Below are 212,099 nucleotides of genomic sequence, written 5' to 3'. Positions count from 1 at the left end.
CACCTGAAAAGGCCAAAAAAAACAAAAAGCGCACCGTTAAAAAACCCGATGCGCTTCGACCAACAACCAACCCCGAGCCCAGCAAAAGAGCCCCAAACGCGCAGCGTTTAATGAGCCGCCGCCGCCTGTACCTTCTTCCCGGCCCGACCAATTTCCTCAAGCTTAATCTCAACATGCCGCGAGAAAACATACTCAGCGGGCCGCTGCTTATCAAGAGGAATATCCTCAACGAACTCACCGGTAGTCTTAGGCCCGCGCAGCGAAACCTTAAAAGCCTTCAGCGGATGAGTAACAGTATCCATCACAGCGGTAGCCTCAAACCCACAGTGCACCATGCAATCAGCACACTTCTCATAGTTACCCGTGCCGTACTTCTCCCACTCCGTGGTCTCCATCAGTTCCTTGAAGGTCTTCACATACCCTTCGCCGACCAGATAGCACGGCTTCTGCCAGCCAAAGACCGTACGCGCCGGATTGCCCCACGGCGTGCATTGATACGTCTGATTGCCGGCCAGGAAGTCGAGGAACATCGCCGACTGGCTGAACGACCAGCTCTTGCCATTGTTGCCGCGCTTGAAAATCTCGCGGAACAGATGCTTCGTCTTGTCGCGGTTCAGGAAGTGCTGCTGGTCCGGTGCGCGCTCATACGCGTAACCCGGCGAGACGGTAATGCCGTCCACCCCCATTTCCTTGACCGTATCGAAGAACTTCGCGACGCGCTCCGGCACGGCGTCGTTGAACAGCGTGCAATTGATGTTGACGCGGAAACCGCGGCGCTTCGCTTCCTTGATCGCGGCGACTGCCTTGACGTAGACACCTTCCTGCGAGACCGAGTGGTCGTGCGCTTGCTGGTCGCCGTCCAGATGCACCGACCATACGAAGTACGGGTTCGGCTGGTAGTCGTCCATCTTCTTTTCCATCAGCAGCGCATTCGTGCACAGATACACGAACTTCTTGCGCGCGATGATGCCCTTCACGATCTCCGGCATTTCCTTGTGCAGCAGCGGCTCGCCGCCTGCAATCGAAACGACCGGCGCACCGCATTCGTCAACAGCGCCGAGGCACTCTTCGAGAGACAGACGCTGGTTCAGAATAGGATCCGGATAGTCGATCTTGCCGCAACCATTGCAGGCGAGATTGCAGCGGAACAGCGGCTCGAGCATCAATGCCAGCGGATAGCGCTTATTGCGCGACAGGTGCTGACGCATGATGTATGCGCCAACCCGGACTTTCTGGAGCAACGGAATAGACAAGATGTCCTCCTTAAACTTCGCGTGCGGCGAGAGGTTGCGTCAGCTTTGACGGCAACTTGAATTCAACTTTCTCTTCTCGGCCCGCCATCGTCGATACCTCGACAGGCCCCAATGCGCGCAGCGCATCGATTACGTTTTCAACCATTTCTTCAGGCGCCGAAGCACCCGCCGTGATGCCGACCGTCTGCACATTCGCAAACCATTCCGGCTTCACTTCCGAACCATCCGCCACCAGATAGCTCGGTACGCCCGTTTCGCTGCCGATCTCGCGCAGCCGGTTCGAGTTCGAACTGTTCGTTGCGCCCACCACCAGCAGCACCTCAACCTGCGTGCTCAGCTCGCGCACCGCCGCCTGGCGGTTTTGCGTGGCGTAGCAGATGTCCCGCGTATCCGGACCGACAATGTTGGTGAAGCGGCGCTGCAATGCGTCGATGATGCCGCGCGTGTCGTCCACCGACAGCGTCGTCTGCGTCACGTACGCGAGCGGTGCGTCGACCGGCAAGTCCAGATGCGCGACCTCGGCCTCGCTTTGCACCAGCAACACCTTGCCGGGGATCTGGCCAATCGTGCCTTCGACTTCGGGGTGCCCCGCGTGGCCGATCAGGATCAGCGTGCGCCCGGCGCCCACGTACTGGCGCCCCTGCACATGCACCTTGGTGACGAGCGGGCAGGTCGCGTCGAGCACGTCGAGGCCGCGTTCTTCCGCAGCGCGTTCGACGCTCTGGGCCACACCATGCGCGCTGAAAATCGCCACGGCGCCTTCCGGCACCTCATCGAGTTCTTCGACAAAGCGCGCCCCTTTCTGGCGCAAGTTGTCGACCACATGCCGGTTGTGGACGATTTCGTGGCGCACATACACGGGTGCGCCGTGTTGCTGTAACGCGCGATCGACAATTTCGATCGCCCGGACCACCCCCGCACAAAAGCCGCGGGGTTGAGCAAGGATGACTCGCATAGGCTGCCGAACTCCGACTGACGCAGGTTTCGAAGAAGCCGGTGAAAACGACTTTATCGCCGCGACCATGATAATAATTGATGTCTAAAAACCGACGTAAAGTCGGTAGACGAAAACCAAACGCGCATTCTAACGCTATCGGGCGTGCTTTGCTCTGGCGAGTCCGTCCCAAGCGGCTTGTAAGGCCCGTCCGGCAAGCATGGCGTGCTGCAGTCGCGGTGCGGAACCCTTAAACTATCTGGCCTTGCGGTAAATGCTTACAACTGTATTACCGAATGAATTCGAGGCTTGCCGTATGGAAGCCGATCACTACGAAAACTTTCCTGGCGTCGGTGCGTTTCTGCCGAAGGTGTGGCGGCCTCTGCTCGGCATGGGCGCACAGTATAAACTGCCGCTCGCGCTGCGCCTTCCCGGGCGCGCGGGGTACGATGTCTTCCGCCGTCGGCCGGTGCTCGATGGCTTCGACTGGTTTGTTGTCACGACGCGCGCGCCGCTCGCGATGTGGCTGTCCCGGCGCGTCATCGTGCGCCACTTCGATTGAGGGCAACGCGTAATGCAGGTGGTTCTGTTTGTTCTGTCGTGTCTTTCGCTGCTGATCTGGGGTGTGCTGCTGTTTTTCCGCGGCGGATTCTGGCGGGCGCGTCCCGCGGCGCCGCTTGCGAGCGCGCCGCGCGAGGCTTGGCCGGCGGTAGCAGCCGTAGTGCCGGCACGCAACGAGGCCGATGTCATCGCGCAGGCTGTCAGCACGCTGCTCGCCCAAGAGTACCCGGGGCAGTTCCATGTGATTGTCGTCGACGATCACAGCACCGACGGCACCGCTGACGCCGCCCGCGCCGCCGCGCTGCAGTTGCAGTGTTCCGACAGGTTGACGGTGCTCACCGCCAAGCCGCTGCCGCCGGGCTGGTCCGGCAAGGTCTGGGCGCAGTCGCAAGGTATCGAGGCGGTGCGCACGTTGGGTCTGCCGGCCGACTTTCTGCTGCTTACCGATGCAGATATCGGCCACCCTGCCGATGCCGTGACGCAACTCGTCGCACGCGCCGATGCGGAACAGCGCGACCTCGTCTCGCTGATGGTCAGGCTGCGCTGCGACTCGTTCTGGGAAAAGGCGCTGATTCCCGCTTTTGTGTTTTTCTTCGCCAAGCTGTATCCGTTCGCGTGGGTCAACAACCCGCGCAACAAGACGGCGGCGGCGGCCGGCGGCTGCATGCTGGTGCGGCGCACGGCGCTGGAGGAGGCGGGCGGCATCGAGTCGATCCGCGCCGAGCTGATCGACGATTGCAGTCTGGCTGCGCGTATCAAGCATCGCGGCGCCGGGCGTCATCCGATCCGGCTGGACGTGGCGGCGCGTAGCGTCTCCCTGCGTCCCTACGACAACTGGCGCGAGATCTGGAACATGATCGCGCGCACCGCGTTCACACAGTTGCATTACTCCGCCTGGCTGCTGGCCGGAACGCTGGCGGGCATGACGATCATCTATCTGATTCCGCCGGTCGCGGCGCTGGCGCTCGGGCCGTTGTGCTGGCCCGCGTGGCTTGCCTGGGCGGCGATGTGCTGCGCGTATGCGCCGATGCTGCGCTATTACGGCCGCTCGCCGCTCTGGGCGCCGTTCCTGCCGTTGGTGGCGTTGTTTTATGTCGGCGCCACGTTTGCGTCGGCGGTGCGCTATTGGCGCGGCAAGGGCGGTCAGTGGAAGGCGCGCGTGCAGGCGCCGGTGCAACAGGATCGGTAAGTAAGGCCGAGGGGCCGGACGGCGCAAGGCCGGCGACCCCAACCAGCACCGCCACCGCATCAAGGCAACCGGGTTACCGCTGCGTCAGCAGCGCGTACATCTGAATCACGCTATCCGGCGAGAACGTGAACGGCACCCAGCCGTGACCGGTATGGCGCATGATCAGCAAGCGGTCGCCGTTCGACTGTTTCTGCACGGCCATGACGGGGTTGCGGGTCGACACGAAGCGCCAGCCGGACGGCATGCTCATCGGCGGCTCGGGCGTCATTGAGGCGCGTGCATTCGACAGCTCCTCGATCAACTGGCCCACCTGCTCGGGACGCAGCGATACCGTCTTGCCGCCGATCGTCATGGTGATTTCGTTCTGGGCCGGGCGGCCGACCGACAGCGTGGGCTTTTCTTCAGCAGCGGCGCTTGTCGCGGCTTGCTCCGTTTCGGCCACGGCTTGCGCCACTGGGTCCATCCCGGCTGCCGGGCTCATTGGGGTGTCTTCGCTCGCCACGCCCGGCGCGGAGACCGGCGCTGAGGCAGCCTGCTGCACAGGGGCCTCGGCCGTTGCGTTTGCTGTGGCGGGTTCTGGGATGTTTTGGGCCTGCGGGGCCACGACAGCCTGGATAAGCTGATCGACGCCCACTTCAAGCGCGCCGAGCTGTTCGTGAAGGTTCATGCGAGGATTCTCTGGTAAGACCCGCGATTTTACCTGTTGCGCGCGGGCTGTGACCCGCCGCGGGCCGGGCGACGTTGTAACAAAGTGCGTGCGGGTCTGTCCAGAGGGCCGTTCGTTACGCCTTCAGATACCCCGCTTGCCTGAACCACTCGAGCGCATCGGCCAAACCTTCGCGGTAGGGCCGGGCACAATAGCCGAGTTCGCGTTCCGCCTTCGCGGACGTGAAGTACATCTTGTTCTTCGACATCTTCAGACCGTCGACGGTCACAAACGGTTCTCGCTTTGTGATCTTTGCCACCGCCTCGGCGCCCATCGCAAGCGGGTAAAGCGGCCAGCGCGGCAGGCTGATGGTCGGGGCTTTGCGCCCGGTGAGCGCGGCGATGTCGGCGAGCATCGCCTGCAGCGGCAGGTTTTCGCCGCCGAGAATATAGCGCTCGCCGATCTTGCCGCGTTCGAGCGCAAGGAAGTGCCCGGCCGCTACATCGTCGACATGCACGAGGTTCAGCCCGGTGTCCACAAAGGCCGGAATCTTGCCGAGCGCGGCCTCGACGATAATGCGGCCAGTCGGCGTGGGCTTGACGTCGCGCGGACCGATCGGGGTCGACGGATTGACGATTACCGCGGGCAAACCATCCTCCGCAATCATCCGTTCGACCGCGCGCTCGGCCAGCACCTTGCTGCGCTTGTAGACGCCGATTGCCTGGTCGGCCTTGAGCGGTGAAGTCTCGTCGGACGACTGGCCCGAACTCGTCACCTTCAGCGTCGCCACGCTGCTGGTGTAGACGATGCGCTCGACACCTTCCTTCAGCGCCGCGCGCATGGTGGCCTCGGTGCCTTCCAGATTCGAGCGTTCGATCTCGCCTGGGTCCGGCGCCCACAGCCGATAGTCGGCCGCGACGTGCAGCAGATAGCGCACGCCGCGCAGCGCGGCGCGCATCGATGCCTCGTCGCGCATGTCGCCCACGACGATTTCCGCGTCGAGCGCCTCGACGTTGCGGCGCGGACTGGTGGCGCGCACCAGCACGCGCACCTTGAAACCCTTCTCTTGCGCGATGCGCGCCACCGCCGAGCCGACGAAGCCGGAAGCGCCGGTAACGAGTACGAGATCGCGGTTCTGATCCATCATTCTTTTCCAATTCCCTGCGTGGCGGTCGTCGGATTGTACGTGGCGCGTGCGCCGCGTGTCGCGCCGCGGGCCATTCTTATGTTCAATGCCGTGCAAGCAATCTCGCCGCGACGCGACTAGAATGCCGGCTTGAAAGATTGTGAGGAGAAGACGGCATGACAGGCCCGGATCTGGATTCGCGGATCGAAACGTATTACGTGCGGGTGCGCGGCGTCGTGCAAGGCGTCGGTTTCCGCCACGCGACCGTACGCCAGGCGCACGCGCTCGGTATCAAAGGATGGGTGGCCAATCTCGACGATGGCTCGGTCGAAGCCGTCTTGCAGGGCACTGCCAATCAGGTGGACCGGATGCTCTCGTGGTTGCGCCACGGGCCGCCGGCCGCTCGCGTGAGCGAAGTGGCCGGCGAAGAGCGGGTGACGGAAAAGCGCTACGAGCGCTTCGAGCAGCACTGAGTGAAGCGGCGCGGGTGGTAAAAGGCAGCCACCGCACGGGACTCACCGCACGGGCGTTAGCCAAGCCCTATTGCGCAACCAGCAGGCTCTCCGCGAACCCCCACTCCCGCTCGACCCACTGATGACTGCACGCGAAGCCGGCGTCGTCGGCGATCGCATGAACTTCTTCGGTCCGGTACTTGTGGCTGCTCTCGGTCCAGATGGTTTCGCCTTCGTCCAGCGTCACCGTCAGTTGCGCGGCGCGCACATGCGCCGTGACAGGACGCCGCGCGCGCAGATGCATTTCGATGCTGCGTGCGTCGGGATTGAAGCGCGCCACGTGCTCGAACGCGTCAAGCGGAAAATCGCCGCCCAGTTCGCGATTGATGCGCGCGAGCAGGTTCAGGTTGAAAGAGGCGGTGACGCCGACCGGATCGTCGTAAGCGGCCACCAGCACCGGGATCGGCTTCTCGAGATCCGTGCCGAGCAGCAACGCATCGCCGGGCGCCAGCATGCCGCGGATCGAACGCAGAAAGCGCGTTGCCGCGAGGCGGCCGAAATTGCCGATCGTGCTGCCGAGAAACAGCACCAGCAGCCGTTCGCCGGAAGCGCGTTTCTTGCTGACTTCCGCGAGACCTGCGAGGTAGTCGCGTTCGTAGCCGACAATCGAAATGCGTTCGATATCGCCCAGTTCGCGCCGGCATAACTGTAGCGCGCTACGCGAAATTTCAATCGGACAGTACGAAGTGGGGCGCTTTTTACACAGCGCTTCCAGAATTCGCCGCGTCTTGCGGCCGCTGCCGCTACCCAGCTCGGCAACGGTCACGTCGTGCGGAAGCTGCGCCACGATGTCCGCCGCGTGCTTCGCCAGGAGCCGTTCTTCCGCGCGCGTTACGCCGTATTCGGGCAGCACGGTGATCACTTCGAACAGCGCTGAGCCCACTTCGTCGTACAGGTATTTGGACGGCAACTCCTTCTGCGGCGTGTGGGTGAGCCCGGCGCGAACCTCGGTGGCGAAATCGGGCGAGACATCCTGCAATAGGGCTGGCTGAGTCATGCTTGCTCCAGTTTTCACGTTCCGGTGACGGTTTTCTGTCAGCAGGGTGTTCACGAGCGCGACACGGAACGGTGCCACGCGCGTCAGGAAGGAGCGGACCTGAGGTCCGCAGGGACGGCGCATTCGCCGGACAAGCCGGGGTGATCAAGCAAGAAGCGCGCTTGCGCGCAATCATGCGGCGACGTGCGATGTCGCAATGCCGTTGAGGCAATCGGCAACATGAGCACCCTCGTGCGCACGCGTGAAGTTATGTTCTAGTTCATCGACGGCCGTCGCGCACGGAGTAATTGTGCTCCGCGGCGCCGCTTCTTGCTGGCAACGCGTCTAGAATGCCGGCTTGCGTTTTTAGAATCATCCGATGAACACCTACGAACCTGGACGGGGCATCGCACTGTCGGTCAGCGCCTCGACGTTGTTTGCGCTGCTATCGGTGTACGCCAAACTGCTCGCGCCTTTGAGCGGGCTCGATATATTCGCGTGGCGTGTAGTCTGGACCGTGCCGGGCGCGCTTTTGCTGATCGCGCTGCGACAGCGCTTGCCGTTGCTCGCGCAACTGATGGCGCGAGCCGTCAGTGAACCGCGCATCGGTCTAGCGCTCGTGGCCAGCGCGGCGATGCTCGGCGCGCAGCTTTGGGTGTTCCTGTGGGCGCCGTTGCACGGCCGCATGCTGGAGGTCTCGCTCGGTTACTTCCTGCTGCCGCTGACGATGGTGCTAGTGGGCCGCTTCTACTATCGTGAGCGGATCGACGGGTTGCAGTGGCTCGCGGTGGCCTGTGCCGCAGTGGGCGTCGCACATGAAATCTGGGTAACGGGCGCGTTTTCATGGCCGACGCTGCTGGTCGCGCTCGGTTATCCGCCGTACTTCGTGCTGCGCCGCAAAATCAACGCGGATTCAATGACGGTGTTCTCGCTGGAAATGGCGCTGCTGCTGCCGTTCGCGATCGCGCAAGTGGTGCTCGGCGGCTCGCTCACGATGGTGGCAGGCCGCCTCGATATGATTTTCCTGCTGCTGCCTGGCCTCGGCGTGCTGAGTACGGTTGCGCTGGCGTCGTATCTGAAGGCGAGCCGGATGTTGCCGATGGCGCTGTTCGGCATTCTCGGCTACGTGGAACCGGTCTTGCTGGTGCTGGTGTCCGTTACGTTGCTGGGCGAGCCGTTGACTGCGCAACAACTGGCCACCTATGTGCCGATCTGGCTGGCAGTGGGGCTCACGGCATTGCACGGCGTACGGCTGGTGCGCTTGCCTCAGACATCGCGTTGAACCGCACCCGGCGAGGCTGACGCGGGCTTAGTACGGAACGGTTCATGCGAATGCGCTGCCGGACGCGTGCGTTAAGGACCGTGATGCGCTGCCGCACGATCCGGGTTGATGCGCGTCGCTCCCACCTCTGCTTCGATCGCCTCCCGCAGGGCAGGGCGCCAGCCGAAACCGAACAACGCTTCGGCCAGCACGAACAGCGGACCGATCAGCAGGCCGACGAGATCGTCGACGAAGGCCGGCTTGCGATGCTCGTAGGCCATGTGGCCGACAAACTGAAATACCCAGCCGACTACGAAGAGGCCAATGCCGGCGGCCAGCCAGGTCAACGTGGATTGCGCGGCGAGCCATTGGCCGCAGGCAAGGCACAGCGCCGAGACGACGGCCATCATCAGGCCGAGCGGCACATCGAGCACAAGGTAATAGAGCGTGGCTGCCACGAACAGTACCCAGGCAGGCGAGAGCGGTAGCGGCAACGCGGCGAACATCCATGCAGGGCGGCTCAACAGCACCGCGAGCGCCAGCACGATCATCGGAATGCCGACGAAATGTGTGGCGATGTTGCGCCGGTCGCGGTGATAGGCCGCGTACTGGGTCAATTGTTGGGTCAGCGTTCTCATGAGTGCCGCTCCTCGATCAAAGTCATCATAATCGCGGTCAAGCGGAATAAAAACCTTCGGGTAGCCGACAATCTCCGCACTCCAGTCCTGCATGGTGCCAGCCTATGAGTTCGCCTTTCTCCCCGAATGACCCGCAAGCGGTGCTCGAACGCAGTGCTTGGTTTCGCTCGGCGCCCGAGGCGTTTCGGGCGCAACTGGTCGAACTCGGCCGCGTGAAGCGCCTGCAGGCAGGCGAGCGGCTCTTCACGCGCGGCGATCCCGACGATGGACTCTACTGTGTGCTGGATGGCCTCGTGCGCATTGGCGCGGCGAGTTTTGCCGGCAAGGAAGCGCTGCTTGCCGTGATCGAACCGGTCAACTGGTTCGGCGAAATTGCGTTGTTCGATGGCCGCGCGCGCACGCACGACGCTTATGCAGAACGCGACTCCGTGCTGTTTCATATCCCGCGTGCCGAGCTGGTGGCGTTGCTCGAACGCACGCCGCAGTACTGGTATCTGTTCGGCCTGCTGCTCACGCAAAAGCTGCGTCTTGCCTTCGATGCGATCGAGGAGGCAGCGCTGTTGCCGGCGGCGCAGCGCATTGCGCGCCGCTTGCTGCTGATGGCGGGCGGTTACGGCGAGCCGGGGATGTTGCGGCGCGTGCTGAAGCTGCCGCAGGAAGATCTTGCGATGATGCTGGCGTTATCGCGGCAAACGATCAATCAGATTCTTAAGCAGTTCGAAACGCAGGGTGCATTGCAACTGCGCTATGCAGAAATCGAAATCGTCGACGTCAATAAGTTGATGGCATTGGCGAACCCCGATGAGACAGGACGTCTATCGGCTTGATCCCGCTTGCGGGGCAACCAGTAAAAAAGGCGAGTCCGCAGACTCGCCCTCCCCAACGGCATATTCGGCTTCAACTGTTAAGACCTGGTGGCCGGATTATGTCGATAACCGATCACCTTAGTTGGTCTTGGTGGTGTCGGTCTTTGCGCCGTCGGTCTTGACCGGCGCTGCGCTGGCCTCCTTGCCGGCTTCCCCGGTGGCTTTAGTCTTTTCAGCGCTGGCCACGGCGGCGTGCTTCTTGTTGCTGATCTTATGGGCCTGGGTCTTCTTGACGTGGGCAGTCCCGCTCTTGGTCTTCTTGACCTTGGCTTCGGTCTTGTCGGCCGTCGTGCTCGCTTGCTTGGCCGAGGCGTCGGTCTTCGCTGCGTCAGTGGATGTGATGCCGCCAGCCTTGAGGTTGGCCTGGCCAGCCGCTTGAGTTTGTTGATCGCCTGACGTCGCCGGTGCGGCAGTCGGTGCGGCTGTCTGTGCGAAGGCTGTCGAAACGAGCAGAGCGGAAGCGAGAGCAGCGAAAATCTTCTTCATGGTTTAACTCCTTGTGTGGCGGCTGAAAAGGTTCAGCGCTGCCGGTTTAACGCTAGCCGGATCACAGGAGTTGACGCTGTTCTGGTGACAAAACGTAACGGCGGAAACATGTGCTTATCGAGATACATGGACGCGCATTTCACCACTACATATATGACGATTTAAGTTTTCCTTAAGAAATGAGGATGACGAATTGGTGTGCCGTCGGCATCAAGCCGCTGGACTCGATGCTCGATGCGAGCCATGCAGAGCGATGCGTCTGAAGAAGGAAGTCGAAACCGCTTCGAGAGATGCAGCTTGCGTGACGGCGGTAGGGGAATGTCGCTCAGTATGTCTTGATCGCGTCGCGATAGACTTCGGCGATCTGCGCTGCGATTACCGTGTCGTCGAAATGTTTGCGCGCGTAGCGACGGCATGCGTCGGCGCTCGGCATCACGCGCACGCCGAGCAGTGCATCGGCAATGCCGTTGCCGAGTTCCCGGTAGCCACCGGACGAGACTACCAGGTGATCCGACAGGGGCGCGACCGCTTCGGCCGAGCCGCCCTCGGCCGTCACCAGAACCGGCGTACCTGTGGCGAGCGATTCGATCGCAGTCAGCCCGCAGTCTTTCATGGCGACCGTTGGCACGACCGTCAGATCGGCGGCGCGGTAGTACTGCGGTAACGCATCGTCGGAGACGAAACCCGCGAGCTGGACCTGGTTCTCCAGATCGCGGGCGACGATGCGTCCGTACAGCAGATCTTGTTCCGGCCCGGCGCCGGCGATGACCAGAAACACGTCAGGCACGACCAGCTTGACCATAAAGATCGCGTCGATCAGATCGTCGAGCCCCATGCCGGGGATGAGCGGCCGCACGCACAGCAGTACCGGCCGGTCTTGCGGCATGGCGAGGCGCTTGCGCGCCTGCTTTCTGGTAACGCGCAGCGCGAAGCGCGAGGTGTCGACACATCCGGGCACCACACGAATGCGCTCTTCCGGAACGCGGTAGCGCGTATGCAGGACATCACCCGACTCGCGCGATAACACGATATGGCGCGTGCCGCCGTGATACACCATTCGCTCGAGGCCGTAGCGCAAGGGGCCGAGCAAAGCCGCGCCACGGTCGCTACGATGTTCGTCGACCCACGAGCCATGAAAATGGACGACACGCGGCACCTTGCCGAACTTGCCGAGGATCGGCGCAGCGTGTGGCGCGAAGTGCAGCGCGACCACATCGGGCTTGCGCCCCGGTTCGAGCGGGCGCGGTTGCGCGGCAGGGCGCCGGAGCAGTCGCCCGAGGCTCGCCTGTGCATCGGCAAGGGTCTGCTGCACGGCGCTGGATGGGGTGGGCGCGGCAGACGCGGCGGCGCCTGGATCGCGCACATTGACACCTTGACCAGGCAAAGCTGCGGCCAGAGTCTGGAGCATCCGGTCGAGACCGTCGTGACGTGCCAGCGGACGTCGCATGCCGATCTGCAAAGAATCGATCGGCGTGTTCATGATGCAGCGCGCGCCCGGTCGTAGGCATGCCTCGCGTGCGGTTGCAGTTGCAAATCGTCCGGATCCATCGCTGCCCTTGTGCGGCCTGTGTAGCGGGAGACGTTGAGCTGAGGCGTTGCTCAACTATCGCCGCATACGGTACGTCCGCAAATTGCGCGTCTCTGTGTGCTACCGCACCTAACGCCTGGCAGTGTCTGAAGTCTTTGCAAATTTTGTCGTTCTTGGCCGTCTATACAACTTGCCCTCAACACGTCACTTGAACGGATTGTCGACCACTCCTGGTTTGGCGTCCGGTTCGTCCTTGATCCGCTCAGGCAAATTGGCTTGAGCCTGCAATGTTCCGACGATACTGTCGAGGGCTTGTTTCAAGACGAGTGCCGCCTTCAGCCCGCGCTGATCTTTCGTCAGCTCGAGCGTGCCGGTTAGCGTGACACGTGTCGTCCCATTGCTGAGCGTCAGCGTGTCGCCCTGAATACTGAGTACCTCGTCGTCGTTCGAGAAAGCGTTAAACACCTTTGAGTCCTCCTGGACGCTGATCTTTCACTGACTCGGGAATGCCCGGAAAGCGGATGCCGCTCATCGCTTCGAGTTCGTGAACGGTTTTGATGTTGTAGCGATTCGTCGAGACATTGTCGACCACCACCGCGAACGCCATTTGTGTCGACGGCACGTACACCACCTTGAACAATTGCGTCGGCACGAACACGCGCGTCGGTCCGATGGTCTGCAACTGCTGGCCGGTGAACATCGGCCCGGTCACCACGTAGGTGTCGTCGTAGCGGGTGGCGATCTTGCGCACCGAGGTTTCGATGCGCGCCCACAGGCGCTGATTGTTCTCGCGATTCTGCGGCACCACGTTCGCCAGCGAAAACGACTGTGCCATCGCTTGCTGATTCCAGCGGTTGCCTGCTGGGCTCATATGGCCACGGTCAAAGCCGCTGCGCTTGTAATCGGCAAGCGTCGCGCCTTCGCCGTCGGGCAGACGCGCATCCTCGAAGAACTTGTTGGTGCGCACCATGTCTTGGGCGGCTTCGATGTGATCGCGCGTCAGATGTTCGGCGGACCAGAGCGGCCCGTGCGTGATGCCGGAATGCAAGACCGCGAAGTCCGAGTAACAGAGCATGCGCGCCTTCGGCGCTATCTTCTGGTTGGTCAGCACCGGCCACTGCGCGTTGGGCGTGAAGTCGGCACAGGAGGGCGCGGCGATGGCATGCGCCGCGACGGCGAACAGCAGAGAGGCAAACCACTTCTTCATGGATCAGGCAGCGGAGGAACGGGGGGCAAAAGTATAGCGTCGCGCGTGCTGCTTGCGCGAGCCAAGCCCCACCTCCGGAGCCAGCATTCAGGTCAGGAGAGGGACGCAACGACAGCGCCCCTCTTTCGCAGCCTAGCTGTCGAAGACGCGGTGTTCCGCGTGAACGGGCTGACGGTCTACAGCCTGCAGCCGCCAGTAACCGGTTGCCGGCTGATGCGCCGGCACGCACGTCCAGGCGGCCGAGCCTTCCGCCGAACTGACGCGCTGCTTGCGGTCCACGTGCAGGCCGCGCAGCGTACACAGCGGCGCGTCGGTGCTCGGCGCGCACAGTGTCGTGACGCCGTCGGCGTCATGGAGTTCGCCCCAGGGGGGCAGATCGATCCCTTGATGCGCTTCTCTCGACCACCGATGCTCATCGGTATCGAGCCACAGCACAGCGTAATCGTGATTGACGGTGGGATCGGAACCGTTGATCAGAATGGTCAGGCGCATGGCAGTTCCGTTACACAGAGCGCGAAGTATTGCTCTATCAGTCTAGGCCGAGCTTCACGTTATGCAAGGCAAACGACTATCGGCGGCATTGAAAAACACAATTGGGGAACGTCTTGCCCAGCTTCTAGATTTAAAGACGCGGTGCAGCGACGCGCGTCTGCCCGGCGGTCCTGTGGACGATTTCGTCCACCATCGCGCGCCCCACATTACAGGCTTGCATGGAGGTTCAGATGTCGCAACTCAAGGGTTCGAAGACCGAGGATAATCTGAAGGCAGCGTTCGCCGGCGAATCGCAGGCGAATCGTCGTTATCTGTATTTCGCAGCCAAGGCCGACGTTGAGGGCCAGAACGATGTTGCGGCGCTATTCCGCTCGACCGCCGAAGGCGAAACGGGTCACGCGCACGGTCACCTCGAGTATCTCGAAGCGGTAGGCGACCCGGCCACTGGACTGCCGTTCGGTTCGTCGCGGCAAAACCTGCAAGCGGCGATCGCCGGCGAAACCCATGAATACACCGATATGTATCCGGGCATGGCAAAGGCCGCGCGCGAAGAGGGCTTCGACGAAATCGCCAACTGGTTCGAAACGCTCGCCAAAGCCGAGCGTAGCCACGCCAACCGCTACTCGAAGGCGCTCGAAGCACTGGTCGACTGACGCGGCATGCATCGGCGCGAACGCCAGCTACACTGAAACAGGTTGAAGCAACAGCAGGAGCTTGCGGCAACGGTCCGCAGGCTCCTGTTCGTGTCGGCGCGGCGCAAGGTGCGGCGCGTCGTGGCCGTCGTGGCGATGTGCCGCGGCTTGAGCGCGCTCAGGTGCCGGTTTCGCAGTCAAAATAGAAAAACGCAAACGCATTCAAGGAGTCTGACTCCATGCCCCACAAAGAAGGCAGCCTCGAGGCGCCCACCCGGCATCCGCTCGATTGGCTTTCGGATGCGTTCTACGATCAGGAGGCGCTCGATCAGGAACTGGCGCGCGTCTTCGATATCTGCGCGGGATGTCGCCGCTGCGTCTCGTTGTGCGGCGCGTTTCCCACGCTGTTCGATCTGGTCGACGCCACCGACACCGGCGAAGCGCACGAAGTCGACAAAGCCGAGTTCGGCAAGGTCGTCGATCAGTGTTACCTGTGCGACCTGTGCTACATGACCAAGTGTCCGTATGTGCCGCCGCATTCATGGAACGTCGATTTTCCGCACCTGATGCTGCGCGCCAAGGCGGTCGATTACAAACGCGGCGACGTCAAGCTGCGCGACAAGTTTCTCTCGAACACCGACGCGCTCGGCCACCTCGCAGGCATTCCGGTGGTCACGCAGACGGTCAACACAGTCAATCGCACCGCAACCGCGCGTGGCGTGATGGAGAACATGCTTGGCGTCGACAGGACCGCGTGGTTACCGGACTTCGCGCCACGAAAATTCCGCAGTGCCGCGAAAAAGTCGCCGGCTGCGCCGGTGCGCGACGGCGAGCGCACGCCGGGCAAAGTCGCGATTTACGCCACCTGTTATGTGAATTTCAACGAGCCGGGGATCGGGCACGACCTGCTCGCCGTGCTCGCGCACAACGACATTCCCTACGAACTGGTGAAGAGCGAAGCGTGCTGCGGCATGCCGCTGCTCGAACAGGGCGATTTGCAGGGCGTTGCCGCCAAGAAGGAAAAAAATCTGCCGGTGCTCGCGAAATACGCCCGCGAGGGCTACGCGATCATCGGCGCGATTCCGAGCTGCGTGCTGATGTACAAGCACGAACTGCCGCTGATGTTCCCCGATGATGCCGATGTGCGCGCCGTCAGCGAAGCGTTCTGGGACCCGTTCGAGTACTTCGTATCGCGCAATCGAGACGGTCTTCTGAAAACCGACTTCAAGACCGCGCTCGGCAAAGTGTCGTACCACGTGCCTTGCCACGCGCGGGTGCAGAACATCGGCCGTAAAACCGCCGAAACCCTGGCCTTGGTGCCGGATACGCAGGTCACGGTTGTCGAGCGCTGTTCCGGGCATGCCGGCACGTTCGGCGTCAAAAAGGAGTTCCACCGCACGGCGATGCAGATCGGCACGCCGGTTTTCAAGGCGATGGCCCAGCCGCATCCCGACTACATTTCGTCGGATTGCCAACTGGCCGGCCATCATATCGAACAGGGGCTCGACGAAAGCGGCTTGTCCAAAGGACAGCTTGCGCATCCGCTCACGCTGCTGCGCAAGGCGTACGGCCTCTGACAACCCTAACTGACTGGAAGGACACCCGAGATGAGCATTGCCCGCAACTCGCTGTTGTCGCTCGAGAATTATTCGAAATCGCGCATTGCCATGCGCGCCCAGGTGATCGAGCACAAGAAAGATCGCACCGTGCCGCTCGGCAACCACGTCACGTTCCTGTTCGAAGACGAAACCACGATCCGCTATCAGATTCAGGAGATGCTTCATATCGAGAAGATTTTCGACGAGGACGGTATCCAGGGCGAACTGAACGCCTATCTGCCGCTGGTGCCGGACGGCAGCAACCTGAAGGCGACGATGCAGATCGAATACGAGAACGAAATCGAGCGGCATGCGGCGCTGACCCGGCTGATCGGCATCGAGGACCAGGTGTTCCTGCAGGTGGACGGTGAATCGCCGGTCTATGCGATTGCCGATGAGGATCTCGAACGCGACAACGACCAGAAGACCTCGGCCGTGCACTTCGTCCGCTTCGAACTCACGCCTGCGATGAAAGCGCGACTGCGCGACGGGGCGGCGTTGCAGGTCGGCTGCGATCATCCGAATTACCCGGTGCCTACGCAGACCGTCGAGCCGCGGGTAAGGGCGGCGCTGCTGAAGGACCTCGCTTGAAACATGCCGCACGGCGCGGTGTTCGATGTGCAAGAAGCCGGGTATTCGATCCTGCGGAGTGAGTGCACGCCAACCTTGTCCCATCGCTTTAGCCCTGTAGGATAGCGGCGTCAATACGACGATTGCGGAGGCAGGTCATGGCACGTCGATGGATGCAAGCGGCCGTTGCGGCGATGTGGCTCGGCACGATCGCCGCGGTCGGCTTCAGCGCCGCCAGTTCCGCGGACGAGCCGGCGCCGTTTCCGTCGCCGCGGCCGGTTGTCTATGTAGCAGATTTCGATCTCGACGCCGCCAATATCAAGCCGGACAGCGGCCCTGGTAGCCGGCTGCGACGCTTGGGCAGCGTGCTGCCTGGCGGCCCATTAAGGCAATCGAAGGACCCTCAGACCCAGGCCAAAGAGATCGTCGCCGAAATGGCGGACGACCTCACCGCCGATCTGACGAAAGCCGGCGTCGACGCGCGCCGGCTTCCGCCCGGCGCGGCGTTACCCGCCACGGGCTGGCAGGTGCGCGGCGTATTTCTGAGTGTCGACGAGGGCAACCGCTTGCGGCGCGCCGTGGTGGGTTTCGGCGCGGGCCAGAGTAACTTTCAGATCGCTGTCTCGCTCGACGATCTGTCCAACCCCGCATTGCCGCCGCTCTATGAGAGCACCGAGGAAGGCGCCAGCAAGGACAAGCCCGGCGCCTTCATCAAGCTCAATCCCTATGTGATTGCCGCGAAGTTTGTGATGGCCGGCCACGATCAGAAATCGACGATCAGGAACACCGCACAGCAAATCTCGGATTCGGTGGTGGAAAAGTTGAAGGCCAAGGCGCAATAAGGCTGCAGGCCGGCGGCCGATGAGGTGAGCGCCTACTTACGCCTTTGCCTGCACGTTAACGGCAGCGGTCCCGCCAGCCGTGCTGGCGGGACCGCTAAACACCCAATAACCATTAACCGTAATCAGGCCAGCGCCAGCGTGCTCGTCAAATCGCCAAGCGGCGCCAAGCCGTTTTGCGCGAAGGCGCGATCGCGTGCCACGATCCCGTCGAGCGGCTTCAATCCGTGCACTCGGGTAATGAAGCGCAGGATCGAGTTGGTGTCGTAGACGGTGTGATCCACGTAGCCCTTTTTCGCGAGCGGCGATATGACCAGCGCCGGAACCCGCGAACCCGGACCCCAGCGGTCGCCCTTCGGCGGCGCTACCGGATCCCACCAGCCGCCGTTTTCGTCGACGGTGACGATCACCACCGTATTCGCCCACTGCGGGCTGCGCTGGAGGTGGTCGATCACCGCGGCGATGTGACGGTCGCCCGACTCGACGTCCGCATATCCTGCGTGCATGTTCAGATTGCCTTGCGGCTTGTAGAACGTGACGGCAGGCAGGCGTCCGGCGTCGATATCGGCGAGCAGGCGGTTGGTCGACGCGTCGTCGCCCACGCCTGCGTCGCGCAGATGCTGACGGCGTGCGTCGGTGCCCGGCGCATAGTTGACGAAGTAGTTGAACGGCTGATGGTGGTACTGGAAGTCCGGCACGTTGCCGGTATCCTGGTGGTCGATCGCGTATTGCCATGCACCGGCGTACCACGCCCAGCTCACGCCCTTATCCGACAGACGATCGCCGATGGTCGCGTAGTTCTGCGGCGGCAGAACGCGCGGATTGGACAGATCCGCCGTGGCCGGATCGCCTCCCGGCGCAGGGCGCACGAAGCTCGGCTGATACGGCGGCGCCATGGTGTTGACGGCGTAGCCGTCGGGCGTGAACAGACCGTCGTTGACGAACTTCGGCGGACCGTCGAGCGCGGAGGCCGGCGAATGGGGCGCGACCTTGAGCCATGCACCGGTCGGATCATCGCCTTCGACCACAGACACAAACTGCTTCGCCGCGGTGTTATGCACGTCCGGCACGAGCGGCGTCTGCGCGGAGATCAGGAAGATGTGGTTCAGCCACGAGCCGCCAAAGGCCGCCATGAAAAAGTTGTCGCACAGCGTGTATTGCTGCGCGAGATTCCAGATCCGCAACGTCTCGGCGGAATTCCGGTAGTGCCCCATCACCAGACCGCCCGAGTCGGCCCACGCGACAAACTGGTTGTTGCGCCCGGCGTTGATCTGCATCTGGTTCTGATAGAAGCGGTGCCACAGGTCGCGCGTGATCACACTGTTCGGCAGCGGCGCGCCCTGCGCGTCGGTGATGTGGAACGGTTTGTTGTTCAGATCGACGATGTCGCGCTCGCCGATCATGTAGCGCTTGCCGTCCACTTCCTGTGCCTGCGGCACGAGGCCGCCCCAGATTTTCGGCAACTGCGGCAGCGGCGTTTTGCCGTCGCGGTCGAGCTGCACGTAGCGCTCCGCGGGCACGGTGTCGAGCGGATGCTGTACGCCCGGGAAATTGCCGTACAGATTGGCGAAGCTGCGGTTCTCCGCGTAGATCACCACGATCTGGCGCACCTGATCGTGCAAGGCGGCGTCGAGCCGCAGATCGGCGGCGCTGCGCTGGCCGCCGGCCGCTTGCTGTTCCGTGGTGCAACCGGCGAAGGCGAGTCCGAGGCCTACTGCCGCGATGCCGGTGAGGACGCGGCGGCGCTCGGGGTTGTCGGGACCGTCGTCGTGGGCAAGCTCGGCGTTCGGGTGCGGTACGGGCAAATCGTCCTTCTGATTCATCGGTCTGGCTCCTCAGGTCTGGGCCGCTTCCGCGCGCCGGTCATCCCGGTCGCGCCGCAGCCGGCACTTCGTGCTTCGCTTCGAGAATATGTTGTTCGTCAGGCATTGAAACGACTTCGTCGACGGCGCTCCGTTTGCACGCGTCGACTAACTGACAATGATCGCGCCCGATATCGTCCATTTGTGTGTCAATCGAAATGCGTCAATGCGGATAAAGCTGCGCTGTGCCCGGGCAATATGTTTCGAGCATCTTCTTGAGGCGCCCGTGGTTCGACAGGGCGCGCAAGGCCAGACGGAACCGCCGGTTGTATTCGGCCGATTTCCCGAACGGGGTAGCGAGATCGTACGATGCCAGAATTCGCTCCCTTAGGCCAAATTGGCCCGCGACGCTTCGCGCTATCATGCTGACCTATAGACGATCAGCACGAACTACAGCCGGATATGGCAAAAGAAAACATGACAGGAGCGGGACGCAAAGCGGCCAAACCGCGCGGCGATGCGCCGGCGGTTCACGATGAGGCAGCAGCACCCGTCGATCTGACCGAAACCGCCGACGAAGAGAGCGCCGGCGGCTCGACCTATCTCGTCCCTGGCCTCGAACGGGGCTTGCGCATCCTCGCTGAATTCAGTGCACGCGAACCGGTGCTGGGCGCGCCGGAATTATCGAAGCGCATTGGCATTCCTCGCACCACCACCTTCCGCCTGCTGCAGACACTGGAAGCGCTCGGTTTTCTGGAGCGCGTGAATGGCGACCGTCATTTCCGGCTGGGTGTCGCGGTGTTGCGGCTCGGCTTCGAATATTTGAGTTCGCTCGAATTGACCGATATCGGCACGCCGCTGCTCGAACGCCTGCGTGATGCCACGGGACTGAGCGCGCACCTGCTGATCCGGGATCAGCGCGATGTGGTGTTCGTTGCGAAGGCCCAAACGCACGATCCGATGTTCAGCTCGGTCAAGGTGCATGTCGGCACGCGTCTGCCGGCGCATGCGACGGTGCATGGCCAGGTGTTGATGGGCGATCTGAGCTACGAGGAATTGCGCCAGCTTTATCCTGAGCCGCAGCTCGAGCGCTTTACGGATCGCACGCCGGCGACCGTCGAGGAACTCAACGAGCGCGTACGTGAAAGCGCGGTGCTCGGCTATGCCGTCAGCGAGGCTTCGTTCGAGCGTGGCATTTCGGTGGTGACGGCGCCGGTGCGCGACCAGACCGGCCGCATCGTGGCTGCGTTGACGGTCACGGTGCCGCGTTCGGATATCGGCGAAGCCGGCGAACGCGAACCCTTGATCGCAGCGGTGTGTCACGCGGCGGTGGATCTGTCGACGCGCCTCAATTACCGTCCGCGTGCGGACGATCCGACCGTTGCCGAGGCGCGCCGCAGAACGGTGGCGGCGCACTAGACGAGGGCAGGCCGGCTGCGTGCAACCGGCCGCACCTTCACTTAGAACGAATGGTGAACGCCCGTCAGGAACACCGTCTGATTGCGGCCGTTCGCGACGCCTGCTGTGAAGAACGCAGCGTCCGTATTCGAACTGGCGCGCTCATACAGCGCATTCACATACACCTGGGTCGATTTCGATAGCGCGTAGATATCGCCGATCTCGAACTGCGTCCAGCGGTGACCGTCGAGGCTCGTCGTCGCAGCGCCGCCCGCCACGCTGTTGAACGGCGTGAACTGATAGTTCGCCCCCGCGTCGTAGCTCTGATAGGTGCTCGAGTACCCCGGCGAGTCCAGCTTCACGCGCGTGTACAAGCCATGCACGAGCAGCTTGCCGAACTGATACGACAGCCCGGCGCCCATGTTTTCGACCTTATCGGCCGTGTAGTTGGCGGCCGCCACACCCTGGAATTTCGTGATGCCGGTCGTGACGATCGACGGTGTCTGGTTGTGCTCGTTCGAGTAGACCGCACCGGCCTTGAACGGGCCGTTCGCGTAGCTGGCCGCGAAGCTCAAGGTGCGCCCGGTGGCGAAGTCGGTCGTGTTGCCGAGACCCATCATCGCGCCGAATGAGAAGCCGCTAAAGCTGGCCGAGCGGAACTTCACCGAGTTGTTGAACGGCACGACACTCGTGTCGGCCAACTCGTCGATATTGCCCGGGTGGAACGCATACCAGCTGGCGGCGAGATAACCGGTGCTCAGCGGCCCCAGCACGTCGAAGTTGAACGGCGTCTGGTGACCCAGCGTCAGCGTGCCGATCTGATCCGAGCTCAAGCCTACATACGCCTGGCGGTTCCACAACGTTCCGGACGACGCCATCGCGCCCGTCGTCGTAGAGAAGCCGTTCTCCAACTGGAACAAGGCGTGCAGACCGCCGCCCAGATCCTCCACACCCTTCAGGCCCCAACGGTCAGGCTGCATGTTGCCCTGTTCCGCCATCCATTTCGTGCTTCCGCCGACATTGCTGATGTACGCGACTCCGGCATCGAGACTACCGTAAAGCGTGACACTGCTTTGTGCCCACGCCCCTGACGCGGCACACATTGCCGTAAGTCCGACTGCAATGATTCTTTTCACCGTTGGTTCTCCTGATCATATGACGGATAGCTAGATCCCATTCCGCTGTCCGTGGTGCATTGAGTGAGCGTTGGTCATGGTTTATGCGCCTAAACTTCGCTTCTTATTTGTTCCACCTATGGGCGTATGTATCGCCTATGGAAAGTATAGAGTTTTCAGAAGTGGTCAAAATAAATTTTTGAGCCCCGAGGAAACCCGAATGCCGTGCGAAGGATTGCTTCGGATACCGACAGAAAACCCTTACGGAATAGGGGCATAACGCAGGTCGAGTTCTCAGGCAGGTTCGCGGTCCGCTGTCTGTCCGACGCCACATCAGTGTTTTCCCCTAACGCTGCAGATTTTTCTTTTTTTCTCCGCGACGCGACTTCTATAATTCACCATACACGAACTAATGTTTCGTATGTGGAACATAAGGGCTTCAGGAGAAGGTAGCGAATGACTGAACAATGGCGTTGCGCCGGACATGCCGGCGACCTGGCTGAAGACGCGCCGCTCGAGTTCAAGCTCGACGGCACGGAGATCGGCATCTACAAGGTGGGCGATGCGCTGTACGCGCTGGAAAACGTCTGCCCTCATGCGTACGCGTTGCTGACGCAGGGCTTTGTCGACGGCGATACCGTCGAATGCCCGCTGCACGAAGCCGTGTTCCATATCCCGACTGGCAAGTGCCTGAAAGAGCCGGGCGGCCGCGACCTGAAGGTGTATGCGGTTCGTCTTGCCGGTGAAGAAATCCAGATCAAGGTGGAATGACATGCGAGAACAAGCCGTGAAATTCAATCCTTCCCTGAAGCCGTGGCTTGCGCCGCAGCCGAACAACGTGGCCGGCAAGGGCGTCATCGAAAAGCCGGGCGAGGCGCAAAACCTCGTGTGGCAAACCCGCAAGGCAGAGCCGACGCAATACGAGAACGACTTCGGCGACGCGCTCGAGAAAGTGTTCGATGCCGGTGCAGTGGAGTTGCAGGACGTAGTCGACGGTTTGAACCGCGTCGGCTTCCGGACTCCGGAAGGCGCGGCGTGGAGCGCCGAGCGCCTGACCGCCGAATTCCGCCTGCTTGCCGAATAAGCGCGCCCCCGAACAACCGAGCGACCCCGTCTCACCGCACCGCATCCGGAGTCTTTCCATGACGTTCCCCACTACCAACAACACGACGGATCACGGCACGGCCGATCCGCTGCAGGCTTACCTCGACCTCGGCCTGCGCAACTACTGGTACCCGGTCGCGCCGAGCTGGCAAGTCGGCAACGCGCCGATCGGTCTGACGCGCCTGGGCGACCAGATCGTGCTGTGGCGCGATCAGGAAGGCCTGGTCCACGCGCTGGAAGACCGCTGCCCGCACCGCGGCGCGCGCCTGTCGCTCGGCTGGAACCTCGGCGGCAGCGTCGCCTGCTGGTATCACGGCATCGAAGTCGATGGCGGCGGCACGGTCACCAAGGTTCCGGCTGTGTCGAACTGCCCGCTCGAAGGCCGGAAGTGCGTGAAGTCGTACCCGGTACAGGAACACGCCGGCGCGATCTTTCTGTGGTTCGGCGATGACGCGCATAAGGAACCCGCGCCGCTCGTGCTGCCGGAAGAACTGGCGGGCGAGGAATACGCAAGCTTCCTGTGCATGTCGAACTGGAAGTGCAATTACCAGTACGCGATCGACAACGTGATGGACCCGATGCACGGCGCGTATCTGCACGCCACTTCGCACTCGATGGCCGAAGGCGACAAGCAGGCCGACATGCGCGTACGCAAGACCGACACGGGTTTGATGTTCGAAAAGGTCGGCCAGCGCGACGTCAACTTCGATTGGGTCGAACTGGGCGAAACCGGCTGCCTGTGGATGCGTTTGGCGATCCCATACAAGAAGAAGTTCGGCCCGGGCGGCAACTTCGGGATCATCGGCTTCGCCGTGCCCGTCGACGAAAACAACTGCCAGGTCTACTTCTGGCGTACCCGTAAGGTGTCGGGCTGGCAGCGCGACGCATGGCGCTTCATGTATCGCAACCGCCTCGAAGGCTTGCATTGGGACGTGCTGGAACAGGACCGTTACGTCCTCGAAAGCATGGCGCCGAATGCCCGCCAGCACGAATTTCTCTACCAGCACGACGTCGGCATGACGCGCGTGCGCCGCATGTTGCGCCAGCGTGCGCAGCAGGATTTCGACGCACTCGCCACCCACCGTGCGCAAGCTGTCGCCGCCGAAGCGGGCGCGGCAGCAGGACATAGCCATGCTTAACACTAACGCTGTGCTCGCGGCACTGAACGGCCGGCGAGTGATCGTCACGGGTGGCGCACGCGGTCTTGGCGCGGCGTTTGTCCGATCGCTGGCGCAAGCCGGCGCCCAGGTGGTGTTCGGCGATGTGCTGCACGACGAAGGTCGTGCGCTCGCCGACGCTCTGCAAGACGAAGGTCAGGCGGTGCATTTCCTGCCGCTGGATCTCGCCGATCCGTCGAATATCCAGGGCTTTGTTGCTGAGGCCGTGGCGCAGCTCGGCGGACTCGACGCGCTGATCAACAACGCGGCGATTACCAATTCCGGCGGCAAGTTCGCCGGCGAACTGACGGTCGATACGTGGGATGCGGTGATGAACGTCAACGTGCGCGGCACGTGGCTGATGAGTACCGCAGCGCTACCGCATTTGCGCGACTCGGGCCGCGGCAGCGTCGTCAACATTGCTTCGGATACCGCAATGTGGGGCGCGCCGAAGCTGCTTGCGTATGTCGCCAGCAAAGGTGCGGTGATCGCGATGACGCGTTCGCTGGCGCGTGAATTCGGCGCGCACGGCATCACGGTGAACGCGATTGCGCCGGGCCTGACCGAAGTCGAAGCCACCGCATACGTGCCCACCGAGCGTCATGAGTATTACCTGAAAGGCCGCGCGCTGACCCGTGCCCAGGTTCCCGACGATGTGACGGGACCGGTCCTGTTCCTGTTGTCCGATGCCGCACGTTTTGTGACTGGCCAGTTGCTGCCGGTGAACGGCGGCTTTGTGATGAATTGATCTTGTCTTGACCGAAAGGAGAAAGAGATGGCGGACACCGAAATCGAACGTAAGTCGTGGGATCAACCCACGGAAGCCAGCTTTGCGCAATGGATGGATTCGCGCGTGGCGCGCCTCGCAACCCGTCGCTACGACTGGGACGCGTTGAAGTTTCAGGCCGACTACGACCCGAAGTATCGCCGTGCGCAAATGCGCTATGTCGGCACGGGCGGCACGGGCGTCGCCAAGGACGTCAACACCGTACCGGCAGGCGGCTTCACGTTCTCGACCATGGTGATTCCGGCCGGCAACATCGGTCCGAGCCATATTCATATGGATGTCGAAGAAATTTTCTTCGTGCTGCGCGGCAAGATGAAAGTGATCTGCGAGCGCGACGGCGAAACCTGGGAATCGGTGCTCGGCGAACGCGATCTGATCTCGGTGCCGCCGGGCGTGTATCGCACCGAAGTGAATATCGGTGAAGAGGACGCGCTGATGTGCGTGATGCTCGGTTCGCCGAAACCCATCACGCCGACGTATCCGCCGGATTCGCCGCTGGCCAAGCTGAAGCGCTAAGCATTGGGCCACAGGCTGCGCGCCAGCACTGCTGGCTGTGTGTTTGCCGCTTGCCGTTAGTCAATGCCCAAACGGCACCGTGCGCCGCACGGTTGCCGTACCGAAGCTCCCTTACCTCGCACCTGCAGATAGAAACCATGTCCGCTGTTCCGTCCACCACTGTCGATCTCGCTGCCTCGCTCGAAGCGCGTCTTGCGCGCTTTCCTTTGCAGCGGGCCGTCATTGCGGCGGGCCAGAGCGTGGCATATCGGGAGGCCCAGGCAGCTTCTTCGACATGCAACGACGCCTTGCCGCTGGTGCTGTTGCACGGCATCGGTTCGGGTGCGGCGTCGTGGTTGCAGCAGTTTGAAGCGCTGGGCGCGACGCGCCGTGTGCTGGCATGGGATGCGCCGGGGTATGGCGCTTCCACACCGGTTGCACCTGCCTCGCCCAAAGCCGCGGACTACGCAGACGTGCTGCGCGGCTGGCTCGACGCGCTTGGTATCGAGCGCTGCGTGCTGGTTGGGCATTCGCTCGGTGCGATTGTCGCGGGCGCGTTTGCCGTCGCGCATCCTGAGCGCCTCGCGGGCCTCTTGCTGCTGTCGCCTGCGTGCGGTTACGGCGCGGCCGCAGCAGACCAGCGCGAAACAAAGCGCGACCAGCGCCTCGCGATGCTGGCCGAACTCGGCCCCGCAGGTCTCGCCGAAAAGCGCAGCGCGAACATGTTGTCGTCACACGCGGACGACGCTTCCCGCGCATGGGTGCGCTGGAACATGGCGCGCATTGTCCCGCACGGCTATGCCCAGGCCACGCATCTGCTCGCTAACGCCGATCTCGCCGCCGACCTTGCCCGCTATCACGGCCGCATCAACGTCGCGGTCGGCGCCGACGACGCCATCACGCCGCCGTCCGCCTGCGAACGGCTGGCTCAGGCGGCACGTACGCCTTTGCAGGTGGTGCCGCGCGCCGGTCACGCCGGATATATCGAAGCCGCTGACGCGTACACCGCGCTCATCGACACGTTCTGCCGCGCGAGCGCGGCGCCACGGAGCCACTGAATGACGCCCGACACGATTAAAGCCGAGCGCGCAACAGACGACGACCGTGCCGACCCTGGCTACAAGGTGCCGGGTCTCGAACGCGGTCTGAAGATTCTGACCGAGTTCTCGCCTCGCGAGCCGGTACTGGGCGCACCTGAGTTGTCCCGGCGCCTGAAGATCCCGCGCACGACGGTGTTCCGTCTGCTGCAAACGCTCGAATCGCTCGGTTTTCTCGAACGTGCGGACAGGGACCGCAACTATCGCCTCGGCGTCGCGGTGCTGCGTCTTGGCTTCGAGTACCTGAGCTCACTCGAACTGACCGACCTCGGTTTGCCGATCATCGAGGCGCTGCGCGACGACACAGGTCTCACGAGTCACATCCTGATCCGCGATGGACGCGACGTCGTGTTCGTTGCCAAAGCACAAAGCCATACGCCGATTTTCAGCTCGGTGAAGGTGAATGTCGGGACGCGTCTGCCGGCGCATGCGACGACCCACGGCCAGGTGCTGATGGGCGATCTGACGCTCGACGACCTGCGCGTGCTGTATCCCGAGCGCAAGCTGCATCGCTTTACCAGGCTCACGCCCGAAACCGTCGAGGCGCTTTATGAACGGATTCGCGACGATGCGCTGCGCGGCTTCGCTATCAGCGAATCGTCGTTCGAGCGCGGCATTTCGGTTGTGACCGCACCGGTGCGCAACGACACGGGCCGCATCGTCGCGGTGATCACGACGACGATTCCGCGGCCGGAAATCGATGCGGCGCTGCTCGATAGCGGCCTGATCGACAAGGTTCGTCACGCGGCCGACGAACTCTCGCAGCGCCTGAATTACCGGCCCAAGAACGGACCGGGGGCGGGCAGCAAATATATGAAGGCATTGGGGCTCTAATGATCCAAATCGATTTGACCGGGCAGGTGGCGGTGGTGACGGGCGGTTCGTCCGGCATCGGCCTCGCGACTGCCGAACTGTTTCTGCGTGCGGGCGCCTCGGTCGCGATCTGCGGGCGCGATGCCGAACGGCTCGCGCAGGCGGAAGCGTCGTTGCGGGCGCAATTCCCGGCGGCGCAACTGCTGGCCGCGCGCTGCGACGTGCTCGACGCTGCTCAGGTGAACGCCTTCGCGCAAGCAGTGCAGGCGCGCTTCGGCCGCACCGACATGCTGGTGAACAACGCCGGCCAGGGCCGCGTGTCGACCTTCGCCGACACGACCGACGACGCCTGGCGCGAAGAACTCGACCTGAAGTATTTCGGCGTGATTCGCCCGACCCGCGCGTTCTTGCCGATGCTGCGCGATGCGGCCGGCACGGGCAACGCCTCGATCGTCTGCGTCAATTCGCTGCTGGCGCTGCAACCGGAGCCGCACATGGTCGCGACGTCCTCGGCGCGCGCCGGTTTGCTGAGCCTCATCAAGTCGCTTGCGGTTGAACTCGCGCCGCAGCGTATCCGCGTGAATTCGATTCTGATCGGCATCGTCGAGTCGGGCCAATGGCGCCGCCGCTTTGCTACGCAAGCGCAGCCGGGCCAGAGCTGGGAAGACTGGACGGCAGAACTCGCACGCAAGAAAAACATTCCGCTTGGCCGCTTCGGCCGTCCCGAAGAGGCCGCACAGGCACTCTTTTATCTGGCTACCAACCTGTCGTCCTATACGACGGGCAGTCATATCGATGTCTCTGGAGGCAATGCACGACATGTCTAATAAAACCACCGTCGGCGAGCTGATTGCCGCCTTTCTCGAGCAATGCGGCGTTCGCACCACGTTCGGCGTGATTTCGATTCACAACATGCCGATCCTCGATGCGATCAACAATCGCGGCAAGATCCGCTATGTCGGCGCGCGCGGCGAAGCCGGTGCGGTCAACATGGCCGATGGTCTGGCGCGTGTCTCAGGTGGCCTTGGCGTGGCGTTCACGAGCACGGGCACCGCAGCCGGCAACGCGGCAGGAGCGATGGTCGAAGCGCTGACTGCCGGTACGCCATTGCTGCATATCACCGGCCAGATCGAAACGGAATACCTCGATCAGGACCTGGCGTATATCCACGAAGCGCCGGACCAGTTGTCGATGCTGTCGTCGATCTCGAAGGCGGCGTACCGCGTGCGCACGGTCGAAACCGCGCTGCCGACGATCCGCGAAGCCGTGCGTGTGGCGCAGACTGCACCGAGCGGCCCGGTGAGCGTCGAGATTCCGATCGACATCCAGGCTGCGGAAATCGAATGGCCGGCCGACCTCGGCGCGCCGCATGTAACGACCTTGACGCACGACAGCAAGCGCGTCGCGCAACTCGCCGACGAACTGGTCAAGGCGAGGCGCCCGTTGTTGTGGCTGGGTGGCGGTACACGCCATGCCCGTGCGGCGGTGGAGCGGCTGGTGGCGCTCGGCTTCGGCGTCGTGACCAGCGTGCAAGGCCGCGGCATCCTGCCGGAAGATCATCCGGCGACGCTTGGCGCGTTCAATGTGCACGCCTCGGTCGAAAGCTTCTACAAGACTTGCGATGCGGTTCTCGTGGTCGGCTCGCGTCTGCGCGGCAATGAAACGCTGAAGTACAAGCTGGCGCTGCCGCAGCCGCTGTACCGCGTCGACGCTGACGCACTGGCCGACAACCGTGGCTATCGCAACGAACTGTTTGTGCATGGCGATTCGGCTGCGGTGCTGGAAGAACTGGCGACGCTGCTCGAAGGCCGCCTGAAGGTGGATCCGACGTTCGCCGCCGATCTGGCCGCCGCCCGCGAGATCGCCGTAGCGGATGTGGGCAAGGGTCTCGGCCCGTACAAGCGTCTCGTCGACGCACTGCAACGCTCGGTGGGCACCGACTACAACTGGGTGCGCGACGTGACGATCTCGAACAGCACGTGGGGCAACCGCCTGCTGAAGATTTTCACGCCGCGCGCAGGGGTTCACGCGCTGGGCGGCGGCATCGGCCAGGGCATGCAGATGGCAATCGGCGCGGCGCTGGCAGAAACCGCGGCGAAGACCGTGTGCCTCGTCGGCGACGGCGGCTTGATGGTCAACGTCGGCGAGCTGGCGACGGCCGTGCAGGAAAACGCCAACGTAATGATCGTGCTGATGAACGACCAGTGCTACGGCGTGATCCGCAACATTCAGGACGCGCACTACGGCGGCCGCCGCTGCTTCGTCGATCTGCATCAACCGGACTTCGCGCAGTTCTGCGAGAGCCTGAAGCTCACCCACTACCGCATCAAATCGCTCGACGATGCGGACGAAATCATCAGCGAAGGTCTCGCGAAGACGGGTCCGGTTCTGGTGGAAGTGGACATGTTGTCGGTAGGCTCGTTCGCCACCGCGTTTGCCGGCCCGCCGGTCAAGAAGCAGGAGCCTGAACATGCGTGATCGCCGGCACATCGGACATCACGCGCCCGTGGACGTGGCGATGATCGGCTTCGGGGCGATCGGCCAGGCGGTGTACCGCTCGGTCGCGGCGGACCCCCAGGTGCGCGTCTCGCACGTGATTGTGCCCGAGCGTCATGCGGCGTCGGTGCGCGAAGTGGTGGGTGCGTCGGTGGACGTGGTGTCGTCGGTGGCGGCGCTGAACAGCCGCCCGGAGTTCGCGCTGGAATGCGCGGGCCACAGCGCGCTGGTCGACCACGTCGTGCCGCTCTTGAAAGCCGGCACCGATTGCGCGGTAGCGTCGATCGGCGCGCTCTCGGATGTCCTGTTGCTCGATGCATTGTCCGCCGCGGCCGATGAAGGCGATGCGACCGTGACGCTGCTGTCCGGTGCGATTGGCGGTGTGGATGCGCTGGCTGCCGCGAAGCTCGGCGGCCTCGACGAAGTGCTGTACACAGGCCGCAAGCCGCCGAGCGGTTGGCTCGGCACGCCCGCCGAAGCGGTCTGCGACCTGCGGAGCTTGACCGAAGAGCGGGTCATTTTCGAAGGCAGCGCGCGCGAAGCGGCGCGGCTCTATCCGAAGAATGCCAACGTTGCGGCGACGATTGCGCTGGCGGGTCTCGGGCTTGATCAGACGCTTGTGCGCCTGATTGCGGACCCGGCGGTGTCGCGCAACGTGCACCGGATTCTGGCGCGTGGCGCATTCGGCGAGATGTCGCTCGAGATGTGCGGCAAGCCGCTGCCGGACAACCCCAAGACTTCCGCATTGACCGCGTTCAGCGCGATCCGTGCCCTGCGCAACCGCGCGGCGCGTTGCGTGATTTGACGAGATGTAACTGAGCGGATGACCGACATGACTCACTTCGATACCAGCCTCGTGCCCACCGGCGATATTTTCATCGGCGGCGAATGGCGGCAAGGGCGTGGCAACCCGTACAAAAGCCTGTATCCGGCGGATCAGTCGGTCAACATGGAAATCTCGACGGCCAATGCCGACGATGCCCGCGAGGCGATCGAGGCCGCTGACGCAGCGTGGCGCAAGCCCGATTGGGCGGGATTGAAACCGCATCAGCGCGCGCTGGTCCTGTACCGCATCGCCGACCTGATCATGGCGCGCCACGAAGCGCTCGCGCATCTGCAACGCCGCGACAACGGCAAGCCGATCGGCGAAACGCGCGTGCTGGTGGCGAGTGCCGCGAATACTTTTCGCTATTTCGCCGCCTGCCTCGAAACGCTCGACGAAGAACTGACGCCTTCGCGTGGCGACTATATGACGATGAGTATCCACGAGCCGATCGGCGTGATCGCAGCGATTACGCCGTGGAACTCGCCGATTGCCTCGGATGCGCAAAAGCTCGCACCTGCACTTGCGGGCGGCAACGCAGTCGTGTTGAAGCCTGCCGAAGTGACGCCGCTGGTCTCGCTCGCTTTGGCGCGCATCTGCGAAGAAGCGGGCGTGCCGAAGGGTGTGCTGAGCGTGCTGCCGGGTAAGGGCTCGGTGATCGGCGACGTGCTGGTGCGTCATCCGCTCGTGAAGAAAGTGTCGTTTACCGGCGGGACCGAAGTGGGCCGCGGCATCGCACGCATTGCGGCCGACAAGCTGATGCCGGTGTCGCTCGAACTGGGCGGGAAATCGCCGACCATCGTGTTCGACGACGCCGACCTCGATCACGCCGTGAACGGTGTGCTGTACGGGATTTTCAGCTCATCTGGTGAAGCGTGTATCGCAGGCTCCCGGCTGTTCGTGCAACGTCCGATCTACGACGCGTTCATGAAGCGCCTGACCGAAGGCGCGCGCAAGCTGCGCGTGGGCGATCCGTCGCGGCCCGAGACGCAAATGGGTCCGTTGATTACGCCCGCGCATCGTGAATCGGTGGAACGCTATGTCGCTTTGGGCCTGGAAGAAGGTGGGCGCTTGCTATGCGGCGGCGAGCGGCCGGTGGGCGACGGACGCGAAAACGGCAACTTCTATCAGCCCACGATTCTTGAAGGTCTGTCGAACAGCGCCCGCATCTGCCAGGAAGAGATTTTCGGACCGGTGTTGGTGGCGATGCCCTTCGACGACGAAGCCTCGCTGCTCAAGGAGGCCAACGACAGCGTGTTCGGCCTCGCCGCCGGCATCTGGACGCGCGACTACAAGCGCGCCTGGCGCGTCGCCCGTGCGCTCGAAACCGGCACCGTGTGGATCAACACCTACAAGTTGTTCTCCATCTCGACGCCGTTCTCCGGCTGGAAAGAAAGCGGCATGGGACGCGAGAAGGGGCGCCTCGGCATCCGCGAATACATGCAGCAGAAGAGCCTCTACTGGGGCTTGAACGACGCGCCTTTGGCGTGGGCGAATTAAGAAGAGGCACGACATGACGATTCTCGGCATTGAACAGATTACCTACGGTGTAACGGACCTCGCGACCTGCCGGCGCTTTTTCGCCGACTGGGGGCTGAAAGAAGTCTCCCACGATGAGACGCGCGCCCGCTTCGAATCGCTGAACGGCTGCACGATTCTCGCCGTCGACCTGAACGACCCGTCGCTGCCGCCTGCGTTCGAAGAAGGTCCGACGCTGCGCGAAGTCACGTGGGGTGTCGCGACGCGCGCCGAACTCGATGCGCTGCGCGGCCGCTTTGCCGGTCAGCCGGGCCACTTCGAAAGCGCTGACGCGGTGGGTTGTATCGACCCGAACGGCATGGCGATTCGCGTCGAGGTGACGCGCAAGCGGGAAGTCGACACGCATGGCTCGCCGTCGAACGTGTGGGGCCAGACGCTGCGCGTGAATCAACCGTCGCCGATCTATGAACGCGCCGAGCCGGTGGAAGTCGGGCATGTGGTGTTCTTCACCAACAACCTGGCCGAGACGGAGAAGTTCTATGAGGAACTGCTGGGCTTCGAGCTGTCGGACCGTTATCCAGGCCGTGGCGCGTTCTTGCGCTGCGCACCGCACGGCGGCCACCACGATCTGTTCCTGCTGGCGCTGCCCAACGGCAAGCGTGGTCTGAATCACGTGGCGTTCACGGTGCGCGACATTCACGAAGTGTTCGGCGGCGGCATGCATATCAGCCGCTGCGGGTGGGATACCCAACTTGGGCCGGGCCGCCATCCGGTGTCGTCGGCTTACTTCTGGTACTTCCAGAACCCGGCCGGCGCATTGATCGAGTACTACGCGGATGAAGACCAACTGACGCCGGAGTGGCAGCCGCGCGATTTCGAGCCGGGGCCGACCGTATTTGCCGAATGGGCGATCGATGGCGGCATCGACGGCAACACGCGTCGCCAGAAAAACGCGAAGGCGCCGGAAGGCAAGTTCATGACGGAGCGCAAACATGACTGACGCTGCTGTAGCAAACGCGCACACAAACCTGGAGGCGCCGCGCACGATCGTCGTAATCGGCGGCGGCCAGGCAGCCGGTTGGGTCGTGAAGACGCTGCGCAAGGAAGGCTTCGATGGCCGCCTTGTGATGATCGCCGATGAGATCCATCTGCCGTATGAGCGCCCGCCGCTCTCGAAGGCGGTGCTGGCGGGTGAAGCGGATATCGACACCGTTCGCCTCGTCAAGCCGGATGACTTCGACGCGCTGAACATCGAAGCTTGGCAGCCGGATACCGCCACCTCGATTGACCGTGCACAACGCATCGTGCGCACGCAGTCGGGCCGCGAAGTGCAGTACGACCGCCTCGTGATCGCCACGGGTGGCGCGGCGCGCCGCTTGCCGGACGAGCTGGTGAAGACCTCGAACATCGCTTATCTGCGTACGCTCGATGAAGCGGTTGCGCTGGGCGAGCGCCTTCGGGCCAGCCAGCACGTACTGGTGATCGGCGGCGGCTGGATCGGGCTGGAAGTGGCGGCGACCGCGCGCAAGCTCGGCGTCGCTGCGACGGTAGTCGAAGGCGCGCCGCGTTTGTGTGCCCGTTCGGTGCCGCCGGCGATCTCGGACTTTCTGGTCGAACTGCATCGGAGCAACGGTGTGGACGTGCGCCTGAACTCAGGGCTTGTCTCGCTCGACGACCACCCGAACGACGCTCATCGCGTTCGTGCCACGCTGGCCGGCGGTACGACGCTCGACGCCGATTTTGCCGTCGCCGGTATCGGCCTCACGCCGCATACGGCGCTGGCAGAAGCAGCAGGTCTTGCGATTGCAGACGGCATTGTGGTCGACCATTTCGGCGCGACCTCGGACCCCCGCATCTTCGCGTGCGGCGATGTGGCGAACCATCCGAGTGCGTGGTTGAAGCGCCGGGTGCGGCTCGAATCGTGGGCGAATGCGCAGAACCAGGCCATCTCCGCGGCGAAGGCTTTGCTCGGCGTATTCGAGCCGTATGCCGACATTCCATGGTTCTGGTCCGATCAGTACGACGTGAACCTGCAGATTCTCGGCGACATTCCCAACGACGCGCAACTCGTGGTGCGCGGCGATCTGCCGGGCAAACGCGCGACGCTCTTCCACGTGGAAGACGGTGCGATTCGCGGGGCGATTGCGATCAACACGCCGCGCGATCTGAAGCTCGCGCGCAAATGGATGAACCAGGGCCGCACGATCGACCTTGCAACACTGAGCGACGCCAGCACGGCGCTCGCGTAACTCTTTTCGGACGGCGACAACGGCATGAGAACCATCGAAAACACTTTGGGAGACCGCAGCGGCGCCGGTGTCTCAGGCCCTGTGACCCGGGGCTCGATCATTGCGCGTCTGGAACGGCTGCCGGGCAGCGCGATGCAGGTCCGCGCGCGGATCCTGATCGGTCTTGCGACCTTCTTCGACGGCTTCGACGTGATCGCCATCGCCGCCACGCTGCCGATCCTGATCCAGAAATGGGGACTCACGCCTTGGCAGATCGGCTTTCTGATCGCATCGGGATCGATCGGGCAACTGGTGGGCGCGTTCGCGTTTCCCTGGTATGCGGAGCGTAAAGGACGTGTGCGTGCGATTGCGTTGAGCTCGGGGATCATCGGCGTGACGAGTATCGCCTGTGGCTTCGCGCCGACGTTCGCTGCGTTCGTTGTCCTGCGGATCATTCAGGGTTTGGGTCTTGGTGGTGAGCTGCCGGTGGCGGCGACGTATATCAACGAAATCAGCCGTGCGCATGGCCGTGGCCGCTTCGTGTTGCTGTATGAAATCGTTTTTCCGGTGGGCTTGCTCGCATCGAACGCGCTGGGAGCGTGGATCGTGCCGCGCTTCGGCTGGCAGGCGATGTATTTCATCGGCGGCATGCCGCTGGTCCTGTTCTTCGTGCTGCGCAAGCTGGTGCCGGAGTCGCCGCGCTGGCTGGCCGAGCGTGAGCGCATGACCGACGCGCACGCCGCAGTGCTGGCATTCGAACGTTCTGCTAAAGGTCCGCTCGCCCCTGTAGAACATGCGGCCGAGTTCGACGCAATGGCGAGCCGTCATCCCAGGCGCCGGATCGGCGATCTGTTTGGGCCGGCCTATCTGAAGCGCACGCTGGCGGTGGCCATGCTGTGGGTCACGTGCGGCTTCATCCAGTACGGTCTTTCTACGTGGTTGCCGACCATCTACCGCACGGTTTATCACGCGCCGTTGCAATTGGCGCTGAACCTGGCAGTGGCTGCGTCAGTGCTGGGCGTGATCGGCTCGCTGACCTGCGCGCTGCTGGTCGACAAGGTGGGGCGCAAGCCGATCATCAATCTGTCGTTCGTACTGTGCGCGGTGTCGTTGGCGCTGGCGGGTGTGTTCCACACTTCGTCCGTGTATGTGGTGGCGACCTGCTGCGCGTTTGCACTGGGTTTCCTCGCCTGTGGGTTTATCACGGCGTATGTGTACACGCCGGAGTTGTATCCGACCAGTATTCGCGCGTTTGGCTGTGGCGTGGGCGGCGCGTGGCTGAAGGTGGCGGCGATCTTCGCCCCGGCGATCGTGTCGAAGACGATGGTGGGCGGTCATCTCGACGTCGCGTTTTATATTCTTGCCGCGGTGCCGTTCCTCGCGGCGCTGACTGTGCATTTCCTTGGGATCGAAACGAAGGGCAAGGTGCTGGAGCAGTTGGAGGCTTAGGTAAGGGAAGGGCTCCGTAGCTGCTACGGAGAAGAGAGGGGGTGCACCGGTGGGCGGTGCGCCCTTTTTTGTTGGGTTTCTCGTTCGGGTGGCACACGCCAGCCTCTATAACGCCTTCCGATACACCACAAACCCAGACCGGTCCGCGACGCTGTCATAGAGCTTCATCGCGGTCTGGTTCATCTCGTGGGTTTGCCAGTACACGCGGGTCGAACCGTGCGCCTTAGCCTGTTCATAGACGGCTTCGATCAGCGCCCGTCCCACACCCTTGCCTCGTTCGCTCTCCAGCGTGTAGAGATCCTGCAGATAGCAGATCGGCCCGGCCATCGTCGTGTGCCGGTGGTAAAGATAGTGAACCAGGCCGACCAGTTGCCCGTCGCGCTCGGCGACCATCGCGTGCATGGGTTCGTAGCCATCGAAGAAGCGCGTCCACGTGAGCAGCGTGATATCGCGGGGCAAGGCCGTCTCGCCCGAGCGTCCGTAGAAGGCGTTGTAGGCGTCCCATAGTGGCAGCCAGGCGGGAAAATCGGAGGGGGTCACTGGACGGATCTGGATAGGGTGAGTCATGAGAAGGTTTCCTTGTCTGCGAACTGTCAAAGATGGCATGAGCCGTTCTGAGCTGAATCTCTATGGCTGGGTCGAGCAGGCGAGTAGGGCCGCGGCCAGCACTTGGTCCCGATTGTCACGAGCGCTTGAGCGCGACGCTGCCGTTGGCGTGTTAGCCGATAGCTCTTGCGACGCACCATAAGCTGCAACGCAAGCATCCAGTCGCGCTCTTGCGTCCTTCGCGGGGCTCACGCCGTCATAGGCCAGCGCGAGGATGGCAAAAGCGACTGCCCACGCAACCCGCCTGACGACAACCCTGCGTCTTCGCGCGGGCGACGCAGCTTTGACATGCGCTGGTTCGGTGAGAGCGGAGGTGTCCATCGCAGCAGCCCCTTTCGGTTAACGAGCCGCGTTCGAGGCGCGGCCCATAGTCCCGGCGGCCTGCAGCGCGACCTTGCCGTCAGCTTAAGAAATTTGTGGCACCATTGTTAGCTCCACGCACATCCAATAATCTGGAGCCACGAATTTGGACTACGGCCTGTTGATGTCGAACTTCGCGAAGCAACTGGGTGGCCGCAAGCTCACGCAGCAGAAGCTGCTGTACGAAAGTCTGCGCCGGGCCATTCTCGATGGCGACATCCGGCACGGCAGTCAACTGATCCCTACCCGGTCGCTCGCCGAGCAGTTAGGCATTGCGCGCAATTCGGTGCTGTACGCGTACGAGCGGCTCACGGAAGAAGGTTTCGTCAACACCAGCCGCCACGGCTCCGTAGTGAGCATGGTGAGCCGGGCGGCTTTGTCGTCGGCGCCGCAGGCCGATAACGCCGGTGCGCCGGTCAGCCGCTTGTCACGACGCGTTGCCGATCTGCCGCGAGAGCGGACCCGCGCCAACGATCCCACGCCGTTCCGTCCCGGCGTGCCCGCGCTTAACGAGTTTCCGATGGCGCAATGGCGCAGTTCCATGGAGCGCGCGTGGCGCGCGGTCGATCCGCGCGAACTCGACTATCGCAACAACGCGGGGCATCCTGCCTTGAGGCGCGCGATTGCCGAATATGTGCGAGTGTCGCGCGGCGTACGGTGTTCGGCTGAGCAGGTGTTTATCACCTCGGGGACGCAGGCGAGTCTCGACCTATGTGCCTGCATGCTGGCCGATCCGGGCGACCGGGTCTGGATGGAGGACCCGGGCTATCACGGTGCGAAGGCTGCGTTCCAGGCGGCGGGCTTGTGCCTCGAGCCCATTCCGGTCGATGCCGCAGGCATTGCGCCGACTGAGGAACACTGGCGGCGCACACCGCCGCACCTGATTTACATCACGCCGTCGCATCAGTACCCGCTCGGTAGTGTGTTAAGCCTCGAGCGGCGCTGGTCGATCATCGAGCACGCAATCGAACGCGGGGCGTGGATCATCGAGGACGACTACGACAGCGAGCTGCGCCACAACGGGCCGCCGTTGCCGTCGATCCAGGGGCTCACTGGGAACGCGCCCGTCATCTATCTGGGCACCTTCAGCAAGACGATTTTTCCGGCTTTGCGAATGGGCTTCATGATCGTGCCGGCTCATGTGGCGAAGGAAGTCGACGCCGCGCATAGCGAGATCGCCCGCCAGGGGCGCGTGGCCGAACAGATGGCGTTGGCCGATTTCATCGAGAGCGGCAAATACGCACGCCATCTGCGGCGTATGCGGCGGATTTATCAGGAGCGCCGCGCAGCGCTGGTGGCGGCGCTCGAACGGCACATGGGCGACCTGGTGACCGTTTCGTCTGATAGCGGCGGCATGCATCTGACGGTTCGCCTCGATCTGCCGCTTCTTGATGCGGATGTCACGGAGGTCACACGCGCGCAGGGGCTGACCATTGCTCCGCTCAGCACGTTCTGCGATGCGCGTACTGACAGCAGCCGGTACAACGGTTTTATGCTGGGCTATGCCGGCATCGCGCCCGAGGATGCAGACGGTTTGGTCGTGCGGCTCGAGCAGATCGTGCGGTCGCTGAGCGCTGAACAGATTGGCAGGTGAAATGAGACGGGACGCAGCGCTTGCCGCTGCGTCCCGAGCTCCGAGCAGGCGTGACCATGCCGCGCGCAGTGGCGCGACATGGATCAGAGAACAGGCAATCTACCGGACAGAACCGGCTACGCCGCGGCGCTAGTTTTTCCGGTTCGCCGAGTGTCGCAACGTATCGCGCACTTTCTTGGCCACCAGCAGTGGCATGTAATCGAACACGCGGGCGTCAGTCTTAAAGTCGGCCAAAGTGTCGGCGTAGATCTTCGAGACCGTTTCCGTAGGGGTATTGGTTTCCGCGGCGATGGCCTGTACAACTTCGTCAACGTTGGGCTGGGGCTGAGCCATATGGATCTCCGAGTTTGGCAGGGGGTACCGCAAAAGACAGGATTTCCATTACAGGACGAGGTTGGCCATGATGCCAATTGAATCGTCCTATCAGGCGCTCGCGACAGCCCCCGTTTTGCTTGCAACCACGAAAGGGAGCGATCGCAAGACGCGATTTGTCTACTCAATGCGAGTGGCGATGATGAATATCTGGGAAATGCGCATGCGTGTGCGTGATCGGCGCATGGTGGTGCGGATGCGTATGCGGCTCCTCGCCATCCCAGGCGAAGTCGTGCTCGTGCTGATGATGTTCGTCGTGGCGATGCCGGTGATTGTGATCCAGCTCATGATGCGTGTGCGGATGATCGTGGCGCTCGCGGATATGCAGCCAGATGCCGAATGCCATCAATGCCGCTGCGACCCAGAACAGCAGCGGCGGCATTTCGGGCCAGAGGATCAGCGAAATCGTCACGCCGAACAGGGGCGCCACTGAAAAATACGCGCCGGTGCGCGCCGTGCCGAGATTGCGCAGCGCGAGCACGAACAGCACCAGACTGATTCCGTAGCCGGCGAAACCGGTCACCATGGCGGCCGCCAGGGTGCCGAGATGGGGGAGCTTGGCTCCGAGCAACAAGGCAATCGCGAAGTTCACCGATCCCGCGACCAGGCCCTTCAGGCAGGCGATGACCATTGCGTCGTTGGTCGAGACCTTGCGCGTCAGGTTGTTGTCGATCGCCCAGCATGCGCATGCGGCCGCCACCAGCGATGCGCCGAGCGGCAGGCCCGTTGCCCCCGGGTGCCACGACAGCGCGACGCCGCCGGCCACGATCGCCACCATGCCGAGAAACACCTGCGCGTCGACGTTCTCGCGAAACACGACCCACGCGATCAGCGCGGTGAAGACGCCTTCGAGGTTCAGCAGCAGCGAACTGGTGGCGGCCGGTGTGGCGTTCAGTCCCAGCATCAGCAAAGCAGGCCCGGCGACCCCGCCGGTAGCGATTGCACCCAGCAGCCACGGGACTTCGCGCAAATGGATCTGGCCTTCGTTGGCGCGCTCGTCGGTGCTGAGCCGCAAGCGGCGCACGAGGATCGTGATGGCCAGGCCGACTCCGCTGCCGAGGTAAAACAGGCCCGCCACCATAAACGGCGAGAGGGTGCCGAGCAGGGCCTTGGCGAGCGGCGTCGTCGCGCCGAACAGGGCGGCGGCGAGCAGGGCGGTGAACGGTGCGTTGAAACGTGCGGACATGGTTTTGGTTTTGGCAAATCTCGGTGCCAGGCGTTGCGCCGGGTGGCGCGGTGGATTGGGCTGGCCGGAGAGTAGTGTAGCAATCTGCGCGGCGGACGATGACGGCGTGATGACCTGGGCGGGTGTGATCTGTAGTTTTGCGGCGGGGAGTGCGAACACTTGGGTTGAAATGCGAACATCGCCACGCGTGCATGCGCCGGGCGGCATGGAGCCGTCCACGCGCGGCTACAGGTGGATTACTTGTTCAGGAGGCGCTGTATCTCGTCAAGTAAAGAGGCGGTTGTATAGCCCCAAGGCTCGGGAGAAAATCCGCGCCCATACATCTGATCGAACGCGATGGCCAGATCATGCGGGTGTTCGTTCCTGAACGTGTCTATTTCGCGGACCAGATTTTTGTAATCGTAAGGACTGTCTTTCTTGTAGCACGCGATAATTTCCGGAACGGTTTCTCCAAACAGGTCGAAGTCCTCGCCGAAATACGTACTAAAGAGATGATCCATTGCTGGATAGCGCTCTGATGAACTCATTTCTTTCTCATTCTATAACTTTGCGGCATGGAGCCGTCCACGCGCGGTGAAAAGCAGACTACTCGCTCAGGAGACGTTTCAATTCGTCAAGGAAAGAGGCGGTCGTGTGGCCCCATAAAATGGGATTGCACTGATAACCAAATTCTCTTTTAAACGCTGCGTCCAGATCATCCGAGTTATGGATTTTGAATATATCTATCTCAGATGTCGCTGCATCAATTTCATCCTTTGACAGTCCTTCTTTATACGACAATACCAGTTCCGGTATTGTGTTTCCGAACAGGTCAAAATCTTCGTGAAAACGACCAAGAATTAACTGCTCCAGATTTTCATATTTCCTGTTGACGGCCATTTAATTTCATCCTCGCGCTAAATATGATGTAAGGATATAGTACGGCATCCCATTGTATGTTTCATGTTTGAGGATAACTATTACCCTTCGAACATCGATTTTCTCTCCGGTCTCCCTGACTATAGCAAAACCAACGCTTTTCTCGACATTTTTCACCAGCGTTAAGTCTTTTTTTGATGCTTGCATCCAGGATTTTATCCTCGTGATATTCGCCTGCATCGTTTCTGATATTGCCCACTCTGCCGCACTTAAATTATAAAAGGTAGAGACTATCTCTCGCCTCGGTTCGCGTACCAGTCGCTCCCGCAATTGTGCTTCAGTCCGTCCAACATGCTTTAAAAGAGTATGCCCGCCAATCCGGCTACCAGCCTCCGCTTCGTGCATTTTCAGACTGATCCGGCCCATTGTGATACTGGCCGCGCGTGCAGCCCTGATCGAACCGGCGAAGCCGAACGGCACGACCATATCGAGCGACAGGCCGATATTGTTCGCCATGTCCGGATCGGCTTTCATCGCCTCGGCCAGCTTCGTCGTGCCCTGCTGGGTGAGGGTGGCGGTATCCTGCCCCGTCCAGACCTGACGCAAGCCTGCCGCTGCCGTATCAGAACCATGCGCGCCGAACACAATACATCCGGCCTTGCTCGCCATCGTCGGTTCTGGCATCACGCACAGCGCCCCGGCTCCGACCATTTCCAGCAGGCCGCCGACGAGTTGCAACCCGCCCCATAGCCGGTTGGAAAGCATCTCCGTGTGGCTGAGCGACTGGCGGGTCAGCACCGCCGCGAGTTGCGGCGCACTGAGCACCACGCGCACGCCGTCCGAATCCTGTTGATACGACATTCCGCATTCCTCTGTAGCTGTTGGGACGCTGCCAAGCTAGCAGCCGACTACAGGGCCAGGGAATGGGCGAAGGATGATTCTCGGGCTTACAAAGCGATCAACAGCGCTGCGTCAACATTTGTTCACGTTGGAATGCACGCCGTGGCGACGGAAACACCAAAGTTTCGTACTGCTTCTGTTCTTTGAGTGTCCTAACGAGTGCGGGCGCCGTCGTCGAACGCGGGACGCGGTGCGGCTCCTTTCGCCTCTGCCTTCGACTCAGCAAACAAGCGCTCCGACAGAAAATCAACCCAGGCCCGCAGCTTGGGCGACAAGTGCCGGTTCGACGGCCACAGCACCGAGAACTGTCCACCCTGCGCAAGATGACCCGCCAGTACCTCCTGCAACGCGCCACTTTGAAGCGCATCGCGAGCGAGAAAGTCCGGCATGTACGCAATGCCGAGACCGAGCTCCGCTGCCGCGCGCATCGCCTCCATGTTGTTGCAGATTATCGCGGTCGGAAAGCGCGCCACGGTGTCCTCAGGCAAATCGCGAAAGCGCCATGGCTCCAGTTTGCCCGAGGTCGGAAACCGAAAACGCAGGCACGCATGTTGCGCCAGATCGTCAGGCACCTGCGGCACACCGCGCCGTTGCAGATACACCGGCGACGCGCACAACACGAAGCAGAACGGCCCGAGCCGCTTGGCCATCAATTGCGAATCGTCGAGCGGGCCGCTGCGGATGGCGGCGTCGAAGCCGCCCTCGATGACGTCGACCAGACGGTCGTTGAAGTCCAGATCGAGGTCGATCTCCGGATAGCGCGCAGTGAACTCGGGCAGGACCGGCAGGAGAAAACGGTAGCCGATAGTGGGCAGGCTGACCCGCAGGCGACCGCGCGGTGTCGCCTTGGCTTGCAGCATCATCGCTTCGGCGTCGTGCACTGCCTCGAGGATCTGGCGGCAACGCTCGTAGAAGCGCTCGCCGTCGTCCGTCATGCTGACGCGCCGCGTGCTTCGCTGCAGCAGCCGCACGCCGAGGCGCTGTTCGAGACGCGCCACGCTCTTGCCCACTGCGGACGCCGAGAGGCCAAGCCGCTGCGCGGCGCCGACAAAGCTCGAAGCCTCGACGGTATGGACGAACGCGATCATGCCGGTGAGGTTTTCCATGGCGTCATTCAAGAATTTTTGTCCTGATTGAGCCAACTCTAGCAGTATTTATCACGTTCGATTCCGTAATTAGACTGGGCTGAGCCGATTTTCCCGATGTCCGTGCCGATGCTTGTGGGTGACTCCACTCGCGCGGCAGGCTGAACTTAAAGGAAGCCTTATGCCTGATCCGATCGATCACAGCGCCTCGCGAGGGGCTACCGTACTGGCCGCGGTCTGCGTCGCGGCGGTGATTTTGCCGCTCAGTTTCTCGGCCGGAGCCATCGCCACGCCGGCGATCGGCCGCGCGCTGGGCGGCGGCCCGGTGGCGCTCAACTGGATTACCAACGCCTTCATGCTCGCGTTCGGCAGTTGTCTGATGGCCGCCGGCACGCTGGCCGACCGCTTCGGCCGCCGCCGGGTGTTCCTCGCCGGGGTAGGCGTGTTCTCGCTGATGTCGATGCTGCTTGCGCTCGCCCCCGGCATAGTCTGGGTCGATCTGCTGCGCGCGGCGCAAGGCGTCGGCGCCGCTGCCGCGCTCGCGGGCGGCTCGGCGGCGCTGGCGCAGGAATTCGAGGGCCACGCCCGGACTCGCGCCTTCAGTCTGCTGGGCACGACGTTCGGCATCGGTCTTGCGTTTGGTCCGGTGTTGGCTGGTGGCCTGATTGAACTGTTTAGCTGGCACGCGGTGTTTGTTTCGACCGCATTGCTCGGCGCGTTGGCGCTGCTGCTGGCGGCGCCCGGCATGCCCGAAACCCGGGATCCGCACGCAGCCGGCGTCGACTGGCCGGGCATGGCGAGCTTCACGACGGCGCTAGGTCTCTTCACGGTTGCGATTCTCGAAGCGCCCGATCTCGGCTGGGGCCATCCCATGATCGGTTCGTTGCTGGCGGTCGCTGCCTTGGCGCTCGCTGCCTTCGTGCTGATCGAGCGACGCACTGCGCGACCGATGCTCGACCTCTCGTTGTTCCGCTACCGTCGTTTTGTCGGCGTGCAACTGTTGCCGATTGCGACCTGCTACTGCTTCGTAGTGCTACTCGTGATTTTGCCGATTCGCTTTGTCGGCATCGAAGGCTATGCGCCGCTCAATGCGGGCCTCATGATGATTGCGCTTTCGGCGCCGATGCTCTTCATGCCCACGCTCGCCGTGCGGCTGACGCGGCATGCGTCGCCTGGGTTGATCTCCAGTCTCGGCCTGCTGATCGCGGCAGCCGGCTTGCTTTGGCTAGGGGGCGTGCCGGTGGGCGCGGAACCTGTCGCGCTGCTGGTGCCGATGGCGGTGATCGGGGTGGGCACCGGCTTGCCGTGGGGCTTGATGGATGGTTTGTCCGTCAGCGTCGTGCCGAAGGAGCGTGCCGGCATGGCAACCGGCATTTTCAGCACGACGCGCGTGGCGGGGGAGGGACTCGCACTGGCGATGGTCAGCGCGGCGCTGGCCGGTTTCACGGCGGCGGGTCTCGCGCCGCTTGCCGCGACGTTTGCGCGCCTCGCCGCGCCTGGCGCGATGGCAGGCAGCAGTGGTCCGCTGCGCACGCCGATCGATCTGGCCGCGCAGCGGCTCGCCACCGGCGACCTCAGTGGCGCCTCGGCGCTATTGCCGGATGTCCCGCTGGCGTTGCTCCGGCAGCACTACGCAGACGCGTTTCATCTGCTGACGTACGGCTTGGCGGCTATCACCGTCCTGGCTGCGCTGGCGACACTGCGCTATCTCGGCGCAGGCGAGCGTCAGCCGAGCCCGGTCGCTACCGCTGCGACCTGCGACGACGTGAGTGAGTTGATCTCCTCCGATGACTTGACTTAAGCGCGGCGGTCTCGTCAGTCGTTGGCCTCCTGAGGGGCGTCGGGCACTATCGCTTCGAAACACGCTGAGCCTTGGCGAACCGAGCGGGGACGGCTAGAACTGCTGCGCCTGCGCGAATTCAATCACCGTCTGTGCAAAGCGCGCCGCGGCCGGATTGCCGGTGTCGCGGTGCGTGACCAGATGCAGCGGAGCCGTGATGGCGGCTTCGCTATCGATCGGGCAATACACCACGCTTTCCTGCTGATAGCGCTGCATCGACGCGGGCACCAGCGTGACGCCCGTGCCGGCCGCCACCAGATTGATCGCGCTGAGCATGCGCGGCACCTCGCTGGCGACTCGCGGTGTGAAGCCAGCCGCTTCGCAAGCGTCGATGAAGTCGGCGTACATGCCGCGCCCGCCTGGGCGGCGCACAAAAATAAACGCTTCGCCGGCCAGCGTGTCGAGTGCGACTGGACGCATGCGGCCCGACTTGCTGCGCCCCTTCAGCAGACGATGCCCCAGCGGCAGCACGAGCACCATGCTCTCCTCCAGCAGCAGATCGAAGCACAGCTCTTCAGGCGTGTCGCTCGGCTTGCGCAGGATGGCGGCATCGATGCGGCCGCTCACCATCCGCTCGATAATTTCCGCGGCGTTGATTTCGTTGAGATCGATGGCGATGTCCGGACAGGCTTCACGAAACGCGCGGATCGCGGCCGGTGCGAGCGGGTGAAACGCCGATGAACTGGTCAGCGCGATCCGCACCGAGCCGATCCGGCCGTCTGCTATGCCTTTGCCTTTCGCGACGGCCTGGTCGAGCGCCTGTAGTACGGCGCGCGCATCGTCGGCAAACGACGCACCCGCCGAGGTCAGTTCGACACCACGCGCCACTCGCGTGAACAGCGCGAAGCCGATTTCACTTTCGAGCGCCTGAATCTGCTGTGACAGCGGCGGTTGCTGAATATGCAGCTTTGCGGCGGCGCGGGTGAACTGCCGCTCGTCGGCCACGGCCAGGAAGTAACGCAGATGCCGCAATTCCATCGCAATGCCTCATATATGTAAAACGTATGGCAAGGTCATTTGATCGGTATTTTACATTTACCGCGATCGTCCGTACGCTTGAGGCAAAAAGGAGACTTATGGACTCGATGCTTTCCGCCGCGCAGCCGCCCGCGCACTCCACCACCATGCCGGCGGCCTCGCAGGTGCGGCGCGCCGTGATCGCCTCGGTGATCGGCAACGGTCTCGAATGGTTCGACTTCCTGATCTATGGCTACTTCGCGAAGACCATCTCGCACGTGTTCTTTCCGGTGGGCAACGCGTTTCTCTCCACGGTGCTGACGCTTGCGACCTTTGCGATCGGCTTCGTCGTCCGGCCGCTCGGCGGTATCGTGCTGGGCGCATACGCCGACCGCGTGGGGCGGCGCCGCACCTTGTCGCTGCTGATCCTGTTGATGGCCGTCAGCACACTGCTGATGGGCCTGACGCCCGGCTATAGCAGCATCGGCATGGCTGCGCCGTTGCTGGTGCTGCTCTCGCGAGTGCTGCAAGGCCTCTCGGTGGGCGGCGAGTTTGCCACGGCGGCTGCGATGTTGTCGGAATACGCGCCGCGCGGCAAAAAGATGTTCTACGGCAGTTTTCAGATGACCTCGCAGGCGTTTGCGTTGCTGCTGTCGTCGGCTTGTGGCTATCTGCTCACCACGCATCTGGACCGGGTGTCGCTTGAAGCCTGGGGCTGGCGCGTGCCGTTCCTGCTAGGTGCGCTGATTGGGCCAATCGGCTTTTACATCCGCCATAGGGTTGGCGAATCGCCGGAATTTCTCGAACTGCGCGAGCGGCTTGGGCACGCGCCGCGCCAGTCGATGCGGCAGTTCTTGCGCGAGCGCAGCGATGCGTGTCTCTGTGCGATGGGCGTGATCATCGTCGGCGCGGCGACCAATTATCTGTGGCACTCCTTTTTGCCGTTGTACGTCGAGCGTCAGTTGCATCTGCCGCTGAAGAACGCGTTGCTGGGCACAGCCGTGTCGGGTCTCATCAGCATCGTCGCGTATCCGCTGGCGGGTAAGCTCGCGGACCGTGTCGGCGCCTGGCGGGTGTTCTTCCCGGTGGTGGCGATCTGGGCGGTGATTGCGTATCCGCTGTTCGCATGGGTGGTTGCACAGCCGACGGCGGAGCGCCTCTTCACCGCGCAGATGATCGCCACGCTGGTGTTGAGCATCATGTCCGGCCCGCATCCGGGGATGCTGACGCAACTGTTCCCGACGGCGACGCGTTCCACCGGGGTGGCGCTGTCGTACAACATCGCCGTCACGCTGTTCGGGGGGCTGGCGCCCTTGACCGTGACGACGCTGATCAACCTGACTGGCTCGAACCTGGTGCCGGCGTATTACCTGATTTTTGCGGCGATCGTCTCGCTGCTGCTGGTCGGTCTGAGCCGCTCCGGGCGGCGTTTGTGGCGCGACCCCGACGCCGTGCCGCATGATTGATTTCGCTCCTTCACCTTGATTCGACCATGACGGATTCCAGTACCCGTGAGCGGGCGCGACCGCGCAACGAATATCCGGTGCGCGAAGTCGCGAGCGGACGCTTGCGTGTCGACACGGCGCGCGGGTCCGGCTCGTTGCCGGTTTATCGCTCGGCGGATGAAACGTCGGACATGCGGGTGAGCCGCGCCGTCATCGTGCTGCATGGCCGGCTGCGCGACGCGGATGCTTATTTGTTGTCTGCACAACGGGCCCTGGCCGCGGCTGATGTGGACTCGGCCGATACCTTGCTGGTGGTGCCGCAGTTTCTCGCCAGCGCCGATATTGCGGCGCATGGCCTCGATCAAGACACGCTGCACTGGGACTGGACGGGCTGGATGAGCGGAGACGACGCGCTCGGGCCTGCGCCGATCAGTTCATTCGATATCCTTGATAGTCTGGTCGAGGCAATGACGGACCGCTCGCGCTTCGGCGCGTTGCGCGAAGTGGTGATTGCCGGTCACTCGGGGGGCGCACAGGTGGCGCATCGTTATGCGGTGGTGGGGCGCGCGGCGGCGTTGCTTGAGCAGCGGGGGATTCATTGCCGCTATGTGATCGCCAATCCGTCTTCGTATGTGTATTTCGACAACCGCCGTCCGGATGGCAAAGGCGGCTTTAGTCCCGCTGACGAGCACGCCTGTGCCGATGTGGATACATGGAAGTACGGCATTCATCAACCGCCGCGATATGCGAGCGGTGCGGCGTTTGATCTGCTCGAGCAACGTTACGTCCGCAGCGACGTGATCTATCTGCTCGGCGAGGCCGACTGCGATCCGCAGCATCAGGCGCTCGACCGGTCGTGCGCTGCCAATGCGCAAGGACCGCACCGACTCGCGCGCGGGCTCGCTTACTTTGCCTACTTGCGCAACCGGCATCCGCAGCTTGCGCACCGCTGCTGGCAGGTGCCCGGAGTCGGCCACAACGGACAGGCGATGCTCAATTCGGTGGAAGGGCTGTTGGCGCTGTTTGATGCCGGGGCGCGTGCGGACAGTCTCGGGGCAGGCAGCGGAGCGTTAGAAGATCAGGCGCTTCCATTGGAGGGCGGCGCGATAGAGTGAGCGCTTTGCGGTGTGGCTTTGCATGCGATGGCGGGTTGACCTATTCCGGAAACAGCCGGTGCCGCCGAGGCGGTGCTGCTGTTTCATGCGATCCACGTACCTGAGGGGTGTTCGCTCTTGTCTATAGTCACTTTCATGGTTTGTACTCCATAAAAAAGCCGGAAATTAAGGTGATATCAATAGATAAATCTCTATGGCGTCAACATTGACGGTTATCAACACTCATTCTTTTTTCAGACTTTTCTAATATGGCTTCCCGCCCGGAAAAGTTAGGCTTGCGGAAATACGTATTTCAACCCCGCAGGAGCCTGAGGAGATGGCAATTTTCTATGGTGTTGTCGACGGCGACCCACTCGACAGTGCAGAAGGCAGCTATGTTTCCGCGTCAGGGCGCTGTTTCAACATACAGGGCACGGATGGCAAGTATCGCCAGATGGTTTTTATAGGCGATCACGCATGGTGTAACGCGTGCAAGAGCAGGGGCGTGATCGTTCACGGCGCGAGTCTCCGTGATTCCAAGCGATTGCTTGACCTAACATCCGGATGCAGGCGTCAGGCCGTAGGCGGCGATAAGGTCCATTGCCAGTGTGCGCGATCCCCGCAGATTGTCGCGACCTACGCTGTTCATAAATGGACGATCGTAGACGATACTGGTGACGCACGCCGTGCGGCCAGTTCGGATTCGCCTGCGTCGTCATTGGGAATCGGAAGTTTTGATGAACAGGTCCGGTCCGTTGCTGCCGGATTGGTCCTGGAGGACTACCCGTATCTCATTGAGACAGTTGACGGCAGGACGTCTTGTGGTCGCACGGACGCGAGTGGCAGGTTACCCCGCATCGCGACTGATGGTGCCGACGACTACACAGTCTATTGGGGCGACGATGCGCTTGCGAAGAAACAGGGGACCTGACAACGCCAAACAAACCGACTGTAGTTAGAACCAACTCGACGCCAGGTTCCGTCAAGGTGGTGGAACTGAAGGTGCTAACCTTTCAGGAACTCTGGGATAACTATCCATCAGGAAACCCATACGACGATCCAACCGGAGAGTACAAAAATCAATGCGCTATACGTATGAGCGTAACGTTCCACCGTGTCGGTATCGAGATGAAGTCTTTCTCGCAAAAGCTAGTGAAGCCTGCGCCACGTAGGAAAGACGTTGGTCGCCTTTTGCTTGGCGGCAAACCAACGGCAACCCGCGCTTACGAATTGGCCGAATGGTTGCAACTGCGGCCGATCGCAGGGCTTGAGAAAGCAGAGAACATCACTGGTCCAGATTGGCTAAGCAAGGTCGAAGGACGCACCGGTATCCTGTTCTTTTACGGATACTGGCAGCAGGACGGCGATTCACCAGACGATCTCAGTGGTGGACACATCGATCTGTGGAATGGTGAGAAGCTGACAGGAATCGGTACGGGCCTTCGTGTTCATTGGAATATCGTGATTTCCGGCATCTGGTCGGATTTTCGAAAATCAAAGACCATTCTGTTTTTTCCGATCCGATGAACATCATGAGCGTGTTAGCAGGATTCCTTGCGGGAATAATCTCATCCAGCCTCGTTTGTTGGGGAGCGTTATTTTTTTGGGGAACAGTTGTTTTGCACGGGAAAGGTAGTCTGTTCGACACCAACCCGACGATCGCTAACGCCTTCTTTGTATGCTGGGGAGCGCTTTCTGTCATTTGCGGAATAGCGGGCGCAAGGTACGTTGATCACAAGGCCAATAAGCGCCGACACGGCTAGGCTACGCGTCAGATATTGCGTGATGATGTCTAAACCCGCCGGACCATGAGATTCGCCTACGACCGTCTCGACAGCGAGCATGACGCGGCGGCATACTTTGTGCGCCGCTCTCCGCTCCCCATCCCATCAGCGCGCGGCTTTCACCGGAACCGCCCATGAGTACACCCATTCCCTTCGTCCCCGATCGTTTCAAGAACAACGCCGCTTACTACCTGGGCGGCCGCCAGGCCTATTCGCCACGGCTGATCCGGCGCGTGGCCGAATCATGCCGGCTCGACGGCACGCAGCGCCTGCTCGATATCGGCTGTGGACCGGGGCAATTGTCACTGGCATTCTCGTCGTGGATCGATACAGGCGTGGCCCTCGACCCCGAGCCGGAGATGCTGCGTATCGCCGCCGGACTGGGGCTTGGTCTCGCGCCGAATATCGAGTACCGGCTCGGCAGTTCCTACGATCTGTCGCCGGCGTTCGGCCGGTTTCAGATCGCCGTGATCGGCCGTGCTTTCCATTGGATGGATCGGTCCGATACGCTCGCGCGTCTCGATCAGCTCATCGATCCTGCGGGCGCATTGGTGCTGTTTGCCACCTCGCATCCTGACGACCCCGCTACGCCGTGGTTCGCACAATACCGCGCGCTGCTCGACGATTACTCGCAAACCGATCCGGCGCGCCAGCAGCGCAAATCCGATGGCTGGGAAAATCACGAAACCGTGTTGTTGAGGTCGGCGTTTGCTTCGCTGGAACGCGTGTCGATCATCGAGAAGCGACGCGTGACACTGGACTCGCTGCTCTCGCGGGCGCAGTCGATGTCCAGCCTGTCGCGTGAACGGCTGGGCTCGCGGCTCGATGAATTGCTGGAGCGTGTGCGCAACTTGCTCGAAGGTCACGCCGCCGATGGCTGGCTCGAGGAGCGCGTCGAATCCACCGCGGTGATTGCGCGGCGTTGAGGGATGCGGAGGCGCCTGCGCATAATAGTCTTCGCGCAGGCACGATCCCTTGGCCTAGCCGCCCGACGGCGAGGTGTGGCCCAGCACGCCGGCGATCGTCAATACCGCGAGCATGGCGATGGCTTCGACCGCCAGCAGCCGGTCGAAGCTGCGCTGTGCATCGCTATAAGCGTGTCCATCGTGGGCCACAGTGTGTTGCAGGCGCGGCAGATAGATCATGCGGTTGTAGCCGCCTAGCAGCACCGCCAACGTGACGAACAGCAGCTTGAGTGTGAGCACGCGGCCATACAGCACGCTGAGCAACGGCGCGGTGAGGTGCGCCGTGTCCTGCGTCGCGTTATAGATGCCGGTCACGATGACCACCGCGAGCGCACCTGTCGCCAGATGCGACAGGTGCGCGCAGAACCTCACACGGCTAGCTGGCTCAATGGATGCCGGCTTGGCGGCCGCCGCGCCCCAGCGCCACAACAATGGCGCCGCGACGATCACGCTGCCTGCCCACAACGCCGTCGCCCCGAGGTGCAGCACATGCACGGCTTCGCGCAGCGTGAAATCGCCGGCGTCGGCGGCGTGACCGGCGGCCGCCTTGCCCGCCACGTAGATCACCATGCCCCCTGCCGCAAGCCACCATGCCGCACGGCTGTGGCGGACACCACCAAGGCATGCGAGCACCGTACCGGCAAAGCCCATCGACCATGCCGTCCCGAAGTGCGACTGCGTCAGCACGGCACTCACTGCCGAGCCAGCCTCGCTGAACGGCGAGCCGCTCATCACAGCGGCCTCCAGCCAGAGGTACAGCACGTAGCCGAGCGCAAGCAGGCCGAGCGCCGCCAGCCGCGAGCGTCCCAGCCCAGCGGACGCCCAAGGGCGCTCCTCACCCGCTCGCCCAAGCATCGCACTGCACACGAGCGCGCCGGCCGCCACCGCAAACAGCAGGTCTTGCGCGGCCTCTACGACGATCTGTACGACGACGAGCGGATCCACCCTTACTTCACCTTAAAGGTGTAGTGGCCTTGGGTACGGTGTCCATCTTCCGCCACCGCGACCCATGCGACCGTGTAGTCACCCGGCGTGAGCGGGTTCAGCGCCACCGACATGTGTTTCTTGTTCGACGGATCGACCACGGCCTTGCCGCTCGTCACCGGCTTGCCCTGCGCATCGGTCACGGTGATCGAGCTGAAGGCCGGCTCGAGGCCGTCGTCGAAATCGATCGCCACGTCCTTTTGCGAAGTGCCCACCGTCGCGCCGGCGGACGGCGCCTGGTGGGTCGGATAGGCGTGAGCGTGCGCGAGTTGCGCAACCGTCAGCGTCAGCGCGGCGACGAGGCCGCGTGTCAGGGATGAATTTACGAGAGCGTTTTTCATTGGGTTGGACCTAGTTGAAGAGCGGTTTGCCGAGAGAGTTGGGGAAGATGTCGTCGAAATACAGATGTGCGTCGAATAGCACACCTACGTGACTGCCGGTCAGATGATTGACCGGAATCGTCGCTTCGACGCCGAACTGACCGTAGCGGTTCAGCCACAGAAAGCCGGGGTTGACCGTGCCGGTGGTTTGACCGGCGCATGCGCCCGCCGTGCAGGTACTCATCGGCGCTTCGACGACGAGGACCAGATTGTTGAACGGTTGCGGGATGCCGAGATTCTTCACCTGGTTTTGCAGGTAAGGAATGCTGTACTGCAGCGAGAGACCCCAGCCGAACGAATTCGGCCCGTTATCTGACGAGGCAGTAGTCAGGTTCGGGCCGAGCTGACCGGTGATGGCGAACGGCCGCAGATAGCTGAGCGAGGCCGGCAGGTCGCCGAAGCCCTTGCCGAAATAGACGTTCGGCGTCAGCGTCGAATAGGAGCTTGCGATCGATTTCGAACCGGTGCCGCCAATCTCCGCGAGCAGGCCGATCGAGGCCATGAATTCGTGGCGCGCGTTCGCGTAGATCAGGTATTTCGCGCCGACCGTGATGTTGTTCCAGCCTTTCGCCGAGCCACCGTTCGGGTCGTTCTGGCTAACGTAGTCGCTGGCGATACTGAACGCGAGGTTCTTCGTGATCAGCTTGTCCCACTCGTAGGAGACGGTATTGACGTTCATATTGTCGCCGCTGCTGTCCGGGGTCTTGGTGTGACCGAACTGGGTATCGAGTTCGTCGCCTACACCGGGGTCGTCTATCGTCAGCGTGGCGGGGAACACGCGGTCGCCGACGACCGCGTGAGCGAAAGCAGCCGGCGAACCGGCGAGACAGGCGGCGCCGGTCGCCGCCATCAGGGCGGCGCGTGCGGGCGCCACGTGCCGCTTGAAAAGCGTACGCATGATCTAATCCTTCTCCAATTGTCTTGATGCGTCACCGCGCACGGATGCGGCGACATCCCGCGGCTGCTCGCGCAGCGCGGATTCTGTTCAGGTACAGAGCAGGCAACTCAGGAGAGAACGGGAGGCGCACGCGGCTGGGCCGCGGTGTAGACGAGGGGGACGTGGACGGTGTCGCGCGTAACGACAACCGGTGCGCGCGCAACCGATAGTGCGGCGATAAAGACTGAGGCCGTGCCCGGCAGGACCGGCACATGGGCAAGCATGCCGCAATACGCGCAGGCCTGCCAATGATAGGTGGAGGACTGCGACGACTTGCCGGTGTGCGCGACCAGGCTGTTATTCGGGTCTGCGGAGCAGTAGCTTGCCAGTGCCAGGCCAAGCCGGTCATGTGCGGCGAGCGCCTGCGAGACAGTCGGCGCGAGCGTACTCATCAGGATTGCAAGCAATCCTAGCCAGCTGCCGATTTTCTGTAGGCGAAGACGAAGCATGCTGCGCGCCGAACATGTGGAAGAAGCGACGATTGGCGCAGATTATGCCATGCAGGCCGAAATGAACAGATGCGAAAACCACATACCAGGCATCTTTGTCATGCGTCTTTTCCGGGTGACGACTATAGACGCCAGGCGGGACCAGGCGCCTTTCGAATCTGTTGCACGCCGCGCGCCGTTTCGTAGCAAGATTGCGGCTTTTCGAATTTCAGCGGCGCACGTAGTAGCCACCGGGCGCCGTCGGACGATACCGGTCAAGCAGGCAAGCCGCCGCCGAAATGTTTGGAAATCATTTACCCGCGGCAATCTGAAGCGAGCTGGGAATAAAACGTTGCGCCGCAGCGTTAGTGTGATAGCCGCTGTATCGTTGTAGCGAACGCCCGCACTTTTAGGCTGCTTGATTGACCGCCGTAGCGGATTTTTATTTCAAATGGCTTTCGCACTCGTACATTTTTTCGGACGGAATTACCGATGAGCACTCAGGCCAACTCTCCGCTGACCGATACGACCAGCGTACAGGCGGTATCGCGTTACACCCGCACGGCAATGCTGCTGCACTGGATCATCGCGATCCTGATTATCTGCAACGTGGTGCTCGGGCTCAGCGCCGATTCGCTGCCTGACGACTGGGTGCGGCCGGTCATCGATACCCACAAGTCGATCGGCATCACCGTGCTCGGCCTCGTGCTGCTGCGCATCCTGTGGCGCGTCTCGCATCGGCCGCCGCCGTTGCCGGCCGCGTTTCCGTCATGGGAGCGCGTAGCCGCGCATATTGCGCACTTCCTGTTGTATCTGCTGATGATCGGCTTGCCGCTCTCGGGCTGGCTGCACGATTCAGCCTGGAAAGGAGCCGCGACGCATCCGATGCAGCTCTTCAACCTGGTCCCGTGGCCGCGCATCGGTTACGTGATGAATCTCGATCCGACGCTCAAGGAAACCCTGCATGACCGCTTCGGTGCGTTGCACACCTGGCTCGGCTATGCGCTGTACGCGCTGCTCGCCATGCATGTAGGCGGCGCGCTCAAGCACGAATGGATTGATCGCAAATCCGTGTTGAAGCGGATGATTCCCTGAGGACACGGCGCTGTCACATACGCTCGCACTTCATTCCGGGCGTTGCTCTTAACCACGCGGTATCGATAGATTCAGTCGCTATTTTGAAGAGAACTCTGGAACAAGCCCTCGCGCTCGCCTCACCTCGTATCGTGCCGCGCCCGACCACCCTGTCGAGTACGCTGATCCATTTCAGCGTCGTCGTCCTGTGGCTGCTGCTGTTCGCACGGGCGTTCTTTCTGCAAGGCGTGGTGGCGTGGTCGACCGGCATTGCTTACGTGCTCTACGACACCTTGCTGCTCGCGTTCGTCACCCTCAAGACGCTGCCGCTGATCCGGCCACCGGTGCCGCTCGACCCCGCTGCGGACCAGCGCAGCTTGCCCAGCCTGGGCGTGATCGTCGCCTCGCATAACGAGGCGGCGGTGCTGCCGGTGACACTGGCGGCGCTCTTGCGTCAGACGCATGGCCCCGCGCAGATCGTGATCGCGGACGACGGCTCGACGGACGGAACGGGCGCGCTGCTGACCGAGCGCTTCGGCCTTACTGCGGCGCCCGAAGGACAATTGAGCGCACCGAGTTCGCTCTATTCGAACCTGTATTGGTTGAGGGTGCCGCATGGCGGCAAGGCGCGCGCGCTGAACGCGGCCATCATGGAGATGACCACCGAGACGGTGATGACCGTCGACGCCGATACGCTGCTCGAAGACGACGCAACCTACGCGATGCGTGCCGCGTTCGCCAGCGAGCCGAAGCTCGTGGCGGCGGCGGGCATCCTCGTGCCGGTCTGCGGCAAAAGCGTATCCGGCCGCGTGTTCCAGTGGTTCCAGACTTACGAGTACATGCGCAACTTCGTCGCGCGCTTTGCCTGGATGCGCGCCGACAGCCTGCTGCTGATCTCCGGCGCATTCGCCTCGTTCAGGCGCGAGGCGCTCGTCGAAGTGGGCGGCTTCGATCCGCAGTGCCTGGTGGAAGACTACGAGCTGATCCACCGGCTGCGGCGCTATTCGGTCGATCACGGGCTCGGCTGGGACGTCCGCGTGGTGGGCGACGCGCAAGGGCGAACCGATGCGCCCGGCACGCTCGGCAGTTTTCTGCGGCAGCGGCGCCGCTGGTTTGCGGGTTTCCTGCAGACCCAGTACTGGAACCGCGACATGACCGGCAATCCACGCTACGGTACGCTCGGCATGCTGATGCTGCCGGTCAAGGCGATCGACACGATGCAGCCGATCTACGGCCTGACGGCATTCGTGCTGTTACTCGGCTTCCTGTTCGGCGGACATGAAACGCTCGTGCTGGCGATTTTCGGCGTGATCGGTGCAAAGACCGCCATCGATCTTGCGTACTACATGTGGTGCATCCATCTGTACCGCCGCTGGACCGGTCAGCGGGTCGGCTCGAACCTGTGGCTGGCCATGGCGGCAGCGATTGCCGAGCCGTTCACGTTTCAGCTACTGCGTCATACCGGCGCCCTGATGGGGTGGCTGCACTTTTTACGCGGTGGCCGTGTGTGGGGCGCGCAACGCCGCTCCGGGCTGGTGGCGCCCGACGAGGGCTAAGCGCCGCTGCGGGGTTGCCTGGCGGGAAACCCTATGATTAGTTAAAAACATCAGGCACGTGCCTCCTTCTAGTAGACTGAGTTCCGTGACGGTTCGCCGCTCGAGCGTGCCAGACCCACTCAGGCTGCAAGGAGGCATCGCCCATGCATGGAGTTCCTTCGCTGGACAGCAACACCGTCGATGCGCCTACCGGGGCGCCCATCGAAGCGCTGATCGATTCGCCTGCCGACGACGCACCCACCGAGGCGGCCACTGGGTCAACCATGCGCGATCTGCGCCGCGTCCCGATACACCCCGACCACTGGTATCCGCTCGCGTGGTCGCACGAGGTCAAGCGCGGCAAGGCCCATGGCGTGAGGTTCGCCGGCGAACCGATCGTGCTGGTGCGCACCGAGTCGGGCGTGGCGTTCGCGCTCGAGGACCGCTGTGCGCATCGTCAGGTGCCGTTGCACGGCGGGGTGGTGGACGGCGAAACGATCCGCTGTTGCTATCACGGCTGGACTTACGACTGCACGGGCCGCTGCGTCGATATTCCGTACCTGGGCCGCGAGCGTTTGCCCAACGGCGTGCGCTCGTATCCGTGCCGCGAGGAACAGGGGCTGATCTTTGTGTTTCCGGGCAATTCGGCGCTGGCCGGGCAACGGACGCCGCCGCCGCTTGCCTCGGTGGCCGACAAGGCTTACAAGACGCGCCGCTTCGGCCGCGAAGTGAAGTGCCACTATTCGTTCATGCATGAAAACCTGATGGACATGAACCATCAGTTCCTGCACCGCAAGCAGATGGGGCAGATGCGTGCACGCTCGCTTGGACGGCGGCGCGGCGAGGGCTGGGTCGAGGTGGATTACACGTTTGCGCGGCTGGCCGGCGATCAGCCGATCGGCGAGGCGCTGGTGTTCAGTCAGAGCCGTAAGGGTGTGCAAGGCGATGACAAGGATGTGATGACCATCCGCACCGAATACCCCTATCAGACGCTGCAGATCCGCACTGCGGATTCGACGCTGGTGATGAACCTGTGGATCGTGTATGTGCCGCTCGATCGCGAGCAGCGCACCAACCGCACCTTCGGCCTGCTGTCTATCCGCAAGCCGGGCATTCCGGTCCTGCTGGATATGGCGTGGCCGTTGCTGGTCTGGTTTACCGAACGCATTTTCAAGGAAGATCGCTGGATCGTCGAACGCGAACAGGAAGCGCACGATCGCCAGGGCGCCGACTGGAACCACGAGGTGTTCCCGGTCATCAACGATCTGCGCGCCTTGCTGCGCGAATGCGGCGCATCGCCTGAAGCGGGTCACTTCAAGGGCGTGCGCATCGGGCCCGCCGAGGCGATCACGTAGCGGAGTCGGCTCGCGCCGGCTTCACCTGGGTCGTGACTGACACGCTGTCCAGTGCTGTCGCGGCTCGCCTTTACCCAACTTCACTCGCGTTCGACGATGCCGGTCCCCGGAAGGTCCGGTTCGCGTCCGATGCGGGCCGCGCGCCGCCTTTGCCACCACGGCCCGGCAATCGATGCCGTGGCGCCGATGGCGCCCATCGTCAGCGACAGCAGCACGATCAGCAAGCCGGTGCGCGCACGGCTGGCGAACACGCCGACCAGCAATCCGGCGAGCGGTTGCGTCAGATTGTTCAGCAGGATGATGACGCCCGTGGTTTTGCCGTAATCCCTGGGTGGAATGATCTTCTGCCGGGCGCTGCGAATATAGACGTTGAACATCTTGTCGAAGCCGACAATCAGCACGAAGCCGACCGCATAGCCCCACGCGCCGGGACTCGCGCCGGCGATCAGACCACCCAGGCAGATCGCCAGAAATGCCAGCAAGCCTAGCGTTCTCCGTGAAAACGAGACTCGCGCGATGGTCAGCAGGATCAATACGGTGGCGATCGCGCCGACGGTCTGCAGCACCGCGTAATAGCGTCCCGACTGATGATGAACGCCGGTGACCATCGCGGCGGAGGTGGCGAGCGTCACGCCGATCACGAGGTTTTCTGCGGCGGCCAGCAGGATGACTTTCTGCAAGCCGGGCAGATGCAGCACGTGCTGCATCGCCGTTCGCAGCGGCTGGGTCCAATGACCTCGGGGCGGTTCAGGCGGCGCGGCCTGAAAGCCGCTCATGCGTTGCCATACGACGAACGCGCCGTCCGCGAGCAGGAACAGCGCACCGCTCGTGGCCACCACGAACTCCCAGCGCCACCAGCCGAGCAACAGCGCTGCAGCCATCGGGCCGAGCACCACGCCGAGTTGATCGGCCAACTGCGAGAGCGCCAGCACGCGCTCGAACTTATGCGCCTTGAAGATCTGCGGCAGCATGACTTCGCGTGCCACGAAGCCCTGGCTGGTCAGGATGCCGCAGCAGGCGGACAGCGCAATCAGCCAGCCGATTCCGCCAAAAAGCGCGTAGCCGATCACGCCCGCGATACAGACGACCGCGCGGTACGTCTGGCTGATGCGCATCAGCTTGAGCGGCGAGAAGCGGTCGCTGAAGGCGCCGAACAGGGGGAAGAAGAGGTAGCGCGGCAATGCCTCGATGAAAAAGGCGATGCCCGACCACGAGACTTTTTGGGTCGTCTGGAATACGACTAGCGGTACCAGGAAGAGCAGAATCTGGTCCGCTAGCCGGGCGAAGAAGAGCGAGCAGAAGAACGCCTGATGATTGACGCGCAAGGTTCGTTACCTGTTGTTCATTGTGCTGCGAGGGCCGCCGGAGCTTCCCGGCCAGACTGAAGGATACGCCTTGTGACGGCGCCAGCCGGTGCGGTGAGGAGCCTTCGAAACCTCACGCAGGCAGATAGGCATTTTGCGCCAAGGCAAGATGAAGCGCGTCTGGAGGCAATGTGCCTGGAGGATTTGCTTGCGCGCGCAGCTTTTTCCGCAGTGGCGTGACGCCCGTGATATGTCGGCTAACGGTCGGTTAATGGTTAGTAGGCTGAATGGTCGATCCCAGCTTTGGCGTGAACAGTTGCATAAAAGACGGGGCGCGCGGACGTCAGCCGAGTCGACGCATTACCGGCTGTCGAGCATGTATTTGACTGCCGTGCTTCGATCATTCCGAAAAGCACTTCTTAATGTCCGTTTTCGACGGCTGAAATTGACTTAACTAAGGGCTGTAGCAATCCGCATTCCCAAGCAGTACTGCTTGCGCTTCATTTCAGGGCTTGGCTAATAGCCCATCAGCAGTTCTTGCAATAATCAAAAGCAGGGGTCGAGGAAATGAAACGCCTGATTGCGATGCTATTCCCCATGGCTGGGGCAATGTGCAGCACTGCCAACGCTCAAAGCAACCTGACCATCAACGGCACCACCTATACATACTGCGCCACGGAGAATCAGAAGTGCTCGTTTACGGGCGCCGCCAAGGTCGTGTTCGGCACGACGAGTCCTTCGCTGATGTACGACATCAATGGACCGTTCACGAATGGCGTGCTGTGCGAAAACGGTGTGGTGTCCGCGACCGATCCGGCTTATGGCTATACGAAGAGCTGCTGGTACGGCCCAACGACGAGCACTCCGACACCTACCCCGACGCCGACGCCGACCGGTTCGCTGGTCAAGTGCGCGGCCGAGAATGCTGTCTGCTCGTTCGCCGGTACCAAGCCGGTAACGTATGGGGGCAGCACGACCGCCAACAATGTGACCGAGACGTTTACGAATGGCGTGACGTGCTCCAACACGGCGTTTGGCACGGACCCTGACTTTGGGGTAACGAAGTCTTGCTGGATTCCTGCTTCGACTGGGACGCCGACACCAACACCGACACCGACACCAACGCCGACACCAACGCCGACACCAACGCCGACACCGACACCGACACCGACACCGACACCGACACCGACACCGACACCGACACCGACACCGACACCGACACCGACACCGACGCCGACACCGACGCCAACACCGACGCCAACACCGACGCCAACACCGACGCCAACACCAACCGGCACAATCGCTTGCGCCACCCCCACCGTGGCTGCAGGTGGTACAACCAACGGGCTGATCATCGCCGACACCCCGACCTCCGACGGCACCCGCATGTTCGCCCAAGGCAGCGCGTTCAAGGTGTCGTTCATTACCGCGGCGCCTTCTGCAGACAAAGTTGTCTGGTCCATGCAGGATCAACTCGGCAACATTAAAGGCAGTGGCTCGTTCTCGGTCCCGAGTGGCGCGCAAACCAGCACGATGTCGTGCACTGCCGCGGTCTCCGGCTACTTCGCGGTCACGGCGACCCTCTCGAGCGCCGGCGGCACCCTGCCGGAGGCCGGCACGCGGCCGGCCGGGATTGCGACGTTCGGCATCTTGCCCAATCTGTCCGCATCGATTCCGGCTGTGACCTACGCACATCAGGAGCAGCACCGCTTCGGCATGCAAGGCTTCAATGACAACGGCCCCATGCTGACCGACCTCGGGATTTCGCAGACCATCGATAACCGTCAGCTCTCCGCGATGGAGCCGAACGGGGCGAATACGTGGACACCGTCACTCTCGGACCTCGACTCGTTCTATACGAGCGGCAAGATCATGCGCCTGATCCGCCTGGACGGGATACCGGCATGGGCCAGCCCGACTGGCGCCTTCCAGGACGATACGAACGCACCGAGCAGCGAGACCTACTACCAGAGCTACATGGCGCGTGTCGGCACCGACTCGGTGGCGATTCGCAAGGCCTATTTCCCGAATCAGCAAAACGACTACTACCAGGTGACATGGGAGCCGCAATGGGTCGACTCCGCGGCCAATTTTGTCGCCATGTATGCGGCTGTATATAACGGCCTGCACTCCACCGATGCGAACGCGGTAGTGATGGGCACCACCAACGTGTTCCCAGCCAACTGCACGACGGAGTGCACGCAAGGCTATCTGCAAACCTATGTGCCGCTGGGACTCGGCAGCTATATAGACGGCGTGACCACGCATAGCTACTACAACGCCGGAACCTATCCCGCGCATCCGCCGGAACAGTACGACACCGATTCGAATCCCGCTAACGTCGCCAACGCCCTCGATCAGCAGATGCGCGAACTGCGTTCGGAGATGCAGTCGTTCAAACCGAACATGCGCTTGTGGTCCACCGAACTGGGCATCAGCTACGATTCGGGCACGGCGTATAGCGCGAACTATCCGAGTGCGAACGAGTTGTACGGGCAGGCCGCCGTCGCCGTGCGGGCGCATCTGATCATTCTCGGCGAGGGCGCGCAGGTTACCTACTTCTTCTACGGCGCGGACTATCCAGCCGATGTTGGAGAAGGCACCTTCTTCGACATCGTCGATCCGCAGGGGCAATACGGCGCCAGCAACGTGAGTCCGAAGCCGGAGGCGATGGCCATGGCCGCGCTGACCCGCGTCATCGACGGCACGCAGACCCTTGGGCATCTCAACGGCCTGCCGTCGATGATCTATGGTTATGCCTTCCAGCAACTGGGCGGCGGAGCCGTGATCACGGCGCTGTGGACGCACAACAATGCGGACTGGCCGACCTCAGGTGGCACGTATAGCGCGACCTATAGCACCTCCTACGCGCTGACCGTGGACGCGGCGGGGACGAGCGGCCATGTGACGGTGATCGACATGATGGGCAATCCTTCCTCCGTGGCGTATAGCAACGGCGTAGTGAACCTGACGTTGACGGAGTCGCCGATTTACGTCGTGTCCTCCAATGCGAGCGTGATGCAGAGCAACGTGACGGCGCCGGTCGGCTATACCGGGCAATAGCAGGCGAAGGGCGCGGGATGGTCGACCCCGGGTTCGCAGCGCTTGAGGTAAGCTGCGAACCTTCGCCACCCGGTATGCCAGTCCAGCGTTATGAGTCCAACTGTCGAAAGTCTCGTCGAGACACTATCGCAGCGCGGTATTCAGGTTCCCGAGGGCAACCGCAGAATCGTTGGCTTCGGCGATTCCGAGGCGCTCTCGGCCGAACTCATCGCGTTGATGCTGCAGGGCAGGAAGCGCGGCACCTGCAGCATGCTATGGTCCTGGGAATTCGAAGGCGAGGCGATTCCGGCGGTGGGGGACATCGGCATCGTGGTCGACTACTTCGATCGTCCTGTCATGCTGCAGCGGATCACGCGTGTCGAGATCGTTCCCTTCAATGAAGTGACAGCGGAGTTCGCCGCCAGCGAAGGCGAGGGCGATCTGTCGCTGGCCTGGTGGCGCAAGGCGCATTGGGAGTTTTTCCTGCGCGAGTGCGAACAGATAGGCCGCACGATCGATGAGACCATGCCGCTCGTATGTGAGACTTTCGAGGTTTTGCAGGCGTGGTCGTGAGTTATCCTGACGTCTTACGCAACTGAAGTGACGGATACCTACGCAACGAAAGCGCGTTGCTTTCGCTCGCTGCCTGGAATCGTCAGATGCAACACTTCGCCATCCAATGGAATATGCAAGCGGGATTCGACACCCGCATTCCTTGCGGCGAGAGCGAGTTCCATGCGCGTCACTGGGCAGTGGCTGAGCGCTTCCAGGTGATTGGCAACCACCGTCCCAACTGCCTGGCGGGTTAGAACGGTTCGCGAGATGACGAGTGGTCGAGAAGGGCAAGATCATGCAAGCGCGATCTTGGGCTATCATGGTGGCCTACGTGACTGGCGAGAGAAGATGGATCACCATCGGGAAGCGTAGGGGCCAAACCGCCGTTCGCCTGGGCATCTTGATCGTTCTCTTTGGAGACTTCCGATGACTGCCCTTATGCTCGCGCCTTCGCTTTTTCCCTCAGTTTTATACGTATTGTTAGCACGCCGCCGTCAGCGCGGCGCTGCATCGCTCCACCGTGTTGCTTACCCGTTGCAGCGTAGCGGCCATGATGCCGTGACGATCGGGAGCTAAGCCATGGTTAATCATCTTCAATGCATCGTGCTGGATGGCAAGGCTGTTGCGGCGCTTGGCGAACATGCCTTGTCTGCGCGCGTCGCCGCGCTCAAGACCAGCAATGGCGCTCGCACGCCAATTCTTGCCACGATTCTGGTGGGCGACGACCCTGCATCGGCCACCTATGTGCGGATGAAGGGCAACGCATGCCGTCGCGTCGGCATGGACTCGCGCCTCGTCAAATTGCCCACCAGCAGCACCACGCAGGATGTGCTCGCCGCGATCGACCGCCTCAACGCCGATCCCGACGTTCAAGGCATCTTGCTGCAGCACCCGGTGCCCGCTCAGGTCGACGAGCGTCAGTGTTTCGACCGCATCTCAATGCGCAAGGATGTGGACGGCGTAACGAGTCACGGCTTTGGACGGATGGCGCTGGGCGAACCGGCATTCGGCCCCGCGACGCCGACCGGCATCATGCGGTTGCTGGCGCACTATCGGATCGCGCTAGCCGGCAAGCGGGCAGTTGTCGTGGGACGCAGCGCAATTCTCGGCAAGCCGATGGCGCTGATGCTCTCGAATGCGAACGCGACGGTCACCTTGTGTCATTCGAAGACCGCCAATCTCGAGGCCGAGGTGCGGCGTGCCGAAATCGTGGTGGGTGCGGTGGGCAGGCCCAGGTTCATTCCCAGCCAGTGGATCAGCGACGGCGCGGTGGTGATCGACGCCGGCTATCATCCAGGTGGCGTTGGCGATATCGACCTTGAAGGACTGACGAGCCGCTGCGCCGCGGTGACGCCCGTACCGGGCGGCGTCGGTCCGATGACAATTGCCACACTGATCGCCCAGACAGTCGACGCCGCTGAACTTGCGATGCAAAGCCACGCTTAGCACGGGCCGCGATAACCAATTGACCAAAAAATATACACGCGTTAGCATCTTCCTCATGATCGCCGCCTTCCTCCCCCTCGTTCGCTTGATGCGCGCATGGTGTCAAAGCTTGCCAGAGGGAGCTTGCGTCTAGCGCGTCGATCTACGTCACGTTCGAGCAAGTCCCTGATGGCCACCCGTTGCAGAACCGGTGGCCTTTTTGTTTTTTCGCTCACCCAATCACCCGGAACCGCCGATGCCTCTCGCCTTGTACGACACCTGGTCGCGCACCGTGCGCCCGTTCACTCCGTTGCAGCCCGACCATGTGGGCCTGTACTGCTGCGGACCGACGGTGTACGACCATGCGCATATCGGCAATCTGCGCACGTACGTGTTCGAGGATGTGCTGCGGCGCGTGCTTGAACTGAACGGCTACCATGTGCGGCACGTCCTAAACATCACCGACGTCGGGCATCTCGTCTCCGATGCCGACGAGGGCGAAGACAAGATGGAAAAGGGCAGCCGGCGGACAGGCGCTTCGGCGTGGGAGATTGCGGAACGCTATACGCGTGCTTTCATGGCCGACTGGCAGGCGCTCAATCTGCTGGAGCCCACGCTGTGGTGCCGCGCGACGGACCATATTGCGGAACAGATTGCTTTTATTGCTGAGCTGGAACGCAACGGCTACACATACCAGACAGCAGACGGCGTGTACTTCGACACCGGTAAGCAGGACGATTACGGCTATCTTGCGCGTCTCGATCACGCTGGCTTGCAGGCCGGCAAGCGAGTCGCGCTAGGCGAGAAGCGCCGCGCGACGGACTTCGCGCTGTGGAAATTCAGTCCGCCGGACTCAACCCGGCAGATGGAATGGGATAGCCCTTGGGGACGCGGGTTTCCAGGGTGGCATATCGAGTGCTCGGCGATGTCGGCGAAATACCTGAGCCCTTGGTTCGACATTCATTGCGGCGGTGAAGACCATATCGCCGTGCATCACAGCAACGAGATCGCGCAGACCCAGGCGTGCTACGGCACGCGGCTGGCCAACTTCTGGATGCACGGTCACTTTCTGACGCTGGATGCCGCGAAGATGTCCAAATCGAGCGGTGACTTCCTGCGTCTGCAGAGCTTGATCGACCGCGGCATTGATCCACTGGCTTACCGCTATCTTTGCTTGACCGCCCATTACCGAAGCAAGCTGCGGTTCAATCACGAGGCGCTTGAAGCAGCACAGGCGGCGTTGGACAGGCTGCGCAAAGCATATGCGAGCTGGCCAGCGGGCGGGGAAGCGGATGTGGGTTTCGTGGCGCGCTTCAACGCCGAGGTAAATCAGGATCTGAATCTGCCGCGTGCGCTGGCCGTTGTGTGGGAGCTGGTCAGAAGCGATCTGCCTGCGGCGACGCGTCGAGCAACGGTCGATGCGTTCGATAGCGTGCTCGGATTGCAGCTCGCCGGCTGGCAGGTCGATGCGTTTGAGATTCCGGCAAATGTGGCGGCGTTGGCGGAATTGCGCGAGAAGGCGCGTGCCGTTAAGGACTGGGCGCAAGCCGATCTCTTACGCGAGAAATTGAAGGCAGCGGGCTGGCAGGTGGAGGACAGTGCGGGTGGGCAGCGGCTGAGTCCGATCGATCAGGCCACTTGATGGGCGCGATGCGTTCGTTGGTGCGTTGAACACCCGGAGCATGGTCAAGGCGCGGCTCGGCAAGTCAACTGTATGCCGGGTGCGCTACGATCGACACCTAACTCTGCGCCCGCTTGCGCGGCCCTTCCGGGCAGGAAAAAACCACGTCTTCAACTATGCCCCGCACATGAAAAACGCTCGCTCCTTCTTCGACCAGCTCAACCGGGACTATCTGCAGATTCATCGAAAAGAATGGGATCTGTTCTGGTTGACTCATACCGGCCAGAGCGACGATCACGACGCGCAGGGTGCGGCCGGCCTCGCGCGCCGAACCTTCCTCGCCGACGTGCAACGTCTCACGCAAAGCCGCGAGCATCTGGCGAGGGTCGAGGCCGCTGCGCCCTCGGCTGAGCGCGATGTGCTCGTGACCGGCTTGCGCGGTTGGGTCGCGGCGTTCGAAAGCAACGCGATAGGCAGCGAGCGTGCCGCTGCATTGCTGGCCGAGTTGATCGGGATGGACACGGATCTGTTTGCACGTCGTCAGGCGTACAAGATGCATCATGTCGGCGCATCGGGGCGCCGCGAGGAAGCTTCGCCGGCTGTGCTGCGTTCGAACCTGGCAAGCAATCCGGACGAAGCCTCGCGCAAAAGCTCGCATGACGCGCTGCATGGGCTCGAACGTTGGGTATTGGAAAACGGCTTCCTCGAGATCGTGGCCAGGCGCAATGCTCTCGCGCGTGAACTCGGCTATCGCGACTTCTTTGACTACCGGCTGCGCACATATAGCGGTATGAGCCCCGAACAGCTTTTCGAGGTCTTCGATGAGTTCGAGCGGAATACGCGCGATGCGCACTTCGCATCGTTGAAGCGCCTTGTCGAGGAACATGGCGAGGAGGCCTTGCAGCCGCAGAATCTGCCGTACCGGATGCGTGGCGACGCAGCGCAAAAGGCGGACGCATACTTTCCCTTTGGCAAGGCGCTCGAGCGCTGGGCCGAAACGTTCCGGCGTCTTGGCGTGTCTTATCGCGGCGCGCGGATCGAGATTGATTTGCTCGACCGGCCCGGCAAGTTTCCGACCGGCTTTTGCGTGCCGCCTACGGCGAGCTATCGCGACGACAGTGCCGGTTGGGTGTCAGCCGACGTTCGCTTTACCTCGACCGCACGTCCGCGACAAACCGGTGCCGGGCTGCAGGGGCTTAACGTGCTGTTCCACGAAGCGGGGCACGCCGCGCATTTTTCGAACGTGGCGCTCAATTCGCCCTGCTTTTCGCACATATTCGCGCCTACCTCGCCCGCTTACCTCGAAGCCCAGGCGAAGTTTTTCGATGCGTTGCCGAGCGATCCTTGCTGGCTCAGACGATACGCGCGCAACGCTGCCGGCGAGCCGATGCCTGATGAGATGATCCGTGCGCGGGTCGAGTCGAACCAGCTTCTTCTCGCTCATACCGAACGACGCGACCTGGTGCCGACATATTTCGAACGGGCGCTGTATGGCATGGAGGATGAAGCGCGCACGGTGGAGTCGGTGTTGGCGCTTGCGCGCTCGGTCACGCAACGTATTCTCGGCGTCCCGCATCACACGGGTTATGTACTGAGTATGCCCCATCCCATCTATCACGACATGGCGGTCTACTACCAGGGCTATTTGTTGGCGAAAATGGCCGCGTCGCAAACGCGTGCTTATTTGACGCGCTCGCTCGGCTATATCGTCGACAACCCCGCGGTGGGCCCGCTGCTTGCGCAGCATTGCTGGGCATCCGGCAACAGTCTGACGCTCGATCAAACGTTACGGAGTCTGACGGGCGAGGGTTTGACTTCGTCCTATCTCGCGGCGGAATGCAATCGTGCGCCACAGGAAGCGTGGGAACGTGCGCAGGGTGCCTTCGAGCGGATGGATAGCGCTGTGCCGCTCGAAGCCGAGGGGGATCTCGATGCGTCGATTTCGATCGTTCATGGCGCGCAATGCGTTGCTACCAACGAGGTATCCCTGCCGGCGATGTACGCGGCGTTTGAAGCGTGGATCGAGGGGGAGAGTTGGCGGGATCGCACTTAAGTGTCGAAGGTTCGCAAAGCGACCTTTGCGACGCAGGACAGGTAAGGCAATTCGAGTGGAGCGTCGCCGACGTTTTCCAGGTGCGGGTCGAGCTGGCTTAACACATCGGCCAGGCGGCGGCACAGCGGCCGAGGATTATGCTGTACCGCTCGTCTATGCTGTGAGCTTGGACTTGACCCGTATCGAACTATGCAATTGGAGGAAAGCATGCTCATCTCCATGAGCCGTCTGATCCTGTACGTACAGGACGTTGCGCGACTGAAAGCGTTCTATCAAACCCATTTCGGGTTCGCGCTCGTCGAGGAGATTCCCGACGAATGGGGCGTATTCAAGGCCGGCGCAGTCGAGCTTGCGCTCCATCGGGTCGGCGAACCCTATCGGGGGACAGCGGTTCCGCACATCCACTCGAACGCGAAGACGGTCTTCTCGGTTCCATCCGGATTGACTGCGCTACGCGACCAACTCGTCGAGGCAGGCGTCCCCATGCGCGAACTGAAGCGTTACGATGGCTTTCCGTATCTGCTGTGCGACGGGGAAGATCCTGAGGGAAACGTGTTTCAACTCTCCCAGGCGGACTAGCCGGCCGGCTCCACCCCACGCAGCGCGCTGCAACGCGGCACCGGCTACTCACCGTTGCACGCTCCAGGCGCTGCATGTATCTTGAGAAAAACGGTTGGCATCGACGATCGCTACCGTGAGCCGGATAATTCGGCACTCACACTTTGGAATGACTCATGTACCCATCAATCGAACCTTATAAGCACGGATTTCTCGACACCGGTGACGGACATCAGGTGTACTGGGAGCTGTGCGGCAATCCCAATGGTAAGCCGGCGGTATTTCTGCACGGCGGTCCGGGCGGCGGATGCGGCCCGGATCACCGGCGCCTGTTCGACCCGGCGCGTTACAACATCCTGCTGTTCGATCAGCGCGGCTGCGGTCGTTCGACGCCGTACGCCAGCCTCGAGAACAACACCACGTGGGATCTGGTGGCGGATATCGAACGGCTGCGGGAGATGATCGGCGTCGATCAATGGCTGGTGTTCGGCGGTTCGTGGGGCAGCGCGCTCGGCATCGCTTACGCGGAGACGCACCCGCAGCGGGTGAGCGCCCTGATCGTGCGCGGCATCTTTACGATGCGTCGTGCGGAACTTCACTGGTACTACCAGGAAGGCGCGTCGTGGCTGTTCCCGGATCTTTGGGAGACCTTCCTCGCGCCGATTCCTGTCGAAGAGCGCGGCGACCTGATGGCCGCTTATCGGCGCCGCCTGACCGGCACCGATGAGGCCGCGAAACGGCAAGCGGCCCGCGCGTGGAGTTTGTGGGAGGGCCGCACGATCACGTTGTTGCCCAGTCCTGAACTGGAGCAGCATTTCGGCGACGACGACTACGCGCTCGCTTTCGCGCGGATCGAGAACCACTACTTCGTCAATGACGGCTTCGTCGAGGAAGGCCAACTGATTCGCGACGCGCATCGCCTCGCCGATATCCCTGGTGTGATCGTTCAGGGCCGCTATGACGTGGCCACGCCTGCCCGCACCGCGTGGGATCTCTCCAAGGCCTGGCCAACGGCGAGTTTCCAGATCATTCCGGATGCCGGGCACGCCTTTAACGAACCGGGCATCTTGCAGGCATTGATCGCGGCAACGGACCGGTTCGCAGGCTAGTTGAGCCGGTATCGGCACCTGCTTCAGATGAACGATGTCCGCTGCGTTGGTGCAGCGGACATCGCATACGCGAATCGAAGCGCTTACTTCGCTTGAGCGCGGATTAGCCGAACACCCCACCCGGTGCGAATGGTGCCGTCGCTTTGCTGCAGGCCGGATAGCGCGTCAAGGACGCGTTCACGCAGACGCGCTTTGGCCGGCTCGGATAGACGGTCGATATCATAGGTTTCGGTGAGCGAGTCCCATAGTTCATGGGGAAGCGGCTCCCAAGCCAGATCCAGGTCTTCAAATTGCGGATCCTTAAAATCACGTGCGAGCAGCTCGATCCACCCGGCTTCGGTGCGGGTCCGCGCGTCACCGAACCGAAGCGCCGATGCATCCTCTTTGAGAATCGGCAGCAGTACTTTGAGCAGTACGTCATTCGCCTCGCCGAGCAAAAACGTTCGTCCGATGACGGTCGCGAATTGTCCTTGAGGACGAAGTACGCGCCGGATTTCTGCGATCACCTGCTCGATGTCGTCCATCAGCATCATGGCCATATGCGAAAGCACACAGTCAACGCTGCTGGTCCCGACGGTTAGCGCCTGGGCGCGTTCCTTCAATAGCACGACATCAGCCGGCAACACGGCTCGCGCAACGTCCAGCTCACCTTGGCTCATGTCGACGCCAATCAACTGCAACGAAGGACGTTGCGTATCGGCTAGCAGCTTGAGCAGATGGCCGTCGCCGCAGGCGAGATCGAGCACGGTCATCGGCGCCTGCGAGTCCGGAACGCATGCAGCGAGCGCGGCGTAAGAGGACGCGTATTCGGCAACACTGGAACGGGCGCGAAGCTGGGCAAACGCGGCGCTCGTCGCACCGGGCTGACGCTGATGGAAGTCTTGCAGATACGTTTCGACAGGGGAAAGCGCGGTCATGCGTGGCGACTCCTGATAAATTATGCGTCGTCGATGCAGACGATTCAGCCGGGCGACGTGCGATTATCCGCCGCCAATACCGTCGTGACAATTGTGGTGAGACATGTGAAGCGTTTCCAGGTACGCAGATGGCTTTGTGGGTCGCGACGCCTTTCAGTCATCTGTCGAGACGCGACACATGGTCCTTGACGCGTACGCGGTGAACCAGGAATATCGGTCTGCAGGAGACAACCGGCGTTGTCCTTCTTTGTATGAGAGGTGCGACATGGCTTCCGACCCAACGGTCTTCTATGAAGGCGGCTGCACGTGCCGCGCGGTGCGTTACCGCATGACTTCGAGGCCGATGTTCGTTCACTGTTGCCACTGCCGCTGGTGCCAGCGGGAAACCGGTGCTTCCTTCGCGCTCAACGCCATGATCGAAGCGGATCGGGTGGAGCTATTGAAAGGCGAGGTCGAACGCATCGACACACCGTCGCTTAGCGGCAAGGGGCAGAAGATTTCCCGCTGTCCGACATGCCACGTAGCGCTGTGGAGCAACTACGCCGGGGGCGGCGATGCGGTGCGCTTTGTGCGGGTGGGCACGCTCGATGAACCGGACCGTTTCCCGCCGGATATTCATATCTTCACCGCGTCCAAACAGCCTTGGGTGGTGCTGCCCGAGGGGGCGCCGGCCGTGGAGGAGTATTACAAGGCTTCAGAATATTGGCCGCGGGAAAGTCTTGAGCGGAGGGCTGCGCTGTTGGCGCGGAAGTAGCCCGGGGTTGATATCTCTCGACGAAACGCTTGCGCCCAATGGCTCCGGCGCAAGACTTCCCAGTCCGGCCAAGACCATTCGACCCCCGCTTCGCAGATTGCTAACAACCTGCCGGCTTCACGCTACGCCCTCATTGAAAGCCAATCGATAGCCAGACGCAGCAATCACCCAGTTCGGGTGTCTCCTGACTCAGGTAATACGCCGTCGCGCCGTTAATCACTGACAACCCGCTGTCGCTCCGCATACTCGTCGCGACGCCGGTGTGGTTGAACACTGAGCTTGGCTATGGAGAAAACGGCGTGAACCGACTCAGCTTGAATACCAAACTGTGGCTTGCATTATTGATTACGTGGCTTGGGCTGCTGGGTCTCGGCGGCTGGGCAGCGTGGCAATCGCACATAACGATGCTGTCGGAGCGCAAGGCGGCAGTGCAAAACGTAGTCGAATGTGCGTACGGCATCGTGGCCGACTACGCGAAGCTCGTCGACCAGCATGAACTGACGCTCGACCAGGCCAAGCAACAGGCGATGGTGCGACTGTCGGTGATGCGCTATCCCGGCAATGGCTACATGATTATCACGACGGCGACGCCTGTCGTCATCATGCATCCGACGCTCGCGGATCTGCGCAACAAGGACGTCACGCACTACACGGACACCGACGGCAAGCTACTGTTCGTCGACATGGTCAAGCTCGCGCAGTCGCAAGGACAGGGCTTCGTCGACTATATGGCGAGGCTGCCCGGAAAAAGCGAACACGTGCCGAAAATCAGCTTCGTCAAACGCTTCGAGGCGTGGGACTGGTACCTGATTTCAGGCGTCTATGTGAACGACATCAACGAAGCATTCCGCGCCGATCTGCTGCGCTATCTGATCACCATTCTCGTGACAGGGAGCTTCAGCACAGTCGCGCTCGTGCTGATCATCCGCAACGTGAAACGCAGCCTTGGTGGCGAGCCGGCTTACGCTGCGCGTGTGGCGGAAACCATCGCGGACGGTGATCTGTCGCGTCCTGTTGCGCTAGGTGGCGACGATCAGCAAAGCATGCTGTTCGCGATGCAGCGCATGCAGAGCCGTTTGGCTGACGCGATCCGGCGCATTCGCGGCGGTACTGAGACGATCACTGTCGCGGCAGAGCAGATCGCAGCGGGCAATCTCGATCTGTCGGCGCGTACCGAGGAGCAGGCGTCGTCGCTCGGCGAAACCGCAGCGAGCATGGAGCAACTGACTGCGACCGTGAAGCAGAACGCCGACAACGCATTGCAGGCAAACCAGATGGCGCGCAGCGCGTCGAAGCTCGCGGGCGAAGGCGGCGAGGTCGTCCAGCAGGTGGTCGCGAACATGCAGAACATCGCGGCGAGTTCGGCGCGCGTCGTCGATATCATCGCCGTAATCGAGAGCATCGCGTTTCAGACCAACATTCTTGCGTTGAACGCGGCCGTCGAAGCGGCGCGTGCCGGCGAGGATGGGCGCGGCTTTGCGGTGGTAGCGGGCGAAGTGCGCAATCTCGCGCGCCGCAGTTCGGACGCGGCGAAGGAGATCAAGAGCCTGATCGAGGACTCGGTCGAGCGGGTCGACGACGGTAAGGCGCTGGTCGAAAAAGCGGGTGGCACGATGCATTCGCTCGTTGATGCAGTGAAGCGCGTCACCGACATCATCAGCGAAATCTCGGCGGCCTCCGAGGAACAAAGCCGCGGCATCGAGCAGGTCAACATCGCGATTGCGCAGATGGACGAGACCACGCAGCAAAACGCCGCGATGGTCGAAGAAGCGGCTGCCGCGGCGCAATCCATGCAGGAACAGGCGCAGATGCTACGCGACGTCGTCAACGTGTTCAGGCTGCAAGGCGAGGCTGTCTGACGATGTGCCTGATAGCGATGCGCTTCATGCCTTCTTGCGTACCAGCATGAGACGGTGACCGACTCCTCGGCGTTCGTCTCCCCGAGCGCGACCACATCTCGCTTCTTTATTTAGAAAGTGATTGCGCCACGCTTATGAGGTTTTGCGGTGTCACGCGAATGATGCCGTTCCGTGGGCTATCGATGTCCGCGATAAGCATGAGGGATAGCGATACGACCAATGGCATGACCAGGAGGAGGCGTCGCGTCGCAGTCGCGCTGCGTGATCCGTAGCCAACCAGCACATTGCAGAACAATCCGATCAAGATCAACAATGCCCATGCGGCCGGAGGGATACGGTTCCACAGCGCCGCCTGGGTATATCCCTGCGTGTTGATCACGTCGTTCATTCCCGAGACGGCCAACGCGGTGACGGGGTTCGGTTGCGCGGTCGCTCCGGTTCTTACGACACCCCACATGTCCGTTTGAAGTTGGGCCGTGGTTGCATTGATTGCGGTAAGCCGCACCGGGTCGCGAACCTGATAGAACTGAATGCGCTGGTTCAGATATTGCTCGAGGAGCGGTCGTAGGCTTTTTGCTGCGTCGCCAGGCAGGAGCTCCACTCTGACGAATTCCGTCCCGATCGCGTTAGCTTCCTCTTCTTCGTAGTTCTTGCGCTGGTCATAGCGCCCCACCGCCATGGAAAGGCTGAAACCGATGACAAGCGCCAGCAGTGTCAACGTCGCGGACTGGACTATGCCGAAGTCTTCGCGGGCATCGCTGGCGAGCGGTTTGCTGCGTCTCAGTATGGCGGCGCCGAACCATGCGGCTAACGACATAAGGACCATCGAGACCAGGAGGAGGGTTATGGAGTGAGTGACGAGTTGTTCCATTCTTGAAGGCCCCTGCAGGCTGAATGACTTTGGTCTATGCCTGTTCACGCCAGATGCTGCACGTGTTCGGCATCGCGAGTGACGTATGGTTAACAGACCACTGTGATGGCCCGGGATTGTAAGCCGGGATCCTCTGCCATATTGCGTCTTCGCGTTCAAAACCTATTTTGCTTAACTATAGTGTGGAATATCAACCCAACGGTGTGCAAAAGGAGCCTGCCATGAGCGACGCATTCCCTCGTCCGTCACTGGGCGCCGCGGTGTATTACCTCGACCCGTTTGCTGCGCTGGATTGGCTTGAAAAAGCCTTCGGCTTCAAGCGCCAGTTTGTCGTCACGGACAGCGACGGCCAGCTTGCCCATTCGGAAATGCGCTTCGGCAACGGCTATCTCATGGTCTGCCGTGCATGGGCCGAAGACATGGCGAGTCCGCAGTCGATCGGCGGCAAGAACACGCAGTCGGTACACGTACAACTGGACGACGGTATCGACGCGCATTGCGAGCGCGCCCGCGCTGCCGGCGCGGTGATCACGCGTGAACCGGCGGACCAGTTCTATGGCGACCGCGTCTACGTCGCGCGTGATCCCGAGGGACACGCCTGGAGTTTCGGCCAGACTGTGCGCGAGGTGTCACGCGAAGAGGCCGAGCAACTCACCGGCCTGAAGATCGACGGATGGGTGTGAGCTGACGGCGCTACCCGCTAGCGTGTCGTTGAACCGAACCTTGGCCGCACTCGCTGACCCGAGCCCGCGCCAGGTGGTCGATTTGCTCTGCCGGCGGCCGATGCGCGCAGGCTTTAGCTACCGGCAGGAAACAGTGCATCTCTGTAGCGTAGCGAATCCGCTACGCGCATAAGGGGATAATTGTCGTCCGCCGCGTGGGTTGCGGTTTCATGCCCGTTTTGACTTGCCATGTACAAAAAAGGCGTTGCCTTAGAAATTCAGTTTGCTCCCGAACGACTCAACGACGGTGCAGGCGATCCCTACTGGATCGACTTGACGCGTGAAGAAGCGCAAGCGCTTCTCCAAACGCTGCAGACGCAGTTAGCCGCAAGCAGTGTGGGTACGGCGGCGCCGCTTGTCGTGAGTCTTGATGAGACGAAGTCTTCGAGCCGCTCGCTGTCCGCGGGCGTTGGTTCATCCGCCGGTGTGCATGACGCCCCAGCCGCCGACGAATTCAAGCAATGGGTCTGCGTCATTTGCGGGTGGATCTACGACGAGGCGGCCGGTTTGCCTGAAGAGGGGATTGCTGCGGGAACGCGCTGGATCGACGTGCCGACTGATTGGCGTTGTCCGCTGTGCGATGTGGGCAAAGAAGATTTCGCCATGGTCGATTTTTGACGGAGGCGCTTTCTTGCTGGCGAGCATTCTCGCTAACGGTGAACGGTTGGCCGCGATGGAGTAGGGGCAAGCGGCTGAGAAAGAAAACACCTGCCCCGGCGGTAAATTGCGCGTCCGCATGACGCCCCGAACCCGGCCGCCGGATCAGTTCCCCAGCGCCGCCAACTGCCTCAAGCGCCGCGCCAGCGCCTTCGACACCACCTGCGATTCCGCGCCGCTGCCTATGCCGCGGGCGGCTTCGCTCTCGCGCAGGAATGCAGCGGTTTCCTCGGCGACGATTTCACGTTCGTTGTCCGACGTAATCATGTGATACGAGTCGTCGAGATAGATCGTACGCAGAAACGGCGAGGCTATCTTGGCCGCGACGTAATGCGCATTGCGTGGGTTGGCCGTTTCATCGTCGATGGCGTGAATGATCAGGCAGTCGGTCGAGATTTCCGCGAGGCTTGCCCGTACGCGTTTAGCGAGGCGGCTCGCCTCACGCAGCGCGGGCAGCGAGATGGTCGACGGCCCCACCTCGCTAATGCCGTTGCGCTGCATGGCGCGTGCGATCTTCGCGCGCAATGCCTCGTTGCGCAGGCCGAACGGCGAGGCTTCGCGATAGCGCCAACGACTGCGCATCGGTGTGTAGTAGGCCCAACCCAGCAAAAACCGATACCACGGAATCGCCCAGCCATCGTAGGAGAGGGTGACCGAAAGCAACACCACCGCGTGGGCATGCGGCCGCTTGCTGACCACGGCCAGCGCCAGCGCGGCGCCGATCGACAAGCCGCATACCGACACGCGCGCATAGCGTTCGGCCAGCGCATCGAATTCGCGCAGCGCGGCGTCGATCCATGCCTGCATGTCGCGCTCGGCCGACCCCGCGCTATAGCCGTCCAGCACCGGCGCGAAAGTGGTAAATCCTTCGTTGTTCAAATGACGCGCCAGAAAGCGCATTTCGAGCGGCGAACTCGACAGGCCGTGCAGCATGAGCACGGCGTGCTCACCGCCTTCCTGCAATATGTGTTTGGCTCGCTCCAACGCTCAATCCTCGATTCGCAGCACCAGGAAGTCCCCGGCATGCGTCGTAAACCGCTCGCCGACGCAGTCGACTGGCTTGTAGGTGTGATCCCCGCTCTTGATGCGCAAGCGGTGACTGCCCGGTGTCAGCGTGTTTTGCAAACGCGCGATATCCGCCGGGTGGACCGCCGAGAAACGGCTGCCGGGGGCCGAGGTGTGCGGCAGCATGTGCGCGGCGCCGCTCGCGAGAGCCACATCGGCGCGTAGCGAGGCTTTGCGGTCGAGCGCCTGAATCAGAATGATGGTGTCGTGATAGTGCGGCAGATGGCGCAACAGACGATGCGTTTCGTCGATCGTGCGCCGCCGCAGCGCGCGGTTATTGTCGGCGCGCAGCAGCATTTCGTAGCGCGATTTCGCGACCGACGCGAACAGTTCGGCGCGAAACTGCGCGCGACGCAGGCGCTCGATCAGGCAGATCACGATGAGCGTCACCGACGGGTATGAGATGACGAGTGTCAGGTCGGCGCGATCGAACACCGTAAAGTTGGCGTAGGGCGGCACGAACAGGTAGTCGGCAATGACGAGCCCCACGAGCATGACCGTCAGGGCCGGTCCCAGTCCAAAAAGGTACTCGATGAGCGCGGCGGCGACGCAAAAGAACGCCCCAGGCATCGCCGGACCGATGAAGGGACTGAGTAACAGACGTACCCCGCTTGCCACCACCAGGGCCAGTAGCGCGGCGAGCCAGGCTCGGGAACCGCGTGGCGCCCATCGTTTGGCGTTTTGAATTTTCACAGCACTGCGTGCTTCATGCACGCTTCATTTAGAGATTGGGCGCCAATGGTATCGCATTCGACGCCCCGCGGGACCGGTTCTCCTGGCGCCCGTCTCAAGAAAACGCCGCGCTTGGCGCCTGGTTTGTGCGTCTCGCCCAAGAGGGGCGCCGCACAGCGGCAGGTTTGGGGGTATTCACCAACCTTCGCGCTGCGGCACCGCTCAGAACGTATAAGTCAGGGCCAAGGTGTCCGTATTCTGCTGAACCCGTCGCGTGATCGGACTCGAGGCGGAGTTGCCGTACAGGCGGGCAAATTTCATCTGAACGGTGGCGGTCAACGATTTGGTGATCAGATAGTCCGCTTCGACCGTGATGTATCCAGTGGCGGCGCCGCCGTGCGCGTCGTACACGGGCAAGCCGGACGCCGCGCTCTGGCTGGGCGTGATGCCGAACCAGGTTTGCTGGTAAGTCGCGTTGGTCCACGTGACGCCAGGCCCAGCGGTCAGATACAGCTTCTTGCCGATCGGCAGGGTGGCGGTGGCATTGGCGTCGACCACCAGTCCTTCGCGGTTGCCGCCAATATCCTGGGCCGCCGAGGTCGACAACGTGAACGCCGATAGCGTGTAGTCGAGGAAGAGCTTGGCCCGCGGCGTAGCCGGTACATTTTGCAGCCCGCGCAACCGGATGTCGTCGCTGGTTTTGCGTTCGGTGAAATCGTATTGAAGCGCGAGCCCCGCGCTCCAGTTGGCGTTGTTGACGAAATACACGCCCAGCAGCATGTCTTCTTTGGCGAACAGGCGGTTCTTGTATTCGATGTCGAACGCTGGAAAGGGCCTGAGCCGCATGAAATTTGCGCCGGGATACGCCGGCCCCCACTGTACTTCGGGTCCAATGGTCACTGTCCAGTCCGGGGTCGGCGCGGCGTTGGCCGTGGCCTGCTGCGCGAAGCTAGCTATGGGCGCCAGCAAGCCGGCAAGCGCCATCAGGCTGGCGCCGAGTTGGGGTGACGAAAACATATTGCCGGTTCGAAGAGGGGGGAACGGGGAGGCGGGACGCCGCGGACTGCCGTTTGGGTCCGCTGGGTCGGCCTCCGGGGTTGGCCTTGTTATGTAGCCCGGAAGATTCCGGGCGCGCGTGATTATGAGGCATACGGAGCGTTCCCGCACCTCTTGCCGAAACAAACGTTTGCCGGGCAGGCATGCAAAAGGCCGCGCAAAGCGCGGCCTGTCCTGCACTGCTGGTGCGGTGCGCCTAGAACTGGTGACGCAAGCCAGCCGTCACGGCAACCTGCGTGCCGGTTGCCGAGGGCGACAACGTGTTGATCGTTGCGTCACCCAGCACTGAGCCGGTCGCCGCGCCGTGGACATGCTGATACACGCCTTCGATGTAGACATCGGTCCGCTTGCTCAGCGTGTAGTCGGTCTGCAGCGTGAACTGATTCCATTCCGGCGAGGCGTTGGCGCCGCCGTTGCCATACGAGCCGTTAGTGAAAGTGTAGGCACCGGCAAGGCTCAGGCTCGGCGTGAGCGAATATCGCGCATTTACTTCATAGTTGTCGAGCCGCAGGCCGCCGCCCAAGGTAGCGTAACCGTCGCCACCGGCAAATACACTCGAGATGTTGTCGATCTGCGAGTGTGTCCACAGCAGGCCCACCGTAGCCGGGCCGAACGTGTAGTTGCCACCTGTGCCCCAGATACGCTGGCGTTGCGCGACAAAATCCGCGCTGCCGTCGTTGAGCGCGACCGCGCCGTTCTGATTCGTGCCGCTGACGCCGCCGCCGGCGTTGTTGAGCTGGAGGTAGCCCGCGGCCAGGTTCAGCGGGCCGTGCGCATAGGTTGCGCCAAATCCGTAGGCGCGGTTGTTCGCAAAGCCGCCGGCCTTGTTGCTGAAGGCGTACATGCCTTCAACGGTGAAGCCGCCGTAGGTGTTGCTCGTGTACTTCACCGCGTTGTTGATGCTCATCGAGTCCGCGGAGAGGTTATCGTTATTGAACGGATGCGCGGAGAGATTGCCGCCGTAGCCGTTGCCGGCGGCCGAGATCGGGCCCAGCACGTCGTTGACGGTATCGAACTGGCGGCCGAGCAGCACGGTGCCGAACTGGTCGCTCTGCACACCGACATAAGCCTGTTCGCCGAACGCATCGCCGGCGTTATAGAGGCTGCCGTTATTCAGGTTAAAACCGTTTTCCAGTTTGAAGATCGCGTGCAAGCCGCCGCCGAGGTCTTCCGAACCCTTCAGGCCATACACCGTGTTTTCGGTGGCGGCGCTGGTTTCCTGCCAACTGCTGTGGCCGCCCTGGTTGTTTGCGTAGATCAGGCCGGTATCGATCACGCCATACAGGGTGACGCTGCTTTGCGCGTGTGCGGACAACGCGAATGCCCCTGGCAGCACAAGTGCCAGTAACGACTTCTTCATGCTTTTAAGCTCCATGACGTAGCGGGGACTGCGAGAGTCAATCTCTCCAGGCGGCAATGCGTTCGCATATGCCATTCGGTTGAGTTATAAGAACCGCGATGCTACGGTCTTCGAGGTAAAAAGGTTATATAAAGTGAATAGCGAGAGAATTTGACCAGGCCGGGCGGCTATTGGTGACGCTGGCACAACGATGTGTTCTCTTTGGATGCGCTATTCAGCGGGCATCCCCCCTCCTAGAATCGGTCCTTCAGTCCTGTTCGTCTCATGTGTGGACGAACTGCCCTCAAGCCGCCAGCCGAAATGACGATGACGACAGTTCCTCCGCTCCAGCAGCGATACAGCGCGACCGCGATGAGCCTGCATTGGCTGATTGCATTGATGATCGTGGCGGGTTTTTATCTCGGCTGGATCATGACCGACATTCCCGGTTTTACGCCCACCAAGCTCAAGTACTTTTCATGGCATAAATGGATTGGCGTGACCGTTTTCGCACTGGCCGTCATTCGCCTGGCATGGCGCCTGACGCACCGGGCGCCGGCCCTGCCGTCCGGCATGGCGTCGTTGCAGAAGCTGGCGGCCGAAGCCGTGCATGTGATCCTGTACCTGCTGATGTTCGCGATTCCGATCTCCGGCTATCTCTACAGTTCGGCGGCCGGCATCCAGGTGGTGTATCTGGGCATCGTGCCGCTGCCTACGTTGATCGGCCCCGACACCACCCTCAAGGTGCTGCTGAAAACCATCCACATCTGGCTGAACTACAGCTTGCTCGCGCTGGTAGCCGCGCACGTGCTGGCGGCGCTCAAGCATCACTTCGTCGATCGTGATGGCTTGCTGGCCCGCATGATTCCCTTTCTCAAGTAGCCCCAGGCTTACCGCAGACATCAACAACGATATGAAAACCTCTCTCCGACAATGGATCGTGGCCGTCACGGCGTGTTCCTCGCTGTTTTTCGGCGTCGCGCATGCGCAGGTCGATACCGCTAAAAGCAAGGTGACCGCCACCTCGAAGCAGATGAACGTGCCTGTCGAAGGCACCTTCAAGAAATTCACGGCGCAGCTCGATTTCGATCCGGCCAAGCCGGCCGCCGGCAGCGCAAAGCTGTCCATCGACACCGCGAGCTACGACCTCGGCGACGAAAGCTATAACGACCAGGTGCGCGGCAAAGACTGGTTCAACACCATGCAATATCCGAACGCGACCTTCGTTTCGAGCGCCATTGCACCCGCCGGCGGCAACCAGTTCAAGGTCAGCGGCACGCTGACCATCAAGGGCAAGTCGGAGACCGTCACAGTGCCGGTCACTGTCGCCCAGCAAGGCACGACGCAAACTTTCGACGGCACCTTGCCGATCAAACGCAGCCAGTTCGATATCGGCACGGGCGAATGGAAGGACACCTCAGTAGTCGCCGACGAAGTACTCATCAAGTTTCACATCGTGGCAGCCAAGAAGTAAGCCGCACACTAACCTGGAGAATCACCTTGAAGAAGCAACTTTTGGCCGTAGCAGTCGCCGCGCTGGCAGCCGGTGCATCGTTTAGCGCAGTCGCCGCTGAAACTACCTATATGCTCGATCCGACGCATACGTCGCCGAGCTTCGAAGCCGACCACTTCGGTGGCGTTTCGATCTGGCGCGGCAAATTCACGAAAGCCACCGGCTCGGTGACGATCGATCGCGAAGCGAAGACCGGTACGCTCGAAGCCACCATCGACATGACTTCGGTGGACATCGGCAACGACAAGCTGGACGAAGAGCTGAAGGGCACGAAATTCTTCGACGCCACGCAATTCCCGACCGCCGTCTACAAGGGCACGTCGATGAAGTTCAAGGGCGACGTGCCGGTCGAAGTGATCGGCGAGCTGACCATGCACGGCGTGACGAAGCCGCTGAACCTGAAGATCGAATCGTTCAAGTGCTTCCAGAACCCGATGCTCAAGCGCGAAGTGTGCGGCACGGAATCGACGGCGACGTTCGACCGCTCGGACTTCGGCGTCGACTTCGGCAAGACGTATGGCTTCAAGATGGCAACCGTCCTGCACATCCAGGCGGAAGGCGTGAAGCAGTAAGAGAGGATTGCCCCGCTACGCGATGGCGGGTTTCCTGCTAATGAAAATGCCCCGGGCTATTCAGGCCGGGGCATTTTCACATGGGGCTGGCGGTGTGTTCGCATCAACGTACGGGGCACGGTACTGCGCCGCAAGCCGCGCGTCGTCCGGTTAAGCCTTGCTGCCGGACGGCTTGCCATCATGCGGACCCATCGGACGCGCTGGCCAGTCGACCCAGCGATCCGGACGAGTGGCTTCGTGGGCCTCGTTCATCGGATAGCGAATCCGGTTCTCTGCTTTTTCGGTTTCTCCGATCACCAGCAACCGCACATCCTGATCTGTATTGTTGATGAAGGTATGGCAAATCCCCGTACCCGCCGGAAACGCTACCGAGTCGCCCGGCTTCAGCGGATGCAGATAGCCGTCGATCCATACATCGGGCGTGCCTTCGATCACAAACACGAATTCTTCTTCCGCGCTCTCTGCATGCGGGTAAGAGGTGCGGCGCCCAGGCGGCAAACGACAGTGGTGAATGCCGATGCGCTGAAGCCCGAGCTTGCGGGCAAGCGGCGCTCCAATGTCGTGCAGCTCGGTGCTGCCTTCGTAGTGGGAGTCGTCGGGACCTTCCAGTTCGGTCCAGTGGCGGATGAACCCGGGGCGTTCCATTGAAGTCTCCTTGCCTTGAACAGGCCTGCCTTGCAGGTTCGCCGCGTGTGGTCCGGCTGCACCAGCTTGGATGACGCGGCGTGAGCGACAATCTTACTGCAGCAGCGCGCGCACGTCGTCCAGCAATTTGCCGATCTCCGCCTCGGTGGTCAGATAGCTGACGGAAGCGCGGGCGATCTGGGTGAGGCCTCGGGCATTCATGTCGAACGGGGTATAGGCGATCCCGTTGACGCCGATCGTCACGCCTCGCGCTGCCAGTGCGCGCTGCACCGTTGCGGCGTCGTGGCCCGCCACGTTGAAGGCCACCAGTCCAGAGCGTTCGCGTCCCTGATCGAGTACGGTCACGCCGTCTATCTGCGCCAATTCGGCGCGCAGCGTCTGCGCCAGGATATCGATGCGCTCACGGATGTTTTCGACGCCGATTTCCAACGCCTCCTGCAATGCATTGGCCAAACCGCACGACAACGCCGGTGCGACCTCCGCAGATTCGAGGCGTGCCGCGTCGGCCCGCAAAGCGGGCTCGCCGTTGGCGCCGAGCGGTGCCGTGCGGGTGTCGACGAACGCCGGTGTCAGGCGCTCCAGAAATGCCTGCCGCACATACAGCAGCCCCGTGCCGCGCGGGCCGCGCAAGGCCTTGCGGCCCGCGCCGGTCAAGACGTCGCAGCCGAGCTCGGTCACGTCCACCGGCATTTGCCCGACCGCTTGCGCGGCGTCGATGAAATACGCGATGCCATGGCGGCGCGCGATCCGCCCGATCGCCGCGGCCGGATTGATGAGGCCGCCGTTGGCCGGCATCCAGGTCAGCACGATCAGGCGTACCCGCTCGTCGAGCATTGCCTCAAGCGCTTCTGGGTCGGCCGCGCCGCTGCTATCGGAGGGAATCGTTTCGATGGATGCCCCCGCGCGCTGCGCCGTCAGGCGCATGGTGGCCAGGTTGCCGCCCCACTCGTGACGCGCAACGAGGATGCGATCGCCGGGCTGCCATGCGCCCAGCGCGGCGAATGCGCTGCCCCAGGCTTGGGAGTTGCCGGTCGTCACGGCGATCTCCGTGGGTTGGGCATTGAACAGTCGCGCGGCAAGCGTGCGCGCGCTTTCCGTTTGCTCGCGTGCCGCCACACCGGCTTCCATGGGGCCCATGATGGCTTCACGCCACAGATGAGCGCGGATTGCTTCCAGTGTCGCTGCGGACGGCAGCGAGGCGCCGGCGTGATTGAAATGCGTGATGTGCTGCGTGCCCGGTGTCTGGGCGCGCAGCGCTTGCACGGCGGCATCGGTAAGCGGGACTGGCATGGATGGGGGCTCCAGTGATGCAGCGACGGTTCGGAACTACGTTTCAGTTTCAGGACTGCGTGAGCGAGACTACCGCTTCGACTTCCACGGCGACGCCCGAGGGCAACGACGCGACGCCGACCGCTGCACGCGCATGGCGGCCGGCGTCGCCGAATACCTGCACCATCAGATCCGAGGCGCCATTTGCAATTGCGCTCTGACGGTTGAACTCCGGCGTGCTGGCGACGAAGACGCCCAGGCGCACGATGCGCGCCACACGCTCGAGCCGGTCGCCGGTGGCGGCGGCGATCTGCGCCAGGATGCCGAGCGCGGCGAGCCGTGCGGCCTGCACGCCATCCTCGTCGGAGATAGTTTCGCCAAGCCGGCCGACGTAGGCGGGCTGGCCGCCCTTGCGTGAGATCTGACCGGAAATATAAAGCAGCGAGCCGTCCTGCACGAACGGGACGTAGTTGGCGGCAGGAGCGGCAGCGGATTCGAGCGTGATGCCGAGTGCGGCCAGGTGGGTGGTAAGCGAGACGGTCATGTCGGGTAGTCCTCACGAAACAGGTGGATAGGCGTACCATCCTATGGCGGCGGCCGGTTGCTGACCAATGAATTCTTGCCCGCTACGCATGAGTCAAACTAATGCATTCAATCGAGCGAATCTGCCGCGGCGGTCCGCATCAGCCAGTCGCGGAAGGCTGCTACGGCCTCGCTTTCTCCCGCTGCTGCGCGGGGCGTGACGAGCCACCAGCCGATGCGCGGATCGTCCAGCACCGCATCGGGCACCGCCTGCACGAGCGCGCCGCTCGCCAGTTGCGGCGCGATCAGACGGTGACGGCCCATGGCGATGCCTTGCCCCGCAAGCGCCGCTTCAACGACGATGTTGTAGTCATGCAGATGCACCGTCTGCGCGTGTTGCAGGTCCACGTGAAAGCGCGTCGCCCAAGCCTGCCACTCAAAGGGCAGTTTAGCGTGCGACGCGAGCAGCGGATAGCGCAGCAAATCCTGCGGCTTGCGTGGCCGCCGCGAACCGCCGAGCAGCGCGGGCGAGCAGACCACCGCGAGCCGCTCAGGCATGAGCTTGCGGGCACGTACGCCGGCCCAGCCGCCGCGGCCGTAGCGGATCGCCATGTCCACTTCTCCGCCGGGAACATCGGCAAGCGCGATGTCGGGCCGCAGTTGCAGTTCGATCTCCGGATGCGCGGCAGAAAACGCCTGCAGGCGAGGCGCAAGCCAGCGTGTGGCGAACGAGGCCAATAGTCCGAGCGTTAGCTTGATCCGTTGCGCAGCGGGTGCGCGCGTTTCCTCGGTGCCGGCGCGCAGCAGTTCGAACGCCGCGTGCACTTTTGCAAAGTAAGCCTGCCCGGCGGTGGTCAGCGCAACGGCACGCGTGCGCCGTTCGAACAGCGCAACGCCCAGTTCGCTCTCCAGTTTCTGAATGTGGTGGCTGACGGCGCTTTGCGTGACGAACAGTTCTTGCGCCGCCAGGCTGAAACTCAGATGCCGCGCGGCGGCTTCGAAGGCGCGCAGGGAGATGAGGGGCGGCAAGGGGCGCGTGGCACGCATGGGGCTCGAACGAGGACTTGGGGAGTCCGTCATGCTACGCCTGGTTGCGGGAAGCGGGCAAGGCAGGCACAGGTCGTATCACTGCGCCGGCACGTTTTCCCGGAAACGCAGCACCATTTTGCAGCCTGGATGGTTGTCGTGGATCTCTACGTCGGCGTTGTGGACTCGCGCAATGGCTGCTACCAGACTCAAGCCGAGACCGTGGCCTGCAGGGGCATGCGTTGGCTGGCTCGGACTGCGGTAAAACGGCCGCAAGACTGCCTCGCGCTCGGCGACCTCGATGCCGGGTCCTGAATCCGCGACATGCAGGATGGGGTCGCCCGCATCGACGCAAACTTCGACCGCAATCGCGCCGCCGCTGGGAGTAAATTTCAGCGCGTTATCGAGCAGATTTTCGATTGCGCCGAACAGCAGATCGACATCGCCCCTGACGTGAACGGGCGCAGGGGTATGCACCGAGACCTTCAGACCACGGTCGTCGGCGACCGGTTCATAGAGATCGACCACGTCGCGCACCACGGTGCCCAACGACACATCTGCGAAGCTCGCCCGTCTGCCGTCGGCTTCGATCTCCGCGATTCTGAGCAACGCGGTGAAGCGCGTGAGCACGACGTCGGACTGCACGATTGCCGCATCGACAGCACTCTCGTAGTCGTCAACGGTGTTCGAACGCCTGCGCGCACGTTCCAGCCCTGCGCGCAGATGCGTCATCGGCGTGCGCAGGTCGTGCGCGATGCCTGCGCATACGCCCCGGACTTCAGCAACGAGCCGCTCGATCTCGTCGAGCATCGTGTTGACGATCTCAGCCAGACGATCCAGATCGTGATCCGTGCCGCGGGTCGGCAAACGCCGGCTCAGTTGTCCCGCCATGATCTCGCGCCCCGTCAGGCTGATCGCCCTGATGCGGCGATTGGACATGGCATTGAGGGCTGCTCCGCAAGCTACGGCGAGGATGATCGTTAGCGTCAGACCGACGCAGAGCATCTTCACCAGCGTGTGGTCGAAAAGAATGATTTCATCTATGGAGTGACCGACGACGATGCGCAGACCGCTTTGGGTCGGCACGATGATGCCGCGATAATGCGCATCCACTATGCGGAGGCCGTCGCGCACGGGCTGTACGTAGTTGAATGGCTTGCGGTTCTGGGCGAGCGGCAGCACGAGGATGTTTCCGGCAAGCCACGTGCCGTCGGTGTCGAATACGCCATAGGGACGGGTGCTCGCGACGTCGCGGCGGCTCAACGCCGTGATTTCGGCAATCGCCTCGTCGCGCCCAATCGAATGGAATTCGGCCACCTCCCCAAGCAGACGCTCATCCACTTCATGCAGCAGGTAACCGTGGGTTCCGCGGTAAAGCATCGCGAACAGGATGATCGCCGAGGTGACGAACACCACGAGCAGCGAGGTGACGCTGCTCAGGTGCATGCGCGGCCGGCGCTTATTCGCCGGCATGGAGTATATAGCCGACATTGCGAACGGTGTGGATCATCACCGACAGTCGTCCGTTCAGACTGATCTTGCGGCGTAGCTGGCCGATATGCATGTCGATGACGTTGGTTTGCGCGTTGAAATGGTAGTTCCACACGGACTCGAACAGCATCGCGCGCGTGACCGGTTGCCCGGCGTGACGCATCATGTATTCGAGCAACTGGTACTCGCGCGGCTTGAGCTCGATCATTTCGCCGGCGCGCTCCACCAGATGCGTGCTCATATCGAGGATGAGGTCGCCGACGCTCAGTGCCGAGGCTTCCGTGGGCGACGAACGGCGCCGCAGCAGGGCGTTCAGGCGCGCGGTGAGTTCAAGGCTGTCGAAGGGTTTGGTGAGATAGTCGTCACCGCCGGCGCGTAGTCCTCGTACCCGTTCGTCGACTGCCGACAGGGCGCTCAGGATTAGCACAGGTGTTTCCTTGCCGACGTTGCGCAAGGTGGACAGGATCGACAAACCGTCGACATCGGGCAGCATGCGGTCGAGCACGACCGCATCGAATTCGCTGTCCAGCGCACGCAGCAGGCCGGTGTGCCCGCTCGACACGCTATCGACCGTAAAGCCGTAGTCCTCGAGTGCTGCGGCGACTTCGAGCCGCACGTGATCGTCGTCTTCGACGACCAGGATGCGAGGCCTGCGCCCTGTCAGGCAGGCGACCGATGCTTCACTTTGCAAGAGGAGGTTTTCCGTTTGATCCAGCGAATGGGTTGGGCGGCGCCGCGGCGTCCGAATCGCCTGGCGTGGCGATTGGGGGACGCCCGAGCGCGGGCCGCCCTGCCTGGCCGCGTAGCGTGCCATGCATATGTGGCTCTTTCGTGACACTGCTGCCCAGCAGTGGCGCGCGCGGCGCTCTCTAGTTGAGTGCGAGTGCTGCACGTAGTTCGACTCGGGCTTCAGCTAGCGCTTGCTGAAACGCAGGATTGGCCATCAGCGCTGCAGCCACAAGCGTGCCGTCGATCCGGCCTGCTTCGACGTCGCTCGGATAGTGCACGCCGTCGACCACCCGGTTCTCGCCGAATTCACGGGCGCGCACGAACAACGCATCGCGCTTCTCGGGGACCATTTGCGCGAGCAGGATCGCGCTCATATAGCCGAACGTCGCATGACCGCTCGGGTAAGAGTCGTAAGCGCCCTTCGGGTTGGTCGATATCGTTGGATGCACCTCGCTGCTTGCCACGAAAGGCCGTGCCCGTGAGAAATAACGCTTGCCGCTTTTCGCGATCGTCGCGGCGTCGTGTTGTGCGGCGAGAAACAGCGCGGTGGTCTTCGGCAGATTCGCTTCATTGAAGGCCGGACCTAGCACGTCAGCAAAACGGAACACGGAGATGTCGACGTCGGCCTGGGCTCGCGCGACCTGTTCGGCAGTGCGGGTGCGCTGCACCTCGAGTACCGCTGCGAGATCGGCCTGCTCGCGCGCCGATCCCGGAGGCGGCGGTGGCGCGAGCAGTTTGCCGAGATCGATCTGCTGCGCGTCCAGATAGCTGGTGCTTTGTGCTTGAACATACGGGCTTGCCGTGCCCGCTGCGATCAACAAGGCAACGACAAGTGACAAAGAAGGGAGAGGTTTCATGGTGCCCGGGAAGAGAGGATGGCGTGCTTCGACGTGGCGGCGTTAGACATCTGCGCGCAGGCCACGTGAGCGGTTCACAGCCACGTGCGATTCGCGGCTGAGGCTGCTGATCCTAGTGCGCACAGATGAATGACCGGTGTCCAGAAACTTACAAACTTAAGCGCACTTCGCCTCGCAGCCTCGCACTGCATCGTTTGTCGGGTATCCGTAATAAGAACTTTAAGTTCGTAAGATACCCATCACTCGTCATTAACGCGCCGTCGATAACATCGCGCCTTGTCTGACTCAATGCCCCACGGCTACATTCAAAACAAGGATGCATGAACCATGCAACGCGTACGTTCAAAGTTTCATAAGAAGCCGCTGACGCAGTTCGTTCTCGCCTCATTCTGCGTGGCCGCAACACAGGCCGCTCATGCCCAGGCCTCCGGCGATCTCGGCTCTGTTCAAAGCACGGCCGTTTCGTCTTCGGACACGAGCACCAAATCGAACAAAAACGCCGAGTCGGCACCGGCTCAAGCCCCTTCGCAGGGCTCGCTCACAGCCAGCGAGCCGAAATCGGTGATCAGCCGGCATTACATCGAGAACAGCACGGCGCCGACCTCGAACTACAGCGACATCGTGCAGATCGCTCCGAGCGTGTCGAATATCGATCCGAACGGCTCGGGTTTGATGGAGTCGCAAAGTCTTTCCATTCGCGGATTCCAGGACGGTCAGTACAACGTGACATTCGACGGCATTCCGTTTGGCGACTCCAACGACTTCACGCATCACTCGACTTCGTTCTTCTCGAACCAGGTCATCGGCAACATTAACATCGACCGGGGTCCGGGCGACGCCTCGCAGATCGGCTTTGCGACGTTCGGCGGCACCATCGGCATCGAATCTAAGGACCCTTCGCTCACGCCGTCGTTTTCCGTCCTTGGGTCATATGGAAGCTGGAACACCTGGCTGACGGGTGCGGAGTTGAACACAGGCGACATGCAGCAATGGGGCGATGCGCGCGTCATGGTCGGCTATACGCAGACCGGTAGCGACGGCTACCTGACGGACGCGGCACAGCGCCGCCAGAACGTCTACTTCAAGCTGGAAAAGCCGATCGGCGACGATACGTTGATTACGGTCTTTGCCACCTACAACAAGATCCACCAGAACGTGCCGCTCGGCTCGACCGCCGCGCAGATTCAGGCCTATGGCCCGAACTTCAGTCTGAACAGCGACCCGACCAGCCAGGCCTATTCCGGCTACAACGTCGACCTGATCAACACCGACTTTGAATACATCAACGTTCAAACCAAGGTGGCTCAATGGGTCATCAATAACAAGCTTTATACGTACGGCTACTATCACAACGGCTTTAACGGAATGGATCCGAACGGCGAGACGCCGAACGGCACAAGCCTTGGTGCGAACGACGTGCCGGGTCAGGAGATGAACAACAACTATCGCGCGTGGGGCGACGTTCTCACCGCTGAGCGCAAGATTGGTCCGGGCACATTGCAGATGGGCGCGTGGATCACGCATCAGTCCAACTTCCGCAACAACTTCAATGTCGACGACTCGTTGAATTTCGCTTTCCTGTCGCAGAACTTCACGATGAACGACACGCTGCTGACGTTCGAGCCGTACCTGCAATACGCGCTGCAACTGCCTTATGGGCTGACGGTGACGCCGGGTGTGAAGTATGTGTCGTTCAATCGCCAGATCGATTCGCCGATGAACCAGAAGTCAGGCGATCCGGTCGACTATGGTCATACGTGGACGAAGGTGCTGCCGTCGCTCACGGTTCACGAACAGATCGCTTCGAACTGGAGCGCTTATATCCAGTACGCGCAGGGTTTTCTGGCGCCCAATCTGAATGTGTTCTACGTACAGAACCCGTCGGTTTCGGGCCAGCCGGATCCGGAGCAAACGGATAACTATCAGATCGGCACGACCTACAAGACCAATCGTTTGACGGTTTCCGCGGACCTGTACTACATCAACTTCCGCAACGCTGTGACGAGCCGCACGGTGGGCGACAACGTGATCTTCACGAATGCCGGCGGTGCGGTGTACAAGGGCTTCGAATCCGAAGCAACCTTGTCGCTCGGCTACGGCTTCAGTCTTTACGGCAATCTGACGTTCAATTCGGCCAAGCAGAAGAGCACCGGCGACTGGATGCCGAACGCGCCCCAGCAAACCGCCGCAGCCGGTGTGCTCTACGAGCACGGCCCGCTCAACGGCTCGCTGATCACGAAGTTTGTGGGCCATCAGTTCGGCGATACCGGCGACACCCAGCCGATTGGCGGCTTCACGGTGACCAATTTCTCGGCCGCCTACACGATCAAGAACCTCACCCCGTGGACGCATAGCACGCGCATCGGCTTCCAGATCGACAACCTGTTCAACCGCACCAGTATCGATGCGCTGGCGGGCTACACCGCCGCCGACAACACACCGCTGTACTGGACCATCCCGGGCCGTGCGTTCATCGGCACCTTGTCCACCGACTTCTAACAGGAGCTTTACCCATGACTGTCGATACTCTGCTGCACCTCGCGAACAATTCGGGCGGTGTCCTGTATGTGATTGCCGCGATGCTGTTCGTCGCCTTGACGATCATCATCGAGCGCTGCTGGTTTCTGCAGCGCGCCGCCAGCAGCAGCCGCGCGGCGCTCGAGCAACTCGACAGACTCGACCAGTTCAATGCGACGACGCTTGCCGCATGTGCTGAGCAGTTTCGCTCGCTGCCCACCGCCACGCTGTTCGTCACCGCCGGCCGTCTTGCCGGACAGTCGTCGCGCGAAGAACTGGGGGCTTGCCTCGAGGAAGCGATCATGCGCGAAGCACCGCGTATCGACCGCTTTCTCTGGGTGCTCGACACCATCGTGACGCTGGCGCCGCTGCTCGGCCTGTTCGGCACGATCGTGGGCATGTTCAACGCGTTTCAGGTGCTGTCGAATCCGGGCAACGCGCCGACCCAGGTGACCGGCGGCGTGGCCGAAGCGCTGATCGCGACAGCGTCCGGACTGTTCGTGGCGATGATCGGTCTGGTGTTCTTCAACGGCTTGCACAATCGGGTGCGAGGTGTCGTGCATCAACTGGAGACCGTGAAGGCCGCGCTCGTCAACCGGCTGGCCGGAGCGTCGCACGAAACTTCGAAGGCTACGCGTGAGGCCCCGCGCGCCGTGGTCGGGAAACTCGCCTCGCAGGGAGCGTGACGATGAAGTATTTCGAAGCGCGCAAGGCTCGCATCGAGATCATTCCGATGATCGACATCATGTTTTTTCTGTTGGTGTTCTTCATCATGATCACGCTGCATATGATTCCGAATGCCGGCCTGCGCACGCAATTGCCTTCGAGCTCGACGGCGCAGTCTTTGCCGCCGCCTAAAGTGACGGTCACGCTTGCCACCGACGGCAGTCTTTCGGTCGACGGCCAAACGCTGAGCCCCGCGCAACTGACGGCGATGCTGGCGGCGCGGTCCGACGTTGCGCATACGGTTGTGACGATCGCCGGCTCGAAGCAGGCCGAGATTCAGAAGCTCGTCGCTGTAATGGACGCTTGTCGTGCCGCGGGGGTCTCGCAGGTTGCGCTGGCTGCACAAGCTGTGGCGAACTGATATGGCAACTGTATCCGCCTCCGGCGACGTGCAAGAACGGACGCGCCTGTTTCCTGCTGCGGCGCTCGCGTTGATCGCGGAAGTGCTGCTGCTCGGCGGCGCGTTTGCGTTCCTCACGCATAAGTCCCACGCACCAGCCGAACTGCCCCCGACGGTGCTGACGCTGGCGGCCCCAGCGCCGTCGCCGGCGCCTGTTCCGGCGCCCAAGCCGGTCGTGACGCCGCCGAGGCCCAAGGTGGTGCCGCAGGTGCGGCCCGTTGTACAGGTGCGTCATGTTGCACCTGTGACGCCGCCGAGACTCGCACCTGTCCCCAAGCCGACGGAAGAACCGGCGCCGGTGCTGCCGTCGGCAACCCCAACCGAAGCGCCGCCTGCGCCGCGTCCGCCACCTCCACCGCCGCCCGCTCAGGCGCCGGCCGCGCCGACGGCCAGCTTTGAGAGTGCGCTGCGCGCGGCGATTCAGGCAGCGCTGCGGTATCCCGAGTCAGCACGCATGGCGGGCATGTCCGGCCGCACACGCGTCGCGTTTCAGTACCGCGACGGCGTGGTGTCGGACGTGAGCGTCGTGGTGTCCAGCGGCATCGGACTGTTGGACCGCGCTGCGTTGGCCGCAGTGCGGGACGCGGCGTATCCCAAGCCCGAGCCGGCGTTTTCCGGCAAGACGCTGTCTGAGCAATTGTGGGTCACGTTCAATCTGGACGAGCACGAATAACTGCCAGCGGGCCGGCATGGTACTGACCTGAAACAACGATGAACATGATCAACTGGAGTCAATTCAAAGTGAAACAACGAAACGTTCTGCAAACTCTGATCGCCGGCGCTGTCGCCTCTCTGCTGATGCTTGCTGGCGCACATGCAGCAACAGAAACAAATAATACGCAGTTCGAAATAACGAAGCATTACGGCCTGAGCGGTGCCGAACGCTGGGACTATGTAGCGTACGATCCCGTCCGGCATCATCTGTTTGTCAGCCGCGATACGCATGTCCAGGTCGTCGATACGAAAACCGGCAAGCTTGTCGGCGAAATTGAAAACACCGACGGCGTGCATGGCTTCGCATTCGTCCAGGACCGCAAGATCGGCTTTGTCACGAATGGCCGGGCGGATACGATTAACGTCATCAACCTCGATACGTTGAAGGTGATCGACACGATCAAGGCGGCCGGGCCCGACCCCGACGGAATCCTGTATGTGCCCGCGCTGCAGCGGGTGTTCGTCAGCAACGGACATGACAAGAGCGTGAGCGCAATCGATGTCGCCACCCGCAAGATTGTCTCGACCATGCCGGTAGGCGGGAAACCCGAGGCCTTCGCGGCGGACAGTCAAGGCCATGTTTTTGTCAATGTTGAAGACACAAGCGAAATCGTCGAGATGGACGGTAAAGCCGGCACGGTGCTCGCGCACTGGTCGATTGCCCCGTGCGAGGATCCGACCGGACTCGCCATCGATGCTTCGCAGGCGCGCCTGTTCGCGGTTTGTGCGAACCAGCGCATGATGGTCGTCGACGCGACTTCGGGCCGTCATGTGGCCGAGGTGCCGATCGGTGGGCATCCCGACACGGCGGCGTTCGACCCCGCCTTGAAGCTGGCGTTTAGCTCGAACGGCACCGACGGCACGCTGACCGTCGTCCACGAGGACGATGCCGATCACTACACCGTGGTGCAAAACGTCCAGACGCTCGAAGGCGCGAAGACGATGGCGCTCGATGCAAAGACGCATCGCGTGTATCTCGTGTCGTCGAAGTTCGGTCCTGCCGAGGCGGCGACGGCTGATAATCCCCATCCGCGCCCGAAGGTGGTTCCTGGAACCTTTGAAGTGCTGGTGGCACAGCCGAAGTAGTCGGTGACGGCCGTGCAGCCTTGTCAATCCACGGCCGTAATCGATAGCGGGGGCGGACAGCGCGATACCGTCGCCCAGATGCCCCTCAATGCCGGATATCATACGGATCTCCGCCCGACATTCCCGTCGGGCGCACGATCACAGCGGCGCTTCCAGGCGCTGCCCGTAGCGATGTCACTTATGAATACCACTCCCGACACCCCCGGCGCCGCTCCGCGCCCCGCCATGCGCTCACTGACGCCCGTCGAAGCGCGCGTGCTGGGTGTGCTGAGCGAGAAACAGCACACGGTCCCCGACACCTATCCGCTCTCGCTCAACGCGCTGACCGCCGGCTGCAACCAGAAGACGGCTCGCGCTCCGGTGATGAACATGACCGAGGCGGAAGTGCTTGGCGCGATCGACGGACTGAAACGCCTTTCGCTGGTGCTGGAAGGCAGCAGTAGCCGTGTGCCGCGTTTCGAGCACAACATGAACCGCGTACTGGGCATTCCGAGCCAGTCAGCCGCCTTGCTCACAGTATTGGTTCTACGCGGACCGCAGACCGCCGCTGAATTGCGCCTGAACACCTCGCGCTTGCACGACTTCGCCGACATCTCGTCGGTCGAAGTGTTTCTCGATGAACTGGCGGCGCATGAACCGCCGCGCGTGGTGAAGTTGCCGCGCACGCCGGGCGAGCGCGAAAACCGCTGGACGCACCTGTTGTGCGGCGAAGTCAGCGTGAGTGAAGAGTTCGCGCGTGGCGGTGTGGAAGATGCAGAGCCATCGGCGGAGGTCGAGACGCTTAAAGCGGAAGTGAGGCGCCAAGGCGAGGAGTTGGCGCGCCTTCAGACGCTGGTCGAACATATGGCTGCGGAGTTGGGCATCAGCCTCGACAAGTTCTCGCGCGAGCCCTGACGCTCGCGGCTGTGCCGCTCAGTTATCCGGAAAGTCGCCGAATGGATTGCCCGTGTCCTTCGTTTCGGTGCTTAGGTTGTATTCGGCGCGTACGGCCTTGAGCACGGCGGCAATGTCGCGCTCGAAGCCGGCAGCGTTGCCGAAATGCTTCATGTCCCAGTTACAGCCGGTTTTATCGGGCTCTTGCAACTGTGGCCGGGGCACGCGAATCTTCACACCGTCTTCGACGATTTCGTTCAGGCGATGCAGGCGCCGGTTCACTTCCTGCTGTAGCTGCGATGCGTTGAGGGTCTTGCGTATCATCGAAATCTCCTTCGTCTTGCTCGTGTGAGTCTAGCGCATGCGCGCGGTGAACTCGCCGCCGATCAAATACAATACAAATATAGGACGTTGAACGACTGACTTCGCTGGAGTGATCGATGACTAAGGCTTATCTGCAGGTGATTGCACATTACTTCGCGCAACCCGGCAACGGCGACAAGATCGTCGCGCCACTGACGGAGCTTGCGGTGGCGACGCGGGCCGAGCCTAAAAACCTCTACTACGAATTCTTCCGTTCACCGCTTGACCCGGACCACTTCGTGATCCTGGAAAAGTATTCCGACGCCAACGGCCTCGCCGAACACCGCGACACGCCGCATTTCCAGAAGCTCGGTTTCGGTACGATCATTCCGTTGCTCGAGCGCCGTGAGGTGACGAGCTACATGGTGCCGGAGGAGGCTGCGTGATGAACGCGTTCCGTTTTCAAACTGTACCGACGCTCGTCGTCGAATATGGTGCGGCACGTCGCCTGGGTAGTCTGCTGCGCGAGCAGTTTCCCGCGCTCACCCGCTTGTGCGTGATCACCGATAGTTTTCTGCATCGCAGCGGTCTGCTGAATCCCGCCTTGGCCGATCTTGCCGCGCATGGCTGGCAGGCCACCGTGATCGATGATGTGATCGCCGATCCGCCCGAGCACATTGTGCTGGAGGCGACTTCGCTGGCGCGTGAAGCGGGCGCGGAGATCGTGCTGGGGTTGGGCGGCGGCTCGTCGATGGACGTGGCGAAGCTGCTCGCCGTGCTGGTGCCGCAACAGCAACAGCCGTTGAGCGAGATGTACGGCGTCAACAAGGTTGAGGTTGCGCGCTTGCCGCTCGTGCAGATGCCGACCACGGCAGGCACCGGCTCCGAGGTCACCGCGGTCTCGATCGTCACCGTTGGCGAAGCGAAGAAGATGGGCGTCGTCGCACCGCAACTGATTGCCGATCTGGCGATTCTGGACGCGGAGCTCACGCTCGGACTGCCCGCGGCTGCGACCGCCGCCACGGGTATCGATGCGATGGTACATGCTATCGAAGCGTATACGTCGGTGCGTTTAAAGAACCCGATCTCCGACATGCTGGCGCTGAAGGCGCTCGAGTTGCTGTCGGGCAACCTGCTGGTGGCCTGCGAAAATGGTCAGGACCGGGCGGCGCGTGAAGCGATGCTGCTCGGCGCGACGTTCGCCGGCCAGGCCTTTGCCAACTCGCCGGTTGCCGCGGTGCATGCGTTGGCCTATCCGATCGGCGGCATCTATCATGTGCCGCACGGCCTTTCCAATGCCCTCGTGCTGCCGCACGTGCTGCGCTTCAACGCGGAGGCGGCAGCTCATCTATATGCCGAACTGGCTGGCGTCGCGGTGCCGGCCGCCACCGGCAGTGACGCAAGCCGCACCCAGGCGCTGATCGCGCATGTCGAGCGCCTGATCGCCGCGACTGGTATTCCGGCCACGCTACGGGCCGTGGGCATCGAACGCAGCGGGCTGGAACGCATGGCAAGTGACGCCATGCTGCAGACGCGTTTGCTGGTGAACAATCCGCGGGTTGTCTCCGAGGCCGACGCTTTGGCTATCTACACGGCCGCTTTCTGATTGAATCAGGTGGTGCAGCGCCTCCGCTTACCACTAGCCTTGTTCCACTTGCCGGCCTGCGGCGAGAACCTTGGTACGCTCGACCGTCGCGGTTCGGTCTGCCGGCCAGAAATACAGCACGCGCCCCTTGTCGCCCGGCCGCTTCCTGCCATCATGCGGGGCTTCGGTTTCGGCCGCGGTGAAATTCAGGGTGGACAGATCGTGACGGCCGAGCGCTTCGAAGATGCTCGACGCAAGCCACGCAGGCATGAATTCGTGCCGCTTGACGAACCCGCATAGCAGCGCGCACAGGGTCAGGAGGACGAACGGCGAGCCGGCGAGGACGATCAGGAAAATGGTCAGATCCCACGAGCTGTTGAGCGTGAGCTCGCCCACGTTCACCAACAGCATCGGAATCATCGTCACCCAGAACAGCAACCTCGCGACCCACCACAGATGATTCATCAGTTGCGCGAAGCCGTTTTTGCAGCCCGCATGGATCGACATCGCGGTCTGATCCTTTCTTGCGACTGCCAATAAGGAACCTCGTTCGTCAACGACTGCGGTGACGTCGTCTCCTTCGCTAAAGCAGAGACCGCTCAGCACGGTTCGATAGTTGATGCCGTCGATGGTGATGTCCATCAGATAGGGCTGCCCGGCCTGGGGTTCCGATCCGCCGATTCGAGAAGTCGGGATATGGGTAGTCTGATCGATCTGCCTGGAAATGCGCATTAGATAACGACGCTGCCAGTTATTCATTATTGTTTTGGCGCTATTTTCGTTTAATGCAAATAGAATAGGTGAAAAGGCTTTGGCTAACGTGCCCGCCGGCGTTTGAGTGACGGCAAGAAGATCCACCAGGATCTGCTCCATGGTGCTGATTTTCCCATGTATTACGCATAACTGATCGGACATCACTCAAGCCTTTTCCGGAATGCAATGACAGATGTGGGTTAGCGCTGCGGCGCGTTATCGCCTCTTGCGAACCGGAAGTTTAGCTGAAACCTTGTATATGGATGTACTGTTATCTCAGTGAAAGTCCATTAAAGGTTAATTTAATGCGTTTTATATTTATTGAATAAGATCGCTAAAGGCGAATTTGACAAATGGGGGATCAATTTCACGTCCAGGCTTGTACTGGTAGCCAAGCCAAGCGTGGAACGGTTCGACCGCTTTGTCCGCTCAGTGGACCGGCGGCGCCAGTTCAAGCCGATGCACCGCTGGCCCCGGCAAGAATGCGGTCGACTCGCCGTGTACCCAGGTCTCGTGGCCCGCCAGAAAATACGGCGACAAAGGATGACCCGACTGACCGCCCGGCATGTCGAACAAGCCGTCCTGCTCGCGGCCCGGCGACACGGCCATGCGTTCGGATGCACCGAACGAAGGAGCCTGCACGCGTGGCATGTTGAAGTCGCCCGCCAACGGATCCTGTGGCGCACTGAGCGAGGCGCGCAGCCACGGCAACCACGCCGGCACGATTCGCGCGAATGGATGCTCGATCGCCGCACGGTTGCGATCGCCCCAGCGCGCTTGTTCGAGCGTCACGCCCGGCGGCAACTGCGCGATGGCGTGGTCGATGCGCTCGAGCATGAACGCGTGCCAGCCGGAGATGCCGTCCGGCACCCACGCCTGATGTGCGGCGAGCGCTTCCATGACCGCTTCGTAGCGGGAACTTGCGGAGCGAAAGCTGAGCGGCTGGCTGGTTGCGGTGGCAACGGCACTCGCCGCGAGTGCTTCGTCGAGCTTGCCGAACCAGGCGTCGTAGAGCGAAAAGTAGAACGCTCGCACGAGACGGTAGCCGACCGCGTCGGCGTCGGCGCGGCCGTTCCATGCGAGCACGAGACGGCGGAATTCGGCACGTTGCGGATGATCGCGCAGCGCGGCGGCGTCGAGCGACGCGAGCGCGAGGCGGCGCCAACTGTCGATCCAAGCCGCGCGGTCGTCGGTCTGGATAGCCAGCATGTCGTGCTCGTCGGCATGCGGCAGCGCCAGCAGATCGTCACGAATCTGCGATGCGCGCGCACCGACGTCGGCGCCAGCGTCGCCTAGCAGCGCCGCTTCGGTGTCAGGCAGCGTATGGTTGTTCGCGGTCCACAAACGGCCGAGCGGTGGATCGACTCGCGCTGGATACGCCCGCGGCTCAAGGTAGCCTTGCCAGCCCTGATACGTGGCCGAATCGAAGGGCAGGTCGTCGAACGGACCGCTCGATCCGCCCGCGGCTGTGCTCCAGCGCGGCAGCGGTCCGGCAAGCGTCCAGCCGATGTTGCCGTGGGCATCGGCGACGGTGAAATTCTGCGTTGGAATTCCGCTGGTTTGTGCGATGTGCAGTGCGTCTTCGACGCTGGTGGCTTCTTCGAGCCGTTGCAGGTTGACGTTGACTGCTTGAGGATCGTGGGCGACCCAGCGCAGTGCATAGGCGTGCGAGCCGACCATGATCTGCGGACCCCATTGCGTCTCGGCAACCGGCAGATCTACCGGTTTGCCGCCCTTGATGTCGATGCGCTCGTGATAAAGCGTCGCACGCTGCCAGCCACCGCCGGGAACCCGGTATTGCAGCGAATCGGCAGGATTGCGCTGAAGTTCGATCAGGTCGATGAATCTGCCGTAGCTATTGGTGAAGCCCCAGGCAACCCGGCCGTTGCTGCCGGCAATGACGAGCGGTGTGCCGGGCAAGCTGACGCCGGTGATGCGCCGCGCTTGACCGCCCGGGCCGTTCCATTTCAACGAGAGCCGGTACCAGAGATTGGGCAGCGACAGGCCGAGGTGCATGTCGCTTGCGAGCAGCGCGCCGCCGCGGGTGCTGTGTGCGGCATCCACCGCCCAGCCGTTGCTGCCGATCATGGCATTGTCGTCCGTGAGATCGCCTTGCGCGAGGTCGGTGCCTTGCGATGTGGCGTCGGCGGATTTCGATGCCTGCAACCAGTCGGGGCGCGTAGCCGGCGGCGTGGGAAGTTCGACCGGGGGCGGCTTGGCGAGGTCGAACGGCGCGTCCCAGTGACTCTTTGCCGGCAGCAGGAACGCGAGCAGATCGGCGGGCACGCGCGCGCGCAACGCGGCGCGCGAGAGGATGCGGATTGCCTCGTGCGATTGCAGATCGAAATACATTGCGTAGACCACGAGGAGGGTGTCCTCGGGACGCCACGCCACCGGTTGCGTGCGCAGCACCCAATACTCGAACGGACGTGAATTCAGGGCGGCCAGTCCGTCGTTGACGCCTGCCGTGTAGTTGTCCAGCAGCGCGCGCTGGTCGGCGGGCAACGCGTCGATCAGCATTCGCGCGCGTTCGCGAAACCGGTTAGGACGGTTGCGGCGGTCGAGCTCGAGCGCGGCCGGACCAATCAGCGCGGCCATTTCGCCGGCCGCGACGCGGCGTAACAGGTCCATCTGGAAGAAGCGATCCTGCGCGTGGACGAAGCCGGTTGCGTAAGCCACGTCTGTGCGGGTGCTGCCCGCTAGCGTGGGGACGCCTAGTGAATCGCGTTCGATCGAGACGGCAGCGGACAACGCCGGTGCGGCGTGCGCGCCGTCGAGTTGCGGCAGACTGGCGCGCAGCGTCATCCAGCATGCCAGCACCAGCGCGATCACGATGACGACGATGGCGCACATCACGCGGATCAACCAGCGAGACGCTGGTCTTCTAACGGAGAGGCTCGAACGAGTCATCGTCGATCAGGGATGTCGTGGTTGCGGCCGTGCGTGGCATGCGGTCGTGGCCGGATCGTGTACGACCATAGCACGGGTGTGTGACCGAGGACATTCGGCTGGCCGGCGTGCGGCCTGTGCGTTTCGGCACGTTTGAATGGAGAGTAGGAGGACGCGCCAGATAGACCGGCTATCTCGTTGCCATGGGCAGCGCTATTAAAGTTTAAAGAGGGTGTCGCCGTAAATGGAGGGGAGGTTATCTGGCCTCGAAATAGACGAGAGACGAGATTGATTCAAATAGCGTCTCGCGTCACTAAAAAAACTCAAAACGCATAAACACAGGTAAACGGGCAATAAAAATGAAAGAAATCCATCGAGCGGGGTTTATGGCTGTATTCGGCCTTTCGGCGCTATTGGCAGGGTGCGGCGGCGGAGGCGGAAGTAGCAGTTCCAGCACGTCGGCAGCGGCGAGTCAGACTGCGTTGAGTGCGGATCAGCAGGCATTTGAACAATTTACGCTGGCGCCGAATGCTGCCTATAAGCTGAATTGGGTATTGCCGCTTTCGGGTACACCGGTGAGCGGCACGGAGTATCTGATTGAATCGCATGCATCGATTGCAGCCTCGCCTTCCACAGGGGGCACGCAGGCGCTCAACGGCTCCACACCCACCTCGCTGGCGAAGACGCTGAGCGTGCCCAGCAGTTTCTCCGTTGAGCGTTACCTGGTCAACGGCACGATTCTCGTGGGTTCGGGATCTCAGACCAGCGTCTCGTATCAAGGCTCCAGCATTAAGGACAACACGCTCGCAACTGACGGCGTGACCGTCGTGGACAGCAGGTTGCGCAGCGGCCTATCCGTGGTGTCCTTGAGTGGAACCGTCGCATCGGCTCCGACCGACCTGGCTCAATGGTTTAACGCGCTTTACTACAATTCTGCGTTGCTGAGCACGACGGCAACATGGGGTACGGGCGCTGCCTACCTGAAGTTCACCGCGACCGAACTCGCCGATGCATACACGGTTGTCGACTACAACGGCTCCACCACGGGCAACACACCCAATCCGGTTGCCTCGGGGACGACGATTGCCGCGTTGATGGCGGCAGGCGGTATTCAGTCGAACGACGACGGCACGGTTTACACGCTAAGCAACGGTAGCGTGTCCACCATCAACGGCGTGACAACCTACGTCGCGTCGGTTGTGCGGCCGAACCTGACCACAACGACATATCGCACCTACTATGAGCTCAATGGCAATGTCTATTGCGGCAACCTCGTCAAGGCGGGAACTGTGATCGGCGGTAATGTGTATCCGGTTGCGGCGCCGGGAACGGCGACGGGTTACACCGTCAATTACTCGCAGAATTATCAGATTCGTTTGAACGCCGCGGCGGTAGCCAGCTTGAAGGCAGCGGTGACTTTCTAAAGACGGCTCGGGACGGATTGCATTCCGTCCCGAAGGAAAGGACGAAGCTCTGGTGGCCCGGCACGGTCTGATGGAGCTGCGACGTGCCGGGCAAGACTGCTGCGTTGCCGGGCGAGGGGGCATGTGATATCTAGTTGTATTTCCTCCCCGTTTTTCAGCTCAGGAAGGTTTAGCGTATGCGGACATTGTCGACTCACGCGGCCGTGCTGCTTTTAATCGACCTGCAAAAGACGATCGATCACTCGGACTGGGGAGTACGAAACAACCCCATGGCCGAGGCACAGATTGGCCGGCTTTTGACTCGTTGGCGCGCTGCGAAGTGGCCCGTTTGGCACGTGCGTCACGATTCGGCCGAGTCGGATTCGCATTACCGGCCGGGTCAGCCCGGTAACGATTTCAAGCCGGAAGTGGCTCCCCTGTCCGGCGAAATGGTGATTCCAAAGCGCACCAACAACGCATTCATCGGCACGGGACTCGAAGACCGTTTGCGCGAGGGTGGACATACCGCGCTCGTGGTCGTTGGGGTGATTACGAATAACTCGGTCGAGGCGACGGTTCGCATGGCCGGAAACCTCGGCTTCGATACGTATCTTGTCGAGGATGGCTGTTTCACATTCGGCCGCACGGATTGGCAAGGCCGGATGCGAAGTGCCGACGAAGTCCACGCCATGTCGCTCGCGAACCTCGATGGGGAATATTGCACGGTTGTCTCGGCGGATGAACTGCTGGGTGGCACGGAATAGCCGCCGGCCTGATGACACGATCGCGCATGTCGCGCCGCCTCGTTAAATTGACGGCGATTTCGCCAGGGTATCAAGTTTTTGGTGAATTTGACCGACATCCTATTGGATGGGGCAGTCGCTAAGACCGCAGATCGTTCCCGGCGCCGCCCTCTGGCGTGGGTATGCGATATGCCGGATGCATGTCCGCCCGGAGCAAGCCTTCTTTGACTTTCCCTAAAGATTTGAGCACGGAAGAGGTGCTGGCAAACAGGCGTCTTACCTTAAGAAGCGACGACGCGGCAGGCCATCACATAGCCATCGACCATTCCAACAGCCGTCGCCACGTACCTGCCATGCTTTTAAGAATCCTGAAGATCATCGTTGTTGCTGCGTGCGCTGTGCTGATGCTTGAGCCCGCGGGTGCCACGGTATCAACCGGATTGGCAGGCGAGGATCTGCGCCTCCCTGACCACATGAGCGACGTGGTGGTCAACGGTGAAAAGAGTGCCTACGAGAATGTGCTCGACGCTTACCGTGAAGCTCTGGCGAAGCGTCCCGCAGATGCGGGGCTTGCCTTGGCGCAGTGCAAATTCATCGGGCGTTTTGCCTCGTCGGAGGATCTGAGCTGGAGCGATGCTGCGTCGAAGGACTTCGATACCTGTGAGTCGACGCTCGAGAAGCAGTTCTCGTCCGATCCCGAAGCCGCGCTGTTTGTGCTTGAGAATCGCTTCGGCAAACCGGCGATTGACTATGGCGAGCTGCTGCTCAAATCGTCGAATAACTGGTCTGCGGCTCAACAGGCCCGTTTGCATGCCGCGCTGTCACGCAGTTACGGTTTCACCAAGAATGACACGCGGGCGGGGCAGGAAGCGGTGCTTGCGGTGGGGCTCGATCCGGCAAGCGAACGCCTCGTCGAAGCAATGCGCTACCTCGTCAAGACAGGACAAACCCAGAAAGCGGCGCAACTGCTCGCCGCGGCGCCCATTCCTAAGCTGTTCTGGCAGGAAAACGCCAGAATCCGGGCCGCGACCGAACTGCTGCCCGGAACCGAAGCGGCGGACGAATTGCATCGCGCCCAACGCGCGGGGCTGAAGATCGATGCTTATACGACCGCGCGCGCACTCCAGCACGTCGGCGACTCCGCGGGCGCTGAAGCGGTATTGACGGCCGACGCCGCTGCGCACAAGTTCGAATCCCCGCAGAACCAGCAACTGCGACTCGAAGTGGCATTCGATTCGGGCAACGCCAAAGCCGCCGCAGACGTCATTCACGACCAGTACGTCAAGACCGGCAATGCGGCGGGGTTTATCGGCGCCTATGCGCATCTTCTCAATCTCGATCCTGCGCTCATCGGTCGTCTCGATCTGTTGCCGCTCGCGTTCGGTTTGCTCACCGTAATTGTGTTGATTGCGGCTTGCCCCGGGCTACTCCTGTTTCCTGTGCACTATCGTGGGACGGTACGTCAGCGGATCGGCAAAGTTTCCGTTCCCCTCTTCGCGCGGATCGGCTTGCGGCACGCGTGGCTGGCCCTTGCCATCTATTTCGTTGTGATCTACCTGATCACGATATTCCACTCGGGAATGGCATTGATTTCTCCGGCGGGAAGCGGTGCGTCGCGCATCGACTGGCAAAGCCGCATGGCGGTTTCCTATCTGTGGGCGCTGTTGTTCTGTGCGCTTGGACTCGCGTGGATTGCCAGGTTGTTCAACTGGCGTGATTGGCTCGGTAGCGGTCCATGGAAACTGAAGTGGTTCATCGTGCCGGCGGGCTTACTCGTACTCAACCTGCTCGCGACCGGCTTGTTGCACCACGCGTCGGTGACGACCAAAGCGGCGCCTACAACAATATGGGCGGTCGCACTCGTTCACGGCGCTGTGGCGATCGGTGGAACAGCGCTTGCGTTAGTCGTGCTGTCCGTGTTCGTGCCGATCATGGAGGAACTGGTGTTCCGAGGCTGTCTGCTAGGCGGATTGTCGCGCCATATGAGTTTTGGATGGTCCAACGTTTTACAGGCGGCGCTGTTTGCGGGCCTGCATCAGGATAGCCGTCACTTTGTTTTTCTGTTCACCTTGGGAGCGGTTGCGGGATGGTTGGCGAGGAGAACGAAGGGGCTGGCCGTGCCGATTCTGTTGCATGCGGTCAACAATGCAATTTTTGTGTTTTCGGTGGTTGCCTAGGATTAGGGGCGGGCTGCCGCCAGCTATGATTGAATCTCGGCTAGAGTCGACACACAGTTAGTGAACCTTAGCAAACGAAAATGAAACTGAATATCAAAGAAAAACTCGGGTATGGTGGGTTTGCGGACGTGTGGCAAGCCACCGATGAGCTTGATCGGGATGTAGCCGTCAAAATAATCCGCTCAGCCAGTGTGGGAATCGCGGATGCACTTGCTCACGCAAGAGCTTTGGCAAGGGCAACACATCCGAACGTCGTGGCGGTCCTTACGCTGGAGACAATTCCTGATCCTAATGGTGGGGACAACGTCGTCGACTGCGTGGTCATGGAACTGATTGATGGCGAGACGCTTGCGGAGGTCGTTAAAGGACCAAAGCTGACGAAAGAGATGGCATTGAAGATCGGCTGCGGAATCGTGCATGGCCTATCGCACATTCACGCTCAAGGTATGGCACATGGTGATCTGCATGAAGCGAATGTAATGATCAGCGGCGACCATGCAAAGATAATCGACATCCTTTACCTGAATTCGCTCGCCTCCCTTACCACAGAGAGTCGGACGCAGCGTCTACGAAGAGATGTCCTGGGTCTGCGGATGATCTTGCAGCAGCTTATTGAGCATTCTGAACTCGAATCAGCCCAGGCTGTCGCGTTTAACCACCTGATCCGGGTTGATTGTTCTCTCGAAGAGCTTGAGCAGGCGTTTGTGCAGATTGTTTCGCAAAAGGCCGGTGAACCACCGGAAGGGGAGACCGCTGCAGGCTTCACTCGGCAGACCGTGACGAGCCAGTCTACATCTTCCACAAAGCCAATCTTGCTGGAATTTGAAGTGGCCCCGACCGTTGTGCCGGTATATGGAAACTTCGACGTGGTATTGAAGAATCCTGATGCGATCTCGTCAATCTTGAGTCGATTGCAGCTCGATTTGCCCGTGGAGATTTCTGCTTCACTGAAGGATGACACAGACTACAAAAATTTGAATCTTAGCGGTAGTCAATGGCGCCGGGATGATCTGATTGAGGCTGCATTGCTGAACGTCGAGAAGCGCCGTTCTTCCCTCGAGGCCTCCATCGCAGACTGTGTGAGCCTCATCCAGTTTAACTTTGGCAGCATGGTGGCGCGGGTCGCCTTGCAGGGTTGTCTGGATAATCTCATGACAATGCCCGAATCGAAACGCGGATGGACATTGATTGATATTTTCCGTCGGACGGATCCTGGCTATAAGTACTTCAAGGCGTACATACCCGACGAGCGTCTTGATAGCTTATCCGAGCGCGAAGCCCATCCCCGTCCCCTGACAGGATCCTATGGTTTCGACCTGGTTGATCTAGGCTCAGATATCGTGATTGCCCATGTTCTGCCCGCGTTCGTACGCTCAGCATTGGCGGCGGAATCTAAACCTGTTCAGTTCAATGGCCTCGAGTGGTCTTTTGGGGAATCCTGATTGGATCCGGTAGCGTGCCCTAGGCTTGGGGCACGAAGATTTTGCTGTCGGAAATTTTTTATTTTCGGATATGATGGGCGGCCTCGCACATGCGAGGCTTGTATGTCCGTTCCTTACTAACGCCAGCACCCCGCTCCGCTTGGCGTTATGTTGTAGTTTCAGCTTAGGGCGTCCTCATTGCAATCAGGAGGTTTGGATATGAAAGATCTTCACATCGCCGCTTCATGCGACTTTCTCCTAAATTCCTCTATGCAATGGGACCATGACCAAGCTCGAAACCAATCAGCATCAAAACACCGCACCTCTTAGTCTCCAGCCTTTAAGCACGCTAGGCTTTAGCGAACACTTCGCAGCGCAAGCCGCACAATACGGCATCGGCCAGCCCTATCGCGTGACCGAGGATTTCGGTCTGCGCTTCGTCGTCTGCGGCGACGTACAAGGGCGACTGCAGCACTTCAACTTGATCTTTGCCAGGAAGAGCGATCGGGCACCGATCATCGGCGATTGGGTACTCGGCATTCCAACGAACACTGGCGAAGTCGAATTTATCGACATTCTCGAACGCACCAGTTGCTTCCAGCGCAGTAACGGCGAAGACCGCGTGCAGCCACTAGCCGCCAACGTAGACAAACTCTTTATCGTTACCTCATGTACCGATGAATTCAATCTCTCGCGGCTCGAGCGCTATCTGTTACTGGCGCGCGCCAACCGCATCGCACCGGTTCTCGTGTTGAACAAGGCCGATCTGGCAGCGGACATCAACACTTACCTCGACCAGATCGCCGAGCTGGGCTCGGACATCCCCGTGTGCGTGCTGAGCACGTTCACCGAACTGGGCGTGACGCAGCTCCACGGCATGATCGTGCAGCATGAAACGTGCGTGTTCGTCGGCTCGTCCGGGGTGGGGAAAAGTTCGATCGTGAACGCCTTGACCGGCTCGCATCGACAGCTAACGCTGGGCGTGAGTGCCAAGGGAGCACGCGGCGCGCATACCACGACCAGTCGTGCGCTGTTTATGCTGCCAGGACACGGTGTCATTATCGACACACCGGGCATTCGCAGCGTGGGCGTAGCGGCCAGCGCCGGCAGTTTGAGCGACGCCTTCGAGGACGTGGCGCTTCTGATGACCCAGTGCGCGTTTCGCAATTGCAGGCATAACGGCGAGGTAGGGTGCGCGGTCGCGCAAGCGGTCGATGACGGACGCTTGACGCTCAGGCGGCTGAACTCGTACAGGAAATTGCAGCGCGAAGCGGAGTTCTTCGAAGATAAGACCACAGCAATGCGGCGGCAGCGCGACGAAGCAAAGCAGCGGGCGGCGCGGCGTGGCAGCCGGGAGCGGTTTGAGCGAGACCCGAAATGAGGATGAGGAAATTCGAATCAACCGCACTCCCTTAGCACTTCTATGAAAGCACGCAGCCCGGCGGGGACATGGCGATGGCCCGGATAGTAGAGGTAGAGGCCGGGGATGACCGGACACCAGTCATCCAATACCGTGACTAGCCGGCCGTCATCGAGCCAGGCGCGAGCGGCGGTCTCCGGAACATAGGCGATGCCTAAGCCGTCCGCCGCCGCTTCGATCATCAGTCCATTGTGGTCAAGCGTCAGCACGCCGGGAACATTCACGACGATCTCTTGCCCTTGTTTCGCGAACTCCCAGCGGTAAAGCTTGCCGCTGGGAAGGCGATGGCGGATGCAGCGATGCTGGGCAAGATCGTCCGGCGTCACAGGCGCGGGTCGATCGGCAAGGTAAGAGGGCGCCGCCACGGCAACAAAGCGAAAATCTTCACTGATTCGCACGGCTACCATGTCTTGCGGCAGCGATTCGCCTAGTCGCACCCCGGCATCGAAGCCTTGTTCAACGATGTCGATCAGGCGTCCCTCTGCGACCAGATCGAGCGCCATGCCCGGATAGCGGGCCAGAAAACGCGGCACTGCCGTTTTCAGGAGTAAGCGCACCGCGTTTTCGTTGGCATTGATGCGCAGCGTCCCAGTAGGCGGTCCACCCGTATCGGCGACCGTGTCGAGCGCCTCGTCGAGATCGCGCAGCACGGGTGTGAGGCGTTTGAGCAACTGCTCGCCCGCTTCCGTCAGCGACACGCTGCGCGTGGTGCGATTCAGCAGGCGTACGCCCAGATCAAGCTCCAGGCCGCGCATGGCGTGACTCAACGACGAGCGCGAGACGCCGAGTGCGTCTGCCGCGCCGCGGAAGCTGCGGTGGCTGGCGACGGCAGAAAATGCGGTGAGATCGGCAAGAGTGGGCTTGGCCATTGGTGAAGATTTTTCACTTGGTCATGCAAACTATAGCGGCTTATCACACCAATGGTGCGTTCCTACAATGGTTTTTCAATCATTCAATCATTCGGGAGCGTGTGAGATGACAAAGAACTGGCTGATTACAGGCACTTCCAGCGGACTTGGCCGGCTACTGGCCGAGCGTCTGCTGGCGCGTGGCGACCGCGTCGCCGCGACCGTGCGCAAGGCGGCTGCGTTGGACGACCTGGCCGCGCAGTATGGTGAGCGGCTGCGCGTCCTGACGCTGGACGTAACTGACGCGAACGCGATCCGCGAGACGGTTGGCCGCGCATTCGCAGCAATGGGCCGCATCGACGTGGTGGTCAGTAACGCCGGCTATGGCCTGTTCGGCGCGGCCGAGGAGGTGACGGACGAGCAACTCGACCAGCAGATCGCGACGAACCTGACCGGCTCGATCCAGCTCATTCGCGCCTCGTTGCCTCACCTTCGGGCACAAGGCGGCGGCCGGATCGTGCAGGTTTCCTCGGAAGGCGGGCAGGCTGTCTATCCCGGCTTCAGTCTCTACCACGCGACCAAGTGGGGCATCGAGGGCTTTGTTGAAGCGGTTGCTCTGGAGGTAGCGCCGTTTGGCGTCGACTTTATCATCGTCGAACCGGGACCCACCGGAACAAGCTTTGGGGCCAATCTGGTCAGTCCTGAGCCGATGCCTGTCTATGACGATACGCCCGTCGGCGAGCTTAGGCGGCGTATCAGCAGCAATGCGTTTCCACTCCTCGGCGACGCGGGCAAGACCGTGGACGCGATGATCGTCGCCGCGGATGCCGACCGTCCGGCCCGGCGTCTGACGCTTGGCAGCACTGCGTATCTGTCGATCAGCAAGGCGCTGGCGGGCCGTCTTGCTGAACTCGAGGCGCAGAAGAGCGTAGCGATGGCGGCTGATGTGGCGCGTTGAGCGCCGCCGTTACGTATCAGGCGGCGCTCGTCTCGCGTAAGCAGGAAGCGGCTTGAGGCGGGGAAGCAATCAGGCAACGATTGCTTCCCTCTGTGCCTAGGGGTATTTAATGTTCCCCGCCCAAGCTTCCAATCCCATCCAGTTTCGCAAGCACCGCTTCCGGCAAGCTCAACTGCGCCGCCTGCATGTTTTCACGCAGATGCGCGACCGACGACGTTCCCGGGATCAGCAGAATATTCGGCGCACGCTGCAGGAGCCACGCTAGCGCCACCTGCATCGGCGTTGCGCTGAGCTTACGCGCAACCTCGGACAACACCGACGATTGAATCGGCGAAAAGCCGCCCAGCGGAAAGAACGGCACGTAGGCGATGCCCTTGGCCGCCAGTTCGTCGACGAGCGCGTCGTCTTCGCGCTGCACCAGGTTGTACTGGTTCTGCACGCAGACGATCTCAGCGATACCCTGCGCTTCGGCGACCTGCGCCGAGGTCACATTGCTCAAACCGATATGGCGCACCAGTCCCCGGCGTTGCAGCTCGGCGAGCGCCTCGACCTGCTTGCCGATCGATCCTTCAGCGGGGGCGTGGATCTTGCCCATGATGCGCATGTTGACGACATCGAGCGCTTCGAGACCGAGATTGCGCAGGTTGTCGTGCACGCCGCGTTCGATGTCTTCCGGCTCGGCGGCGGGAAGCCACGAGGCGTCGCTGCCACGCACGGCGCCCACCTTCGTGACGATCACGAGGTCCGCCGGATAGGGATGCAGCGCTTCCCGAATGATCTGATTGGTGACGTGCGGCCCGTAGAAGTCGCTGGTGTCGATGTGATCGACACCCAGCGCGATGGCTTCGCGCAGCACGGCGACGGCGGCGTCGCGATCCTTGGGCGGGCCGAATACGCCGGGTCCGGCGAGCTGCATCGCGCCGTAGCCCATGCGGCGAACGGGGCGACCGGCTAGTGTGAAAGTGGCGGTGACTGGGGACATTGCGCTCTCCTTGGCGAGTGGTGAGCGCAGTATGGCCGTGATTGCGTTGTTAGAAAATCCGACCTAAATTGTACGGGTTGTTGAAAATTGTGAACAATGACCATGGAATTGAATGATCTCGCCGCGTTTGTTTCCGTGGCCCGCGCCGGTGGCTTTCGCGACGCCGCCCGCATCAGCGGCGTTTCCGCCTCGAGTCTCAGTATCGCCGTTCGCCGCCTCGAGGCGAAGCTCGGTCTGCGCTTGCTCAACCGCACGACGCGCAGTGTGGCGCCGACCGAAGCGGGACAGCGTCTCATCGAAAAGCTGACGCCTTTGTTCAGCGAGATGGAGGCGTCTCTCGATGTGCTGAACGGGTTCAGGGAGAAGCCGACCGGCACGCTGAAGCTCAACGTGCCGTCGAGCGCCGCGCGGATCGTCTTGCCGGGCATCGTCGCGTCGTTCCTGAAAGCCTATCCGGACATCCGCGTGGAGGTCGTGGTCGAGGATGGTTTTGTCGATGTACTGTCCATCGGCTGCGACGCGGGCATTCGCTACGACGAGCGGCTCGAACAGGACATGATCGCGATTCCGATCGGCCCGCGTGTGCAGCGTTTCGCGACGGCTGCGGCGCCGGGCTATCTCGACGTGCATGGCCGGCCCGAGCATCCGCGCGAATTGTTATCTCATGCGTGCTTGCGTGGCCAGTTTGCCGGCGGTGCGAAACCGACATGGGATTTCGAGCGCGACGGCGAGGTCGTTCGGCTGGATCCGCCGGGACCGCTGCTGGTGAGGCCGGGCGCGGCGATAGATCTTGCGATTAGCGCGGCCATAGCCGGGGTGGGGATGGTCCACCTGTTCGAGGATATGCTGCGTCCACATCTCGAGAGTGGCGCGTTGGAGCCGATCCTGGAGTCGTGGTGGCAGCGGTTTTCCGGGCCGTTTCTTTATTATCCGGGACGGCGCCATTTGCCGGCGCCGTTGCGGGCGTTTGTGGATTTCCTTAAGGCTGCGGATGTGCCGGAGGTACCCGCTTGATTGGCGTGAACGCCCCGGCAGTTTTAGCTCTCAAGCACGGACATGAAGGAGACGGGCTCCGTTGGCGAACACCTGCTGCCAGACTAGAACCTGCACGGAACGGCGCAGACCGGTTGGCCAGAACGGATCGTCGCGCACCAGTTGATCAACCGCGCCGCGCGACTCGGCCTCGACCAGCCAGAGACCGCCCGCCGGCATGCCTTCACTCTGTCGAAGCGGACCAGCCGCCTTGATCATCGATGCGTTTCGTTCGAGGAAGTCGAGGTGGTCCCGCATGTACCGGCTGCGCACCTCGTCTGCGCACGCGTCATCGTCTTCAAATAGCACCGCGAACAGCATTGCTGCACCTCCTTTCTGGTAGATGCGTTGAGCTTAGTGCGGCATGATGGCAGCCTCAAGCCGAAAAACTGCTGGTTCAACCTGCAAAAATGCCTGCTCTCGACTGGAACGATCTGCGGTACGTACTCGCTGTAGCCCGCGAGGGCTCCTACGCGAAGGCGGGGCGTAGCCTGAAAATCGACGCCACGACGGTCGCGCGTCGGGTGCGCACTATCGAATCGGCGCTAGGCGCTCGATTGTTCGAACGAATGACGGACGGTCAGATGCGGCCGACCGAAGCCGGCGAGGTTGTCGTGACGCGGGCGGAACGGGTCGAGTCGCAGATTGCCGGTTTAAACGCAGCCGTCAGCGGGGCTGATGCTGCGGTTAGCGGTTCGGTGCGAGTGACCTCGGTGCCGATCCTGGTCAACCGGGTTCTGATACCCGCATTGCCCGTGCTGCTCGCACGGTGTCCTGGTCTGCGAATCGAGTTGATCGCGGACGCGCATGATCTGAATTTGTCGCGGCGCGACGCGGACGTTGCAGTGCGTCTTGCGAGGCCAGGCGAAGAGGTCGGTAATCGGGTATTTGCCCGGCGCATCGGCTTGCTGAGGTATGCCGTGTATGCACATGAGTCGCGCAAGGACGACTCGCACGAACTTCCCTGGGTGACCTATGAAGATGCGATGGCGCATATTCCGCAGGCGAAGTGGATCGACGATGCCGCGGCAGGTGGCACTGGCTTCGCGGCGGTTGCGGTCAACGACGCAGAACCTCTCTTGCAATGTGTCCGCGCGGGGCTTGGACGCTCGCTGCTGCCATGTATCGTCGCGGATCACGTGTCGGGCATTGCGCGTGTCGAGGCTGATGGCGATTCGCTGCTCGAGCGCGAAATCTGGACGTTGACGCATCCTGATGTGCGGCACTTGGCACGTGTATCAGCGGTGCTCGAGTGGATCGAGGCTACGTTGGCGGGGGACGCGTATCGGCCATGAGAGGCCGTTGAGCGATGTGGGTTAGTGTCGGTGAGGGCGGTTGGAGGGCAACCGCCCTGGCGTTCCTGAAGCGGGATTACTGCGGCTGCGTACCGTGCTTAAACGATTCCAGCTCGCTAGAGAATCGCTGCGTGCGCACGCCGTTGCTGTTGTAGTACTCCTCGACGGATTTAACCCAGCGGCCAATCTCGGGCACGTACCAGAATGCCTTATAGATACGGCCGGTGGTCTCGACCGGGGTCGCCCTGCGGGTCTGCATCAAAACCGTGGTACCCGCCTGCGTGGCGACGGTTCCAGTCGTCGCGGACTGCATCGGTGCGGTCTGCGCGGTCCAGTCGCCTTCAGCCTCGATCTTGATCGCGTCGAATTTTCCTGCAGGCACTTCCACGGATTCCGGGCCGACAACCTTGAAGCGCGCATCGAACGATTCCGATGCGTGCTTCACGTTCGGGTGCGCTTCGGTGTACTTCACCTCCCACGTTTTGCCGACCGAGAGCGGAAACGACAATGGCTGATTGACCACCGTCTCGGTTCCGTTCACGTTACGCGAGCGGCTCCAGTCGGCACCTGCGATTGCTTCGTTAGCCGGCTGGGTCGTGCCGGCCTGCTTCGCTTCGTAGTAGAGATGGTCGGACGTTGTACGTAACAACACGATTTCGTCATGCGTTTGACGCCAACCGTTGGGAGCGGTCTCGACCGTTTCGACATAGTTCCAGGTGTCGCCAGAGCTGAGCTTCGGAGCCGGTAGGGATTCCGCATGCACCAGCGTCGAAACGGTCAACGAAATCAGTAGCAGGAGAGTTCTTTTCGTTTTCATGGGTTTTGGTTCTTATCGTATTGGTCTGCCCGATGATTCTAGTCACCCAAGCTTTCGGCAAGCATTCGTTGTTCGGCACGCCACGCTTCGCAGCACTAGGCCGTTCCAGTAATCCAGACAGCATGCGTGGTTTGGTACCATTCACGCTTTTCAAGGTGGGCTGAGACTAGCGTGAGTCGCCAATTTGTATCGTCCGTACGTGAATCCTGCCGCAAATGGGGTGGCCGGCTTGCACGGCTCGCGGTGACCTGCTTCCATGTCCTGGCCGGCCTGATCAGCTTCATCGCAAGCCTGCTCCAGCCTTTACTGGCGGCTGCGCTTTACCATCTGCGGCATCCGACGCGCCGCGGCATTCTGCTGACGCTCGCCACGCCGCCGGCCCTGCTCCTGCTCTACGTGGTCGTGCTGATTCCGTTCACGCCTAGCATCAGCGATATCCGCAAAGCCCGGGTCGATCAACCCGCGCAAATTCTTTCGGCCGACGGCAAGCTGCTCGCCGAATTCAAGCCGTCGAACCGCGAATGGGTCACCCTGTCCGAGATCTCGCCGCATATGGTCGATGCGCTGATCTCGACCGAGGACCACCGGTTCTATCAGCACCACGGTATCGACTTGCGACGTACCGGTTCAGCGGCGCTGCACACATTTGGCGGCGATCGCCAGGGCGGCTCGACGATCACCCAGCAACTCGCACGCAATCTCTATCCCGACGAGATCGGCCGCGCGCCGACGCTGACGCGCAAGGTGAAAGAGGCGATCACCGCGCTGAAAATCGAGGCCACCTACAGCAAGGACCAGATTCTCGAAACGTATCTGAACACGGTGCCGTTTCTCTACAACGCGTACGGCGTCGAAATGGCCGCACGGACGTACTTCGGCAAATCGGCCGATCAACTGGACATTCTGGAAAGCGCCACGCTGACCGGCATGCTGAAGGGCAACAGCTATTACAACCCGGTGCTGAACCCGGAGCGCGCGCTGGAGCGCCGCAATACGGTGCTCGCGCAGATGGTCAAGTATGGCCGGCTGTCGCCTGCGGCCTATGACACGCTCAAGCGCAAGCCGCTGCGCGTCGATTTCGAACGGCAGGTCGAGCCGCCGGGACCCGCGCCGCACTTCGCGCAGCAATTGCGTAAATGGCTGATCTCGTGGGCGGATCGCAACGACTACAACATTTACTCAGATGGGCTAATCGTTCACACGACCATCGATTCGCGCCTGCAGTCGATGGCGACCGCGGCGGTTTCGCTGCAAGGCAATGCGCTGCAATCGGTGGCGAACTCGGCCTGGAGCGGACGCACCGGCTGTGCGCCGGGTAACGATCTGTTCAAGACGTTCATCCGCGAGACGCCGGATTACCGGACGGCGCGCGCCGCCGGTCAGAGCGACGAGGATGCGCTCCAGCATCTCAGCGCCGACCGGACGTTTGTGCGCACCCTTTGCCACGACAAGACCGAAGTGCAGGCCGGTTTCCTCGCCATCGATCCGCGCAACGGCCAGATCAAGGCGTGGGTGGGCAGCCGCGATTTCGCAGACGAGCCGTTCGATCATGTGCAGCAGTCGCGGCGTCAGCCGGGTTCGACTTTCAAGCCGTTTGTGTATGGCGCGGCATTCGCAGACGGCGACAAGCCGACCGACACTTTCGTCGATCAACCGGTCGAGATTGCGCTCAAGGGCGGGGAAATCTGGCGTCCTAACGATGACGCGCCGCCGAGCGGTAAACCGATGACGCTGCGCGATGCGCTGGCCTATTCGCGCAACCGCATCACTGCGCAGTTGATGGAGGAGGTCGGTCCAGACAAGGTGGTGCGGCTCGCGCGTGCCATGGGCGTGCGCGACAGTACGCTCGATGCGGTGCCGTCGCTCGCATTGGGCACGAGCCCGGTGACGATCAAGGAGATGGTGTCGGCCTACAGCACGATCGCGAACGACGGCGAGTATCTCGAACCGCGCATGGTGACGAGCATCGAGGATCACGACGGCAACGTGCTGGCGCAGTTCGAACCGGCCTCGCCGGAGCGTGCGTTGCCGGCTGCGGCGGACAGAACGCTGATCGATGTCATGCGTGATGTCGTCAATCGCGGCACCGGTGCGGGCATCCGTTCGCGTTTCGGCATCCGTGCGGATGTGGCAGGTAAGACGGGTACGACGCAGGACAATGCGGACGGCTGGTTCATCCTGATGCATCCGCAACTGGTGGCGGGTGCATGGGTCGGCTTCGATGACGGGCGTGTCACGCTGGGCAGCAGCTATTGGGGCGAAGGCGCGCACACCGCGTTGCCGATCGTCGGAGATTTTTATCAGCGCGCGCTGCGTGCCCGCTTGATCGATTCACGGGTCCGCTTTGCGACCGAAGTACAGCCGAGCCTGTTCGAGCAGTTCCGCGACAAACTGCGTGCGTGGGTGGCCTATCTAAGCGGTTCGAAGCCGCAGAAACCGGCGCCTGCCCAACCTGTTCGTCACGCACCGCCTAAACCGGCTGCATCGGTGGCGTCGTCTGCATCGACTGCTGCATCCGGCGTGGCCCCGACTCCCGCGTCCGCGCCGCGCGAACTGCCGCCGTTGCTCGGAGCGTCGGGCGTGGCGGCATCGAGCCCGGTGGCTGCGTCGAGTGCTGGCGCGAACGGGCTGGCTGCACCGGCGATATCACAGCCCGCATCAGCCGGAGAGCCCGCTGGGGTGCCGCAGGGCAATGGCGGATTCCCAGCGGAGGGGCCGAGTTCGACACCCACGCCAACGCCGGACGCGCCGGAACCGGCGTCGGGCGTGAACGGGCCGTGAGCGAAGCGATGATTGTCTACGCGACGTGCGCAGCGAAGCCGACCTGATCCGGGGCAATATCAGGTCGCAACGTGCACGAGGGGATGTCGTATTCGCCCGCGTTTTGCTGACGAAACGCTATCGGCTTCGTGTTCCAGAGATCGTCGAGACGTTGTCCGAGTTCGTCGCACGTTTTCGAGAATCTCGCTTCGTCCATGCGGCTTGTCCGATAGAGCAGGAACGGCGGTAAGACGTCGAAGCCGGGGTAGTACAGGATGCCGTGCTGAATCGGGAACAGCACGTCTTCGATTGGCCCGTTGATACCCCGGGCGCCATAGTGCGCCTCCCAACCGCCGGCGGTGACGATCAACATCGCCCGCTTTCCCTTCATCGAACCTTCCCCGTAGCGGTCGCCCCAGCGTGAGTCGCTGTGCTCTCCGACCCCGTACGCGAAGCCATACGCGTAGACCCGTTCCACCCAGCCTTTCAGGATCGCGGGCATCGAGAACCACCAGAGGGGAAACTGCAGGATCACGGCATCCGCCCACTCTAACTTGTCCTGCTCAAGGGTGATGTCCTGGGTTTGCAGGCCGTTTTCGAAAGCGTGTCTCGATTCATGGGATGGATCGAACCGCGCACCGGCCTCGCGGTCGAGACTGTCGTTTTCGTCGAGCGATGCTTTCCACTTCATGGCGTACAGGTCCGAGACTTGTACCGTATGCCCCGCATCCTCAAGGCGTTTGACGGAGAAATCCTTGAGCGAACCGTTCAACGATTTGGGTTCGGGATGGGCATACACGATTAGAACGTTCATGGCTGTGCCTCCATAGCTAAGAGACAGCAGCATAGGTTCCGCTCAGGTATATTGGAAATGAATATCCAATATAAAAGGTATTGCCATGATTAATCTCAGACGGCTGGACCTCAACCTGCTGGTCACGCTGGATGTTCTGCTCTCGGAACATAACGTGACACGTGCAGCGGAACGGCTGAATTTTTCGCAACCGTCGGTCAGCGTCCATCTCGCCAAGCTAAGGGATATCTTTGGCGACCCGCTGCTGTTGCCGGGGCCACGGGGAATGCGGCCCACCGCGCGGGCCGAAGCATTGCGCGAACCTTTACGGCAAGCCCTTGAAGCGCTGGAACGTACGGTTTCACCCGAGCGCCCCTTCGATCCATCCACGGCGACGCATACCTGGCGCGTCGCCGCGGCCGACTACGGCGAATCGACGATCCTCTTGCCGGTGTTGGCCGGCCTGCGCTCGGCCGCGCCCGCCACCCGGCTGGCCGTCGTCGAAATCGCGCCGGCTCGCATTGCGCGGCAAGCAGAACAGGGGGAGATCGATCTGGCGTTCCATACCAGCGAGGGGGCGCCGGAGGGATTGCATCGACGGGTGCTGTTTGCGGAGCGGTACGTGCTGGCGGGCCGTGCCGGTCACCCGCGCCTGAAGCGGCGCCCCACGCTCGCGCAATTCTGCGCACTTGATCATGTAATCGTGTCGCAGGACGGCGCAGGGTTTCGTGGCGTCACGGACGAAGTGCTTGGGGAAGCTGGCCTGTCTCGCCGCGTGGTGCTTTCGGTGCCCCACTTCCTGTTCATGATGTCGGTTCTGGCGAGCACCGACCTTGTTGCGATGCTGCCGTCGCGGCTGGTTCGCGACACGCCTGCGTTGCGCGTGGTCGAGGCGCCTGTCGAGGTGCCGGGCTACGAGATGGCGATGCTCTGGCATGAGCGTTCCCATCGCGACCCCGCGCATCGATGGTTGCGCGAGTTCATTGCAGATTCAGTATGAGCGGCGCCATAGCCTCGGCACGCTCCGACGCTCGGCCAATTTCCCCGCATGCGATGCGGAAGATGGCGCTGCTACTATCTCTGCCAACCCAAATAAACCGCCCTGTAAAGTAGGCGGGCACTAGCCTTGCGTGACAGCCGGGCGCCGAAACCTGTCGCGAGGAATTTCCGCAATTGCCGCGATCTCGATCATCAACTCAGGGCGATACAGGCGCTCGACCTGAACCGTGGTCGTGACGGGATACGGCGCGACAAAAAACGCTTTTCGAATCTCCGAAGCGCCCATGAACGCTTCGATATCCGTCGTGTAGTGAACGAGCGAGAGCACGTCGGCCATTTGCCCTCCCATGGCCGCCAGGACAGCGCGAATATTTTCCAGCGTCTGGCGTGTCTGTGCCCGCATGTCGTTATAGCCGATAACCTGGCCTTCTCGATCGAGCGATACCTGACCTTTCAGGTGAACGATTTGACCGTCGCCCTGGATGACGGCCATCGAGAACGCGCCGAATGGCGGCCAGACTTCGGGCGGGTTGAATGCGTCTGCCATGGTCGAACTCCAGTGATGGAATGCTCAAACGGATTATGCGCCAGCATAGTGCTGGCTTTCGCCGATTCCGTGAAATCGCATGAGCGGCGAGCTGATCGCACGCAATGACACCATCAAGGCACGTTCAGTACTTCGACGCCTTTGTCGCTGAAATAAGCGAGTCCCGCTCCGAGCATCGCGTATTCGCTTTTCATGACCGGCATATCGTGCGGCGCGGCGTCGCGCAGAGCAGCGATGTATTTGGGCGTGAAGATGCGATTCCAGTTATCGACAAGCTGCTTCGGCGACTTGATCAGTTCGTGGTGCGTGGGCGTCCAGTTCACCCGCAACGGGTAGTCGACATAACGGGCCGCCGTCTTGGCGTCGCCTTTTAGTGCGGCAAAGTAGAACCCTTGGGCCCGCGCCTCGAAGGCTTGATCCGTTTCGCTGGTAATTGCACCGTATTGCGGACCAGCCGGAAGTTCGGTGGACGACCGGTCGCCTCCGCCGCTTAGCTTCACCGGCAACGTTTTGCTGCCATCGGTCCACGTGCCTTCGAGACCGACGCTGTTGGGGAAATCAAGCGGTGCGTTGCCGTTCGATCCATTCCCTACGAAGTGCAGATTGAAGGTGCCGTTTGCCTCCTTCAAGGTCAGGTTGCTGCCCGATTGCGTGCCGTTGAGCGTGATGTCTTTCAGATGCCGGTAGTAGAAATAATGCGCCCGCGTGACCGTGTTGCCATCCAGCGCCAGTGTCATACCGACTTTCGCGTCGCCAACCGTGCCATCATAGCTCGCTTGTGCGAAGCGACCGGCCTGTGCAAACACCGCTTGCGGCGCGCCGATCACTGCGCTCAGCAGTAAAGCCAGTACCGCGATGATCCGTGGCTGGATCAAATCGCTTAGCCGCAATTTATTCAGGATTGCCAGCGTTTTCATGTTCACTCCGTTAAGGTTGACGCGCCACCCGCTCACGAGCCGGTCGGCGCGGAGGACTTCGGGCAGATTGGCGGGCGGTTTGAACCGCCGACAGATGCAGTTTGTCCGCGCCGGAGTGAATGGTAAATCTGATTAAGCACGATTCAGATACACATAAATTGGCTTAATTTACAAAATGAGGTGCCGTGCAGTCTCAGACTTCGTTATCGGGTTTGCGCAACAGATAGGTGTCCATGATCCAGCCATGGGTGCGGCGTGCTTCCGCCCGAACGCGCTCTATCTCGTCCATGACGTCGCGCAATTTTCCTGAGATCAGAATCTCGTCGGGCGTGCCGACGTAGGCACCCCAGTAGATATCCAGATCCTCATCGGCGAGTTTGCGGAAGGTGTTTTGCGAGTCGAGCATGACGACGACGCTGTCGACGTTACTCGGAAAACCATCCGCGATGCCGCGGCCATTGGTGATCTCGACCGGGCGCCCGATCAGATTGAGCGGAACCTTGTGCCGGGCGGCCAACGCCTGGACACTACTGATGCCCGGAATGACGTCATAAGTGAACCCGACGTTGCCGCCTTGTGCAATGGCCTCCAGGATGCGGATCGTGCTGTCGTACAGAGACGGATCGCCCCACACGAGAAACGCGCCGCACTCGCCGTCGCGCAGTTCATCGGCAATCAGACTCTCGAAGATCGCCTGCTTGTCGCGGTTCAGGTCGTCCACCGCGGACCGGTAGTCGCCATCGTCACGCCGGCGCTCGGGACTTGTCGTCTCCACGATGCGATAGTCGTGGTGCGTGATAAAACGCTCGATGATCTCCTTGCGCAGGGCGACCAGTTTTTCTTTGGCGACGCCTTTGTCCATGACAAAGAACACGTCGGCCTGGTTGAGCGCGTTGATCGCCTGAACCGTCATGTAATCGGGGTTTCCGGCGCCGATACCGATAATCAGAATTTTTTTCATCGCACGGACTCCGGCAGAGTGGACTCGTATAAAAGGATGACGGGCGGCTGCTTGCGCTCGACTATGCGCGGCGGCCGCCCGGGCAGAAGTTTACTAAAGCGGAGCCGAGAGCGCTTTAGCGGCTGACTTCCATCTCGTCAAAGCGCTTGACGCGATAGATCAGCACCGAGACGATCCAACTCACCACGAAGATGCCGATGATGATGTAGCCGAGGGTGCCGAAATTGTCGTTGAGCGTGCCGATCGCGTCCCATACCGGACCTTGCAGCTTCAGTTTGTCGGCGAGCAAGCCAAGCGCTTCGATGCCGCCAATCGCCACCGCCACGAGCACCGAGACCAGCGTAATGGTCATGTTGTAGTAAATCTTGCGGATCGGCTTAAGGTACGCCCAGCCATAGGCGCCGAGCATCAGGTGGCCGTCCAGCGTGTCGATCAGAGACATGCCAGCGCTGAACAACACCGGGAACACCATGATGGCCCACGGTGAGAGTCCGCGCGACGCCTGGGTTGCCGCGATGCCGAGCAAGCCGATTTCAGTTGCTGTATCGAATCCCAGACCGAACAGAAACCCGAGCGGGTACATGTGCCAGCTTTGGGTGACGACGCGGAACAGCGGGCGGAAGATGCGGGCGAGGAAGCCGCGGTCGGCGAGCAGCAGATCGAAATCATCGTCCACATAGACGCCGCCATTGCGGATATTGCGCCACGCCTGATAAATCGACCTGAGGATGATCAGGTTCATCAGCGCGATCGCAAACAGGAAGAGTGCAGAGACCAGCGTGCCGATGACGCCGCCGATCACCTTATAGTGATCGAAGCGCGACTGCATGGCGGAGGCCGTAATGGCGATCACTACCGATGCCAGCACGACGACGGTGGAATGCCCGAGCGAGAAGAAGAAACCGACCGTTACGGGGCGCTTCTGTTCCTGCATCAGCTTGCGGGTGACATTGTCGATCGCGGCGATGTGATCGGCGTCCACCGCGTGACGCAGGCCGAAACCATAGGCCAGCATGGCAGTCCCGAGCAGGACGGAGTGATCGCGAAATGCCACCACGGCCCAGATCCAGGCAATCACATTGATTGCAATCAGCACGCCGTAGATGCCGAAGAGCTTGCTACGGATCTTGGTGCTCGAGTCGCTAAATACCTGTACGAGTTGGGAAATCATCAGACTGTTCCTTGGGATTACGCGTCCCGTGTGAAGTGGAAACGAAGACGAATAGAGGTCTGACTCCCGGTCTGGAAGCCGCAAAGCTTACAAACTGGATACAGTGGCGCGACCGCGACGGATTCTCACCGGCTTCTCTGTTCGCCCTAAGTTGGCAATGCCAGCAGCGCTTATACACCGGGGCTAGCGTTGTGTCGATTGTGTCGAATTTCTGGCGGGGCGGTGGCGGACGATCTGCGTTCCGCTGTCCTTAGGGACTATGGGGGAGGAGAGCTATAGCGTGAGCTATTGCAATGCGCGGTGATCGCCTCGTGGGGATGCCCGCGCGATTTCGACTCGGTGCCGACGACGGCACCGCCGAACAGTGATATTCGAGCGCGCCCGTCTTTGACGAGCGCATGTCCTGCCGATGCTTAAACCTGGACGACGTTTGGAATCGCCACATCCGGATTGACGTCGGCATCGTAATCCACGCCGTCGATCTCGAAGCCGAAGAGGCGCAAGAATTCCGTCTTGTAACCGGCAAAGTCGCTCAATGCGTAGAGGTTGTCGCTGGTGACCTGATTCCAGAGCTGTTGCACCTCGCTTTGCACCTCGGGGTCGAGCTCCTTGTAATCGGCCCGCAGACGGCCTTCCTCGTCGAGGTGCGGCGCCGTGCCGTACAGGCTGTCCTTGTAGAGTCCGTAGACCTGTTCGATGCAGCCTTCGTGCGTGCCCTTTTCCTTCATGACCTTGAACAACAGCGACAGGTACAGCGGCATCATCGGGATGGCTGAGCTTGCCTGGGTGACGACCGCTTTCAGCACCGAGACGCGCGCATCGCCACCGGTCCGGGCCAGCTTCTCGCGAATGCCGAGCACCTTCTGGTCGAGATCCTTCTTCGCGGCGCCGATCGAGCCGTTCCAGTAGATGTCGTGGGTGATCTTTTCGCCGAGATAGGTGAAGGCGGTCGTCTTCGCGCCATCGGCCAGAACGTTCGCGTCCTGCAGTGCGTCGATCCACATCTGCCAGTCTTCGCCGCCCATCACCGCTACTGTGTTGTCGATTTCGGCTTGCGTCGCGGGTTCGAGAACGGTTTCCCGGACGATTTCCTTGTCGGTATCGATACCGCGCAGCGTGACGGCCTTGCCGATGGGCTTGAGCGTCGAGTTGAACACTTCGCCCGTGCGAGGATGCGTGCGTCGTGGCGATGCAAGGCTATAGACGACCAGATCCACCTGGCCCAGATCGCGCTTGATGATATCGATGGTTTGCTGCTTTACCGCGTCGGAAAAAGCGTCACCGTTGATGCCCTTCGCGTACAGGCCCTTGGCTGTGGCGAGTTTTTCGAAAGCGGCGGTGTTGTACCAGCCTGCGGTGCCGGGTTTGCTATCGCTGCCGGCACGCTCGAAAAACACGCCGAGCGTATCGGCGCCGCAACCGAATGCGGCGGTGATGCGGGCGGCCAGCCCATAGCCGGTGGACGCACCGATCACGAGTACACGCTTCGGACCGTTGGCGATAGGCCCGCTGGCGGTGACGTAGTCGATTTGCTCCCTGACGTTGGCTTCGCAGCCGTCGGGATGGGTAGTCACGCAGATAAAGCCGCGCACGCGGGGTTTGATGATCATGAAGAGCTCTAGATGGGAGGTGTCGAGACGGTTCAGGGGAAGCTGGGGAATCCGGGTATTGTAAACGCGGCTACTGTCCGGAAGCTTGCAGGGCGGGAAGGGTGGACGGGGTGACGCGAGCGCACTCTAAGCCGCTACACCGGGCATGGACCAAGGGCGCCAAGCCGAGGTCAAGCTATTGGTGCAACACGTATTGACCCGTTTGCCGTTATCGATCAGGAGCATGCTTCATGCAAAAGCGCTTCGTTGTGGCGCAGGAGGATCGCCCCGGCGATGCCTGGCTGGCACGTTTTCACGCCGGTCGTGAGGACGCTGAACGCTGGTACAGGGGCAGTGACAGGACCACACCGCCGAGCGCTTCTGAATGTCGAGCGGCATTGTCGCGTCACATGCCCGAACTGTTGCCGCACTACGACCGCGTCTGTGCCTTGGTGGGCGACGATGAACTTGCTCACAGCGTACTAAGCCACTATCGTCCCGCGCCGGACGTGATGGGCTGCAGTCAGGCCGTCTGGCTCGGCGAGGGTGGCCCTGCGTTGATCCGTAACATGGACTTCCCGCTCGACTCGATCACCGATCGCTTTGAACTGACCGCGTGGTCGGGGCGGCGCGTGATCGCGAAAGCGCAGCGCCCGTGGGGCGGTTGTCTTGACGGCATGAATGAGGACGGGCTGGTTGCCAGTCTCACTGCGGGAGGCGGGCGCTCGCAGGGACTGGGGTTCTCTGTGATTCTGATGCTGCGCTATGTGCTCGAAACGTGTAGTTGCGTGGACGAGGCAGCCGCAGCGCTCAGTCGCATCCCGATTGCCCTTTCGCAGAACGTGACACTGCTGGACCGCACGGGAGCATACGCGACCTTGTTCCTCGGTCCGGAGCGCGCGCCCGCTGTGTCGCGATTGCCGGCCTGCACGAACCATCAAGAGGTATCGCCCGAGCCGGGGGCTGGCAGTAGCAGCGCCGAGAGGCTGAGGTGTTTGCTGACGGCTTTGGACGAGCCGGCCATGACACTGGATGAGTTAACAGCGTGTTTTCTCGAACCACCGCTTTATTCACGGCGTGTGGGTTTCACCACTGCTTACACGGCGGTTTATCGACCTGCTGAGGGTCGGGTGGACTATCTCTGGCCCGGTAAGACCTGGTGCCAACGATTTGACCAGTTCGCTCCCGGAGACTATCCGCATGACTTCGGCGATCTTGAGGAATAGCCCACTTATTCGTTGCGCATGATCTCGAAGTTCATCGCGCGCAATCGTTTGCGCGCCGACGATATAAACAGGTTAGTTATATTTCAGAGAAACAAGTAAATACAATACCTCAATAGAAAGTATCTAGAAATATAAAGTAAAACAAAAGAAAGAAAAAACTTACAACAAATTCCTAAAGATATCTTCAGGCGTGCCGACATTCCTCAGATGAAACGCGTGAATGGAATCTGTGCGCGTCAAAGATAAATAACTTTCGGGGTCGCTGCGATCAACGAAGCAGCGGAGTAAATACAATGCCAAGCCGGTGGTCGTTCCGGCGTGCACGCAGCGAGTGCGTATGCGCGGTTCGAATTCTTTTGTTTGCGAGTGCTTTATCTTCAAGCGCTGGGTTCGCCGCCGGCATTGTCCCGGATGGCGGTACGGCCACGTCTGTGGTGACCGGCGCTAACGGCCAGCAAACGGTCAATATCGCGCCCGCGTTTTCGGGCGTATCGCAGAATACCTATAGTGCATTTAACGTCTCGTCGGCCGGCGCCACGCTGAATAACGTCGGTATTAATGCCCGGACAATCGTCAACCAGGTCACCAGCACCAATCCGAGTTTAATAGAGGGGCAAATCGCGGTGGCGGGGTCGCGAGCCAACGTGATACTCGCGAATCCAAATGGCATAACCGTCAACGGTGGCTCTTTCGTCAATGCGGGGCACGTCGCCTTATCGACGGGGCAAGTGAGCTTCAACGATCTGCAAATCGCGCCGGGGATTTTCCAGCGCAATGTCGTGATTAATACGACCGGCGGCGCCATTGTCATCGGGCCGCAAGGGCTTTCCAGCGCATTGGTGGATCTGGATCTGATCGCAAAGAACATCCAGATTAACGGTCCGGTGACCAACACCTTCACCTCGGCGACGGCGGTTACCCGCGCTATCGCCGGCAGCAGTGAGGTCACGCTGAACACGGGCCTCTCGCCGTCGGACAACGCCAACGACTGGTTGACGATGCAAACCGGTCAAACGGCGGCAACGGCGAACTCGTTTGCGCTCGACATCAGCGCCGCAGGCAGTTTGACCAGCGGCCGGGTCGAGATCATCGTGACCGACAAAGGCCCGGGTGTGCGCAGTGCCGGGCCGCTGGAGGCGTCGCTCGGCGATTTCACGCTCAGTTCGAACGGCAGCGTGCAGGTGTCGAATACGACCGTGACGGCAGCGGGCAACACGAGCCTTCAGGTGCAGGACGCGCTTGCTTTCACCGATACCAAGGTCTCGGCCACGAACGGTGCTGCCACGCTCGATGCGTCGGGCGCCATCAATCTGACCGGCAGCAGCCTGCTTGCCAACGGCGGCGTCAAGCTGTCCGGAAACGGCATCACCTTGACGACCGACAGCAACGGGACCGGCTCGGCGCTCGGATCGTCAACGGCAGGTGTCGTGCTCGAGAGCACCGGGGACATCACCAACCTCGGTTCTCTCGTTCAAGGGCAAGTGCAGACCAGCGGCGACGCGCAGTCGCTCGGTGCAGTCACCCTCAACGCGAGCGGCAACGTGCTGAACCAGTCGTTGCCGGGCACGGGGCTCGGCGTGCTGTTCGGCGCGAAGGGCGATGTCGTGATCAGCGCTGGCGGCAACGTGGTCAATCAGAACGCACGGATCCTGTCGAACCAGAACGTGAGCATCGCAGCGGGCGGGGATGTCGACAACATCGTCGACCACACCACCGGCGTCAATAACGGCGCGGCTTCCAGTTACTCGAATCATGGCTGGACCTTCCTGTTTCTCGAGCATCACAGCAGCGGTCTTTCCGTGGACTACGGCGAGTTGACCGATCCGAACGCACTTTCGTATATCACCGCGGATGCCGGCAACGTGACCATCACCGGCAACAACGTCTCCAACATTGGCGGCTCGATCCTCTCGAACGGCGCGGCAATCAACATTACCGCGCGTGGCTCGCTGCTCAATCAAGGTGTGTTTACCGGCCAGGCGCAGTTTCACGAATCGTGCTTTATCTTCTGCCGCTCGTCGGCGTCGAGCGACGTGCAGGTGTATGGCGGCGATATCGAGGCGGGTACGGACATTTCGCTGAAGGCCGGCACGCAGATCGTCAACACCGGGGGCACGGTGCTGGCCGAAGGCGCATTGACGCTCAACGCGCCCCAAACCATCGCGCAGGGTGTGCTCGGTTACAGCGCCATCAATGAGGACCACGATCTAAAGGCCTGGTTTGGCAGCTCGTGGGCGCAAATCTACGCAATGGATATGGGCGGCCTGTTCAACGCCGGGTCCGGTCAGGTGCAGATCATCGGCGAAGGGGATATCGAGGGCGGCGCGTTTAACGGGCCCAATGGCGTCAGCGCGACCGGCGGCATCGTCACGCGCAGCGCGCCGTATCAGGCGCCGGTGACGATTGGTGCCCACAACAGTATCGGGTTCATCTCATGGTTCGGCTTGTGAGGCGCCGTCTGTCGCGCATGATGGTCTGCGGCGTCGGTGCTCTCGCCGGTCTCGCGGGGACGCATGCGCGCGCCCAGTCGGCGCCGGGATTACCGCTGGGGTTGCCGCCGCCCGTCGCTGTACCCCGGCCAACCCAGGACCCGGGGCAACGACTCTTGCAGGACCAGCGCGACCAGCAGCGCCGCGATGAAATCCAGCAGACGCCTGCGCAGATCGCGGTGCCGGAGCAATCGGCGATTCCGAACCTGCCGGCCGGCGCCGATATCGAATCGCTGCCCGACGTCGAGCCGATGTTCCACATTACCGACATCGAATTCGACGGCGACCAGGTGCTGGGCAAGCGGCAGATGGATGCGATCAAGCAGCCGTTTCTCGGCAAGCAGCTTGGCCGCAACCGCATCAATCTGCTGCTGCGGCGCATCACGGAAGCGTTTATCGCTCACGGATACATCACGACGCGCGCTTATCTCGGTGCGCAGAATCTGTCGTCGGGCAAGCTCACGATCAAGGTGGTGGCCGGTCACGTGGCCGCGTTCACGTTGAACGGCAAGCCGCTGCGTCCGCGCGATCCGAAGGCCGGGATGTTCGAGACGCACGGCGGTGGACTGTTGACCGATGCGGGCACCGCATGGGCGTTCGGTGACAGCCAGGGCGACGTGTTGCGCCTGCCCGATCTGGAGCAGGGCGTCGATCAGATCAACCGCTTGCGGCGCAATCAGGCGGAAATCCAGATTCTTCCCGGCGAAGCGCCAGGCGATTCGATCGTGGCGATCACCAACCATTATGGCGACCGCTTCTACTACGACGCCGGCGTGGACAACTACGGCAGTTCGCAGACCGGCACCTTGCGCTATCGCGCCGGGGTGGAAGCCGACAACCTCGTCGGCCTGCAGGAGTCGCTCTCACTGAACTACGTGGGCAGCGAGAACAGCAATGCACTGGTGTTTTCCGGGGCCGTGCCGATCGGTTATCAGACTGTCAGCTATACCACGTCGCTTTCGGAATACCAGCAGGCCATCGGCAATACCGCGTTGCTGGACGGGCGCACCTTTAGCCAGATTCTCGGCTGGAACGACGTGTTGACGCGTTCGAGTTCGGGGCGCCTGAGTGTCGACGTGACGCTGACGAAGATGAGCACACAGCGCAGCGTCAATGGCATCGAGCTGACGCCGCAGAACCTGACTGTGCTGCGCGCGGGCGTCAACGGCCTGCGCCGTTACGTGGCCGACGATCAGGCGGCCGCCGCGACCTGGGACGTGGGCGTCTCGGAGGGCTTGCCGTGGCTCGCCGCGAGTCACGACGCATCCGATATCGACAGCACGGACGCCCATAGCCAGTTCACGATGTTCGATGCGACCGGCACGGTGCAACAAGGCATTGGCCATATCGGCAGCACGGCCTGGCGATATCAGGGAACGTTGCGCGCCCAGTACAGCCCGGTGGCGCTGTTCAACACCAATCAGATCTTCCTCGGCGGCATGGATACGGTGCGCGGCTTCAGGGAAGGCGGCGTCAGCGGCGATAGCGGTTTCTATCTGCGCAACGAGGCCGTCTGGCAGAACGTGCCGAGCTGGCACGACGCGCATCTCGAACCCTATGCGTTTCTCGATGGCGGTAAGGCGCACCTGATCGCTCAGGGCGGCTGGCCGACGCTCGCCGGCGCCGGCGTCGGCGTGCGCGCCGCATGGCGCTTCAGGAGCCAGAACATTACCAGCGAGGTCCTCGTCGGCCGCGCGCTCCTTCAACCGGCAGCGCTCGGAAGCAAGGCGACCGTGCTGCTCGCAACACTCAACTGGTCCGAATAACGGAGAGGCTATGAACACGCAATCGAAGGTCCTGACAGGCATGCCGGCAACCCGGCGTATCAACCTGCATCATCTGTTTGCCGCAGGGGTGACGCTCGTCAGCCTGTGCGCGGCATTCGCACCGCATGCACATGCAGACAACACGCCGCCGCCGAAGACGTCGGCCGCGAGCGTTGCTGCGCCCAATGCCGCAGCGCCTACGTTGCCGGCGGGCGTCGTAGCACGCGTGAATAACGTCTCGATTACGCAGGACCAGGTCGATCAGGTGGTGCGCGCTTCGAACGCGCCCGATACCCCGGCCTTGCGCGCGTCGATCAAGAACCAGTTGATCGCCCGCGAACTGTTCCGTCAGGCGGCCGACCAGGCGCATTACGCAACGCGGCCCGAAGTCCAGGCTGCGATCGATCAGGCGCGCAACGCCGTGGTGGTGCAGGCCTACCTGCGCGACCAGATCAAGCCAACCACGGTAACCGACGCCGACGTGAAGGCGCAATACGACAAGATCATCTCGACCCTTGGCGATAACGAATACAAGCCGAGCGTGATTGCGGTGAAGGATGCCGACACGGCCCAGAAGATTCTCGATCAGTTGAAGAAGGGTGCCGATTTCGCGCAACTGGCCAAGCAGTACAGCCAGGGTCCGGGCGCTGCGCAAGGCGGCGCGCAGAACTGGATTTCGTTCAAGACACCGATCCAGCCGGGCAACACGCAGAACTGGCCGCAGCCGTTGGCCGAAGCGCTGGTGAAGTTGCCGCCAGGAGCAGTGTCGAGCGAGCCGGTCCAGGTTGGCGACACGTTCTGGATCTTGCGTGTCGACGAGAAGCGTCCGACCCAGATTCCGCAGTTCGACCAGACGAAGGATGTGTTGCGCAAGCAGCTCGAGCAGGTCGCGCTCGAAAAGGCGACAGCACAGGTTGTCGCCAGCCTCGTGCGTAATGCGCATATCCAGCAGTAAGCGCCTCGGTGGATGAGGCGGGCAGCGGGTCGGGGTGATCCTGCTGCCGCCGTCAGGCTGGTCGGTCACCGGCCTGGCGGAGAAGGACAAGAACACAAGAACACGCAGAAAAAACGAGAGCTTCATCATGAAAGCGTCTACGCGAACCGCTTTACGACAACTCGAACAAAGCCGCCTGGTACGAGGCGACATGCTCGACCGGACCCAGCAGTCGTCACGACTGCGGTGGTTCGCCGGCATGCCGTCGTGCACGTATCGCTGGTGGCAGCGCGTCGTGTCGGCGCTGGTCGCGTTCACGCTGTTTGCCGGACCGCTTTCGGTCACGTTCGAGCAGAGTCGCGACGCGGCCGGCGTACTCGCGGTGGGCAGCCGACGCCTCGACGATGACGCGTGGCAGCGGATCATCGATCTGGCGGCGCTGCGCGTGCGTTTTGCGATGCAAGAGGCGCAAGCGACGCCGATTGTCGACCCCACTGCACCGATCTCGTTCCAGCCCAAAGTCACGCAATCAACCGGTGCCGGCGGCGGTGTGCCGGTCGTCAACATCACCGCGCCGAACTCGGCAGGGATCTCGCTCAATCAATATCAGAGCTTTAACATTGATCCCGTTGGCCTGATCCTGAATAACAGCTTGATGTCGGGCACGTCGCTGACCGGCGGCAATGTGCAGGCCAACCCGAACCTGAGCGGACGCACGGCGAGCGTGATCGTCAACCAGGTGACCTCGACGGGAACCGCGTACGCCAGCTTGCTGAACGGACCGCTGGAAGTGTTCGGCGCGCCTGCGACCGTCATCATCGTCAATCCGAACGGAATTGCCACGCAGGGGACCGGCTTTACCAATACGATCGGCGTGACGCTTTCCACGGGCACGCCACAGTTCCTGACCGGTGTCGGCGGGACATCCACCAGTTTCAATAACGCCCAGGCGATTGGCTACAACGTCACCGGTGGACACATCCAGATCGAAGGCGATACGGGCGTCAACGGGCCCGGCGCCGGTATCGAAGGCACGGTCGGCACGATCGACCTGATCGCGCAGACGATCGGCGTGAATGCGCCGCTGTATGCCGGCACCCGCATCAATGTGATCGCGGGGCAACAGATCGTGACGCCTTCGACGGTGGACGCCACCGGCACGACGTATACGACCGCCGCGAACGGCGCCACCAATACCGCCGCTGCGATCAACGCGGCGAACGGCAATGCCAACAACGGCCTCGCAATCGACGCGACTGCCTACGGCGCAATGACGGCGGGTCAGATTCAGGTGATCGGCACCGCCGCCGGCATGGGTGTGCGCACCGACGCGCAACTGGCGGCGAACGCAGGGAATCTGACGTTGTCGGCGAACGGCGACGTCTCGCTGGCAGGCAGCGCGGCCCAGCAGCAGGCGAGCGTGAGTTCGAGCGGCAATGTCTCGATGACGGGCACGCATATCGGCGTGGGCGGCTACGCCATCAACGCCAACGGCGACGTGACCTCGACCGGTTCGATTCAGTCGGGTACCACGCTCTCCATCAACGCGGGCGGCAACATCAACGTTGCGAACACGCAGTCGAACGGCGACACGACGCTGGTGGCGGGCGCGAGCGCTACCACGGGCGATGTGCAGAGCGGCGGAGCGTTGTCGGTGACGGCGCAGGGTAAGGACGGCACCGGCGACGTGACCCTGAGCGGCACCTCGGTGGTCAGCGGTGCGACCACCTTGAGCGCTGCGCGGGATATCAACGTCAACGGCCAGACCAGCAGCGGCACGCTGCAGGCAACGGCCCAGCGCAACCTCAATGTCAATGCGGCGGTGCAAACCTCCGGCAACCTGGCGCTGAGCGCGACCAACGGCAACCTGACGACCAACGCCAACGTGAACAGCGCCGGCAACCTGGCGTTCACCTCGGGCCAGCTCACCACGGTCGCGGGCCAGGCCACGGCGCAAAACGCCGTGACGCTTTCGGCAGGGCAGGGAGTCTCGGTTACCGGTTCGCTTGCCAGCGGCACGACGTTGACCGCCAACACGGCGAGCTTATTCAGCGTGCCGGGTTCGTTGCTCGTGGGCACCAATGCGACCATCAACAGCGGCGGCCTCGACGTTCCGGGGGTATTGATCGTCCAGAACAACGGTACGTTCACTACCCAGGGCGACATCACCGGCAGCGGTTCGATGGCGTTCGGACAGAACGGTACGCTGACGAGCGGCCAGGACGTCGACGTGGCAGGCAAGCTGCTCGCCAACGGATTGCAAGTGAGCGCGGCGAACAGCGTCACGCTGACCGGTGTGCAGGCCGGCGGCGAGTTCACCGTCACGGCGAACGGGGCGGCGGGCAATGGCAACGTCACATTTAACGGCAATGCCGCGGCCGTGGGCGCAACAACTGTGCAGGCTGCGGGCGACGTGGTGGTGAACGGGACGCTGGCGGGCGGTGCGCAGGTTGCACTGACCGGACAGGGCAGCGTCACGGTGGCTTCTGCCGGGACGGTACAGTCTGTCGGCAGTACTGCATTGACGGCGGCCACGGGCAGTGTGAACTCCACCGGCACCGTGAACAGCGCCGGTACGCTGGTCGCACAGGCCGCACAAAATGTCTCGCTGACCGGCGCGACCAGCGCAGTCGGCGACATGACGCTCGCAGCGGGCACGGACGTGACAACCGGCGGCACGCTTGCCGGTCAGGGCAATGGCACGATCACGGCCGGCCAGGATGTGAATCTCGGCGGCAGTAACGGCTTCACGAAAGACGTCACCGTCACGGCAGCGAACAACGTCAACGTGCCCGGCGCGTTACAGGGCAACAACGTCACGCTGAATGCGGGCAACTCCGCCACGCTCAACAATGTCCAGGCCAACTCGGCACTGGCGGTTACGGCGAACGGGACCAGTGGCGCGATTACGGTGAACGGTTCGGTCACCTCTCAGACCGGCAGCACCCTGAACACGGCGGGTTCGGTGGTGGTTGCGGCAACTGGCACGCTTGGCACGTCGGCGACGATGGGTGTCACCGCGGCGGGCAATACGACGATCGCCGGTACGGTGGTGTCGAACGGCAGCATGAACCTCGCGAATACCGCCGGGTCGCTTACCAGTACCGGCACCATCGAGTCCGGTACCGATCTCAACATCGGCGCGGCGCAGTCGATCGACCTCGGCACGAACAGCACGTCTGCGCTCGGCAATCTGTCGCTGACTGCCGGGCAGAACATTACGATGAACGGTTCGGTCGTGAGCCAGGGCAACGGCACGCTCAACGCGGGCGGCACGATTAGCGGCGCGGGAGCGCTCGCATTCGGTAACGCGGCGAGCCTGAGTTCCGGCGGCGATACGGACCTGACGGGTTCGCTGCGCGGCGCGACGATCCAGACCAGCGCGGGCGGCTCAGGCACGTTTGCGAACGTGCAGGCCGGCAACACGATTGCGCTGACGGCGAACAACGACCTCAACCTGACGGGCACCCTGGCCGGCGGTTCGACGGTGGCGCTGACCTCGGGGCAGGACATCAATATCAGCGGCTCGCTGCAATCGGCCAGCGATACCAGCCTGACGGCACTGTACGGCACGGTCGGCGTGACGGGCGCGGTGAACAGCGATGGTGCGCTTAACGTCTTCGCGGGCACGGACATCAACCTTGGCGGCGCGACGACGGTGGCGCTCGATACGACGTTGCAGAGCGTGCGCGATGTGAACGTCACAGGGTCGCTCAACGGCCAGGGCAACGGCACGATTTCGGCTGGACGCAATATCGGCGGAGCCGGGTCAATTGCGTTTACCCAATCTGCGGTCCTGAACGCGGCCGGCACGATCTCGCAAGGCGGCTTGATTCAAGGCCAGAACGTGCAGGTTTCGGCAGCGGGCGACGTCGCGGTCAATAACATCGAATCGGCCTCGACGATCGGCTTGACCGCGGGGACGAGCGGCAGCGGCAACCTGACGGTGAACGGCGCAGCCGCCGCAGCCAGTGCGATTAGCGCGGCGGCGTACGGCGACGTAACGGTAGCGACCGGGGGCAAGCTGGCAGCCGGCACGACGCTCGGCGTCACGGCACTGAACGGCATCAATGTTGCAGGTGCGCTCGAATCGAACGGCGATACTGTGCTGAATGCGCAGCAAGGCAGCCTGAACGCGACCGGCGGCATCAACAGCGGCGGGGTGCTGAACATCACGACTGGGCTCGATCTGTCTCTTGGCGCAAGTACGAGCGCCGTGGGCGACGTGACGCTCAATGCAGGGCGCACCGCGACGCTGAACGGCACGTTGGTGGGGCAAGGCAACGGCTACGTCAACGCCGGACAGGACATCAACGGCCCGGGTACTCAGGCCTTCACAAATACGGCAGTCCTTAGCGCTCAGAGAGACATCGCGCTGACGGGTTCGCTGCAGGCCAATTCAGTGCAGGCGACGGGCGGCGACAGTGCCGCACTGAACAACGTCACCTCGGCAACGACGCTGACGCTGACCGCCAACGGCAACGCGGGCAACGGAGATGCAGCCGTTACGGGCGCAGCAACGGCGCCGGGCGTGGTGGCGTTGACGGCGGCGCGCGACGTGCTCATCAGCGGGTCGCTGGGTGGTGGCTCGACCGTGACGCTCGCGGCACAGCGCAACGCGACGGTCAGCGGCACCGTGCAGTCGGTGGGCGATCTGGACGTGACGGCCACCAACGGCAACGCCACGCTGACTGGCACGACCACGACGACCGGTGCGCTCAATGTGACGTCGGGCGGGAATACCCAGCTTGGCGGCCAGGTCGCGGTTACGGATAACCTCACGGCACAGGCAGGCGGCGATATCACGTTGACCGGCAGCGTTGCGGGTCAGGGCGCGGGTTCGCTGACGGCAGGGCAGGACATCACGGGCGGCGGCTCGGCGGCGTTTGCGCAGGCAGCTAGCGTGAGCGCGGCAAATAACGTTGCGCTGACCGGCTCGCTGCAAGGCGCGAGCGTCACGGTGACGGGGGGCAATAACGCCGGGCTGGGTTCTGCACAGGCTGTCACCGGCAATCTGAGCGTGACCGCGAACGGCAACGCCGGCGCGGGCGATGTGACATTCGGCGGCGCGGTGACTGCGCTCGGCACGACGACGCTGCAAGCAACACGCGATGTCAGCGTCACGGGCGCGATCAACAGCGGTGGGACGACGAGCATCACGGCGGCGCGCAATGCCGCCACTGCGGGTGTCAACTCGGCTGGCGATCTCACGATGACGGCGACGAGCGGCAACCTCACTGCCGCGAGCGTGACGACGCAGGGCAATCTGAATGCAAGCGCCGGACAGACCTTGAGCGTGTCCGGGCAAACCGCGGCTGCGGGCAATGCCACGCTGAACTCGGGCGGCGACATGACGCTCACGGGCGGGATCGCTGCTCAGAACACGGGGACGCTGACCTCGGGTGGCAACCTGACTGCCGGCTCGGTTGCCTTTGGGCAGCAGGCGACGCTCAACGCGGGCGGCGGCATCAACGTGAGCGGCAGCGTCGCGACCAACGGCAATCTTGCGGCGACGGCGGGTGACAGTCTGTCGATGGGGTCCGCGCAGGCCGGCGGCACCGTTGGGCTGCAGGCAAAGGGACTGGATGGGACTGGCGATGTGAGCGTGCAGGGTGCGCTGACTTCGGGTGTGGCGACTAGTGTGGTGGCGGCGCGCGACGCAAACGTCGGCGGCAACCTCACGAGCGGCGATGCGGTGACGGTGACGGCGGGCCGGAATCTGACGGTGGGCGGCAATCTGAGCGCCAACGCGAATACGGCGTTGACGGCTACGAGGGGCAACCTGGGCGTCGCCGGCACCCTGACGAGCGTGGGCAATCTGAACGCGAGTGCTGGCGGCACACTGGGGCTGGCAGGTGGACTGATCAACGGTGACACGACGCTGACGTCGACCGGGACGACGACGCTGACGGGGGCGCTGTATGGCCTTGGTTCGGCAACGATCAATGCGGGTGGATCGGTTATCGGTGGCGGTGCGCTGACGTTCGGCAAGGACATCGCCATTACGGCGGGCGCAGGCGTGACGCTTGGCGGCATTCAGGGCGCGGGGCAACTGACCGCGACTTCCGCCGGCGACATGTCGTTGGGCGCGACCACGGCGGTGGGTAACGTCACGGCAACTTCGACGGGCGGCAGCGTGGCGTTCAACGGCGCGCTGCAGTCGGGCGGCAACGTGCAGATCCAGGCGGCGAACAATGCGACGGTGACGGGCGCGGTGTCGTCGATGGGGACCGTGAACGTCAAGGGGACCAACGGCAACGTGAACGTCGCCGGGGTTTCTTCGAACGGCGATACGACCATGACGGCTGGGCAGACGCTGACGTTGTCCGGCACGAGCACGGTGGCGGGCGAGTTTACGTTGTCGGGCGGCAATGTCACGTTGAGCGGGTCGCAGGGGGGATCTAAAGATGTGACCGTATCCGCACGGGGCACGCTGGATGCAAGCCAGGCTTCGCTTGTGTCGACGCAGAACATGCAGTTGACTGGGACGAATGTGACGGTTGGGACCGCTATTGTTGGCGGGAATCTGACTGCGCAGGCTTCGAATCAGTTGTCGCTGGTGGGCGGCAGCGTTGATGTAGTTGGTGCGGCTTCGCTGGTTTCGCAGAACGGGCTCTATAACGCCAGCAACGTTTTGTCGGGTGGGAATCTGTATGTGTCGGCGCCGAGTTTGACGAATACGTCGAGTGGTTCGCTTGTGTCGACTAATACGACGACGATTGACGCGACGAGTTTTACTAACTCAGGCACGGTGAACGGGGGCACAACGAACGTCAACGTGGGTGGCGGGCTTGGCAATGTTGGTGGTGCGTTGATGGGCCTGAACGCGCTAACTATCAATACCGGTTCGTTGAACAACCAGAACGGGCTGATTTTTGCGGGAAACCCCACCACACCAGGCGGTCCGACGACGGGAAACCTGTCGCTGACAATCAACGGCGGAAACGGCTCATTCAATAATGCCAACGGCGAGGTGATGGCGCAGGACAACCTCAGCATAAGAGCGGTAAATATGGCGCTTGACCCGTCGCAGGGGACGATCAGCCAAGGCGGGCAATTGTCGATTACCGCGGGTTCAATCAGCGTCGGTGGCACCTGGAATTACGGCGGTCTGGGTGTGACCATTGATGGTCTGAATGGCATTACCAATACCGGAACCATGAATGGCACCGCACCGCTCACGTTGACCACGGGCGGTACGTTCACGAATTCGGGCCAGGTAATCGGGGATGACGTGACTGTGAACGGGACGGTCAGTAATACGGCTGGCGCTGTGTTGCATGCGGGCGATACGTTCACAATCAACGGTGACGTGACCAATCGAGGGGACATCGAAGCGGTCAACACGCTCGCCGTCAACGGGAATAACTATGATAACCAGTACGGTACGACGCAGACGAACGGAAACATCCAGTTTTCGCTGGGTGGAACTCTGACCAATACTGCGGGCACTATCTCAGCCGCAGGAAATATCAACATCAATGCGGCAGCGGTTATCAACAACAGCACGCAAGGCGCAAATGTATCGACCACACAGCTCGTATCTGCGGCGGACGATCCGGCATTGTTCGGTTCCATTGTGGTTGGCACGGAGACTACCTACGGATTCACTGGGGGAAACGGTGGCTCCTATTACGACGCAACCGGCACGGGCACGGCGACACTTGCCCTATTGGGCCCGGACCTCACTAACGGGGTTCTCGATGTCGCGCTGAATTCCTCTCTTACGGGAGAGTACGGTGTTCAACTGACACCGTCGACGCAGATTGGCAGTTCGTTGCAGTCAGTCGGGGCTGTGAGCGAGACAATCGCTCTACCTGGCATCGATCGGACCATCACTGCTCCCGGCGTGGGAACGCCCGGCGTCATCATGGCTGGAGGGTCAATCAATCTGACAGCGGGTTCGTTGTCAAATGAGGCCGGCACGATTTCCGCAGGTCTCGATGTCAATCTGAACCTGCAGTCCCTTAACAACGGCTCGTTGGGCAACGTCACCGCGCAGGTCGTAGACACCGTCGATCAGACACAACTTAACGCGTTCATGGCGGAACTGGACGCACTAGGCGTGGCCGGTCTGTATAACGCACCGATTCCGTGGGAACCAGGCGGCTACGTAGGGAACGAGTCAACAGTTACCTTCAATTCAACAGCTACGGTTCCAGCAAGTAGCACAACCACAACGACCACCTTTGGCCAGCAGGGGCTGATTGTGGCGGGGCGTGATCTGAACCTCTCCGGCGGAAACCTCGTAAATAACGGCGATCTGTATGCCGGTCAGAACTTCAACGCTCAGGCGACCCAGTCGTTTCAGAATGTCGGCCAGCAGATCAGCACAACATCAAGTTCGCCTGGCTGCTCGAGCGGCGGATGCGCCTCCGGAACGGGGAGTGGAAACGGCCCAACTTCCAATAGCTTCAGCTACGAAACGCAGAGCGCGACTATCTACGCCGGCAACGACCTTGTAATTGCCGCTGGACAGATCAACAACACGTTCGGCAATTTGCTGGCTGGACACGACATCGTTATTGGCGGGGTTGGTACGACAGCTTCCTCGACGACCCCGGCCCAGAGCCTGAACAACACATCAGGAAATATCGTTGCCGGCAACAACATTACGCTTGATGTCTCTGGCGCGATCACTAACAACCTGCCACCTCCGGTGCCGGTGCTGCAGAACTATGGGAGTAAGCAGCAATATACCGGCTGCATGACCGCGGGTGGCTACAAGCAAGGCTATTGCCAGGCGTATGTGGATCAGCAATCCGGCAACTCTTCAGTGATAAGCGCGGGTAACAATCTGCAGATCAGCGCGGGCAGTCTTACGAACATCGGTAGCCTGATATCGGCCGGCACCAGCGCGACCATTGCGGTCAGCGGGCCGGTTGTGAACGAAGCGCAGACGCTCAACGCGTACTGGCATTCCGAGTGGGTTCAGGAAACCGGGATGTTCAGCAGCGACATCCATCACAACACATGGGCCTGCGGGTCGGTCGCAGAATGCACGGCGCTTTACGGTAGCGCGTATACGAGCGTGGGTGGAACAATCGATCCTCCGACGCCGGTGGGGAATATTGCCGCGACGATCCAGGCGCCGAATCTGTCGATCTCGTCCGGTGGGCAGATCCAGAACGTCGGCAATGTGATTGGGACGTCAGTTACGTTGACAGGGCAGAAACTCATCAACGGTATCACCACGGCGAATACCTACACACCGGTTGTTAACGCGCCGTCCCAGGTGATTTCATTGAGCCCGGTGAACATGCCAGGGCTGAGTGTATCGGTGCCACGATCGGTGGGAGAGCCGCTTCCAACGGCGGTCGCGGGCATCGCGTCGTATGTCGACCAGTCAATCAGTTCTACGGCGAGCGCTTCGGAACTCGGGCCGCAAAACTTGCTGAATGCATTGCCCGCGAGTCTGCAGCCGAGCTCGACGCTCTTTTATTACAACCCGCAGGAAGAGGACTTGGTTCTGCAGCAAGCTGCGTTGCAGCAAACGGGTCAGGCGAGTTTCATAACAGGACTTTCATATAACAGTACGACAGGTGCTTCGGTAACCGATCAGGAAAAACAGGATCTGTATGGGAACGCAGTTGTCTATGCAGAGCAGAACAACATACAGCTTGGTACTGCGCTGACGCAGACTCAGATCAACGCACTTACCGAACCGATGCTCTGGTATGTCGAGCAGACGGTGCCTGATCCGAGTTGCTCGGGTACCGGTATTGCCACGTGTCCGACAATTACCGCGCTGATGCCGCAGATATACCTGCCACAGAACTCAAGTGCGTTGTCGGCGGGGGGCAACATCGAGGCGAGCAACAGCCTGACGCTGAATTTCGGTAATGCAGCGAATGGCGGCAGCGTGACGAATACGGGGACGATTACCTCGGGTGGCACGCTAACCGTGGACACAGGGACGCTGACGAATGAGGCGAACCAGGTCAACGTTGGCAGTATCTGGAACTCGGTAAAGGGCGGATATACCAATACGACCGGTACGGAAGTGCAGCCCGGCGGCTTCATGAGCGCGGCGAACATGGACCTGAACGTGCAGACGTTGAATCAGGTCGGTGGCGCGTTGCAGGAGCTCAATAGCGACGGCACGGTGAATCAGGCGGGTACGCAGCAGGTACTGGCTGCCTTGCAGCAGCAACTGGGCGGGGATTTCACACAGAGTACTGTCAGTAACAACCTGAACACGAGTTTTACCAAGGAGGGTGGCTCGTTCGGCATCACGCAACTGGTTGCCTTGGTAGCGGCAGTCGTGGCAACCGTCGTTACCTATGGTGCAGCGAGCGAGACGATTGGGTTAGCCGCCGGTGCGACGCAGGCGGCCGGCGATGCTGCGATCGGGGCAGCCGCTGAGGGCTCGACAGCAATGGCCACTGCGGCGGCGGAAACGGGTGGCACTTTTATGGCGGCCACAGCAGGAGCCAGCGCGGGTCTTGGAAATATCGTGCTGTCCGCGGGTATTGCGGGTATGGTAGGCAGCATGACGAGCCAGGTGATTGGCACAGGTTCGATCAACTGGGGCGATGTTGGCGAGTCCGGGCTGGTGTCTGCGCTGACGGCGGGTTTGACCAACGGCATCACGTTCAACGCGACTAATGGCATCGGATTCACGACGGGTGCGACGACCGTAGCGGACCCATCACTGGCCAGCCTGGCAGGTGTCCAGAATATCGGTAGTAATCTGGTCCCGCAGGCAGGGGTTCCAATTGCATCGAATCTGCCGGCGGAGGCGCTCGCATTCGGTGCTGACGCGACGATCCAGGCGGGGGTGCAGACTGCGATCGAAGGCGGCAGTTTCCTGAATGCTCTGAAGAATGATGCGGTCTCTGACGTCGCGGCGGCGGCTGCATATGCGATCGGTAACGAGTTCGGGCCGACGGGCACCGATCCGAACTACGCGGCGAGTGTGGCGAGTCACGCGATTCTCGGCTGTGCCGCGAGTGCGGCTGAAGGGACGGGGTGCGCCAGTGGGGCGATTGGCGGGGCTGCCAGTGCGCTGGTGACGCCGCTGACGCTGGGGGCGATGGATCCGAACCACGACCCGTTGACCACGGAGCAAACCGCCGTCGCGGCAGCGATCGCGATGCTGGCCGGTGGCGGGGCTGCTGCTGCGTTAGGTCAGAATGCAACGGCAGCGGCCACGGCAGCTGAAAACGAGGCGTTGAATAATGGAACGAAGCATTGGGTGTCCAACCTTGCGTTCTGTATCCTCTGCTTCATGGGCGTTCAGTCGGGTTCCGACAATGCATTCGAGGTTTCGAAGAGTCCCTTTTCGGATGATCCGTCGCTCGGGGTCAGTTCGAAAGACGAACTCGACGTTGATCCGTTGCCAAGGGGTACTCCCTTTGGGCAAAAACCGAAATAATCGATGGCTTGATCCTATTTCGCGCGAGGAGATATTTGATGGTGGCCGCAGAAGATTGGGCTCGGGAACCCGACGTCGATGGCTTGCGAAGCGCTCTCGAAGCATATGCATTGGACCCAACGGAAGGGGAGTCGCAGTTCCTTGCTTTGGCCAAGAAAGGCTCAGTGCTAAGCATGGTCAAATTGGGCTATATATATGCGCACAGGCCCGCTGATAGAGGTGGGCCAGACTTCACGGCGGCAGAGTCTTGGTACTTAGCTGCAATCCAGGCTGGCAGTAAGGTTGCAACCTATAACTTGGGATCGCTCTATCTCAGGCAGAAGGATTACGTCAAGGCGCGTGTAACGTTCGAACAGGGTACTGAGATGCGATACGGCCCATCCATCTTCAACTTGGGCCGAATGTATTTATATGGCCTCGGTATCGACAAAGACTACGATCGGGCGCTCGTTTTATATAAGCAGGCCGCTGCCTTGGGAAACCTCTGGGGAAAACTATCCGTTGCAACCATGACGGTAACGCTTGGCAATAGCATGCTGACAAAATTGAAAGGGCTTCTCATGGTGGCCGTAGCTGCAACGCAGTTCAGAATACAGAAATGGCGGGACCCGAAGAGCGAGCGACTGACAAAATAAGGCGACTTGTGTTCTTCTACGGCAGATGGCTGGAACTGAGAATATATGTGCGCGAGTGGGTGAAACCCGTTGCTGTGGCCGTCGCGTTTTTTGCGTTCGCCATTTGCTTATCCCTCGTGCTGTATCAGTGCTCTGTGCATGAACTGCGTGGCGCGACAGTCGAACACGGTTATGCGACCGTCGAACGCGTTGCGCTTACTTCCAAAGGCAGCAAGAGCTTCGATTTGATTCGAGTCTTGACGTTACGTGTCAACGGCAAAGATGTTGTCTTCCCGACCCAAACGGCCTTCTCGGCTGGCGAGGTTGTAGGGGTCAGCTATCGAATTGGCAAGAGTGGCAAAATCTACGTGGACAGCGTGTATTCGGCAACGGATCGCTAGAGCACTAGCGAGGGTCTACTCTCAGCCTCCTGCTGGTTTTGAAAATTTGCGTTAATGCAAAAGGATTTCGATGGCAGGATAGGCTTGCGCCGGTTTTATCGCCCGCAGCATTATCGTATCGATGAGTAGTGAACCGAACCCAGCCGAGCGCCGGGTTTGTGCTTTATGGCGCCGGAGCGCATCGCGGCGCTGTCGTTCGATTGGTGCGATTGATCATGATGGTTTGTCATCGAGATTGCTGCGACGATTGACGCACCGAATCTGTCGATCACGTCGGACGGGGTCATCCAGAACGTTGGCAATGTGATCGGAACATCAGTAGCGCTGACCGGGCAGAAGCTGATTAACGGGATCACGACCGCGAACACCTACACGCCGAGCGTGAATGCGCCTTCGCAAGTGATTTCGTTGAGTCCTCTGACTATGCCTAGGCTGAACCTGTCAACGCCTAGAACAATTGGTATGGGCTCTCGTTGCCGACACCGATAACAGCGACGGAACGACCACGCGGACCACAAGCTACGACAACACCTTCAACGCTGCGCCTGCGACTGCGTTAATGCTGGCAGGCGGGACAATCAACGGCTTGCTTGGGCAAGACCCGGCGACAGCAGCGACATGGGCCGAAATCGACGCGCTGAACAACACGTTGAGTTCGAAGTCGGGCCACAGAATATCGACGCGTGGCAAGATTTCAATTTTGCCGGTCGACGTCGTATGGCCCGCTGCCAATCTCGGACGATTACATCCTGAGGCGTCTGCTAGTTAGCAGGAAAGCGTGCGCTCAACGCATCGAGAATGTCACTCTCCCAATTCTTCGCCGTTATGTTGGTAGCCAGCGCGCGCTTCGAATCCACTTCTACGCGGGTGCTGTTCGGGCGCGGTCCGGCCTCTACAAAGATGGCGACATTCTCCCCATAGCTAAACGCACTCATGCCACGTTGGGCCAGCGCATATCCATCCGCATGGTTGTCTCCTACGTAGTCCAGGCCAGCGGACTTCACTACACCCGGTAGAGCGGCCCAGACAGCATCTTGGTTAGCCGCGTATACGCGTGATGGTCCGGTGCCCTTGGCCGCCCTGGCATCGGCCAAAGTGTTGCACCCCGATAACAGGACAGAGGCGGACAATGCGAATATAGCGAGCATGCCGGGAATATTTCTCATCAGGGTCTCTCTCTTGTGGTGGTCGGTGGTCAAATTAATTTTCTGTGGATAGTGTTTTCAATGATCTGTGCTTCATCGTACTGCGAATGACCGGAGCCCAACGGAATGTCATTTCGGTTCTCCATTGCTAGGATATCGGCGCTCGGAGAAAGAACTTGAATCATTGAGGGCCAGGAATATTGAAGGGGCACAGATATACGGTAAGTCGGATTATTCGAGAGTGGTCAAGCATGGATACCTCGTAACGGATTGACGCGAGCCCACCCTCCTCGTCGTCTGCACTTAAACGCTCGCTAGTCCCCAATCTTCCTCACCCATTCCAGCAACTGTCTCGCATGAGTCGACCACGTCCGCTCGTTTTGAGAAATTCATGCGCTCGCCTGTTGTCCTAACTTCCGTACCGTAGCTCGGTTTTCGTAGGCCCACTCCGTTGCGACTAGGAATGGTCCGGACACCACTGAACAGAGTGTCGTGTAACATTCATGAAAGTTTCGAGAGACTTCAGGATTGTCATTCGCCGCTCAGCCCTCGCTTCGAAGAACGTTGAGCTTTCGGTGGTATTGTCCAGCTTCAATTTCGATCGGTATTTCGATGAGTCAGAGAGGCTGGTGTCGCTGGGGCCGTTCTTTGGGGGGCGACGCGGCTGACGAGTGCATGAGAATGCTTGAAGCGCTTGGTTTGACATGCATTGACGACTTTTTCATTTTCGCTGACTTCGTTCCCGATTGGTGTTCGTTCGAAGTCTTTTGACATTTTGCCTTTGGAAAGAAAATGCCGCTTATCTTTGGCCCCAAAAACTCTCGCTATACATATACTGGTAGCCCTTGTCCACACACGGACCTAGCTCTGAACGTCGTTGCCGTGGCTCTCGGTGAGGCTATAGTGCAATATGAATCTCACTTTAACAGTTATTTTCCTGAATGAAGCCAATTACCTACTACGCGCTACGTTGCTCGTCCAAGGATGAAAAAGTTCTCATCGGGCGCGTAAATGCCTACTTGGAAACTTTGCATCGGACAACCTCGAAAGCTAAGCAGCCGGGACTCCTAGGACGCTACGCGCCATTTGTTGTCAAGCATTTCTATTGGAACTTGAACAAGGACGCTGGCACTTGGTTCGATATTTACCCAAATAAAGACACCAGAGGTGAGTTTTTCTTTCCAACGTTCCAAGATCATGCGTGGCTACTGCATGTCCGCATCAATATCAAGGCTTATCCGGATGCAACCGAAGCGAAAGCTGAGCAATTCATAACGTCCCTGCTCGCGGCTATCGTTTTTGATGTGGTAGTGGTTCAAGAGAATGATGGGCCGTAAGCGTAATGGTCGGTGTGGGATATATGTTCAATTTCCCGCGGACATGTTGGACACCCCGGACGTCGTCGACATGTAAACGCCCATCACTCTGCAATTTCCCTCACCCATTCCAGCAACTGTTTCGCATGAGTCGACCACGTTCGCCCGTTTTGGGAAATCCATTCGCTCGCCTGCTGTCCTAACTTCCGCGCTGCCGCCCGGTTTTCATAGGCCCACTCCATCGCGGCCAGCAGTTCGTCGACGTCGCTTTCACCCCACCCATCGGTTTGCTTGCCTTTGTGCTCTGAAATCGCCGTTTGCTTTTCAAGGATGATGCTGTTCTCTGCGGTAAGAATGTCGCGCCTGATAAGCGACCCCTAGGCCACTCGACTGCGTTCCTGACAGAAGCCTTTCGGTTCGCGCAACTCAGCTCGCAAACCCGCTTCCCCAAGCGCATACGCCACACAACGCCTGGCGAGAATGTCAGTCGGATCGACAAGATTCACCACGCGACCGTCGCCTGAATACATCCGCCCCTCAGGCAGCAGCAACGGCAACTCCGTACACCCAAGAAGAATCACTTCAACACCACGTTCGCTCAATTCATCCACAGCCACCATAACATCGTCGACACATTCACCTGCCGAGAACCCAGCCTTCACTCCGCGTTCCCCATAAATCGCATTCATCACACGCTTCTGTAGCACATCACTCGGCACGACCTGTTTCAATCCGAGCGCTTCCAGCGCTTTCTGATAGACCCCGCTGGTGATCGTGCCTGTCGTCGCCAACAATCCAACTTCACTCAATTCGGGAAACGCGGTCCGCAGGTATTCGACACTCACGGTCAGCATATTGACGATCGGCACATTCAAATACGGTTGAATCCGCTCCACGAACGCATGCGCGGTATTGCAGGGAATCGCGATAATGTCCACGTCGCCCGCTTCCAGCTTCTTGCACGTTGCATACAGCGACACCGTCGGGTCCGGACCATCGCCCAGTAGATTCTCCGTGCGATCCGGAATCTGGGGATTCTGTTCGACCAGTAATTTGATGTGCTCCTGGTCGCGCGTAGCCGGTGTGCTGCGTACCACCTTCTGCATGAAATCCACAGTCGCGGCGGGGCCGACACCACCCACAACGCCAACCTTGAACGTGCGGTCGCGGCTATCGTATTGACTCGCTGCTGCGTATTGAGCGTACACAAGATTCGAATCGACGATTGGCACGCAGAGCGGCCCGATCTGATCTGCCACGAGACCGATCTCCGTCATCCCAGGGATGATCAGTTCCGCACCCTGCTCGATCAGATCCAGACAAGCGTCGCGCAACAGTTCCAAAGGCTTGCCGTTGCACCCACCGCTTTTGATACCACCTTCTCCATAGACGGCCGCTGTGACAGGATCGACGTCGCCCAAGGCCCCCCGCTGCGGATGCAACACTTCGAACGCCGGTGTGCTGAAATATCGCTCGAACAGACGCTCGTCGCGAATGTAATCCGAGGTCAGCACACCGACACGCCGTACCTGAGGAAAACTACGAACCACATGCTCACGTAGCGCCTCGACCATGTCGACGATCCGCACCGACACGTTCTCCTGCAATTCTCCGATGAATGTATGGCTCAAGAAACATGGCAACACAACCGTCGTGACGCCTCTCGTTTCGAAATCGCGAATCATGTCGAAGATATAGAGCTTGCGCTCAGTCGTCGCGGCGCGCGCTGCGCTTGCGTTGCGAAACGGATGTTGCTCAAACACGATGTCGAAGTGCTCTGAAGCGCCCCGCCCCGGACTTGCTTGAATCAGTTTGAACAACACATCTGCGCTAGCGAGCGGTCCCAGCCCGCCGATCACGCCAAACACTCGCTTGCCTGGCAAATTCCGTGCTGTCATTGCACTTCGCTCTGAAGTTGCTCGAACTGCGTGGCAGCAGCAGCGCTGACGTTGTTACGGCGCGTTTCCCATTTCGCGATCACCGCAGTTGCCACGCTATTGCCGATCACGTTCGTCATCGTTCGTCCCATGTAGAGAATCTGGTCGATGGCGAGCACCATCACCACGCCTTCGACGGGCAAGTGAAACAACGGCGCCACGGCGGCCACCACTACGACAGAACCGCGCGGCACGCTGGCCATGCCCTTGCTGCTCAGCATCAGCACCAATAGCATGAAAATCTGTTGCGACAGCGGCATGTCGATACCGAAGGCCTGGGCGATGAATATTGCCGCAAACGACTGATACATCATCGAGCCATCCAGGTTGAAAACGTAGCCGAGCGGCAGCGTAAAGCCAACGACCTTCTTGTCGACGCCGAATTTCTCGAGTTGCTCGGTCAGACGCGGATAGGCAGCTTCACTGCTGGCGGTCGAAAATGCGAGCATGGCCGGTTCGCGCACCGCCTTAAGCAGGGTGCCAACCTGTCTGCCGAGAAACAGGTAACCGACGCCGATCAGCGCCGCCCATAGCAACACCAGACCCAGGTAGAACGAACCAATCAACTTGCCGTAAGTCAGCAACACGTCCAAACCGCGTAACGTCACCGCCGATGCAATCGCACCGAACACGCCGAACGGTGCGGCGCGCATCACGTAGTCGGTCAGCCGCAGCATCACAGGCACCATGCCGTCGATCGCTTGCACAACCACCTTGACGCGGGCATCGTGCTTTAGCGCTCCAAGCCCCAGCCCGAAGAACAGGGAGAAGACGAGAATCTGCAAGATGTCGTTGCGCGTCATCGCATCGAGCAGGCTGATCGGAAACGCGTGCGTGACGATGTCCTTGAAGTTCAGCCCTGCCGTATTGAGTCCGGTGTTCACATCGCTGCCGCTCGCGACCATATGCAATCCTGAGCCTGGCTGCAGGACGTTGGCGAGCACAAGACCCAAGGCGAGCGATACAAGCGACGCGCAGATAAACCAACCCACCGTGCGCAGCCCAATACGTCCAACGTCTTGGCCGCTGTCCATACTCGCCAGGCCTGACACGAGCGTGGCGAATACCAGTGGCGCAATGATCATCTTGATGAGCCGCAGAAAGATGTCGGTGATGATCGAGAAATAGCCGGCCACGGCTTTCGCTGAGGATGCGTCGGGGGCGCTCGCGTGACATGCGTAACCGGCTGCGACGCCGAGTACCATGCCGACGGCAATATAGAGCGTGAGGCGATTTTTCATGTCTGTCCTTTTCCTGGTCGACTAGTACGGGCGTTCTTCCGGGCGCGTCTTCTTGGAGTGGAGGACGCGCGGGTGCATCGCCTTTCCGCTTGCGTGGACCAGCGTACGGAGAAGACTTGGACGGATACTAGAGACGAAAGAAATGAACGTAATGCGGCTTTGACATTGCACTATGCGGTAGCCGCATAGGTCCCGGAGGAAGGGGCATTCACTGTGGGTCAGGCCTCCGCGCGGGACTCCAGATACGTCCAGAGCTGCTTGAGCAGCGGCATGTCGTTGTTTCGGTCGCGATACAACCGCAGTTGTAGGTCGAGTTGCCAGGTCCGGTCGCCGGCGACCACTAGCGTGCCGTTCTCCAGTTCCGCCTCGATCAGGCTTTTTGGCAGCCAGGCAATGCCTTCGCCATTGAGCGCGAGCTTCTTGAGCACGTCGGCCATGTCGGACTCGAAATGCGGAACCAAAGCGGGATTCTTGCTCGCGCGATGCAGCAGCAGATGCAGGCAGCGGGCAAAGTAGGTGGTTGCGCTATACCCGATCAGCGGCAGCGGGCGACCCGGTGTCCCGGGAAGTCTGAACGATGGCGTAGAGCGCTGGTTCGGAGTGCAGATCGGCAGGAATACGTCGCGCCCGACGGTGAGGTGAGGATAGCGCGTGGCGTCCAGATGCAGGGGCAGCTCTGGGTGCTCGTACGCGAGCATCAGTTCGCAGTTACCGTTGACCAGCATCAGAATCGAGTCGTGTACATTGGTCGGTACGATGCGCACTCGCAGCCCGTTAAAGCGGCTTTGTAGCGATTGCAGCCAGTCGGGAACAAATCCAACTGAGAGTGCGTGACCGGCGGCGATCTGCAGTCCTGTCCCCGGCATGCGCTGCTCGCTGCGAATGATTGCGCGAGTGTCGAATAACTTGCCGACAATGTCCTCAGCGGCTTCCAGAAAGAGTCGGCCCGCCGGCGTGAGCGTCGGCGGGTAGGTACTGCGGTCGATCAATTCGGCTCCAACCCACTGTTCGAGCGCCTGAATGCGCCGGCTTAGCCCGGACTGCGTGACGTTGCGCAGTTCGGCAGCGCGCGAGAAGCTCTGGTGCTGCGCAAGCGCGATGAAATCCTCGATCCACTTGATTTCCACGTTAGCTCCTGGACAGAGTGTTATCCGGCCGGCTTGGCTGGCGCCAAGGCGATTGATTCTAGCGTCGCCATTTTTTATCGCCAACCGCAGCGTAGGTATGGCGCCGTGGCGCGTAGAGCCGTCTTTGTGGTTCGTCGGATAGGTAGCCCATGGCTCGCGTTTCCCAACGCTTCACCATTAACCAGATGCAATACATCACTTCAATGGGGAATTGACACAGTTAGTATTGAAGACGCGAAACGAATTCGCCGCCCAACGTCCATTCATCATATGGTTTCGCATGTGGCGATCAACCAACACACGCCAAAAAAACAATTATCATGGGTGTGCCGGATTGCCTGGAAGCCTTTCTAGATATAGCTATCCACCATTTCAATTTCCTGAAAAATAGAATTTCAATATCAATCAATTTTTCACCATCAAACCATCAGATATATTTGCGCCGCAGTAGCCAATCAGTCCTGGCGCAATAAGCAATGGTCACTCCTGCTACACGTCCGCTCTGAAAAAAACAGGCTCAAAACCCATTAAGCCAAACGGTTTGCGACTGACCTCACCCACACGATAGCCAATCGAAACCCCTATCTCCAACCGGACAAATTCCCATGAAAAAAACAATCCTCGCCGTAGCGTCTCTCGCAGCCATGACCTCGGTTGCTCACGCACAAAGCAGCGTCACGCTGTATGGCGCGGTGGACACCAGCGTTGCGTACTTCAGCAACCAGCAAGGCACCAACCACTCCGGCGGTACGTTCCAGATGTCCGCCGGCAATCTGTCGCCGAACCTCTGGGGTTTGAAGGGCACGGAAGATCTGGGCGGCGGCCTGGCAGCCATCTTCAAGTTGGAAAGCGGCTTCAACATCGACAACGGCCGTCTCGGCCAAGGTCAACGTATGTTCGGCCGCACTGCAATGGTCGGCTTGACCGGTGACAGCGTCGGTACGGTCAGCTTGGGCCGTCAGTACGATCCACTGATCGACCTGATCCAGCCGCTGACGAACGACGACACGTTCGGTCCGACCTTCGCGACGCCGGGCGACATCGATAACTACGACAATAGCTATCGCACCAACAACTCGATCAAGTACACCACGCCGAACTACGCGGGCTTGCAGGCATCGGCCATGTACGCGTTCGGCGGCGTGCCCGGCAGCGCGGCAAGCGGCCAGACCTATGCCGCCGCAGTGGCGTATAACCACGGTCCGTTCGGTTTTGGCGCGGGTTACTTCCACGCCAATAGCGACCACGGCACCGCCGCGACGTTCGACGGCCTGAACCCGGATGCGAGCAGCTTCGCGATTGATTCGCAAGCCATCAGCGGCGGCTTCGTGTCCGCGAACTCGATGCAGATCATCCGCGCGGCAGGCGATTACGTGTTCCGCAATTTCACGTTCGGCGTGTCGTATAGCAACGTGCAGTACAACAACTACGCGACCGCGTTCGGCAACCAGAACAACACGAAATTCAACACGGGTCAGGCTTACGTGAACTACCAGGTCACCCCGGCGATGGTTGTCGGCGTGGGCTACGACTATACGAAGGGTAGCGGTAACAACGTCACGGTCGCCTATAACCAGGTCAGCTTCGGCGCGGACTACTTCCTGTCGAAGCACACGGACATCTACTTGCTGGCCGGTTATCAGAAGGCATCGGGCAATACGATTGACGCAACGACCGGTGATGTGGTGGCCGCTGTCGCATCGATGGGCGACTTCGGCAACGACGCCTCTACCAACAAGCAAGCGATGGGCATGGTAGGTATCCGCCACAAGTTCTAAGCCACACAAGGACCTTGCCACAAAGAAAGCCCGCCTAAGTCGCTTAGGCGGGCTTTTGTTCGTGCACCTAGCGCCGTTTTTTCGCATCCCGAAGCAACTGCACAAACTGCCTGGCTGCGGGCGACAACACCCCGCCATTGCGCGTCACGATGCCGAAGGTCTGCGACTTCGACTCGAGTTTCACCGGCAGAATGCGCAGCATCTTATGCGTCTCGAACAACTTCGCGACGCTGGCAGGCAAGATCGAAACCAGATCGGCACTCTGCCGTAGCAGCGCGACGGTTACGAATGTGGATGCCGTCGAAATCTGGTTGGCGGGCATAGGCAGGCCAACGAGGTCCATTTCCCGCGCGAGCAGCGCGTTCATCGGCATCAGGCTCGGATAGGTGACCCATTTGTGATCCGCGAGATCCGCCAAAGTCACGGCGGCCGCCATCGGTGGATGATCGTAAGCAACCACAACGGACAGCGGCTCGTCGTCGAGCGCCTGATACTGGTACTTTGAAGGCTGGACCGACACACTCGCGCGGCCGATCACGAGATCGAGCTGACCATCGTCGAGCAGCGTGAGCATGCGCGCGCTGGTGTCTTCGACTATCTCGATCGACAGTCCCGGATGGCTGTCATGCAGTCTACTGACGATCGGTGCGACGACATCCGGTACCGCTCCCATGATCGCGCCGATCGCGAGCCGGCCGCCCGTGCCCGAACGTATCTCCGCTACTTCCTGGCAGAGCGAAGCGAGATCGGTCGCAAGAACCCGCGCGTAGCGGATCACGCAATGGCCAAACTGGTTCGCGATCAGCCCCTTCTTCGAGCGTTCGAACAACGGCGCTTCCAGCATGTCCTCAAGCTCGGCGAGCGCTTTGCTGGCGGCCGACTGCGTCATCGCCATCGCGCTGGAGGCCTTGTGCAGCGATTTGTGATCATCGAGCGCGATCAGCAACTGCAATTGCTTCATGCGGAGGCGCGACATCAGCACATCGAGCGTGTTCTTCGTGGCGGACACGGTGGAAAGACCTTTCCGGGTGAGTCGCAAAAGCGATCGGTTGATGGAAAGGTTTCACTATACAGTCCGGCTTGGGCGGTCGTATAGTCGACTGATTATTCGACACGACTATTGGAGACGATCTCAATGAGCCAGCAGACCTACCGCGGCGTGTTCCCAGTCGCACCAACCGTTTTCGACGACGCCGGCCGTATCGACTACGAAGGACAGAAGCGCGCCATCGACTTCATGATCGACGCCGGTTCGAACGGCATCTGCATTCTGGCGAACTTCTCCGAGCAGTTCGCGCTCACCGACGAAGAGCGCAGCACCTTGCAGAAAACGGTGCTGGAGCACGTTGCAGGCCGCGTACCGGTCATCGTCACCACGACGCATTTCAGCACGCACATCTGCGCCGAGCGCAGCCGTGCCGCACAGGACGCGGGCGCCGCGATGGTGATGATCATGCCGCCGTATCACGGCGCGACGATTCGCGTCGGCGAACGCGGCATCCAGGAGTTCTATAGCCGAGTGTCGGACGCCATCGACATTCCGATCATGATTCAGGACGCACCGGTTGCCGGCACGCCGCTGTCAACGTCGTTTCTCGCCAGGCTGGCGAAGGAAGTCGCCAACGTCTCGTACTTCAAGATCGAGACCCCGCAGGCCGCTTCGAAACTGCGCGAACTGATCGAGCTGGGTGGCGACAAGATTGTCGGCCCGTGGGACGGCGAGGAAGCGATCACACTGCTGCCCGATCTCGACGCGGGCGCAACCGGTGCGATGACGGGCGGCGGCTATCCCGACGGCATCCGCAAGATCGTCGATGCGTATTTTGCCGGTGACACTGAGCAAGCGGCCGAGCTTTATCAACAGTGGTTGCCGCTTATCAACTACGAGAACCGTCAGTGCGGCCCGGCCGCGTGCAAGGCGCTGATGAAGGAGGGCGGCGTGATCCGCTCCGACGCCACGCGCCATCCGTTTGCTCCCATGCATCCTTCCATGCGCGCGGGTTTGCTGAAGACAGCGCGCCGGCTCGACCCGCTCGTGCTGCGCTGGGGTAAGTAAGCGCCGTTCACCGTCTCCGTTGCAAGGGTTCAGACGTGCATGCGTGCCGATATCGGCACGCATGCACAACCGCGTGCGCTTTGCTAAAGCGCCTGCCGGCCACGGCAATTGATCGGCATCGGCCCCTGCTCGACGCGGCCAGCCGGTGCGGTCTCGGCACTCCTTCCCTTGGAGACCGGGATCGCATGCGCGCCGGTCCCGCCCGACTTGCGTCGCGCAGCATGCCGTTCGATGAGCCGCTGCAGCAGGCAGAACGCACACAGCAGCGCGCCGATCACGATGCGGGTCCACCACGAGCTGAGTGTCCCGTCGAAGGTGATGAGCGTCTGGATGGTCCCGAGAATCCCCACGCCGAAAGCCGAGCCGATCACATAACCGACACCACCCGTGAGCAAGGTGCCGCCGATCACCGTCGCGGCAATCGCGTCGAGTTCCATGCCCTGTCCCTGCAAACCGTAGCCCGACAGCACATACAAGGTAAACACCAAACCTCCGAGCGCGGAGCAAAAGCCGCTTAGCGCATACACGCCGACCTTGGTGCTTGCCACCGGCAAGCCCATCAACAATGCGGAGCGCTCATTGCCGCCGATCGCATAGACGTTGCGTCCAAAGCGCGTGAAATGCGCGACGAAGATGGCCACTAGGAGTGTCGCAATCGCAATCAGTGCACCGGATGTCAACGAAGCGCTGCCAATCTGCACGTGAAACCCCGAGATGGCGTGAAAGACCGGATCGTTGATCGTGATCGATTGCGTCGTGATCAGAAAGCACACGCCACGCGCGAGGAACATCCCGGCGAGCGTCACGATGAACGCCTGCAGGCGGAAGAAGTGAATCAGGGCGCCCATCGCCGCACCGTACAGTGCGCCTAGCAACAGGATCAGCGGCACGGTCACCCAGACCGGCCAATGGAAGTGTTCGGTGAATACGGCGGCAAGGATCGTTGTAAGTGCAACCACCGAACCCACCGAAAGGTCGATGCCACCCGACACGATCACAAACGTCATGCCGATGGCCACGATCAGCAGAAACGCGTTGTCGACGATAAGTCCGAGCAGCACCTGCAGCGAGAAAAAGCCGGTGTACATGACCGAACCGAATCCGAACAGCGCCACGAACAGGACGATGGTGACGACAATCGGCAGGGTGCGCGGGTCGAGCAGACGTTGGAGTTGCTGTTTCATCGGCTAGCCTCACTGAGGGACTTGACCAGCGGGCCGCGCAACATGCGCCGCGCGAACCTCGCCAGTACGGCCCGTGCGGTGGCCGACTGGATCACGCTCACGGCGAGCACCACCGCTGCCTTGACGACGAGCGTCGCCTCGGGTGGCACCCCGATCGTGTACGTGGTGTACGTCAGCGTCTGGATGATAAGTGCGCCGAGTACGGTGCCTGCCAGGCTGAAACGTCCGCCTAGCAGCGAGGTGCCGCCGAGCGTGACCGCGAGGATGGCATCGAGTTCGAGCAGCAGGCCAGCGTTATTGCCATCCGCACTGCGCACATTCGAGCTGATGAGAATGCCGGCAAATGCGGCCGTCAGGCCCGAAAACGCGTAGACGCTAAAGACGATGGCTGCGGAGCGCAAACCGACCAGCCTGGTCGCCACGGGATTGATGCCGATAGCGCGGATGAACAGCCCGAGCGCCGTGCGGTTCACCAGCAGCGCGGTCGCCACGATCGCCACCAGCGCGAGCCACACCGAGCACGGCACGCCCGCAAGATAGCCGCCTCCGACAGCAAGATATCCAGGCGCATCGATCGGGATGATCTGGCCGCCGGTCAGCAACTGGGCGACGCCGCGTCCCGCTACCATCAGGATCAGCGTCGCAATGATCGGCTGCATGCCGACGAAGGCCACCAGCAGGCCGTTCCACATCCCCGCCAGCAGGCCGACGCCAAGTGCTGCGAGAAGGGCGCTGCCGACCTGCGCGGGGTTATCGACGAGCAGACTCGCGGCCGTGGCGCCCGCAATCGCGACCACCGCGCCAACCGAAATGTCGATGCCGCGCGTCGCGATCACGAGCGTCATGCCGAGCGATACCAGCACCAGCGGCGCGGCACGGTTGAGGATGTCGATCGGCGCGCCGAACAGGTGCCCGTCGAGCATCGTGACGGCAAGGAAGTGCGGATTGCGCACGAGGTCCAGTGCGCACAGCAGCACGAGCGTGAGGGCCGGCCAGACAAGTGGATGTTGCAGCAGGTCCTTGAAGCGCCTCATGGATTGTCTCCTCCCGCAATCAGGCGATAAACCTGGTCCTCGGTTGCCGTATGGCCCGCGATCTCCGCGACCTTGCGGCGGTCGCGCAGCACGGCGATGCGATGGCTGACCCGAACCACCTCGCTCACCTCCGACGAAATGAACAGAATGCCCAGTCCCTTGGCACACAGCGCCAGCACCCGGTCCATGATCTCGAACTTGGCGGCGACGTCGATGCCGCGCGTCGGTTCGTCGAGGATCAGCATTTTGGGTTCCGTCACCAGCCATCGTGCGAGCAGCGCCTTCTGCTGATTGCCGCCGGAGAGCAGGCCGATGGGTTGCTCGGCGTCGCGCGCCTTGACGCCGAGGCGCTCGATGTAGTCGTCGGCGATCTGGCGTTGCCTCGCGCGTCCGATCGGGCGCCACCAGCCGCGCCGGGCCTGCAACGCCAGAATGATGTTTTCGCGGATCGAGAGGTCGGCGACGATGCCTTCCTTCTTGCGGTCCTCGGGACAATAGCCGACGCCGCGGCGCACCGCATCGCGCGGCGAACGCAGCTTGACCGGCTTGCTGCCGATCGTCATCGTGCCGGTGTCGGCCCGCTCGGCGCCGAACAGGAGCCGCGCCGTCTCCGTGCGGCCCGAGCCGAGCAGTCCGGCAAGGCCGAGAATCTGCCCCGGCTGCACGTCGATATCCACCGGGTTCATGAGTCCACGCCGGCCGACTTCATGCATCGAGACAAACGGCGCGACGGCCGCTTGTTCCGCGGGCGAATCGGTCGCGTTGTGCTTCATGCGCTCGGTCATGCGGTCGTGGCCGACCATCTTCGAGACCAGCAGCTCTACCGGCAAGTCGCGGGCCAGATATTCGCCCTCGCGCTCGCCGTTGCGCATCACGGTGATCCGGTCGGAAATCGCATAGGTCTGCTCAAGAAAGTGCGTGACGAACAGAATCGCCATGCCGGATTGCTTGAGCTTGCGCAGCACGTCAAAGAGACGCGCGACCTCACTGTCGTCGAGGCTCGAGGTGGGTTCGTCGAGGATCAGCACCCGTGCATCCACCGACAACGCCCGTGCAATCGCCACCATCTGTTGCACCGCAATCGGATAGGTGTCGAGCGAACGGGTGACGTCGAGAGAAACGTTGAGTTCTGCGAGCGCGGCTTCGGCGCGCGTATGGATCGACTTCCAGTCGATCGCGCCGCGGCGCTTCGGCTGACGGCCGGCGAACACATTTTCCGCGACCGAGAGGTTGCTGCAGAGATTCACTTCCTGATACAGCGTGCGAATGCCGGCGGCTTCGGCTTCGAGCGGCGTCGAGAAGTCCACGGGCGTGCCGCCGAGGCGAATCTCACCCGCATCATGCGTATGCACGCCGGTCAGCACATTGATGAGCGTGGATTTGCCGGCGCCGTTCTGCCCCATCAGCGTGTGGACCTCACCGGGAAAGAGCCGGAAATCCACCTTCTGAAGCGCTTTTACCCCCGGGAAGGTTTTGCTGAGACCAATGGTTTCGAGTATTGGGGAGGCAGTCATGCGCGCGGCCCAAAGAATAGGAATGGAGGTCCGCCGCATTGCGCGGCGGACCCGCCCGCAATCAGTACTTGCGCTGAGGCAGAATCTGCGCGGCGACGCTCATCGGGAACACGGTCTCATTCGTGACGATACGCTTGGGTAGCTGCTTGCCCGCCACCACGTCCTTGACGGCCGCCATCAACTGCGGGCCAAGCAGTGGACTGCATTCCACGTCGACGTTGATCTTGCCGGCTACCATCGCTTCGAAGCCGCCCTTGGTGGCGTCGAAGGACACCACGCTGACGTCCTTGCCTGGCTGGATGCCCGCTTCCTCCATGGCCTGGATTGCGCCGAGCGCCATGTCGTCGTTATGCGCGTACACCACGTTGATCTGCTTGCCGTAGGTCTTGACGAACGCCTCCATCACCTGCTTGCCGCCCGCCAGTGTGAAATCACCGCTTTGCGATGCGATGATCTTGAACTTCGGATCGTTCTTGATGACTTCCATCAGACCTGAGTGCCGGTCGTTGGCCGGCGCGGAGCCAACCGTACCCTGCAATTCGGCAATGTTGATCGGACCCGGGTCGTTCTTATAGTGATCTTCGAGCCACCGGCCGGCACGCCGACCTTCCTCGAGGAAGTCCGAACCGATCATGGTCACGTAAAGCGACTTGTCCTGCACATCGATATTGCGGTCTGTGAGAATCACCGGAATCTTGGCGGCCTTCGCTTCGTTGAGCACCGGTTCCCAGCCGGATTCAACCACCGGCGAAAAGGCAATCACGTCGACCTTTTGCGCAATATATGAGCGGATCGCGCGGATCTGGTTTTCCTGCTTCTGTTGCGCATCGGAGAACTTCAGATTGATGCCCGCGTCCTTTGCTGCGCTTTTCACTGAAATGGTATTGGCGGTGCGCCAGGCGCTTTCCGCGCCGACCTGGGCAAAGCCAAGGGTGATTTGCTTGTCTTCCGCGTGGGCAGTTGCGCCGACTGCCAGAAGCAGCGCGGAACTGAGAATTGCGCCCAAGGCGGTACGTCTTGAAGGGCTCATAACTGTCTCCGTCTCGTTTGTAGTGAGTGTTGTATTGAGCCGCGCCGCTATGGATACCGATTTTGCTTTTACTAGGGAGGTTCGGCGCTTGCTGCAATGGAGATTAGCGCCTGACCCGATGACGGTCCAATCAGTTATTTGGTCGGTGCGATACCGGAGCTGATATAGGTAGAAGTGCGATAAGTAAATACCCGCCCTACGTGAACCGCAGGCGCTGGAATGGCTGCGCCCGGATCGCGCTCAGGCGGCGCCGGCGTTCACCTCGACCGATGCGCCATAGATTTCCGCGGCTACGTCCCGGAGCGTTTCGAGCATGATGGTGGCCGCCGGCGACAGCAATTGGGTTTGCCGCGTGATGATGCCGAACGCATCCATCCGGTACGGCAGTTCGATCGCGAGCCGCCTCAATACCCCGAACACCTCGTACTGGCGGGCGACTTCTTCGGGCACGACAGCAAGCATGTCGCTCTGCAGAAGCAGGCTCGAAATGGCCAGGAAATTGTTGGTGTTGATGACGTTTTGCGGCGGATTGAGCCCGATCTGCGAAAACATCAGATCGAACCGATGCCTCAGCACGCTGCCGGGCGGATGCAACACCCAGCTCGCATTCACGAGTTCCGGCAGCGTCAGGCCGCTCGCGCTTTCCATGGGATGACCCGGGCGCGCGACGATGCATAGCGGCTCGTCGGCCAGTTGCTCGTAACGCACGGCTTCGGTGAACTGGCCTTGGCGTTCGAGCACGCGGCCAATCATGATGTCGAGTTTGCCCTGTGCGACGAGCGGCAGCATCACGTCTGATGTTTCCACCTGCAGCCAGATTTGCAAATGCGGATGGCGCTCCTTGACCCGCGAGATCGCCACGGGAACCATCGTCGCCGCGGCCGTGGCGATCGAGCCGATCTGCACTTGCCCGACCAGTCCCGAGCGCAGCGCCGAGATTTCGTCGTGGGCCTGGCTCAGGTTCGACAGCACCATGCGGGCGTGGCGGATCATCACTTCGCCATAGAGCGTCGCGCGCATGCCGTGCGGCGTGCGGTCGAAGAGCCGCACCTCCAGCACGTCCTCCAGTTCCTTCAGCAAGCGCGAGGCGGCGGGCTGAGTCATGCCCAGCAGATCTGCCGCGCGGCGCACGTTGCCTTCTTCCTCCATGGCCGCGAGCAGCAGCAACTGGCGCGTTTTCAGGCGCGCCCGCACGAACCAGTTCGAATAAGCCTGCGCCATTGTGTCGTGTCTCCATTCTTCGGATGCCCAATCATGTCATACCGAATCTGGTATTGCCAAGGCGAAAAATAGGATTGGAAAGTTATCGAAGCGGTGCTTTAAGCTTCGTCCACTCGCAACGCGACCGTTGCGCCGCCGTCCCGCTATTTGGAGAGCTGGAACCGGTGCATCTCAAGCGTCGCAGCAGGAACGAACGGGCCAGCGAGCCCGGGTTTGAAAGCAGCCATCACCTTAGGAGACAACCATGAACCGTAAGCTTCGCCGCCTGACCTTGTCCGCAATCGCCGCCGCCGCAATGGCGGCTCCGTTTGTGACACACCTGTCCGCCCACGCCGACGAGCCGGTCAAGATCGGCTTTCTCGTGAAAATGCCGGAACAGGCCTGGTTCATCAATGAACAGAAGGCGGCGACGGCGCTGGGTCAAAAGGACGGTTTCTCCGTCGTCAATATCGGCACACCGGACGGCGAAAAGGTGCTCGAGGCAATCGACAACCTTGGCGCCCAAGGCGCCCAAGGTTTCGTGATCTGCGCCCCGGACGTGCGGCTCGGGCCCGCGATTCAGGCGCGCGCCAAGCGTTACAGCATGAAGTTCGTGACGGTCGACGACCAGCTCGTCGATTCGTCGGGCAAGCCGCTTGCCGGCGTGCCGCACCTTGGCATGTCGGCGTTCAAGATCGGCAATCAGGTCGGCCAGGCCATCTCGGACGAGATGAAGCGCCGCGGCTGGAAGCCGGAAGAGGTCGGGGCGCTGCGCATCACGAACTACGAGTTGCCGACCGCCAAGCTGCGCACGGACGGTGCGACGCAGACGCTGCTGGCGAACGGCTTCAAGCAAGAGAACATCTTTGACGCGCCGCAAAAGACCACTGACGACGAAGGCGGCTTCAACGCCTCAGCCCCCGTGCTGTCGCAGCATCCGAACATCAAGAAGTGGGTGGTCTTCGCGCTCAACGAGGAGACCGTGCTGGGTGGCGTGCGGGCGACCGAGCAGTTGCACATTCCGTCGGCGGATGTGATTGGCGTCGGCATTAACGGCGCAGGCGAAGCGTTCGCTGAGTTCCAGAAGAAGGAGCCGACCGGCTTCTACGGCACGATCGCGGTGAGCTCGACTAACCACGGCAAGGACAGCGCGGAGAACCTCGTCGACTGGATCAAGTCGGGCAAAGTGCCGCCGGCCGACACCCAGACTACCGGCAAGCTGATGACCCGCGCGAACTGGCAGGACGTGCGCAAGGAACTGGGTATCTGACCGTTCTTTCCCGGGCGTCGCGCTGCGTTGGCCGCGCCCGGCTTCCTGTTTCTGCCACGAGGCTTTACCCATGATGGACACCGCGACGGCTCTCGCCGATCCCTATCTTCTGCTCGACGACATCACCGTGCGCTTTCCAGGCGTGCTCGCACTGGACGGTGTGTCGCTCGGCGTACGTACGGGTGAAGTCCACGGCTTGATGGGCGAAAACGGCGCGGGCAAATCGACACTTCTGAAAGTGCTCTCGGGCGTCAATCAGCCGGCCGGCGGCAGCCTGACGCTGGGCGGCATGGCGCAGCAATTCACGACGACCAAGGCGGCCATCGAAGCGGGCATCGCGATCATCTATCAGGAACTGCACCTGGTGCCGGAACTGACGGTGGCGGAAAACCTGATGTTAGGGGCGATGCCGAACCGCTTCGGTGTGCTCAACGAGAAAGCGCTGCTGAACCGGGCAATCAGCGAGCTCGACCGTCTCGGCGAGAAGATCGATCCGAACCTGCAGGTGAAGCACCTTTCGATCGGCCAGCGGCAGATGATCGAGATCGGCAAGGCGCTGATGCGCGACGCGCGCGTGATCGCCTTCGACGAACCGACGAGTTCGCTTTCGTCGCGCGAGACCGAGCAACTGTTCAAGATCATCCGGACCTTGCGCGCCGAGGGCCGCGCGATCATCTATGTGACGCACCGCATGGATGAGGTCTACGCGTTATGCGACCGCGTGACCGTGTTTCGCGACGGCCGGCGCATCGAGACGTTCGAGGAAGTCGATGGGCTCGAGCGCGACCGCCTGATTAGCTGCATGGTGGGGCGCTCGATTCGCGACGTGTACGGTTACCGGACCCGCGAGATCGGCGATGTGCAGCTCGACGTTAAAGGGCTGTTGGGGCCGGGCTTGTCGGAGCCCGCGTCGTTCAATGCGCGCAAGGGCGAGATTGTCGGCTTCTTCGGACTGGTGGGCGCGGGGCGCTCCGAACTGATGAAGCTGATCTACGGCGCGGTGAAGCCGGCCGCGGGCGAGATCGTATTGAAGGGCGAAGCGCGCAAATTCAGGTCGCCGCGCGATGCGGTGCGCGCGGGTGTCGCCTTGTGCCCCGAGGATCGCAAGCAGGAGGGCATTGTCGCGATCGCCTCGGTGTCGGACAACCTGAACATCAGTTGCCGCCGCCATCACAACGCACTGCATATCCTCGACGCCCGCAAGGAAGTGGCCACCACCACGAGTTTTATCGCGAAGCTCGCCATCAAGACCCGTGACGTCAACACGCCAATCGGCACGCTCTCCGGCGGCAACCAGCAGAAGGTGATCCTGTCGCGCTGGCTGGCGGAGGAGATCGATGTGTTTCTGATGGACGAGCCGACCCGCGGCATTGACGTCGGCGCGCGCAGCGAAATCTACAGCCTGCTGTACGGACTCGCGGAAGCGGGGCGTACCGTCATTGTCGTATCGAGCGACCTGGCAGAGGTGATCGGCGTCGCAGACCGGATCATCGTCATGCGCGAAGGGCGGATTGTCGGCAATTTGCCGAAGACCGAAGCGTCGCCCGATCAACTGATCAAGCTGGCACTGCCAAGCTAATCGAATGTAATGAGCCACCATGCAAACCACTAATACTCCCGTCACCAATCAGCCCAATCCGAAGGAAAGTGTCAGCGCACGGTCGCGTGCCGCGCAAACCTGGGATCTGGTTAACAAGTCCGGCATCGTGATGGTGTTCATCATTCTGTTTGCCGTGCTGTCTTTTACGGTGCCGGACTTCATCAGCGCGCGCAATATCCAGGGGCTGTTGCTCTCGGTGACGCTGATCGGTTCGATCTCGGTGACGATGATGTTCGTGCTGGCGCTGGGCGAAGTGGATCTGTCGGTGGCGTCGATCGTCGCGTTTGCGGGCGTGGTGGCGTCCACCTTGATCACCGCGACGCATAGCGTGCTGCTCGGCGTACTGGCCGGCATTCTGGCGGGGGGTGCGGTTGGCCTCGTGAACGGCGTGCTGGTGGCGCGCTACAAGATCAATTCGCTGATCGTCACGTTGGCGATGATGGAAGTGGTGCGCGGCCTGGCCTTCATCACGTCGAACGGCGACGCGGTGATGATTTCCGAAGAGCGCTTCTTCGACCTGGGCGGCGGCGCGTTTCTCGGCATTTCGTATCCGATCTGGAGCAATATCGTCGGCTTCGTTCTGTTCGGCTTTCTGCTGAAGAAAACCGTGTTCGGCAAGAACGTGCTGGCCGTCGGCGGCAACAGCGAAGCGGCCTTGCTCGCCGGCTTGCCGGTCACGCGCATCAAGATCGCCGTGTTTGTGCTGCAGGGACTCGTGACCGGTTTTGCCGGCGTCATGCTCGCCTCGCGGATGAGCCTTGGCGACCCGAAAACCTCAGTGGGTCTGGAGCTCGGTGTGATCTCCGCGTGCGTACTCGGCGGCGTGTCGCTCACAGGCGGTGTCGCGACGATTTCCGGCGTGCTGGTAGGCGTACTGATCATGGGTTCCGTGCAGGACGCGATGAGCCTGCTGAACGTGCCGACCTTTTACCAATACCTGATTCGCGGCGGCATTCTGTTGCTGGCGGTGCTGTTCGACCAGTTCCGCCGCAGCAAGCGCGTCCATTGAGGCACGCTGCGGCAGGGCCCGATAAACGCCGCGCCGCAGCATAGCAATCGCGATATGTGATGGTTGAAAATTAACATTAGAAGGATATCGGGTCAGCCGGTACACTTTTCTCAGATGGACCGCGATCACGAGACGGCACGGCGCACGTCACTAGCCGGCGCGCTCTCGCCTTGATCCGCGGCGGATCGTCGAAGCACACAGCGATGAGCTTGCGTCGACGCCTTTGTTCAAGAGTTTGCGTTCAGGAAGTCAGCATGTCCGACAAGAAATCGAAGCTGCGTTCAGCCCAATGGTTCGGCACACAAGACAAGAACGGCTTCATGTATCGAAGCTGGATGAAGAACCAGGGCATTCCCGATCATGAGTTCGACGGCCGGCCGATAATCGGTATCTGCAATACGTGGTCGGAACTCACGCCGTGCAATGCGCACTTTCGCAAGATCGCCGAGCACGTCAAGCGTGGCGTGTACGAGGCGGGCGGTTTTCCGGTCGAGTTCCCGGTGTTCTCGAACGGCGAATCGAACCTGCGTCCGACCGCGATGCTCACGCGCAACCTGGCAGCGATGGATGTGGAAGAGGCGATTCGCGGCAATCCTATCGATGCTGTCGTGCTGCTCACGGGTTGCGACAAGACCACGCCTGCGCTCCTGATGGGCGCTGCCAGTTGCGATGTGCCCGCTATCGTCGTGACGGGCGGTCCGATGCTCAACGGCAAGCTCGACGGCAAGAATATCGGTTCGGGCACGGCGGTGTGGCAATTGCACGAGTCGTTGAAGGCCGGCGAGATCGATCTGCATCGTTTCCTCTCGGCAGAAGCCGGGATGTCGCGCTCGGCGGGCACCTGCAATACGATGGGCACGGCGTCGACCATGGCTTGCATGGCTGAGGCGCTCGGCACGTCGCTGCCGCACAACGCGGCGATTCCCGCCGTAGATGCACGCCGCTACGTGCTCGCACACATGTCGGGTATCCGTATCGTCCAGATGGCGCACGAAGAGTTGAAACTCTCCAGGATTCTGACGCGCGAAGCGTTCCTGAATGCGATTCGGGTGAATGCGGCAATCGGTGGCTCGACGAATGCTGTGATCCACCTGAAGGCGATTGCAGGGCGCATCGGCGTCAAGCTCGATCTCGACGACTGGGTGCATACGGGTCGCAATACGCCGACCATCGTGGATCTGATGCCGTCCGGCCGGTTCCTGATGGAGGAGTTCTATTACGCGGGTGGTTTGCCCGCTGTGTTGCGCCGGCTCGGTGAAGCCGATCTGCTGCCCTATCCGGACGCGCTGACCGTCAACGGTAAAGCGCTGTGGCAGAACGTGAAGGATGCACCTATTACGGATGACGAAGTGATTCGTCCGCTCGATAAGCCGCTGGTTGCCGATGGCGGCATTCGCGTGTTGCGTGGGAATCTCGCGCCGCGCGGGGCGGTTTTGAAGCCGTCCGCCGCCACGCCGGCGTTGCTCAAGCATCGCGGGCGCGCGGTAGTTTTCGAAAACCTCGAGCATTACAAGGAGCGTATCGTCGACGAGGCGCTCGATGTCGACGCGAACTCGGTTCTCGTGATGAAGAATTGCGGACCGAAGGGTTATCCGGGCATGGCCGAAGTGGGGAACATGGGATTGCCGCCGAAGCTTTTGCGTCAGGGTGTGACGGATATGGTGCGGATCTCGGATGCACGGATGAGCGGCACGGCCTACGGCACGGTGGTGCTGCACGTGACGCCGGAGGCGGCGGACGGTGGACCGCTGGCCGCCGTGCAGGACGGCGACTGGATCGAACTCGATTGCGATGCGGGCACGCTGCGCGTCGATATCAGCGATGCAGAACTGGCCCGGCGTCTAGAAGCACACACGCCGCCCGTGATGCCTTCGGGCGGCGGCTACCAGCGTCTTTATGTGGATCATGTCCTGCAGGCGGATGAGGGTTGCGATCTCGACTTTCTGGTTGGGTGCCGGGGATCTGCTGTGCCACGGCATTCGCATTGAGGAGCGCCGGGACGGACGATATTAAGGCCGCTCCCCACGCGCCAGCCGTCCCTCGATCTCATACACCACCGGCATCAAATCCGCGACGCTATCGACCACATAATGCGCTCCGGCGGCGGTCAACCTTTGCACCGCCGCTGCCCGCCGCTGCGCGAATTCGTGAGCGGGCAGCGCCTTCACTTCCGCCTCAGCCATGCCGAACGCATTACCGCTCACCGCCACGCCAACCGTCCACGTCCCGCCGTTAAGTCCTTCCTCAATGCCAACTTCCGTGTCGTCGACCTTGATTGCACTCTTCGCGAGCCATACACCCAGTTGCGGCAGCGTCTTGTAGATCATATAAGGCGAAGGACGTCCCTCCGGCGTGTCGCCGGTGCAAACGAGGCTGTCCGGCGCGAAGCCTTGCGCAGCCGCGACCGGCGTGATTTCGGCCATGATCTCGCGCGTATAGCCGGTCGTCGTGCCGATCCGGATATCCTCGGACCTTAACGTCGCAACCACTTCCGCGACACCCGGAATCACCTGGCTATAGCTCGCGGCCACCCTGATGTTCTTCGGCACAAAGACGTCATACACGGCGTCGATATCCTGCTCGCCTGGCGCCCTGCCGTACTTGTGGGCCCATGCCTGCGCCACCCGCGGCAGCGCCATCAGCGCCGCGATATGCGGGCGCTTCGCCATGCCCATCGGCCCGCGCGCTTCGTCGATGGTGATCGGCATGCCGAACTGTTCGAACGTCTCCACAAAGGCACCCATCGGCGCCAGCGAGCCGTAGTCGACCACCGTGCCGGCCCAATCGAAAATCACTGCTTTTACGTGTTTCATTGACATCTCATCCTGAGAAGACTTGGGGCGGCAACCGAACAACTGTTGAATCGCGCCGCCACGGGATTCCTGTGCCGCGCTTTTTGGCGCCGGCGTCGAGTTCAAACTTCTTCGGCAAGCAGCTTGCGTTCTTCGAGCGCCGCGTCCGGCGGCGCAGCGTGCTCGACGCCCATCGTGCGCAACGCTTGAGCGCAAGCCGCTACCACGCGGCGCATGACGTCTGCATCCACCTGGCCGATGCAGCCCACGCGGAAGCTGTCCACCACCGTCAGCTTGCCGGGATAAATGATGAACCCCTGTTGTTTCATCAGTGCGTAAAACTGCTCGAAACGAAATGCCGGATGCGCGGGCGCAAAGAACGTCACGATGATCGGCGAGCGCCAGCGCGCGTCGAGCAGCGGTTCGAATCCCAGTTCATGCATGCCGGCGACCAGCACGTCGCGGTTCTGCGCGTAGCGTGCGAGCCGGCCAGCTTGACCGCCTTCGAGCGCATGCAACCGGAGCGCCTCGATAAAGGCCGCGACCGTATGCGTGGGCGGCGTGAAGCGCCACTGCCCGGTGCGGTTCATCACGTCCCATTGGTCGTACACGTCGAGGCTCAGCGAGTGACTGCGGCCCTTGGCTTCCTGCAACGCGCTTTTGCGTGCAATCACAAAGCCGAAGCCCGGCACGCCTTCGATGCACTTATTGGCCGACGACACAAACGCTTCACACTGCAGGTGCCGGACGTCCAGCGGCACCGCGCCGAAGGCGCTCATGGAATCGATCAGCAGCTTGCGGCCTTTTTTAGCGATGGCTGCGGCGATTTCTTCGATCGGATTCAGAATCCCGGAACTGGTTTCGCAATGGACGGCGACCACGTGCGTGATGCTCGGATCGACGTCGAGCATGCGTTCGACTTCGCTGCCGCGCGGCGGCAGATAATCGCCCTTGTCGAGTACGGTGTGGCGGCGGCCCAGATAACCGAGGGTGGTGGCAATGCGTTTGCCGTAGGCGCCGTTTGCCAGCACCAGCGCATGGCCGTCGCGCGGAACCAGGCTGCCCAGCATGGCCTCGACGCAGTAGCTGCCGCTACCTTGCAGCGGCACGCAATCGTAGTCGCCGGCGGTATCGCCCGCGATCTCGAGCAGGCTGCGGCGAAGCTGCGCGGTCATCGCCCGGAAGTCGCCGTCCCACGAGCCCCAGTCACGCAGCATCGCTTCCTTGGTCGAGAACGCCGTGGTGAGCGGTCCCGGCGTGAGCAGATACGGCTCGCCTTTGGCGGGAGCGGCGCACGAAGTGACGGAGTGGTCGACGGCGGTGTCCATGCTGGATGTCCAATGAAGGTCTCAGTAGTTGCCACAGTACAGAATTCGTGTGCATCGGTAAAATCGATATAATCGATGAAGGTATCAGTAAAACTTATTTACAAGGTGCGACGCAAATGCAATACGCGCAATTGCGGGCGTTTCATGCGGTCGCCGAACACGGTGGGTTTTCCAAGGCTGCGCAGGCGTTGTCGCTGACGCAGCCGGCCATTTCAGACCACGTGCGGCGGCTCGAGCAGGATTTCGGGGTCAAGCTCTTCGAGCGCAGCCCTCGTGGCGTCGAGCCGACCGAACTGGGCCGGCGCCTCTTCAGCGTGACGCGGCAGATGCTCAGTTGCGAGCGCGAGGCCCGGCAATTGCTCGATTCGGCCAGCGGCCTCGCATCCGGCACGCTTTCGCTCGCTGCGGACGCGCCCGATCTCGCGGTCAAATTGATCGGGGCGTTTCGCAAGCGGCATCCCGGCATCGTGGTGACGCTGTCCATTGCGAACGCGGCCGAGTGCATGCAGCGTGTTCTGTCGAGCACGGTGGATGCCGCCATTACCGCCGCGCCGCAGGTCCACAGCCGCCTCGAATCGCGCGTGTTGCGGCGCGATCCGCTTGTCGCGATGGTGCCGGTTACAAGCCCGATAGCGAAGAAGCGCAAGCTGACTTATGCAGAACTCGTCAAGCAGCCGATGATCTTTCGGGAAGCGCAGTCGGTGACCCAGCAGTTGCTCGAAAACGAACTGGTGCGCCAGTCGTTGCAGGTCGAGCCGGTCATGTATGTGGACGGCCGCGAAGCGCTCGAGGAAACGATCGCACAAGGCATGGGCGTCGGCGTGATCGCCCACGCCGAGTTCAACGAGTCGCGCCGCATCAGGATGATTCCGCTGCAGGATTGCCAGGTGGAAATGATCGAGTCGCTGACGCGCCTTGCTGAGCGGCCCGCGTCGAACTTGCTGAACGCGCTGTTTGCGACCGAACTCGACTAGCGGCTTTCACCTTTCACTATTGTCAGGAAGCCTGGGTCGCTACAATCGATTGCACAGGTCAATCAAGAACGGAGACATTCATGACGACCACCCAGCCCATTAGCCGTTACCCGGTGCCCGATCCGAACGAATGGCCCGACGATATCCGGGCGCGGATCTTCGAAGTACAGGAGAAGGCCGGTTTCATTCCCAATGTCTTCCTTACCTTGGCGCATCGGCCCGCCGAATTCCGCGCCTTCTTCGCCTACCACGACGCATTGATGTTGAAAGACGGTGGTCTGAGCAAAGGCGAGCGCGAGATGATCGTCGTCGCGACCAGTGCGATCAACGATTGCCTCTATTGCGTGGTGGCGCATGGCGCGATCCTGCGGATCTACGAAAAGAACCCGTTGCTGGCTGACCAGGTGGCGGTCAATCATCGCAAGGCCGACCTCACCGCGCGGCAAAAAGCGATGCTCGATTTCGCGCTGAAGGTATGCCGCGAGGCCGGTGCCGTCGACGACGCGGACTTTCACACTTTGCGAGGACACGGCTTCTCGGACGAGGACATCTGGGACATTGCCGCCATTACCGCGTTCTTTGGCTTGTCGAATCGAATGGCAAATGTAATCTCGATGCGGCCAAACGACGAGTTCTATCTGATGGGGCGGGTGCCGAAGACTTAGCGGTTCGCAACGGTCTGGAGCCCACCGGCTAAAACGTCAAAATTTGACAATGTTTTACAGCTTTGCAGTTTCTGCGATGCTATTGTCGTCGAGGATGGCGAGCGGCGATCTGCCATCAGCGCGCGTCATGGCTGGTTCGCGGCACGCTACCCGGTAGCGGTTTAACGACGAGTCTGACACGCGAAGGCTTATCGCCGGCTCGGCACGCCGCTGGAGCTTGCAACGGCATGGCTCCTCGACGGTTGCGAAGTACTTCATTTCGACCTTCAACATATACGGTGATTGTTATGGGAATTCTGGATACGGTAGGTGAGATCGCGGGCGCAGTTGCAGCAGTGGAAGCGGCTGAGAAGGTCGATCCGGATGCTGGGTTGCTGACGAAGGGCATCGCCGCAGTCGCCGGTTTCAAGGGTGCTGGCGCGCTGGAATCGCTCGTCGAGAAGAAGGAAGACGAGGGCAGCGAGCAAGCCTCGGATACGGACAGCGCCGCACCGCAGGCCTGAGTTCGAGTTGTTGTAGCCAGATCAGTCGCGCAAGTGGCTGGTCTGGTTTTGATTTATCAAGTCGGCGTGCCGGCACGCTGCATCGCAAGTCAATCTCCACATCCTGGCGCGTATCGCGCACTTCGCGGTTGTCGCAATCCCCCTTCCCACTCCGTGCCTAGTCGCTAACGCAGCGGCGTTCGCCTGAAGCGATGTTTGCACCTTCCGTTTACACTTCGAGTGCACGCAGTCCATCAGGAGATTTCATGTCCCTACTTGGCTTCAGTCATTACAACCTCCGTGCTAGCCGCGCCATGCTCGATACCTTGCGTGATTTCTATATCGAAGTGGTCGGAATGCAATCCGGGTATCGGCCGCCGTTTCAGAGCTTTGGCTATTGGCTCTATATCGGCGAACAAGCTGTACTGCATCTGAGCGAAGCGCGGCCGGGGGAAGTGCGTCCCGCACATGTGGTCAACACCTTCGATCACGTGGCCCTTTCTTGCAGCAACCTGGCTGCGTTTGAAGAACGTTTGCGTAAGTTCGAGATCCGCTATACACGCGATCATGTGCCGCTGACCGGGCAAGAGCAGTTGTTCTTTTCGGACCCGGCCGGCAACGGAGTTGAGTTGAATTTTGCCAAGGGCGAGATCTGATATGGCAGACGCGTGGCAATACCAGCTCAGGATCGCAGTTTCAGCGGAGCTCGCGGAACGCTTGCGCGGAGATCCTGATGGCGATGCGTGTACGCCACTACGGGATATTCTGCGCAGGCACAACGCGTCGCTGAAGTGTCAGTTCGACGCGTTCGCCGACTATGTGAATGAGGCTGAACGGCTCGGCCCCGACAACTACCCGCTGTATCAATGGACGAAAGACACGATCGGGAAGCCCGAAAAGAAGGCGCGTTATCTGCGCTCGTTCACGCTTCGGGTCGATGACGAAGAGGTCTATAGCAAAGCGCTCGCTGATCCGCTGCACGCGGAGCTTCTGACGCTGGTCGGAGAAGGGGGAATCGAGAGCGTCGTCAAGTTCGATACCAACCCGGCGAACAACCCGCAGCCGCCTGCGCGGTAACGCGGCATCGAAGGAGCGGTGCGGTGAGCAAGTGTGATGTTCAGGCCGCGCGACGGTCCGCGGCGTGAGCGCCGGCCGTCTCAGGGCACGTGCGGAATCGAGACACCGCCATCGACCATCAAGCTTTGCCCGGTCACAAAACGCGCTTCATCCGTTGACAGCCAAACGGCGACATCGCCTGCATCGGCGGGAAGACCGACACGACGAAGCGGCGTGAACGATTCAACCCGCTCCAGGTTCTCGACGCTATCACCGCCGAGCCTGTCGAACATCGGTGTTCTGATGGCGCCTGGGTTGATGTTGTTGATGCGAATGTTGTACGGACCATATTCGATTGCCACTGCGCGTATCAGTGCATCCAGCCCGCCCTTGCTGGCTGAATAAGCCGTGGACCCCTCGCAGGCGCCTTTTGCCAGAAACGAGGACGTGTTGACGATCGCCCCGCCGTTGCCCGCACGAAGCATGGCGGCGACTTCGTACTTGATCGACAGCCATACGCCTTTGAGATTGACGGCGATGACTTCGTCGAAATCCGCTTCGCTCATTTCCGTAATCGGCGCGAAGTGGCCTTCTATCCCCGCGTTGTTAAAGGCGGCGTCGAGGCGTCCGTAGCGCTCAATCGTTACGTCGATCAGGTTTCGTACTTGATGCGCAATGGCTACATCGGTGGCAACCGCGTAAGCTTCGCCATCGCTTTCGGTAATGAGTCGCACGGTTCCTTCGAGTTCTGCGCGACGCCGTCCTGCCACCACGACCTTGGCGCCTTCCCGGGCATAGGCTACGGCGGCGGCACGGCCGATGCCGCTTCCCGCGCCGGTAACGAGCGCGACGCGACCTTCGAGGCGGCGAGTGATCGATGCTTGCGACATGCTGTATCTCCGCTTGAATGCGACCTGACAATCCAGTGTCGAAGAGACTCTACAGCAATTGTCCAAATGCCGGGCCACACGTGGCTCGCAGCCAATCCACCCGGAGCGCCCGACGCGCCGGTGTTGCTGATGCGCGTCGCTGTGCGCCCTTTTTGTTATCGTTGCCGAAGGGCGCCCGCGGACTGCCGGTCGAGTGTGCGCTCAACCCCATCCAGTCCCACGGCCCGATGACCAAACCTTTCCCCCAGCTTGACCTCCCGGCGACGGCCCGCCTGCAATTGTGCCCGCTCGATATTTCGAGCCGGACACAATATCCCCGCTCCTGAACCGTCTACAGACGTATGGAACCGCCGCCGACCCCGGACCCGATGCTCGAACGAGACAGCGACCTCACCGCAACCATCTTGCGTGAGCGTAGCAAGCTCGGGCATTTCATCCGGCGCCGCGTGCGCGATCCGAGTGAAGCGGAGGACATCTTGCAGGATGTCTTTCATGAATTCGTGCAGGCTTACCGGCTCCCTGCGCCGATCGAACAGGTCAGCGCCTGGCTGTTCCGGGTGGCGCGCAATCGCATCATCGATGTGTTTCGCAAGAAGCGGGAACTGCCGCTGGCCGACGTCGCCGGAGAATCCGATGACGACGACAGCGAGTACCGGCTGGATCTCGCGCTGCCGGCATACGATGCCGGGCCGGAAGCGGTCTACGCGAGATCGGTGCTGCTCGATGCGTTGCAAGCCGCGCTCGACGAATTGCCGGCCAACCAGCGTGAGGTCTTCATCGCGCACGAACTGGAAGGCCGCAGCTTCAAGGAACTGGCTGCCGAGAGCGGTGTAAGCGTGAACACGCTGCTCGCGCGCAAGCGTTACGCGGTACTGCACCTGCGCGCCAGCCTGCAGACCGTATATGACGAACTGGATATTTAAAGGAGCTTCGATGAAATTCAGAGTGAGATGCTTCGGCAAAGCGCTGCTGGTTCTGGTGGCAATTGGGCTGCTGGGATGGATCGTGATGGCGCTATGGAACTGGGTGATTCCGGCGGTATTCGTCGGTGGCCGCTCGATCGATTATCTGCATGCGATCGGCTTGCTGGCGCTCAGCCGGATCCTGTTCGGCGGGTTTCGCGGCCGCGGCGGTTGGCACGGAGGCGGGTCCCGGCACTGGCGCCGGTGGGAGCGCATGACACCGGAAGAACGCGAAAATTTCCTGAAGGGCGTTGCGCCGCTTCGTGACAAGCCGCAAGAGGATAAGTCATGAAAACAGCCTCGACGGCCGCTGCCTGCAAACAGCCACCGGGCGTGATCGTGCCGGTGGTCAATCTCAAGCGTTGCGAGGGCAAGGGCGATTGCGCGATCGTGTGCCCGGAGAACGTGTGCGAAATTCGTAAGATCGATGCCGAAGACTACAATAGTTTAGGCATGTTGAATAAATTCAAGCTGCGTGTGCATGGCCTGAAGGTTGCGTACACGCCGAATGCCGATGCGTGCCGGTCGTGTGGGTTGTGCGTGACCGCATGCCCGGAACGCGCTATTACGTTGGCGCGGGTGAAGTGAGATGCAGGATGAGGCCGTCCTCTCGACTTTCGTCGCGGGGACGGCGCAGAAAAGTCCGCGGTGCATGAATTGACGATGGCATTGGCTTTGTCTTGGTCTGGATCTTTCAACGAAACGCACGCGCAAGCGGTAATTTTTCGCTAATCTTCCTTGATAAGGATTACGATGCATTATCGACACGAATCGCGACAATGCCTTCATAAATTATATCGAAATCGGATCCTGAGAATTTGTAGCTATTGACGGACGCGCAGGATCATGTTGCCACCACCACGCGATTGCAGGGATGGGCAATGGCTCGATGCTGTCGTCCATCGGAACATCGGCCGGTTCGGCACCTTCCAGACAGCGCTCGCCGTCGATGCCGTTGAAAAAGAGATACCGCGGATTGGCCCGATGCCACTCAAGCGAGCCTTTTGCGTAGTATCCGAGGTAATCGGCATAGCGCTGGATCGCAGGAGAACCTTCCCGCATGAGCTGGTTCCGTAGCCGGACGAATAATCCCTGAACACGGTCTCGCATCCGGATGGCGATCAGGACTGCTTCCTCATCGGAACAGTTGTATTCCCGACAAGTCACCTGAATCAGGTTATGCCCTTTTTCCTGCTGGCTCCGCTGTCTTTCCTTCGGGTACGAGATTACGTCATTATCCCAGGTAGTAAACGTGTCGGCCATCTCGGTAAGCGCTATCACCCGCCGATCAAAGAGCTCGGCCTCGCTGATATCAAGACAGGGGACGATGTAGCAAAGCACCGTGAACGACATTCCGCCCCCTCCATACAGACGAATAATCGCATAATCGTTCAGCGTGGGTTGTAATGCCACCGATTTCCACATCTCGGCCATGAAATACGACCTTTGCATCATAACGAAACGTTCGGCATGGATCGGCAATCCATGCGCCTCAACGCGAAGACGTAGGTCGCGCAGAGCCATTCCATATCGGTCCGAGGGATCGATAGGCAGTTCGCCGGACTCCATCATCCTTTGCATACGGCTCGATGCGGCAATTAATTCTGTCGGATTACGGCTCGTGGGACCTTCATCGCAGTACTCATCGTCATAGGCAAACGCCCACAACATGTAATCGGCAGCGATCTGGAGAAGAATCTCCGGACCGAATGGGTACAGCATGGCAACTACCATACCGCATCTGGTCGCTACAAGACGTTGGGCTTGTGCATCGTGCCAGAACAGGCCCCATCGCCGCATGTATTCAAGACAACCTTTCTCGACCTTCTCCATGCTGGGATGAACGGCAAGCGGCAACGGACAGTAGATCGGCGGAATCCTGAACGGCTTCATGTCCTCTCCGTTCCTTTAACCCTTATTGCACTGGGCAATGATGCTGAACACCGAGACCTTATCTTCACTCAGAGCGGCGCTCCAGTTTTCGGCACACTCCCGCAGTTCTGCAAATGCACCGGTGGCAACGTTCGGAAGATTCATCTCGATATTATGCTTGACCTCCTGCAGCCACAGGATCACATCGTCGTTCGAGGGAAGGATTCTGATATCGATCACGGCAAACCCGTTCCGCCCCAGAACGTGTCTCATATATTCGGGTGTTTTCCTATGACCGCAGGCGAGCCTGTCAACTTTGTCGGGTATGGCCGATTGATATATATCCAAAGACACTTTGTACAAGCTATCCGAGATGACAACGCTTGCTCCGTTGCGCATGATCTTCGACAGTGCATTGACCGTTGCCTCCACCACCTCCCGGGTAAAGTGTGTGCTGCTACCCCGCATGATCACAAGGTCGTATGGCTCATCAACATCCGGCAGGCGCTCGATATCCTTTGCATTGCAGTGATACAGACGAACGCGATCATTGAGCCCGCAGTCTGCCAACTGGAGCGCCGCATATTCAAGCTGTTTGATACTTATATTCACACCATCGAAATGGTGGCACTCCGGAAGGCGATGTGCCAAATACTCCAGCTCGACGCCCCAGCCGCAACCAATATCCAACACCTTTCGAATCGGTACCGTGTATTTCGGTGTTCCGATGCCAGCAAGTGCAAGTTGTTGTTCGAAATGTCGCTGCCCTGACTCGTCCAGCGATAGAGAAAGCCCTCCATCATAGACGCCGAACTGATACCACAACCTCTTCCCAATCACCTTCTGCCAGATGGATGGCATGTCGTTGTATACCTGTTCTACTTTCTCCTGATAAGGATCGGTTGCGGAACTGTGAACGACATCAAACAGATTATGCGTAAGGCTCTCGTGGTTTATCTCCATATTGCTCATCGGAAACTCCTCGTATGAAGTAAAGAGGCATGGTCAAATTGCTGAGAGCGGACCTGGCGGACGCAGAATGCCCGTCCCGGATGCAGGGCTTCAAATGTCTTGGCTCCAGCAGCGAGCGCTTGTGCGTACTGCCAGCACACTATTTGGAAAGCGAGGGGCTTTTCATGACACGCCGTCAGAGGCGGAAAGATTGCTGGGTCGCAGTAGGCATCAACGATGGTCAGGTCGGTTGACGCTTCGGCGAGGACATCTTGAAGAACGACGAATGCGTCCCATTGCGAGTCTTTCGGATAGAACATCTCGCGCGGAGGGTGCTCACCAACAACAAGCTCGTCGTCGCGCACATTCCAGCCTACGCGTCGCAGCGTGTCGATCGCTTCGCTCAATACGTTCCTATGCTGCCCAAGAGCAGCCACCATGGCGTTAGCGGCGCCGAGTGCCGATGATTTGTCAAGCGCATCATAGGCCGACACGATTCGTGGGCGAAGCGCGCGGACCCGCGTCTTATGGGAGTTGGCATCCTGCTGGGAGAGCGACGGATCGAAACGGAGCCCCGTTGCCGAAACCACATCGAGCAGGAGATCGCTGTTCTGGCGCCGAGCGATCACGCCACGAATGATGGGAAAGGGACCAAGGTCTGACTTCGTCATACCGCAACTCCTAGTCTGCTCCGTGTCCGGACGCCGGCCATGTGATGAGCCCTGTCGTTCCCCGCGCATCCGTCCAGAAAACGAAGGTTTGATGGACGCCATTCCACCGTCAGGCCGACATCACGGGAACCCGCATGGTGGGCATCCAACAACGGTTTCCATCTTTCAACGTCTCGCTATGCCGGACGTTTCTCGCACAACAAACCGAACAGCGCCCGTCAGTTGCAACCAATCTCATGTACGGGGTAATGGAATGCAAGTACCTACACATATGGATTCTTGTCCTCACCCTCGATGACAGTATGGGGTGCACAGTGGGCGGGCGCGACGCGGGACGGTGGTGACGCAGCGGTATCGGTTGTGGGATGGCTCATTGCAGTTCTTCCAGATGAACGGCCGGGTAGCTGACGGTGGCGTGCGCAGCGCAACAGATTCCGTCGACGAAGCGCCTGATTGATGCCTCGATGCCGGGTGCATCGAGCCCGCAGGCAGCGAGCAGTCGTGCCGGATCGCCGTGTTCGATGAAGGCATCCGGCAACCCCAGTAGCAGAATCGGAACCGGGAGCCGGACGGAAGCGATGGCTTCCGCGCACGCCGCGCCCGCACCGCCAGCGACACAGCCCTCCTCGACGGTGACCAGCACGTCATGCGTGCGTGCGAGCTCGCGCACGAGTTCGTCGTCGAGCGGCTTGATGAAGCGCATGTTGACGACGGTGGCATCCAGTGATGTACCCGCGGCGAGACTGGCAGCTACCATCGAGCCGAAGGCCAGAATCGCGACACGCATGCGACCGATGCACGAGGGCCTGCGCAGCACATTGGCCTTGCCAAGCGGCAGCACCGTCATCCGTTCGACCGGGATCGCCCCAGGGCCACAGCCGCGCGGGTAGCGCACCGCCGCCGGGCCGTCATGGTTCAGTGCGGTATGCAGCATCTGGCGGCATTCGTCCTCGTCAGCGGGTGCCATTGCCACGAGATTCGGAATGCAGCGCATATAGGCCATATCGAAGGCACCCATGTGCGTCGCGCCATCCGCACCGACGATGCCTGCTCGATCGATCGCGAACGTAACCGGCAAACGCTGGATTGCGATGTCGTGGATCAGCTGGTCGTACCCGCGCTGCAGGAACGTCGAATAAATCGCGACGACAGGTTTCAGTCCTTCAGCCGCCAATCCGCCGGCAAACGTAACTGCATGCTGCTCGGCAATGCCGACGTCGAAATAGCGATCGGGAAAGCGTTTCTCGAATTCAACCAGTCCCGAGCCTTCACGCATCGCCGGCGTGATTGCGACGACGCGACTGTCGCGAGCCGCCTCGTCGCACAGCCAGTTGCTAAATATCTGCGTATAGGTCGTCTTGCTGGCCTTTGCTGCGGCAATTCCTATGGCAGGATCGAATTTGCCGGGGCCGTGATACAGGATGGGATCGGCTTCTGCCTGCGCGTATCCGCAGCCTTTGCGGGTGATGACGTGGAGCAGTTGCGGGCCTTTGAGCTCGCGCAGCATCTCGAGCGCGGGCACGAGCGCATCCAGATCGTGGCCGTCGATCGGCCCTACGTAATTGAAGCCGAACTCTTCGAACAGCGTAGCTGGAAGCAACACCCCCTTCACCTGCGCCTCAACGGCATGGGCAACGTTCGCGATCGCTACCGGCAGCGTCTTGAGGATCTCCTTCGCGTCGGCTTTGCGCTGGTTGAGAAAGCGGTTTGCGGTCAACCTGGCGAAGCAATCGCGCAGCGCGCCGACAGGTGCCGAGATCGACATGTCGTTGTCGTTCAGTATCACCAGCAGACGTAGTTCTTTGCTGGCCGCCATGTTGTTCATCGCTTCGAATGCAATTCCGGCACTCAGTGCGCCATCTCCGATCACGGCCACGCAGTGCCGGTCTTCGCCACTGATCCGAGTTGCATGCGCCATGCCAAGCACGGCGGAAATAGACGTGCTGGAGTGCGCGGTGCCGAATGCGTCGTATGGCGACTCGCTGCGACGCGGAAACCCGGAGATACCGTCTAATTGCCGCAGCGTCTTCATTGCCTCGCGCCGACCGGTCAGGATCTTGTGCGGGTAGGACTGGTGTCCGACGTCCCACACGATGCGATCGCGCGGCGTATCGAACACGTAGTGCAGTGCGACGGCCAGTTCGACGGCGCCGAGATTGGAGGCGAGGTGCCCGCCGGTCGCTGCTACGCTGTGCAGTACGAAATCGCGCAGTTGGGCCGCGGTTTCCGGCAACTGCGTACGTGCGAGCCGTCTCAGGTCGGCCGGCGAGTCGATGGAATTCAACGAAGCGTACATATCCGCGTTCCAGACCAACGAGCAACAACACCATTAGCGCAATATCATCGGCTCGTCCTGCATGAGCACGGGGCGTATCGCCGGCCGGCACCAGCCATCGCCGGCGCCACCCAGTTCGACGCGCGCGAGAATCGCGCGAAACCAGACGGTGAAGTCTTGCGGTCGACGCTTTGTCAGATCGAAGATCCGACCGCGATGCATCCACCGCCAGTCGGCCACTTCATCAGCGTTCACCGTCGGCACATCGTCTGAAATGCCGATATAGATGTGATCGTATTCGTGTTCGATCAGCCCATTGGACACCTGCACCCGGTAGATCAGCGTCACCACCTCCCGCAGATCACAGGCGATGCCCATTTCTTCGCGCAGACGTCGGGATACGGCATCGTCGAGCGCCTCGCCTTGCCGGGGATGTCCGCAGCAACTGTTGCTCCACAGGCCAGCCGAATGGTACTTGCCGAGTGCGCGGCGCTGCAGCAACCAACGGCCGTCCCGATCGAAAATAAAAATCGAGAAAGCGCGATGAAGCGCACCACGTTGGTGCACGCGCATTTTGGTGTCGAAACCCACCGGGTTGTCGTTTCGATCCACCAGAATCAGCATCTCTTCCATTCTGTGCAGAACCGGATTCTGGAGGGTGCGAAGAAAAAGCGACATCCGCTCAAGGATATTGTTTCTGAGTGTACAAAATAACGGCGCATGGATTCTTGGCGTTGGGCATGTCGCTTGCCATTTAATTGATCCATAAATATCCTGATCAACTGACGAGAAGAGTACGTGAAATTAATGAGGTGCCTAATGCAGGAACCTATGATGGATGATGTCTTTTCCCGAGTATGCAGGCTGAACTCGATTTGGGCCAAATGAATCGCCGAATCCTTGCGGGTAAGGACATGGCGAGTATACGGCGCGCGCGGAAAATAACTGCAATGGCGGAAAATCCATTGCCCGCGAGGTGGCGCAAGACCGCATCGGATGCAATACGGTAGTGGGGATCTTCTTGTTTGATTGCTGATGAAGGTTTTGTTTTCTTATGCTACTGACGATAGGATCACCGATGATGAATGTCAAGCATACCGTATCGACACAATGTGACGGCACTGTGGCAATTCAATGTATTTATTATCGGGGTTTGATTCAGGGTGTCGATGCGGAATATGCGACATTATTGGCAGTGGACGATTGTCGGGTGACGTCATGGAACACAGGGCCGGTTTCGAGGGTACGTGAGCAGAATTTGCGGTTGACGCGACGAATTAGTGTGCACCTGCTCCCTGACTTGTCGTAACTGTTTGCCAGTTTCTTATTCGCGAATGTCGCGGCGAGTCACCCGGTGTGCCGGTGAGATCGGTATCCGGGTGTGCGACAGATATCTCCGCACCTTCCCGCTCTCCCTTCTTTTTGCCCGGGTCTTACCATCGGGTCAATTCTGCGCGCTTCGTCGCGGTTCACGCTGATGTGCGATGCGCACTAGGTTGTTGTATCGAAAGTGCCGATATGGATGTTGCCCTGGTTAATTAATATGGCGTGAGGATCAGGGGGCCGGCCGTGCAACTGAAACCGGTGTGCGAGCCAGAGGGCGGCGGCAAATTTGCCGCCGCCCGCGATGCCAGTCGCACTGCCGCCGGACAATCTCCTGCCGTTGTCGATCCTGGATAGCGGCATGTACGTGGAGATCCCCCGTGGTCACGCGTGCTGGCCAGAGACATCCTCGATGTGTCATGGGATGGTAACGTCGTGTACACCTACACGGCAACGGATCCCGGCACCGAGACATGGCCCTACACGCTGAAGATCCCTAACAACGCGCCGCATGCTGGCGTAGCCGCTGGCTCTACAAGCTTGACGTTCCGTGGATCTACACATGGAGCCGTGGTTTTTTTATCGTAGGCGCCTTCCTTAAAAAACAAAAAAGGCGCTCAAGATGACCCCTGCTGAAGCAAACGTTCCTCCCTCGCTGCGCACTCCCGTGCGTCGTGTCGCTCATCGCGGCCAGTACGACCGCGTGACGCTGCATGCGCTCCTGGATGAAGCCTACGTGTGTCACGTCGCGTTTGCTGATGAGCACGGCGTGCACTGCATTCCCACCGCTTGCTGGCGCGAAGGTGACTACCTGTATATCCATGGTTCGAACGGCAGTCGCATGTTGAAGCTGGCGGCGAGCGGCGCGCAGGTTTGCGTCACGGTCACGCATCTCGATGGATTGGTGCTGGCGCGTTCGGCGTTCAACCATTCGATGAACTATCGCTCGGCCGTGATTTACGGCAGTTTCGAAGCGGTGTCCGATGACCACAAAGCCGCCGCGCTGGATGTCTTCCTGGAAGGCATGATGCCGGGACGCTCAAAGGAAGTGCGGGCAGGCAACGCCAAGGAACTCGCGGCGACGACGGTGCTGCGCATTGCGCTTGCCGAAGCGGCCTGCAAGACCCGCACGGGCGGTCCGAAAGACGACGAGGAAGATATGGGCCTGGCGGTATGGGCAGGCGTGCTGCCGATGGCGTTGTCACCGCTTGAGCCGATCGTGGATGAGGCCGCTGTAGGAACCGACACACCGGAATATGTGCGGGAATGGCGGCATGCTGGGACGGATTGAGTCGCTAGCGTTGTGCTTGCAATCGGCAGACGGTTCCCGTGTTGATTGCAAGTGAGTCAGCAGCGTCTGACTGGGAGCACCAGCGGTTGCTCAATTCTGGTCTGCTCCTTGTGGCGCATCTGGCAATCTCTCCACGTTCTCAACAAAGGCTGCGCCCAGAAAGCCTGGATTCGTCCTCAATTCATAGATGTGGGCAGCGGTGGTGCTGCTGCTGAGCCCAAGGTAGCCGAAGCACGATATCGGCACACGCCTGACCGCTCTTCCATACAGATCCAGGACGGACGGGGCCATGAATTCCAGCTTGCATGGGTGTCCTTTGGTGTGCAACTGTACGACATACCCAGTGACGCGCTCGATGCTGTCGGGAAGACGTGCGCGCCCAAGCGATATATCGACAATTGAACATGCTGCAATAGCAAACAGTGGTGCGGCAACGCATATCGCCGTCAGCGCTACCGGCAAGGCGGCCGTCGCTAGTGCGTGTCTTCGCAGGAAGAGAGAACCGGTCAGCCCAGCGATCAGCAAGAATCCAAGCGTGGTCACCAGAACGGCTGGGAGCAGATCGAACATGTTTATCAGACTCGAATCACGGTTCGATATCCCGGAACCCATCAGCGCTGCAAACCCTGCCGCGATGAATAGCACGAACGGGAATGAGACTCTGTTGATGCTGGCTTCGGCGTTGACCGCTTCGCCGCTTTGCGTTTCCAGGCTTTGTGCCACACGAATGAGCGCCGCCTTGACCTGGTCCGTGTTCTCAGTGGGAATGCGATGCGGGAATTCCGCCCGAATCTTTAGGCCGCCAAGAGAAACGTTGGTCGCGCCGCTTGTGAGCAACGTCTCCACGCCATTCCTCAGGGCGCTGTCGCGCTTCAGCGTTTCTAGCGTGGCGCCGTTGATGCCATAGACGTCAACGTCGTAGGTGAATGGCTCCGGCATTTTGAGGCGCAATAACCTCGCGAGACTGTAAAGGAATCCGCTGTTCCTCGCCCGTGCGAAGCTTAACGCTCCCTCTACATTGCAGCTCGCTGTTCCTGTGGTGCGTCCTTTGTAGGTCTTTAGGGTCGCGCTGTAGTTGCTGTCGTTCGGTATTCTGGACATCGTTGATGTCACCGCTTTTTTAGTTGTCGGGTACGGGCACATCCCATGGTTCGGGCCGCTCAGGTCACAGCGTACCATGGGCGATTCATTGCGATTTGCCGACCGGCGAGTTCCGAATTCGCCGAAGGACGCCTATAGTGGAAGTGGAGTCGCCTCAGGGCGGATGTCCTTTTGAGGACGGTCATATGTGACGGGGGCAAGATGACTACCGATTCGGGTTTGGCTAACAGTCCGCAGGAAGAGGCGCGAGGGTCGCTGCTCACGCTGATCAAATACCTCGAACGCTCGCTCGATGTGGGAAAGTCCGTCGTCATGATGCGCAGCGATATGGAGGTCTTTTCCGTCTACGTGGGCGACCCGGCGGCTGAGGAGGAGGATCTGAAAAATCTTGGGACCATCACGGCGACCGTCGCCAACGAGATACTTGAGCTGACTCAGGTGGGTGTCAACCGGATGACGGTTGGAGGCCAGACTTACCGGTTTTTCCGAAGCTTCACGCACATCGCCGATGTTGGAGCGGTGGTATTCGCCCCGGCGTAGGTTGACGCCGGTTGGCTGTACTTCACGCACAGCCTGGTTGGCGCACTGGATGGCATTCTTGCCGCGCGTGCTTCGGTACGGCTTTGAAAGACGGCTACGTAACGCGCCCACACCCTCTGAAACGCTACGCACGCTCACACAATCGAGCGATAGTTGATTCAACCAAAAATGCTCCAGTAAACAATAAAGACAACTACCGCCTCGCAGATAGTATTCATGTATCAACCTCGGCTGGCGGGTCTCTGAAGCATTTTCTAGCTGTCTTGTGTTCACCTTGGCTGCGGAGTCAGTATCTATGCGAGTTGTCGTATTGGGCAGCGGTGTCGTCGGCGTAACAAGCGCGTTCTATCTCGCGCGTGCGGGCCACGAGGTGACCGTCATCGACCGCGAAGAAGGTCCTGCGCTTGAAACGAGCTTCGCAAACGCGGGGCAGATATCGCCTGGCTACGCGGCACCATGGGCAGCGCCTGGCGTACCACTGAAGGCAGTAAAGTGGATGTTTCAAAAGCACGCGCCGCTCGCAATCAGGCCAGACGACGAAGACAAGCAGTTTCAGCTTCAATGGATGTGGCAGATGCTGCAGAACTGCACTGCCGAGCGCTACGCGGTGAACAAGAACCGCATGGTCAGGCTTGCGGAATACAGTCGCGATTGCCTTAAGGCTCTGCGAGCCGAGACAGGTATCCAATATGAGGGGCGTACGGGTGGCACGCTGCAAGTCTTTCGCACGCAGCAGCAATTCGAGGGTGCGGCCAAGGATATCGCGGTACTTGAAGAGGCCAACGTTCCGTACGAGTTGCTGACTGGAGCAGAGCTCTCGCGGATTGAACCGGCACTCGCTGCCACCTCACATAAGCTGACGGGTGGATTGCGCTTGCCCGGCGACGAGACCGGCGATTGCCAATTATTCACGACTCGGCTTGCGGCTTTGGCTGAGCAAGCGGGCGTCACGTTCCGTTACAACACTCTGGTTGACGGTCTCGTGGTCGAGGGTGGCAAGGTTGCCGGTGTTCGGCATGGCGCCAAACTCATTCATGCCGATGCGTTCGTGGTGGCGTTTGGGTCATATTCGACGAATTTCCTTTCTGGAATCGTTAAGATTCCTGTCTATCCGCTCAAAGGCTACTCAATCACTGCGCCTATCATCGACGAGGCGCGCGCGCCGGTTTCAACCGTCCTTGACGAAACCTACAAGATAGCTATTACGAGGTTCGATAAGCGCATTCGTGTCGGTGGAATGGCTGAAATCGTTGGCTTTGACAAGCGTCTGCGCGAGGCTCGCCGCGAGACGCTGGAAATGTGTGTGAACGACCTGTTCCCTGGTGGTGGCGACACATCGAAGGCCACTTTTTGGACCGGACTGCGGCCCATGACGCCTGATGGCACTCCGATTGTCGGCATCACCTCGGTGCCCAATCTCTATCTAAATACAGGTCATGGCACGCTTGGCTGGACGATGTCATGCGGCTCGGCACAGCTTCTCGCGGACTTGGTATCCGGAAAGGCGCCGGCTATCCAGTACGATGACCTGAACGTTTTTCGCTACGCCAAGGAAGCTCCGGCCCCCGCCGACTTTAACCTCAACTAGGGGCGCGGTGATGCGACAGCGTTAAAGACGGCACGCCCCCTACTCAACCGTCACCGACTTCGCAAGATTGCGCGGCTTATCAATATCGGTCCCGCGCGCCAGCGCAGCATGGAAAGCCAACAACTGCATCGGGATGGTGTGCAGAATCGGCGAGAGCAAGCCGTGGTGTTCCGTAAGGCGGATGACCTTGATATCCGGGCTGACCGTAATGCCGCAGTCGATATCGGCGAACACATAGAGTTTTCCGCCACGCGCGCTGACCTCATGCATATTCGACTTGAGCTTTTCGAGCAGACGGTCGTTAGGCGCCACCGCGACCACGGGCATCTCATCGCTGACAAGCGCAAGCGGGCCGTGCTTCAATTCCCCGGCCGCATAAGCTTCCGCATGAATATAAGAGATCTCCTTCATTTTCAGGGCGCCTTCCATCGCGACCGGGTAATGCATGCCGCGCCCAAGGAACAGGATGTCTTGCCGTCGGGTCAACTCCTCGGCCCAGGCCATGATCTGCGGTTCCATGGCGAGTACTTTCGCCATCGCATCCGGCAGGTGTCGCAACGCACGCAGATGTTGCTGTTCTTCCTGCTCGGAAAGGCGCTGCCGGCATTGAGCGAGCGTGAGCGCAAGGAGAAACAGTGCGACGAGCTGCGTGGTGAAGGCTTTCGTCGACGCTACGCCAATTTCAATACCGGCGCGGGTAAAGAACGTCAGGGCGCATTCACGGGCAAGCGCGCTGGTCGGCACATTGCAAATGGCGAGCGTGTGATGCATGCCCGCCTGCCGCGCGACCTGCACGGCGCCGAGCACGTCCGCCGTTTCCCCGCTCTGCGAGACCGCAACCACCAGCGTATTCGGATTGGGCACGCTGTCGCGATAGCGGTACTCGCTTGCAATCTCGACGTTCACAGGCAATCCGGCGAGGCTTTCGATCCAGTATTTGGCCGTGAGCGCCGCGTGATAGCTGCCCCCGCACGCGAGCAGCAGCACGGAATCCACGGCGTTCAGCACTCGCCACGCATTGTCGCCAAACAGTTCGGGCATGATCGACGTGACGTCCTGCAGCGTGTCCGCGACAGCTCGCGGCTGTTCGAAGATTTCCTTCTGCATGTAATAGCGGTAGAGGCCGAGGTCGGCCGCTCCACTGTGCGCAGCCACAGTGTGCACTTGGCGTTCCACACGCTGACCGCCGGCATTGACGATCCAGTAGCGATGGAGTTGAAGGTCCACCACGTCACCGTTTTCCAGATAGGCGATCTGATCGGTGACGGTGGCGAGAGCAATGGCATCCGAGGCGAGGAAGTTTTCTCCGTCACCCACGCCGACCACGAGCGGCATGCCGTCCCGGGCGCCGACCAGACGATGCGGTTCGTCGCGGCAAAGCACCGCAATCGCGTAGCTGCCGCGCAACTGCACGACGGCTTCCCGGACCGCCTCGAACAGATCGCCGTTGTACAGATGATCGATCAGGTGGGCGATTACTTCGCTGTCAGTCTGGCTGGCAAAGATGTAGCCGCGTTGTTCTAGGAGCGCACGCAGTTCCTCGTGATTTTCGATAATGCCGTTGTGGGACAGCGCGATCCGCGGCGTCTGCGCGTTTGGTGAGAAGTGCGGGTGCGCGTTGTCGGTAATGGGTCTGCCGTGCGTGGCCCAACGGGTGTGAGCGATGCCGGTGTAGCCGGACAGGCCGCGCCGCGCGATCTCGTCCTGCAGGTTCGCCACACGCTCGACGCTGCGCGAGCGCAGCAACTGGCGGTCGTGATAAAGCGCCACGCCGCAGGAATCGTAACCGCGGTATTCGAGCCGTTTGAGGCCGTCGACCAGGTTCGGCAGGATGTTGCGCTGTGCGACCGCACCGACAATTCCACACATGATGTCTCTCGCTAAGTGTTCGTGGCAGGAATCAGTGCTGCGATCTTAGGGGCGGTCTAAAGAAATTAAATTGCAAAATATGTGGATAAATGAAATTAGACAGTGCGACTGGAATGTGATGAAATTTAATTTCACATTCGGTAGTTAGGAAGCAGCGATGAGCGGCGTTTATCTGGATGATCTTGACGTAAGGATTCTCGGCGTCCTGCAAGCGGACGCGTCGGTGTCGAATCTCGACCTGGCGGCGCGGGTGCATGCGTCGCCGCCTACGTGTCTGCGCCGGGTGCGTCGTCTCAAGGAGGTGGGGGTGATCCGGCGGCAGATCGCGATCATCGATCAGGCCAAAATCGGCTCCACGCTGATTGCGATCATCGAGGTCACGCTCGACCGCCAGACGACCGAGGATTTCGCGGCCTTCGAAGCCTATATCTGCGCAGAACCTGCGGTAACGCAGTGCTATCGGGTCTCACCGGGTCCGGACTTCGTGATCGTCGCCGATGTGATGGACATGCCCGAATACGACGAACTCGCGCGACGGCTGTTTAAAGCTTCTTCCAACATTCGCAACGTGCGGACTTTTTTCTCGACGCATCGCGCGAAGTTCGAGGCGAACGCGCCGGTGCGTGCCGCGATAAACCCGAGTCAGTAGGTCGCGCGAATCGTGCCGCCATCTCGCGGCATCACTTCCATCGTGTATTTCTCATGCTTGCGCGAATAGCTGCGTCGCGCTGAGCGCCGTGCCAGCGTCTGTCAACAACAACCGCTATGCTATTCATTTCGCCCCAACAAGGACCGTCTCATGAAACAGCCACAAGGATCCATGATTGCCTTCAAGCGCCCCGATGGAAAGGACGTTGAAGGCTATCTCGCCAAGCCGCAGAACCCCGTTGGCGCACCCGCCATTGTCGTGATTCAGGAGTGGTGGGGCTTGAATGACCAGATTCGCGGCGTCGCCGACCGGCTCGCCCAGTCCGGCTATCTGGCGCTCGTCCCCGATCTCTACCGCGGCAAGATGACGGTCGAGCAGGAAGAAGCGCACCATCTGATGAGCGGGCTCGACTTCGGCGACGCCGCCTCTCAGGATATTCGCGGCGCTGTGCAATATCTGAAGCAGCAGACCGAACGTGTCGCCGTGACCGGCTTTTGCATGGGCGGCGCGCTGACGCTGCTGGCGCTCGGCCAGATCCCCGAATTGTCGGCCGGCGTCGTGTGGTATGGCTGCCCGCCGCTGGAGTACATTCAGGCAGACAACATCAAGATTCCCGTGCTGGCTCACTGGGCCAAGCAAGACGCCTTCTTTCCCCCGGCCGCCGTCGAGGCAGTCGAAGCCAAACTGCGCGACGCAAAAGTCGAGCTCGAATCGCATCATTACCTCGCGCATCATGCGTTCGCTAACGAAACGGCAGTCGGACCGGGCCGTATCGAAGGCACCCAGTTCGATCCGGTCTGGTCGCAACTGGCCTGGGACCGCACGTTGACTTTCTTCGGCCGCACGCTGTGGCCGCAGCGTGGCTAGTCTGAACTGACTCGCGGGCGCCGGCGAGTCACCTGCGCGCCCGGCGTCGCTTGCGGTTATGGAGAAGGCCGCCGCCGGGCCGGGCACGCCGCAGACTTGACCGGCCGGCTGACGTCGCGAGGCCCGCTGGGCCTTTGCGGCGCATGCCGGGCCGCAGCAGAACGAGCGGGGTTGGCAGGATACAATTCGGCAGCGCCAAAATTGTCCCAAACCGACCTGATCGATCCATGCTCAATCCTACTCGGACCTACCTGCTGGGTCCGCTGCTGAAAGGCGTCTCACGTTCGTTCTACCTCACGCTGCGTATCTTGCCCGCCGGTATGCGCGATCCCATTGGTCTCGCGTATCTGCTCGCGCGCGCAGCCGATACCATCGCGGACACCTCGCTGATTCCCCCTGAGCAACGCCTCGAGTTGCTGCTGGCGCTGCGCGCGCAGGTCAACGGCGCCGCCGATGAAGGCGCGTTCCTGCAGCGGCTGTCCGTCGAGGTCGCGGGGCAGCAGACGCAGTCAGACGAAAAAGTGCTGCTTGAATCGCTCGGACCGGCGCTCGCGATTCTTGCGCAACTGAGCGAGTCGGACCGCAAGGCGGTCCGCGAGATTGTCTCGACGTTGACGGAGGGCATGGAGTTCGATCTTCGTACGTTTCCGGACGAGCGTTCCGGTCAGATCGTGGCGCTTCGGGAGTTGGCCGAGCTCGACCGCTATACCTACCTGGTGGCCGGTTGTGTGGGCGAATTCTGGACGCGGATGACCTACGCGCACATGCCGGGGACGCTCAAAGATGCTCCCGAAGCGATGCTTGCGCGCGGGGTTCGCTTCGGCAAAGCGCTACAGATGACCAACGTGCTGAGGGACTGCGGCAAGGATTTGCGGATCGGCCGCTGCTACCTTCCTGTTGCGCTGCTGGAGCGCTTTGGTCTCACGCCGCAAGACCTGCTGGTGCCGGGTAATTCATTGCGCGCGCAACCGCTGCTGTTCGAGCTGGTGCGGCTGAGTCTGGATCATTTCCGCGCCGCAGTCGAATACACGCTGGCGATTCCCCGCTTCTCGGTTCGCTTGCGGCTCGCCTGTTTGTGGCCAGTGCTCATCGGTCTCGAAACCTTGGTGCTGCTGGTACATAACGAGGCATGGCTCGACCCGGCCAAGGTCTCGAAGATCCAGCGCAGCAAGGTTTACGAGGTGATCGGGTATTCGACCGCGCAGGTGGCGTCGAATGCCGCCTTGCGTCGCTGGACCGGGCGCCTGATCGGGCAAATCGAAGCGCGCTTGAAGGCCTGAGAGCGCCGCGCGCCTGAGGCTAGGCGAACTCGCCGGGCTCGGAGGTCATGTCCTGATCGCTGACCTGCTCCAGGATATAGCCATAACGATAGACGCTGCTCAGGATATAGCCGTTGTGCGGCCGAAGATTGAGCTTCGAGCGAATCATGGACGCGTGACTATCGATGGTCCGCGACACGAGTGCGGCTTTCTGATTCCATACGACTCGCCGGATATGCGATATGGAAACCGGCCGCGACATGTTTCTGAATAGCAGCAAAGAAAAGTCGTATTGCTTTCTCGTCAGACCAATAAAATTCCCGGAAATAAAAACACCTTGGCCGGAGTGATCGAAACGGTATTCGCCGAAGCTCTCCTCGGGGCCGCCTCTCGCAACCTGCTGCGCGCGGCCCAGTATCGTGCTGACCTGGGCAATCAATCTCTCGGGCGTGGCCGGCAGGTATAGGACATCGGCTGCTCCTGAAGTGGAGAGGTAAAGCAGATCGGGCGCAACCGGCTGGTCCGAGCAGACCAGCACCGGCAACTCCGTCGGCAGATTGATGCGAATCCGCGTGAGCGTCTCGACCAGATTCATGTCCTCGGTCATGCGGCCAAGCACGAGAAGGTCGAATGGGCACCGAAGCGCCATCGTGTACAGCTCATGCTCGGACTGGAACAGATGACACTCGTAGTTGCCCGCTTCCAGATGAAGTTTCAGCGATTCCGCCTCGGTTGCCAGGGCGGTCAGTATGGCGATGCTCATTTTTGAATGCGTCAACGGAATGATTTTTGCCGGTTGAGATGCGGCTTCACGCCATGCGGCCTAGGTGCCGTGCAGGGGCTGCGCAGCATAGGCTCAACGCTCCGCCTGAGATTGGCGAAGCCGTTGTTCATATAGGCGACAAAGGGGGCGACAGGGTTTTAGCGCGATCGCCAGCGCTTGGCTGGGGAATCCGGCCCGTCACGGGCGCAGACTGGGTGGCCCATCGTATACCTGCTCCTTCCACGCAGATCATGGCGCCTCTATTCACGAGGACGCTCGATCTTCAGGCTTACAATTCATACAGGTAAACCGCTGACAGGTATTGTCAAACCATTTACCCACCTTCCCCAAGCTGCATATTTTTATGTCCGTGAAATTATCACGTGTTAAAAAATAATTTGTCTATTTTTGTGCTTTTTTGTAAATAAATATCGAATGTTAAATATAAAATCCATTTCGCATCGAAGGCATGCTGGGCGGGGCGATCGGCGTGAATCTATGCTATTTGGAAATTGAAATTAATTCGGATAGCGGAGCATTGCTCGCTTATCGATCCGTGCAATGCGTGGGGAAATCACCGTAAATGCACCGATGGTGTCGGTTCAGTCGGAACCGGATTATCCGGCAAGCCGGGTTTTATCCGGGAGCGACGCGGCCGGAGCCAAATAGCCGCGCCGCACAGGCGCGGCTGGTGCCACCCAGCGCCGCCCAGCGCAAAAATCCGCGTCATCGGATCATCCGTGAGGCTCGCGCAGTGGCATGATATCGGCCTTACGTCCCCCTCTATCCGCCTCTCCCGAACATGTCGAACCTGATCGTCCATGGCGGTCTCCCGCTACGCGGGGAGATCGAGCCATCTGCCAACAAAAACGCTGTCCTGCCGATTCTTTGCGCCACGCTGCTGACTAGCCAGCCGTTGCGTTTGATCGGCGTCCCCGAGATCACCGACGTCAAGAAGATCCTTGAGATTTTCCGCACGCTCGGCAGCGAAGTGTCGATGGATTTCCGCACCGGCATTCTCGATCTGCATCATCACGCCACCACCTTCGATCCGGTGACGCACAAGTTGCCGGAGGAGATGCGCTCGTCGATCATGCTCGTGCCGCCGCTGCTGGCGCGCTTCGGCGTGGCGCGTCTGGAGAACGACGTGAAGGGCTGCACGCTCGGCGTGCGCGAGATCGATCCGCACGTCGAGGTGTTCGAGCGCTTTGGCGCGCGGGTGGCACGCACCGCTGAATCGCTGATCGTCCGCGCAGAGACGCAGATGAGCGCGAATCATCATTGGCTCGACTATGCGTCGGTCACCACGACCGAGAACTTCGTGCTGTGCGCGGCGTCGGCCAACGGCACGTCCACGCTCGTCAACGCCGCGTCCGAACCGCACGTCCAGGAATTTTGCCGTTTCCTCGCCATGCTGGGCGTCGAGATCGACGGTATCGGCACGTCGCGTCTGAGCGTGTCGGGAGGGCAAAAACTCGGTGGCGGCGAATTCCGCTTTAGCGAGGATTTCCACGAAATCGCTACCTTTCTGGCTCTGGGCGCAATCACGGGCGGCGATATCGTGGTGCGCAATTCGGCCCCGGAGCAGTTTCCGCTGATCGATCGGACCTTCGCAAAGTTCGGCGTGGAGGTGGTGCATCGCGACGGCTGGTCGCGCGCCTTGCGTGACGGCCCATTGCGAGTGCGCCGGCCGTTCACGCAAAACATCCTCACCAAGGTGGAAGCGGCGCCATGGCCGTATCTGCCGGTGGATCTGCTGCCCATCTTCATCGCCCTCGGTGTGAAGGCGGAAGGCAGCGCGATGTTCTGGAACAAGGTGTATGACGGCGCGATGGGCTGGTCGGTCGAGCTTTCCAAGTTCGGCGGACACGTGTTCTTGTCCGACCCGCACCGGCTGATCACGTTCGGCGGCTTGCCGCTGAGTCCGGCGCGCGTTGAAAGCCCCTACATCATTCGCGTGGCGATCGCGCTTCTGATGGTTGCCGCGAGTATCGAAGGGCGCTCGGAAATCATGAATGCGCTGCCGATTCGCCGCGCGCATCCGCATTTCGTGGAGAACCTGCGCTCGGTTGGGGCGAACGTGGAATGGACCAGCGGCGAATGACGGTGCGCGTCGGCTGAACGCGCGCTGTCGTCACTGCACTGCGTAGCCGCGACCCTGCATGCAGATGCCGTAGGCGCGCCAATAGCGCGTCATTGGCGGCTCGGGTGGCGGCATCGGCGGCGGTTTCACCTCGGCCGCGGTTTGCGGCTCGCTGGCGCCGCCCAATTCGGGTATGCCGTTTTTGTCGGTTTTCGGCATCGGCTCGCCCGCCTGTGCCATGGGAGCGGCTGCTCCCGCGGTTGCGGCACTGGCCGGCATCGCGCCTGCCGGAGCCGTCCCCGTCATCGTCATGCTGGCTGCTGACGCGGTGCCGCTCGCGGGCAGCGGCGGCTGCGAGACCTGCGGTCCGCCAGTGAGGGATACGCCCGACGCGAACTTCGGCGGCATCGGCGACTGCGCCTGCTGAGTGATATTGACCTTGCTCTGTTGGCTCGCCACGCTGTAGCACGTCGCAGCGTCGACGCTTTGCTGCCACGGGCTCTGGCTGCGAATCGGGTAAACCACAGGCTGCCACGCCAAGGTGGCGCCGCTCACGGCGAGTAGCGTCAGGCCCATAGGGATGGTCGTTTTCATCGCGACGCCTCCTGCGGTCTTGCTGCAATCCGAGTCTGGCTTTACTGCCCTAAGGCATGTTGCAACGTAAAGCCCATCCCCCACTTGCAGTTTGCGCTCGACCGGCAATAGATGTCGCTTGAGCGTAACACCGTGACCTGCCGGCAAGCGGCGCTAAATATCGGCTCTGTCGGCCATTCTGAAGCTCAATCGGGGCAGTGCGGGCTGCCGGTCCGGCGATTCGGAGCTTTGGCGCGGCGGACCATGGTGGCGCCAGCGCGGGAGGCGAGAGCGGCGCCGTCCGCGAGCATGCCTTTTCTTCGGAGTGCCTGGCGCGCGGCCGGGTCCGCGCTCAGGCCGCCTTCCCGACTGCTTCCAGCTCAACCGACAACACCATGCGCCCGGTCTCCACGCCCATGGTGTTGCGCATCGGCGGGGCACGGAACGATTCGAACTGGGCGCGCTGCGCAGCCGTGCCGATCTCGAGCTGTGCCAGCAGATCGGCGACCACCGCATACAGCACGGTCGTATTGCCGTCCTCAACCTTGACGGCAATCCCTAGCGCACCTTCTGCGCCAAGCCGAGCCGTTTGCTCGTTGGGCCGCACACCGATCGCATAGCTCGCTTCGGCTCCGACCTTGGCGACCAGCGCCCCGTCGAAACAGCGCATCAACGCGGTACAGAAGCGTCCTTCGCCGGCGACCATCTCCGGGTATGTGGTCATCGCGTGGTAGATGCGGGCCAGTGCAGCAGTGCGCGCGGCGGCGGGCGCTCCAGCAGGTTGCGCCGCGGCGTCCGCGAGCTTCGCGTAGAGCCTGGCGAGGCGTTCGAGCGGGAAGGCCGGGGTAGGCAAATTACAGCCGTCGATGGCCCATTGCACCGCGTCATCCGGCAGATCACAGACTTCTGCCACGGTGTGCTTCACGCGCACCTGCAGCGGATGCTCGTGCAGGTGGTAGTCCTGTACGGCCGCGCCGATCGCCCGGGCCCCCGCGACCATCCCGGCGTGCTTGCCCGAGCAGTTGCTGCATACCGCGCCAGGCGTGAAATCACGCCTGATCCACGCCCGGTAAACAGCCTCGGACAAAGGCGGGTGGCCGCCGCAGCGCAGGTCGGCTTCGCTCGCCTGCGCTTTTGCGAGCATCTGTCGCGCCCGTTCGATGTGCCGCTCCTCGCTATTGTGCGAGCCGCACATGAGGGCGAGATCGGCTTCCTCGAAGCCAAAGCGTTCGAGCGCGCCGGTTTCGAGCACCGCCAGCGCCTGCGCCGGCTTGGCCGCCGAACGCGCCAGCGTCAGGCGCGCTGGGTCGCCAAACTGATACAGCAAGCGGCCTTGCGCGTCGACCACCGCGACATGCGCCCGATGTGTGTTTTCGATCGCCGCGCCGCGATAGGTTGTAGCCGCAATTGGCCCGGTGGTGCTTGCCGTCATTGATGTCTCCGGTGTCGACTGGAGTTAGCGCTTTAGCGCGTTACTCTGATCCCATGCAAAGCGGTCGACCAGAGTTAGTGCTTCAGCGCTTACTACAGTCCCATGTGTTGGAATGCAGCGGATTTTACGTTTTTATATGGCGCAAACCAAATGTGGCGGGCATGGCCGGATTCGCTGTGTCATCGGTATGTCAGCGAGTGGACCTAAAAGTGTCAACAGCGATGCCGCATTGTTGATGCGGAGTAGAGCGCATCGTCATTTTGTATGACGAATAAGGTATTATTTACTGCTTCGGAATGAAATGGAATGTAAGGAAAAACTGAGGCGGAATTCAGGCTAAGGAATTCGTATGTTTGTACTAGTCGTTTAATACCGCCAGAATCCGGTCAATTTCCTCAAACTGGGCAGTCGACAATCGATGGTTCTGCATGACGGCGTACAGGCGTTTGCGCCAGTACTCGCGCGGCAGCCCGGAGCGGCGCAGGTCGGCCGCGGACAGGCGCCCGATCACCAGCCGGATATGCATGATTTCGCTGTGTACGAGCTTCGCGGAATATGCGCCTGACATTTTCGACTGCTCGCCAATGCACAAACCCCGTTCGGAGATTATTCCCATTGTTGCTTGCCGCCGGGCGGGTGACGCCGCGCAAAAAAACCCCGGAACGCGTCGTCCGCTCGAATTCGGCCTCCTGTTGGTGTTATTAGTGATGAGGCGTACCGCAAATCTGGAACGCCAGATGCTGGGTAATTAATCGTTCGGCTATACCGAACTGTGTTCGGTATTAGATTCATGGTAATTTCCGCTTTAGTGACTGTCAATATGAGATGTGGGATGCTAGACGGGTAGCTTCATCAATCTGACGGAATCAGAATAGAAAATGACAGATGCAGCTCAAACTACCGAGGATCGATACGCGCTACGGAGTGTTAATCGTGCGCTCGATGTCCTGGAGGCCTTGGGGAAGGCGGCCAACGACGGCATGACCGTCGCCGGCGTGGCTGAACAGATCGGCGTATCGAAGAGCACGGCCTTCGCGCTGTTGCAGACGCTACTGTTACGCAATTTCGTGACCGATGTGCGACTCGGAGGCTCGCGCCGCTACCGCCTCGGGCTTTCGCTCGTCTATCTGGGCGATCGCGCGGCCGAGGACATCGGCGTGTCGCAACTGGCGCTGCCGGTGCTGCGCGAACTGACCGAGCAGACCGGCTTGACCTCGCGTCTGGCGATTCTCGATCACGGCTATGCCGTGGCCATCAGCCGGGTCGACGCCCCCGGTATCTTGCGGATCGCATCGGCGCTCGGGCAGCGCGAGTTGCCGCATTGCTCGGCGCTCGGCAAGTCGTTACTTGCACTGCTGCCGCCGGCGCGGGTCGTCAAGCTGCTGGCGCAAACCGGCATGCCGCGCCGCACCGAACACACGCTCGTGACACCGTCCGAATTGATGACCGACCTGATGCTGGTCGCCGAACGCGGCTATGCGTTCGATAACGAAGAGGACAACATCGGCGTGGTGTGCATCGGCGCGGCCATTACCAATCGCGAGGGCGAAGGCGTCGCGGCGATCAGCGTGACCACGCTGAAAAGCGGCTTGAGCGACGACGACCTGCATGAGTTGGGACGCACGATTCGCAAACATGCGGATCGCGTGAGCCGGATGCTGGGCGCAGAGGTGGATCCGGAAGTCTGCGCGGTGTAAGTAAACCGGACCATACATCGAGCGAATTGCCTTGCCGCGACAGCACCCTCGGGAGTGGGGGATGGTTGCGCGCGTCAGGCGCGGGCACGAAGGAATCTCATGCTGACGCCATTTCTTGACCTGTTCGATCTGCGCGGCGCAGGCGATTATCTGCCCGTGCTGCTCAAAGGCGCCGCCACCAGCCTGGCGCTGACGGTTTGCATCATGTTGATCAGCCTGCCGCTCGGGCTCGTTATCGCGCTCGCCAAACTGGGCCGCTCGCGAATCCTGCGCACGCTCGCATCGACCTATATCGAAGTGATCCGCGGCACGCCGGCGCTGCTGCAACTGTTCTACATCTACTTTGTTTTGCCGTCGTTCGGCATCCGTTTCGATCCGTTTATGGCTGGTGTGATCGGACTGTCGATCAATTACTCGGCGTATCTGGCCGAGGTCTATCGCGCCGGGATCGCCGCGGTGCCGCAAGGCCAGATCGAAGCGGCCAAGGCGCTCGGCATGTCGCGCCGCAAGATGCTGCGTCTGATCGTGCTGCCGCAGGCGATTCGCGTGGTGATTCCGCCGCTTGGCAACTATGGTATTTCGCTCTTCAAGGACACCTCGCTGGTGTCGATCGTCACAGTCAAAGAACTGATTTTCACGGGGCAAATCATTTCGTCGACCAACTTCCAGTACGCCACCGTCTTCACGATCATCGGGGCGATCTATCTGGCGTTTTCCTATCCCAGCGCCTTGCTGGTGCGCTGGCTCGAACGCCGCATGCGCGTGGGTAGCGCGGCGAGGCCGGCGGGCGGTCCGCAGCAGGGTACGGCGGCAACGCCATGATGCGTCTCGAGCGCGTCAACAAGCGCTTCGGCGACCTGCATGTGCTGCAGGACGTCTCGCTGAACATCGCCAAAGGCGAAGTGCTGTGCGTGGTCGGGCCGTCCGGTTCAGGCAAGTCGACCATGCTTCGCTGTATGAACCATCTGGAGACCATCGACAGCGGCACGATCTATTTCGATGAAGTTCCCGTTTACCAGAGCCTCGGGAACGGCAAGCAGCGCGGCGATAATGACCGGACGGTTGAAGCCATGCGCGCGAAGATCGGCATGGTGTTTCAATCCTTCAACCTGTTCTCGCATCTGAGCGTGATCGATAACATTACGGTGGCGCCAATCCATGTGCGCGGTATTTCGTCATCCGATGCAATTTGCATGGCTGAAGCGTTGCTCGACAAGGTCGGTCTGCTGACGAAGGCGAACGCTTACCCGCACGAATTGAGCGGCGGGCAGCAACAACGCGTCGCGATTGCGCGGGCGCTGGCCATGCAGCCGGAAGTCATGCTGTTCGATGAAGTCACGTCGGCCCTCGACCCGGAGCTGGTCGGCGAAGTCTTGCGCGTGATGCGCACGCTGGCCGACGAAGGCATGACGATGGTGGTCGTGACGCATGAAATGGGTTTTGCACGTGAAGTGTCCGACCGCATCGTATTCATGGCGGATGGACGGATTGTCGAAGAGGGGCACCCTGCGGCGTTTTTCGCAGCACCTCAGCAGGCGCGGACCCGGGATTTCCTGCGCTCGCTGTGGGAGCGAAACAGGCAACTGGGCGGAGCCGTCAGTCTTTAATAACACCGGAAACCAACGATTAGGAGCTCTCCATGAGAATCGTATCGCTGATGTTCGCTTCGATACTGACGGGTCTGTTTGCTGTCTCCAGCGCCTCGGCCGCAGACGACGCCGCGATTAGCGGCGTGCGGTTCGACGGCGGCGATGGTTCATACCGGCGCGCGGTCGAAAAGGGCGTGACCTTCGTGATCGCCGCCGACCCGCCTTCGACCTTCCAGGACAACAAGACCAACAGCTTCGATGGCGCTGACGTGCGCATCTTTCGCGAAGTCGCGAAGCGTCTAGGTATCGCCAAGGTGAATTGGGACATCGTGCCGTTCGACGCGATGATCCCGACCTTGCTTTCCGGGCGCGCCGACGTGATCGTGGATAACCTGCATGAGACCGAGACGCGCTTGCGGGTCGTGGCCTTTACCAGCCCTGCCTATTGGTACGGTTCGGGTATCGCCGTGCAGCGCGGCAATCCGGCGAAGATTCACGACTGGGCGGACTTTGCCGGCCACACCGTGGGGACGCTGCGCGGCAGTATCAATCACCAGTTGCTCAGCGAGCGCAAAGACCTCAAGGAGCTCAAGCTCTATACGAGCAACGAGGCGGAATTCGCCGACCTGATCGCCGGCCGCATCGACGTGGCGATGGAAGACGACATCAAGATCTCGCAGTTCCTCAAGCAGCATCCCACTGCGGCGCTCGAAATGGTGACGGACTACAAGCCGCTGCCTCAGGAATACGGCTATGCCCGCTACGCGCTGCGCAAAGGCGATGTGGATCTGAACAGCGCCGTGTCGCGCGCGCTCGATGAAATGCGCGCGGACGGCACGCTCGGCTCGATCATCGCGCAGTTCGGTTACACCGACCGCAATCTCTGGTATTTCCCGGTCAAGAACTGATCGGCACGGTCGGCGGCCGGCGCCTCTGCGGTAACGCAGTAGCGCTGCATGTGACCAGGCGCCAATCGAGCGCAACGCGCAAAAGACGGATCCCTCGAGACTTGGCCGTACAATCACGCCTTCGCAAAGCGCGTGGCCCTTGGACCATGCGCCGAGCGGCGTCGGCCTTTCCTCGAATCGAAATCAGAAATACACGCGACTTCCTCCACAAACTCGTCTTCGTCCTCTTCGCGTAAATCGCTGACCATCATCCAGACACTCGTGATTGTCGGAACGGCTGGCTTGATCGGTTCCCTGCTGGTGAAACTGCTGGTCTAGTCTTGCGGCTAGCGCCGGCCGTTTCGCGAAAGCCGAACGGCCGGTCACGCCAAACCCATCCAAGGTCATGCGGCATGACTGTTGCGAATCCGGTAATAATGTTTCGCCGAAGTGATGATTACTCCGGGTGAGTTGCATTACTAGAATGCAATCACTGGCTACGAACAAGGTGTTCGCAGCAGCAGAAAACAAAATCTGGAGGTCATTACCATGAAGTCACTTATTCAAGCCGTTGTTGTTGCCGCTGCCCTTGTCGCTCCGGTCGCCTCGTTTGCTCAGCAGTCGAACGCTCCCGTCACCCGCGCGCAAGTTCGCGCCGAGCTGGTTCAGCTCGAACAGGCAGGCTTCAATCCGAGCATTTCGGATCCGTACTACCCGGCTCACATTCAGGCCGCTGAAGCTCGCGTGAGCCAGCAAAACAGCTCGGAAACCGCCTACGGCGGCGCCGCCAATGCAACGGCAGTCGGCGTGCGCGCCACTGCGCCGGTCGCTTCGACCGGTCCGAAGTCGGTGTACTTCGGCGGCCAGTAAGCCGTTGATGGCGCCCCATCGGGTCACGAGGCGCGGTCCCGTGGCGGATGCAACGATGTAAAAGAAAGGCCGTTCCGACTCAACGTCGGAACGGCCTTTCGCATTCAGCCAAGCGCCCGAAGGAAGCGAAGCGCCTGCGTCTCAGGCGGCGACTGCTTCCACCGACGCCGTCAGCAGCACCGGAATCGACTTCGAGGTCGGCGTGCCGGCGCCATCCGCCACTGACGAAAGCGGCACCAACGGATTGGTTTCCGGATAGTAAGCGCCGAGGCAGCCGCGCGGGATGTCGTACTCGACCAGCAAGAAGCCATCGGCGCGCCGTTCGACGCCGTCGTCCCACACGCTCGTAATGTCCACGCGCTGACCGGCTGCGAAGCCGAGCATCGCGAGGTCGTCCTTGTTGGCGAACAGCACGCGCCGCTGGCCAAAGACGCCGCGATAGCGATCGTCGAGGCCATAAATCGTGGTGTTGTACTGGTCGTGGGAACGCGTGGTCATCAGCGTCATCAGGCGCTCGCCATGGCGGCTGCGGGCGCGGTGAATCGGTGTGTCCACGGAAATGGCGTGCACGAGGAACTGCGCCTTCTTGCTCGGCGTCTTCCAGATCCGGTCGCGCGAGGCGACGCCCAGGTGAAAACCGCCCGGGTGCTTCAGGCGCTCGTTGTAGTTTTCAAAACCGTCGAACACCTTCTCGATGCCGTCGCGGATCAGCGCGTAATCGTCCGTATGGGCGCGCCAGTCGACCTTGGCGCTACCGAGCGTCGCCTCCGCCATGCGCGCGACGATCGCGATTTCCGACAGCAGGTTCGGCGAAGCCGGCTTGTTCATGCCGTACGAGATGTGCACCATGCTGAACGAATCTTCGACGCTCACGCCTTGCGCCACGCCGCCCTGCATGTCGATCTCGGTGCGGCCGAGCGTCGGCAGGATCAGCGCGTCGCGGCCATGCACGAGATGGCTGCGGTTCAGCTTGGTCGTGATGTGCACGGTCAGATCGCACGAACGCATAGCTTCCCACGTCCGCGGCGTGTCCGGCGTCGCAATCGAGAAATTACCGCCCAGGCCGATAAACACCTTCACCTTGCCGTCGAGCATCGCCTGAATCGTGTTGACGACGTCGAGGCCGTGTTCGCGCGGCGGCTCGAACTCATACACCTTGCCGAGACGGTCGAGGAACTGCTGGGTCGGCCGCTCTTCGATACCCACCGTGCGGTCGCCCTGCACGTTCGAGTGGCCGCGCACCGGGCACAGGCCCGCGCCGCGCTTGCCGATATTGCCGCGCATCATCATCAGGTTCGACAGGAGCTGTATCGTCGGCACCGAATTCTTGTGCTGCGTGAGGCCCATTCCCCACGTGGAGATGACCGCTTTGCCCTTGACGTAGATGTCGGCGAGCTTGAGCACGTCGTCCATCGGCACGCCCGATTCGGCGACGATCGTTTCCCAGTCTTGCGCGCGCAGATCGCTGGCGAAGGCTTCGAAACCCACCGTGTGTTCGGCGATGAAGTCCACGTCCAGCACGCGTTCGCCGCCGTTCGCCAGGGCCGCATCGTCCAGTTCGATGACGCGCTTGGCGACGCCCTTGATCAGCGCAAAGTCGCCGCCGACCTTCGGGCGAATGAACACTGAGCTGATCCTGGTGCTGCCCAAGGTCAGCATTTCGACCGGGTGCTGCGGGCTGGCGAAGCGCTCGAGGCCGCGTTCCTTGAGCGGGTTGATCGAGACGATGGTCGCGCCGCGTTTGGCGCACTCCCGCAGCTCGCCGAGCATGCGCGGATGGTTGGTGGCCGGGTTCTGGCCGAAGATGAGCAGCGTGTCGGCGTGTTCCAGATCGTCCATCGTGACCGTACCCTTGCCGACGCCCACCGTCCCCGGCAAGCCGCGGCTGGTCGCTTCGTGGCACATGTTCGAACAGTCGGGGAAGTTGTTGGTGCCGTACAGGCGCACGAACAACTGGAACAGGAATGCAGCTTCGTTGCTGGCCCGCCCCGAGGTGTAGAAGGCGGCGCGGTCGGGGTCGTCGAGGGCCTTCAGATGGCGCGCGATCAGTTCGAACGCCGCGTCCCATTCGATCGGCACGTAGCGGTCGAGTCTGGCGTCGTAGACCATGGGGTCGGTCAGGCGGCCGTGCTGTTCCAGTTCGTAGTCGGACTGCGACATCAGCTCGGCAATCGTGTGCTGCTCGAAGAACGCCGGCGTCACGCGCTTGCTGGTGGCCTCGGCGGCCACCGCCTTGACGCCGTTTTCGCAGAATTCAAATGTGGAGGCGTGTTCGCGGTCCGGCCAGGCACAGCCCGGGCAGTCGAAGCCGTCTGGCTGGTTCTGCGCCAGCAGCGTGCGGTAATTGCCGGCAGTGACCTTTTCCTTGACGAGGTTGATCGCGACATACTTGAGGGCGCCCCAGCCCGCGGCGGGATGGGTGTACGGAGCAATGCGCGCTTCGGGTTTTTTCATGACCTTGCTGCCGGGAATAGGCGGATTTGCCGATGGACTCAAGATTACTGTGTTCCGAAAAGGGTGCGGAACACAGAAAACAGGAAAGGTAAGGGATACAGTTTTTGAGATTTATCATAGACTGCGCTCATTCTCCTGCTTTTTGTTGTCGCCGACCCCTTGAAGCTCTACGAAAAACTCGCCGATGAAATCGGCGCAGCCGTGCACCGCGGCGTGTTCGCCGCCGGCGAGCGGATTCCCTCGGTGCGCCAGGCGAGCCAGCAGCATGGCGTCAGCATCAAGACCGTGCTGCATGCCTACGCGCTGCTGGAAGGCCGTGGCCTGATCGAAACGCGGCCGCAATCCGGATATTTCGTGCGCGAACTGGCGGCGGCGCCTCTGAGCGAGCGCGAGCAGCCGGCGCCGAGCCCCGCGCCGGCCGCGGAAGTGGATGTGAGCCGGCTCGTGCTGTCCACCCTGCGCAGTATCCGCGCGCGCGACGCCATCCCGCTCGGCTCGCCGTACCCTGATCCGACGCTGTTCCCGTGGCGGCGTATCAATCAGTACGCGAACGCGATTGCACGGCGTCACGCGAGCTGGAGCCTGATCGACGACTTGCCGCCCGGCAATCCGGAGCTGATCCGCCAGATTGCGCGGCGTTATGCCGAAAACGGCGTGCCGGTCGATCCGGACGAGATCGTCATCACGCTCGGCGCGACCGAGGCGATCAATCTGAGCCTGCAGGCGGTGGCGAAGCCGGGTGACACGGTGGTGGTCGAATCGCCGACTTACTACGCGATGCTGCACGCCATCGAGCGTCTCGGCATGCGCGCGATCGCGGTGGCGACGCATCCGACCGACGGAATCGATATCGAGGTGCTCGCGGAGATCCTCGACAAGCAGAAAATCGCGGCGTGCATGGTGATGCCGAATTTCCAGAATCCGCTGGGTTTTCAGATGCCGGATGAACGGAAGCGGCAACTGGTCGAACTGCTGACGGCGCACGATATCCCGGTGATCGAAAACGACGTGTATCAGGAACTGTATTTCGGCGACGCGCGGCCTACGACGCTGAAGAACTTCGATACCAAAGGACTTGTGTTGCACTGTGCGTCGTTTTCGAAGAGCCTGACCGCCTCGTACCGGATCGGTTGGGCGATGCCGGGCCGCTATCGCGCCCAGGTCGAAAAGCTCAAATTCCTGAACACATTGACGACGCCTTCGGTGCCGCAGGTGGCCTTGGCCGACTATCTGCGCCAGGACGGTTACGACCGCCATCTGCGCCATGTGCGCAAGTTCTACCGCCAGCAGGCGCGGCTGATGAGCGCCATGGTGCAGCGCTTCTTTCCGTCCGGCACGCGCATTTCCTCGCCGCAGGGCGGCTATGTGCTGTGGGTGGAGATGCCCGGGCGCGTCGATTCGATGCAGCTCTACCAGGCGGCGCTCGCACGCGGCATCACGGTGGGCCCGGGCTATATGTTTTCGACGCGAAACGATTTTCGCAACTTTATCCGGCTGAACTACAGCTACCCTTGGACCGCGCAGACCGAAGCGGCGCTCAGGACGTTAGGCGGTCTCGTCGCAGAGATGGCCTGAGGACAAACAGATGAACGATGAAGTCGATCCGGTGCTGGTGGCGGTGCTGATGCAACTTTGGCGCGCGGAGCAGGAAACGCCTGGGCGCGACTGGTCGCTGGCGAAGCTCTCGAAGCAGGCCGGCGTGCCTATGAGCGCGCTGCGGCGGCAACTGACGGCGCTGGTGGACGGCGGCATTGCCCAGACGAGCTTCACGGAGGAGGGCACGGGTACCGCGGGACTCAGCGATGCAGGCCGCAGCTTATGTGCCGAGCTATTCCGCGATTCTGCGGAGTGAATTGGATCGCGTGTTCGCGATGAGCTGTCCCTCGGAGCGAGGCATCGCGAATTAGTTGCATAGCTAACGAGTCGCGCGTATCCTTCTCGCATGTTCGATCATTGCCTTTACTTCAACACCTCCGCGCTGGCTCGCCGTCTTGAACGCGAGTGGGCGGAAGCGTTCGAGCCTTTCGAGGTCACGCCCCCACAAGGCTTCATGCTGCGGGCGGTGATTGATCGCCCTGGCATGCTGCAGCGTGAGTTGTCGGAAGAACTGTTGATTGCCCGACCCACCGCGACGCGGGCGCTGGACGGCCTCGAAGCGAAGGGTTACATCGAACGTCGCCGTACTGAAGAGGACGGGCGGGAAGTATCCATTTTCCCCACTGCCAAGGCACTTGGAATCAAGGCCGAGTTGAACGGCGCAAGCGGGGCGGTGACGGCCAGGCTGAAGAAAGTGCTTGGCGGCGGGGAGTTCACGGAGGCCGTGTCGAAGATTCGTGAGGTACGCGAGTCGCTTCCGTGAAGTGTCTTTTTTGTTCGAGTATAGTTGCATAGCTAATTATTTCGGGGCCATATGCATGGTCGCCTCACCTTGAGTCCAGCAGGGCTGGCCAATCCATCATGAAACGTATCGCCGCTTTTTCTCTCGCTACCTGGGCCGCCGCCGCCATTCTGTATTTTGGCCAGCATTCAGTGGCAATGATCGCGCTCAGCGGCGTGGTCGTGCTGGGCGGATTCGACTTGCTGCGTCCTTAACGGGTTCAGTTGTGTGGCTTGGGGTTCATCTGCCCTATAAACGCGCCTAGCTTGCGTTTTACCCGGCCGGTCTGAGCGAGCAGCAACGGGAGTTCCGCGAGGCGGCCCCGCGCGTTCAACATGATGACGCGTCGCTCATGCCACGTTTCGCAGTTGGCCCAACGGGCCTTGTAGTCCGCGTGCAACGGACGAAAATCGAAGTCGCGGTCATTGGCGTGCGACCACCTGACCAGAAAATCGACGAGTAAGGCACCCACCGAGTAAGCGCTAAACGCCGCGTCATAGGTGGTGATGAAATACTCAACCGAGTTCGGGCCGACAAGGTTGACCGACGCCGCGACGGGTACCCCCGCTACTTTGACGAAGGCGACCAGCGGGTTCGCCGGCAGCTCCGTTCTCCGTGCCAGTTCGATAAAGAAGTCGCGCACCGTATCGTCCATCAGATATGGCGTGTTAAGGCCGTGGCTGATCGCCCAGCATCGCTTGTTGGCGAAGAGCCATGTCAGTATCGCCGTGGCGTCGCTCATCGTTTGCGCCCAGCCGAATTTCACTTCCCCTTGCGTTTCGAGCCGCTTGCGGCAATAGCGCAGATTTGAGCGCAGCGCCTTCGACCGCGTCGCCATGAAGTCGTCGTAACTCGCGAACGCTCTGAGCCGAATCGAATAGCCAGGCAATCTGCGCCAACGCGCCGGCAGTCGGGTCCATACCCAGGATTGCGGTAGCGCATCAAGCGCTTCGTGGAGGAGACTGCCGTGTTGAACCATATCGACCTCGAGGACATCGGCATGCACACGCATGACGGCCGCCGCAGCGTCCCGGTAGAGATCGCTGCGCGCTCGCCCTTTGAGCAGCGGGCCGCCATACTCCTCGCCGCTGCCGCATGTCAGTGCCTTGGCGATGCGCACGAATTTCTCGCGGAAGATCGCAACTGGCCACAGGGCGAGCAGTTCGTCGTCGCGCAATACGATCGCAACATTCACTACACCGCCCTTGCTGAACGCCTGCGCGGCGGCCTGCTCGCAGTACTCGAACGTCAGACATAACGGACAGTCATCGGCACGGGCGGCGAGGGTGCTCCACGCAGGACTCAGGGACGTAAAAGCGCCGGGCGTTTCGATCGTCAGCACGTCGAGCCTGATGGCCGGCTGTTCAAGCGATCCGAATCGACTGAAGTTTGTGTGGACCGGGATACCGGCATTGACCTTGTCCATCGTCACGACCTGAAGACCTGAATGACATTTCATCGGACGCAAGCGCAGGCGGGCCGCCAGGGTGTTACGCCAAACTTGCGCTACCCGGTTGAATTCTTCTCAGGAATGATGTTGCCTATCTACACGATCCTGGTTTGTACTGGATTTTGGCGTGAAAGCGCTACCCTAGTGCGAATAGACTCGCCGTAACAAAGTCGGATCGACGCGTATGAGCATGACCGGGTGGATACGCCCGGCAGTCTCGGGGGAAGGATACGAAGTAGCGGCGAATTGCCCGGGGGGGCGGTGCCGCCCGCAACACCATGAGTCGCCGATGACAACCGTACGAGACCCTACGTTGCTTTTTGAACGCATGACGCGTGGCCCGGCTGTTGCGCAGTCCGCAACCATAGCGGCAAGGACGGTCGACGACGCTGTCTATTCGATTTTTCACGAGCCCTGGTGGCTCGATATCGCCACCGGCGGCAACTGGAGCGTCGCCAAGGTTGTGCGCGGTAAAGAGGTGCTCGGCGAGCTGCCTTACTATTCGACGCGTATGGGGATGTGGCGCATCTCTCATCTTCCGCCGCTCACCCGCACCCTCGGCCCGGTCATCAAACCCGCCGGCCTCGACGCGTCCCATGAACAGCATCGCCGGCTGAGCGTCACCTCGGAGCTGATCGAACAATTGCCGCATTTCGACAGCTTTTTTCAGCTTTTCGATCCGCGGGTCGAAGATGCGCTCGCGTTTGCCTTGCGCGGCTTCACGGTATCGGCGCGCTACACCTTTCAGATCGCTCCGGATTGCACGGTGGCCGAAGCCTGGGCGCGCCTGCACGGCAAGACCCGCAACGTGATCCGCAGTGCAGAGCGCCGACTGACCGTGGCGCCCATCGCCACACCGAGCGAATTCCTGCAGTTCTACGAAACGAATCTGCTTGAGCGATCGCGCACGAATGCCTATGGCACGGCGGTGATGCGGCAACTCGTGAATGCGTTCGTCGCACGCAAGGCCGGACATCTGCTGGGCGCCTACGGCCTTGATGGACGACTAGTGGCGGCGATCGGTCTGGTCTGGGACCGGCATGCGATGTACTACCTGCTGTCTTCGCGCGCACTCGGAGCGCATGGCGGGTCGATCAGCCTGCTGATCTGGATGGGGATCCAGGATGCGCTCGAGCGCAAGCTGACGTTCGATTTCGACGGCTTCTCCAGCCCAGCCACCTACAATTTCCTCGATGGCTTCGGCGGGGCATTGAAGCAGCGCTTAGGGGTCGAGCGCCTCGGGACCATGTATTCGGTCGCGCGTATTCTCAAGCGTCGCATCGTGCCCGGCTCGGCTGCGGTGTTCGCACCTAACCTCTGAGAATCTGGCTGCGCCGCGGGTCCGGCCTGAATACCGCTTTCGCAGGCGGGGCCACTCACCTGGCTTATGCCACTTCTTGCGTGCGGCCGGCCGAGCCTATCATCGCTTCCGCCAGTTCAATGGCGTTCGACGCGAACAACGCCGGGGTCCAACGCTTGACCGACGTGAGCGCATTGGCGGAGAAGCGCTCGCGCAGTGCGCCGCTGGTGCCCAACTGCGTGATTTTCGTGGCCAGCGCGGACTCGTCGCCGGGCTCCACGATGAAACCGTTGACACCGTCCTGCACCAGCTCGTTCGCTACCCCGCAGGCGCGCGTGACAATCGCGGGTGTGCCGGCTGCGAAGGCCTCGTTGATGCATAAACCCCATTGGTCGAATTTGCTGGCGAGCACGACGAAATCCGCGAGCGCGTAGAGACTCGGCATATGTGGGTTCGGCACCGAACTCAGAATCGTCACGTGGCGGTTTAGGCCGAGCCGGTCGATCTGCTCCAGCAATTGTTTCTTGCACGGACCTTGCCCGACCAGCACGAGCGAGACGCCTTCCGCATGGAGTCCTGATTGAAAGAAGGCGCTAATCAGCAGGTCGATATTCTTGCGCGACACGAAGCGGCTCACGCAGAGCACATAGCGCGGCGGCAGCGTGAAGCGCGCGCGGATCTCGGCGGCATTCGATGCGGCTTCGCGGGCCATGCGGGAGAAGTAATCGACGTCGATCACGTCGAAGCCCACGCGCGAACGCTCCATCGGCACGCCAAGCGAGCGCGCATAGGCACGGTGCTTTTCTCCTGCCACCAGCGCGGCGTCGAACCTCGACACCAGCAGGCGCTTGAAGCGTTCCTTCAGCGCGTAGCGCTTGCCGTCGTCCGCTTTCGAGTCCGACATATAGATCAGGGAAAAGCGGCGCGTCAGCGCTTTCAGGATGCACAGCACGATGGAATAGTTGGTGTTGTAGCCGAGCGTGACGACCACGTCCGGCGCAAACTCGCGGAGCACCGATAACAACGCGACGGTTACCCGAAAGGTATGGCCGTCGCGTTCGCCGGCCTCCTTGATGAGCGTGACGCAGTTCGCAGGATGAGTATTGAAGAAGGCGGTACGACGCTCTTGCGGAAAATCGTACACACCGGATTTACCGAATACTTCGACGAGAAACACTTCATGACCACGGGCGTTGGCAAGTCTGACAAGCGCCTGATAGCGCGGCACGTGATAGTCACCCAGATTGCCGACGACGAATAGGACTCGCATGGAAGGGCTAACCGTTCGGGGTTGGGTTGGCAGGCGTACGTTCTTGCTGATCATCGTAACCTGCTAAAGACGCGGGTCGGAGCGTTGTCCGGGGACGGCGAGGGTTTGGCGGGTAAGTCAGAGCGGACGACTGCATCGCCGTGCGGCCCGGCTATCCGCCCCGGGCCCGGACTGTGCGGGTGTACGAGGCAATCATCGTCGCCAGTTCCTGCGCGGCGGGCGTCACCGGAACGGCGGCGCGTTGCAGCAGGCAGACGTCCTGCTCGGCGGCGCGCTCGCGTACCGCAATCGAGGTCAGCGAATCCGCGAAAGGACCACGCTTCACCACGACCGACGATTCGAGCGAGAGGCAATCGGTTTCCCCCACGAGGTGGAGACTCTCGAACAACCCCTCCACCGTAGCGATGATGTTGGGCGGCGGCAGGCCATGGCTTGCAAACAGGTTGCTAAGACGGCTGGCTTGCGGGTCGTCAGTCAGATTGGGCGAGCGCGTGGCGATCCATGTGCAGCCGGTCAATTCGGCGAGCGAGGTGGCGTCCGCTTGCGGATGGCCGCGCCGGCAGACGATCACCGGATCGGACGGATAAAGCCGGGTCACGGACAGGTCGGCCGTGTCGGTATGCTTCGAAACTAGCGCCGCGGCGAAATCCAGTGTGCCCTCACGAATCCACGCAATCATCATTCGCGAGGTGCCCGTGCGCAGATGAACGGCGACGCGCGGAAAGCGTGCGCGGAATTCGATGAGCACAGGCGCCAGCGCATCGATCAGCGGCTCCGTGGTCATGCCGAAGGTGACCTCGCCGGCATAGTCGCCACGCAACTGCTGCACTTCCTGCTCGGCCCGCTCGCATTCGCCGAGAATCGTCGCGGCCCGTTGCAGCAGCCGTTGACCGAGCGCCGTCAAGGCAATCCCCCGGTTGGTACGGGTGAGCAGCGTCGCGCCGAGGATCAGCTCGAGATTCTGCAACTGCTGGGTGATGCCGCTCTGTGCCGTCCCAAGGGCCCGTGCCGCCGCGCGAATGCTGCCGTGCTCCGCCACCGCGGTGAACACACGCAACTGGGAAATCGTCAGGGCCATGGCGCTCGGTGAATTTGGTGATCGGTAAAAGTGAACATGATAGACCGATAGGGACTTCTTTGGCGCACCGGCGCGGCTTAGGATGGCACGGACCACACGCAGCTTCTGTTTTTGTTCCCCAAGCCACTTTTCTACCCCACCGGCTCACCATGAAAACTCCGTTGATGCTCCTGATCGCCGCGCTGACTTTCAGCAGCAGCGCGTTTGCTACTGGTAACGACACGCTGCGGCTCGGCATCGATCCGAGCTACCCGCCCATGGATTCCAAAGCGCCGGACGGCAGCGTGCAGGGCTTCGACGTCGACCTCGGCAACGAAATCTGCCGGCGTATCCATGCACACTGCCAATGGGTCGAACTGGAGTTCTCGGGGATGATTCCGGCACTACAGGCACGCAAGATCGACGCGATCATGTCGTCGATGGCGATCACCGAAAAGCGTCAGCAGCAGATTCTGTTTTCGTCGAAGCTGTTTCAGTTCAAATCGCACCTCGTGGCGAAGCAAGGCTCGGGGCTGAGCGATACGCCTGCATCGCTGGCGGGCAAGCAGATCGGCGTGCAGTCGGGCACCCAGTTCGAAACCTATGCACAGGCGCATTGGGCGCCCAACGGCGTCAATATCGTCGCGTACAAGAGTCAGGATGAAGTCTTCACGGACCTCGTCAATGGCCGCCTCGACGGCGCTTTGCTCGGTACGGTGGAAGCGGATCAGGGTTTTTTGCGCACGCCGGCCGGCAAGGGCTTTGCGTTCGTGGGCGCACCGCTCTCGATGGGCGACCATGGCGTCGGCATCGGCTTGCGCAAGGACGAAACCGCCTTGCAAGCGTCCATCAATGGCGCGATCGCGTCGATGCTGAAAGACGGCACGTACGCGAAGATCGCGCACAAGTATTTCGATTTCGATCCGTACGGCGGCGATTGATCGCAAGCGCTGCAATGGTCGCAATCGGCAAGCATCTGGACAGTCAGTCTTACCTTATTCGCACATGAAAAAACAATCGATCCCGCTTCTGTCACCCGCCATCGGCACGCACCGTGAACTGGTGAGCTTTCATTTCGGCCCTGCGGATAGCGGGCAGAAAATCTACATACAGTCGACCCTGCACGCCGACGAAACGCCTGCGATGCTGACAAGCGTGCTGCTGAACCGGCGTCTGCGTGAACTCGAGGAGCAAGGTGCGCTGGCCGCCGAGATCGTGGTGGTGCCGGTGGCGAACCCGGTCGGGCTCGGCCAGTACGTGCTTGGGCAGTTCCTCGGACGCTTCGATCTCGGCAGCGGCAAAAACTTCAACCGCCACTTCCTGCAATTCTCGCGAGTGGTGGAACGCGCCAAGGAGGCGCTCGGCCCGGACCCGGTGGCCAATCGCCAGATCGTCCGGCAACTGGTGCGTGAAGAGCTGGAGCAGCAAAAGCCGCTGACCGAATTCGAATCATTGCAATTGGCGCTGCAGAAGCTCACCTTCGATGCGGACGTCGTGATCGACCTGCATTGTTCTCTGGAAGCGGTGATGCATCTGTACACGAGCGAGGCGGGCTGGTCCGACTTCGAGCCGCTCGCCCGCTACCTGGGCTCGCGTGCCTCGCTGCTCGCGACGGACTCGGGCGGCGGCGCTTTCGACGAAACGCATAGCCTGCTGTGGTGGCAATTGCAGCAGAACCTGCCGGCCGACAAGCCGGTCGGCAATGGCACGCTGGCCGTGACGGTGGAGTGCCGCGGGCAGCGCGACGTGTCGTATGAGGTGGCGCAGCAGGACGCGGACGCGATTGTCGACTATCTGAAGTGGCGTAAAGCCATTCGCGGCGAGCCGAAGCCGCTGCCGGAACTGCTGACACCGGCGACGCCGCTCGCGGGCAGCGAGCAGTTCTATGCGCCGGTGAGCGGGATACTCGTGCACCGCGCGAATATCGGCGACACGATCCGCGCGGGCGATCCGCTATTCGATATCGTCGATCCGCTGACGGACGAAACCACCACGATCAGCAGCAAGACCGACGGCATTTTCTATATGCGTCGCGCGATTCGCTTCGTGACCGCGGGCGCGCCGTTGGGCCGCGTCACGGGAACCCGGCCGGTACGTACGGGCGTGCTGTTGGGCGCGTAATGGCGCGACGCGCCGGGCATCGATCTTGCCGCGTGCTTCATGCGGCATTTACCGACCGATGCCCGGCGGGGTACCTCAAAGACTTCAAACCACAGTCAGGGTCGGCGCGACAGCCGCCGGATCGCTGATGCTCGGCCGGCCGGTTTCGACGTGACCGGCGAGGCGGCGGGCGTAGCTGCTGTCTTCATTGCTGCTGACAGTCAGGTCGTACCAATGATGGCTCGACGCTAGCACCCATGCCTCTTCGATCTCCGCACCACCCGGCACGACGATCGTACGCGGGCGCGCGCCATACGCATTGTCGATCACCGTCAGGCGTGCAATGCCGTGGCCCTTGTTGGTGAACTGCAGGAACACGTTGCCGTTCGCCACGTCGTAATGCGTGCGCACTTCCGGCAGCGACGGCTTGCTGTTTTGTGTCTGCGTTTGCGCCGCGTTGCCGGCGAACTTGCGCACGAAGCCGTTCGGGCCGTACACGTCGAAGGCATAGACGCCGCTCGTCGTGGTCAGGTCGAAGGTCTCCTTCAACGACTTGCCCGCTTCGACGGTGTAGCGCCACGGACCGTCGGTGCGGTTGGTCGAGTAGACGTAGAAGTGCGCGCCTTGCTCGCCGGTGTTGGCCAGCTCGATCGTGAAGGTGTTCTGCGTGACGCTCACATGACCGTTCACATGCAGTTCATACGGCAGCGCCCGCGCGAAGCGGATGCCCGCTTCTTGCGGATCGAACGGGCCCGGCGTCGCCGGCACGACCGGCTTCGGATTCGTTGCGCACTGGTTGTTGGCGGTCGTGATGTAGTTGCTTGTGTCCGGCAGCGGCGGCATGGTTGCGTCCGGGGTGCGGAAGTCGAACGCCTTGGTCAGATCGCCGCACACCGCACGGCGCCATGCCGTGATGTTCGGCTCGAATACGCCGAAACGCTTTTCGATGAAGCGGATCACCGAGGTGTGATCGAACACCTGCGAGCACACAAAGCCACCCTTGCTCCACGGCGAGACGATCGTCATCGGCACACGCGGCCCGAGGCCGTAGGGCAGGCCGTCGGCCGTGTAGCTGCCGCCGCGGTACGGGTTCACCACATTGTGAATTTCGCCTTCTACGCTGACGGTCGACTGGCCCTGTGCGGGCGTCGTTGCCGGTTGCGGCGGCACGAGGTGGTCGAAGAAGCCGTCGTTCTCGTCATACATGATGAACAGGACCGTCTTGCTCCAGACTTCCGGGTTCGAGGTCAGCGCATCGAGGATCGTCGACAGGTACTCCGCTCCGTAAGCCGGCGTGTAGCTCGGGTGCTCCGAGTAAGCGGCCGGTGGCAGCAGCCATGACACCTGCGGCAGGTTGCCCGCGAGCACGTCGTTCTTCAGATCGGCAATCGCGCGCACCGTTTGCGCGCGCTCGTACAGCGCGGAGCCCGGCTGTGCGTTGATGTAGTTGGCGAAGTTCTGCAGCACGTTGGTGCCGTAGTTGCCGTTCAGCGGATCGGCGCCCGTCAGGCCCTGCTGGTAGACCTGCCATGAAATGCCGGCGGCCTGCAGGCGTTCCGGATAGGTGGTCCACGAGAGCAACTGATACTTCGGCGGGCCGTCGCCATCGACATAGTCGTTGTTGTCGAGCAGCGGGCCGCCCATCGTGCCGCTCGGGTCCACCATGCCGGTCATCAGATACGAACGGTTCGGGTGGGTCGGGCCGGGCAGCGAGCAGAAGTAGGCATCGCAAACCGTGAAGGCGTCGGCCAGTGCGTAGTGGAACGGGATGTCGCTACGCAGGTAGTAGCCCATCGTCATGTCGGTCTTGTACTGCGGCCACTGGTTGTACGCGCCGTTGTTGATCGCATAGTGCGTCGGGTACCACGAGTGGTCGAGATCGCCAACGCATTGCGCGCTGGTGGTCTGCGTGTTCAGATGGAACGGCAGCACCGGTTGTGCCGCATTTTCCTTGGACGGCTGATACCACACCGGCTGCTGGCCGCCCGGCAACGGAATCGGGAAGCGGTCGTTGTAACCACGTACGCCGCGCAGATGGCCGAGGTAGTGATCGAACGAACGGTTCTCCTGCATGAACACCACAATGTGCTCGACGTCCTGAATCGTGCCGGTACGCGAATACGCCGGTACAGCAAGCGCATTGCGGATCGATTCAGGAAAGGCGGCCAAAGCGGCGGCTGCACCAGCGGACGATGCGACGGTCTGCAGGAAACGGCGACGGCTATTTGAGGTCATTGGTTATCACCTTCTGCGGGGGTGGAAGAGAGCGCGTCTGGCGCGCCCGGGAGAATCCGGTGGTCAATTGCTGCTGCCGTTCTGGTCGCCGTCGCCCGGTGCATAGTGCAACACGGGGGTGACTTGCCGGCTGTCTGCTGCAAGGCTGGCCTGCACGCTTTGCACTGCGCTGTCCGAGGCTGCCGCGGCAGTGGCGCCGGGTTCGCTGGTCAGCGGCGTCGATGCGCCCAATGCAAGCTGTGGTGTTACCGTCGGGCTTGTTTCATGGCCTGAGGCTGGGACTGCGTTGGGTGCTGCGCTGCTTTGATCGGCGCTGGTCGAAGTGCCGTCGTCCGGACCGCAGGCGGACAGCAAGATGGTTGTGAGTGCAACGAGCACGGCCGTAGCCGCGACGTGGTGTCGTCTCATGTCTGCATCCTCGTTCGGGTCGCGGGATGCAGTCTCCAGTGACTTGAAGAAAATATTATGAAAGAGTGTGTAACGTTTGCGAGTCGCTAAAACGAGGGTTTTTTGTGGCTGTCTGGAAAGGTATTCGAAAACATAAGACAGGGAAAACGGGTCGATTTACCGCATTCATTTGTTAAATCGGTAAGATCGGACTGCTGAATGAGAAAATGTAAAAATGACACGCATCGAACAACCTTTCGATTCCTTGCGGCTCGCGGACGAGTGGCTCGAAGCCGATGGCTTTGGCGGCTCCGCATCGGGAACGGTCGGCATCGCGCGCACGCGCCGCTACCACGCGCTGTTGCTGACCGCCACGCATGCGCCTGGCGGGCGGGTCGTGCTGGTCAACGGCATCGAAGCGTGGCTCGAGGCGAACGGCACGCGCTACCCGCTCAGCATGCAGCGCTACGTGCCTGACGTGGTGTATCCAGATGTCTCTGCGAGCCTGCTCAGCTTCGATACGCAGCCGTGGCCGACGTGGCGCTTCCGGCTCGATGGCGAGGTGGTGCTGATTGCCGAGGTATTCGTGGCGAAGGCAACCTGCGAGACGGTTCTGCGCTGGCGTTTCGAACACGGCGAGGCAGGCGACGATTCAAGTGACACCGCAAGCGGGGGGGGGGGGGGGGGGGGGGGGGGGGGGGGGGGGGGGGGGGGGTGGGGTGGGGGGGGGGGGGGGGGGGGTGT

At 61.3% G+C, this 212,099-nt stretch carries 193 protein-coding genes, 1 pseudogene and 1 riboswitch; of the genes and pseudogenes, 111 read left to right on the top strand and 83 right to left on the bottom strand.

Features of this window, described 5'->3' with window-relative positions; genetic code table 11:
* Positions 1-107: 107 nt before the first annotated feature.
* Complete coding sequence (gene hpnH, locus AC1ECK_RS23935; protein WP_480323436.1) at positions 108-1,253, bottom strand: adenosyl-hopene transferase HpnH; 1,146 nt, start codon at positions 1,251-1,253, stop codon at positions 108-110.
* Positions 1,254-1,263: 10 nt separating this feature from the next.
* Positions 1,264-2,208 (bottom strand): 4-hydroxy-3-methylbut-2-enyl diphosphate reductase, encoded by a 945-nt coding sequence (gene ispH / locus AC1ECK_RS23930; protein WP_480323434.1) that lies wholly within the window; start codon positions 2,206-2,208, stop codon positions 1,264-1,266.
* Between the two features lie 295 nt (positions 2,209-2,503).
* On the opposite strand from ispH, the gene AC1ECK_RS23925 reads away from it, so the two are divergent.
* On the top strand, positions 2,504-2,749 hold the full coding sequence (locus tag AC1ECK_RS23925) for a hypothetical protein (protein WP_480323432.1): 246 nt from the start codon (positions 2,504-2,506) through the stop codon (positions 2,747-2,749).
* 12 nt (positions 2,750-2,761) lie between these two features.
* A complete protein-coding gene (locus AC1ECK_RS23920) occupies positions 2,762-3,937 on the top strand; it encodes a glycosyltransferase (RefSeq protein WP_480323430.1) in 1,176 nt (391 codons plus the stop codon).
* Between the two features lie 73 nt (positions 3,938-4,010).
* Here the strand turns inward: AC1ECK_RS23920 and AC1ECK_RS23915 are convergent, their stop codons facing one another.
* Positions 4,011-4,604 carry a hypothetical protein gene (locus AC1ECK_RS23915; protein ID WP_480323428.1) on the bottom strand — a complete coding sequence of 198 codons (594 nt, stop codon included), beginning with the start codon at positions 4,602-4,604 and terminating at the stop codon, positions 4,011-4,013.
* A gap of 115 nt (positions 4,605-4,719) precedes the next feature.
* Positions 4,720-5,730: a hopanoid-associated sugar epimerase gene (gene hpnA, locus AC1ECK_RS23910; RefSeq protein WP_480323426.1), complete on the bottom strand. Its 1,011-nt coding sequence runs from the start codon at positions 5,728-5,730 to the stop codon at positions 4,720-4,722.
* A 155-nt stretch (positions 5,731-5,885) separates the two neighbouring features.
* On the opposite strand from hpnA, the gene AC1ECK_RS23905 reads away from it, so the two are divergent.
* The gene (locus tag AC1ECK_RS23905) at positions 5,886-6,182 is read left to right on the top strand and encodes an acylphosphatase (protein WP_480323424.1); all 297 of its coding nucleotides are present in this window, start codon (positions 5,886-5,888) and stop codon (positions 6,180-6,182) included.
* Between the two features lie 67 nt (positions 6,183-6,249).
* Here the strand turns inward: AC1ECK_RS23905 and egtD are convergent, their stop codons facing one another.
* Positions 6,250-7,218 carry an L-histidine N(alpha)-methyltransferase gene (gene egtD, locus AC1ECK_RS23900; protein WP_480323422.1) on the bottom strand — a complete coding sequence of 323 codons (969 nt, stop codon included), beginning with the start codon at positions 7,216-7,218 and terminating at the stop codon, positions 6,250-6,252.
* Between the two features lie 358 nt (positions 7,219-7,576).
* Here egtD and rarD point away from each other — a divergent pair, with 358 nt between their 5' ends.
* The gene (rarD, locus tag AC1ECK_RS23895; protein ID WP_480323420.1) at positions 7,577-8,479 is read left to right on the top strand and encodes an EamA family transporter RarD; all 903 of its coding nucleotides are present in this window, start codon (positions 7,577-7,579) and stop codon (positions 8,477-8,479) included.
* A gap of 71 nt (positions 8,480-8,550) precedes the next feature.
* Here the strand turns inward: rarD and AC1ECK_RS23890 are convergent, their stop codons facing one another.
* Entirely contained in the window at positions 8,551-9,096 is a 546-nt protein-coding gene (locus tag AC1ECK_RS23890) for an Mpo1 family 2-hydroxy fatty acid dioxygenase (protein ID WP_480323418.1), read from the bottom strand.
* A gap of 104 nt (positions 9,097-9,200) precedes the next feature.
* On the opposite strand from AC1ECK_RS23890, the gene AC1ECK_RS23885 reads away from it, so the two are divergent.
* Positions 9,201-9,923 (top strand): Crp/Fnr family transcriptional regulator, encoded by a 723-nt coding sequence (locus tag AC1ECK_RS23885; protein ID WP_480323416.1) that lies wholly within the window; start codon positions 9,201-9,203, stop codon positions 9,921-9,923.
* Between the two features lie 117 nt (positions 9,924-10,040).
* On the opposite strand, the gene AC1ECK_RS23880 is transcribed toward AC1ECK_RS23885, so the two are convergent.
* From AC1ECK_RS23880 to AC1ECK_RS23860, 5 genes are all read right to left on the bottom strand, one after another.
* Positions 10,041-10,448, bottom strand: a complete 408-nt coding sequence (locus AC1ECK_RS23880; RefSeq protein ID WP_480323414.1) for a hypothetical protein — start codon at positions 10,446-10,448, stop codon at positions 10,041-10,043.
* A 325-nt stretch (positions 10,449-10,773) separates the two neighbouring features.
* Positions 10,774-11,928, bottom strand: a complete 1,155-nt coding sequence (locus AC1ECK_RS23875) for a glycosyltransferase family 4 protein (protein WP_480323412.1) — start codon at positions 11,926-11,928, stop codon at positions 10,774-10,776.
* Between the two features lie 252 nt (positions 11,929-12,180).
* Positions 12,181-12,441, bottom strand: a complete 261-nt coding sequence (locus AC1ECK_RS23870) for a hypothetical protein (protein WP_480323410.1) — start codon at positions 12,439-12,441, stop codon at positions 12,181-12,183.
* Positions 12,434-13,183 carry a DNA/RNA non-specific endonuclease gene (locus AC1ECK_RS23865; RefSeq protein WP_480323408.1) on the bottom strand — a complete coding sequence of 250 codons (750 nt, stop codon included), beginning with the start codon at positions 13,181-13,183 and terminating at the stop codon, positions 12,434-12,436. Before AC1ECK_RS23865 ends, AC1ECK_RS23870 begins: the two co-directional genes overlap by 8 nt.
* A gap of 132 nt (positions 13,184-13,315) precedes the next feature.
* Positions 13,316-13,675 (bottom strand): DUF3564 domain-containing protein, encoded by a 360-nt coding sequence (locus AC1ECK_RS23860; RefSeq protein ID WP_480323406.1) that lies wholly within the window; start codon positions 13,673-13,675, stop codon positions 13,316-13,318.
* 230 nt (positions 13,676-13,905) lie between these two features.
* Between AC1ECK_RS23860 and AC1ECK_RS23855 the strand changes: the two genes are divergently transcribed.
* From AC1ECK_RS23855 to AC1ECK_RS23840, 4 genes are all read left to right on the top strand, one after another.
* Complete coding sequence (locus tag AC1ECK_RS23855) at positions 13,906-14,328, top strand: rubrerythrin family protein (protein ID WP_480323404.1); 423 nt, start codon at positions 13,906-13,908, stop codon at positions 14,326-14,328.
* A 218-nt stretch (positions 14,329-14,546) separates the two neighbouring features.
* Entirely contained in the window at positions 14,547-15,884 is a 1,338-nt protein-coding gene (locus AC1ECK_RS23850; protein ID WP_480323402.1) for a heterodisulfide reductase-related iron-sulfur binding cluster, read from the top strand.
* 30 nt (positions 15,885-15,914) lie between these two features.
* A complete protein-coding gene (locus tag AC1ECK_RS23845; RefSeq protein ID WP_480323400.1) occupies positions 15,915-16,496 on the top strand; it encodes a DUF3501 family protein in 582 nt (193 codons plus the stop codon).
* A gap of 137 nt (positions 16,497-16,633) precedes the next feature.
* Positions 16,634-17,317: a DUF4410 domain-containing protein gene (locus AC1ECK_RS23840; protein ID WP_480323398.1), complete on the top strand. Its 684-nt coding sequence runs from the start codon at positions 16,634-16,636 to the stop codon at positions 17,315-17,317.
* A gap of 122 nt (positions 17,318-17,439) precedes the next feature.
* Here AC1ECK_RS23840 and AC1ECK_RS23835 read toward each other — a convergent pair whose 3' ends face one another.
* Positions 17,440-19,137, bottom strand: coding sequence for an acid phosphatase (locus tag AC1ECK_RS23835; RefSeq protein WP_480323396.1), 1,698 nt, complete (start codon positions 19,135-19,137; stop codon positions 17,440-17,442).
* A gap of 441 nt (positions 19,138-19,578) precedes the next feature.
* On the opposite strand from AC1ECK_RS23835, the gene AC1ECK_RS23830 reads away from it, so the two are divergent.
* Positions 19,579-20,535, top strand: coding sequence for an IclR family transcriptional regulator (locus AC1ECK_RS23830; RefSeq protein WP_480323394.1), 957 nt, complete (start codon positions 19,579-19,581; stop codon positions 20,533-20,535).
* 41 nt (positions 20,536-20,576) lie between these two features.
* Here the strand turns inward: AC1ECK_RS23830 and AC1ECK_RS23825 are convergent, their stop codons facing one another.
* On the bottom strand, positions 20,577-21,617 hold the full coding sequence (locus AC1ECK_RS23825; protein WP_480323448.1) for a porin: 1,041 nt from the start codon (positions 21,615-21,617) through the stop codon (positions 20,577-20,579).
* A 468-nt stretch (positions 21,618-22,085) separates the two neighbouring features.
* On the opposite strand from AC1ECK_RS23825, the gene AC1ECK_RS23820 reads away from it, so the two are divergent.
* From AC1ECK_RS23820 to AC1ECK_RS23755, 14 genes are all read left to right on the top strand, one after another.
* On the top strand, positions 22,086-22,400 hold the full coding sequence (locus AC1ECK_RS23820; RefSeq protein ID WP_480323392.1) for a non-heme iron oxygenase ferredoxin subunit: 315 nt from the start codon (positions 22,086-22,088) through the stop codon (positions 22,398-22,400).
* Between the two features lies 1 nt (position 22,401).
* Positions 22,402-22,713 (top strand): recombinase-like helix-turn-helix domain-containing protein, encoded by a 312-nt coding sequence (locus AC1ECK_RS23815; protein ID WP_480323390.1) that lies wholly within the window; start codon positions 22,402-22,404, stop codon positions 22,711-22,713.
* A gap of 58 nt (positions 22,714-22,771) precedes the next feature.
* A complete protein-coding gene (locus AC1ECK_RS23810; RefSeq protein WP_480323388.1) occupies positions 22,772-23,872 on the top strand; it encodes an aromatic ring-hydroxylating dioxygenase subunit alpha in 1,101 nt (366 codons plus the stop codon).
* Complete coding sequence (locus tag AC1ECK_RS23805) at positions 23,865-24,638, top strand: SDR family oxidoreductase (protein WP_480323386.1); 774 nt, start codon at positions 23,865-23,867, stop codon at positions 24,636-24,638. The genes AC1ECK_RS23810 and AC1ECK_RS23805 overlap by 8 nt, the downstream gene beginning before the upstream one ends.
* Positions 24,639-24,665: 27 nt before the next feature.
* Complete coding sequence (locus AC1ECK_RS23800) at positions 24,666-25,193, top strand: cupin domain-containing protein (RefSeq protein ID WP_480323384.1); 528 nt, start codon at positions 24,666-24,668, stop codon at positions 25,191-25,193.
* A gap of 137 nt (positions 25,194-25,330) precedes the next feature.
* On the top strand, positions 25,331-26,230 hold the full coding sequence (locus tag AC1ECK_RS23795) for an alpha/beta fold hydrolase (RefSeq protein ID WP_480323382.1): 900 nt from the start codon (positions 25,331-25,333) through the stop codon (positions 26,228-26,230).
* Entirely contained in the window at positions 26,231-27,103 is an 873-nt protein-coding gene (locus AC1ECK_RS23790; protein ID WP_480323380.1) for an IclR family transcriptional regulator, read from the top strand.
* On the top strand, positions 27,103-27,909 hold the full coding sequence (locus AC1ECK_RS23785) for an SDR family oxidoreductase (protein ID WP_480323378.1): 807 nt from the start codon (positions 27,103-27,105) through the stop codon (positions 27,907-27,909). Before AC1ECK_RS23790 ends, AC1ECK_RS23785 begins: the two co-directional genes overlap by 1 nt.
* Positions 27,902-29,560, top strand: a complete 1,659-nt coding sequence (locus AC1ECK_RS23780) for a thiamine pyrophosphate-binding protein (protein WP_480323376.1) — start codon at positions 27,902-27,904, stop codon at positions 29,558-29,560. Before AC1ECK_RS23785 ends, AC1ECK_RS23780 begins: the two co-directional genes overlap by 8 nt.
* Positions 29,553-30,383 carry an aspartate dehydrogenase gene (locus tag AC1ECK_RS23775; protein ID WP_480323374.1) on the top strand — a complete coding sequence of 277 codons (831 nt, stop codon included), beginning with the start codon at positions 29,553-29,555 and terminating at the stop codon, positions 30,381-30,383. Before AC1ECK_RS23780 ends, AC1ECK_RS23775 begins: the two co-directional genes overlap by 8 nt.
* Before the next feature lie 27 nt (positions 30,384-30,410).
* The gene (locus AC1ECK_RS23770; RefSeq protein WP_480323372.1) at positions 30,411-31,901 is read left to right on the top strand and encodes an aldehyde dehydrogenase; all 1,491 of its coding nucleotides are present in this window, start codon (positions 30,411-30,413) and stop codon (positions 31,899-31,901) included.
* 13 nt (positions 31,902-31,914) lie between these two features.
* On the top strand, positions 31,915-32,880 hold the full coding sequence (locus AC1ECK_RS23765) for a VOC family protein (protein WP_480323370.1): 966 nt from the start codon (positions 31,915-31,917) through the stop codon (positions 32,878-32,880).
* Entirely contained in the window at positions 32,873-34,129 is a 1,257-nt protein-coding gene (locus tag AC1ECK_RS23760) for an NAD(P)/FAD-dependent oxidoreductase (RefSeq protein ID WP_480323368.1), read from the top strand. The genes AC1ECK_RS23765 and AC1ECK_RS23760 overlap by 8 nt, the downstream gene beginning before the upstream one ends.
* A gap of 24 nt (positions 34,130-34,153) precedes the next feature.
* Positions 34,154-35,557 carry an MFS transporter gene (locus AC1ECK_RS23755; protein WP_480323366.1) on the top strand — a complete coding sequence of 468 codons (1,404 nt, stop codon included), beginning with the start codon at positions 34,154-34,156 and terminating at the stop codon, positions 35,555-35,557.
* A 105-nt stretch (positions 35,558-35,662) separates the two neighbouring features.
* Here AC1ECK_RS23755 and AC1ECK_RS23750 read toward each other — a convergent pair whose 3' ends face one another.
* Positions 35,663-36,124, bottom strand: coding sequence for an N-acetyltransferase family protein (locus AC1ECK_RS23750; RefSeq protein WP_480323364.1), 462 nt, complete (start codon positions 36,122-36,124; stop codon positions 35,663-35,665).
* Between the two features lie 505 nt (positions 36,125-36,629).
* Between AC1ECK_RS23750 and pdxR the strand changes: the two genes are divergently transcribed.
* Complete coding sequence (gene pdxR / locus AC1ECK_RS23745; RefSeq protein ID WP_480323362.1) at positions 36,630-38,117, top strand: MocR-like pyridoxine biosynthesis transcription factor PdxR; 1,488 nt, start codon at positions 36,630-36,632, stop codon at positions 38,115-38,117.
* A gap of 129 nt (positions 38,118-38,246) precedes the next feature.
* Here pdxR and AC1ECK_RS23740 read toward each other — a convergent pair whose 3' ends face one another.
* The 6 genes from AC1ECK_RS23740 to AC1ECK_RS23715 all read right to left on the bottom strand — a co-directional run bounded on the left by AC1ECK_RS23740 (position 38,247) and on the right by AC1ECK_RS23715 (position 42,539).
* On the bottom strand, positions 38,247-38,450 hold the full coding sequence (locus tag AC1ECK_RS23740; protein WP_480323360.1) for a DUF3562 domain-containing protein: 204 nt from the start codon (positions 38,448-38,450) through the stop codon (positions 38,247-38,249).
* 163 nt (positions 38,451-38,613) lie between these two features.
* Positions 38,614-39,675 carry a DMT family transporter gene (locus AC1ECK_RS23735; protein WP_480323358.1) on the bottom strand — a complete coding sequence of 354 codons (1,062 nt, stop codon included), beginning with the start codon at positions 39,673-39,675 and terminating at the stop codon, positions 38,614-38,616.
* A 236-nt stretch (positions 39,676-39,911) separates the two neighbouring features.
* On the bottom strand, positions 39,912-40,202 hold the full coding sequence (locus tag AC1ECK_RS23730; protein ID WP_480323356.1) for a contact-dependent growth inhibition system immunity protein: 291 nt from the start codon (positions 40,200-40,202) through the stop codon (positions 39,912-39,914).
* 58 nt (positions 40,203-40,260) lie between these two features.
* Entirely contained in the window at positions 40,261-40,554 is a 294-nt protein-coding gene (locus AC1ECK_RS23725) for a contact-dependent growth inhibition system immunity protein (protein ID WP_480323354.1), read from the bottom strand.
* Positions 40,555-40,560: 6 nt separating this feature from the next.
* Positions 40,561-41,394, bottom strand: a complete 834-nt coding sequence (locus AC1ECK_RS23720; RefSeq protein ID WP_480323352.1) for an RNase A-like domain-containing protein — start codon at positions 41,392-41,394, stop codon at positions 40,561-40,563.
* 191 nt (positions 41,395-41,585) lie between these two features.
* Complete coding sequence (locus tag AC1ECK_RS23715) at positions 41,586-42,539, bottom strand: LysR family transcriptional regulator (RefSeq protein WP_480323446.1); 954 nt, start codon at positions 42,537-42,539, stop codon at positions 41,586-41,588.
* 160 nt (positions 42,540-42,699) lie between these two features.
* Here AC1ECK_RS23715 and AC1ECK_RS23710 point away from each other — a divergent pair, with 160 nt between their 5' ends.
* A complete protein-coding gene (locus AC1ECK_RS23710; protein WP_480323350.1) occupies positions 42,700-44,319 on the top strand; it encodes an MFS transporter in 1,620 nt (539 codons plus the stop codon).
* Positions 44,320-44,412: 93 nt separating this feature from the next.
* Here AC1ECK_RS23710 and AC1ECK_RS23705 read toward each other — a convergent pair whose 3' ends face one another.
* Positions 44,413-45,336, bottom strand: a complete 924-nt coding sequence (locus AC1ECK_RS23705) for a LysR family transcriptional regulator (RefSeq protein ID WP_480323348.1) — start codon at positions 45,334-45,336, stop codon at positions 44,413-44,415.
* Positions 45,337-45,434: 98 nt separating this feature from the next.
* Here AC1ECK_RS23705 and AC1ECK_RS23700 point away from each other — a divergent pair, with 98 nt between their 5' ends.
* The 5 genes from AC1ECK_RS23700 (at position 45,435) to AC1ECK_RS23680 (ending at position 50,564) form a co-directional block, all read left to right on the top strand.
* Positions 45,435-46,781, top strand: a complete 1,347-nt coding sequence (locus AC1ECK_RS23700) for an MFS transporter (protein WP_480323346.1) — start codon at positions 45,435-45,437, stop codon at positions 46,779-46,781.
* A gap of 26 nt (positions 46,782-46,807) precedes the next feature.
* A complete protein-coding gene (locus tag AC1ECK_RS23695) occupies positions 46,808-47,875 on the top strand; it encodes a hypothetical protein (RefSeq protein WP_480323344.1) in 1,068 nt (355 codons plus the stop codon).
* Positions 47,876-48,191: 316 nt separating this feature from the next.
* On the top strand, positions 48,192-48,785 hold the full coding sequence (locus AC1ECK_RS23690) for a PAAR domain-containing protein (RefSeq protein ID WP_480323342.1): 594 nt from the start codon (positions 48,192-48,194) through the stop codon (positions 48,783-48,785).
* 56 nt (positions 48,786-48,841) lie between these two features.
* Entirely contained in the window at positions 48,842-49,381 is a 540-nt protein-coding gene (locus AC1ECK_RS23685) for a type VI secretion system amidase effector protein Tae4 (protein WP_480323340.1), read from the top strand.
* Positions 49,382-49,772: 391 nt separating this feature from the next.
* A complete protein-coding gene (locus tag AC1ECK_RS23680) occupies positions 49,773-50,564 on the top strand; it encodes a class I SAM-dependent methyltransferase (RefSeq protein WP_480323338.1) in 792 nt (263 codons plus the stop codon).
* A 54-nt stretch (positions 50,565-50,618) separates the two neighbouring features.
* Here the strand turns inward: AC1ECK_RS23680 and AC1ECK_RS23675 are convergent, their stop codons facing one another.
* From AC1ECK_RS23675 to AC1ECK_RS23660, 4 genes are all read right to left on the bottom strand, one after another.
* A complete protein-coding gene (locus AC1ECK_RS23675) occupies positions 50,619-51,548 on the bottom strand; it encodes a copper resistance D family protein (RefSeq protein ID WP_480323336.1) in 930 nt (309 codons plus the stop codon).
* Positions 51,549-51,550: 2 nt separating this feature from the next.
* Positions 51,551-51,928 (bottom strand): copper resistance CopC family protein, encoded by a 378-nt coding sequence (locus tag AC1ECK_RS23670; protein WP_480323334.1) that lies wholly within the window; start codon positions 51,926-51,928, stop codon positions 51,551-51,553.
* Positions 51,929-51,938: 10 nt separating this feature from the next.
* A complete protein-coding gene (locus AC1ECK_RS23665; RefSeq protein WP_480323332.1) occupies positions 51,939-52,865 on the bottom strand; it encodes a hypothetical protein in 927 nt (308 codons plus the stop codon).
* Positions 52,866-52,972: 107 nt separating this feature from the next.
* Positions 52,973-53,353 carry a DUF2946 domain-containing protein gene (locus AC1ECK_RS23660; RefSeq protein ID WP_480323330.1) on the bottom strand — a complete coding sequence of 127 codons (381 nt, stop codon included), beginning with the start codon at positions 53,351-53,353 and terminating at the stop codon, positions 52,973-52,975.
* Here AC1ECK_RS23660 and AC1ECK_RS23655 point away from each other — a divergent pair.
* The 4 genes from AC1ECK_RS23655 to AC1ECK_RS23640 all read left to right on the top strand — a co-directional run bounded on the left by AC1ECK_RS23655 (position 53,352) and on the right by AC1ECK_RS23640 (position 57,296).
* Entirely contained in the window at positions 53,352-53,726 is a 375-nt protein-coding gene (locus AC1ECK_RS23655) for a hypothetical protein (protein ID WP_480323328.1), read from the top strand. The two genes, AC1ECK_RS23660 and AC1ECK_RS23655, sit on opposite strands and share 2 nt — an antisense overlap.
* 98 nt (positions 53,727-53,824) lie before the next feature.
* On the top strand, positions 53,825-54,427 hold the full coding sequence (locus AC1ECK_RS23650; protein WP_480323326.1) for a cytochrome b: 603 nt from the start codon (positions 53,825-53,827) through the stop codon (positions 54,425-54,427).
* 83 nt (positions 54,428-54,510) lie between these two features.
* Entirely contained in the window at positions 54,511-55,962 is a 1,452-nt protein-coding gene (locus AC1ECK_RS23645) for a glycosyltransferase family 2 protein (protein ID WP_480323324.1), read from the top strand.
* Positions 55,963-56,105: 143 nt separating this feature from the next.
* Complete coding sequence (locus AC1ECK_RS23640; RefSeq protein ID WP_480323322.1) at positions 56,106-57,296, top strand: Rieske 2Fe-2S domain-containing protein; 1,191 nt, start codon at positions 56,106-56,108, stop codon at positions 57,294-57,296.
* A gap of 80 nt (positions 57,297-57,376) precedes the next feature.
* On the opposite strand, the gene AC1ECK_RS23635 is transcribed toward AC1ECK_RS23640, so the two are convergent.
* Together AC1ECK_RS23635 and AC1ECK_RS23630 are read right to left on the bottom strand one after the other, a co-directional pair.
* Positions 57,377-58,621 carry an MFS transporter gene (locus AC1ECK_RS23635; RefSeq protein WP_480323320.1) on the bottom strand — a complete coding sequence of 415 codons (1,245 nt, stop codon included), beginning with the start codon at positions 58,619-58,621 and terminating at the stop codon, positions 57,377-57,379.
* Positions 58,622-59,424: 803 nt separating this feature from the next.
* Positions 59,425-60,024 carry a hypothetical protein gene (locus AC1ECK_RS23630; RefSeq protein WP_480323318.1) on the bottom strand — a complete coding sequence of 200 codons (600 nt, stop codon included), beginning with the start codon at positions 60,022-60,024 and terminating at the stop codon, positions 59,425-59,427.
* On the opposite strand from AC1ECK_RS23630, the gene AC1ECK_RS23625 reads away from it, so the two are divergent.
* The 8 genes from AC1ECK_RS23625 (at position 59,987) to pip (ending at position 68,963) form a co-directional block, all read left to right on the top strand.
* Complete coding sequence (locus AC1ECK_RS23625; protein WP_480323316.1) at positions 59,987-61,663, top strand: hypothetical protein; 1,677 nt, start codon at positions 59,987-59,989, stop codon at positions 61,661-61,663. The two genes, AC1ECK_RS23630 and AC1ECK_RS23625, sit on opposite strands and share 38 nt — an antisense overlap.
* Before the next feature lie 90 nt (positions 61,664-61,753).
* A complete protein-coding gene (locus tag AC1ECK_RS23620) occupies positions 61,754-62,215 on the top strand; it encodes an ASCH domain-containing protein (RefSeq protein ID WP_480323314.1) in 462 nt (153 codons plus the stop codon).
* Between the two features lie 86 nt (positions 62,216-62,301).
* Positions 62,302-62,451, top strand: coding sequence for a hypothetical protein (locus AC1ECK_RS23615; RefSeq protein ID WP_480323312.1), 150 nt, complete (start codon positions 62,302-62,304; stop codon positions 62,449-62,451).
* 67 nt (positions 62,452-62,518) lie between these two features.
* Positions 62,519-62,601: riboswitch (ZMP/ZTP riboswitch) on the top strand.
* A gap of 175 nt (positions 62,602-62,776) precedes the next feature.
* Entirely contained in the window at positions 62,777-63,643 is an 867-nt protein-coding gene (locus AC1ECK_RS23610) for a tetrahydrofolate dehydrogenase/cyclohydrolase catalytic domain-containing protein (protein ID WP_480323310.1), read from the top strand.
* A 235-nt stretch (positions 63,644-63,878) separates the two neighbouring features.
* Entirely contained in the window at positions 63,879-65,264 is a 1,386-nt protein-coding gene (gene cysS, locus AC1ECK_RS23605; RefSeq protein WP_480323308.1) for a cysteine--tRNA ligase, read from the top strand.
* 166 nt (positions 65,265-65,430) lie between these two features.
* Positions 65,431-67,296, top strand: coding sequence for a M3 family metallopeptidase (locus AC1ECK_RS23600; protein WP_480323306.1), 1,866 nt, complete (start codon positions 65,431-65,433; stop codon positions 67,294-67,296).
* Between the two features lie 207 nt (positions 67,297-67,503).
* A complete protein-coding gene (locus tag AC1ECK_RS23595; protein ID WP_480323304.1) occupies positions 67,504-67,875 on the top strand; it encodes a VOC family protein in 372 nt (123 codons plus the stop codon).
* A gap of 155 nt (positions 67,876-68,030) precedes the next feature.
* Positions 68,031-68,963 carry a prolyl aminopeptidase gene (pip, locus tag AC1ECK_RS23590; RefSeq protein ID WP_480323302.1) on the top strand — a complete coding sequence of 311 codons (933 nt, stop codon included), beginning with the start codon at positions 68,031-68,033 and terminating at the stop codon, positions 68,961-68,963.
* 83 nt (positions 68,964-69,046) lie between these two features.
* On the opposite strand, the gene AC1ECK_RS23585 is transcribed toward pip, so the two are convergent.
* Positions 69,047-69,880 (bottom strand): class I SAM-dependent methyltransferase, encoded by an 834-nt coding sequence (locus AC1ECK_RS23585; protein WP_480323300.1) that lies wholly within the window; start codon positions 69,878-69,880, stop codon positions 69,047-69,049.
* Positions 69,881-70,145: 265 nt separating this feature from the next.
* Here AC1ECK_RS23585 and AC1ECK_RS23580 point away from each other — a divergent pair, with 265 nt between their 5' ends.
* On the top strand, positions 70,146-70,634 hold the full coding sequence (locus AC1ECK_RS23580; RefSeq protein ID WP_480323298.1) for a GFA family protein: 489 nt from the start codon (positions 70,146-70,148) through the stop codon (positions 70,632-70,634).
* A 299-nt stretch (positions 70,635-70,933) separates the two neighbouring features.
* Positions 70,934-72,493: a methyl-accepting chemotaxis protein gene (locus AC1ECK_RS23575; protein ID WP_480323296.1), complete on the top strand. Its 1,560-nt coding sequence runs from the start codon at positions 70,934-70,936 to the stop codon at positions 72,491-72,493.
* A gap of 106 nt (positions 72,494-72,599) precedes the next feature.
* On the opposite strand, the gene AC1ECK_RS23570 is transcribed toward AC1ECK_RS23575, so the two are convergent.
* A complete protein-coding gene (locus AC1ECK_RS23570; RefSeq protein WP_480323294.1) occupies positions 72,600-73,364 on the bottom strand; it encodes a bestrophin-like domain in 765 nt (254 codons plus the stop codon).
* 221 nt (positions 73,365-73,585) lie between these two features.
* Between AC1ECK_RS23570 and AC1ECK_RS23565 the strand changes: the two genes are divergently transcribed.
* Positions 73,586-74,047, top strand: coding sequence for a VOC family protein (locus AC1ECK_RS23565; protein WP_480323292.1), 462 nt, complete (start codon positions 73,586-73,588; stop codon positions 74,045-74,047).
* 228 nt (positions 74,048-74,275) lie between these two features.
* Positions 74,276-74,704 carry a rubredoxin gene (locus AC1ECK_RS23560; protein WP_480323290.1) on the top strand — a complete coding sequence of 143 codons (429 nt, stop codon included), beginning with the start codon at positions 74,276-74,278 and terminating at the stop codon, positions 74,702-74,704.
* Between the two features lie 144 nt (positions 74,705-74,848).
* On the opposite strand, the gene AC1ECK_RS23555 is transcribed toward AC1ECK_RS23560, so the two are convergent.
* The 4 genes from AC1ECK_RS23555 to AC1ECK_RS23540 all read right to left on the bottom strand — a co-directional run bounded on the left by AC1ECK_RS23555 (position 74,849) and on the right by AC1ECK_RS23540 (position 78,896).
* Positions 74,849-75,676 carry an alpha/beta hydrolase gene (locus AC1ECK_RS23555; protein ID WP_480323444.1) on the bottom strand — a complete coding sequence of 276 codons (828 nt, stop codon included), beginning with the start codon at positions 75,674-75,676 and terminating at the stop codon, positions 74,849-74,851.
* Positions 75,677-75,730: 54 nt separating this feature from the next.
* Entirely contained in the window at positions 75,731-76,501 is a 771-nt protein-coding gene (locus AC1ECK_RS23550) for a DUF4118 domain-containing protein (RefSeq protein ID WP_480323288.1), read from the bottom strand.
* Between the two features lie 201 nt (positions 76,502-76,702).
* Entirely contained in the window at positions 76,703-77,497 is a 795-nt protein-coding gene (locus tag AC1ECK_RS23545) for a MipA/OmpV family protein (protein ID WP_480323286.1), read from the bottom strand.
* A 235-nt stretch (positions 77,498-77,732) separates the two neighbouring features.
* Positions 77,733-78,896 (bottom strand): porin, encoded by a 1,164-nt coding sequence (locus AC1ECK_RS23540; protein ID WP_480323284.1) that lies wholly within the window; start codon positions 78,894-78,896, stop codon positions 77,733-77,735.
* A 300-nt stretch (positions 78,897-79,196) separates the two neighbouring features.
* Between AC1ECK_RS23540 and AC1ECK_RS23535 the strand changes: the two genes are divergently transcribed.
* From AC1ECK_RS23535 to AC1ECK_RS23525, 3 genes are read left to right on the top strand one after another with little or no spacing between them, the layout of a single operon-like run.
* On the top strand, positions 79,197-79,757 hold the full coding sequence (locus tag AC1ECK_RS23535; RefSeq protein WP_480323282.1) for a cytochrome b: 561 nt from the start codon (positions 79,197-79,199) through the stop codon (positions 79,755-79,757).
* A gap of 31 nt (positions 79,758-79,788) precedes the next feature.
* Positions 79,789-80,349, top strand: a complete 561-nt coding sequence (locus AC1ECK_RS23530; RefSeq protein ID WP_480323280.1) for a YceI family protein — start codon at positions 79,789-79,791, stop codon at positions 80,347-80,349.
* A 26-nt stretch (positions 80,350-80,375) separates the two neighbouring features.
* A complete protein-coding gene (locus AC1ECK_RS23525) occupies positions 80,376-80,960 on the top strand; it encodes a YceI family protein (protein ID WP_480323278.1) in 585 nt (194 codons plus the stop codon).
* A gap of 150 nt (positions 80,961-81,110) precedes the next feature.
* On the opposite strand, the gene AC1ECK_RS23520 is transcribed toward AC1ECK_RS23525, so the two are convergent.
* The 7 genes from AC1ECK_RS23520 to AC1ECK_RS23490 form a co-directional block, all read right to left on the bottom strand.
* Positions 81,111-81,605: a cupin domain-containing protein gene (locus AC1ECK_RS23520; protein WP_480323276.1), complete on the bottom strand. Its 495-nt coding sequence runs from the start codon at positions 81,603-81,605 to the stop codon at positions 81,111-81,113.
* Positions 81,606-81,698: 93 nt separating this feature from the next.
* Positions 81,699-82,895, bottom strand: coding sequence for an aminotransferase class V-fold PLP-dependent enzyme (locus AC1ECK_RS23515; RefSeq protein WP_480323274.1), 1,197 nt, complete (start codon positions 82,893-82,895; stop codon positions 81,699-81,701).
* A gap of 49 nt (positions 82,896-82,944) precedes the next feature.
* Positions 82,945-83,418 carry a RidA family protein gene (locus tag AC1ECK_RS23510; protein WP_480323272.1) on the bottom strand — a complete coding sequence of 158 codons (474 nt, stop codon included), beginning with the start codon at positions 83,416-83,418 and terminating at the stop codon, positions 82,945-82,947.
* 107 nt (positions 83,419-83,525) lie between these two features.
* Entirely contained in the window at positions 83,526-84,443 is a 918-nt protein-coding gene (gene gcvA / locus AC1ECK_RS23505) for a transcriptional regulator GcvA (protein ID WP_480323270.1), read from the bottom strand.
* A 78-nt stretch (positions 84,444-84,521) separates the two neighbouring features.
* Positions 84,522-85,895 (bottom strand): sensor histidine kinase, encoded by a 1,374-nt coding sequence (locus AC1ECK_RS23500; RefSeq protein ID WP_480323268.1) that lies wholly within the window; start codon positions 85,893-85,895, stop codon positions 84,522-84,524.
* On the bottom strand, positions 85,882-86,604 hold the full coding sequence (locus tag AC1ECK_RS23495) for a response regulator transcription factor (RefSeq protein ID WP_480323266.1): 723 nt from the start codon (positions 86,602-86,604) through the stop codon (positions 85,882-85,884). Before AC1ECK_RS23495 ends, AC1ECK_RS23500 begins: the two co-directional genes overlap by 14 nt.
* 178 nt (positions 86,605-86,782) lie before the next feature.
* Positions 86,783-87,499, bottom strand: coding sequence for an acid phosphatase (locus AC1ECK_RS23490; RefSeq protein WP_480323264.1), 717 nt, complete (start codon positions 87,497-87,499; stop codon positions 86,783-86,785).
* Positions 87,500-87,826: 327 nt separating this feature from the next.
* Here AC1ECK_RS23490 and AC1ECK_RS23485 point away from each other — a divergent pair, with 327 nt between their 5' ends.
* The 6 genes from AC1ECK_RS23485 (at position 87,827) to AC1ECK_RS23460 (ending at position 93,836) form a co-directional block, all read left to right on the top strand.
* On the top strand, positions 87,827-89,998 hold the full coding sequence (locus AC1ECK_RS23485; RefSeq protein ID WP_480323262.1) for a TonB-dependent receptor: 2,172 nt from the start codon (positions 87,827-87,829) through the stop codon (positions 89,996-89,998).
* Positions 89,999-90,012: 14 nt separating this feature from the next.
* Positions 90,013-90,702 (top strand): MotA/TolQ/ExbB proton channel family protein, encoded by a 690-nt coding sequence (locus tag AC1ECK_RS23480; protein ID WP_480323260.1) that lies wholly within the window; start codon positions 90,013-90,015, stop codon positions 90,700-90,702.
* Positions 90,703-90,704: 2 nt separating this feature from the next.
* Positions 90,705-91,103: an ExbD/TolR family protein gene (locus AC1ECK_RS23475; RefSeq protein ID WP_480323258.1), complete on the top strand. Its 399-nt coding sequence runs from the start codon at positions 90,705-90,707 to the stop codon at positions 91,101-91,103.
* 1 nt (position 91,104) lies between these two features.
* Positions 91,105-91,815: a TonB family protein gene (locus tag AC1ECK_RS23470; protein ID WP_480323256.1), complete on the top strand. Its 711-nt coding sequence runs from the start codon at positions 91,105-91,107 to the stop codon at positions 91,813-91,815.
* Positions 91,816-91,883: 68 nt separating this feature from the next.
* Complete coding sequence (locus AC1ECK_RS23465) at positions 91,884-92,942, top strand: YncE family protein (protein ID WP_480323254.1); 1,059 nt, start codon at positions 91,884-91,886, stop codon at positions 92,940-92,942.
* A gap of 180 nt (positions 92,943-93,122) precedes the next feature.
* On the top strand, positions 93,123-93,836 hold the full coding sequence (locus AC1ECK_RS23460; RefSeq protein ID WP_480323252.1) for a YceH family protein: 714 nt from the start codon (positions 93,123-93,125) through the stop codon (positions 93,834-93,836).
* 18 nt (positions 93,837-93,854) lie between these two features.
* Here the strand turns inward: AC1ECK_RS23460 and AC1ECK_RS23455 are convergent, their stop codons facing one another.
* Positions 93,855-94,139 carry a hypothetical protein gene (locus AC1ECK_RS23455; RefSeq protein WP_480323250.1) on the bottom strand — a complete coding sequence of 95 codons (285 nt, stop codon included), beginning with the start codon at positions 94,137-94,139 and terminating at the stop codon, positions 93,855-93,857.
* Between the two features lie 116 nt (positions 94,140-94,255).
* On the opposite strand from AC1ECK_RS23455, the gene AC1ECK_RS23450 reads away from it, so the two are divergent.
* Together AC1ECK_RS23450 and AC1ECK_RS23445 are read left to right on the top strand one after the other, a co-directional pair.
* Entirely contained in the window at positions 94,256-94,564 is a 309-nt protein-coding gene (locus tag AC1ECK_RS23450) for a putative quinol monooxygenase (protein WP_480323248.1), read from the top strand.
* Entirely contained in the window at positions 94,564-95,724 is a 1,161-nt protein-coding gene (locus tag AC1ECK_RS23445; RefSeq protein WP_480323246.1) for an iron-containing alcohol dehydrogenase, read from the top strand. Before AC1ECK_RS23450 ends, AC1ECK_RS23445 begins: the two co-directional genes overlap by 1 nt.
* A 33-nt stretch (positions 95,725-95,757) precedes the next feature.
* On the opposite strand, the gene AC1ECK_RS23440 is transcribed toward AC1ECK_RS23445, so the two are convergent.
* Both AC1ECK_RS23440 and AC1ECK_RS23435 read right to left on the bottom strand, forming a co-directional pair.
* Complete coding sequence (locus AC1ECK_RS23440; RefSeq protein WP_480323244.1) at positions 95,758-96,576, bottom strand: hypothetical protein; 819 nt, start codon at positions 96,574-96,576, stop codon at positions 95,758-95,760.
* A gap of 309 nt (positions 96,577-96,885) precedes the next feature.
* A complete protein-coding gene (locus tag AC1ECK_RS23435) occupies positions 96,886-99,309 on the bottom strand; it encodes a penicillin acylase family protein (RefSeq protein WP_480323242.1) in 2,424 nt (807 codons plus the stop codon).
* A 422-nt stretch (positions 99,310-99,731) separates the two neighbouring features.
* On the opposite strand from AC1ECK_RS23435, the gene AC1ECK_RS23430 reads away from it, so the two are divergent.
* The 5 genes from AC1ECK_RS23430 (at position 99,732) to rsgA (ending at position 106,470) form a co-directional block, all read left to right on the top strand.
* Positions 99,732-100,769, top strand: a complete 1,038-nt coding sequence (locus AC1ECK_RS23430; RefSeq protein WP_480323240.1) for a hypothetical protein — start codon at positions 99,732-99,734, stop codon at positions 100,767-100,769.
* 176 nt (positions 100,770-100,945) lie between these two features.
* Complete coding sequence (locus tag AC1ECK_RS23425) at positions 100,946-101,512, top strand: cysteine hydrolase family protein (RefSeq protein WP_480323238.1); 567 nt, start codon at positions 100,946-100,948, stop codon at positions 101,510-101,512.
* Positions 101,513-101,673: 161 nt separating this feature from the next.
* The gene (locus AC1ECK_RS23420) at positions 101,674-103,668 is read left to right on the top strand and encodes a CPBP family intramembrane glutamic endopeptidase (RefSeq protein ID WP_480323236.1); all 1,995 of its coding nucleotides are present in this window, start codon (positions 101,674-101,676) and stop codon (positions 103,666-103,668) included.
* Positions 103,669-103,748: 80 nt separating this feature from the next.
* Positions 103,749-105,110, top strand: a complete 1,362-nt coding sequence (locus tag AC1ECK_RS23415; protein WP_480323234.1) for a protein kinase domain-containing protein — start codon at positions 103,749-103,751, stop codon at positions 105,108-105,110.
* 262 nt (positions 105,111-105,372) lie between these two features.
* Positions 105,373-106,470 (top strand): ribosome small subunit-dependent GTPase A, encoded by a 1,098-nt coding sequence (rsgA, locus tag AC1ECK_RS23410; RefSeq protein WP_480323232.1) that lies wholly within the window; start codon positions 105,373-105,375, stop codon positions 106,468-106,470.
* A 17-nt stretch (positions 106,471-106,487) separates the two neighbouring features.
* On the opposite strand, the gene AC1ECK_RS23405 is transcribed toward rsgA, so the two are convergent.
* Entirely contained in the window at positions 106,488-107,378 is an 891-nt protein-coding gene (locus tag AC1ECK_RS23405; protein ID WP_480323230.1) for a LysR family transcriptional regulator, read from the bottom strand.
* A gap of 106 nt (positions 107,379-107,484) precedes the next feature.
* Here AC1ECK_RS23405 and AC1ECK_RS23400 point away from each other — a divergent pair, with 106 nt between their 5' ends.
* Positions 107,485-108,315 carry an SDR family oxidoreductase gene (locus AC1ECK_RS23400; protein ID WP_480323228.1) on the top strand — a complete coding sequence of 277 codons (831 nt, stop codon included), beginning with the start codon at positions 107,485-107,487 and terminating at the stop codon, positions 108,313-108,315.
* A 106-nt stretch (positions 108,316-108,421) separates the two neighbouring features.
* Here AC1ECK_RS23400 and AC1ECK_RS23395 read toward each other — a convergent pair whose 3' ends face one another.
* On the bottom strand, positions 108,422-109,297 hold the full coding sequence (locus tag AC1ECK_RS23395; RefSeq protein WP_480323227.1) for an aldo/keto reductase family oxidoreductase: 876 nt from the start codon (positions 109,295-109,297) through the stop codon (positions 108,422-108,424).
* 102 nt (positions 109,298-109,399) lie between these two features.
* Here AC1ECK_RS23395 and AC1ECK_RS23390 point away from each other — a divergent pair, with 102 nt between their 5' ends.
* Positions 109,400-110,311 (top strand): LysR family transcriptional regulator, encoded by a 912-nt coding sequence (locus tag AC1ECK_RS23390; protein ID WP_480323225.1) that lies wholly within the window; start codon positions 109,400-109,402, stop codon positions 110,309-110,311.
* A 30-nt stretch (positions 110,312-110,341) separates the two neighbouring features.
* Here AC1ECK_RS23390 and AC1ECK_RS23385 read toward each other — a convergent pair whose 3' ends face one another.
* Positions 110,342-110,650: a YciI family protein gene (locus tag AC1ECK_RS23385; RefSeq protein WP_480323223.1), complete on the bottom strand. Its 309-nt coding sequence runs from the start codon at positions 110,648-110,650 to the stop codon at positions 110,342-110,344.
* Positions 110,651-110,739: 89 nt separating this feature from the next.
* On the opposite strand from AC1ECK_RS23385, the gene AC1ECK_RS23380 reads away from it, so the two are divergent.
* Complete coding sequence (locus AC1ECK_RS23380) at positions 110,740-111,624, top strand: LysR family transcriptional regulator (protein WP_480323221.1); 885 nt, start codon at positions 110,740-110,742, stop codon at positions 111,622-111,624.
* A 76-nt stretch (positions 111,625-111,700) separates the two neighbouring features.
* Here the strand turns inward: AC1ECK_RS23380 and AC1ECK_RS23375 are convergent, their stop codons facing one another.
* Positions 111,701-112,441, bottom strand: a complete 741-nt coding sequence (locus AC1ECK_RS23375; RefSeq protein WP_480323219.1) for a hypothetical protein — start codon at positions 112,439-112,441, stop codon at positions 111,701-111,703.
* A gap of 261 nt (positions 112,442-112,702) precedes the next feature.
* On the opposite strand from AC1ECK_RS23375, the gene AC1ECK_RS23370 reads away from it, so the two are divergent.
* Positions 112,703-115,222, top strand: a complete 2,520-nt coding sequence (locus AC1ECK_RS23370; RefSeq protein ID WP_480323442.1) for a penicillin-binding protein 1A — start codon at positions 112,703-112,705, stop codon at positions 115,220-115,222.
* A gap of 16 nt (positions 115,223-115,238) precedes the next feature.
* Here the strand turns inward: AC1ECK_RS23370 and AC1ECK_RS23365 are convergent, their stop codons facing one another.
* A complete protein-coding gene (locus tag AC1ECK_RS23365) occupies positions 115,239-116,015 on the bottom strand; it encodes an NAD(P)H-dependent oxidoreductase (protein WP_480323217.1) in 777 nt (258 codons plus the stop codon).
* A gap of 85 nt (positions 116,016-116,100) precedes the next feature.
* Between AC1ECK_RS23365 and AC1ECK_RS23360 the strand changes: the two genes are divergently transcribed.
* Complete coding sequence (locus tag AC1ECK_RS23360; protein WP_480323215.1) at positions 116,101-116,994, top strand: LysR family transcriptional regulator; 894 nt, start codon at positions 116,101-116,103, stop codon at positions 116,992-116,994.
* Between the two features lie 120 nt (positions 116,995-117,114).
* Here AC1ECK_RS23360 and AC1ECK_RS23355 read toward each other — a convergent pair whose 3' ends face one another.
* From AC1ECK_RS23355 to fabV, 5 genes are all read right to left on the bottom strand, one after another.
* Positions 117,115-117,540, bottom strand: a complete 426-nt coding sequence (locus AC1ECK_RS23355; RefSeq protein WP_480323213.1) for a RidA family protein — start codon at positions 117,538-117,540, stop codon at positions 117,115-117,117.
* 113 nt (positions 117,541-117,653) lie between these two features.
* Entirely contained in the window at positions 117,654-118,457 is an 804-nt protein-coding gene (locus AC1ECK_RS23350) for a hypothetical protein (RefSeq protein WP_480323211.1), read from the bottom strand.
* Positions 118,458-118,650: 193 nt separating this feature from the next.
* Positions 118,651-119,418 carry a precorrin-6A synthase (deacetylating) gene (gene cobF / locus AC1ECK_RS23345; RefSeq protein WP_480323209.1) on the bottom strand — a complete coding sequence of 256 codons (768 nt, stop codon included), beginning with the start codon at positions 119,416-119,418 and terminating at the stop codon, positions 118,651-118,653.
* 115 nt (positions 119,419-119,533) lie between these two features.
* Entirely contained in the window at positions 119,534-120,589 is a 1,056-nt protein-coding gene (locus AC1ECK_RS23340) for a HoxN/HupN/NixA family nickel/cobalt transporter (RefSeq protein WP_480323207.1), read from the bottom strand.
* Between the two features lie 413 nt (positions 120,590-121,002).
* On the bottom strand, positions 121,003-122,199 hold the full coding sequence (fabV, locus tag AC1ECK_RS23335; protein ID WP_480323205.1) for an enoyl-ACP reductase FabV: 1,197 nt from the start codon (positions 122,197-122,199) through the stop codon (positions 121,003-121,005).
* A 230-nt stretch (positions 122,200-122,429) separates the two neighbouring features.
* Between fabV and AC1ECK_RS23330 the strand changes: the two genes are divergently transcribed.
* The 8 genes and pseudogenes from AC1ECK_RS23330 to AC1ECK_RS23295 all read left to right on the top strand — a co-directional run.
* On the top strand, positions 122,430-123,404 hold the full coding sequence (locus tag AC1ECK_RS23330) for a C45 family autoproteolytic acyltransferase/hydolase (protein WP_480323203.1): 975 nt from the start codon (positions 122,430-122,432) through the stop codon (positions 123,402-123,404).
* Positions 123,405-123,697: 293 nt separating this feature from the next.
* Entirely contained in the window at positions 123,698-125,854 is a 2,157-nt protein-coding gene (locus tag AC1ECK_RS23325; RefSeq protein WP_480323201.1) for a two-partner secretion domain-containing protein, read from the top strand.
* Positions 125,839-127,659 (top strand): ShlB/FhaC/HecB family hemolysin secretion/activation protein, encoded by a 1,821-nt coding sequence (locus tag AC1ECK_RS23320; protein WP_480323199.1) that lies wholly within the window; start codon positions 125,839-125,841, stop codon positions 127,657-127,659. Before AC1ECK_RS23325 ends, AC1ECK_RS23320 begins: the two co-directional genes overlap by 16 nt.
* A gap of 10 nt (positions 127,660-127,669) precedes the next feature.
* Positions 127,670-128,614, top strand: a complete 945-nt coding sequence (locus tag AC1ECK_RS23315; RefSeq protein WP_480323197.1) for a peptidyl-prolyl cis-trans isomerase — start codon at positions 127,670-127,672, stop codon at positions 128,612-128,614.
* A gap of 127 nt (positions 128,615-128,741) precedes the next feature.
* Positions 128,742-139,970, top strand: coding sequence for a two-partner secretion domain-containing protein (locus AC1ECK_RS23310; protein ID WP_480323195.1), 11,229 nt, complete (start codon positions 128,742-128,744; stop codon positions 139,968-139,970).
* A 38-nt stretch (positions 139,971-140,008) separates the two neighbouring features.
* Entirely contained in the window at positions 140,009-140,605 is a 597-nt protein-coding gene (locus AC1ECK_RS23305) for a tetratricopeptide repeat protein (RefSeq protein ID WP_480323193.1), read from the top strand.
* An 8-nt stretch (positions 140,606-140,613) separates the two neighbouring features.
* Positions 140,614-140,985, top strand: coding sequence for a hypothetical protein (locus AC1ECK_RS23300; protein ID WP_480323191.1), 372 nt, complete (start codon positions 140,614-140,616; stop codon positions 140,983-140,985).
* 234 nt (positions 140,986-141,219) lie between these two features.
* A pseudogene (locus AC1ECK_RS23295) lies at positions 141,220-141,447 on the top strand (hypothetical protein); the annotation flags it as partial.
* A gap of 299 nt (positions 141,448-141,746) precedes the next feature.
* Here the strand turns inward: AC1ECK_RS23295 and AC1ECK_RS23290 are convergent.
* Positions 141,747-142,184: a hypothetical protein gene (locus AC1ECK_RS23290; RefSeq protein ID WP_480323189.1), complete on the bottom strand. Its 438-nt coding sequence runs from the start codon at positions 142,182-142,184 to the stop codon at positions 141,747-141,749.
* Between the two features lie 887 nt (positions 142,185-143,071).
* Between AC1ECK_RS23290 and AC1ECK_RS23285 the strand changes: the two genes are divergently transcribed.
* Entirely contained in the window at positions 143,072-143,467 is a 396-nt protein-coding gene (locus AC1ECK_RS23285) for a hypothetical protein (protein WP_480323187.1), read from the top strand.
* Positions 143,468-143,823: 356 nt separating this feature from the next.
* Here AC1ECK_RS23285 and cuyB read toward each other — a convergent pair whose 3' ends face one another.
* The 3 genes from cuyB to AC1ECK_RS23270 all read right to left on the bottom strand — a co-directional run bounded on the left by cuyB (position 143,824) and on the right by AC1ECK_RS23270 (position 147,751).
* The gene (gene cuyB, locus AC1ECK_RS23280) at positions 143,824-145,344 is read right to left on the bottom strand and encodes a cysteate racemase (protein WP_480323185.1); all 1,521 of its coding nucleotides are present in this window, start codon (positions 145,342-145,344) and stop codon (positions 143,824-143,826) included.
* Entirely contained in the window at positions 145,341-146,624 is a 1,284-nt protein-coding gene (locus AC1ECK_RS23275; RefSeq protein ID WP_480323183.1) for a dicarboxylate/amino acid:cation symporter, read from the bottom strand. The genes cuyB and AC1ECK_RS23275 overlap by 4 nt, the downstream gene beginning before the upstream one ends.
* A gap of 218 nt (positions 146,625-146,842) precedes the next feature.
* Entirely contained in the window at positions 146,843-147,751 is a 909-nt protein-coding gene (locus tag AC1ECK_RS23270; RefSeq protein WP_480323181.1) for a LysR family transcriptional regulator, read from the bottom strand.
* Between the two features lie 605 nt (positions 147,752-148,356).
* On the opposite strand from AC1ECK_RS23270, the gene AC1ECK_RS23265 reads away from it, so the two are divergent.
* Positions 148,357-149,529 (top strand): porin, encoded by a 1,173-nt coding sequence (locus AC1ECK_RS23265; RefSeq protein WP_480323179.1) that lies wholly within the window; start codon positions 148,357-148,359, stop codon positions 149,527-149,529.
* Between the two features lie 67 nt (positions 149,530-149,596).
* Here the strand turns inward: AC1ECK_RS23265 and AC1ECK_RS23260 are convergent, their stop codons facing one another.
* Positions 149,597-150,505 carry a LysR family transcriptional regulator gene (locus tag AC1ECK_RS23260; protein WP_480323440.1) on the bottom strand — a complete coding sequence of 303 codons (909 nt, stop codon included), beginning with the start codon at positions 150,503-150,505 and terminating at the stop codon, positions 149,597-149,599.
* A gap of 159 nt (positions 150,506-150,664) precedes the next feature.
* Here AC1ECK_RS23260 and AC1ECK_RS23255 point away from each other — a divergent pair, with 159 nt between their 5' ends.
* A complete protein-coding gene (locus AC1ECK_RS23255) occupies positions 150,665-151,585 on the top strand; it encodes a dihydrodipicolinate synthase family protein (RefSeq protein WP_480323177.1) in 921 nt (306 codons plus the stop codon).
* A gap of 83 nt (positions 151,586-151,668) precedes the next feature.
* Here AC1ECK_RS23255 and yjfF read toward each other — a convergent pair whose 3' ends face one another.
* From yjfF to AC1ECK_RS23230, 5 genes are all read right to left on the bottom strand, one after another.
* A complete protein-coding gene (gene yjfF, locus AC1ECK_RS23250; RefSeq protein WP_480323175.1) occupies positions 151,669-152,769 on the bottom strand; it encodes a galactofuranose ABC transporter, permease protein YjfF in 1,101 nt (366 codons plus the stop codon).
* Positions 152,766-153,803, bottom strand: coding sequence for an ABC transporter permease (locus tag AC1ECK_RS23245; RefSeq protein ID WP_480323173.1), 1,038 nt, complete (start codon positions 153,801-153,803; stop codon positions 152,766-152,768). The genes yjfF and AC1ECK_RS23245 overlap by 4 nt, the downstream gene beginning before the upstream one ends.
* Entirely contained in the window at positions 153,800-155,317 is a 1,518-nt protein-coding gene (locus tag AC1ECK_RS23240; RefSeq protein ID WP_480323171.1) for a sugar ABC transporter ATP-binding protein, read from the bottom strand. Before AC1ECK_RS23240 ends, AC1ECK_RS23245 begins: the two co-directional genes overlap by 4 nt.
* Positions 155,318-155,378: 61 nt before the next feature.
* Positions 155,379-156,347: an ABC transporter substrate-binding protein gene (locus AC1ECK_RS23235; protein WP_480323169.1), complete on the bottom strand. Its 969-nt coding sequence runs from the start codon at positions 156,345-156,347 to the stop codon at positions 155,379-155,381.
* Positions 156,348-156,587: 240 nt separating this feature from the next.
* A complete protein-coding gene (locus AC1ECK_RS23230) occupies positions 156,588-157,568 on the bottom strand; it encodes a LysR family transcriptional regulator (RefSeq protein WP_480323167.1) in 981 nt (326 codons plus the stop codon).
* Positions 157,569-157,812: 244 nt separating this feature from the next.
* Between AC1ECK_RS23230 and AC1ECK_RS23225 the strand changes: the two genes are divergently transcribed.
* From AC1ECK_RS23225 to AC1ECK_RS23210, 4 genes are all read left to right on the top strand, one after another.
* Positions 157,813-158,817 (top strand): arabinose ABC transporter substrate-binding protein, encoded by a 1,005-nt coding sequence (locus tag AC1ECK_RS23225; protein ID WP_480323165.1) that lies wholly within the window; start codon positions 157,813-157,815, stop codon positions 158,815-158,817.
* Between the two features lie 70 nt (positions 158,818-158,887).
* Positions 158,888-160,396: an L-arabinose ABC transporter ATP-binding protein AraG gene (gene araG, locus AC1ECK_RS23220; RefSeq protein ID WP_480323163.1), complete on the top strand. Its 1,509-nt coding sequence runs from the start codon at positions 158,888-158,890 to the stop codon at positions 160,394-160,396.
* A gap of 19 nt (positions 160,397-160,415) precedes the next feature.
* Entirely contained in the window at positions 160,416-161,426 is a 1,011-nt protein-coding gene (gene araH, locus AC1ECK_RS23215) for an L-arabinose ABC transporter permease AraH (protein WP_480323161.1), read from the top strand.
* 254 nt (positions 161,427-161,680) lie between these two features.
* Positions 161,681-163,414, top strand: coding sequence for an IlvD/Edd family dehydratase (locus tag AC1ECK_RS23210; RefSeq protein WP_480323159.1), 1,734 nt, complete (start codon positions 161,681-161,683; stop codon positions 163,412-163,414).
* Positions 163,415-163,435: 21 nt separating this feature from the next.
* On the opposite strand, the gene phnX is transcribed toward AC1ECK_RS23210, so the two are convergent.
* Positions 163,436-164,239 (bottom strand): phosphonoacetaldehyde hydrolase, encoded by an 804-nt coding sequence (gene phnX / locus AC1ECK_RS23205; protein ID WP_480323157.1) that lies wholly within the window; start codon positions 164,237-164,239, stop codon positions 163,436-163,438.
* A gap of 101 nt (positions 164,240-164,340) precedes the next feature.
* Positions 164,341-165,546: a 2-aminoethylphosphonate--pyruvate transaminase gene (locus AC1ECK_RS23200; protein WP_480323155.1), complete on the bottom strand. Its 1,206-nt coding sequence runs from the start codon at positions 165,544-165,546 to the stop codon at positions 164,341-164,343.
* A 116-nt stretch (positions 165,547-165,662) separates the two neighbouring features.
* Between AC1ECK_RS23200 and AC1ECK_RS23195 the strand changes: the two genes are divergently transcribed.
* The 5 genes from AC1ECK_RS23195 (at position 165,663) to AC1ECK_RS23175 (ending at position 168,744) form a co-directional block, all read left to right on the top strand.
* Complete coding sequence (locus AC1ECK_RS23195) at positions 165,663-166,520, top strand: LysR substrate-binding domain-containing protein (protein WP_480323153.1); 858 nt, start codon at positions 165,663-165,665, stop codon at positions 166,518-166,520.
* Positions 166,521-166,600: 80 nt separating this feature from the next.
* Positions 166,601-167,185: a peroxidase-related enzyme gene (locus AC1ECK_RS23190; protein WP_480323151.1), complete on the top strand. Its 585-nt coding sequence runs from the start codon at positions 166,601-166,603 to the stop codon at positions 167,183-167,185.
* Positions 167,186-167,472: 287 nt separating this feature from the next.
* The gene (locus tag AC1ECK_RS23185; protein ID WP_480323149.1) at positions 167,473-167,688 is read left to right on the top strand and encodes a hypothetical protein; all 216 of its coding nucleotides are present in this window, start codon (positions 167,473-167,475) and stop codon (positions 167,686-167,688) included.
* Between the two features lie 245 nt (positions 167,689-167,933).
* Positions 167,934-168,323, top strand: coding sequence for a VOC family protein (locus tag AC1ECK_RS23180; protein WP_480323147.1), 390 nt, complete (start codon positions 167,934-167,936; stop codon positions 168,321-168,323).
* A gap of 1 nt (position 168,324) precedes the next feature.
* Positions 168,325-168,744, top strand: coding sequence for a hypothetical protein (locus AC1ECK_RS23175; protein WP_480323145.1), 420 nt, complete (start codon positions 168,325-168,327; stop codon positions 168,742-168,744).
* Positions 168,745-168,824: 80 nt separating this feature from the next.
* Here AC1ECK_RS23175 and AC1ECK_RS23170 read toward each other — a convergent pair whose 3' ends face one another.
* Complete coding sequence (locus AC1ECK_RS23170; RefSeq protein ID WP_480323143.1) at positions 168,825-169,613, bottom strand: glucose 1-dehydrogenase; 789 nt, start codon at positions 169,611-169,613, stop codon at positions 168,825-168,827.
* A gap of 341 nt (positions 169,614-169,954) precedes the next feature.
* Here AC1ECK_RS23170 and AC1ECK_RS23165 point away from each other — a divergent pair, with 341 nt between their 5' ends.
* Genes AC1ECK_RS23165 through AC1ECK_RS23155 form a run of 3 tightly spaced genes read left to right on the top strand, consistent with a single transcriptional unit; the run spans position 169,955 to position 171,163 of the window.
* Positions 169,955-170,536, top strand: coding sequence for an RNA polymerase sigma factor (locus tag AC1ECK_RS23165; RefSeq protein ID WP_480323141.1), 582 nt, complete (start codon positions 169,955-169,957; stop codon positions 170,534-170,536).
* Positions 170,537-170,546: 10 nt separating this feature from the next.
* Entirely contained in the window at positions 170,547-170,867 is a 321-nt protein-coding gene (locus AC1ECK_RS23160) for a hypothetical protein (protein WP_480323438.1), read from the top strand.
* Positions 170,864-171,163, top strand: a complete 300-nt coding sequence (locus tag AC1ECK_RS23155) for a 4Fe-4S binding protein (protein ID WP_480323139.1) — start codon at positions 170,864-170,866, stop codon at positions 171,161-171,163. Before AC1ECK_RS23160 ends, AC1ECK_RS23155 begins: the two co-directional genes overlap by 4 nt.
* A 204-nt stretch (positions 171,164-171,367) precedes the next feature.
* Here AC1ECK_RS23155 and AC1ECK_RS23150 read toward each other — a convergent pair whose 3' ends face one another.
* The 5 genes from AC1ECK_RS23150 to idi all read right to left on the bottom strand — a co-directional run bounded on the left by AC1ECK_RS23150 (position 171,368) and on the right by idi (position 176,977).
* Positions 171,368-172,468, bottom strand: coding sequence for a terpene synthase family protein (locus tag AC1ECK_RS23150; RefSeq protein WP_480323137.1), 1,101 nt, complete (start codon positions 172,466-172,468; stop codon positions 171,368-171,370).
* A 15-nt stretch (positions 172,469-172,483) separates the two neighbouring features.
* Positions 172,484-173,419, bottom strand: a complete 936-nt coding sequence (locus AC1ECK_RS23145) for an SAM-dependent methyltransferase (protein WP_480323135.1) — start codon at positions 173,417-173,419, stop codon at positions 172,484-172,486.
* A complete protein-coding gene (locus tag AC1ECK_RS23140; RefSeq protein WP_480323133.1) occupies positions 173,416-174,069 on the bottom strand; it encodes a hypothetical protein in 654 nt (217 codons plus the stop codon). Before AC1ECK_RS23140 ends, AC1ECK_RS23145 begins: the two co-directional genes overlap by 4 nt.
* Positions 174,070-174,439: 370 nt before the next feature.
* Complete coding sequence (gene dxs, locus AC1ECK_RS23135) at positions 174,440-176,365, bottom strand: 1-deoxy-D-xylulose-5-phosphate synthase (protein ID WP_480323131.1); 1,926 nt, start codon at positions 176,363-176,365, stop codon at positions 174,440-174,442.
* Positions 176,366-176,398: 33 nt separating this feature from the next.
* Positions 176,399-176,977, bottom strand: coding sequence for an isopentenyl-diphosphate Delta-isomerase (gene idi, locus AC1ECK_RS23130; protein ID WP_480323129.1), 579 nt, complete (start codon positions 176,975-176,977; stop codon positions 176,399-176,401).
* A 1,312-nt stretch (positions 176,978-178,289) separates the two neighbouring features.
* Between idi and AC1ECK_RS23125 the strand changes: the two genes are divergently transcribed.
* The gene (locus AC1ECK_RS23125; protein WP_480323127.1) at positions 178,290-178,958 is read left to right on the top strand and encodes a pyridoxamine 5'-phosphate oxidase family protein; all 669 of its coding nucleotides are present in this window, start codon (positions 178,290-178,292) and stop codon (positions 178,956-178,958) included.
* Positions 178,959-179,048: 90 nt separating this feature from the next.
* On the opposite strand, the gene AC1ECK_RS23120 is transcribed toward AC1ECK_RS23125, so the two are convergent.
* Positions 179,049-180,059, bottom strand: a complete 1,011-nt coding sequence (locus AC1ECK_RS23120) for a hypothetical protein (RefSeq protein ID WP_480323125.1) — start codon at positions 180,057-180,059, stop codon at positions 179,049-179,051.
* Positions 180,060-180,260: 201 nt separating this feature from the next.
* On the opposite strand from AC1ECK_RS23120, the gene AC1ECK_RS23115 reads away from it, so the two are divergent.
* Complete coding sequence (locus AC1ECK_RS23115; protein WP_480323123.1) at positions 180,261-180,599, top strand: hypothetical protein; 339 nt, start codon at positions 180,261-180,263, stop codon at positions 180,597-180,599.
* 295 nt (positions 180,600-180,894) lie between these two features.
* The gene (locus AC1ECK_RS23110) at positions 180,895-182,187 is read left to right on the top strand and encodes a D-amino acid dehydrogenase (RefSeq protein ID WP_480323121.1); all 1,293 of its coding nucleotides are present in this window, start codon (positions 180,895-180,897) and stop codon (positions 182,185-182,187) included.
* Positions 182,188-182,226: 39 nt separating this feature from the next.
* Here AC1ECK_RS23110 and glmS read toward each other — a convergent pair whose 3' ends face one another.
* Complete coding sequence (gene glmS / locus AC1ECK_RS23105; protein ID WP_480323119.1) at positions 182,227-184,056, bottom strand: glutamine--fructose-6-phosphate transaminase (isomerizing); 1,830 nt, start codon at positions 184,054-184,056, stop codon at positions 182,227-182,229.
* Positions 184,057-184,213: 157 nt separating this feature from the next.
* Here glmS and AC1ECK_RS23100 point away from each other — a divergent pair, with 157 nt between their 5' ends.
* The 3 genes from AC1ECK_RS23100 to AC1ECK_RS23090 all read left to right on the top strand — a co-directional run bounded on the left by AC1ECK_RS23100 (position 184,214) and on the right by AC1ECK_RS23090 (position 186,852).
* Positions 184,214-184,705, top strand: a complete 492-nt coding sequence (locus tag AC1ECK_RS23100) for an Lrp/AsnC family transcriptional regulator (protein WP_480323117.1) — start codon at positions 184,214-184,216, stop codon at positions 184,703-184,705.
* A gap of 150 nt (positions 184,706-184,855) precedes the next feature.
* Complete coding sequence (locus tag AC1ECK_RS23095; RefSeq protein WP_480323115.1) at positions 184,856-185,572, top strand: dienelactone hydrolase family protein; 717 nt, start codon at positions 184,856-184,858, stop codon at positions 185,570-185,572.
* A 227-nt stretch (positions 185,573-185,799) separates the two neighbouring features.
* On the top strand, positions 185,800-186,852 hold the full coding sequence (locus tag AC1ECK_RS23090) for a phytoene/squalene synthase family protein (RefSeq protein ID WP_480323113.1): 1,053 nt from the start codon (positions 185,800-185,802) through the stop codon (positions 186,850-186,852).
* 19 nt (positions 186,853-186,871) lie between these two features.
* Here the strand turns inward: AC1ECK_RS23090 and AC1ECK_RS23085 are convergent, their stop codons facing one another.
* Entirely contained in the window at positions 186,872-187,594 is a 723-nt protein-coding gene (locus AC1ECK_RS23085) for a response regulator transcription factor (RefSeq protein ID WP_480323111.1), read from the bottom strand.
* Positions 187,595-188,396: 802 nt separating this feature from the next.
* On the opposite strand from AC1ECK_RS23085, the gene AC1ECK_RS23080 reads away from it, so the two are divergent.
* Positions 188,397-189,698, top strand: a complete 1,302-nt coding sequence (locus tag AC1ECK_RS23080) for a UDP-N-acetylglucosamine 1-carboxyvinyltransferase (RefSeq protein WP_480323109.1) — start codon at positions 188,397-188,399, stop codon at positions 189,696-189,698.
* A 30-nt stretch (positions 189,699-189,728) separates the two neighbouring features.
* Here AC1ECK_RS23080 and AC1ECK_RS23075 read toward each other — a convergent pair whose 3' ends face one another.
* From AC1ECK_RS23075 to AC1ECK_RS23065, 3 genes are all read right to left on the bottom strand, one after another.
* On the bottom strand, positions 189,729-190,271 hold the full coding sequence (locus tag AC1ECK_RS23075; RefSeq protein WP_480323107.1) for a hypothetical protein: 543 nt from the start codon (positions 190,269-190,271) through the stop codon (positions 189,729-189,731).
* Positions 190,272-190,602: 331 nt separating this feature from the next.
* Positions 190,603-191,682, bottom strand: a complete 1,080-nt coding sequence (locus AC1ECK_RS23070) for an asparaginase (RefSeq protein ID WP_480323105.1) — start codon at positions 191,680-191,682, stop codon at positions 190,603-190,605.
* Between the two features lie 358 nt (positions 191,683-192,040).
* Positions 192,041-192,208: a hypothetical protein gene (locus AC1ECK_RS23065; RefSeq protein WP_480323103.1), complete on the bottom strand. Its 168-nt coding sequence runs from the start codon at positions 192,206-192,208 to the stop codon at positions 192,041-192,043.
* Between the two features lie 352 nt (positions 192,209-192,560).
* On the opposite strand from AC1ECK_RS23065, the gene AC1ECK_RS23060 reads away from it, so the two are divergent.
* From AC1ECK_RS23060 to AC1ECK_RS23040, 5 genes are all read left to right on the top strand, one after another.
* Positions 192,561-193,379 (top strand): IclR family transcriptional regulator, encoded by an 819-nt coding sequence (locus AC1ECK_RS23060; protein WP_480323101.1) that lies wholly within the window; start codon positions 192,561-192,563, stop codon positions 193,377-193,379.
* Positions 193,380-193,478: 99 nt separating this feature from the next.
* A complete protein-coding gene (locus tag AC1ECK_RS23055) occupies positions 193,479-194,201 on the top strand; it encodes an amino acid ABC transporter permease (RefSeq protein ID WP_480323099.1) in 723 nt (240 codons plus the stop codon).
* Positions 194,198-194,986, top strand: coding sequence for an amino acid ABC transporter ATP-binding protein (locus AC1ECK_RS23050; protein WP_480323097.1), 789 nt, complete (start codon positions 194,198-194,200; stop codon positions 194,984-194,986). The genes AC1ECK_RS23055 and AC1ECK_RS23050 overlap by 4 nt, the downstream gene beginning before the upstream one ends.
* 32 nt (positions 194,987-195,018) lie before the next feature.
* Positions 195,019-195,876 carry a substrate-binding periplasmic protein gene (locus AC1ECK_RS23045; protein WP_480323095.1) on the top strand — a complete coding sequence of 286 codons (858 nt, stop codon included), beginning with the start codon at positions 195,019-195,021 and terminating at the stop codon, positions 195,874-195,876.
* A gap of 528 nt (positions 195,877-196,404) precedes the next feature.
* Positions 196,405-196,725 carry a DUF4148 domain-containing protein gene (locus tag AC1ECK_RS23040; RefSeq protein WP_480323093.1) on the top strand — a complete coding sequence of 107 codons (321 nt, stop codon included), beginning with the start codon at positions 196,405-196,407 and terminating at the stop codon, positions 196,723-196,725.
* 141 nt (positions 196,726-196,866) lie between these two features.
* Here the strand turns inward: AC1ECK_RS23040 and AC1ECK_RS23035 are convergent, their stop codons facing one another.
* Positions 196,867-199,179, bottom strand: coding sequence for an FdhF/YdeP family oxidoreductase (locus AC1ECK_RS23035; RefSeq protein ID WP_480323091.1), 2,313 nt, complete (start codon positions 199,177-199,179; stop codon positions 196,867-196,869).
* 159 nt (positions 199,180-199,338) lie between these two features.
* Here AC1ECK_RS23035 and AC1ECK_RS23030 point away from each other — a divergent pair, with 159 nt between their 5' ends.
* From AC1ECK_RS23030 to AC1ECK_RS23015, 4 genes are all read left to right on the top strand, one after another.
* The gene (locus tag AC1ECK_RS23030; RefSeq protein ID WP_480323089.1) at positions 199,339-200,754 is read left to right on the top strand and encodes an aminotransferase-like domain-containing protein; all 1,416 of its coding nucleotides are present in this window, start codon (positions 199,339-199,341) and stop codon (positions 200,752-200,754) included.
* A 10-nt stretch (positions 200,755-200,764) separates the two neighbouring features.
* A complete protein-coding gene (locus AC1ECK_RS23025) occupies positions 200,765-201,031 on the top strand; it encodes an ArsR family transcriptional regulator (protein ID WP_480323087.1) in 267 nt (88 codons plus the stop codon).
* A 90-nt stretch (positions 201,032-201,121) separates the two neighbouring features.
* The gene (locus AC1ECK_RS23020) at positions 201,122-201,538 is read left to right on the top strand and encodes a MarR family winged helix-turn-helix transcriptional regulator (protein ID WP_480323085.1); all 417 of its coding nucleotides are present in this window, start codon (positions 201,122-201,124) and stop codon (positions 201,536-201,538) included.
* Positions 201,539-201,636: 98 nt separating this feature from the next.
* Entirely contained in the window at positions 201,637-201,771 is a 135-nt protein-coding gene (locus AC1ECK_RS23015; protein ID WP_480323083.1) for a hypothetical protein, read from the top strand.
* Positions 201,772-201,776: 5 nt separating this feature from the next.
* Here AC1ECK_RS23015 and AC1ECK_RS23010 read toward each other — a convergent pair whose 3' ends face one another.
* Complete coding sequence (locus AC1ECK_RS23010) at positions 201,777-202,733, bottom strand: GNAT family N-acetyltransferase (RefSeq protein ID WP_480323081.1); 957 nt, start codon at positions 202,731-202,733, stop codon at positions 201,777-201,779.
* 562 nt (positions 202,734-203,295) lie between these two features.
* Between AC1ECK_RS23010 and AC1ECK_RS23005 the strand changes: the two genes are divergently transcribed.
* On the top strand, positions 203,296-204,327 hold the full coding sequence (locus AC1ECK_RS23005) for a GNAT family N-acetyltransferase (protein WP_480323079.1): 1,032 nt from the start codon (positions 203,296-203,298) through the stop codon (positions 204,325-204,327).
* A gap of 64 nt (positions 204,328-204,391) precedes the next feature.
* Here the strand turns inward: AC1ECK_RS23005 and AC1ECK_RS23000 are convergent, their stop codons facing one another.
* Both AC1ECK_RS23000 and AC1ECK_RS22995 read right to left on the bottom strand, forming a co-directional pair.
* Positions 204,392-205,576, bottom strand: coding sequence for a glycosyltransferase (locus AC1ECK_RS23000; protein WP_480323077.1), 1,185 nt, complete (start codon positions 205,574-205,576; stop codon positions 204,392-204,394).
* A gap of 151 nt (positions 205,577-205,727) precedes the next feature.
* Positions 205,728-206,654, bottom strand: coding sequence for a LysR family transcriptional regulator (locus AC1ECK_RS22995; protein ID WP_480323075.1), 927 nt, complete (start codon positions 206,652-206,654; stop codon positions 205,728-205,730).
* Positions 206,655-206,803: 149 nt separating this feature from the next.
* Between AC1ECK_RS22995 and AC1ECK_RS22990 the strand changes: the two genes are divergently transcribed.
* Both AC1ECK_RS22990 and AC1ECK_RS22985 read left to right on the top strand, forming a co-directional pair.
* Positions 206,804-207,574 carry a transporter substrate-binding domain-containing protein gene (locus tag AC1ECK_RS22990; RefSeq protein WP_480323073.1) on the top strand — a complete coding sequence of 257 codons (771 nt, stop codon included), beginning with the start codon at positions 206,804-206,806 and terminating at the stop codon, positions 207,572-207,574.
* Positions 207,575-207,638: 64 nt separating this feature from the next.
* Positions 207,639-208,754, top strand: coding sequence for a succinylglutamate desuccinylase/aspartoacylase family protein (locus AC1ECK_RS22985; RefSeq protein WP_480323071.1), 1,116 nt, complete (start codon positions 207,639-207,641; stop codon positions 208,752-208,754).
* An 84-nt stretch (positions 208,755-208,838) separates the two neighbouring features.
* Here AC1ECK_RS22985 and AC1ECK_RS22980 read toward each other — a convergent pair whose 3' ends face one another.
* Positions 208,839-210,968 carry a phosphocholine-specific phospholipase C gene (locus tag AC1ECK_RS22980; protein WP_480323069.1) on the bottom strand — a complete coding sequence of 710 codons (2,130 nt, stop codon included), beginning with the start codon at positions 210,966-210,968 and terminating at the stop codon, positions 208,839-208,841.
* Positions 210,969-211,031: 63 nt separating this feature from the next.
* The gene (locus AC1ECK_RS22975; protein ID WP_480323067.1) at positions 211,032-211,376 is read right to left on the bottom strand and encodes a hypothetical protein; all 345 of its coding nucleotides are present in this window, start codon (positions 211,374-211,376) and stop codon (positions 211,032-211,034) included.
* A 214-nt stretch (positions 211,377-211,590) separates the two neighbouring features.
* On the opposite strand from AC1ECK_RS22975, the gene AC1ECK_RS22970 reads away from it, so the two are divergent.
* Positions 211,591-212,099, top strand: a 509-nt coding sequence (locus AC1ECK_RS22970; protein ID WP_480323065.1) for a glycogen debranching enzyme N-terminal domain-containing protein, incomplete at its 3' end; no start/stop codon positions are given.

The organism is Paraburkholderia sp. SSBN10T, from assembly GCF_056619545.1.
This window is presented reverse-complemented; position numbering and strand designations above follow the sequence as displayed.

Excerpts from the sequence above, each read along its gene's own strand:
- ispH (WP_480323434.1), bottom strand. The coding sequence starts at position 2,208 with ATGCGAGTCATCCTTGCTCAACCCCGCGGCTTTTGTGCGGGGGTGGTC.
- AC1ECK_RS23925 (WP_480323432.1), top strand. The coding sequence starts at position 2,504 with ATGGAAGCCGATCACTACGAAAACTTTCCTGGCGTCGGTGCGTTTCTG.
- AC1ECK_RS23920 (WP_480323430.1), top strand. The coding sequence starts at position 2,762 with ATGCAGGTGGTTCTGTTTGTTCTGTCGTGTCTTTCGCTGCTGATCTGG.
- AC1ECK_RS23915 (WP_480323428.1), bottom strand. The coding sequence starts at position 4,604 with ATGAACCTTCACGAACAGCTCGGCGCGCTTGAAGTGGGCGTCGATCAG.
- hpnA (WP_480323426.1), bottom strand. The coding sequence starts at position 5,730 with ATGATGGATCAGAACCGCGATCTCGTACTCGTTACCGGCGCTTCCGGC.
- AC1ECK_RS23905 (WP_480323424.1), top strand. The coding sequence starts at position 5,886 with ATGACAGGCCCGGATCTGGATTCGCGGATCGAAACGTATTACGTGCGG.
- egtD (WP_480323422.1), bottom strand. The coding sequence starts at position 7,218 with ATGACTCAGCCAGCCCTATTGCAGGATGTCTCGCCCGATTTCGCCACC.
- rarD (WP_480323420.1), top strand. The coding sequence starts at position 7,577 with ATGAACACCTACGAACCTGGACGGGGCATCGCACTGTCGGTCAGCGCC.
- AC1ECK_RS23890 (WP_480323418.1), bottom strand. The coding sequence starts at position 9,096 with ATGAGAACGCTGACCCAACAATTGACCCAGTACGCGGCCTATCACCGC.
- AC1ECK_RS23885 (WP_480323416.1), top strand. The coding sequence starts at position 9,201 with ATGAGTTCGCCTTTCTCCCCGAATGACCCGCAAGCGGTGCTCGAACGC.
- AC1ECK_RS23880 (WP_480323414.1), bottom strand. The coding sequence starts at position 10,448 with ATGAAGAAGATTTTCGCTGCTCTCGCTTCCGCTCTGCTCGTTTCGACA.
- AC1ECK_RS23875 (WP_480323412.1), bottom strand. The coding sequence starts at position 11,928 with ATGAACACGCCGATCGATTCTTTGCAGATCGGCATGCGACGTCCGCTG.
- AC1ECK_RS23865 (WP_480323408.1), bottom strand. The coding sequence starts at position 13,183 with ATGAAGAAGTGGTTTGCCTCTCTGCTGTTCGCCGTCGCGGCGCATGCC.
- AC1ECK_RS23860 (WP_480323406.1), bottom strand. The coding sequence starts at position 13,675 with ATGCGCCTGACCATTCTGATCAACGGTTCCGATCCCACCGTCAATCAC.
- AC1ECK_RS23855 (WP_480323404.1), top strand. The coding sequence starts at position 13,906 with ATGTCGCAACTCAAGGGTTCGAAGACCGAGGATAATCTGAAGGCAGCG.
- AC1ECK_RS23850 (WP_480323402.1), top strand. The coding sequence starts at position 14,547 with ATGCCCCACAAAGAAGGCAGCCTCGAGGCGCCCACCCGGCATCCGCTC.
- AC1ECK_RS23845 (WP_480323400.1), top strand. The coding sequence starts at position 15,915 with ATGAGCATTGCCCGCAACTCGCTGTTGTCGCTCGAGAATTATTCGAAA.
- AC1ECK_RS23840 (WP_480323398.1), top strand. The coding sequence starts at position 16,634 with ATGGCACGTCGATGGATGCAAGCGGCCGTTGCGGCGATGTGGCTCGGC.
- AC1ECK_RS23835 (WP_480323396.1), bottom strand. The coding sequence starts at position 19,137 with ATGAATCAGAAGGACGATTTGCCCGTACCGCACCCGAACGCCGAGCTT.
- AC1ECK_RS23830 (WP_480323394.1), top strand. The coding sequence starts at position 19,579 with ATGGCAAAAGAAAACATGACAGGAGCGGGACGCAAAGCGGCCAAACCG.
- AC1ECK_RS23825 (WP_480323448.1), bottom strand. The coding sequence starts at position 21,617 with ATGTGTGCCGCGTCAGGGGCGTGGGCACAAAGCAGTGTCACGCTTTAC.
- AC1ECK_RS23820 (WP_480323392.1), top strand. The coding sequence starts at position 22,086 with ATGACTGAACAATGGCGTTGCGCCGGACATGCCGGCGACCTGGCTGAA.
- AC1ECK_RS23815 (WP_480323390.1), top strand. The coding sequence starts at position 22,402 with ATGCGAGAACAAGCCGTGAAATTCAATCCTTCCCTGAAGCCGTGGCTT.
- AC1ECK_RS23810 (WP_480323388.1), top strand. The coding sequence starts at position 22,772 with ATGACGTTCCCCACTACCAACAACACGACGGATCACGGCACGGCCGAT.
- AC1ECK_RS23805 (WP_480323386.1), top strand. The coding sequence starts at position 23,865 with ATGCTTAACACTAACGCTGTGCTCGCGGCACTGAACGGCCGGCGAGTG.
- AC1ECK_RS23800 (WP_480323384.1), top strand. The coding sequence starts at position 24,666 with ATGGCGGACACCGAAATCGAACGTAAGTCGTGGGATCAACCCACGGAA.
- AC1ECK_RS23795 (WP_480323382.1), top strand. The coding sequence starts at position 25,331 with ATGTCCGCTGTTCCGTCCACCACTGTCGATCTCGCTGCCTCGCTCGAA.
- AC1ECK_RS23790 (WP_480323380.1), top strand. The coding sequence starts at position 26,231 with ATGACGCCCGACACGATTAAAGCCGAGCGCGCAACAGACGACGACCGT.
- AC1ECK_RS23785 (WP_480323378.1), top strand. The coding sequence starts at position 27,103 with ATGATCCAAATCGATTTGACCGGGCAGGTGGCGGTGGTGACGGGCGGT.
- AC1ECK_RS23780 (WP_480323376.1), top strand. The coding sequence starts at position 27,902 with ATGTCTAATAAAACCACCGTCGGCGAGCTGATTGCCGCCTTTCTCGAG.
- AC1ECK_RS23775 (WP_480323374.1), top strand. The coding sequence starts at position 29,553 with ATGCGTGATCGCCGGCACATCGGACATCACGCGCCCGTGGACGTGGCG.
- AC1ECK_RS23770 (WP_480323372.1), top strand. The coding sequence starts at position 30,411 with ATGACTCACTTCGATACCAGCCTCGTGCCCACCGGCGATATTTTCATC.
- AC1ECK_RS23765 (WP_480323370.1), top strand. The coding sequence starts at position 31,915 with ATGACGATTCTCGGCATTGAACAGATTACCTACGGTGTAACGGACCTC.
- AC1ECK_RS23760 (WP_480323368.1), top strand. The coding sequence starts at position 32,873 with ATGACTGACGCTGCTGTAGCAAACGCGCACACAAACCTGGAGGCGCCG.
- AC1ECK_RS23755 (WP_480323366.1), top strand. The coding sequence starts at position 34,154 with ATGAGAACCATCGAAAACACTTTGGGAGACCGCAGCGGCGCCGGTGTC.
- AC1ECK_RS23750 (WP_480323364.1), bottom strand. The coding sequence starts at position 36,124 with ATGACTCACCCTATCCAGATCCGTCCAGTGACCCCCTCCGATTTTCCC.
- AC1ECK_RS23740 (WP_480323360.1), bottom strand. The coding sequence starts at position 38,450 with ATGGCTCAGCCCCAGCCCAACGTTGACGAAGTTGTACAGGCCATCGCC.
- AC1ECK_RS23735 (WP_480323358.1), bottom strand. The coding sequence starts at position 39,675 with ATGTCCGCACGTTTCAACGCACCGTTCACCGCCCTGCTCGCCGCCGCC.
- AC1ECK_RS23730 (WP_480323356.1), bottom strand. The coding sequence starts at position 40,202 with ATGAGTTCATCAGAGCGCTATCCAGCAATGGATCATCTCTTTAGTACG.
- AC1ECK_RS23725 (WP_480323354.1), bottom strand. The coding sequence starts at position 40,554 with ATGGCCGTCAACAGGAAATATGAAAATCTGGAGCAGTTAATTCTTGGT.
- AC1ECK_RS23720 (WP_480323352.1), bottom strand. The coding sequence starts at position 41,394 with ATGTCGTATCAACAGGATTCGGACGGCGTGCGCGTGGTGCTCAGTGCG.
- AC1ECK_RS23715 (WP_480323446.1), bottom strand. The coding sequence starts at position 42,539 with ATGGAAAACCTCACCGGCATGATCGCGTTCGTCCATACCGTCGAGGCT.
- AC1ECK_RS23710 (WP_480323350.1), top strand. The coding sequence starts at position 42,700 with ATGCCTGATCCGATCGATCACAGCGCCTCGCGAGGGGCTACCGTACTG.
- AC1ECK_RS23705 (WP_480323348.1), bottom strand. The coding sequence starts at position 45,336 with ATGGAATTGCGGCATCTGCGTTACTTCCTGGCCGTGGCCGACGAGCGG.
- AC1ECK_RS23700 (WP_480323346.1), top strand. The coding sequence starts at position 45,435 with ATGGACTCGATGCTTTCCGCCGCGCAGCCGCCCGCGCACTCCACCACC.
- AC1ECK_RS23695 (WP_480323344.1), top strand. The coding sequence starts at position 46,808 with ATGACGGATTCCAGTACCCGTGAGCGGGCGCGACCGCGCAACGAATAT.
- AC1ECK_RS23690 (WP_480323342.1), top strand. The coding sequence starts at position 48,192 with ATGGCAATTTTCTATGGTGTTGTCGACGGCGACCCACTCGACAGTGCA.
- AC1ECK_RS23680 (WP_480323338.1), top strand. The coding sequence starts at position 49,773 with ATGAGTACACCCATTCCCTTCGTCCCCGATCGTTTCAAGAACAACGCC.
- AC1ECK_RS23670 (WP_480323334.1), bottom strand. The coding sequence starts at position 51,928 with ATGAAAAACGCTCTCGTAAATTCATCCCTGACACGCGGCCTCGTCGCC.
- AC1ECK_RS23665 (WP_480323332.1), bottom strand. The coding sequence starts at position 52,865 with ATGCGTACGCTTTTCAAGCGGCACGTGGCGCCCGCACGCGCCGCCCTG.
- AC1ECK_RS23655 (WP_480323328.1), top strand. The coding sequence starts at position 53,352 with ATGCTGCGCGCCGAACATGTGGAAGAAGCGACGATTGGCGCAGATTAT.
- AC1ECK_RS23660 (WP_480323330.1), bottom strand. The coding sequence starts at position 53,353 with ATGCTTCGTCTTCGCCTACAGAAAATCGGCAGCTGGCTAGGATTGCTT.
- AC1ECK_RS23650 (WP_480323326.1), top strand. The coding sequence starts at position 53,825 with ATGAGCACTCAGGCCAACTCTCCGCTGACCGATACGACCAGCGTACAG.
- AC1ECK_RS23640 (WP_480323322.1), top strand. The coding sequence starts at position 56,106 with ATGCATGGAGTTCCTTCGCTGGACAGCAACACCGTCGATGCGCCTACC.
- AC1ECK_RS23625 (WP_480323316.1), top strand. The coding sequence starts at position 59,987 with ATGTTCGCCCAAGGCAGCGCGTTCAAGGTGTCGTTCATTACCGCGGCG.
- AC1ECK_RS23630 (WP_480323318.1), bottom strand. The coding sequence starts at position 60,024 with ATGAACGACACCTTGAACGCGCTGCCTTGGGCGAACATGCGGGTGCCG.
- AC1ECK_RS23620 (WP_480323314.1), top strand. The coding sequence starts at position 61,754 with ATGAGTCCAACTGTCGAAAGTCTCGTCGAGACACTATCGCAGCGCGGT.
- AC1ECK_RS23615 (WP_480323312.1), top strand. The coding sequence starts at position 62,302 with ATGCAACACTTCGCCATCCAATGGAATATGCAAGCGGGATTCGACACC.
- AC1ECK_RS23610 (WP_480323310.1), top strand. The coding sequence starts at position 62,777 with ATGGTTAATCATCTTCAATGCATCGTGCTGGATGGCAAGGCTGTTGCG.
- cysS (WP_480323308.1), top strand. The coding sequence starts at position 63,879 with ATGCCTCTCGCCTTGTACGACACCTGGTCGCGCACCGTGCGCCCGTTC.
- AC1ECK_RS23600 (WP_480323306.1), top strand. The coding sequence starts at position 65,431 with ATGAAAAACGCTCGCTCCTTCTTCGACCAGCTCAACCGGGACTATCTG.
- AC1ECK_RS23595 (WP_480323304.1), top strand. The coding sequence starts at position 67,504 with ATGCTCATCTCCATGAGCCGTCTGATCCTGTACGTACAGGACGTTGCG.
- pip (WP_480323302.1), top strand. The coding sequence starts at position 68,031 with ATGTACCCATCAATCGAACCTTATAAGCACGGATTTCTCGACACCGGT.
- AC1ECK_RS23585 (WP_480323300.1), bottom strand. The coding sequence starts at position 69,880 with ATGACCGCGCTTTCCCCTGTCGAAACGTATCTGCAAGACTTCCATCAG.
- AC1ECK_RS23580 (WP_480323298.1), top strand. The coding sequence starts at position 70,146 with ATGGCTTCCGACCCAACGGTCTTCTATGAAGGCGGCTGCACGTGCCGC.
- AC1ECK_RS23570 (WP_480323294.1), bottom strand. The coding sequence starts at position 73,364 with ATGGAACAACTCGTCACTCACTCCATAACCCTCCTCCTGGTCTCGATG.
- AC1ECK_RS23565 (WP_480323292.1), top strand. The coding sequence starts at position 73,586 with ATGAGCGACGCATTCCCTCGTCCGTCACTGGGCGCCGCGGTGTATTAC.
- AC1ECK_RS23560 (WP_480323290.1), top strand. The coding sequence starts at position 74,276 with ATGTACAAAAAAGGCGTTGCCTTAGAAATTCAGTTTGCTCCCGAACGA.
- AC1ECK_RS23555 (WP_480323444.1), bottom strand. The coding sequence starts at position 75,676 with ATGCTGCACGGCCTGTCGAGTTCGCCGCTCGAAATGCGCTTTCTGGCG.
- AC1ECK_RS23545 (WP_480323286.1), bottom strand. The coding sequence starts at position 77,497 with ATGTTTTCGTCACCCCAACTCGGCGCCAGCCTGATGGCGCTTGCCGGC.
- AC1ECK_RS23540 (WP_480323284.1), bottom strand. The coding sequence starts at position 78,896 with ATGAAGAAGTCGTTACTGGCACTTGTGCTGCCAGGGGCATTCGCGTTG.
- AC1ECK_RS23535 (WP_480323282.1), top strand. The coding sequence starts at position 79,197 with ATGACGATGACGACAGTTCCTCCGCTCCAGCAGCGATACAGCGCGACC.
- AC1ECK_RS23530 (WP_480323280.1), top strand. The coding sequence starts at position 79,789 with ATGAAAACCTCTCTCCGACAATGGATCGTGGCCGTCACGGCGTGTTCC.
- AC1ECK_RS23520 (WP_480323276.1), bottom strand. The coding sequence starts at position 81,605 with ATGGAACGCCCCGGGTTCATCCGCCACTGGACCGAACTGGAAGGTCCC.
- AC1ECK_RS23515 (WP_480323274.1), bottom strand. The coding sequence starts at position 82,895 with ATGCCAGTCCCGCTTACCGATGCCGCCGTGCAAGCGCTGCGCGCCCAG.
- AC1ECK_RS23510 (WP_480323272.1), bottom strand. The coding sequence starts at position 83,418 with ATGACCGTCTCGCTTACCACCCACCTGGCCGCACTCGGCATCACGCTC.
- gcvA (WP_480323270.1), bottom strand. The coding sequence starts at position 84,443 with ATGCGTGCCACGCGCCCCTTGCCGCCCCTCATCTCCCTGCGCGCCTTC.
- AC1ECK_RS23500 (WP_480323268.1), bottom strand. The coding sequence starts at position 85,895 with ATGCCGGCGAATAAGCGCCGGCCGCGCATGCACCTGAGCAGCGTCACC.
- AC1ECK_RS23490 (WP_480323264.1), bottom strand. The coding sequence starts at position 87,499 with ATGAAACCTCTCCCTTCTTTGTCACTTGTCGTTGCCTTGTTGATCGCA.
- AC1ECK_RS23485 (WP_480323262.1), top strand. The coding sequence starts at position 87,827 with ATGCAACGCGTACGTTCAAAGTTTCATAAGAAGCCGCTGACGCAGTTC.
- AC1ECK_RS23480 (WP_480323260.1), top strand. The coding sequence starts at position 90,013 with ATGACTGTCGATACTCTGCTGCACCTCGCGAACAATTCGGGCGGTGTC.
- AC1ECK_RS23475 (WP_480323258.1), top strand. The coding sequence starts at position 90,705 with ATGAAGTATTTCGAAGCGCGCAAGGCTCGCATCGAGATCATTCCGATG.
- AC1ECK_RS23470 (WP_480323256.1), top strand. The coding sequence starts at position 91,105 with ATGGCAACTGTATCCGCCTCCGGCGACGTGCAAGAACGGACGCGCCTG.
- AC1ECK_RS23460 (WP_480323252.1), top strand. The coding sequence starts at position 93,123 with ATGAATACCACTCCCGACACCCCCGGCGCCGCTCCGCGCCCCGCCATG.
- AC1ECK_RS23455 (WP_480323250.1), bottom strand. The coding sequence starts at position 94,139 with ATGATACGCAAGACCCTCAACGCATCGCAGCTACAGCAGGAAGTGAAC.
- AC1ECK_RS23450 (WP_480323248.1), top strand. The coding sequence starts at position 94,256 with ATGACTAAGGCTTATCTGCAGGTGATTGCACATTACTTCGCGCAACCC.
- AC1ECK_RS23445 (WP_480323246.1), top strand. The coding sequence starts at position 94,564 with ATGAACGCGTTCCGTTTTCAAACTGTACCGACGCTCGTCGTCGAATAT.
- AC1ECK_RS23440 (WP_480323244.1), bottom strand. The coding sequence starts at position 96,576 with ATGGAGCAGATCCTGGTGGATCTTCTTGCCGTCACTCAAACGCCGGCG.
- AC1ECK_RS23435 (WP_480323242.1), bottom strand. The coding sequence starts at position 99,309 with ATGTGCGCCATCGTCGTCATCGTGATCGCGCTGGTGCTGGCATGCTGG.
- AC1ECK_RS23430 (WP_480323240.1), top strand. The coding sequence starts at position 99,732 with ATGGCTGTATTCGGCCTTTCGGCGCTATTGGCAGGGTGCGGCGGCGGA.
- AC1ECK_RS23425 (WP_480323238.1), top strand. The coding sequence starts at position 100,946 with ATGCGGACATTGTCGACTCACGCGGCCGTGCTGCTTTTAATCGACCTG.
- AC1ECK_RS23420 (WP_480323236.1), top strand. The coding sequence starts at position 101,674 with ATGCGATATGCCGGATGCATGTCCGCCCGGAGCAAGCCTTCTTTGACT.
- AC1ECK_RS23415 (WP_480323234.1), top strand. The coding sequence starts at position 103,749 with ATGAAACTGAATATCAAAGAAAAACTCGGGTATGGTGGGTTTGCGGAC.
- rsgA (WP_480323232.1), top strand. The coding sequence starts at position 105,373 with ATGACCAAGCTCGAAACCAATCAGCATCAAAACACCGCACCTCTTAGT.
- AC1ECK_RS23405 (WP_480323230.1), bottom strand. The coding sequence starts at position 107,378 with ATGGCCAAGCCCACTCTTGCCGATCTCACCGCATTTTCTGCCGTCGCC.
- AC1ECK_RS23400 (WP_480323228.1), top strand. The coding sequence starts at position 107,485 with ATGACAAAGAACTGGCTGATTACAGGCACTTCCAGCGGACTTGGCCGG.
- AC1ECK_RS23395 (WP_480323227.1), bottom strand. The coding sequence starts at position 109,297 with ATGTCCCCAGTCACCGCCACTTTCACACTAGCCGGTCGCCCCGTTCGC.
- AC1ECK_RS23390 (WP_480323225.1), top strand. The coding sequence starts at position 109,400 with ATGGAATTGAATGATCTCGCCGCGTTTGTTTCCGTGGCCCGCGCCGGT.
- AC1ECK_RS23385 (WP_480323223.1), bottom strand. The coding sequence starts at position 110,650 with ATGCTGTTCGCGGTGCTATTTGAAGACGATGACGCGTGCGCAGACGAG.
- AC1ECK_RS23380 (WP_480323221.1), top strand. The coding sequence starts at position 110,740 with ATGCCTGCTCTCGACTGGAACGATCTGCGGTACGTACTCGCTGTAGCC.
- AC1ECK_RS23375 (WP_480323219.1), bottom strand. The coding sequence starts at position 112,441 with ATGAAAACGAAAAGAACTCTCCTGCTACTGATTTCGTTGACCGTTTCG.
- AC1ECK_RS23365 (WP_480323217.1), bottom strand. The coding sequence starts at position 116,015 with ATGAACGTTCTAATCGTGTATGCCCATCCCGAACCCAAATCGTTGAAC.
- AC1ECK_RS23360 (WP_480323215.1), top strand. The coding sequence starts at position 116,101 with ATGATTAATCTCAGACGGCTGGACCTCAACCTGCTGGTCACGCTGGAT.
- AC1ECK_RS23355 (WP_480323213.1), bottom strand. The coding sequence starts at position 117,540 with ATGGCAGACGCATTCAACCCGCCCGAAGTCTGGCCGCCATTCGGCGCG.
- AC1ECK_RS23350 (WP_480323211.1), bottom strand. The coding sequence starts at position 118,457 with ATGAAAACGCTGGCAATCCTGAATAAATTGCGGCTAAGCGATTTGATC.
- cobF (WP_480323209.1), bottom strand. The coding sequence starts at position 119,418 with ATGAAAAAAATTCTGATTATCGGTATCGGCGCCGGAAACCCCGATTAC.
- AC1ECK_RS23340 (WP_480323207.1), bottom strand. The coding sequence starts at position 120,589 with ATGATTTCCCAACTCGTACAGGTATTTAGCGACTCGAGCACCAAGATC.
- fabV (WP_480323205.1), bottom strand. The coding sequence starts at position 122,199 with ATGATCATCAAACCCCGCGTGCGCGGCTTTATCTGCGTGACTACCCAT.
- AC1ECK_RS23330 (WP_480323203.1), top strand. The coding sequence starts at position 122,430 with ATGCAAAAGCGCTTCGTTGTGGCGCAGGAGGATCGCCCCGGCGATGCC.
- AC1ECK_RS23325 (WP_480323201.1), top strand. The coding sequence starts at position 123,698 with ATGCCAAGCCGGTGGTCGTTCCGGCGTGCACGCAGCGAGTGCGTATGC.
- AC1ECK_RS23320 (WP_480323199.1), top strand. The coding sequence starts at position 125,839 with ATGGTTCGGCTTGTGAGGCGCCGTCTGTCGCGCATGATGGTCTGCGGC.
- AC1ECK_RS23315 (WP_480323197.1), top strand. The coding sequence starts at position 127,670 with ATGAACACGCAATCGAAGGTCCTGACAGGCATGCCGGCAACCCGGCGT.
- AC1ECK_RS23310 (WP_480323195.1), top strand. The coding sequence starts at position 128,742 with ATGAAAGCGTCTACGCGAACCGCTTTACGACAACTCGAACAAAGCCGC.
- AC1ECK_RS23305 (WP_480323193.1), top strand. The coding sequence starts at position 140,009 with ATGGTGGCCGCAGAAGATTGGGCTCGGGAACCCGACGTCGATGGCTTG.
- AC1ECK_RS23285 (WP_480323187.1), top strand. The coding sequence starts at position 143,072 with ATGAAGCCAATTACCTACTACGCGCTACGTTGCTCGTCCAAGGATGAA.
- cuyB (WP_480323185.1), bottom strand. The coding sequence starts at position 145,344 with ATGACAGCACGGAATTTGCCAGGCAAGCGAGTGTTTGGCGTGATCGGC.
- AC1ECK_RS23275 (WP_480323183.1), bottom strand. The coding sequence starts at position 146,624 with ATGAAAAATCGCCTCACGCTCTATATTGCCGTCGGCATGGTACTCGGC.
- AC1ECK_RS23265 (WP_480323179.1), top strand. The coding sequence starts at position 148,357 with ATGAAAAAAACAATCCTCGCCGTAGCGTCTCTCGCAGCCATGACCTCG.
- AC1ECK_RS23260 (WP_480323440.1), bottom strand. The coding sequence starts at position 150,505 with ATGTCGCGCCTCCGCATGAAGCAATTGCAGTTGCTGATCGCGCTCGAT.
- AC1ECK_RS23255 (WP_480323177.1), top strand. The coding sequence starts at position 150,665 with ATGAGCCAGCAGACCTACCGCGGCGTGTTCCCAGTCGCACCAACCGTT.
- yjfF (WP_480323175.1), bottom strand. The coding sequence starts at position 152,769 with ATGAAACAGCAACTCCAACGTCTGCTCGACCCGCGCACCCTGCCGATT.
- AC1ECK_RS23245 (WP_480323173.1), bottom strand. The coding sequence starts at position 153,803 with ATGAGGCGCTTCAAGGACCTGCTGCAACATCCACTTGTCTGGCCGGCC.
- AC1ECK_RS23240 (WP_480323171.1), bottom strand. The coding sequence starts at position 155,317 with ATGACTGCCTCCCCAATACTCGAAACCATTGGTCTCAGCAAAACCTTC.
- AC1ECK_RS23235 (WP_480323169.1), bottom strand. The coding sequence starts at position 156,347 with ATGAGCCCTTCAAGACGTACCGCCTTGGGCGCAATTCTCAGTTCCGCG.
- AC1ECK_RS23230 (WP_480323167.1), bottom strand. The coding sequence starts at position 157,568 with ATGGCGCAGGCTTATTCGAACTGGTTCGTGCGGGCGCGCCTGAAAACG.
- AC1ECK_RS23225 (WP_480323165.1), top strand. The coding sequence starts at position 157,813 with ATGAACCGTAAGCTTCGCCGCCTGACCTTGTCCGCAATCGCCGCCGCC.
- araG (WP_480323163.1), top strand. The coding sequence starts at position 158,888 with ATGATGGACACCGCGACGGCTCTCGCCGATCCCTATCTTCTGCTCGAC.
- araH (WP_480323161.1), top strand. The coding sequence starts at position 160,416 with ATGCAAACCACTAATACTCCCGTCACCAATCAGCCCAATCCGAAGGAA.
- AC1ECK_RS23210 (WP_480323159.1), top strand. The coding sequence starts at position 161,681 with ATGTCCGACAAGAAATCGAAGCTGCGTTCAGCCCAATGGTTCGGCACA.
- phnX (WP_480323157.1), bottom strand. The coding sequence starts at position 164,239 with ATGAAACACGTAAAAGCAGTGATTTTCGATTGGGCCGGCACGGTGGTC.
- AC1ECK_RS23200 (WP_480323155.1), bottom strand. The coding sequence starts at position 165,546 with ATGGACACCGCCGTCGACCACTCCGTCACTTCGTGCGCCGCTCCCGCC.
- AC1ECK_RS23195 (WP_480323153.1), top strand. The coding sequence starts at position 165,663 with ATGCAATACGCGCAATTGCGGGCGTTTCATGCGGTCGCCGAACACGGT.
- AC1ECK_RS23190 (WP_480323151.1), top strand. The coding sequence starts at position 166,601 with ATGACGACCACCCAGCCCATTAGCCGTTACCCGGTGCCCGATCCGAAC.
- AC1ECK_RS23185 (WP_480323149.1), top strand. The coding sequence starts at position 167,473 with ATGGGAATTCTGGATACGGTAGGTGAGATCGCGGGCGCAGTTGCAGCA.
- AC1ECK_RS23180 (WP_480323147.1), top strand. The coding sequence starts at position 167,934 with ATGTCCCTACTTGGCTTCAGTCATTACAACCTCCGTGCTAGCCGCGCC.
- AC1ECK_RS23175 (WP_480323145.1), top strand. The coding sequence starts at position 168,325 with ATGGCAGACGCGTGGCAATACCAGCTCAGGATCGCAGTTTCAGCGGAG.
- AC1ECK_RS23170 (WP_480323143.1), bottom strand. The coding sequence starts at position 169,613 with ATGTCGCAAGCATCGATCACTCGCCGCCTCGAAGGTCGCGTCGCGCTC.
- AC1ECK_RS23165 (WP_480323141.1), top strand. The coding sequence starts at position 169,955 with ATGGAACCGCCGCCGACCCCGGACCCGATGCTCGAACGAGACAGCGAC.
- AC1ECK_RS23160 (WP_480323438.1), top strand. The coding sequence starts at position 170,547 with ATGAAATTCAGAGTGAGATGCTTCGGCAAAGCGCTGCTGGTTCTGGTG.
- AC1ECK_RS23155 (WP_480323139.1), top strand. The coding sequence starts at position 170,864 with ATGAAAACAGCCTCGACGGCCGCTGCCTGCAAACAGCCACCGGGCGTG.
- AC1ECK_RS23150 (WP_480323137.1), bottom strand. The coding sequence starts at position 172,468 with ATGAAGCCGTTCAGGATTCCGCCGATCTACTGTCCGTTGCCGCTTGCC.
- AC1ECK_RS23145 (WP_480323135.1), bottom strand. The coding sequence starts at position 173,419 with ATGAGCAATATGGAGATAAACCACGAGAGCCTTACGCATAATCTGTTT.
- AC1ECK_RS23140 (WP_480323133.1), bottom strand. The coding sequence starts at position 174,069 with ATGACGAAGTCAGACCTTGGTCCCTTTCCCATCATTCGTGGCGTGATC.
- dxs (WP_480323131.1), bottom strand. The coding sequence starts at position 176,365 with ATGTACGCTTCGTTGAATTCCATCGACTCGCCGGCCGACCTGAGACGG.
- idi (WP_480323129.1), bottom strand. The coding sequence starts at position 176,977 with ATGGAAGAGATGCTGATTCTGGTGGATCGAAACGACAACCCGGTGGGT.
- AC1ECK_RS23125 (WP_480323127.1), top strand. The coding sequence starts at position 178,290 with ATGACCCCTGCTGAAGCAAACGTTCCTCCCTCGCTGCGCACTCCCGTG.
- AC1ECK_RS23120 (WP_480323125.1), bottom strand. The coding sequence starts at position 180,059 with ATGTCCAGAATACCGAACGACAGCAACTACAGCGCGACCCTAAAGACC.
- AC1ECK_RS23115 (WP_480323123.1), top strand. The coding sequence starts at position 180,261 with ATGACTACCGATTCGGGTTTGGCTAACAGTCCGCAGGAAGAGGCGCGA.
- AC1ECK_RS23110 (WP_480323121.1), top strand. The coding sequence starts at position 180,895 with ATGCGAGTTGTCGTATTGGGCAGCGGTGTCGTCGGCGTAACAAGCGCG.
- glmS (WP_480323119.1), bottom strand. The coding sequence starts at position 184,056 with ATGTGTGGAATTGTCGGTGCGGTCGCACAGCGCAACATCCTGCCGAAC.
- AC1ECK_RS23100 (WP_480323117.1), top strand. The coding sequence starts at position 184,214 with ATGAGCGGCGTTTATCTGGATGATCTTGACGTAAGGATTCTCGGCGTC.
- AC1ECK_RS23095 (WP_480323115.1), top strand. The coding sequence starts at position 184,856 with ATGAAACAGCCACAAGGATCCATGATTGCCTTCAAGCGCCCCGATGGA.
- AC1ECK_RS23090 (WP_480323113.1), top strand. The coding sequence starts at position 185,800 with ATGCTCAATCCTACTCGGACCTACCTGCTGGGTCCGCTGCTGAAAGGC.
- AC1ECK_RS23085 (WP_480323111.1), bottom strand. The coding sequence starts at position 187,594 with ATGAGCATCGCCATACTGACCGCCCTGGCAACCGAGGCGGAATCGCTG.
- AC1ECK_RS23080 (WP_480323109.1), top strand. The coding sequence starts at position 188,397 with ATGTCGAACCTGATCGTCCATGGCGGTCTCCCGCTACGCGGGGAGATC.
- AC1ECK_RS23075 (WP_480323107.1), bottom strand. The coding sequence starts at position 190,271 with ATGAAAACGACCATCCCTATGGGCCTGACGCTACTCGCCGTGAGCGGC.
- AC1ECK_RS23070 (WP_480323105.1), bottom strand. The coding sequence starts at position 191,682 with ATGACGGCAAGCACCACCGGGCCAATTGCGGCTACAACCTATCGCGGC.
- AC1ECK_RS23065 (WP_480323103.1), bottom strand. The coding sequence starts at position 192,208 with ATGCATATCCGGCTGGTGATCGGGCGCCTGTCCGCGGCCGACCTGCGC.
- AC1ECK_RS23060 (WP_480323101.1), top strand. The coding sequence starts at position 192,561 with ATGACAGATGCAGCTCAAACTACCGAGGATCGATACGCGCTACGGAGT.
- AC1ECK_RS23055 (WP_480323099.1), top strand. The coding sequence starts at position 193,479 with ATGCTGACGCCATTTCTTGACCTGTTCGATCTGCGCGGCGCAGGCGAT.
- AC1ECK_RS23050 (WP_480323097.1), top strand. The coding sequence starts at position 194,198 with ATGATGCGTCTCGAGCGCGTCAACAAGCGCTTCGGCGACCTGCATGTG.
- AC1ECK_RS23045 (WP_480323095.1), top strand. The coding sequence starts at position 195,019 with ATGAGAATCGTATCGCTGATGTTCGCTTCGATACTGACGGGTCTGTTT.
- AC1ECK_RS23040 (WP_480323093.1), top strand. The coding sequence starts at position 196,405 with ATGAAGTCACTTATTCAAGCCGTTGTTGTTGCCGCTGCCCTTGTCGCT.
- AC1ECK_RS23035 (WP_480323091.1), bottom strand. The coding sequence starts at position 199,179 with ATGAAAAAACCCGAAGCGCGCATTGCTCCGTACACCCATCCCGCCGCG.
- AC1ECK_RS23025 (WP_480323087.1), top strand. The coding sequence starts at position 200,765 with ATGAACGATGAAGTCGATCCGGTGCTGGTGGCGGTGCTGATGCAACTT.
- AC1ECK_RS23020 (WP_480323085.1), top strand. The coding sequence starts at position 201,122 with ATGTTCGATCATTGCCTTTACTTCAACACCTCCGCGCTGGCTCGCCGT.
- AC1ECK_RS23015 (WP_480323083.1), top strand. The coding sequence starts at position 201,637 with ATGAAACGTATCGCCGCTTTTTCTCTCGCTACCTGGGCCGCCGCCGCC.
- AC1ECK_RS23005 (WP_480323079.1), top strand. The coding sequence starts at position 203,296 with ATGACAACCGTACGAGACCCTACGTTGCTTTTTGAACGCATGACGCGT.
- AC1ECK_RS23000 (WP_480323077.1), bottom strand. The coding sequence starts at position 205,576 with ATGCGAGTCCTATTCGTCGTCGGCAATCTGGGTGACTATCACGTGCCG.
- AC1ECK_RS22995 (WP_480323075.1), bottom strand. The coding sequence starts at position 206,654 with ATGGCCCTGACGATTTCCCAGTTGCGTGTGTTCACCGCGGTGGCGGAG.
- AC1ECK_RS22990 (WP_480323073.1), top strand. The coding sequence starts at position 206,804 with ATGAAAACTCCGTTGATGCTCCTGATCGCCGCGCTGACTTTCAGCAGC.
- AC1ECK_RS22985 (WP_480323071.1), top strand. The coding sequence starts at position 207,639 with ATGAAAAAACAATCGATCCCGCTTCTGTCACCCGCCATCGGCACGCAC.
- AC1ECK_RS22980 (WP_480323069.1), bottom strand. The coding sequence starts at position 210,968 with ATGACCTCAAATAGCCGTCGCCGTTTCCTGCAGACCGTCGCATCGTCC.
- AC1ECK_RS22975 (WP_480323067.1), bottom strand. The coding sequence starts at position 211,376 with ATGAGACGACACCACGTCGCGGCTACGGCCGTGCTCGTTGCACTCACA.